The sequence below is a fragment of the Ruegeria marina genome (assembly GCF_900101475.1).
Classification (GTDB): domain Bacteria; phylum Pseudomonadota; class Alphaproteobacteria; order Rhodobacterales; family Rhodobacteraceae; genus Ruegeria_B; species Ruegeria_B marina.
The window spans coordinates 226204-451989 of record NZ_FMZV01000002.1; the positions used below are offsets into that span (position 1 = coordinate 226204).

Sequence of the window (225786 nt, forward strand, 5' to 3'; positions counted from 1 at the left end):
TTCTCGGGGTTCGACGTGTCGACCATATAGCCGGCAAGGCTGTGCAGTTGCAGAAAGGGCAGGCCAGGGTCCAGCAGGCGCGCCAGCCGGTCGCGCGGGGTGATCTGGCCACGCGCCTCCATCCGTTCGCGCCGCTCCTCCGACAGGGCCACCGGCCGCGCCTCGAGCGCGCGCAACTGATCGACCAGCGCCAGCATGTCGGCGCGGTTGCGGGCGTAGGTTTCGCTGTCTTTCACAACCAGGCTGACAAAGCTCATGGGGTCCTCCGCTTCAGGCGTCCGGGATCAGTCCGGCCGGCACTGGTACCGGCAGAGACAGGAGTTCCTGGGCAAAGGCCTTGCCCTGCGGGTCGTTGCGCAAGCTGGCAACCCCGCCGCCCCCGAGCACCCGCGTCATCACGATGTTCATCGAATGGGTTCCGGGCAAGTAGAAACGGCTGACATCCGCCGGAGATTTTTCGTCGAAAAATCTCAGCACCGCCTCTGGCGAAAGTGCGGCCCAGATATGCGGCATGTAGGCCGGATTTCGGGCGATCACGCCAATATTGGCGCTGTCGCCCTTGTCGCCGGATCGTGCCCAGGCGAGGTCTTCAAGCGGGCGCAGGACCATTTCCAGGCCGCTTTCCGGTGGTTCCGGGGTCTGCGCGGCGCCAAGCGCGATGTCCCGCAGGGGCAGGTCCGTCGGTTCAAACGCGATCTCGGACCCGTCGAGCGATATCTTGCAGTGCAGGGCATCGGCCTCGATCAGGCAGGAAAACAGCGCCACCACCGGCGAGGGTTTCGGCCTTCCGCCGCCTGTAAAAAAATGCAGGCCCGGCGGGGTCGCCAGCGCCGCCCCCACAAGCTCCTTGAGGAACAGCCCGACCGCGCGCGCATCGTCGTGGCGCACCGCCGCCTTGAAGGCGATCTCTTCCGCGCCACCTGTTTCCGGCGCTCCGCCGAACGCTTCGAAACAGACGTCGCGGTAGTCGGGCGCACCCAACGCGCCGAGCCGCGCGCGCGCGCGGCCCAGCCCCGCCTGCGCAAAGGCCCTTGCCTTGTCACGCGCCGCGCGCCCGGTCATCTGGAACACCATGCCGCCGCGATATCCATCCGCCCAGGTGACTGAGACCTTGAGCCGGCCGGTCGGCGCCTGCCCGCGCGCGCCCGTCACCCGCACCCGGTCCGGGCCGCCCTGGACGAGCGTGACGCCGGTAAAGTCGCAGACCACATCTGGCAGCAGATAGGCGCGCGGATCATCGATCTCGTAGAGCATCTGCTCGCCCACCGACGCGGGCGAGACGATGCCGGTGGTGCCTTTGGGCTTGGTCAGGATGAATTCGCCGTCCGCAGAAACCTCTGCGATCGGATAGCCAATCCGCGCGATATCACCTGCTGCTTCCCAATCGGTGAAATTGCCGCCGGTCGCCTGCGGGCCGCATTCCAGCAGATGCCCGGCCAGCGATCCCGCCGCCAGCAGGTCGTGCCCGCCCATGTCCCAGCCGAAGCGGTGGATACAGGCCGCCAGCGTCAACGCGCTGTCCGCGCAGCGCCCGGTGATCACGATATCGGCCCCGGCGCGCAGGGCTGCAACCACCGGACCCGCGCCGAGATAGGCGTTCATCGAGGCGATGCGGTCCGCCGGGGGCATCGCCGCGCCGGTGAACATCTCGGTGCAGCCCGAGAATTCGGCCAGGCGTGGCATCAGATCGTCGCCCTCGACCACCGCCACCCTCAGCGACAAGCCCGCCTCGGCGATCCTGTCGCGAAGCGCGGCCGCGCAGGCCGCCGGATTGACCCCGCCCGCATTCGACAACACCCGCACACCGCGCGCGGCAATGGCCTGGAGGTTGCGGCCCATCGCCTCGGTCACGAAATCGGTGGCATAGCCCTGCGCGGGGTCCTGCATCCGCGCGCGCGCCAAGATCGACATGGTGATCTCGGCCAGGTAGTCGTAGACCAGCACGTCCACCCCCGCCGCCAGTAGCTGCGCGGTGGCATGGGGCGCCTCACCCCAGAAACCGCAGGCCCCGCCGATCTTCAGAACATCCGTCACGCCACGTCCTTTCCCGGCCCTTCCAGACGGCACTTTACAGACCGCCCGTTCTGTTTTTAAGTTGCCTCTGGCCGCAGCGTCGGTCAACGGAAAAACCCGTGACGTGACGGAACATGAACGAGAGCGAAAAACCCACCCCGCAGGACCGGCGCTCGAAGGCGACGCAGACCAGGATCATCCGGGCGACGATCACCTGCCTCGACAGGCTGGGATATGCCGAAACCACCTTTGCCCGCATCCAGGCCAGGGCGGGCGTGTCGCGCGGGGCGATCACCCACCACTTCCCCACCCGCCAGGCACTGGTCGCCGCCACGGCGATGGAGTTGCTCGCCAATGCTCTGGGACCGGTCGAGCGCCGCGCCACCAGCGCAGACCGGCCCGAGCCGGTGCGCGATCTGATCACCCGCGCCTGGGATCAGGTGGTGAATTCGGCGGGAGGCCGGGCCATGGTGGAAATCCTGGTGGCCTGCCGGACCGACAAGGAACTCTACCGCCTGCTGGAACAGCGCCTGCACGACTGGGACGCGCAAAGCCGCGCGTCGATCACCCACGCCTATCGCGGCGCGGGCGTCGATCCGGACGATGCCGAACTTCTGTGGAGCATGACACGAAACTTCCTGCGCGGCCTCGTGCTGCACGAAAAATTTGTCTCGGACACCGCCTATCTGGCGCGCATGGTCGCGCGGTTCGCCGACCTCATGGAAACACAACTCGTCGCCTTGCCCGCAAAGGACATGCCATGACCTGCCCTTCTCCCTTCATGACGCCCGAGCGCGAAGCCTATCGCAACACGCTCAAGCGGTTCTTCGACACCGAGGTGAAACCGAATATCGAAGCATGGGAGGCCGCACAGGCGGTCCCCCGGGCGTTGCATCGGCAACTGGGCGAACTGGGCGTCTTCGGCTTTGGCGTGCCCGAAGAATACGGTGGACTGGGGTTCGACGATGCCTTCATGCGGGCCGACTATGCCGAACTGGCCTTTGGTTGTGGCGCGTCGGGCGTGGCGGCGGCCGTGGGCGGGCGGTCGATCTCGATCGGGCCGATGGTGCGGTTCGCGCCGGAGGCATTTCGCCGGACCGTGCTGCCCGAGATCGTGCAGGGCCGGATGAACTCGGCGCTGGCGATCACCGAACCCGGAGGCGGGTCGGATGTGGCCAGCCTGACGACCCGGGCCGAACGATCGGGCAAAGGCTGGGTGCTGAACGGGGCCAAGGCCTATATCACCGGGGGCATGGACGCGCAGTGGTTCGTCGTCGGCGCCCGCACCGGGGGGCCGGGTCTTGCCGGCATCTCGCTCTTCCTGATCGAAGCGGACACCCCCGGCTTCAGCCGCACCCCGCTGGGCGGCAAGATGGGCTGGCATTGCTCGACCCAGGCAATGCTGCATTTCGATGACTGCCAGGTGCCGGAACAGGCGCTGATCGGGCCCGAGAACAAGGGGTTCATCGCCATCATGAACAATTTCAACCACGAACGCCTTGCGATGATCGCGGGCGGGTTGGGAATGATGCGGCTCTGCTATGACGCGGCCCTGGATTGGGCGCGGGAACGGCGCACCTTTGGCAAAAGGCTGATCGAACACCAGGTGATCGCGCACAAGTTCGCCGAGATGTCGGCACGCATCGACATGACCGAAGCCTATCTGGAACGCATCTGCTGGGCCATGAACCAGGGCCTGATGCCCGCCGCCGAAATCGCCAAGGCCAAGGTGCAATCGACCAGGGCGCTGGAATTCGTGGCCTCGGAGGGCATGCAGATCTTCGGTGGCGCGGGATACCTCGTCGGCAACCCGGTGGAGCGGGTCTGGCGCGAGGTCAAGGTGATGGCGATCGGCGGCGGATCCGAAGAGATCATGCGTGACCTTGCCGTCCGCCAGATGGGGCTGGCGGGCCAATAGCCCGTCAGTTCGACACGTAGCCCGCGACCACCTGCAACAGCTTGAACGCGGTCGCGGCGTCGTTCTCGACCACGGCCAGGAACTCTTCCTCGCCGATGCGCAGGCAGGTGATGTCGGTTTCGGCCACCATGCTCAGCGCGCGGGGCACCTTGCGGATCAGCCCCAACTCACCCACCAGCCGCCCCGGACCGACCCTGGCGATCAGTTGATCCTCTTCGCCGTCGCGCGGCAGGTACAGCCCGGCCTCACCTTCGATTATCATGTAGGCGCCATCGGTCGGTTCGTCGTCCTTCAGGAACACGACCTCGCCCGCCTTGGCATTGTACCAACGCGCACCGAAAGCGAGCAGGCGAAGCTGCCGCCGGTCGAGACCGGAAAACAGCGGCGTCTGCTCCAGGGCGCGCAGCTTGCGAGTCAGGTCGGCCGAAGCGGCGCTGTCCTCTTCCTGCTGCTGCGGTACTTCTTCGGTCACGATCCGGCCCTGCTGCACTTCGATGAAAAGATCGAAAACAGCGGGATTCTGAAACGAATCGTTCAGATAGATCAAGGTCGTGTCCGGCAATAGTTCGCGCAGGTTGCGATAAACCGCGATCTGCGTTTGCATGTCGTAGCTGGCCAGAGCACGATCCATCACCAGAATATCCGGCCGTTTGATCGTCGCCCGGGTAAAGGCCAGAGGTTCGGCAAAGATCGCCGGAACGTTCTGCCCGCCAAGCGCCACCGGAATATCGTAGATCAACTCGATCACCAGCGGCCTTACGCCATGTTCGGCCAGGACATCGGCGATCAACTTGCGCAACTCGTCCGTACGCGACCCGCGAACTTCGCTCACCTTTCCGAAGAACGCGTTCTCCAGAACGTTCAATCCCGGCGCGAAACTGTCCGGGTCCAACGGCGCGAACACATCGTCGAGGCTGTTCATCAGGGCTGCGGAATGGCTCCGGCGCAGTTCGAGAATGCGGGCCTTTACCTCGTCCGAGAACGCCGGGCCGATCTGGTCGGCCGATATCCGGAACGGCACCGCCAAGAGGCCGGCCAACTGCCCGTCATCCAGCGCCCGCGCCCCTTCGGCGCGTGTCTTTTCGACCAGGCTCAGGGCCGTTTCATAGGTGCGCGGCTCCAGGTTGAGCTTGCGGAACAACGGGTGATCGGTCCCGTCCAGACCAAAGATCTGGCGCAACATGTCGATCACGTCCTGGGTCAGGCTGACCAAAGGCTCGTCCAGCCCGATCTCGCGGATCTGGGCCAGGAAATCGGTCTGTCCGGCCAGTACCTCGGGGGTGAACGGCGAGCGCGGGGTGGCAAACAACAGGTTTTCGGCGACGGGCAGCGCCGGATTGTACTGTTCGGGATCGAAAAGATAGGCCTGCCCGCCGAGTCCGGCGCGCTCGACGGCGGCTTGCACCACCGGACGCAACGACACCAGTCGCGCCGCCAGATCCGGATGGTCCGCCTCGGAAAACACCTGCTCGGCACCACGCCGGTACAAGGTTGCGCCCGTCCCCAGACCTTCGACCAGTTTCAGCCACCAGTCGCGCAGCGCCGCCGGGTCCTGGAAACCGGCCAGCCCCGGCTCCAGCCAGTCGCTGTGATAGGGATCGGCGCTGTTTCCCGCGCGCAGCGTTTCAGCATGGAACTCCGGGTCGCCGCTGTCTTCCTGCGGCCGCACCCGCATCGGCATCATCACGTTGTCGCCAAAGCTGCCCTGGAACATGACCGGGCGGGATGTTGCAAGGCCGATGCGTGACGCGATCACCATCTGGTGCAGGTCCGATAGGTTGTGGTCGCCAATTCTCAGATTGCCGCTTGCGGGAAGCACCTCGCGCGTCAACAATTCAGACAGCGCCCGTCGGTCTTCCTCGCTGGACGCGGCGATGCCGATCACCTTGCCGCCGGGCAGGGTCACGTCGAGATCGTCGAGCACCAGATTGCCGTCGCCATCGCGCACCGAGACATGGTCAAGCACGATGTCGCCGGTCAGACGCGGGCGATCTTCGGGAAACCCCTTGAACTTTTCCTCGTCCAGCATGCCCTGGGGCGCGAACCGGTCCAGGATCACTTCCCAACGCAACGACATGTCCTGTGTCTGGTTGTAATAGGCCAGCAATTCCTTCCACGGGCTGGACAGATCCTTGTAGGCTGCCAGCGCCGCAACCAGCGCCCCCAGCGAAACCTGCCCCTGCAAGACCAGAAAACCGCCGATCGAATAGAAGAAGAAAGGCGTCAGCTGACCGATGAAGTTGTTCACGAATTTCATGAAGAACTTCTTCTGGTAGATGTCGAAACGGATCAGGTAGAGCCGACCAAGCTGGTAACTGAGCATCGCCATCCGCCAGGGCCAACCCGCGTTCGACCTGAGGGTGGCAGCCCCGGCCGCGTTCTCGCCGATCTGCGCGGCGAGAACCCGAACCTCCTGGATGCGCTTCTTGTTGAGAAGGTTGATCTGGCGCTGCATCCGCGGAATCAGCCAGGCTTGCAGCGGGATCAGGGCAATGGCCGCCACTCCGAACCAGAAACTCTGCAGGAACAGGAACGACAGGATGGTGATCATCTGTCCTGCCTGCAGGACCGGCTGGCTGATCATGTCGCCCATCAGCCCGCCCATCGGCTCACTTTCGGCCGTGACCATCGACACCAGCTCGCCTTGGCTGACCCTTTCGAAATAGGGCTGCGGAAACCGCAGGATGCGCGAGATCAACAGATACCGGAAACGGCGCAGCATCCGTTCCGACATCACGCCCTTCATCGTGTTGATCTTCATCTTCATCAACCCGTGCGCCAGAACCGCAATCAGGAATGCGGCACACAGGATGGCGAGATACGTGACCTGGTCGAAGGTAAAGCCCCACTTCTCGATGGTCGGGCTGGCAGCGCCGATCGCATCGTTGATGATTCGCTTGGGCAGTTCCAACGTCAGGTAAAGCAGCGGGAAAAGAGTGGAAGTCACCGCCAACAGGATCAACTGATCGCGCCTGGAATTCTTCCAGATGAATTGGAACAAGGTGCGTTCGATGGCTCCGCCCCCCAGAAAGCGTCGCGAGACAATTGTCACGGCAGGGACAGGCCACTGCAAATTTCGTCCAAAGTTAACGCGCAAGGTGGCCTGTACGCAACGGAATTGCTGCGGGATAATCAGCCGGCCATTAAAACTGAAAGGAGAGTGAACCAGTTCATTTTGCACCTCGCCGAGAATAGGCTACTCTGGCCTCAGGGGATGAAAACGGAGGAGATCCTGTTGCCAGCAACTATCGGCACAGTACTGATTTTGCTTTGCCTGTTTCAAGTAAAGCACATGCTTGCGGATTTCTTCCTCCAGACGCCGAGGATGCTTTCCGGGCGCTGCAAATACTGGCATCTCGGGCGCGCGCAACACGCCGGGGTTCATGCTGCCGGATCGGTTGTCGTGTTCCTGCTGGCCGGGTCGCCACTGGTTTTCATTCTGGTGTCCGTCGCCCTGGAATGGCTGGTGCATTTCAACATCGACTATGGCAAGGCCTTCTATTCCGATCAAAAGGAGCTCCAACCCAACCAGGCGAAGTACTGGTACGCGATGGGCTTCGACCAGTTCCTGCATCAGCTCACCTATCTCGCGATGACCTGGGCCTGGGTTTCCTTCGCCTTTTGATCAGGCGGCGCCCGCGCCTCCCAGGGCCAGATTGCACCAGAACGCCACGCCGTGCGGCATCGCGGCATCGTTGAAATCGTAGCCCGGATTGTGCAGCGGCATGGCCTGTGCGCCTTCGGTCCCGTTGCCCATCAGGATGAAGGCCCCCGGACGGTGCAGCAGGAATTCGGCGAAGTCTTCCGAGAACCCGACCCGGCCATACGCTCGGTTCACCTGTGCGCCCAGGGCCGCGGCATCGGCTGCGCGCCGCGTGCACTGCGGGTCGTTGACCAGCGGCCGGAAAGATGTCGAGTAACTCAGGCTGGCCTCTGCGCCCTGCGCGGCGGCAACCCCTTGCACGATCTCGCGCATGCGCGTTTCCATCCGCGTCGATACCAGTTCGGAAAAGCCCCGGCAATCGCCGGTGATCTGCACCCTGCCCGCCAGGACATTTCGCGCGCCATCCGTCTCGAAGCCGGTGACCGAGACCACCGCGTGTTCACCGGCGGGCACCGCCCGCGAAACGATGGTCTGCAACTGCATGACCAGCCCCGCGCCCGCGACGATGGCGTCGACGCCGGATTCGGGCATCGAGGAGTGTCCGCCACGTCCGGTCAGATGGATCTCGAAATTGTCCTCGAACGCGCAGAAGGGACCTTCCTGAATGCCGAACCGCCCCAGTTCGAGGCCCGGCATGTTGTGCAAACCGTAAATCTCGGACATTGGAAAACGCTCGAACAGCCCGTCGGCGATCATCGCTGCCGCGCCGTTGCCGTTCTCCTCGTCCGGCTGAAACAGGAAATGCACCGTACGGTCGAGACGTGTATCGCTGGCCAGTTTAAGCGCTGCGGCCAACAACATGGTCGAATGCCCGTCATGCCCGCAGCCGTGAAACCGCCCGTCATCGCGCGATCGGTGGGAAAATGTATTTGCTTCGACGATCGGCAGCGCATCCATGTCGGCGCGCAGGCCGATGGCCTGCCCCCCCCGATGCAGCGTTGCGACCACGCCGGCACCGCCTACGTCCCGCGCCACCTCCAGTCCCGCGCGTTCAAGAACATCGGCGATACGTCCGGCGGTGCGCGTCACCTCGAACCCGGTTTCGGGATGGGCATGCAGGTCACGGCGGAAGGCGACGGGATCGAAATCAATCATTGGCAACGGCGCCTTCGGACAGGATGACCAGAGGATTTGCCGGAGGCGCGTCTTCCGCCAGCAAGGCCGCGAGCCCGGCCGCGCCCGAGGGCGAGGTGCGATGGCCCGCCTGCACGGATTTGTCCGCCGCGGCAGCGGCCGCCGCGTCTGAAACCGTGACGAACCGGTCGGCCGTATGGCGGAGAATGTCGAATGCCAGCATCGACGGCACCTTGCAATCCAGCCGCCCCATGATCGATTCCGGCCCCGTGACCGTCACCACCCGACCGGCGGCGACCGATGCCTTCAGACAGGGGGCCGCGTCCGGCTCGACCACCACGATTTCCGGCTGGACCGTCCAGTCGCGCCGGATCATCCCGGCGATGGCCGCTGCCAGCCCGCCAACGCCAGCCTGCAAGTAAACATGGCTGGGCCAGTTGCTGTTCGCGGCAAAGCTGTCCCGCATTTCGCCGGCAATCACGGTATACCCTTCCATCACCAGCCGCGGCGGTTCGGTGTAGCCGGGCCATGACCCGTCGGCGAGATGCAGGGCGCCGGTGGTTTCCGCATCTGCAATGGCGGCGGCGACCGCTTCGTCGTAAACCGCCCCGGAACGGACCACCTCGGCCCCTTTGCCGCGAAGACGCGCCGCAAAACTTTCAGGAACCGTCGCCGCCAGATGGATGCGCGCCCGGGCGCCGAACAGGCGCGCGCCCGCCGCAACCGCCATACCGTGATTTCCGGCACTTGCGCAGACGAATGTCAGATCCGATGCGCGTGACCGGACGGCATCCGTGATCAGTTCCGCCGGCTCGTCGCAGCCCAGATGACGGGCCACCAGCCGGGCAACCGCGTAAACGCCGCCCAATGCCTTGAACGCGCCAAGGCCCATGCGCCGGCTTTCATCCTTGACCCACAGGTCCCGCCCGCCGATACGCGCACGCGTCAAAGGCGTCGCGACATAGGCCGGACAAACCGAGAGAAATCGAAGGGGTTCAGCGGGATCGAGGGGAAAATCAGCGTTTTTCATGTCTGGAGTCTACCGCACCCGAGTGATTGTATTTGGTCAATATTGACCGTATCTTCGGGAAAATTTCTCACAATTCAACAAAAGTCCGATGGATTCAATAGACGCCAAGATCCTTTCCCTCTTGCAACGCGACTGCCGGCTTGGGCTGGAGACCCTGGCGGCGGCCACTGGCCTTTCGGTGGCCTCGGTACAACGGCGGCTAAAGTCCCTCCGGGCTCAAAAGGTGATCGAAGCCGAGGTGGCGGTGCTTGATCCCGCCAAAGTGGGACAGTCGATGGGGTTCGTCGTGATGGTCGAACTTGAACGCGAAAGGCTGGACCAGATCGACGCCTTCGTCCGCCGCGCGCAGGCCGAGCCGAAGGTGCAACAATGCTACTACGTAACCGGCGAAGCCGATTTCTGCCTGATCTGCACCGCAGCGGACATGGAGGATTTCGAAGACCTGACCAAACGGCTGTTTTTCGAGGATTCCAACGTGCGGCGCTTCCGGACATCGGTGGTAATGGCGCGCCGCAAGGTCGGGCTTGAGGTTCCGGTCGGTTCAGGATGAATGGCGCCGCGCCGCCGAAGATCCGCTCGACGCATGCCTCCTTATCGTCATGCGGGCCGCATAAGAACCACGTCCAGCCGGTCAGGTCAAACCGCCCGTAACCGTGCCCGGCGCCACTCCCTCGCAGAGCATTTCGACCGGGCGTTGCCAACTATGGCCCGTCATAACGAGACCGGCCTGTTCCGCTTGATGGTTCGCAATACCACATTCGTTTGCGCGCTGGCGACCGCGGGCATGCGAAACAGAAACCGCTCCAGAAATGTGTTGTAGGCGGCCAGATCCTTGCACAGGACCCGCAGGTGATAATCCGCCTGTCCGGTGGTTGCGTAACAGTCCTGCACTTCGACACAGCCGTCAATCGCCCGGATGAATTCGACGATGCGGTCGGGGTCGTGACGCGTCAGGTGGACATGCACGATCGCCTCGAAACCAAGCCCCATCTCGGCGGGATTGACGACCGCACCATAGCGTTCGATCACGCCCGCCTCCTCCAGCGCACGCACCCGCCGCCACAATGCGGATGCGGACATACCCACCGCATCAGCCAGTTCAGCATTCGAGATTCGGCAGTCCTGCTGCAACAGCGTCAGGATTCGTCGGTCCCGGTCATCCAGCTCCATAATTGGCAAATCCCTTCACTTTCCCAGCCAAATTTGAAAAAATCCTTCGATAATCGGCGTATTTCTTATCCCAATTGGCGTAATTTTCCAATGCTTTCGGATTATCCTTTCCAATACAACAGATGTTTTCAGGACACCGCATGACCCATCCCGCCCCCGCCCTGCGCAGCTATGCGCTCGAGGATCGCTATGACCAGACCACCGGCCGCGTGTTCCTGACCGGCACGCAGGCTTTGGTCCGGATCATGATGGACCAGGCCCGCCGCGACCGCGCCGCCGGACTGAATACCGCCGGATTCGTGTCCGGCTACCGCGGCTCACCGCTTGGCGGGCTGGACCTTGAGATGTGGCGCGCCGGTGCGCGGCTGGAACAGGACCGCATCAGTTTCATGCCCGCAGTGAACGAGGATCTCGGCGCCACGGCCGTGCTGGGCGCGCAACAGGCGGTGCTCGACCCGGATTGCCAGTACGAAGGCATCTTCTCGATGTGGTACGGAAAGGGGCCGGGCGTGGACCGGTCCGGCGACGCGCTGAAACACGGCAACGCCTATGGCAGCGCGCCCAAGGGTGGCGTGCTGGTGGTTGCGGGCGACGATCACGGTTGCGTCTCCAGCTCCATGCCGCACCAGTCCGACGTGGCCTTCATGGCGTGGTTCATGCCGACGCTGAACCCGGCTTCGGTCGCGGAATACCTGGAATTCGGCGAATACGGCCTGGCACTGTCACGGTTTTCCGGCACCTGGGTCGGGTTCAAGGCGATCAGTGAAACGGTGGAAAGCGGCCGCTCGGTCGAGCTGCGCCCGGACAGGCAGTTCACCCTGCCGCAGATCGACCTGCCCGCGGGTGGCCTGCATGTGCGCCGCGCCGACCTGCCCAGCCCCGAAATCGAGACCCGCATCCAGGCCAAGCTGCGCGCCGTGCGCGCCTTTGCCGAGGAAAACCCGATCGACCGGCGCATCTACGACATCCCCAACGCCCGCTTCGGTTTCGTCACCACCGGCAAGGGGCATCTCGACCTGATGGAGGCGCTGCGCCTTCTGGGGCTGGACGAAGACAAGTGCCGCGACCTCGGGATCGACATCTACAAGGTCGGCATGGTCTGGCCACTGGCCCGACGCAACGCGCTGCGCTTCGTGCGCGGCAAGCAGGAGGTGCTGGTCGTCGAAGAGAAACGCGGCATCATCGAGAGCCAGTTCAAGGAGTATTTCTACGACTGGCCCGGCGACAAGCCGTACCGGATGGTCGGCAAATACGACGAACACGGCGAACCGCTGATTCCCTGGACCGGCGAGCTGAGCCCGCTGATGCTGGCCCCCGTGGTGGCCCAGCGCCTGCATGAATTCTTCCCCGAGGAGAACCTGCCCGCCCGTGCCCGCGCGCTGACCGAAACGCCGCCGCCCGTGATCGCGGTGCCGGGCGCCACCCGCACCCCCTATTTCTGTTCGGGCTGCCCGCACAATACCTCGACCAAGGTTCCCCAAGGCTCGCGCGCCAACAGCGGCATAGGCTGTCACGTCATGGCCAGCTGGATGAACCGTGACACCGATGGCTATGCCCAGATGGGCGGCGAAGGGGTACCGCATGTGGTGGCCAGCAAATTCAACGGCGGCAAGCATGTGTTCCAGAATCTCGGCGAGGGCACCTGGTATCATTCCGGTTCGCTGGCGATCCGGCAGGCGGTCGCGGCGGGCACCAATATCACCTACAAGATCCTCTACAACGACGCGGTGGCGATGACCGGCGGCCAGCCGGTCGACGGGCCGGTCAGCGTCTCGGGCATCGCCCAGACCTGCCGCGCCGAAGGCGTGGACCGCATCGCGCTGGTCTCGGACGACATCTCGAAGTTCGACCGCTCCGCGTTCCCCGCCGGCACCACTTTCCACGATCGGGCCGAGCTGATGCCGGTGCAGCGCGAGCTGCGCGAGATCAAGGGTGTCACGGTACTGATCTACGAACAGACCTGCGCCACCGAGAAACGCCGCCGCCGCAAGCGTGGCAAGATGGAAGACCCCAACCGCTTCGCCTGGATCAACGACCTGGTATGCGAGGGCTGTGGCGACTGTTCGGTCGAGTCCAATTGCCTGAGCGTCGAGCCGCGCGAGACCCCGCTGGGCCGCAAGCGCAAGATCAACCTGAGCTCCTGCAACAAGGATTTCTCCTGCCTCAACGGGTTCTGCCCCAGCTTCGTGACCGTCGAAGGGGTGACACGCCGCAAGAAGGCGGTCACACTGGACCTGAACCAGCTGGAAAACGGCCTGCCCGCTCCGCGCCTGCCGGCCCTGGCGGACCCGTTCGACCTGCTCGTGACGGGCGTCGGCGGCACCGGAGTCGTCACCGTGGGCGCTCTGATCACCATGGCCGCCCATCTCGAAGGGCTGGGCGCCTCGGTACTGGATTTCACCGGTTTCGCGCAGAAATTCGGCACGGTGCTCAGCTACATCCGGCTGGGCGCCAGCCCGGATGCGCTGCATCAGGTGCGCATCGACACCGGCGCGGCGGATGCGGTGATCGGCTGCGACATGGTGGTCAGTTCGGCGCCCAAGGCCTCGGCCCATTACCGGGCCGGCACACGGGTGGTGCTGAACCGGGCCGAGATGCCCACCGGCGACCTGGTGCTGCGGCGCGATGCCCAGTTGAACGTCGGGGCCCGCGAAGCCGCGATCCGCGCAGTTGTGGGCGCGGAGAACGTCGATGGTTTCAATGCCAACGATGCTGCCGAAACCCTGCTCGGGGATGCGGTCTTCGCCAATGTCATGATGCTGGGATATGCCTGGCAGCAAGGGTTGGTTCCGGTCAGCCAGACCGCGCTGGGACAGGCGATCCTGCTCAATGGCGTGGCGGTGGAGAAGAACCGTCTGGCCTTTGCCGTGGGGCGCGTGATGGCCACGGATCCGGTGCGACTGGAGGGCTACCGCGATACGAAATCCCGGGAAGAGACTTATGATCAGATGGTGGCGCGCCGCGCCGCGTTCCTGACCGAATATCAGGATGCAGCCTATGCGGATCGCTACAGAAAACAGCTGGCAAGCTTTCGCGCGGCAATGCCACAGGCGAGCGACGAAATCCTGCGGACTGCCGCGCGCAACCTGTTCAAGCTCATGGCCTACAAGGATGAATTCGAAGTGGCCCGGCTGATGACCTCGGAAAATTTCAAGCGCGAACTGGCCGAGACTTTCGACGGCGATTTCACGGTGAAATACCATATGGCGCCGCCGCTTCTGAGCCGGAAAACCGATGCCCGCGGGCGGACGGCAAAGCGCGCTTTCGGATCCTGGATGACGCCTGTCTTGCGGGGGCTTGCGCGGATGAAGGGGTTGCGTGGCTCGCGTCTCAATCCGTTCGGTTATCATGCCGAGGCCAGATTGCACCGCGAATTGACCGTTTGGTACAGCGACCTGATGGCGAATGTGCCATTTTGTACAGACCCCGAAACGGCGCTCGCGGCGCTCGAAACTGCCGATGAGATCCGTGGCTATGGCCCTGTGCGCATTGCCGCCGCCGCGCAGGCACGGGCCGAGGCCGCCCGTCTGCTGGACAGCCGGTGATCCGGCACCAGAAGCTGGGGGGCCAGCCCCCCAGACCCCCCGGAGTATTTCAGACCAGAAAGAAGCAGAATCGTCCTGCGCCTTCTTTCTGGTCTGAAATACTCCCGCCGGGGGTGCGTGACGCCACGTTACGCCATTTTCACTGGTCAACGCCACCTCTCACTAGCTCTCATTCCACGAGAATATGCAAGTAAATCCAATGCGTTAGAAACTTGCAGACGTATTTTCGTTGTCTCACTCTGTCCCACGGACGGGCGCTTACCGCTTCTGCGAATTGAAGACGGTCAACCCCGAAGCAACCCCGAAGGAGCCAGACAATGAACAACGGACAACGACTCACAGACAGACTCATCCGCAGCAGACTACCTCAACCCCCGGAGCGGATTGAGATAACAGATAGCGCCACCCCCGGTCTGTTCTTGCGAGGCCATACCAAGCGGGCCGTATGGACGCTTCGCCGCAAAGTTGACGGGCAGATGGTGCGGCAAGTCCTTGGCGAGTTCCCAACCATCGGTGCGAACGACGCAAGATCACTCGCGGGTCAGGCCGTTGAAGCCGCGCGCACCGGGCCGGTGGCCGGCATCGACGCGGGAACGACGCTTAGGAATGTTCTCGACGCATGGAGCGACGCGAGAAGTGACCTTAGAAGGACCGAAGCACGAAAAGCAGCCCTTGCTAGGGCTTTTCCAGACCTCCTTCCAAGGGCCACGGTAACGATGGATACGCCTGTATTCCTGCGAGCCGCTGACGGGCTATCGGCCGGAGCGCGGGTCAAGGCCTTGCGTGACATGCGAGCAGTAGCGTCCTGGGCGGCTTCGCGCGGACTGATGCCAGAAGGGGTTTTGCAAAACATCAAGTTAGAGCGGGGTGGCGAGCGAGACTATGTGCCAGAAGTCGAGCATGTGCATGCGTATTGGAAGGCCTGCGAAGTGTTAGACGAAGTTCGTTGCCGGTTCTTCAGGTTCATAGTTCTTTCGGCTTGGCGGAAGTCTGAGGTGCGAGAAATGCGATACGACTGGATAGACGGTGACAAGGTAGTTGTGCCAGCCGCACACACGAAGACAAAGAAGGATCAGGTCCACCCCCTGCCTGAAGGTTGGAAAGACTTGATCGGAACCGGCGACGGCATTGTCTTCCCGCGCGACGACGGCAGACCTCTATCCGACTACACGGATGGGCACCATAAGCGGGTGATCGAAGAAGCCGGGGTGCCACACTTTACGCTGCACGACCTGCGACGGGCTTTCGCTACGCATATGGCTGATGCGGGGGGCGACCTACTATCTATCGAACTGTGTTTAGGACACTCCCCCAGTCGTGTGTTGGGGTCAGTAGGAGCGGTGTATAACCGTAGTCAACGGTTTGATATGAGACGTCAACTTCTGGATCAATGGGCCGCGACCGTCAAAACGCGCGATATCGCAACCCTCGCCGCTGAATAATGGTTCGGAGACCCTTCAATCCTGCGATTGAGGGGTCATCATACGGCTTTCCTGCGCGCTGTGGTGCCTGCTTCAACCGCACGGGCATATGTGCCCTGACCGGTCATCATCGACCGTGAAAAGTCTTGCTGTACTGCTTGACGGGCCTGCCCAATTATTACACTGATTTCGGCTTCGCTGATCCGCTGAACTTCTACAGGACTACCAGTGTAATTGTGAATGTTGACGACGGGCGCTACAGCACCCACTCCCAATGTTCCGTTGTGCCGCTGAAGTGGAACGATTGCCTCCGGGCCAGCTTCGCCCATTAGGCCGGTGCCGCCGTTCTTCATAGGGAAGACTGTCGGAGACGATACTACGCCACCCTTCGCAAATTTTACTGCCGTTTCCACGTTGGCCATCTGGGAAAGTATGCTGCCGAACGAAGTAAGTTCTGTTCCACCGGATTTAAAACCGAAAGCCTTCATCAATGTGTTAAGAATGAACATTCGTGCGGTAAGTTTGGCTATATCAACAGCGAGATTGCGTGCGAAATCTTTGAAGCTAAGTTGACCCTCGATCAAGGCATCACTGAAGCTGAACAATGCCTCAGTGCCGGTCTTCATAAATGTTTCATTAAGATTGGTTTCTGTCTTCGCAATCCATTCATTCAATGTAATTATGCGTTCTGTGATCTCCTTTATTTGGCGACCACTTCCACCCCCAGATTGGGAATCTGAAGGAATACGAGGGGGTGTAAAAGTACGGGGCTCGCTGTAATACGGGTCTCCTTCACCGCCGAACGCATCAAGCTGTTCTTGCCGTACACGTGCGGCCATACCAAGCATCGTGTAATACATCTGCGAGGTCTTCGCCAACAGACCATCGGCAGCGGTTTCCGCAGAAGTGAACACCCCCGAGATATCAAGTCCTGTGATATCCTTCAGGATGTTCTTCGTTTCCTCGGATTTCTTACGGAGTTCTTCGGCTTGCGGGACAAGTTGGTTATAAAGTTCGAGTTGGACACGATAGAATGCGACGAGCATTTGGTGCTCTGCGATCTGGTAGTCGATCTTCATCAACAGGGCGTCTGCACCTTCAAGGACAGTAGTATTGATCCTCTGGTACTCGTCCAACAAAGCAGAGATAGCTCTACTTTCGGCCTCAATCGCATTCAAGAAAGATTGTTGTTGTGGGTCCAAACCCTTTTGCAGCCGTTCAATCTCAAGGCGAAGTTCTTGAATTGAGTTGGTGGCTTCTGCGGCTTGCTCACGAGACAGCTTCAATGCGGCGGACATAGTGTCCCCGGCCTCTGCGGCACTGTACAAGGCGCGGCCGAGACCGATGACGGCGGGGACGACAATCGAAAGTCCCATCCCCCACGGTCCGAGGAACTGCGCGATCTGAGCGAACTGCTGCGAAAAGGCTACGAGTGCTGATTGTCCAGAAGTGACCTGTACAACGAAGTCATTGACTTGGAATCCTGCGTTCTGAACGAAAGCACCGTACTGGCGTGCGTTCCGTCCTGCCGTGGCAAGACTTCGTCCGGTGTTGGCTGTAGCAGTGGTAGTGGCGTTCAGCGCACCTTCCATCTTGCGCAGATCGGATATGGCCTTGCTGGCTTCAAGATGAGCACGGATAAGTAGGGTTTGTGTTGCGTCTGCCATTAGTGAAGTTTCCTCTTATCCAGACGGAAAGTGTAAATGCGAGCAAGAAAGTCGCCTGTGTCTGCGGGACGTAGACCTTGAAAATGTTCAGCGAGCATCGAAACTCCGAATACTGAATTCGGAAAAGGATCATCGCGAATAAGCGGCCATACGGAGACAGTCAGGAAGTGAAACTTGACTGCGAATTCTTGATCGTTGTCGATTGACCAAATTCGCTGAAGTTCATGTCCTATCTTATTGAAAGTTTCGGTCTCAATCGTGAACTGTTCCATTTTCGATTGCCTCCTTCAGAAGTCTGTCGGCGGCATCTTCCCCCTGATTGCAGGCGTACATTTCTGCATAGTAGAGGAATGACGCTGCTTCGATTTGGTAATCTTGTTTATTTGGAGCACCGATGTTTATCTGTTTATTCGCGTTGCAATGACACATGCGAAGATAAATTCCGATGACATCGCGGATACGTTTATGCTTCAACGAAATGCGAAAATTGAGATTCACGTAGATGTGAACGTGATCGTCGTAAAGGTAATTGACCGACACGGAGGAATTATAGCCAATGCGTTGAGGCTTACCGACTGTTGTGGGCATTGTAGGCTTCGCAGGGGTCAACTTTGACTTTGACGGGTTCATGCGCTTCGCCGGATTCATGTTCATCATTCCCCCCAAGTCACGGAAGTGAGGTAAGCGACAGAAGAAGCGTCCACTACGGCCCAACTGGTAGGTTGGACGACGCGCAAAGCTGCACTGTTGGTCTGGAACATGGACCGAACGTCTGTGGGAGGAACGGTGCTCGCTGCATCGCTGATTTGGATACTGCCAGCCTCGTCAACGTAACCGTCTGTCTGGCTGCCACCTGTCATCTGGGGGGCGGGCTGCATGTCGTCGGCCATGGCAAGAGTTACAGCGCCGCTCGTGTCGATCATCGGAGACTCGATACCGTGATAGAAGGCATTGGCGTCTACGGCAGTGACAACACCTTCGGGAACGTAAGGTGAATGTATGAGTTCCATGCCCCAGAGGTTGTTCGCGGCGACCATGGGGGCGAGAGGGAAAGTGCCGTTGGCCGAGATCACCATCTCCAAGGCATTCTTGCGCTTGGTGTTCATGATAATCGCCGGTCTGCGGGCATTCGTCATGGCCGTTCGTAGATAGGTGAAGTCTGTGAGGATGTTTTCGAGCGTCTTACCGGCAGACGCTTTATTGTCTGCACCGTTCGTGATTGCGGCAGGACGAAGACCACCAATTGCAGCGTAAGACGGATCCAACAGGAACGAATCAAAGCCTTGAGACAGATCGTCAAGAATGAAATCTTCGAAGATGCCCAAGGCATTGGATACTTTGATCAATTCCCGTGTGGCTGTTGTGATGACACCAAGCTTGAATCTGTTAATCGTGGTGGTGCCGAGAGTCGCCTGCTTGACAGGTATGGTTGCGTGCTCAGACACCCATGCTGGCATCATCGAACCGGAATCTCCGGGTGCCCGCTTCGGAATTGAAATCGAATTGTGCGGACCGAACGGGATCGCCGTTCCCTTGGAAGACAGTTGTGCCAGCGCCGACCGCTGTTGAAGGCTGCGCCAGAAAGCCATCAATCCTGTGTCAACGAGTTCTGTTCCACCCCCAGGCAGGGCCGTGCCAAGCGGGTCGGTCGCAGATTTCGTCAACATTGCTTCAGCGAAGTGGAAGTTGTACTTGTCGTTGTCTTTGCTGAGCAGCTTTTCAAGAGACTTGCGGGTAGGTTCATTGAAGAAGTGGTTGCGCAATTGTGCGACGAAGACACCGGCCAGTGCTTTTGAAAGTCTGAATCCTTCCATCGGGTCTTTTGGCTTTGCGGGCTGTACCAGCGTCGATTGCACCTGAATGGGACGGTCATGCTTCCGGCGAAGCTGTTGGACCTCGGCAGTGAGTTCTAGCATCTGACTACGCAGACGCGGAAAGTCAGAGACGTCCTGCTCGACAGCTTTCACCGCATTATCGAATGCCTTTCGATAGGCGAGTTCCTTCAAGGCTTTCGTAGCCTTCTTTTCGTAATCCGGATCGTAGAGATTACCTACTACGAAGGAACCGTTATTCTTTGGATTGAAAGGGGTGCTCATCTTATGCGCTCCGACGAGTGGATTTGAAGGGGATCATTGCGGCTTTGTGCTGAGCGGCCATCTTATTCAGGGTGTTCAGGTCGGGGGCAGAGTCTTCGGTTCCCCCCTGAGTTTGGGATTGGGGTTCTGCCTTGAATTCCTCGATCTGCTTTTCTGCCGATTCCAGCTTGGACTTCAGAGCAGAAAACTCTTTCGTGAGTTCGTCGAAGCGCTTCTGGAAAGCTTCTTCCTTGAGTGCCATCTGTTTCTTGACCGTTGAAGCTATGACCCTGGCGATTGTGTCCATCAACTCTTTGTTGGACTGTCCTGTTCCGCCCCCCTGAGTGGATTTGGTCGAGGAGACGATGCTGGAATCTCCGAAAGGGTTATTGTATTGCATTGTTCGCCTCCAATTAAGAGCGTCGGGGCGGGAAACCTTGCGATATCGCGCCTTTTGGGGGTCGTGCGTTTCATTCATGTGAGCGATTCATCCGTTTTCACAGAATTGAGTGGATTCATCCCGTGGACGGAATAGTCGTTTTAATAATTTTGCGCCAAATTCGGTTGAAAAGCATATGTTATTGAATAATGCGTCGCGGGCTAATCCTGTGGGATTAGGGTTGAATCGTAGAACGTTACGGCTGTGATGAAGGTCGATGGTCGGACCGTTGGGCGACGGCGGCGACCAGGGCGGCGACCGGGGCGGGTTGCGCGCGCGGGGCGGGCCTGAACGCGTCCGGGGTGGCCCGTTAAGCGCCTTGGGCCGACGCAGCGGGCCGGGGCCGACGCGCGGGCCGGGGCGGGCTCTGCGCCAATTCTCGACCATTTTAGGCTCTATACGATGGAGGTCTTCAGTGGCTTCAGTAGAAGCTTGAGCGGTACTTGTGGGTTGGCCTCACCCCCCGCTCAAGCTTTTCGCGAAGATCTGCGTTTTCTTTTGGATCGCGCTGCTTTAACTCGCTTTGTCTTAGTTCCTCAAGTTTCTTCTTAAAACCGCGTTCTCTGCGGCTAAAAAATAGGTCGTTTTCTGCTTTTTCAGACTGTTTCTTGAACGGCATTTTTGGGGACCTCCTGAAGCTAGATTCCTAAATTGCGATTCAAAATTGAGTTTGGGGTCCGAGTGTGGGTCACATGGCAAAGCTTGAAGTGACCCTCCCCCAGACATATAACGTCCCGAACTGCGTTCGAAAATTTGGCCGGATGTTGGGGCGGGCAATTGAAGCCAGTATTCAAGGTTCCGTAGAACTGAAAATTCCGTGGGGTCGGGACTCTGTTTGACACTTCGGAGCCAACGAAGCAGCAGTTGTGCAGGGTTGAACAATGCGTCGTGGTGGCGACACGTATGCGACGGAAGCGTTGGGGTGATTGTGCTTGCTGTACGTGTTGCATATTGAACACCAGAGCAAAGAGGTTGCCCTCTCTTGCTCCTTGACGATGCAGAAAGAAACAAGAGAGGGCATTTACTCTAAAATGTAGGACCAAGCCACATATAGAGTAAAGTAGAGCGTGAGTTACATCAAGACGGTTGAGAAGGATCAAGACGTAAATTTATTATTTCCTGAATTTCAATGAATCGCTAATGGATTTGTATCGTGCGTCGTTCAGTTCAATTCTGGAATTCAATCGGTGATTCTGAATAATTACGCGAGCGGATACCCCCCAACATATAAATCGCCCCAAGTTGGAAAGATTCCCAAGTTAACTGCCAGAAACCAATCCAGCAGGGGGCTGGAGCCCCCTGGGGACCCGTGGAGACCCGTCGTTCAACTGGAGTCGAGGTAACCCCCCAACCGTTGAGGGGGTCATCCTGCTTAATTAAAATTGGGGGCTCCAGGGGGCTCCAGGGGGCTCCACCTTCAGTTGTGGGATACTTTTACCGATCAACTACCAGTTGGCGCGATCATCGTCAATGAAAGACGGACTACGCTCGATCAGAAACAGTCCTCGCCGCAGCAACTCGTTCGCCCGAACCACCTTCAGTTTTCCTTCAGCGATCAGCAGCTGCATATCACTAAAGGTTACAGACAGAGCCTCAGACCTGCTTATGAAGGCCATCCTTTCCTTCTTGTGGCTAGTCCACCCCTGATAGTCCCTGTCTGGTTCCTGTTCCCACGGAAACAGCACAGTGCCGTACTGCTCGTTGTGCAGGTACGAAACCTGCGGTTGCTTGTTCTTCATGGGGGAGAAAAACCCACCCTTTCTCACGGCCTCGAAGCGGGCCTTGTCACCGATCTTTTTATCAAGCAGCCCTGCCCGTTCCATACTAACGAACAACTCTTTAGCCATCACGACTTCGCCGAACAGAACCTCTCCGGTGTCCTCGTTGACCTTAAGCTTCAATCCCCCCAGAGCATCCAGCAGGTGCTGCGACCAAGCGGCCACCGACATTTCGATGAACTCCTTCTTGGTTTCAGTGAGGGGGGCGTGTTCACCGGGTTCGACGAAGGTATAGCCTTCGGCCTCGTAACTGTTTTCCAACCACCAACGGAGGTTTCTCAAACCTACACCCCCGTCACGGAAAGCCAGAACGTCGCGTAGCATGTTGCGCGGTAGGGTCTGTTCTCGACAATGGACAACGAGCCATCGACGGTCGTCACCGGTCAAAGCCAAAGCGCCAACCTTGTTCGTAGCACCCGCCAGCGAAGCCGCGTTATCGGTCTCGAATTGAGCACCGTACTTCTCGTTGATCTGTATCTTTTCCTCGGTGATGATCGTCTTAAGCTTATCTACTGCCTTGTAGTTGTCCTCGGCATATATCTCGTGGCAGATCACCAACAGGGCGTTGTGCATCGCACCGTTAAAGTCACTTTCCAGCAGAGCCCTATCGCTAATCTCGGCTACGTAGACACCCCCCAGGAAACTTCGAAGGACACTCAACAGCAGACTCTTGCCAACACCCCCCTTCACTGAAAATAACAGCAAGGCGTACTGCATTTTCTGCTCTGGCTTGGCCAAGACGGTAGCTATCCACCTGATCAGTTCTCGTCGTTCATCGGCATCGGGAACAAGCCAGTAGATGAACTCAATCAGGACGCCCACATCACCCTGTTGGGGGGTGGGCCTCAGATCCTTGTACTGGTTAAACTTCCAGTCACGACCATCGTCATCGTAGAACGGCCCAACAGACTTTCCGGGGCGGAAAGCTAGGCCGCCCATGGTCTGCAATCGCTGAGCCTTAAGTTTAGGGGCGACTTCTGCCAGATGTGAGAAGTTGCGAACCGCATCGTTGAGCGTATTTGTGAAGAATACGCGCAGAGGATCAGACTTGCGAACGAACATAGTCTTGTTTCCTGAGACCATGTAACAATCGTCAATGAACCGGTTAGTCAGGTCAAAGATCGGTCTTCCGTCCCGAAAACCAACCTGATGCGTAACCCAGAACGCTGGCTTCAGGAACGCTTCCAAGTCCTCTCTAGCCCATACCAGTTTGCCTTCATGATCTTTGACGTAGTTTGCCTTTGGCATAGGGTCAGCGAAGTCCCAACCTTTAGGAACTTTATCTATCTTCATTGTATCGAACATGAAGACCTCAAGGCGAGTACCGGCCATGCCCTCTGACGCACTGAAAACCGCCCTTAGGCCTTCTTGGTCTGCATCTGGCACAAATACTATTTCTTCCACCCCGGCCTTGATGGCTGTATCAGACAGTAACCGCCAATCTACGCGCCGCGCTCCGGGGGCACCGAAACCCCAACCTACGTGGAAGGCGTCAGAACGGCAAAGGAAGGCGTTTAGCGGCTCCTGTGTGACCATGCCTCGGCGGATATGTTCAACCGCCTTCTCGCCTTCGTGGACGAACAGACGCTTCTTCGCTTTTGACGCCCGCAATTCGCCAATGCCATAGATGCGGTGAAAGTCTTCAGGTTCGCCTAGCACCCATTCTCCCCCTTCGTGGGGGGTGAAGGTCATGAAACGCTTTACACCGTTTGATCGCCGATATCGCACGCGGATGCACTCGACCAACTTTGCCGGGTACTCGTCGGCTATGATCTCGTCTTCGAAGTCCCAGTACGTATAGACGTCCTCAGGGTCTGCATTCGCGATAAGGTCTGGCAACAACTCGAACCCGAGAAGGCTGCGGTTCGGCCTGACACTGAGCAATGGTCCTTTGCCAGCCCCCTCGATGACGACCTTGGTCGGCTCGGGCGCGCGATATCGCAACGCTTCGGCCTTGAACATCTGGTTCTCGGCCTCGGTCATGGGGTGTTCCATGGAGAACTCTGTAGGCTTTAACACCCAAGTCAGCCTATCGACTGGGTCAAGTTTCCCGCCTTCTTTGAACGGGCTCTCTTGCCGGAAGTCGGTGCGAAATTCGAGCTCACCGACTTCGATGCTGTAGTCTTGGCCGGGCTTGAAAATGACGACCCTATAGTTTCCGCGCCAGTGCCCCCACATCTTGGGGGGTTCATAGGGAATGCCGTCTTTGGCAGCTATGTATTCAGCTTTGCGTCGTTCGGTCTGCCGTTCTTCGTCGGTCAGTTTTCTGTCGTCCAGCCTGACCCCCAAACGACCGAAGTATTCCTTGACCGATTTGTAGTCGCGAAGGAGGCGCATTTCTTTATCATTGGCACTCATTATCTCTCACTCCCCCTCATTCTTGTTCATGGTTTGTTCTTTACGATTCATCGTTTCACCCCCGCTGCTCGCATTATTGCATCTGCGAACTGACGCTGAGACCGGGTCATGTCGGCGGTCTGGCTTCGCATTTCCTTGGACTTGTCTTTGGAGTACTGGACGCCGTTCTTGTCGATGATGGCCTTGTGCAGCACTTCACCGACCTTGCGCATTTCATCGCCCAAGATCGGAGCGAGCAATTCAAAGTCTTTTGCGGATATGAGTCCTTCTTCTTTCAACAGCGATAGGCCGTCGAAAGCGCCTACACCCAATAGACCTATGATAGCGGTTTTGTATTCTTGAGGCATTTCTGCATTCCTTTATTACGCAGAAAAGAAATCCCCGGCCCAGTGCTCGAAAACATTAGCTTTTGTTCGCGATTCAGGCAATAATTGGTTATTCCTGCTTGTTTCACGAGGGTCCGGCAGACCTGATGACTGTTTCCAGAAGGTTCCCAGTGAAACGCTCGTGATTTATTTCACGGGCGTTTCCATTTGGGGGGTATGCCGAACTCGAACTTGGGTAGAGATTCCTTTCCATTTCTTGTTTCAGTTTCCATTTGCACATGGCTCCCTAACGCACATTCCACCGGCAGCGACGAATTGTGCGCAATATTATTATCGCGCAACTTCGCTTCTAAAGCTTATGATTTTGGTTACTGAGATGGGCGGCTACTTCATACGCCGCACGCTCTTTAGAGGAACGGTCCCAGGTGTTATTTCAGCCAATTCGGCAGCCTCAATCTCCCCCCTGATCATGGCTTCAGCGCAGGCGACACAGTAGCGCCTCTTTCCAAGGATCAGCTTCGATGGGATAGCCCAACGTTCTAACGCACGGGGGGTGACGTCGATCAGTGTAGATGTGAGGTGATTAGCCAAGGACTCCTTGGCTAACCAACGCATATGGGATGACTCGCATCTCACCATTGGTTGCTTCCAATACGAGCAACTATCTTCATCATCTCCATTTTCTGCTGTTTGGTAGCCTTAGAAACTTCACCCTGTTCAAGCTTCAGCAACCAGGCATTGAGGCTGTTCATGATCTTCTTAAAGTAAGCGTCAGCCATGAATCTTTTCACGCTCATAGTACGCACTCCTAGCGTTGGACGGACTCAGTCCGTCACGTTTCGATTGGTTTGGATTGGAGTGCGATTAACGTGCCCCGGACTTCCACCGGCTGTGGTCGATCTACGTGTTGGGCGGGTCAACGCTTCAGCCTGACCATCTCAGCTTACCCTCGCAGCACACAGCCTGGCACTGATTCCACCCCCGATCAACTGCGTAAATGCGCAACGATTCCACCACGTGACTCAATAGGGGGTTGACCGTGGAGCCAGCGCGAAACGCGCGATATCGCAAGGTCAGCGCTTGGTGAATCCCATTGATAGCCAACCCTTTGCGGTTGTAGCGTCAAAACCTTTCAGCCAAGATACGAGAAGACAGAGACTTGGAGCCCAACCGTGTCAGATACTCCCCCTGTACGACGCCGCCGTTTTTCGCAGATCTATGCGGTGCCGGAAAACCTGTCTGACGACAGCCCACGTATGCGTGGGCGGATTGCCGCTCTCATGCATTCAACGCTGGAAAAACCACATCTTCAAAAAGATTGTAGCGGCTTTTTAAAGGCTGAATTAAATCTGAAGTTTAGAACCAACGCAACATATTCGGTTTCATGGGATGAAACTCTGGCAAAAATCGAAAAAAATATTTTTCTGGATTCAATTACCGTTGTTTATGAGTTCTTTCATGAGGATAAATACGAATATTTCTCAGAACGCGGGGCCGATAAAAGAGTTAAGGACTATATTATTGATGTAAACAGAATATTTGCGGAAGAACACGTTGCTTATTGGATAGATAACGAAGGCGTTGTTCACCCCAAACCAGACGAAGCTTTCCGAAACTCCTACGAAGACACGATCAAGGGTTTAAACGGAGCAGGCTTTACGGCTGCACGAAAACACATCGCGGACTCTGACGGTTACATTCTGCAAGACCCGCCCAACTGGTCGAAGGCAATCTACTCTGTCTTCCTTGCCGGTGAAAACATCTTCAAGGTGGTCACAAACGACAGTCAACTTAACGGAAAGAAGCTTGATCAGAGGCTCAAGCCGTTGATTGAAAAGAAATATGATGATCCGCATACAAGGCGATCGGCATTGAACTTGTATGATGGTTTTAAAGAATGGGTAGATTGCGCTCACAATTACCGACACGATCCCGGCGACAAGGAACCCACGCAACCGCCTGAGGACCTCGCTTTGGCTATCATCAACAGCGGCTACGGCTACGTGCGCTGGTTGGCAAGTTTTGGTGCACCAGAGGCGATAAGTTCAGAGGACTAAAATGAACTGGAGCAAGGGGTTTTTCCGCGTCTGGCTCGCAATCTCAGTAGTTTGGATTGCAGTTTCCCTGATCGTCGCAAGACCGGATCAAAGTTTTCACTATTATTCATCGTTTGACGAAATGGCTGACAGGCTGCGCCAAGCACCAAGTGATGCAAACGGAACGGTGCATTTTTCTGCAAAAAGAACGCTCACACAAGATGAGACCGACGAACTCTTGAACGAATTGGAATCCAGATCGGCGGCCAAACGCTCCGAACTTTTGTCAAGTTTGTTCGCCGCGTTGGTTCCTCCGTTGGTTTTGTTAGGATTTGGAGTTGCTGTTGCTTGGGTCTTGCGTGGATTCAAAAAATCCAGCAGTTAGGGCGATTACAAAAGAAAGTTTGCCAACACAAATTTTTATTTTTCGCTTGTCTGATTACCTTTAAACGCGGCGATACTTCTAGCCAAATCTTTCTTTCTATCCAATTTCTCTTTCTTTAAACGATCCTCCTCCAATATTTCGATAATAGCCCCCCTGCCTATTGCGAAGAACTCCAAACACTTTTGCTCGCTTAATTCATGGATGCCAGAACTGAGAATTGAATAAAGTTCGCTGTGCTCCACCAGAAAATCCGGCAAGTGCCCTCTCAGGTGCTTGATCTTATCGCTCATTCGCATTTTCGCGAACTCCGTTTCATCCCAGCCTTCGTCACCCTTAAATTCTTCAAAGCGACTATATATCAGCCGCTCAAATATTCTACGCAGGTAAACAAACGACCCAATTCCAACGCCATGAGCCGCTAGCCCTATTGCTTTATGGAGCTCATTTGAATTTTCTTTGCTCAAAACTCCACGATACTTTTTTGATTCATCATTGGCAATGTCGGCAAGCGATGGATACATTCCAATTTTCTTGATGATTACATTGGGGGATTCAACTTTTACGACTATGTGAAGTGCAGTGATTTTGTGATAATCTTCAACAGTACTTCTTGCGCACACGCAAGTGGATTTCCCAATGTGCCCTTCGCTTCCCACAACTTTTAAAATAAAGTTTTCAGAACTAAAACTGTATTCATGGTTACTGCGAAGCGTAAATGTAGTATTCTTTCCGCATTCACAACAAAATCCATCAAAAATTCTGGTTCCGGATCCAAAAATCGGTCGAATATCCATATTGTCGCAATTCATCTCGATTTCTTCGTACAATGGAGTTTCGAAGAAATACTCGTAGGGGGTTTCGATAAGTTTGGCCATTTTACACCGTCGTTGTCTTGCCGCGGAACAGTACACGCCTCTACGCACTTGTCAAAGATGCCTTAGCATGTGCGAAAATAGCAGCCATCGCCGTAGAGTTGAGGCAATAAGGCTCTTACCTAAACAGTAGGAGCCTTCTTCATGCGACGAACCGCAACCCAACCCCAAGCAAAACAGTATTGGGGGTGTAGACCGAACTACGTAAGTCTTTTCAGCGGCTTATCGGAAAGCGTTTGTACTTCAACCAACCCCCGCCGGAGGCATGTGCGGACCGCGAGGGCCGCACATAGGTGTTGCACCCCGGTTGCGGAGCAGGCAGGGATCGGCGGACACAATCGGAGTATGCCATGACCGCAGCCATTGTATTCGATCTGGACGGCACACTGATCGACAGCGCGCCGGACATTGCCGCCGCTGTCAACCGGATGCTGGCGGCCGAAGGACACGGGCCGCTCGATCTGGCGACGGTGACCTCTTTTGTGGGCAGGGGGCTGCCGAACCTGGTGGCGCAGGTGATCGGCCATCTCGGGCTCGACATGGGGCGGCACCCGGAGCTGGCGGCGGCGACGCTGGCCGAATACAACCGCTCGAACTCCAGCCTGACCATGCCCTACCCGGGCGCGGTCGGGGCGCTGGAACGGCTCAGGGAAGGTGGCGCGGCGCTGGGGATCTGTACCAACAAGCCCGAGGGGCCGGCGCGCCAGGTGCTGGCCGATCTGGGGCTGTCGCGGTTCTTCGACGTTGTGATCGGCGGCGACAGCCTGCCCACGCGCAAGCCGGACCCTGCCATGCTGCACGCGAGCTTTGCCGCCCTGCCGGACCTGCCCCGTCTCTACGTGGGTGACAGCGAGGTGGATGCGGAGACGGCCCTCAACGCAGGCGTGCCCTTCCTTCTGTTCACCGAAGGCTACCGCAAACGTGCTGTCGAAGAACTGCCGCATCGGGCGGCTTTCAACGCCTTTGCCGACTTGCCGGAGCTTGTCGCTCAGGCGCTGGCGATCTGAGCCGAGACCCGGTCGCGGATCGCCTGGGGCCAGGCCAGAGACCTGCCCAGCCGCGCCACATGCACCAGCGTGGCGGTAGCGCTCAGGCGCAGTTCGTCCCTGCAATGGGCGGTCAGTTCGTAATCGAGGCTCGCATTGCCGATCCGGGTCGGGGCCAGCCGGAAGGTCAGCACGTCGCCATGCAGCGAAGGCGCGGTAAAGGTGGCCTGAATCTGGGCCGTGGGGGCGCCGTTTTCCTTGACCAGTTCATGGAATGGCAGGCCCAGATCGGTAGCGAACCAGTCCTCGACCACGTCGTTGATCATCTCGAAATAGCGTGGGAAGAACACGATGCCGGCCGGATCGCAATGCTTGAAACGAACCTCGATTTCGGTGGTAAAGCTCATCTGTTGCCCCTCGTGTCGCTTGACTGCCTCTGTGCATGCTGAACGGCCGGGGTTCAAGCGGCCAAGGCCGTCCATGCGGCGATCAGCCCTTCGCGGGTCATCCGGGGCGCATCGGCTTCGATGGCAGGCGCCCCCTGGGCGGCCAGCGCATCGACATGCAGGCGGGGCATCACGCCCTCGCCCATCACGGCCAGTTGCTGGCCGAGCCAGAAAGGGCGCGTGGCCGCCAGTTCGGCCCCGATCAGCGTGCCGAGGATGCGCGCGCGCGCCATCTCGGGCGGCAACCCGTCGAGCGTGGCCGCGGCATGGGCGCTCCAGAGCCGCGCCAGCACCTGTTCGGGGCGGGACAGGCCATCGGCGACGGCCTCGGAAAAGGTGGCGCGGTCCAGTTCGGGAGTGGCCAGCCAGCGGCCCAGCATGGTTCCGGCACCCAGGGCCGAGACCAGCGCGCCCGACAGGAAGCTGCGGAAGCTGACGACTTCTCCGGCGCTGACATGGACCCAGCGGCTGGTCTCTCCGGTCAGGCAGATCACCCCGTCCCAACCGGGGTTGAGTGCGAGGAACCCCGCGATGCGGGTCTCGTCGCCCTGCATCATGTCTGCGGGCAGTTCCTGCCGAAGCCCGGCCACCGCATGAAAGGCAATGCGCGGATCACCGAGGTCGATCCGCCAGAGCCCGCCCGCGAGCGGCGTGCAGGGTATCGGGGCGCGAACCGGGCCGAGGGGACCGCAGGCCACGACCGGAACGCCCTGCCCCTGGTGCCGACCGGCGACCAGCGCCAGGGTCGCGGCCGGATCGGCCGGGCGCGGACCGTCGTCGACGGTTTCGTCCAGCACGTCGCGGCCGCGCATCACCCAGAGGCGGCGGCGCGTGGTTGTCCAGTCGAGGGCGATCCAGTCGCGGGTCATGGCGGTCTCCGGCTGCCTGACCCGCTCTTACGGCAGCCGGGCCGAAAGGCCAAGCGGTGTCAGAACCGGTAGGTGTCGCCGAAGACGGGGCCGGACTGGGTGAAGGAGAATTCGTTGCCGCTGGAGAGGGTATGATCGACCGAGAGATACCGGTAGCCGAACCGCAGCAGCCAGTTGTCGTTCAGCGCATAGTCGGCGGTCAGCAGCGCCTGCCAGCTTTCGCTGTCGCTCTGGAAGCCACCATAGTCGAAGAAAGCGGTGCCGCGCCAGCGGTCGGACAGGGCGACCTGCGCCCGGATGCCGATCACTGGATCGATCCAGTTGTCATCGGCCACCACGGTGCGGCCCGGCAGGGTGCCAGGCAGCGCGGTCAGCGTGGTGCTGGTGTCGAACCAGCGCAGGCCGGCGGCCAGGTCGACGGCGACATCCGGGGTTTCGTGCACGCGGTAGGCGGCATAGGCGTTCAGCACCTGCGTCTTGGCCCTGGTGTTGATACCCGACAATGCCCCACCCGGCGTCGGATTGCCGAAGGAAAGGTCGGTCAGCATGTAATCGGCAAGAAAGCTCCACTGGCCGTTGCTGGCCCCGAACGCCCCCATGAAGGCAAAGTCGAGATTATCGAGCGCGTCCTTGAAGCTGAGCGTGCCCTCAATGGTGCCGGTTGGGGTGGTGACACCCGTCTCGGTCTCGGCGGTGAAGAGATAGACGGTCGCCTCGTACTGCCAGGCGGATTGCTGGGCGGCCAGAGGGGACGCCGCCGCGAGTGCGAGAGCAAGAGAGGCAATGATCTGGGTTTTCATGGCGTGCTCCTCGGAACAGGATATGAATGCATTCCAAGCGTCACATATGAAACCTCGCGGAGCAAGCGACAGTGAGGCCAACCGCACCGGGACAGGCATCAAATTGCCCGAGGCATCATTCATTTTTTCGAGGAACGCCTCGGCGCGCAGGCTGCGGAAATCCGGCAGGGCGGCGCGCAGGCGGGCATGGTCCCAGTCCCACCAGGCCAGCGCCATCATCCGCTCGGCCACACCCTCGGGGTAGCGGCGGCGGATCAGCCGGGCGGTATTGCCACCGACGATGGTATAAGGCGCGACATCCCTGGTCACGACGGTGCCCGAGGCGATGACCGCGCCATGGCCGATGGTGACCTCGGGCTTGACGATCGCGGCATGGCCGATCCAGGTGTCATGCCCGATGGTTGCCGTGCGCGAGGCGCGATGGGCGAACCAGTCGGCATCGTGGTCGGCATCGTCCCAGTAATCGGCCGAGCGGTAGTGGAAATGGTGCAGCGACGCCTTTTCCATCGGGTGATCGGTGGCGCCGATGCGGGTGAAGCTGGCGATATTGGCAAACTTGCCGATCTGCGCATTGGCGATGTCGCAGGTGCGGTCGCAATAGCTGTAATCGCCCCAGACCGTGTTGGCCAGGCGGGTTCCGGCTCCGATCTCGACATAGGCGCCGAAGCGGCTGTCGGCGATCTGGCAGCCAGAGTGGACAAAGGGTGCATCGGCGGTCAGGCGGGCCATGGGGTCGGATCCTCGGAACAATCAGGGCAGAAGGGCGGGCCTGGCTTTGACCGCGCCGGAGGATTTCCGCGGCTTGTCCGAGCCCCCCTTGATCAGCCTTGCCCGAAGCCATCCCGAAAGCCAGTCCATCAACATAACCATCACGACGATGAGCGCGATGTAATAGGCGACCTCTTCCCAATCCTTCTGGGTGATGATCGCCTGGGTCAGCAAAAGGCCGATGCCGCCGCCGGTGATCGCGCCGATGATGGTGGCGCTGCGGGTGTTCGACTCGAGGAAATAGAGCATCTGGCTGAGCAGCACCGGAGTGATCTGCGGGATCACACCGAAGCGATGCCGCTGCGCCGCGTTGGCGCCGGTCGATTGCACGCCTTCGATCTGCTTGGCATCGACGTTTTCCAGCGCCTCGGAGAAGATCTTGCCGAAGGTGCCGCTGTCGGTGACGAGGATCGCCAGCGCGCCGGTCAGCGGGCCGGGGCCAAAGGCGCGGGCCAGTACCACGGTCCAGATCAGCGCGTCGACCCCGCGCACGAAGTCGAAGACGCGGCGCACGGCAAAGCGGAACGGCGCCACCGGGTTGAAATTGCGCGCGGCGAGAAAAGCCAGCGGAAGGGCGAGCATGGCGGCGCCGAATGTCCCGAGAAAGGCCATCAGGATGGTTTCGCCGATGGCCCAGGCGACATCCTTGTGCCGCCACATGGCGTTGTTCCAGAAATCGTGCCAGATCGCGTCGGCCTCGCCATTGGCTGCGCGGCGCAGCAGTTCGGCCGGGGATTGCCCGTGATAGGGGCTGTCGAGGGTGAACCAGAACAGTTCCCACCCGGAGAAGTAACGGAATACCTCGGCGCGGTTGCGGGTCACTGTCAGACGGCCCGCATCGGTGGTGACCGCAACGCGGTTCTTCGACATGTTGATCCAGTCCGGCACCGCGCCCGGCGGCAGGTCGGTGATCACGCCCTGTGTCCGGGTCGGGGTGGCGCGCAGGGTGCCATAGCCGGGGATGTCGTATTCCACCGTCTCGGGGCCGAAGCGGACCACGTGACCGTTTTCGAGGTCGATGACGGTGATTTCACCGAAGCTGACCCAATCGGGCCCGGTAGCATCGGGATATCTCCCCTTGCGCTCGCCCTCGATGGCCACCGAAACCTCGCCCGAGCGGTTGTCGCGGGCCACGTGGGTTTTGTAGCTGTAGCTGTCGGACACCAGCGTGCGGCCGTTTTCCCAATTGGCCCTGGCCGCGAGACCCGGCACGTCGAAGGCGAGGAAGACATAGACCAGATAGGTCAGCACAAGGGCCGGCAGGCCGAAATTCATCAGCCGTTTGCGGGCGAAGAGGCGGTCGGCCTGTACCTTGAGCGCGTCGGCGGACAGGTTGGTTGCAAAGGTGCTCATGCCGTGGCCCCCGCTTTGGCGCCATGGGTCAGACGTTCACGCAGGCGGTCGGAAACCTGGTCGACGACCACGATGGCAGAGAAGAGAAGAAGGAAGATCGCCGCCGCCTCGTCATAGCGGCCCTGCCCCCATGACATCGCGTTGCGCAGTTCGTAGCCGATGCCGCCCGCCCCGACGAAACCGAGGATGGCGGAGGCGCGGATGTTGATCTCGAACCGCAAAAGCGCGTAGCTGACGAAATTCGGGCCCACCTGCGGGATTACCCCCAGGTACATCCGCTGCGCCCAGTTTGCGCCGACCGATTCCAGCCCCTCGACCGGTTTCAGCGAGGCGTTCTCGCTGACTTCGGAGAAGAGCTTGCCCAATGCGCCGGCGGTATGGATCGCGATGGCGATCATCGCAGGCACCGGGCCGCCGCCGAGGACGAAGATCAGCACCAGCGCGATGACGATCTCTGGCACCGCGCGGCAGATATCGGCGATGCGGCGGAAGAGCGGGATCAGGCGCGGCCAGTAGGCCAGCCCGCGCGTCGACAAGAGCGCAAGGACCGTGCCGGCGAGAGTGCCTGCAAGGGTGGCGGCGGCGGCGATGTTCAGCGTCTCGACCAGCGCGGGCAGGAAATGCAGCAGGTGGCCGGGCAGTTGCGCCGATTTCTCCAGCGCCTCGGCCAGCACCTCGGCCGGATAGTCGAAGACATGGGTCCAGCCTTCGGCAAAGCTGCCCGCGTTGCGGCTGTCGGCGGTACGGAACCCCGCCGCCATCAGCGCCACGAAAAGGATCAGGAGAATGCCGCCATAGACCCGTTTGCGTCGTGTCAGCGCGATGTATTCATCGTGGACGCGGGTGATATCCGTCACTCCGCCGGTCAGGTCTGTCATGGAATGCTCCCGATTGAGGAACGGGGCCCGCGCGTCGCGGGCCCCGCCATCCGGTGGGACCGGATCAGTTGGACTTCAGCTTGCGCGCCTCGATGATCGACAGGTAGGCGTCGTGGGTGATCGGCTCGAACCCCTTGGCCTCGCCTGCGGCGACGTTGTAGAAACAGTCCTTGTCCTTGTCGGCGAGCCCGGCCATCAGGGTTGTCATGGTGGCCTTGACCTCGGCCGGCAGGGCGGTGCGCAGCACGACGGGGCCTTCGGGAATCGGCTTGGAACGCCAGATCGCGACCAGGTCGTTCATGTCGACGAGACCCGCGTCAACCGCCTTGCGCAGGGCGCCCGAGTTGTAGCCGTCTTCCCAGTTGCCCAGACCGTCGGCCCAGGTCACGCCGCCGTCCACGTCGCCGTTGTTGACCGCGACGATGGTCTGCTCGTGGCCGCCGGTGAACACGACCTCGCCGAAATAGTCGCCGTTGTTCATGGTCGAGCCGGTGGTCTCGGGGATCTCGATCGAAGGGATCAGGTAGCCGCTCGTGGAGTTCGGATCGCCGAAGCCGAATTTCTTGCCCTTCATGTCCTCGAGCGAGACGATGCCGGCATCCTTGCGGGCGAAACCGATCGAGTAATAACCGTAGCTGCCATCGTTGTTGACCTTGACCAGCACCGGCTCGACCGCGGTCGCATCGCTGAGGAAGGTCTTGGCATAGGCCGAGGCGCCCAGCCACGCCATGTCGATGGTGCCGCCCAGCAGGCCCTGGATCACGCCGTCATAATCGGCGGGGGCAAACAGCCTGGTTTCGACGCCCAGCACCTCTTCGGTGTACTGGCGCAGGCATTCGTTGCTGTTCAGGCGGTCCTGGGCGTTTTCGCCGCCGAGGATGCCGATGCGGAATTCGGTGATGTCGCCGGCCATGGCAGGCGCGGCAAGCGCGGTGGTGGCGGCGAGGATCGCAAGCAGGTTTTTCATCTCATTAGCTCCATTTGGATTGACTTGGATTGAACCGACCCATCCCAAGGCCGGGATCGGGTTTGAACAGGTCTCAGACGGTCGCTTCGGCCTGGTAAATCGCATCCTGCGCGGCATCGAGCGTACCGATCTCCGTCGAGGTCGCGGCTTCGGAAAAGCTGGCGTCGGCGCCATAGATCTCGCGTGCGACACCGGTCGTCAGCTGTTCTGGCAGGCCGTCGAACACGATCCGCCCGTCGCGCATGCCGACCACCCTGTCACAATAGCGGCGCGCGGTATCGAGCGTGTGCAGGTTGGCGATGACGGTACGGCCGTCCTCTTCGTGGATGCGGCGCAGGGACTGCATGACCACCTGCGCGTTCATCGGGTCGAGCGAGGCGATGGGCTCGTCTGCAAGGATGATCGTAGGATCCTGCATCAGGGCACGGGCGATCGCGACGCGCTGCTGCTGGCCGCCCGAAAGCGCCTCGGCCCGCTTGGCGGCATGCTCGGCAATGCCGAGCCGGTCGAGAATGTCGATGGCGCGATGGATGTCCCCGGTCGGGTAGAGGTTGAACATCGTGGCCAGCGTCGAGCGGCGGTTCAACGTGCCATGCAGCACGTTCGAGACCACGTCCATACGCGGCACCAGGTTGAACTGCTGGAAGATCATCGCGCATTGCGCCTGCCAGGCGCGTTTCTCGGACCCGCGCAGGCGGGTAATGTCGCGCCCCTCGAACAGGATGCGCCCCGCACTGGCATCGCTCAGCCGGTTTATCATGCGCAGCAATGTGGACTTGCCCGCCCCGGACCGGCCGATGATGCCGATCATGCAGGGTTTATCCACCTCCAACGTTGCCGCGTCCACGGCGGTGTTTGCGCCAAAACGCTTGGTCAGTTTGTCAATTCGCAGCACGTGCTTCCCCCGGTCTTGTAGGGGCAGGTGCTAGGGGGGGCAGGCAAAACCCATGTGTCAGATGGGTGAAATTTTCATGACAGCCGCAGCGACATGAGTAGGCGGACCTGGCCGGCCCGCGGCCTGCCTGACCCTATCCATCGGAAGCCGGAGCCTGTATAGGGCGGGCGACTCTGTTTCCATCGTGAGGCCACCATGAGCTTTGACCGCAAGATCAAGATCGCCCCGTCGATCCTGTCCGCCGATTTCGCCAATTTCGGCGCCGAGATTCGCGCCATCGAGGCCGAGGGCGCCGATTGGGTGCATGTGGACGTGATGGACGGGCATTTCGTGCCGAACCTGACCTTCGGCCCGATGGCGGTGAAGGCGTTCCGCCCGCATGTGAAGACGGTGATGGATGTGCATCTGATGATCGCGCCGGTTGATCCCTATATCGACGCCTATGCAGATGCGGGCGCCGATGTGCTGACCGCCCATGTCGAGGCCGGGCCGCATATCCACCGCACGCTGCAGGCGATCCGGGGCGCGGGGATGAAGGCGGGCGCGGCGCTGAACCCCGGCACGCCGGCCGAGGCGGTGGCGCATCTGCTGGACCTCACTGATCTGATCTGCGTGATGACGGTGAACCCCGGGTTCGGCGGGCAGAAGTTCATCGACATGACCGCCAAGATCGCGCGCCTGCGCCAGATGATAGGCGATCGACCGGTGCATATCGAGATCGACGGTGGTGTGGACCCGAAGACCGCGCCGCTGGTGGCACGCGCGGGCGCCGATGTGCTGGTGGCGGGCTCGGCGGTGTTCCGGGGCGGTTCGGTCGACAAGCCGGAGGTCTATGGCCAGAACATCCGCGAGATCCGCGCCGCCGCCGAGGGCGTCTGGGCCTGACACATGCAGGCGGGCGGGCGCTCCCGCCCAAGGTACATTCAGAACCGCTCGGGGAACATCAGCATCGCGGATTCGATGTCGTAGGTACTGGCAAATGCCTCCGGCGACCGGGTGAGCATCTCGTTTATGAACTCTCTGCGGTTGCGCAGTGACGTTTCTTCCGATTCCGTCGGCTGAACTGCCTTTGCTTTTTTCGCGAACAGGCTTTGGAGCGGGTTGCGCAGAATGGGGAATGGCAGGCTGAGCGTGAACATTTTCCTGGACCTTTCGTGGCAGAAGACAGGGACAGGTTAGCGCGGCCCAACCCGCGCTGGTATCGGGCACGATTTTGTGCTGCTCTACAAATATGAAGAGCGATTTGCGGGACTGGTCGAATCTGGCTGTCTTCCTTGCCGTCATGCGGCAAGGGTCGACCCTTGCCGCCGCAAGCCTTCTGGGCCTGTCGCAGCCTACGGTGGCCCGGCGCATCGAAGTGCTCGAACACGAAACGGGACTGACGCTGTTCGAACGCGACACGCGCGGGTTTCATCCCACCGCTGCCGCCCGAACCCTGCTGCCCCGCGCCGAGGCGGTCGAGACCGCGATCAACGCATTCTCGGCCAGCGCCCGCGAGATCGGCCTCCCCGGCACCATCCGGGTCACCGCCTTTGGCGGCAACTTCTCTGCCCGCGCACAGGAGATCTTCAGCGCCTTCTCGCTGTCTCATCCCGAGGTCAGCTTCGAGTTCCTGCCGGATGTCCGGGTGCTGGACCTCAAGGCGGGTGAGGCCGATATCGCGCTGCGTCTGGCCATCAACCCGCCTGACCCGGACCTGATCTGCCGCCGGATCAGCACCGCGCACTGGGGCCTCTACGGCTCGCCCGCCTATGCCGACAGGTTCGGCCTGCCCGACTCGGTCGAGGCGTTGCGCGGACACAGGTTCATCGGCTACAGGCGCGAAGGGGTTCCGCCGCGCCTGCATGACTGGCTGACGCGACATGTCGCTCCCGACCAGATCGTGCGGACCTATTCGGAGGTCGATCTGGCCCATGCCGCGATCCGGGCCGGGCATGGGCTGGGGCTGATGAACCTGCGCCTTGTGGCGGACGATCCGGCCTATGTCCGCTGCTTCGGGCCGATCGAGGAATTGTCGCTGCCGCACCTGCTGCTGGTTTCGCCCCTTGCTTGGGCCCGGCCCGAAGTGAAGGCATTTGTTCGGCACTTCGCCCCGCGCTATGCCGCGCTTTACCGGTAGGAGCATTCCCCGCTCGCGCGTTTTGCTCGTACGGGCTTCTTTCTGGTTGCAAATACTCCCGCCGGAGGCGTCCGACCTTACCGCAAGCGCTGCGGGGCGGCACCAACTCCTTCGGCCCTTGTCTTTTCCATGCCTGCTGCTCAGGATGCGGGCCAAGCAAGATAACAAGTGAGGCAAGGCAGTGCCCGATACAGTTTCCGTCGCCGCCGAATGCATGGGCGTCAAGGTGCCCGCATCCCGGTTTCTCAACGACACGCGGATCGAGCGGATCAACGCCGCCCGCTACGAGGGTCAGGAGATTGCCGGAGCCCTGCATGTCACCCGGCCGAACGATCGGGTGCTCGAGATCGGCGCCGGGCTGGGCATCGTCGGCGCGGTTGTCGCGCTGAACGCGAAACCGGAGGCAGTGACCTCGTTCGAGGCCAACCCGGAACTGGTGCCCGAGATCGAGGCGCTTTATGCGCTCAACTATCTGGGCGGCCGGATCTCCTTGCGCAACCAGATCCTGATCAGTGCGCCCGACCGGCCCGACAGCATGCCGTTTCACCTGCGCAGCAGCTATCTGGGGTCCTCGCTGCTGAACCCTGCCGGGCGGCCGTCGACCGTGGTCGATGTACCGACCGCCGATTTCGCGGCGGTCTGCACCGAAACCCGATCGACGGTGCTGATCATGGATATCGAGGGGGGCGAGCTGGAGCTGTTGCGCCATGCCGACCTGGGCCAGTTCCGGGCCGTGGTGCTGGAGTTTCACCCCGAGGCCTATGGTGTCGAGGGGATGCGCGAGTGCAAGGCGATCCTGACCGGGGCCGGGTTCGCGCGGGTCGAGGAGAAATCGACCCGCACCGTCTGGACCTGCCTGCGCGATCAGGCCGGGTAGACCGCCGGGCAGAAACCGCCGATCCGCTGGGTCAGATCCAGGGCCGATGCCTTGATCTCGGTCCGGATCAGCGCCCTGAGCTCAGGCGTCATCCGCGACACCGGGGCGGCCACGGCGAGGGCGCCGACAGGCAACTGGTCGGGGCCAAAGACCGGCGCGGCATGGGAATGCACATCCGCCTCGAACCCGCCCACCGATTCGGCGACGCCGGTCCGGCGCGCCTCGTTCAGCGCCGCGCGCAGGCGCTCGGGATCGGTCTCAGTCTCGGGCGTATACCGAGTCAGGGGACTTGCCAGTACCTTTTCGGCAAAACCGGGGGCGGCAAAGGCCAGATACGCCAGGCCCGAACTCGTGGCGTGGAACGACAGGACCACGGCATCCTCCATGGCGACGCGGGTGCCGTGGCGGGTGCTGTAGGCATGGGTCAGGGTGGACAGGCGGCCATCGCGCTGCAAGGACATGTGCGCAGTTTCGCCCGTCACCTCGCACAAATGGCGCAGCACCTCGCGCGAGACCGACAGGAGCGGCACCGCCGCCTCGCGCAGCGCCGCGAGGCGCAGAAGTTCCGCCCCCAGCCGATAGGTGCGGTCGCCGTCGAGCTGCTCGACGAATCCCGCCGCCTGCAATTCGGACATCATCCGGTAGACGGTGGCCTTGTTCATGCCCGACAGCCGGGTCAGTTCGCTCAACCCCATCTCGAGCCGCGCATGGCTGAACAACCCCAGCAGTGACAACGCCTTCGTGACCGTACCCATGCGCCGATTCCCGTCCTTTCCCTGCCTCCGAACCGGGCAAATCCACAAATTCCGGCCGCCCTTTCGCAGAAACAGTTGACAGATGGCAGTCCGGCCTGTCAATCTACAATTAAACCATAGGTTCGAATAATGAACCATTGACCGTCAAAACAGGAACTGGGAGGACCACATGACGATCAAGACAAGCCTTGCAGGCGCACTTGCCACAGCGGCCGTTGCGCTGAGTGCCGGGGCGGCGCTGGCCGAATACCCCGAGAAGCCGGTAAATTTCATCGTACCCTGGCCCCCGGGCGATCTGGAAGACGTTCTGACGCGCATGATCGCCGAGGATTTCCAGAACAAGTACGGCGTCGCGGCTGCGGTCGTGAACAAGCCCGGCGGCGGCGGCGGTCCCTTCCCGGGCGCCATCGAAGTCGCCAATGCGCCCGCCGACGGCTATACCATCGGTTCTTTCGTGATCGGGGTGCCGGTGATGGGCCACCAGATCGACATCGCGCCGCTGACGCCTGCGAAGTTCGATCCGCTGGGGATCTTCCTGACCTATCCTTTCGTCATCGCGACCTCAGGCGATGCGCCCTACAGCAGCATGGCGGAGCTGGCCGAATACGCCAAATCCAACGATGTGGCGCTGGGCCATTTCGGCGATGTGCTGACGCCCACGCAGGTGACCAAGGCCTTTGCCAAGAACGCCGGTTTCGAATGGGGATCGGACGCGGCCTTTGACGCGCTCGACTGCAACACGCTGGCCTCGGGCGATGCAGATGTGATCAACACCACGCTGCAACTGATCCTGCCCTGTCTCGACAGCGTCAAGGTGCTGACCTCGATCACCGATCAGCGTATCCCGCTGGTGCCGGACGCGCCCGCCATCGGCGAGCTTGATCCCGATCTGAACATCGCGTTGTGGAACGGGCTGTTCGTGACCAAGGACACGCCGCAGGACGTGCGCGACAAGATCATCGCCGTTGCCAAGGAATCGATGATGAGCGAGCGCGCCCAGACCGTCGCCAAGGAGACCGGCGCGCTGGTCTATTGGCAGGACGCGGCCGACAGCGCCGCGCGCATCGAGAATGACATCGCCACCATGGCCCGTATCGGCAGCCTGCTGGAATAATCCTGTCCGGACCGGGGCACCCTGCCCCGGTCCCTTTCGCCGGAACCCTTCCCCATGCCCACAGAACGCGAACGCCGCTTCGTCGGACCCCGGCGCGGCCAGCTGATCTTTGCCCTGTTCTTTGTCTCGGTCTCGATCCTGCTGCTGAGCCAGATCGGCAGCCAGACGAAATGGGTCGAGAATTCCAAGCTTTTTGCCCAACCGCGGTTCTGGCCGGCGGTCGGGCTGGCGGGCATGGTGCTGCTCGGCGCCGCGCATCTCTACCTGATGCCCTGGCGGCGGATCACCCGCGATGACGTGACCGAGCTGCGCAAATGGGCGCAGGTGCTGGAATTCGCGGCCTGGTTCATGGCCTATGTCCTGCTGGTTCCGCTGATCGGCTACCTGCCTGTCACCATGGCCTTCATGCCCCTCCTGACCTGGCGCATGGGCTACCGGCAGCCCGGGATGCTCTGGCTTTCGGTGGGCTTCGCCGTCGCGGTCGTGGTGCTGTTCAAGGGGCTCCTGAGCGTCAAGATCCCCGGCGGCGCGATCTATGAATTTCTTCCCGGCGCGTTGCGCAGCTTCTTTATCCTGTATCTCTGATGGACCTGCTTCAATCTGCCTTTGAAATCCTGATGCGCTGGGACGTGGTGCTGGCGCTGCTGGCCGGTTCGGTCGGCGGCGTGCTGATCGGCGCCATTCCCGGCGTCGGCCCCGCCGTCGCCATCGCCATCCTGCTGCCCGCCACCTTTTCCATGGATCCCATCGTGGGGCTGACCGTGCTGCTGGGCATCTACGGCAGTTCCATGTACGGCGGCGCCATACCCGCGATCCTGATCAACACGCCCGGCACCGCAGTGAACGCGCTGACCACCTATGACGGCTATCCGATGACTGCGCGGGGCGAACCGCGGCGGGCGCTGAGCCTGGCCTATTCCGCCAGTTTCTTTGGCGGCATGTTCTCGGTCATCTGCCTGATCCTGTTCGCGCCGGTGTTGGCCAAGATCGCGCCGTTCTTCGGCAGCCGCGAGATCTTTCTCGCCGCGCTTCTGGGCATCATCCTGGTCATTGTTGCCCATCGCGGCCAATCGCTGATCGCGGGGGCGCTGGCGGCGTTCGGCATCTTCATCCAGTCGATCGGTCTGGAGCCGGTGAAATACACGTCGCGCTACACGTTCGACCAGCCGTTCCTGTCGAGCGGCATCAACCTGATCGTGGTGGTGCTGGGGCTGTTTGCGCTGAGCCAGGCCTTTGTCCTGCTGACCTCGGAGGACGAGAAGATCCGCATGACCCGCCTGCGCGGCGGGCTGTTCCAGGGACTGCGTGAACTGGGCCGCCACCCGCGCGTGGCGACCGTGTCGGCCAGTTTCGGGGTGTTGATGGGGATGATCCCCGGCGTGGGCGAGTTCACCGCCCAGTTCATGTCCTATACCTATGCGCAGCGTAGCTCGAAACGGCCGCAGGATTTTGGCAAGGGCTCGTCCGAAGGGCTGATCGCGGCCGAGACCGCCAATAACGCGGTGCCCGCCGCCGCGATGGTGCCGCTGCTGGCGCTGGGCATTCCGGGCGAGGCGCTGACAGCGATGATGCTCAGCGTGTTCTACGTGCACAACGTGGTGCCGGGGCCCGGCTTGTTCCAGAATGACATGCCGTTTGTGGTGGCGCTTTATATCGCGTTGCTGATCCTGAACGTGCTGGTGCTGATCTTCCTGCTCCTTGCCACCAAGTCGCTGATCCAGGTGGTGCGCATTCCCAACCGGTTCCTGGGGGTCTGCATCCTGACGCTCAGCTTCGTGGGCGTCTATTCGCTGCGCAACTCGGCCACCGACTGCGTGATGGCGGCACTGTTCGGAGTGCTGGGTTATATCCTGAAACGCCTGTCGCTGCCCTCGGTTCCGATCATCCTTGGCATGGTCCTGGGCGGCATCATGGAGGTCAAGCTGCGCGCCGGCATGGCGCGGGTGAAGGAACCGCTCGATTTCATCGACCGGCCGGTAGCCTTCCTGCTGTTTGTCGCCATCCTTCTGGTGCTCGCCTCGCATTTCCTGCGTGTGATCCGCGAGCGAGCGGACCTGCGCGCGGCCGAGCGCGGGATGCAGAAATCGTCACACCGGTTCGGCAACATGCTGGGACGGCGTCGGCAGATCTTCCTCAAGGACCGGTTCAAGAAGGTGCGGGCCCGCCATGCACGGCGTCTGAGCAAGTTCAAAGACCTGTTCTGACCCGCCCCGCCGCCGCCCGCCCTCTCCCTCGGGCGGCGGCGAACCCAGATCGGACCCTGCGTCGCTTTGCGCCTTTCCCCTTGATCTCGACAGTCTGGCGGATCACCCTGCCGTCGACGCGGAATGCCATTCCGCAGACTGAAACAGGGAGGAAACGAGCCCCATGTCCGAGGCCATCGGTTACGAACTTCTGGGAGATATCGCCATTCTGGCCGCCAACAACCCGCCGGTCAACGCGCTGGGTCATGCGGTGCGGCAGGGGCTGGCGGATGGCATGACACGCGCCGAGGCCGAGGGCGCCCGCGCGGTACTGATCTACGGCACGGGGCGGACCTATTTCGCCGGGGCCGATATCCGCGAATTCGGCAAGCCGCCACGCGACCCCTGGCTGCCGGAGCTGTGCAACCGGATCGAGGCCTCGCCTCTCTTGGTGGTGTCGGCCATCCATGGAACCGCGCTGGGCGGCGGGCTTGAAGTTGCGCTTTCCACCCATTACCGGATTGCCGTCCCCTCGGCCAAGGTGGGCCTGCCCGAAGTGCACCTGGGTATCCTGCCCGGCGCCGGCGGCACCCAGCGGCTGCCGCGCGTGGCGGGAACCGAGGCGGCGCTCGACATGATCACCACGGGCCGCCACGTGCGCGCCGACGAGGCGCTGAAACTGGGCGTGATCGACAGGATTGCCGAGGGCGAACCGCGTGAGATCGGGCTCGCCTATGTGCGCGAATTGCTGGACGAGGGCGCGCCGCGCCGTCCCGTCAGCGAGATGCCTGCGCCTGCTTCGGTCGATTTCGACGCGGTCTATGATGCGGTTCTGAAGAAAGGCCGCGGGCAACTGTCGCCCGCCACCGCCGTGCGCGCGGTGCAGGCGGCCGCCGAGGCGCCGAGCTTTGCCGAGGGGTTGAAACGCGAACGCGACCTGTTCATGGAACTGATGGCGACCGACCAGCGCGAAGGGCTGATCCATGCCTTTTTCGCCGATCGCGCCGTTGACAAACTGCCGGAACTGGAAGGTGTCGCACCACGCCCGCTGGCCGCAATCGGTGTCATCGGCGGTGGCACCATGGGCGCAGGCATCGCCACCGCCGCGCTGCTGTCGGGGCTGACCGTGACCATGCTGGAAATGTCGCCACAGGCCGCCGAGGCCGCAAAGGGCCGGATCGAGGGCAACCTGTCGGGCGCGCTGAAGCGCGGCAAGCTGAGCCAGGCACAATTCGAGGCACTGACCACCAAGGCGCTGACATTGGCCACCGATTACGACGCGCTGCGCGAGGCCGATCTGGTGATCGAGGCGGTGTTCGAGGACATGGAGGTCAAAAAGCAGGTATTCACCAAGCTCGACGCGGTGTGCAAGCCGGGTGCGGTGCTGGCCTCGAACACCTCGTACCTGGACATCAACGAGATCGCCGCCGTCACCAGCCGCCCGCAGGATGTGCTGGGGCTGCATTTCTTCTCACCCGCGCATGTGATGAAGCTGCTCGAAGTGGTCATCGCCGACAAGACCGCGCCCGATGTGGCGGCCACCGGCTTTGCACTGGGCAAGCGGATGGGCAAGGTCTCGGTCCGGGCCGGGGTCTGCGACGGGTTCATCGGCAACCGCATCCTGTCGGTCTATCGCACCTGTGCCGATCACATGATCCTGGACGGGGCATCGCCCTATCAGATCGACGAGGCGCTGGAGGAATTCGGTTTTGCCATGGGGCCCTTTGCCGTGGCCGACCTGGCGGGGTTGGATATCGGTTGGGCCGTGCGCAAGCGCAAGCGGGCCGAGGGGCTGGACCCGCGCGCCCGCGACAGCGCCTATGCCGACAAGCTGTGCGAGGCCGGCCATTTCGGCCAGAAGACCGGCAAGGGCTATTACGACTATGCCGCAGGCGCCAAGGCGCGGGTGCCCAACCCCGAGGTGATGCCGCTGATCGAGGCCGAGCGCGCCCAGCAGGGTATTACCCCGCGCGACTTCAGCAAGGACGAGATCGTGCGCCGTTATATGGCGGCGATGGTCAACGAGGCGGCCAAGGTGGTGGGCGAAGGCATCGCGCGCCGTCCGCTCGACGTGGATGTGACCCTGCTCTACGGTTACGGTTTCCCGCGCTATCGCGGCGGGCCGCTGAAATGGGCCGACTTGCAGGGGCTGCCGCAGCTGTTGGCCGATATCAAACGCTGGGCGGCGGAGGATGCCTATTTCTGGCAGCCCGCGCCGCTGCTGGAAAAACTGGTGGCCGAGGGCCGCACATTCGACGATCTGAACAAGGAAGCCGTGTAATGAAACAAGCCGTTATCGTATCCACCGCCCGGACAGGGCTGGCGAAATCCTTTCGCGGGTCGTTCAACGTGACCCACGGGGCAACCATGGGCGGCCATGCGGTGCAGGCGGCGGTGGCGCGCGCCGGGCTCGATGGCTCGGAGATCGAGGATTGCATCATCGGCTGCGGTTTCCCCGAGGGTGAGACCGGCAGCAATATCGGCCGCCAGATCGCAATTCGCGCAGGCCTGCCGGTGACGGCCTCGGGGATGACGGTGAACCGGTTCTGCTCGTCGGGCCTGCAAACCGTTGCCTTGGCGGCGCAGGCGATCACCGAGGGCGGTTCCGGCCCGATGGTGGCGGGCGGGGTCGAGAGCATCTCGATGGTGCAGCCCAAGGCGCGCTCAGCGCCCGAGGCCTGGATCCAGGAGCACAAGCCCGCCATTTACATGGCGATGATCGAGACGGCGGATATCGTGGCGCAGCGCTATAACCTCAGCCGCGAATATCAGGACGAGTATTCGCTGCGCAGCCAGCAGCGCATTGCGGCGGCGCAGGCCGAGGGCAAGTTCGCCGACGAGATCGTGCCGATGGTCACCAAGATGGCGGTCAAGGACAAGGAAAGCGGCGAGATCTCGATGCATGAGGTCACCGTGGACCGCGACGAATGCAACCGGCCCTCGACCACGCTGGAGGGTCTGGCGGGCCTGGAGCCGGTGCGGGGACCGGGCAATTTCGTCACTGCGGGCAATGCCTCGCAACTCAGCGATGGCGCTGCGGCGCTGGTGCTGATGGAGGCCAGGGAGGCCGAGCGCCGGGGGCTGGAGCCGCTGGGCGCGTTCAAGGGGTTCTGCGTGGCGGGTTGTGAACCCGACGAGATGGGCATCGGGCCTGTGTTTGCTGTGCCGCGCCTGCTGGAGCGGCATGGTCTGAAGGTCGATGACATCGACCTGTGGGAGCTGAACGAGGCGTTCGCCAGCCAGTGTCTTTACAGCCGTGACGCGCTTGGTATCGACCCGGAGAAATACAATGTGAACGGCGGCTCGATCGCCATTGGCCACCCGTTCGGCATGACCGGGGCGCGGATGACCGGGCATCTGATGCTGGAAGGCAAGCGGCGTGGCGCCAAGCTGGGCGTGGTCAGCATGTGCATCGGCGGCGGCATGGGCGCGGCCGGGCTGTTCGAGATCTTCTGAGCAGGGGACTGCGTCCGGGCAGGCCATCGAGGCCCGCCCGGACGCGGCCCGGCGCAGGGCGCGCCGGGCTGGGCCGCCCGAAACGGGCGGCAAGGGAGGAAAACGGAAATGGACCTGAATTACAGCGACGAGGAACAGGCGTTTCGCGCCGAGGTGCGCGCCTTTCTGGCCGAGAACCTACCGGCGGAGGTGTCCGACAAGGTGCGGCGTGGCATCAGCCTGGGCAAGGAAGGCCACGAGAAATGGCATGCCACGCTGAATGCGCGGGGATGGCTGGCCTATAACTGGCCGCGCGAATTTGGCGGCGCCGAGTGGAACGCGGTGCAGCGGCATATCTTTGAGGAGGAATGCGCCGCCGCCTATGCGCCCCGCATCGTGCCCTTTGGCCTGTCGATGCTGGCACCGGTGTTGCAGAAATTCGGTTCGAAGGCGCAGCAGGACCATTACCTGCCGCGCATCCTGTCTGGCGAGGATTGGTGGTGCCAGGGCTATTCCGAACCAGGGGCGGGATCGGACCTGGCCTCGCTCAAGACCCGCGCGGTGCGGGACGGCGACCATTACGTGGTCAACGGGCAAAAGACCTGGACCACGCTGGGCCAATACGCCAACTGGATCTTTTGCCTGGTGCGCACCGATCCGGAGGCCAAGCAGCAGGAGGGTATCAGTTTCCTGCTGATCGACATGAACTCGCCGGGCATCACCGTGCGCCCCATCGTTCTGCTGGATGGCACGCCCGAGGTGAACGAGGTCTTCTTTGACGACGTGCGGGTGCCGGTCGAGAACCTGGTCGGCGAGGAGAACAAGGGCTGGACCTATGCCAAGTACCTGCTGACCCACGAGCGCACCAATATCGCGGGCGTGGGCTTCAGCCAGGCGGGTCTGGACGCGGTCAAGCGAATCGCCCGGATCGAAACGGCCAATGGCCGCCCGCTGGTCGAGAACCCGCATTTCGCCGCCCGGCTGGCCCAGGTCGAGATCGACCTGATGGCGATGGCCACCACCAACATGCGCATCATCAGCCAGGCCGCCAGCGGCCAGGCGCCGGGGGTCGAAAGCTCGATGCTCAAGGTCAAGGGCACCATCATCCGGCAGGAGATCAACGACCTGACCCGCCGGGCTGTGGGGCCCTATGCGATGCCCTTCGCCTCGGAAGCGGTCGAGGGCGACAATGCGCCCATCGGTCCCGAATATGCCGGGCCAGTGGCAGCGCATTATTTCAACAACCGCAAACTGTCGATCTTTGGCGGATCGAACGAGATCCAGCGCGGGATCATCGCCAAGGTCAAGATGGGGGGCTGAGGGACATGGATTTCAACCTGACCGAAGAACGCCAGATGTTGCAGGACACCCTGCGCCGCTATCTGGCTGACCGCTACACGACGTCGGTTCGCAACGCGATCCTGGACAGTGACAGCGGCATGAGCGCGGATATCTGGGCCGGACTGGCGGAACTGGGCGTGATCGGTGCGCTGTTTTCCGAAGACGATGGCGGGTTCGGCGGCGCCGGTTTCGACATCGCCACCGTGTTCGAGGAGTTGGGCCGCGCCGGAGTGGTCGAGCCGATGCTGGATACCGCCATTCTGGGCGGGCGGTTGATCGCAACCTTGGGCGACGAGGCGCAGCGCGGGCTGCTGGAGGAGATCATCGGCGGTGCGGCACATCTGGCACTGGCGCATGGCGAACCGGCGAGCCGCTATGACCTGACGCGGGTGGAGACGACGGCGCGCGCCGACGGCGAAGAGATCTTGCTGAACGGGCGCAAGGCGGTGGTCGTCAATGCCGAGGCCGCCGGTCACCTGATCGTCTCGGCGCGCGAAAGCGGCGGCATGTTCGACCTCGACGGCATCTCGCTGTTCCTGGTTCCGGCAGGCACGCCGGGGCTGGCGCAACATGGCTATCCGATGTTGGCGGGGGGACGCGCCGCCGAGGTGACACTGGACAATGTCCGCCTGCCGCAGTCCGCACGGCTGGGCACGGCGGGTGCCGGGCTGGCGCCGCTGATGGACGCGATTGCCGCCGCCAATGTGGCGCTGGCCGCTGAATGCGTGGGCGCCATGCAGAGCGCGGTGGAACTGACACGCGGCTATCTGATGACGCGCAAACAGTTCGGCCGGCCCATCGGCACCTTCCAGGCGCTGCAACACCGGTTCGCCGACATGCTGATCGAGCTGGAACAGGCGCGGTCGGCGGTGATCAACGCCGCCGGTCATCTGGACAGCGCCGACCGCGACCGCCAGATCGCCGCCGCCCGCAACCTGATTGCGCGGGTGGGCCGGCTGGTGGCCGAAGAGGCAATCCAGATGCACGGCGGCATCGCGATGACGCAGGAATACGAGCTGGCCCATATCGCCAAGCGCATCGTGATGGCCGATCACCGGTTCGGCGATGCCGATTACCATCTGGAGCGGTTCATTGCCCTCAGCGCCGCCTGATCTGCCCGCGTCCTGGACGCGGGATAAATCCGGCTGCCAGTCGATGGTGGGTTATGAACTTGACCACAACCGGACCGGCGTCAGCCGGGTCTGTCACCTCGACCTTGGGCCACAGCACCTGAACTATCACGGCATCCTGCATGGCGGGCTGGTGTCGATGCTGCTGGACGTGGCCTGCGGCCAGACCGCATCGGCGATGTTCCGGCCCGAGGATCCGACCCCGGTGGTTACGGTCTCGCTCAACGTGCAATTCGTGGCGGCCGCGCGGGCCGGGCGGGTGACGGCGGTGGGCATCCCGTCGGGCAATGGCCGCACGCTGGCTTACGTCAACGGCGAGTTGCGCGACGAGGACGGCCGCCTGCTGGCAACGGCGGCGGGCGTGTTCAAGCGCGGCAGCCTGAGGAAGAAGACATGACGCTGGCGCGGGTGGAGGACCGGGGCGACCGGCTGGTAGTCGTCAACATGAACAGCGCCCGGCGCGGCGCGCTGTCGCCCGATCTTTATGCCGCGATCGGACAGGCGATGGAGAAGGCGGCGGAACCGCGCATTCGCGCGGTGATCCTGTCGTCCGAAGGCGGGTTCTTTTGCGCGGGCGGCGACCTGAACGTGCTGATGGAACGGCGGCAACTGAGCGAAGCCGAGCGGCGCGGCAAGGTCGATCTGTTGCATGACCTGATCCGCGCCATCCGCGGCTGCCCGGTGCCGGTGATCGCCGCCGTCGAAGGCGGTGCAGCCGGCGCGGGTGCCTCGCTGGCTTTGGCGTGCGACCTGCTGGTCGCGGCCGAGGGTGCGAAATTCACCGCCGCCTATGTCAAGGCCGGGCTGGTGCCCGATGCGGGGCTCACCTCGGCGCTGGCGCGGATGCTGCCCCGGCAGCTGGCGATGGAGATGTGCCTGCTGGCCCGCCCTGTCAGTGCTGCCCGCATGGCCGATCTGGGCGTGGTCAACGTCCTGGCCGCGCCGGGCGAGGCCGAGGCGCAGGCCCATGCGCTGGCCGATGCGCTGGCGCAGGGGCCGCGCGGCGCGCAAGGCGTGATCCGTCGGCTGGTGGCCCAGGCCTATGAGGTCTCGGAAGCGCAACAGCTCGATGCGGAACGCGACGCCATGGCGCGCGCGGCGGGCGGAGACGAGGCAGCCGAGGGGATTGCGGCCTTTCTGGACAAGCGCAAGCCCCGGTTCTGACCGGGCAACAGGGGATCAGGCAATGGACAAATGGCACGACTACCCCGGCGCGCAGATCGCCAGCCGCCCCGACGCGCCCGCGTTTTCCGACAGTGGCGGCGCGGACTGGAGCTATGGCGATCTGGACCGGGCCATTTCGGCGCTGATGGATGTACTCGCCGCCCAGGGCGTGCAAGCCAACGACCGGGTGATGATCCTGGCCGAGAATTGCTGTGCGGTGGTGGCCGCCCTTTTTGCCACCTCGCGGCTGGGCGCTTGCGCGGTACCCATCAACGCCCGCCAGACCGGACCCGAGGTAGACAGGATCATCACCTTTGCCGAACCCGCCGCCATCCTCTGCGCCTCGGACATATCGGCGGAGGCCGCCACCCATGCCGCGCGCCTGAACGCGACCCCGGTCGAGGGCGCCTTTGGCCGAATGCACCTGGCAACTCCTTACCCCAGCAATCCGGACCCGGTGCTGGAGGATGTCGCTGTGATGCTGTTCACCACCGGCACCACCGGCACCCCCAAGGGGGTGATGCTGACCCATGGCAACCTGCGCTTCGGTGGGCGCAGCTCGGCCGATCTGCGCGGCATGACAACGGATGACGTCATCTATGGCGTGCTGCCGGTTACTCATGTGTTTGGTCTCGCCTCGGTGGTGACGGCGGCCACCTGTATCGGCGCGCCGGTGCGGCTCGATGCCCGGTTCACCGCCGCGCGCAGCTATGCCGCGCTTACCTCGGGCGTGACGCTGTTTTCCGCCGTGCCGCAGATGCACGCGCTCCTGATGCAATACGCGCGCGAACAGGGCTACGACCACCTGCCAGGCGGTACCCTGCGCTATACCTCCTCGGGCGCGGCGCCCCTTGACCCGGCGTGGAAACGCAAGGCCGAGGCGTTTTATGGCGTCGCCCTGCAAAACGGCTATGGCCTGACCGAAACCACCGCCGGTGTGTCGGCCACACGCAACCCGCTCGGCACGCCGGACATCTCGGTCGGAAAGCCGCTGCCGCAGGTCGAGGTGCGGCTGGACGAGGATGTGCCCGGCGGCGGCGATGGGGTGGGCGAGGTGCTGACCCGCGGCCCGCATGTGATGAAGGGCTATTACCGCAACCCGCAAGCGACCGAGGCCGCGTTGCACGACGGCTGGTTCCGCACCGGCGATCTCGGCCGCTATGACGCCGAAGGCAACCTGCATATCGCGGGGCGCAGCAAGGAGCTGATCATCCACGGCGGGTTCAACGTCTACCCGCCCGAGGTCGAGGCCGCGCTCAACGACCATCCGCAGGTGATCCAGTCGGCGGTGGTGGGGCGCATGATCCAGGGCGATGAAAAGGTGGTGGCCTTTGTCCAGGTCGCGCCCGGCGCGGCCCCCGACCCTGACGAGCTGCGCGCCTTCGCCGCCGCACGGCTGGCGGGGTACAAGCGCCCCAGCCAGATCGTCATCGCCACCGAACTGCCCGCCGCGCCCACCGGCAAGATCCTCAAGCACAGATTGCTCGACCATTTCGCGGACCAGTTGGACTGATCCGGGCGCGCGGTCCTGCTTCTTTCTGGTTAAAATACTCCGGGGGTCCGGGGGCAGAGCCCCCGGCGCGCACCGCCTGGCCTCAGGCTTCGGGGACGTGCAACACCAGCCCGTCGAGATCGGGATGTGCCTCGATCTGGCAGCTCAGGCGGCTGGCTGGCTGGCGCTCGGCGGCGGTGATGTCGAGCATCGCATCCTCGAACTCGCCCGGCGCGCCGGTCCGGTCGGACCAGGCCGGATCCACCACCACGTGGCAGGTGGCGCAGCTGAGGCAGCCGCCGCATTCGCCGATCACGCCGGGCACGTTGTTGGCCACGGCTGCCTCCATCAGCGACAGCCCGGGGGCGACCTCGGCCGCGATTTCGCGGCCGTCGGCCAGTTTCCAGGTCACGCGCATAACAAGCTCCTCAGATGAAGTAGACATAGAAGTCGCGCAGCGCATCGCCTTCGAGATCGCGGGTCTTACGCACTTCCTGGGCTTTCATGAACACATGGTTGGCGACCAGCTCGGCGCCCACCGCCTCGGCCAGCACGGTGTCACGCTCCAGATCGCGCACCGCACCTGCCAGGTCGATGGCGGTGCCTTCCTTGGCATCGGTGCGGTCGAACCCGTCGCCGGTCTCCATCGGCGGCAGGGCATGACCGTTCTCGACCCCGAGCCTTGCCGCCTGCAACACGGCGGCCACGGCGGTATAGGGGTTTGCCGAGGCATCGGCCATCCGGTGTTCCAGCCGCGCCTTGGCGCCGCCTTCGGAGCTGATCCGGGTGGTGACATTGCGGTGATCGCCGCCCCAGTTCTGCCAATAGCCCGAGAGCGAGCCGGGTTGCAGCCGCATGTAGGAATTCGCCGTCGGCGCGATCAGCCCCGCCAGCCCCTTGTGATGGTGTAACAGCCCCGCCAGACAGCCGCGCGCCAGGTCGTTCATATGCTCGGGCCCGCCGCGCGGACCGGAGGACAGCGCATTGGCGCCGGTCGCATCCTGGAAGGAGAAGTTGATATGCATACCCGACCCCCCGGCCTCGGCGATCGGTTTCGGCATGAAGGTCAGCACGATGCCGTATTCCAGCGCGATCTCGCGCGCCATCAGGCGGAACAGCACGATATCGTCCACCGCCTTCAACGCATCGTCAAAGGTCAGCGTATATTCGAACTGCGGGCTGTCGAACTCGGAGGTGATCATGTCGAGGGAAAATCCCATCTCCTCGGCCATTGCCCAGATCCGGTCGTTGAACCGCAGCGGATCGGCAAAGGGGCCGGTGCCATAGACCACGCCGCCCGGCGCGTCATAGGGCACCAGCCGCCCGTTGTCGTCGGCCTGAAGCGCGAAGCATTCCAGCTCGATCCCCACCTTGGGGCTGAGCCCGCGCGCCTGCCAGTCGGCCACCGCCCGTTTCAGCGCCCCGCGCGGGCAGAGCGGCAGCGGCTGGTCCTGGTCGTCATAGAGATCGCCCAGCACCACCTTGGTTCCGGTATGCCAGCTGTCGCGGATATCGTCATGGACCCATTTCAGCTCCATGTCCGGCAGGCCCTGCTTCATCATCGCGCCGGGCGCGTCCAGCAGGTCGCGGTCGTAATGCACACCGAAGGTCGAGCGGCAGAAGCGCGTCGAACTGTCGGCGATCTTGGAATTGGGCAGGTGCTTGCCGCGCATAATGCTGAGGTGGTCGCAGAACATCGCGCGCAATCTGTCTTTCATGTCGGGGCTCCTCCCTCTGAGCCTGTTGTGCCCGGTGTCAGGCGCAGGTAACGGTGACCGGCAGTTCCTTGATGCCGCCCACGAAATTCGAGCGCAGGAACCTGTGTGGCCCTGCCGGTTCGATCGACCTTAACCGCTTGGCCAGCTCCTGGAACAGCACTTTGACCTCAAGCCGGGCCAGCCACATGCCCAGGCAGACATGCGGTCCACCCTGGCCGAAACTCAGATGCCGGTTCGGGTTGCGGTAGAGATCGACCCGGAACGGGTCGTCGAACACCGTCTCGTCGCGGTTGGCCGAGGACCACCAGTACAGCACCTTGTCGCCTGCGCGGATCGTCTTGCCATGCATCTCGTGATCCTGAAGCGCGGTACGCCGGAAATAGAGCGCCGGTGTCGCCCAGCGGATGATCTCGTCCGGCGCGGTCTCCCAGATGTCGCCGCCCGCCCGCATCTGCTCCAGCAGCTCGGGCTGGTGGCACATGGCCTGGATACCGGCGGCGATGGAATAGCGGGTGGTGTCGTTGCCCGCCGCCACCACGAGGCAGAAGAAATTGCGGAACTCGGTATCGCTGATCACCGACCCGTCCTTGGAGGGTTGCAGGATCATGTGCAGCACGCCCGAGGTATCGCCCGCCCTCTCCTTCTTCTCCATCAGGTCCCTGGCATAGAGATACAGTTCGGCCCCGGCGGGCGAGTTGAACGGCATCATGCGGAATTCATCGGTATCGAGCTTGTCGAGCACATGGGTGGTGAAATCGGGATCGGTATTGGCGATCAGCGCGTCGCCCTTTTCCACCAGCCAGGGCAGATCGGCATCGGGCAGGCCGACGATCCGGCCCAGCATCCGCATCGGCAGCTGGCGGGCGATCTCCTTGGTGGCGTCGAACGTGCCCTTGTCCAGCACCTCGTCCAGAATATCGACGCAGATCGCGCGGATGTCGTCCTCGTATTGCGCCATGGTGGTGCGCGAGAACGCCTTCATCAGCTTCATCCGGGTCTGGCTGTGCTCCGGCGGGTCGGTCTCCTGAAAGGTGCGGCGGGCGAGGTATTCCTCATAGGTCTGATCCTCCATCCGGATGCCGCGCGCCGAGGAGAAGACGCCCGTGTTCTTGTTCATCTCGGCGATATCGGCATGCCGGGTGATCGACCAGAAATCCTGACCATCGGCATATTCGGTCCAGTGCAGCGGATCCTCGCGGCGCAGGCGGGCAAAGGTGTTGTGCGGCGCCCCCTCGGCAAAGGCGTCATGGCTGGTCAGATCGGCATAGCCGTCGTCCGTGGGCGTCCAGACCGTCATGTTTTTACCTTTCCTCGCTCCGTTAACATGTGTATATTATAAGAACTCATAAATATGTAAACGAAAATCTCTCGGGGAAGATCATGCACTTGGCGATCCTGATGACCAACACGGATGAAAGCGAATTTGCCCGCGCCCACCCCAGGGACGGCGAGAAATTCACCGCCCTGATCCGGCGCGCGCGGCCCGCTTGGACAACATCGGTCTTTGCCGTGAAGGACGGGCAGTTCCCCGAAACGCTCGACGGGATCGACGGGGCGATGATCACCGGCAGCCCCGCCTCGGTGCTGGGCACGGCGCCGTGGATCGGACGGCTGCTGGAGCTGATCCGCGACATGCACAGCCGCCAGATCCCCATATTCGGCGCCTGTTTCGGGCATCAGGCGATTGCCTTGGCCCTGGGGGGCCGGATCGGCCGCAACCCCGGCGGCTGGGTACAAGGGCTGACCCGCAACCGCATGCTCGAACGACCCGTCTGGGCGCGCGACCTGCCGGACGAGGTCCGGCTCTACGGCAGCCATGTGGAGCAGGTGACTGCCCTGCCCGCCGGCGCGACCGCCATCATGCAGGGACCGGATTGCCCCATTTCCGGCTTTGCCATCGGCGACCGTATCTATACCACCCAGCACCACCCCGAGATGACCCACGACTTCATCACCGCCCTGACCGAAGAAATGGCGAGCGACCTGGGACACACGGCGCATGCGCAGGCCATGGCCTCGCTCTCTGACCATTCGGACATGGACGCCTTTGCCGAAAGCATCGCGCGCTTCTTCGAACAGGCGCGCCCGGCCTGAGGCGCGGCACTACCTGCTGCTTCTTTCTGGTCAAAAATACTCAAATCCCGCCCCCTCGGCCGCGCAACGGCCCGGGCGGGATCACCCCAGTGCCGCCAGCAGGTCCATCACCGTCACCTGGTCGAACTGCACATGCCGGGCCATGGCGGCCTCGGCCTCCTCCCGCCGCCGGTCGAAGATCAGCGTTGCGATCTCGCGATGTTCGCGGGCCGAGGCGGGGATCGAGCCGGGATAGCTGTAGCGCGCCCGGTAATAGGCCAGGAGCTTGCGCGCATGGGTCTTGATCATCTCGACCAGATAGGGGTTTCCCGACCCCAGCGCCACGGTTTTGTGGAACTTCAGGTTCAGCCGGTAATAGCCGAACGGGTCGCCATCGCCCTTGTCGCGGGCATGTGCCTCGCAGGCGGCGACCACCGCCTCCAGCTCGGCCGCCTGCGCGGCATTCATCCGCCGCGCCGCAAGCCCCGCCGCCAGCCCTTCGAGCCGGGCGTGGACCTCCAGGATGGCCAGGAACTCCTCCAGCGTCGGCTTGAACACCACCGCCCCCTTGCGCGGCAGCCGGCGGATCAATCCCAGTGTTTCGAGCTGGATGAAGGCCTCGCGCACCGGGGTGCGCGACACGCCGTGCCGGTCGATCAGCGCGGTTTCCTCCAAGACGTCACCGGGGCCCAGCCGTCCATGCTCGATATCTTCGAGCACCCCGTTGATCACCTGCTCCGTCTGTCCTGCCATCGATCAACCCTCTCCCGTACCGGCCCGCAGGTTATGCGCTGTCGGCCCTCGGCGCAACGGATCGCCAAGCGCCGATGTGACCCGGTTTTCCGATACGCCACAAACACATGACCGGGATTTGGCACAACTGTGCTAGGCTGCCTGCAGGCAGGAAGAACCCATCGCGGCAGAATCTGTAAACCAGGGAGAAGATTAATGTGTGACATTTGCGTGATGAACGCGGTCAAGGAGCGAATGCTGTCCCGCCGGGACCTGTTCAAGGCCAGCGCCGCCGTGGCGGCTGGCGCGGCGCTGGGAACCGCCACCGCCCCGGCGGCAATGGCGGCCGGCCATGGCGGCGTGGTCGACATGACCCATGTCTACGACGCCGATTTTCCGACCTATTTCGGGACGCCCGGCATTGAGGCCACCCAGAATTTCAATTTCAAGGAACACGGTTTCAACCTGTTCACGCTGAGCGTGAACGAGCATACCGGCACCCATGTCGACGCGCCGCTGCATTTCTCGGCCGATGGCCAGTCGGTGGACGAGATCCCGCTGGCGAACCTCGTCTGCCCGCTCTGCGTGGTGCATATCCACGAGAAGGCCGCCGCCGATGCCGATGCGCAGGTCACGCCGGATGACCTCCGGGCCTGGATCAGCGCCCATGGCCCGATCCCTGACGGCGCCTGTGTGGCGATGCATTCGGGCTGGGGCGGCAAGACCGGCGGTCCCGGCTTCCGCAACGCCGACAGCGAGGGCAAGATGCATTTCCCCGGCTTCCACGTCGAGGCGGCGCAGATGCTGATCGAGGAGACCGGCGCCGTGGCCATCGCGGTTGATACCCTGTCGCTGGATCACGGCCCTTCGGCGGATTTCGCGACCCATTACGCCTGGCTGCCGACCAACCGCTACGGCATCGAGAACCTTGCCAATCTCGACAAGGTGCCCGCCAGCGGTGCGACGCTGATCGTGGGCGCACCCAATCATCGCGGCGGCTCGGGTGGCCCGGCACGCATCTTCGCCATGGTCTGATCCATGGCGACTGTCCCTCTGCTGAGTGACGAGGAGGCCAGCGCCGAGGCGCTGGCCGTCTTCGACGATATCCGCGCCACCCGCGGCACCGATTACGTCAACAATTTCTGGCGGGCGCTGGCGCATGACCCCGCGCGGCTGCGCGCGACCTGGGAGCGGCTGAAGGTGGTGATGGGGCCCGGTTCGCTGGACCCTCTGGTAAAGGAATTGATCTATATCGCCGTCTCCACCGCCAACGGCTGCGAATACTGCGTGCATTCCCACACCGCCGCCGCCCGCGCCAAGGGCATGACACCGGCGCAGCACGGCGAGTTGCTGGCGGTGATCGGCATGGCGATGCAGACCAATGGCATCGTCACCGGATTGCAGGTGCCGGTGGACGATTCGTTCAGGGCATGATGGCGCGGCCGCCCAAGGGCGGCCGGCCTGCTCGGATCAGTTGCCCGGCAAGGGTGGCATCACCCGCAGATAGGCCACCAGAGCATCCAGATCGGTTTCCGTGAACCGTGAGAAATAAGGATAGGGCATCGGCGGCATCATCGGCGCGTCGCCCGGTCGCAGTCCCTTGGTCACGATGGTCTTGATCTCGTCGTCGCTATACCCGGCCAGCCCGTCGGCATGGCTGGTGATGTTCGGACCAACGACGGAACCCCAGGGGCCGACGAATTCATACCCGCCGGAACCGAGGTTCGCCGCATCCAGCATCGGCCCCTGCGGTCCGATCGGCGAATGGCATTCGATGCAATGGGCGACAGGACCGGCCAGATAGGCGCCGTATTCGGCGGTCGCCGCCCGCTCGGGCGCGGTGACGCTGTCGACCGGCGGCCCATAGGCCGGCGGCAGCGGGATGTTGTAGGTGGACTGGCCCGGATCGTGCTGCACCGCGGGCACGGTGCGCAGGTACATCACCACCGAGGCCAGATCCTCGTCCCCGATGCCGCGATAGACGGCGCAGGGCATCGGCGGGCCGATCAGCGACCCGTCTGGCCGGATGCATTCCCGGATGGCGCGGGCCAGTTCGGCGTCGCTCCAGCCCGAGACGCGGCCGCCAGGCGTGATGTTTGCCGAAATCGCGGTAAAATGTTTGTTGTCTTCGACGACGCGCCCGCCGAGGTCCATGCTCATGTCCAGCCCCTGTGATCCGAAGGGCGTATGGCAGTTGCCACAGCCCATCGGCCCCTGAACCAGGTATTCGCCGCGCTCGACGCTCGGTGCGGCCTGCGCCACGCCGGCAAGCGCCGTGAACACCGCAGTTACGATAAGGAATTTCATTCCCGCCTCCCTCCCTTCTGTCGGACCCAATGTCTGCCCAAAATCCTGTTTTCCCAAGAAGTTGGATAATTCAGCATTTCATGGGTGCGACATTCTGTCAAACCCTGTGCATGCGCGCGCGAAAACGGTGTGTGGAATGCAGATTTGCGGATTCTGCACGTCGGCTATGTCCTGACGGTGGTGGTTCATGCTGCATTTGCAGCATAGGTTCAGGGCAACGCAGATTTACCCGTTGTTCGAGGACAAGATGGCTCATTCGACCGCTACCACCCGTTCCCTGACCGCCCTGCCCGGTGTGGCCGCAGATATCATTGCCGGCATTTTCAACGCACTGGTTCGGATCGGGGAAGCCAATTCAAAGGTCCGCCAGATCAACGCGCTGTCCGCGCTCAACGATGCGGAACTGGCCGAACGCGGCCTGCGCCGCGAGGATATCGTTCGCCGCGTGATGGGCACGTGGATCTGAACCGGCCCCGACCTCAGATTTCGGCAATTGCTGCGGCCGCCTTGGCATAGGCGGCCTCGGCCAGGGCAAAGTCGTCCTCGGTTAGAGCCAGTGACGGATAGGTCTTGCCCGGCGACTTGAACAGCCCCTCCTGTATCAACACCTTGTTGAATTGCGCGCCGCGCGCGGTATCGGCGGAGAACACGTCGCGATAGTCGCGCACCTCCCCCTTGGTGAACACGATCTCGAACAGGGTCGGGTCCCCCACCACGCGATGCGCGACGCCCTGCGCCTCCAGCGCGGCCGAGGCCATGCGCATCAGCCGCCGCCCGTTGTCGCGCAACCGGGCGTACTGGCCTTCGCGGCGCAGGATTTCCATCGTCTTGAGCCCCGCAACCGCCGCCACCGGATTGCCCGACAGCGTGCCAAGCTGCATCAGCCACCTGTCGGCACCCACGGCGGTCTTGTCGAAATGCGCCATGATGTCGGCCCGGCCCGCAATGGCCGCGAGCGGGAAACCGCCGCCGATGATCTTGCCCAGCGTGGCGATGTCGGGTTGTACGCCGTAAGCCTCCTGTGCGCCGCCATAGGCCAGGCGGAACCCGGTGACGATCTCGTCGAAGATCAGCACGATGCCGTATCTGTCGGCCTCGTCCCGCAGGAGCTGCAGGAACCCCGGTTCCGGCGGGATGATCCGCTGCAACGGCTCGACGATGATCGCGGCGACCTTGTCACCATGCTCGGCCAGCAGGGAGCGGATGTAATCGGGGTCGTTGAACGGCGCGATCAGCATCTCGGCGCGGACGCTTTCGGGAATACCTGCGCTGTCGGGCACCGCCTGTGGAAAGTTCACCATCCGGGCGGGCGCAAGGCTCATCTGCGCCTCGGCGCTCATCCCGTGATAGCCGCCTTCGAACTTCACGATCCGGTCGCGGCCGGTAAAGGCGCGGGCGAGACGGATGGCATACATGTCGGCCTCGCCACCCGAGGAGACATAGCGGATCTGCTCGGCGCAGGGCACGGCGCGGCAGATTTCCTCGGCCAGTTCAACGCCGGCGGCATTGTTGGCGAAAAAGGTCATGCCGCGCGGCAACTGTTCGGCGACCGCCTCCAGAACCTCGGGGTGGCCATGGCCCAGAAGCATGGGGCCGGAGCCGATCAGCAGGTCGACATATTCCTTGCCGTCCTCGTCCCAAACCCGGCTGCCGTGACCTTCGCGGATGAAGAGAGAGGGATCGAAATTGCCGAAACCCCCGCCAGGCAGGACGGCGCGGGCGCGGGCGGCCCAATCGGATTGGCTGAGTGTGGTGAGCATGGGAACCTCCTAGTCCAGGATCAGGTCGGGTGCGCCAAGATTGTCGCGGTCGGGCGAGACGCCGAGGCCCGGCCCCTCGGGCGGGGCGATGCGGCCAGCCTTGCGCACCGGCGCATCCGGGGCAAGGCGGGGCGCGACATAGCCCGACAGGTCGCAGACGTTGAGCAGACGGGCGGGATCGGTCGCGGCGCCCAGATGCAGCAGGGCAGCGGTGGTGATGTCAGAGCCCCAAGTGTCTTCGATACACATCTTTGCCCCCAGGTGCAGGCACAGGTCGCGTGCCCGTCGGGTGGCGGAGAGGCCGCCGAACTTGCTGAGCTTCAGCGCCACCGCGTCCATGCAGCCCAGCGCGTGGCCCTTGAGCAGGCTGTCGGTGTCATGGGCGGTCTCGTCCAGTTTCATCGGCAGGCCGGAGGCGGCGCGCACACGCGCGCAATCCTCAATCGTGGCGCAGGGTTGTTCCAGCATGATGTCGAGATACGCCACCGCGCGGCCGACACGGGTGGCATCGAGCGAGGTGGCGCCGCAGTTCCAGTCGCCATAGACCAGCGGGCCGTTGCCCACCGCCTCGCGCACAAGGGACAGGCGCGCGACATCGGCCTGCCAGTCGCCATCGGCGCCCAGCTTGACCTGGAACTGGGTGATGCCCTGAGCCTGCGCCGCGCGGGCGATGCGGGCCATCTCCTCGGGCGCGATGCAGGTGATCGAGTGATAGAGCGGCATGGTCCCGGCCTGCCGCCCGCCGAGCAGGGCGTAGAGCGGCAGGCCGGCCGCCTGCCCCGTCAGGTCCCAGAGCGCGATGTCGATGGCCGACTTGGCATAGCGGTGTCCCGGCAGGTGCCGGTCTGCCCGTGCCATCAGCGCCTCGGGCCCGATCGGGTCCGCGCCCAGCAGCACCGGGGCCAGCTCGGTCAGCGCCGGGGCCACGCCGCGCGCATAGGCGGGCAGGTAATGCGGGATCGGGCAGACCTCGCCCCAGCCGGTCAGGCCGGAATCGGTGTCGAATGCCAGGACCACGGTTTCCACGGTATCGCAGGTCTTGCCGCCCGCCATGTAATAGGCGGTATGGCTGGTCAGCGGCACGTGCCAGAGCGATATGCGGGTGATCCGTGTCATGCGTAGGCCACCACGGGTTTGCCCCGCGCCGCCGGATCGGCGACAGGGTGATCGTGACAGAGCCGGCTGGCCAGCCGGTGGCTGCCGGGCGCAGAGGCCGCCAGGCGAACCGAGGCAATATCGGCCAGCGCGCCGCCGCCCACATCCTCGATATGCATCTGCCGGCCGATCGACAGGGCGAAATCGAGTAGGCTCCGGCCGGTCAGGAATAGTGCGTCCGGCGGGAGTATCTTGAAAAAGATGAAGATCATGCCGCGTCTATCCGGGCGTGACCGGCCATTCCGGCACCGCGCCAGAGCACGAAGGTGAGGACGGGACGGTCGGTTGTGTCCATCGCGTGGAATTGCCAACTGACATGGGCACGGGTCTGGCCGGGGCCGGTTTCGATACTGTCCTCCGCAGAGCGGAACCTGGCCCCACCGGCCAGAACGAGGTAGATCTCCTCGGCCTCGTGACGGTGCCAATCATATGTCAGACCTTCGCCCCAATAGGCGACATAGCCGCGCAAACGGGTCGAATGGAAATGGCCGGTCGGACCGAAGAGTTCGTAATATCCGTAACGGTTCAGAAAGTCAGCGCCGACCTCGGCCTCGGAATAGGTGCGGGTCCAGCGGGCCAGGTGCACGGTGGCGCGGATGGCGTCGATCAGGGGTTGGGTAAGCGGGGTTCCGGGAAGGTCGAAACCTGCGACCAGACCGGTTGCGGGAACAGGCACCGGAATGCACTCGACGGGTTCGAGATCGTCAGGCCAGGGGGCGAAACCGGCCAGATCGGGATGGGCCGCATGCAGGGCGCGGGCGGCCGCGAGGACGTGGTTCAGGGTCATTGGATCACCAAGATGTTGCTGGCATGGGTCTTTTCGATATAGACCTGCTGGGCTGCGCGCAGGTCGTCAGGCGCCAGAACCGTGTCGCCGGGGCCGACCTCTGCGTGCGCGAGCATGCCTTCGGCGGCCGAACGGGAACAGGCAACGGTCGCAGTTTCGGCATCGCCCAGCGGGCTTTCGACCGGCTCGACACCGCAGGTGTCGGCGACACAATATTCAGCGAAACCGCGATCGCGTTCTGAGCCGGAATAGCCTGTCCCGTTCTTGTTGTCGGGATCGTCCCGGTCGCGCAGCCAACCGTTGACCATGCCCCGGCAGCCCCGCAGTTCGGCAGGGGCGTGGCCGGTGACCGCCTCGCTCACTGCCTTGGCATACCAGCCGGTGCGGGTATTCACATCGGTGGTGTTGAGGCCGCAGGCCCCCACACGGATCAGCACCTCATTCAGGGCCGGTTCCGGGCGCAGCCAGTCGGTGCGCCATTCAGAGCGGTTCAGGCCGCCGTGATCAGTGAGTACCATGGCCCTCATCGTGGCGGACAGGGTCATAAGGGTTCCCTGCCTCAGCGGAGGAATCGGGGGCGCTGCTCCCCGTCCCTGACCGGGACTCCCCCGGAGTATTTGGGAAAAGTTGAAAGACAGGGGTCATTCCGCCGCCTCGTGGACGACATCCGCGCGCGGGCGCAGGCTGTCGGGGTCATAGGCGGGGGCGCCCAGGATGCGGCCCTTGCGCGGCTGGCCGGCGATGACCACCTCGACCTCGGCGCCAGGGATGTTCGCCTGCGGTTTGACATAGGCGAAGGCGAGGATCTTGCCGACCGTATGGCCGTAGGCGACCGAGGCGGTGGAGCCGATCACCTTGCCGAGGAGGCGGACCGCCTCGCCGCCATTGCCATCGTAGTGGCCATCCGGCTCGATCTCGAGATAGGCGCAGACCCAAGGCAGGTTGCCTGCGTTCAGCGTCTTGTCCCGGCCAAGATAGTCCTTGTCGGTGCGAGCAAAGCGCAACACGTCGGCCTCGGCCAGCGTCACCTCGTTGGTCAGTTCGCCTGCGCCCTTGAACGCCTTTTCCATGCGGAGCGCGTTCATCGCGAAACTGCCATAGTCGGTCAGGCCGTGGGGCACGCCCGCCGACCAGAGTGCATCATAGACCGCAAGCGCTTGGTCGCGCGGGATGTGAAGCTCCCACCCCAGTTCGCCGGCATAGGACATGCGCAGGGCCCAGAGGCGGTGGCCCGCGACGGTGATCTGCCGCGCTGTCAGCCATTTGAAACCTGCATTCGACAGGTCGGCATCGGTGCAGGCGGCCAGGATGTCGCGTGACCGGGGACCGTTCAGGGCCAGCGCGGCCCAGTCGGTAGAGAGGTTGCGGACCGTGACATCCGCAGTCCCCCGGTGTGCGACCAGATGATCCAGCAGGCGCTGTTCGAAGAAGGCGGCACAGACAAGGTAGAAACGGTCCTCTCCCAGCTTCACCACCGTAGTTTCCAGCTCGATCCGGCCACGCCGGTTCAGCATATGGGTGAGCGCGATGCCCCCCACCTGTCGCGGCAGTCGGTTGGCGGTGAGGTAGTCAAGCAGCGCGGCGGCATCCGGGCCTGAGACCTCGACCTTGGTAAAGGCCGAGATATCCATGATCCCGGCAGCGGTGCGCACAGCGGTGCATTCAGTGGCGACCATGTCATGCACCGGGGTGCGGCCAAAGCCGTAATGGTCGCGCTGCTCGATGCCACGCGCGAACCAGCGCGGGCGCTCGTGGCCATAGACCTCTTCGAACACCGCGCCCTTGGCCTTGAGACGGTCATAGAGCGGCGAGGGTTTCACCGGGCGCCCGGCAAGACGGTTGAAATGGGGAAACGGGATCTCGTGGCGCAGGCAGTAATCTTCCTTGGCCTTGGTCACCTGCCAGTCCTTGGTGGCATAAGCGCCGAACCGGCGCGGATCGAAATCGCGCATGGAGATGTCGGCGGCCCCATGCACGATCCAGCGCGCCAGTTCGCGGGTCAGGCCCGGCCCCCAGCCGATACCGATCTGGGTGCCGCAACAGCACCAGTAGTTGCGCACCCCCGGCGCGGGGCCAATGAGCGGGTTGCCGTCGGGCGGGTGGCTGATGGCGCCATGTACCTCGCGCTGGATGCCGAGATTGGCAAAGATCGGCATGCGGTTGAGGCTCTCCTCGAGCCAGGGCATGACCCGGTCGTAATCGGCATCGAACAGCCAGTTTTCATAATCCCAAGGGCATTCGTCGATCCAGACGGCGTTGGGATTGGCCTTTTCGTATATGCCGATCAACCCGCGTTTCTGCTCCATCCGGATGTAGCCCGAGACCTTGCGGTCGTCGCGGATGACCGGCAGTTCGCGGTCGAGGTTCTGGAATTCGGGCACCGGTTCGGTGACGAAATAATGGTGCGTCATCGAGGTCATCGGCAGTTGCAGGCCGGACCATTCGCCCATCTGGCGCGCATAGGTGCCGCCCGCGTTGACCACGTGTTCGCAGGTGATCGTGCCCTTTTCGGTTTCGACCACCCATTCTCCTGTCGGGCCTTGCGTGATGTTGGTGGCGCGGGTGTGGCGGAAGATGCGCACGCCCTTTTGACGGGCGCCCGCGGCCATCGCCATGGTCACGTTGGTCGGATCCACATGTCCGTCATCGGGCGTGTGCAGCGCGCCCAGAACGCCGTCGAGATTGTAGAACGGGTGCAACTGGGCAATCCGGTCCGGACCGACCAGTTCGATGTTGAAGCCGAGCGAGGTGCCCACCGACAGCGTGTGGCGCAGCCAGTCCATCTCGTCCTCGGTATAGGCGAGACGGAACGAACCGCAGCCGTGCCAGGTGACCGCCTGTCCGGTCTCTTCCTCCAGCTTCCCGGAGTAGAGACCAATGTTGTAATCGACGCATTTGCCCAGGCCGAAAGAACTGGTCGAATGGGTGATCTGCCCGGCCGCGTGCCAGGTGCTGCCGCTGGTCAGTTCGGCCTTTTCCAGCAGGACGGTATCACCGCCCCACCCTTCATGCGCCAGGTGATAGGCTAGGCCCACCCCCATGACACCGCCGCCGACAATGACCACCCGCGCATGGGTGGGCAGATTCTGCTGGGACATGAATTTTTCCACTTCACGAGTCGCGATTTCTCTCGACAGGCTAATGCCACATTTGTACCATCGTCAATCATGAATGACACAAATGTATCATCGGCGGTTCTGGACCGCCTTACCGAAGAATGGGACGCCCTTACGCCAGAGGCGCAAAAGGCCGCCCGTTATGTGCTGGAAAATCCCGCCGACGTTGGGGTTTCCACCGTGCGCGAAATTGCCGAGGCGGCTAATGTGAAACCCAACACCTTTGTCCGCATGGCGCGGCAGGTGGGCTTTGACGGGTACGAGGATTTCCGCGCCCCCTTCCGCGACGCGATCCGGCGGGGCACGGCAAGCTTTCCCGACCGGGCGCGCTGGTTGCAGGACATCGGTCGCTCCGGCGCGTTGGGCGAGCTTTATGCCGATATGGTGGGTTCCGCGATCCGCAATATCGAGGAGACCTTTGGCGGGATCGACGCCGAGGCGCTGCGCGCTGCGGCCGAGGTGATCTGGGCCAGCCGGCAGGTGTTCACCCTGGGTGTCGGGGTGAACAACGCCAATGCGCGCAATTTCACCTATCTCGCCTCGACCGGCATGAAGCAGTTTCACGCCATCCCACAGCCCGGATCGAACGCGGTCGATGATCTGGCCTGGGCCGATGGCCAGGACGTACTGATCGCGATGACCTGCAAACCCTACCGGACCGAGGTGATCGAGGCCGTGAAACTGGCCCGCGACCAAGGGCTGACCATCGTCGGCATCTCGGACAGCCGCGCCAGCCCGGTCATCATGATGGCCGATCACCCCTTTGTGGTGGCCGCCGATACGCCGCAGTTCTTTCCATCGTCGGTATCCACCATCGCCTTGCTGGAGACGCTCTTGTCCTTTGTCATCGCCTCGGCCAGCGACGAGATCGTCGAGCGGGTCGAGAAATTCCACCAGCGCCGCCACCGGCTTGGTCTTTATGCAGAGGACCGTGAATGAATGCCCCGCTCACCCGCTCGCTCGATGCGCGCTATTACACCGATCCGGCCATCTTTGCGCAGGAAATGCGGGGGCTTCTGGCCCGTACCTGGCAATATGCCGGCCACGTCAGCCAGGTGCGCAACAGCGGCGACTATTTCGCCTTCGAGATCGCCGGCGAAAGCCTGTTCTGCATTCGTGGGCGGGATGGCGAGATCCGCACCTTCTACAACGTCTGCCAGCACCGGGCGCATGAGATGGTCACCGGCAGCGGCAATACCCGCGTCGTGGTCTGCCCCTATCACGCCTGGACCTATGAGCTGACCGGTGAACTGCGCGCCGGGCCGAACACCATGGCGGTGCCCGGATTCGAACGGTCACAGATCTGCCTGACCCCGGTGCGGACCGAGCTGTTTCACGGGTTCATCTTTGTCAATCTCGACGACGATGCCGCCCCGATGGACGACTGGTATCCCGGCGTACGCGAGGAACTGGCGGATTTTGTGCCGCATGTGGATGCGCTGGAACCGCTGGAATGGGTCGAGATTCCGGAAGCCTGCAACTGGAAGGTCAGCGTCGAGAACTACTCGGAATGCTATCATTGCCCGACTAACCACCCGACGTTTGCCACCGGCGTCGTCAAGCCCGAGACTTATGACATCCAGCCGTCGCCAACGGGCTATGTCCTGCGCCACGTGACCGAATGCCAGAGCCTGGACCGGATGACCTATCCCATCGACCTGAGCGTGCCGCACGCGGGCGACTACCGGTCGTGGTTCCTGTGGCCGATGTTTTCCTTCCAGTGCTATCCCGGCAATGTGCTGAACACCTATCACTGGCGGGCGGTGGACGTGGATCACTGCATCGTCTGGCGCGGCTGGTACACGGTGGGCGGCGTTGACGACGAGGTGATCCGGAGACTGGCGATGCAGGACCGCCAGACCACGGTCGAAGAGGACATCAGACTGGTGGAATCGGTGCATCGCGGCCTGAAGTCGCGCGGCTACCGGCCCGGACCGCTGGTTCTGGATCCGGCCTGCGGGGTGATGTCCGAGCATTCGATCGCCACCTTGCAGAAATGGATGCGCGCCGCCGTCGAAGCTTGAGAAGGCAAATTATTTCCGAAAAGTTTGCCCCAAGGATTTTCAGAAATCTTGGGGTTCGCTCTTTATCGACAACATGGGAAAAACTGGATGACCGGAATTTTCGACGAAGACCTTTTCACAAAGGGTCTGGCGCAACGCAAAGGCACGCTAGGGGCAGAATATGTCGAAAGGAACCTTTCCGCTGCCGATGACTTCACCCGCCCGTTCCAGGAGGCGATGACCGCCTGGTGCTGGGGCTTTGGCTGGGGCGACGAGGTGATCGAGCCCAAGACCCGCTCGATGATGAACCTCGCCATGATCGGCGCTCTGGGCAAGATGCACGAATGGGAAATTCATTGCAGGGGTGCCCTGAACAACGGGGTCAGCCAGGAAGAGATTCGCGCCATCATCCATGTTGTCGGCATCTATTGCGGGGTCCCGCAGGCGCTGGAGTGTTTCAGGGTCGCGCGCAAGGTGCTGGAAGAAGACGGACAGATCTGACACGGTCACATTGCCTCAAAGGCCCGCTTTGCGGGCCTTTTTAATGCGCGCTCTCTCACGTTACCGATTTCGATTGTGGGCCCATTTTTCGTTACATTTACCTTGCCGCGAATCACTTTCCGTCGTATTACCCGACCAATCGGTCACCTAATGGTGACGAAGGAGACGGAGAGATCACGACAATGGACGCATTCATCTGCGACGCGCAGCGCACCCCGATCGGCCGGTATGGCGGTGCCCTGAGCCAGGTGCGCACCGATGACCTGGCCGCCGTGCCGCTGGCCGCGCTGATGGCCCGGAACCCGCAGGTGGACTGGGCGAGCCTGGATGACGTGATCTTTGGCGATGCCAACCAGGCCGGTGAAAGCAACCGCAACGTGGCGCGCATGGCCGCGCTGCTGGCCGGACTGCCGGTCGACGTGCCCGGCACCACCATCAACCGTCTCTGCGCCAGCGGCATGGATGCAGTTGGCATGGCGGCACGTGCGATCAAGGCGGGCGATTACGACATGGCCGTCGCCGGCGGTGTCGAGAGCATGAGCCGGGCGCCCTTTGTCATGCCCAAGGCCACCAGCGCCTTTACCCGCGACAACGCGGTCTACGACACCACCATCGGCTGGCGTTTCGTCAACCCGAAGATGAAGGCGATGTATGGCACCGACTCGATGCCGCAGACCGCCGACAATGTGGCCGAGGACTATCAGATTTCGCGCGCGGATCAGGACGCCTTTGCCGCCCGCAGCCAGGCCCGCTGGGCCGCGGCGCATGCCGCCGGTGTGTTCGCCGACGAGATCACGCCCGTGACCATTCCGCAGCGCAAGGGCGACCCGATCGTCGTGGACACCGACGAGCATCCGCGCCCCGGCACCAGCGCGGATCAGCTGGCCAGGCTGAAGGGTGTGAACGGTGCCGACAAGACGGTCACCGCAGGCAATGCATCGGGCGTGAACGATGGCGCCGCGGCAATCCTTCTGGCCAACGAGGCAAGCGCCGCGAAGAACGGCCTGACCCCGATTGCGCGCGTTGTCGGCATGTCGGTGGCCGGGGTCGAGCCGCGGGTGATGGGAATCGGCCCGGTGCCCGCCAGCCGCAAGGTTCTGGCGCGCGCGGGACTCACCATCGGGCAGATGGATGTGATAGAGTTGAACGAAGCCTTCGCCTCGCAGGGTCTGGCGACTCTGCGGGAGTTGGGGGTTGCCGATGATGCGCCGCATGTGAACCCCAATGGCGGCGCCATCGCGATCGGCCACCCGCTGGGCATGTCGGGCGCGCGTCTGGTGATGACGGCGGCCTATCAGTTGCAACGCACGGGCGGACGCTATGCGCTCTGCACCATGTGCGTGGGTGTCGGTCAGGGCGCGGCCCTGATCCTGGAACGTGTATAAGGGAGGAGAGCCCGAATGTATGCGCAGATGGTGAAATCCGAGGCGACGAATGACGACCCGGAAAGGCTTGCCGCCTTTCAGGCGCGCATCGACGCCGGCGAAAAGATCGAGCCGAAGGACTGGATGCCCGAAGGCTATCGCAAGACGCTGATCCGGCAGATCGGCCAGCACGCCCATTCCGAGATCGTCGGCCAACTGCCCGAGGGCAACTGGATCACCCGTGCCCCGACGCTGGAGCGCAAGGCGATCCTGCTGGCCAAGGTGCAGGACGAGGCGGGCCACGGCCTCTATCTTTACTGCGCGGCGGAAACCCTTGGGGTGTCCCGCGACGAGCTGACCGAGATGCTGCTCGACGGGCGCATGAAATATTCGTCGATCTTCAATTACCCGACGCTCAACTGGGCCGACATCGGCGCGGTGGGCTGGCTGGTCGATGGCGCCGCGATCATGAACCAGGTGCCGCTGCAGCGGACTTCGTTCGGCCCCTACAGCCGTGCGATGATCCGCATCTGCAAGGAAGAGAGCTTTCACCAGCGCCAGGGCTACGACGCGATCCGCAAGATGGCCGAGGGCACGCCAGAGCAGCGCAGGATGGCGCAGGATGCGCTCAACCGCCTGTGGTTCCCCTCGCTGATGATGTTCGGCCCCTCGGACAAGGACTCGGTCCATTCCGAACAGTCGATGAAATGGAAGATCAAGATGAACACGAATGACGAGTTGCGTCAGAAGTTCGTCGATCAGACCGTGCCACAGATCGAATTCCTGGGTCTGGACCTGCCGGACCCCGGCATCAAATGGAACGAGGAGCGCGGCCATTACGATTACACCGACCCGGACTGGTCGGAGTTCTACGATGTGATCAAGGGCAACGGCCCCTGCAACACCGACCGGCTGGCCGCCCGCAACAAAGCCTGGGACGACGGCAAATGGGTGCGCGACGGTCTGCTGGCACATGCCCGCAAGAAAGCCGCGGCCCGCGTGGCCGCCGAGTAACGAACAAGGAAAACCTTGCGCAGGGCGCCCGGTCGGAACCACCGGGCTCTTGCCCCGCGCCCAGTCAGGAGGAGACCGGCTGATGAAAAACGAATGGCCTCTTTGGGAAGTCTTTATCCGCGGCCAGCACGGCATGAGCCACCGGCACGTCGGCAGCCTGCACGCGCCCGACGCCGAAATGGCGATCAAGAATGCCCGCGACGTCTATACCCGCCGCAACGAGGGCGTCAGCATCTGGGTGGTCGAGGCGCGGCATATCGCGGCCAGCTCGCCCAGCGACAAGGGCCCGCTGTATGAGCCCAGCGAAAGCAAGGTCTACCGTCACCCGACCTTCTTCGACATCCCCGACGAAGTGGGGGCGATGTGATGACCCGCGACGAGGCATTCCTGCAATTCCTGCTCAGGATGGGGGATAATACCCTGGTGCTTGGGCACCGGGTCAGCGAATGGTGCGGCCATGCGCCGGTTCTGGAAGAGGATATCGCGCTGGCCAATACGGCGCTGGACCTGATCGGCCAGACCCAGATGTGGCTGGCGCTGGCGGGCGAGGTTCAGGGCGAAGGCAAGAGCGCCGACGATCTCGCCTTTCTGCGCGACGCCTGGGATTTCCGCAACGTGCTGCTGGTGGAGGTGCCGAACGGCGATTTCGGCCGCACGCTGATGCGCCAGTTCCTGTTCGACGCCTGGCACAAGCTGATGCTGGAACGGCTGATGAACTCCTCGGACGAACGCGTGGCGGCCATTGCCGCCAAGGCGGTGAAAGAGGTCACCTATCACGTCGAACGGTCGCGCGACACGGTGGTGGGCCTGGGCGACGGCACCGAGGAAAGCCATGCCCGCATGCAGGAGGCGCTGGATTACCTCTGGCCCTATGTCGGCGAGCTGTTCGCCGCCGACGCGGTGGATGAAGCAATGGTCGCGGCAGGGATCGCGCCCGATCCGGCCAGCCTGCGCGCCGATTATGACGCGCTGGTCGGCGCGGCCATGGCCGAGGCCACGCTGAGCCTGCCCAAGTCGGATTTCGCCCATAAGGGCGGACGTAACGGGCGCATGCATACCGAACACCTGGGCCATCTGCTGACCCAGATGCAATGGCTGCAACGCGCCTATCCGGGCGCGACCTGGTAGGCATGGCTCGCAGCGGCGGCACGATTTCGATGGAGGAACCCATGTCCGGTGCAAGACCCGGCACAGACCAGATATGGGAATGGCTGGATGCCGTTCCCGACCCCGAGATCCCGGTGATCTCGGTCGTCGATCTGGGCATCGTGCGCGATGTGGAATGGCGGGGCGACACGCTGACGGTGGCGGTCACGCCGACCTATTCGGGCTGTCCCGCGACCTCGATCATCGCGATGGACATCGAAACCGCGCTGCGGGACCGGGGGATCGAGGATATCCGCATCGAAACCCGGATCTCGCCACCCTGGACCACCGACTGGCTGAGCGACAAGGGCCGCGCCAGGCTGGAGGAATACGGGATCGCCCCGCCGCAACCGGCCGGCGGCCCCGAGCGTTGCCCCCATTGCGGCAGCAAGGCGGTAGAAAAGGTCAGCCAGTTCGGCTCGACCCCGTGCAAGGCGCATTGGCGCTGCACCGATTGCCTGGAACCCTTCGACTATTTCAAGTGCATCTGAGGAGGACCGGATGGCACGCTTTCACGATCTGGAAGTCACCGACATCCACAAGACCATTCGCGACGCCGTGGTGGTAACGCTGAAGCCCGCAAACGGCTCGGCCAGCGAATTCGATTTCACCCAGGGCCAGTACCTGACCTTTCGCCGCGAATTCGAGGGCGAGGAACTGCGCCGGTCCTATTCGATCTGCGCCGGCAAGGACGATGGTATCCTGCAAGTGGGCATCAAGCGGGTCGATGGCGGTGCCTTCTCGACCTGGGCCAACGAGGAGCTGAAGATCGGCGACACGTTGCAGGCGATGCCGCCGATGGGCGGGTTCTTTACCCCGCTCGATCCCTCTGCCGCAAAGCATTATCTGGGCTTTGCCGGCGGGTCCGGGATCACCCCGGTGCTGTCGATCCTCAAGACCACGCTGTCGCGCGAGCCCAGGTCGCAATTCACGCTGGTCTATGCCAACAAGGGCGTGAACACGATCATGTTCCGCGAGGAACTGGAGGATCTCAAGAACCTCTACATGGGCCGGCTCAACATCATTCACATCTTGGAAACCGACGCGCAGGAGATCGAACTGTTCACCGGGCTGGTGACACAGGAGAAATGCGCGCAGCTGTTCGAGCACTGGATCGACATCGCGCATGTGGATGCGGCCTTCATCTGCGGACCCGAACCGATGATGCTGGGGATCGCCGCCGCCCTGCGGGCGCATGGGCTGAGCGACGCGCAGATCAAGTTCGAGCTGTTCGCCAGCGCCCAGCCCGGCCGGGCCAGGCGCAAGGCGGTGTCGGCCGAGGCTGCGACCGGCGCCAACCAGACCCGCGCGGCAGTGACGCTGGACGGGGCCACCCAGAGTTTCGACATGCCCAAGGACCTGTCGATCCTGGACGCGGCGCTACAGAACAGCATGGATGCGCCTTACGCCTGCAAGGCAGGAGTTTGTTCAACATGTCGCTGTAAGGTGCTGGAAGGCGAAGTCGAGATGGTCGCCAACCACGCGCTTGAGGATTACGAGGTCGAGAAGGGCTATGTGCTCAGCTGTCAGGCCTATCCGCTGACCGATACCGTTGTTGTCGACTACGACCAGTGAGGAGAGGGACATGGCCGAAGACATGACGATCGAGAGCTATCTGGCCGCTGGCGGAGTGCTGACGAACCCGGTCAACGTGCCGCCGCGCTACCGGGCGGAACTGATGAAGCTGATGGCCACTTTCGTGGACAGCGAACTGGCCGGAGCGGCCGGTTTTGCCGACATCATCAACCAGGGACCGGGGATCAAGGAGCGTATCGCCGCCGCCAAGATCGTGCTGGAAAAGACCGACAATGCCGACCGTGTGCTGCGGATCATGGGCGAGTTCGGGGCCAATACCCAGCGCTATGCCAATCACCATCCGTGGACGGCACGACTGGACCGGTCGGCGGATATCGGCGCATCGCGGTCCGAGCATGACATGCGGCTGGCGGTGTTCAACTATCCCATCGAAGGCTGGGTGGACGCGGTGATGATGAACCTGCTGATGAGCCGCGCGGTCATCGTGCAACTGGCCGATTTCTCGATGATCTCCTATCAGCCGCTGGCCGAGGCGTTCCGCACCATTGCCCCAATCGAAACCCGGCATGGCGAGCTGGCGCTGGAAGGCGCGGTCAAGCTGGTGGAACTGGGACAGGCGGACGCGCTCCAGGCTTCTGCAAACTACTGGTGGCCGCGGGTCGCAGCCAGTTTCGGCACCGGCAGCACGGAACGGACCGAGGCACTGCGCGCCATGGGCCTGCGCCGCACCGGCAATGCCGAGATGCGCACCCGCTGGGAGGCCGAGGCCGGAAACCTGCTCGACAGTCTGGGTCTGAAACGCCCCTGAATTGCCGCCGGGGCGCCCTTGGCGCCCCGGTATGGCACTCGGAGACCGGCCCGATGCGCCGGCCTCAAACCACCCGGTTTGCTGCCCGCAGGTTCTGCGAGAATGGCACCGCAGAGCGCGCCGGATGGTTCCGCCCTTGGCTTTCCACGTTATCGCCATGGGTTCGGACACGGATCCACTACGACTGGATGGGCGAATGGCGGCTTCGAGCCCGTAGCAGACCTCATCAAGAGACTGGACTGCCACATTGATTTGCGAGCGAAAGAAGTCCAGCCTAGACTTTGGATCAAAGGGGGTAAGGTCGTTGTTCTTAAGGATTGTCATTTCACTGATCGCCGCGATGCTCCTCACGCTTGCTGCAACGGCCGAGGTGAATGCGGAGGGCGTCCTTGACGGCCATTCCTTTTCAGGAATGATCGGACCGGCTGAAGACCCCGATCTTGAGGACAGCCTCTACTTCGACGATGGCCACTTCTGGTCCGCCATCTGCACCAGCTGCGGATTCGCACCTGGACCCTACCTCACTGAACAGACCGCCGATGGCCTTCGCTTCACCGGCACGCTTGAAAGCGAAAGCCGTGGCCGCTTCGAATACGATGGGCTGGTGAGGGCCGACGGATCGATCCGCGTTTCGATCACGTGGGAGCGCCGCCGGTGGTACTGGACCTCCCGGCGCGAGATCCTGTTCGTCGGAGAACGCACTTCCGGGTTCGAGATGGCGTCCCTTTCGGAAATGCGTCAGGAAATGAAACTGGTGAATCCGGAGAGCAGCCCTCTGTGCTCGCGGTTTTGAAAGGCCTGTGGGCAAGACGCAGAGCGCTCGGCCTCTACGGCCTGCTGTTGTTGGGAGGCTGGTTCCTTGGCGATCTGTTGAAGGATCTGACTGTGCCGGAAATGCGGCCTATGAATGAGCCGATGATCCATTGGATTTTAATGACGGCGTTCGTTGCCTTCGTCATTCTCGCCGCCATCCCATTTGTTCCGGGAGCCGAGATCGGCTTCGCTCTGCTGCTACTGTTCGGCGGACAAGTTGCCCCGCTGGTTTACCTTGGAATGGTCGGCGCGCTGATCCTGTCATTCGTTATTGCGAGGCTCCTTCCCGCAGCAGTCTTCGCCCACCTTCTGGCCTGGCTGGGGCTGGCAAAGGCAGCGGACTTCGTCGCCAAACTTGAGTCCATCCCGCCGACCGAACGCATCGAAACGCTGTCGACTGTTATCCCGTCAAACCTAGGTCGACGATTGATCGACCACAGGCACCTTTTGCTTGCGGTCGCGCTCAACACGCCGGGAAATTCGCTACTTGGTGGCGGAGGTGGACTCGCGTTCATCGCTGGCGCATCGCGGCTGTACTCGTTCTGGCTCTACCTTGTGGTAGTACTCTGTGCCGTCGCGCCGGTGCCTCTGTTTTTCTACTTTGTCTAGGACCACTTTTGCAGTGTCCGACCCACCTTGGGCCTCAGTATATCGTTTCAGCTACGGCAGCTTTGTCCGCATAACGGGCATTCAGAGCGAAAATCGCCGTGTCACGCATCAAACCAACGCGGTAACTCTTGCGCAGTGCACCCGGGGAGGCGCAAGCGCGCATTTGGAGAGCGGTACCGACCGGTTCTTCCCGCCCCCTGAGATCAGAGCCCCTTGAGCCCGTGCAGCGTCAGGTCGCTGACCATGCGTGCATAGTCCTTGCGCGCGGCGGTATCGGCGCCGGAGTTCCACATGAAATACCAGTTCAGCATGCCGAAGACCGACATGGTGGCGGCGCGCAACTTGCCGGGGTTGCCGGTGAAGGTTTCGGGCGCGATGTCGCTCAGGATGTTGCTGACAAACCCGATCATGTCGCGCTGATACCCGCGCAGCTGTTTCTGCAGCTCCGCCGGCAGGGCCGACATGCCGCTGGTCTGCACCCGGTGCTCGTCGTCCACCCCTTGGTAGGCGATCAGGATCTCGCGCACGACCCTGTGCAACTGCTCAGGGCCGCTCAGCCCCGCCATCTCGATGCCGCAGATCCGGTCGCGCAGCTCGCGCAGATAGGTTTCGAGAATGTCGAAAAGGATCGCGTCCTTGCTGTCGTAGTAGTGGTAGATATTGGCTTTGGAGATCCCGCACTCACGGGCCAGCTGGGTCATCGAGGCGCGGTCGAAGCCTTCGCGCGCAAAGACGCGCGCCGCAGACTTCAGGATCTGGGCGCGCTTCTGGTCGTGGTCCTTGGCGATCGTCCGGGCCAAACCCTACTCCTTGTTGCGGTTGTCGACCACGCGCTTGGCCTTGCCCTGGCTGCGCTCGACATCTCCGGGGTTGCCTACAACAATCTCGGTCGAAACGCCAACGATGTCCTTGATCCGCTTGGTCAGCATCCGCGCGGCGGCGGTCTTGCCGAGTTCGTCTGTCATGGTCGGCATCGCCTCGACATAAACGCGCATCGCGTCCATGCGGCCGGCCTTGTAGAGTTCGATCTGGTAGTGCGGCGCCAGCCCGCCCGTCGCCATCACCTGTTCCTCGATCTGGCTGGGAAAGACATTGACCCCGCGCAGGATGATCATGTCGTCGCTGCGGCCGGTGATCTTTTCCATCCGCCTCATGGACCGTGCGGTGCCGGGCAGCAGCCGGGTCAGGTCGCGGGTGCGATAGCGGACCATCGGCAACCCTTCCTTGGTCAGCGTGGTGAACACCAGTTCGCCCATCTCGCCATCGGGCAGAACCTCGCCGGTGGCCGGGTCGATGATCTCGGGGTAGAAGTGGTCTTCCCAGATCACCGGGCCATCCTTGGTCTCGACGCATTCGTTTGCGACACCCGGTCCCATGATCTCGCTGAGGCCGTAGATATCGACTGCGTGCATGTCGAACGCCTCTTCGACCTCGCGCCGCATTGCGTCGGTCCAGGGTTCGGCCCCGAAGACGCCCACCTGCAACGGGCTTTCGCGCGGGTCCATGCCGACCTTGTGATACTGTTCGAGGATGTTGAGCATGTAGGACGGGGTGACCATGATGCCTGTCGGTCTGAAATCGGTGATCAGGGCCACCTGTTTCTCGGTCTGGCCGCCGCCCATCGGCACCACGGTCGCGCCCAGACGCTCGATCCCGTAATGGGCGCCCAGGCCGCCGGTAAACAGGCCATAGCCATAGGCGTTGTGAATCATGTCGCCCTTGCGCAGCCCTGCCGCGCGCAAGGAGCGCGCCACCAGATCGGCCCAGTTGTCGATGTCGCCCCGAGTGTATCCCACGACCGTCGGCTTGCCTGTGGTGCCCGACGAGGCGTGGATGCGAATGATCTGTTCGCGCGGCACGGCAAAGAGGCCAAAGGGGTAGTTGTCGCGAAGGTCGTTCTTGTAGGTGAACGGGAACTTTCCCAGATCTGAAAGCGATTGCAGGTCGTCCGGGTGCACGCCCGCTTCGTTGAACCGGGCCTTGTACATCGGCACGTTCTCATAGGCGTGACGCAGCGACCATTTCAGGCGCTGCAACTGCAACGCGCGGATCTCATCGACCGAAGCGATTTCGATCGGGTCCAGATCTTCCTTCTTCGGGCTCAGGTCTTTCATGACGTCCTCCTCGCCTTAATCCTCTTCGAACAACCGGCCCTTGATCGCCCGGGACATGCCCCGGAATTCGGCGATGATGCGGCCGTCCTGGTTGGTCACTTTCACGTCGTAGATTCCGCTGCGGCCGGTCAGGCTGAGCTCGGTCGCGGTGGCGGTCAGCCGGTCGCCCAACTGGCCCGGCGCGATGTAGCTGATCACGTTGTGCTGGGCGACTGTCGGCTGGTTGCGGCCGTTGCAGGCAAAGGCAAAGGCGCTGTCGGCCAGCATGAAGGTCACGCCGCCATGGCAGATGCCATGCCCGTTGCAGTGATGCGCGGCGACGGTGAGTTCCAGAACCGCCAGCCCTTCGTCGATGCGGACGATCTCCATCCCCGCCCATTTCGAGGCGTTGTCATCGGCCCACATCGCCGCCGCCGATCGTTCCGCACGTTCTTTGGGTGTCATGCTCACCTGCCCTGAAACCTTGGGGCGCGTTTCTGCAGGAAGGCAGTGACGCCTTCGGCATAATCGGCACTTTCACCACAGGTTTTCATCGCATCGGCCTCGAGTTCAAGATGATCTTCCAGCGTATCGACGCAAGCCGCCTGGATACAGCGCTTGGTCAGGCCCAAGCCCAGCGTCGGGCCATTGGCAAACTGCTCGGCCATGGCGCGCGCCTCGGCCATCAACTGGTCGTCTGGCAGCGCCTTCCAGATCAGCCCCCACTCCTCGGCCTGTCTGGCCGGCAAGGGTTGCGCGGTCAGCGCCAGCCCCTTGGCGCGGGCCTCGCCCAACAGGCGCGGCAGATGCCACGAGCCGCCGGTATCCGGGATCAGCCCGACCTTGGCAAAGGACTGGATGAACTTGGCGCTTTCGCCCGCCAGCACGATGTCGCAGGCCAGTGCGATATTTGCCCCTGCCCCGGCGGCCACACCGTTGACCGCACAGATGACCGGGAAATCGAGCGAGCGGATCAGCCGCACCAGCGGCGCATAGAAGGTGCGCACCGTTTTGCCCAGATCGGGCGGGCCATCCATTTTCGACGGATCGCGGTCGCCCAGGTCCTGCCCCGCGCAGAACCCGCGCCCGGCCCCGGTCAGCAGCACCGCGCGCGCGCCGCTGTCGCGCGCCTTTTCCAGCGCCGCCCGCAGGGCCAGATGCATCTCGTCGGTGAAACTGTTCAGCCGGTCCGGACGGTTCAGCGTGATTTCCACCCAGTTCCCATGGTCTTGCGCAAGAATCGTATCGCTCATCTCCGCCCCGCTATGCGAATATTTCCAAGGCTATCCTACATAAACCGAACGGTTGGTCAATAAATTCTTCGCAAATCATTTCCGGCCGGTAGAGTCAGACAAACGGGCGCGACGGACCATCGGTCCACAATTCGCGGAACCAAAAGCGCGGCAGTTTTCATTCGGATCGCACCAGGTGTTTAAATTTTATTGACCGACCGTTCGGTCACGAATACCATCTTTCACAAATCACTCCCCGAACCGGCTACAGTGTCGGGCGACAGGAACAGGAGACTGCCATGGCCCTTCAACAGATTTCCAGCTTTGCCGCCGGCCAGTGGGTTGCCCCCGGCGCCGGCGCCCGCACCATCGCCTCGGCCATCACCGGAGCCCCGATTGCCAGCGCGGGCAATGACGCGCTCGATGTTCTGGCGATGCTCGACCATGCCCGCAACACGGGCGGCCCCGCCCTGCGCAAGCTGGGCTTTCACGACCGCGCCCGCATGATCAAGGCACTGGGTCAGGCGCTGACTGCCCGCAAGCAAGAGCTTTACGCCGCCAGCTTCGACACCGGCGCCACCCAGTCCGACCACCTGATCGACATCGACGGCGGTATCGGCACCATGTTCGTCTTTGCCTCCAAAGGGCGGCGCGAGATGCCGGACGGGCAGGTCTATCTGGACGGCGAGGTTGAACAGCTGAGCCGCAACGGCACCTTCCTGGGCCAGCACGTCTGCACCCCGTTGCAAGGGGTCGCGGTGCATATCAACGCCTTCAACTTCCCGGTTTGGGGAATGCTGGAGAAACTGGCCCCCACCCTCCTGGCCGGTGTGCCCTCGATCGTGAAGCCCGCGACCAACAGCTGCTATGTCACCGAACTGGCGGTGCGGATCATGCTCGAGGCCGACATTCTGCCCGCCGGCGCGCTGCAACTGGTGTCGGGCGGCCTTGGCCACATGCTCGACCATCTGGGCTGCCAGGATGTTGTCAGCTTCACCGGTTCCGCCGATACCGCGCTGAAACTGCGCTCGAACCCGGTGATCCTGCAAAACGGGGTGCGTTTCGTGGCCGAGCAGGACAGCCTGAACGCCTCGATCCTTGGCCCCGATGCAGAGCCGGGCACGCCCGAATTCGACCTCTTCATCAAGGAAGTCGCGCGCGAGATGACCACCAAGGCGGGGCAGAAATGCACCGCCATCCGCCGCATCATGGCGCCGCAGTCGCGCGTCGAGGCGGTGATCGAGGCGCTGAGCGCGCGCCTGTCCAAAACCGTGATCGGCGACCCCCGCGACGAGGCCACTCGCATGGGCGCGCTGGTGTCGAACGGGCAGAAGGCCGACGTGCTGGCCAAGGCCGCGATCATCGGGCAGGAGGCCGAGCAGGTCTTTACCATGAAGCCCGACCTGACCGGCGAGTTGGCGAATGGCGCCTTCGTGCCGCCGATGCTGTTCCACTGCGCCGACCCGGACCGCGCCCAGCGTGTGCACGATACCGAAGCCTTTGGCCCGGTCTCGACCATCATGGGCTATCGCGATATCGACCACGCGGTGGCGCTGGCCAATCGCGGCGGCGGCTCGCTGGTGACCTCGCTGATCACCCATGACGCCGATGTGGCGCGCGATGTGGTGATGGGCGCGGGCGCCTGGCACGGACGCATTTACATCAACAACCGCGACTCGATGAAGGAATCGACCGGCCACGGTTCGCCCCTGCCCCATATGGTGCATGGCGGACCGGGCCGCGCAGGCGGTGGCGAGGAAATGGGCGGCGTGCGCGGCGTGAAACACTATATGCAGCGCACCGCGGTGCAGGGTTCGCCCGAGATGCTGACCCGCATCGGCGGCAAGTGGGTGCCGGGCGCGACTGAGGTCGCAGGCCCCGCGCATCCCTTTACCCGCCGCTATGACGAGTTGTCGATCGGCGAAACGCTGAACACCGCCGCGCGCACCGTCACCATGGACGATATCGAACATTTCGCCCATTTCACCGGCGACACCTTCTACGCCCATATGGATGACGCCGCCGCCAAGCGGAATCCGTTCTTCCCGGGCCGGGTCGCACATGGCTATCTGTTGCTCAGCTTTGCCGCCGGCCTTTTTGTCGAGCCGAACGAAGGCCCGGTGCTGGCCAATACCGGGCTGGACGGGTTGCGATTCATGAAACCGGTCTCGGCAGGCGACAGCATCAAGGTGCGTCTCTCGGTCAAGGCCAAGACCCGCCGCACCGATGAATATGGCGAGGTGCGCTGGCACGTGACACTGACCAACCAGGATGACGAACAGGTCGCGGAATACGACCTGCTGACCATGAACGCCTATTGAATATCTCCGCCCTGCCGGTCCCCCGGCAGGGAACCCAAAATCCGATTCTCTTCTCCACGAGAACGGGTTAGACTGAAACCATGACGAGTGAGAATTCCTGGTTCGAGACTGCGGTTCTGCGCCTCGCCGATCCCCAGAACCAAAGGGTCTGGTCCATCATCGTATCGCTGTTCGGCGACCTGGCCCGCCGCCCCGGCGACCGCCTGTCGGGGGGCGCGCTCACACGCATCATCATGCCCATGGGCATCAAGCCCGAGGCGATCCGTGTGGCCCTGCATCGTCTGCGCAAGGACGGGTGGATCGACAGCAGCCGCGAGGGGCGCACCTCGGTCCATTTCCTGACCGATTATGGCCGCACCCAATCCGATCGCGTCACTCCGCGCATCTACACGCGCGTGCCCGAGGTGCCGCAGGTCTGGCACATCCTGATCGCCGAGGACGGAGGCGGCGCCCAGACCCTGAACGAGATGCTGCTGACCGACACCTATATCGGGCTTGGCCGCCTCGTCGCGTTGGGATCTGGCCCAGTGCCCGGGGATTGCGAGGATCTGGCCGGATTCGAGGTAACCGCGCGCAGCATTCCCGACTGGATGCAGACAAGGCTCTACCCCGAGGATCTGGGCGCGGCCTGCACCAGCCTCCACCGTGATTGCAGCGCCTTGCGGGCTTCGGCCCGTCCACCACACCTGACGCCGCTGGAGGTTGCAACCCTGAGGACGCTGCTGATCCACCGCTGGCGGCGGGTCGCGCTGCGCCATCCCGATCTGCCGCCCGTGTTTCAGCCCTCCGGATGGATGGGTGCAGCCTGCCGTGAAGAGGTGTTCGCCCTTCTCGACACATTGCCCCTGCCCCGGCTGGCCGATCTGAACCGGACCGCTTGACCAGACGGCAGGCTGGTCACAACAGCCCCGAATCCGCTAGGCTTGGCCGAGACAGCAACCGCAGGCCCGACAGGATGACGACGCGCGAAACGGACATGCTGATCGTGGGCGCCGGGTTTTCCGGCCTCATCATGGCGATGGAGGCGCGCAGGCGCGGGCTCTCCCAGATCGACATTTTGGAGAAAGCAGACGATATCGGCGGAACCTGGCGGGAAAACACCTATCCCGGGGTGGCCTGCGACGTGCCCTCGCATCTCTATTCCATGGCCAGCCATCCCAACCCGGAGTGGACCACGGCCTATGCCAGCGGCTGGGAGATTCAGGATTACCTGCAAGGGGTTGCCCGAGACGAAAACCTGTATGACCTCTGCCATTTCGGCCAGACCCTGCACGCGGCGCGCTGGGACGGCACGCGCTGGCAGGTTGAAACCACAGAGGGGTCGCATTGGTCGGCCCGGTTCCTTGTCTCGGCCATCGGCGCGCTGCATGTGCCCAACATCCCCGCGATTCCCGGCACCGACAGCTTTCCCGGCCCGGCCTTCCACTCCGCCCGGTGGGATCATAACGTCGATCTTGCGGGCCAGCGGGTGGCGGTCGTCGGGACCGGAGCCTCGGCGGTGCAATTCGTACCCGAAATCGCACCTCGGGCCGGGCGGATCACCATCTTCCAGCGCACTCCCCCGTATGTATTGCCCCGCCCCGACGGGCCGATCGCCCCCTGGGTCCGGCGGCTTTATGCCCGCCTGCCGCTTTTGCCGCGTCTCCGACGGGCGCTGATCTATGCGCTGTTCGAGTTGCGCCATGCGGTTTTTCGCGGCAAACCCAAGGCTGTCGATTTCGCCGTGCGGATGTGGCGCAGGGCGCTGACCGACGCGATCTCCGACCCGCAGGAACAAGCAATCCTCACGCCGCCCTATCGCATCGGCTGCAAGCGGATCCTCAGTTCGAACGACTGGTATCCGACGCTTGCCCGGGACAATGTCGAGGTGATCCCGCATGGAGTCGAGCGGATCGAAGGCGGCACCCTGATCGCCGCCGATGGCACTAGGGTCGAGGCCGATGTGCTGATCTGGGGCACCGGTTTCCACGTCACGGACGCCGCCGAACGGCTGGATATCACCGGCCCCGACGGTCTGACCATCCGACAGGCATGGGCCGATGGAATGTCGGCGCATCTTGGCACCGCCGTTGCGGGTTTTCCGAATTTCTTCATTCTGCTCGGTCCGCACACCGGGCTTGGCCATAACTCCGTCGTGCTGATGATCGAAGCGCAGGTCGAACATATCGGGCGGCTTCTGCAGGCCATGCAAGACAGCGACCTGGCCACGATCACACCCAAACCGCAGGCACAGGCCGCGTTCGAGGCCGAAATGCAGGAACGCCTGACAGACTCGGTCTGGCAGGCGGGCGGCTGCACCTCGTGGTATCAGGACAACAAGGGGCGGAACACCACGCTCTGGCCCGGCACGGTCGGCGAGTATCGCAAACGCATGGCTGGCGCCGGGCTGGAACAATATCTAACCTCGCCCTCGTCGCACCTTTGATCCCGGAGCCGTCATGTCCACCATGTTCCTCTTGATCGGTTTGCCTTTTGCCCTGATCGGCGCCGCCCTCGCACTGGGATGGTTGCAGACACGCAGGCTGACGCGGATGGGCGCAGAGCTGGTGCCGCAGATGGGACAGATCCAGCCGGTCGATGGGGGCACAATCCATTATGTCGAAGCCGGGGACCCAGCGAAACAGACGCTGGTGATGATCCACGGCCTGTCCGGCCAGTTGCAGCATTTCACCTATGCGCTGGTGGACCGGCTGGCGCAGGATCATCATGTGATCGCGCTTGACCGGCCCGGTTGCGGGTATTCCACCCGTGAAAGCGCCGCTCTGGCGGCATTGCCCGAGCAGGCCCGCATGATAGGGGCGTTTCTGGATGCCAAGGGAGTAGAGTACCCGGTCCTGATCGGTCATTCGCTGGGCGGAGCGATAGCTCTTGCGATGGCGCTCGAGAGGCCGCGCAAGCTGGCCGGGCTTGCCCTGCTCTGTCCGCTGACGCATCACATGGGCTCGACCCCGCCGGTGTTCCGGCCACTTGAGCTGCGCACCGCGTGGTTGCGCAGGTTGATCGGCCACACTCTGGCGGTACCGATGGCCAAATGGACTGCCGAAAAGATGCTTGAGCAGGTCTTTGCCCCGGAAACCTGCCCGGAGGATTTCCTGGATCGCGCGGGCGGCGCGCTGGGCTTGAAACCGCAAGCCTTCATCACCGCATCCGAGGACGTGGTCGCAGCCGATGCAACGATCGAGGCGCAATCCAGATGCTATCCCAAGCTCGACGTGCCCGGTGCCATCCTGTTCGGAGCGAAAGATCCGATCCTGCTGCCCACCCAGCACGGGGTTCCGATGAAGAAATACGGCCTGCGCTGCGAGGTGCTGCCGGGCCGTGGCCATATGCTGCCGATCACCGCACCGGACGAATGCGAGGAATTCATCCGCGGTGTCTCGATTTCCACCCGCGTTCCAGCGACGCTACGGGGCTAGAGCAAGCTGTCCGGTCACGACAGGTGCCGCACGCCAGGCGGATCTTTTCCGAGGAATTCGGGCCCAGCGCGCCAAGGGACAGGTCGCTCCCCTCGGCCCACTCACGCGAAAACCGCCCTCAGAAAAACTAACGTGATGATCACAAAGTGTTTTAGGCCGCCCCGGGCAATACAAGGTTGACCGAATTCCGCGTTCACGCTTAGATCGCCGGAACGTGACGAGCGCGCGCCCCAAGGAGGGGTCCAAAGTCGCGTTCTTTGAAGACCGAATTTTGACTTACTTGGGGAAAAGACAATGTCCACATATACGTTGACTGGCATCGGTGTACTGAGAAGCCAGGACACCGATAACGTCATCGGCATCCGCCAGAACATTCAACTGGAAATCGTGGTCCGCGATTCCGTAACAAGCTTTTCCTATTCTCTGGACCCGTTGGAACCTGGCGAAACCATCCGGCCCGGCAACCCCCAGATCGATGTGATGACGGTACGCATGGAGGGGCAGCCGTTCGGAGAAGGACTGCCTCTCGATGCGGGAGCCGGAACCTTCATCCAGGCGGCCTGGCAACAGGGCGGGCAGGTGCGGAACACGACGGTTTTTGAGGTAAGTTTCGACAACTGGCCGGACGGCAGCCTGGGCAACGTGAATGCCGATTTCTATTTTATCGTCGCGGGCGACCCATTACCGACCTTCAATTCCCCTGCGGATTGGGAGGCGTTCGACGGCACGATCCTCGGTGCCGGAAACCCGACCAGCGGTCCCTTCGCGCCGGGAACCATATTGCTGTCGTCTCTTGGGGCCAGCGTCAGCCAGAACGACCTGATCCAGGGCACGCCGGGCAACGACGCGCTCGACGGCGGCGCCGGGAATGACACCATCTTCGGCTTTGACGGCAACGACGACCTGAGCGGCGGCAACGGCAACGACCTGATCAATCCGGGCGACAATACCGAAACCGATGTTGTCCGGCCGGGCGCCGGGAACGATACGGTGGATCTCAGCGACATCTCCGTTGGCTATGTTGCTCTTGTGCACCGCGATCTGAACGCTGCCATAACGGTGAACCTCGACAGCAACAGCAACTCCGCGACCATCAACAAGGGCGTGAACGGGACGACCACCCTTCTCAATGTCAACAACCCGATCATCTCGGGCATGCAGAACGGCGGCTTGGGAATCGTCGGGACTAGTTTTAACGATGTGTTCAACATCAACCAGAATGTTGGCTGGATTTCCGTGAGCGGCGAAGGTGGCAATGACACCATCAACATCGGCGCCGATACAGACACCCTGCGCCTCGACTATCGGAGCGCAACTCAGGGCGTAAACGCCAACCTCGAAACCGGCATCATCCAGAACGACGGCTTTGGCACACAGGACACGATCACCGGTCCGGGCCGTGCGCATGAAATCCGCACGAGCATGTTCAATGACACCGTGATCGGTTCGTCAGGCAACGACAGTTTCATCCTGATGGCCGGAACCGACAGTGCCGATGGCGGTGCGGGCTTCGACCGGGTGCGCTATGACCGCAACGGGGTCGAGGCGGTGACCGTCGATCTGGAAGCGGGCACCGCGACCGGGATCTGGCGTGGCCAGGCGTTCAGCCACAGTCTGGTCAATATCGAACAAGTACAAGGTTCGCGCAGCGGCAATGACAGTATTCAAGGCACGAACTCGGGCGCGGACCGGCTTGACGGACGCGGCGGCAACGACACGCTCAACGGGCGTGGAGGCGACGACACGCTCATTGGCGGCAACGGCAACGACGTTCTCAACGGCGGCGACGGTTCACAGGACCGTGCCGTATTCGGGGTCAATCGGGCGCAGGCCACGATCAACGTCAACGGCAACACCCTGACCATCATTTCGGCCGAAGGCACGGACACGGTCAGCAATGTCGAGTTCCTCGATTTCCTTGACCAGACGGTGGATGTTGCCTCACTGACCGGCGGCGGCGGCGGCGGCGGCGGAAACACCCCCACCGCTGGGAACGACACCCTGTCCGGCACCGCAGGGGCCGATCTGATCTCGGGGCTTGGGGGCAACGACTCGATCTCCGGGCTGGGGGGCGACGATACGCTCTATGGCGGTCCGGGTGCGGATACGCTCGACGGCGGCGATGGCAACGACCTGCTGGGCGGCACCACGGAAAACGACCTGTTGCTGGGGGGCGCGGGCAATGACGAAGCCTATGGCGCGGCGGGCGACGACACGATCTGGGGCGGCGCCGGCGACGATGTGCTGGGCGGCTCCGGCGGCAATGACGAGATCCACGGCGACGATGGCAATGACGGGCTCTGGGGCTCGTTCGGGGACGACACCATCGAAGGCGGCGCGGGAAGCGACACGCTGGGCGGATCGACCGGCAACGACAGCCTGTCGGGCGGCGGCGATGCCGACGAGCTCTGGGGCGCGATCGGGGCCGACACGCTCGACGGCGGCGCCGGAAACGACACGCTGGGCGGTGCGGACGGGGCCGACAGCCTGTCGGGCGGCGCCGGCGACGACGAGCTCTGGGGCGCCGACGACAACGACACGCTCGACGGCGGCGACGGCAATGACCAGATCGGCGCAGGCCAGGGCAATGACGTTCTGAACGGCGGGCTGGGCAACGACCAGCTGTTCGGCGGGCTGGGCAACGACCAGATCGAGGGCGGCGACGGCAACGACACCATCTACGGCGCGGCGGGCGATGACACGATCGACGGTGGCGCCGGTGACGACGAGATGTATGCGGGCCCAGGCGCGGATGTCATCGTGTTCTCGCAAGGCACCGATACCGCGCTGTTCTTCTCGACGGCATTCGACCAGATTGACCTGTCGGGCGTCGCGGAAATCATCGATTTCGCCGACCTGTCCGCCAACCACCTGGCCGATGTCGGCGGCAATGCGGTGATCACCGACGGGCTGGGCAACTCGCTGACCATCAGCGGCGTGCTGAGCGCGGGATTGACTGTCGACGACTTCATCTTCTGACGCATAAGGGCGGGGGCCGGCATCGTCCGGCCCCCGCCTGTTGTCCGAGACGCGGCGCAGGACCAACCGCGACCTCGGAGCACGCCTGCAACCGCGTCTGGTTTCGCGACTTGCCCCGAAAACGACCTTTGCGTCGCGCGCAGTAGAGCCATCGGTTCTCGACGGTGTTATGGATCGGCGAAACTTTCGGGGCATCCAGCGCAAATGATTGATATACATACAATTTCCGACGCATTCAGCCCCATTGAATGCGACGCGATCCTTGTCGTCGCCCGGACAGCCGAGACGCAGGAAGCCGGCCTGGTCCGGCAGGCCACCGATCACAATCTGCGGCGGGCGGATCTCGTCTGGCTCGACGATGTCGAGGGCACCGGCTGGGTGATGGACCGGATTATCGACCTGGTGCGCCGCGCCAATCGCGACGTCTACGATTTCGCCCTGACCGAGTTCGCCGAAAGCCCGCAGGTCGCGCGCTATGGCGCCGAGAAACAGGGGCATTTCACATGGCATTCCGACATTGGCGATGGCCCGCTGGCGGCGCGGCGCAAGCTGACGATGGTGGTTCAATTGACCGAACCCGAAGGATACCAGGGCGGACGGCTCGAGGTGATGCCCTCGGCCCATGTCGTGACGGCGGCGGCAGGGCGTGGCAGCGCCACGTTGTTCCCCAGCTATCTGCTGCACCGGGTGACGCCTGTTACCGAAGGCGAGCGCCACTCGCTGACGATCTGGGCGCATGGTCCCCGGTTTCGCTAACCCAAGCTCGGTTCGCGGAAAGTTCAGAACGACGGACCCGTTGACAAGCCGGGAGTGCCTTGCGTTTTCCTTTCTGGTAATCTGGTTCAATCCTCGCCCACGGTCAGCGTGACCCGGTCTCCGGCGAACCAGGTGCGACCGTATTCCACCGGACGGCCCTCTGGGTCGACGTTCACCCCGGTCGTGTGCAGCAGCGGCGCACCTTCGTTCAGCCGCAGATGCAGCGCCTGGATCGCGGTGGCGGGCCGCGCGGTCAGCCTTGTCCAGGCGCGGGTGAAATCGGCAATCCCCATCCGCTGCAAGGCGGCGGTGACCGAACGGGTCTCGGTCAGCGCCTCGGGCAGTCCGGGAAAGCGGTCTGCGGGAAACACACTCTGGAACACCGCGATGGGCTGCCCGTCGGCCAGCGACAGCCCGTCATAGACATGCACGCGCGCGCCGGGGGCAAGCGCCAGCGCCCCTGCCTCGGTCGCGTCGGCGGCCCGGGTCAGCAGCGTCAGGATGCGTTTGCCGGGAATGCGGCCGCCGGCGGCAATATTCCTGTGGAACCGTACCCGCTTGCCGATGGCGTAATCGGTGGGCCGGGCCGCGACGAAAACCCCTGCCCCACGCCGGGCATGTACCAGCCCCTGTGCCGCCAGATCCGACAGCGCCCGGCGCACCGTGTGCCGGTTGACGCCATGGGTAGCGGCCAGCTGCGCCTCGGTCGGCAGCCGGTCGCCTTCGCCATAGCGGCCTTCGGCGATGTCTTCGGTCAGGCTCAGCGCGATGGTCTTCCAGACGGGTGTGCGGCTCATGTCATCAAAACTTCATGCCGGGGCGGATTGCGGGTCAGGCCCCCGTGCGGTAATATTTGTCTAGTTGTATAGTTGATGTAGACAACCCGGCCAAGAGGTAATCATGGCAGAAGATCGAGACAGCGCAAAAACTGCCCGACAGGGCTGGATGGGCCTTTTGGCCCGCGCGCCCGAGGCGGCGCTGCTGGAGCTGTGGCGCGCGGCGGACGAGCGGCCCGCCTATGACTGGCTGCGCCCGCCCGAGACCGGCGGCGTCATGGTGCGCGGCCGTGCGGGCGGCACCGGCGCCGCCTTCAACCTCGGCGAGATGACAGTGACCCGCTGTTCGCTGGCGCTGACCGACGGCACGGTGGGCCATGCCTATGTGCAGGGCCGTTCGCGCGCCAAGGCCGAGGCGGCGGCGCTGATCGACGCGTTGATGCAGACCGGGGCGGCGGACCGGATCCGCGCTCTGGTGCTGGAACCACTGGCCGAGGCGCTCGCGGGCCGGGCCGAGGCCCGCGCAGCCCGCGCAGCCGCCACCAGGGTCGAGTTCTTCACGCTGGTCAGGGGAGAGGATTGATGGACGGATCGAGCCTTTATGCTGGTGGGTTCCGCAACGCGCCGGTGGACGCGGCGCATGCCTTTCGCGCCGCGATGACCGCCATGGCGCGGCCGGGTGACATCCGCCCGATCACGGGGGCCGAGCCGCCCGCGCCGCTGTCGGTTGCCGCAGGCACATTGCTGCTGACGCTCTGCGATCCGGAAACGCGGGTGCATCTGGCCGGGGCGGCGGATAGGCCCGAGGTCCGTCAGTGGCTGAGCTTTCACACCGGCGCGCCGCTCTGCGGCGCGGACGAGGCCGATTTCGCGCTCGGCACCTGGGCCGACCTGATGCCGCTGTCGCGCTACCGCATCGGCACGCCGGAATATCCCGACCGTTCCGCCACGCTGATCGTCGAATGCGATGCACTGGCGAACACTGGCGCGGTGCTCAGCGGCCCGGGCATCCGCGACACCGCCCGCCTGTCGCTGCCCGACTTGGGCGTGTTACAGGGCAACGCGATGCTCTACCCGCTGGGCTGCGATTTCTTCTTTACCTGCGGCGACCGGGTTGCGGCCCTGCCGCGCAGCACCACCATCGGCGCGGAGGGCTGAGCCATGTATGTTGCCGTCAAAGGGGGCGAGCGCGCCATCGAGAACGCCCATGCCTGGCTGGCCGAGGAGCGCAGGGGCGATACGTCGGTCGCCGAACTCTCCCTCGCCCAGATCCGCGAACAATTGAGCCTGGCGGTCAACCGGGTGATGGCCGAGGGTTCGCTGTATGATCCCGACCTGGCTGCACTGGCGATCAAGCAGGCGCGCGGCGACCTGATCGAGGCGATCTTTCTGATCCGCGCCTATCGCACCACCCTGCCGCGGTTTGGCGCGAGCCGCGCGGTGGATACCGGCGCGATGGCCTGCGACCGGCGCATCTCGGCCACGTTCAAGGACGCGCCGGGCGGGCAGGTTCTGGGACCGACCTTCGACTACACGCATCGCCTGCTGGATTTCAAACTGGCCGCCGAGGGCGAGGTACCGCCCGCGCCGCAGGCCGCGCCGCGCGGCGAACCCACGCCACATATCACCGAGTTCCTGGGGCAGGAGGGGCTGATCCAGCCCGAGCCGGAGAGCGAGGCGGCGCCGCGCGACCTGACCCGCGAGCCGCTGGAATTTCCTGCCGACCGCGCCCTGCGCCTGCAATCCCTGGCCCGCGGCGACGAGGGGTTCGTGCTGGGCATGGCCTATTCCACCCAGCGCGGCTATGCCCGCAACCACGCCTTTGTGGGCGAACTGCGCATCGGGCGGGTCGCGGTCGAGATGGATATCCCCGAACTGGGCTTTGCCATCGAGATCGGCGAGGTGGAACTGACCGAATGCGAGACGGTGAACCAGTTCAAGGGATCGAAGACCGAACCGCCGCAGTTCACCCGGGGCTATGGTCTGGTGTTTGGCCAGTCCGAGCGCAAGGCAATCTCCATGGCGCTGGTGGACCGCGCCCTGCGCTGGCAGGAACTGGGCGAGGATTTTCTCGGCGCTGCCGCGCAGGACGAGGAATTCGTCCTCAGCCATTGCGACAACATCCAGGCGACCGGGTTTCTGGAACACATCAAACTGCCCCATTACGTCGATTTCCAGTCGGAACTGGAACTGGTGCGCAAGCTGCGCCGCGAGGCGGAGGAGCGGATCGCGCATCGGGAGGCCGCGGAATGACCGAGCAAGCCTATAATTTCGCCTATCTCGACGAGCAGACCAAGCGGATGATCCGCCGCGCCATTCTCAAGGCGCTGGCGGTGCCGGGATACCAGGTGCCTTTTGCCAGCCGCGAGATGCCGATGCCCTATGGCTGGGGCACCGGGGGCGTGCAGGTCTCGGCCGCCACTCTGACGCCCGAGGACCGGCTGAAGGTGATCGACCAGGGCGCCGACGACACCACCAACGCGGTGTCAATCCGCAAGTTCTTTGAACGTACCGCCGGGGTGGCGACGACCGAGGCGACACAGGAGGCGACGGTGATCCAGACCCGCCACCGCATCCCCGAGGCGGAACTGACCGAGGACCAGATCTTGGTCTATCAGGTACCGATCCCCGAACCGCTGCGCTTTCTGGAGCCGCGCGAGACCGAGACGCGCAAGATGCACAGTCTTCAGGAATACGGGCTGATGCATGTGAAGCTTTACGAGGATATCAGCCAGCACGGCGCGATCTCGACCGCCTATGCCTATCCGGTGCGGGTGGCGGGGCGCTATGTGATGGACCCCTCGCCGATCCCGAAATTCGACAACCCCAAGATGGAGATGGCGGCGATCCAGTTGTTCGGCGCCGGGCGCGAACAGCGCATCTATGCAGTGCCGCCCCATACCCGCGTCGTGAGCCTCGATTTCGAGGACTACCCGTTCGAGGCCACCAGGGCCGATCACGTCTGCGATCTGTGCGGGGCGGCGGACAGCTATCTCGACGAGGTGATCATGGATGATGCCGGCGGGCGGATGTTCGTCTGTTCCGACACCGACTACTGCCACACGCGGCGCGAGGCCGTGGCATGAGCGCGTCGGTCGGGGCGGGCGAAAAAATTTCGCCGAAATTTTTTGTGCCGGGAGGTGAGGCATGACCCCTTTGTTGCAGGTGCGGGACATCGAAAAGCGCTATGGCGCGCGGATCGGATGCACCGATGTGAGTTTCGATCTCTACCCCGGCGAGGTGATGGGGATCGTGGGCGAGAGCGGTTCGGGCAAGTCGACGCTGCTCAACTGTCTTGCCGGGCATCTGGCGCCTGATGCGGGGCGGGTGATCTTCGACACCCGGCACATGGGACCGGTGGATACGGTCACCATGTCCGAGCCCGAGCGGCGGATGCTGTCGCGCACCGACTGGGCCTTTGTGCATCAGCATGCCCGCGACGGGCTGCGCATGTCGGTCTCGGCGGGTGGCAATATCGGCGAGCGGCTGATGGCGGTGGGCGACCGGCACTATGGCCGCATCCGCGCGGCCGCACTCGACTGGCTGGGCCGGGTCGAAATCGACGGCGCCCGGATTGACGACCGGCCCTCGGCCTTTTCCGGCGGCATGCAGCAGCGTTTGCAGATTGCCCGCAATCTGGTGACCGGTCCCCGGCTGGTGTTCATGGACGAGCCCACGGGTGGGCTGGATGTGAGCGTGCAGGCGCGTCTTCTGGACCTCTTGCGCGGGCTGGTGCGGCGGATGGGGCTGAGCGCCATCATCGTCACCCATGACCTGGCGGTGGTGCGGTTGTTGGCCGACCGGTTGATGGTGATGAAGGACGGGCGCGTGGTCGAGAGCGGTCTGACCGATCAGGTGCTCGACGACCCACAGCATGGCTATACCCAGCTTCTGGTGTCGAGCGTGTTGCAGGTATGAGGGGGCGCTGCCCCCGCGCCTGCGGCGCTCCCCCGGAGTATTTGGGGCGAAATGAAAGGGATTTGGGATGATCGACATCCGTGACGTGAGCAAGAGTTTCACCCTGCACAATCAGGGCGGCGCGGTGATCCGGGTAATGGAGGGCGCTTCGCTGCATGTGGCGCCCGGCGAATGCGTGGCCCTGACCGGCGCGTCGGGGGCGGGCAAGTCCACCCTGATGCGGGTGATCTATGGCAACTATCTGGCGGCCTCCGGCAGGGTTCTTGTCGGCGGGCTCGATGTGGTCCGGGCCGAGCCGCGCGAGATCATCAGGCTCAGGCGTGAGGTGCTGGGCTATGTCAGCCAGTTCCTGCGGGTGGTGCCCCGGGTGCCGACGGTGGAGGTTGTAGCCGAGCCGCTCCTGGTGCTTGGGGTGCCCCCGGAGGAAGCGCGGGCACGGGCCGAGGCGCTGCTGAAGCGGCTCAACATCCCTGAACGGCTCTGGTCGCTGAGCCCCACCACCTTTTCCGGCGGCGAGCAACAGCGCGTGAATATCGCGGGCGGCTTTGCCCATGCCTATCCGGCGCTTCTGCTGGACGAGCCGACCGCGAGCCTCGATGCGGCGAACCGGGCAGTGGTGCTGGCCCTGATCGAGGAAGCCAAGGCGCGCGGTGCGGCGATCGTCGGCATCTTTCACGATATCGAGGCGCGGAAAAGGGTCTGCGACCGGGTGGTCGATGTTTCGGCCTTTGCTCCCGGAGTGGCGGTATGACCCTTGTGCCGGTGGTCGCGGTGGTGGGACCGTCCGGCGTGGGCAAGGACAGCGTGATGGTGGCGCTCAAGGCCCGCGACCCCGGATTTCGACTGGTGCGACGGGTGATCACCCGGCCCGAGCAGACGGGCGGCGAAAGCTTTGAAGGCGTATCCGAGACCGATTTCCAAATCCGGCTCGCGGCGGATGCATTTGCCCTCAGTTGGCGGGCGCACGGTCTGAGCTATGGCATTCCAGCCGCCGCCATCGCTGAAAGGAAAGGTGCGCGGGCGCTGCTGGTGAACCTCTCACGCGGGGTTCTGCTGCGCGCGCAGGAGGTGTTGCATCCGCTTATCGTGCTGTCGCTGACCGCACGGCCCGAGGTGCTCGCCGCACGGCTGGCGGCACGTGGGCGCGAGGATGCCGCGGATCAGGCGCTGCGGCTGGGCCGGGCGGGCATGACCCTGCCGGATGGGTTGCGCCGGGTCGTCACGATAGACAATTCCGGTCCGCTTGACCTGACGGTCGACGCGGTGCTGGCCCAACTTCAGCGGGCAAGTGCATAGCGATGGATCAGGTGAAACCGGCCATCGGCGGCTTCTCCCACCAGCGCCAGCGCGTCGAGTGTGAAGGGCGTGGGCAAAAGCGGAGCGAGCCGCTTCTGCAACAAGGCGCAGGTCCGGTCGAGCGTGCCGTTGTCCAGCCGGCCGGTCAGCGTGATGTGAAAGCGGAACTGGTCCAGCACGTAAGGATAGCCCCAGCGCGTCAGGTTCTCGTCCTGTGCCGGGGTGAGCCTGGCGCTGCGTCGGCGCTCCAGCTCGGCCGGGGACGCGGGCGCGCGAAATCCGTCCAGTTCGGTCACACAGGCCGCGGCCAGCCCGTTCAGCGCCGTCACATTCCCCAGCGGGCGCAGCGCCAGGAACCGGCCGAGCCGGGCGATTTCCAACCCGTCCAGCGTGACGGGCGCCAGGCCGGCGGCCAGCGCGGCACAACCCGCCTGCAAGGCACCGAAATCGCGGCCTTCGGCCAGCCGGAATGGTGGCTTCATCGTCGCATGCAGACCATATTTTCGTGGGGCCGCAGTCAGGGCAGCCACATCCAGACCACAGGCGTCCGGGTGGGCGACCTCTTGCCCCGCCATCATGTCCCAGCCCAGCCACCGGGTGGCGAATTCCGCCCATGGCGCCCCGGCAGGCGGTACGTAGTAGATCGCGTATCGCAGGAATGTCACATTGGCCTCCTATGTCGTGGCCTTCTCCCATGCTCCAACCACATGAAGTTCAGATGACAGAAGAGTTGATCCTTGCCAATGCCACGCTGGTACTGCCCGGCGAAACCGTCACCGGCAGCCTCCGCATCGCGGACGGAACCATCGCCGAGATCGACCAGGGCGCGCGGGTGCCGGCCGGCGCGGTCGATTGCGAGGGCGATTTCCTGTCGCCCGGGCTGGTGGAACTCCATACCGACAATCTCGAACGCCATATCCAGCCGCGCCCCAGGGTGGACTGGCCGCATGCCGCGGCCATCCTCGCCCATGACGCGGAACTGGCGGGTACCGGCATCACCACCGTGTTCGACGCGATGCGGGTGGGATCGATCCCCACCGGCGCCGGGCGCTATCTGAAATACGCGCGCGGCCTGTCGCAGGAGCTGTGGCAACTCCGCGAGGCGGACGCGCTCAAGATCAGCCATTTCCTGCACCTGCGGGCCGAGGTCTGTTCAGAAACCCTGGTCGAAGAACTGGATGAATTCGGCCCCGAGGACCGCGTCGGGCTGGTGTCGCTGATGGACCATACGCCGGGCCAGCGCCAGTTCCGCGACATCAGCAAGCTCGAAGCCTACATGAAGGGCAAGCATGCGATGGATGACGACACGTTCCTGCAGCATGTGGCCCAGCTCAGGGCATTGCGCGACCGCCACGGCGACCAGCACGAGACCGAGACGGTGCGCGCTGCCGCCCGTTTCGGCGCGGTGCTGGCCAGCCATGACGACACCACCGCCGCGCAGGTGGCGGTATCGGCAAGCCACGGCATCCGGCTGGCCGAGTTTCCGACGACTGTCGAAGCCGCCGAAGCCTGCCACGCGCATGGTATCAAGGTGATGATGGGCGCGCCCAACCTGATCCGGGGCGGATCGCATTCCGGCAATGTGGCGGCACTGGATCTCGCGGAACGGGGGCTGCTGGACGTTCTAAGCTCCGATTACGTGCCTTCGGCGCTGCTTCTCTCGGCGGTGCGTCTGGGCGAAATCTGGGGGGACATGGCGCGCGGCCTTGTTACGGTGACTCGCGCGCCCGCCCGTGCGGTGGGGCTGGCTGACAGGGGCGAAGTCGCGCCAGGCCAGCGGGCCGACCTGATCCGGTTCCGCATGCGCGCAGGTGTGCCGGCGCTGGTATCGGTCTGGTCGCGGGGGCGGCGCGTGGCCTGAACGCTCGCGGCAAAGCGACGCGGCGCCAAACCAATCAGCGCCGGGCGAACCCGGCGCCGCCTGGCGGTTCCTGGTCCGGCGAATTGCGCGGCGCGTCGGCCGGTGCGACTTCGGGCGCGGCCGCGCAGGCGATCCCGTCCAGATCCGCATCGTTGCGGGCATGATAGCCCGGCTCGCCAGACCGCGCGGGCGCAAGACCCATGGCCTGCGCCGCATCGCACCCGGCCAGCGCCGCCAGATGCCGCAGGGAAAGCTCGGGTTCAAAGGGGCTGGTCCGGATGTAGATGCCGACCGCGGTGATGCAGGCCAAGACCGGGATCGAGGCCAGAAGCATCGCGATCCGGCGCGGCGACAGCGCCTGCGCTCGGGCGCGCCCGGCCCGTTTCCGACGCCGCGACGGATCTGCCGAAGCAGCTTGCCTCAACTCGGGATAGAGCGCTTCACGAAGGCCTTGCAATTCGGACATGCGCCAAGAATGGCACCGCAATATGGCGGCGTCATGGCGACGGCCCGGATCGCTTCGAGCAATCTCTGCTCCACAGGTAACTGGCGATCCCACGAGGACTCGAACCCCGAACCTGCTGATTAGAAGTCAGCTGCTCTATCCAGTTGAGCTATGGGACCGCTTGGGGCCTGTTATGCCACGCGCGTGCCGGGGGTCAAGCGGCGGAGCGCAAGTCCAGGTGCATGAATATCGACCACGGGTCTTCGGCATAGCTGTCGAAGGGGCCGCATTCGACAAAACCATGACGTTCATACAGTCTGCGGGCGGGCAGGAAATCCTCGGTCGAGCCGGTTTCCAGATACACACCGCGCGCCCCCTCTGCGCGGGCATGGTCGAGCAGGAATTCCAGCATCGCCCGACCGGCGCCGGTGCCGCGCGCCTCGGTCACGGTATGCATCGACTTCAGTTCCATCGAACCATCGGGCAGCGTCCTGAGCGCGCCCATTCCAATCGCCGCGCCGCCCTGACGGAGCAGGAAAAAGGCCACATCCGGGGCGTCCAGCCCGCCGCCATCCAGCACATGGCAACTTTCCTCGGGCGATTGCGAGGCCATCAGCGCCACATGGCGGGCGATCAGCGCAGCCGCCTCGGGCTGTGCCGGGCTGGTCCGCACGATCTCGAAAGCGGGCATGAGGGTCAGTGCGTCCAGGGTCCGCGCCGGTCGGTGGCGAAATTCTCGCCATAGCCGCGATGGCGCAGGTTGGGCTTGCGCTTGTGCGGTTCGGTGACCACGGCGTCGATCCCGTTGGCCCTGGCGTAGTCCAGCGCCTCTTCCTTGCTGTCAAAGCGCAGGCGGACCTGAGTCTGGGTATCGTCGGACGAGGTCCAGCCCATCAGCGGATCGATCTCGCGCGCTGACCCTTGGGCGTATTCCAGAACCCATTTGCGGGTCTTGGCCATGCCCGAGGTCATGGCATTCCGGGAGGGCTGGTAGATCCGTGCGCGCATCGCTTGCTCCGTCGTCATAGGCTGTCTCTATATGCGCGGATCGGCGGGAACGGGCAAGACCGGAATCCGCGACCGCTCGTCGCCTGATGCGGGCAGCCAACACCTGGGCCAGAGCAAAAACGACAGTCAATGCCGCTTGTTGCAAGCTGGGCCGCGTTACTGCCCGGATCGCAGGCGGTGGCGCATTGCTGCACAAATCCGATGCCGATTGTGCGACAGCCAGCTAGACCCGGCAGAGGAACTGCCTTACCAATCAGGCATGGGCAACGAACGGATATCGCGGCGCCTCTCAGCCATACTGGCCGCTGACATCGTCGGATATTCCCGGCTGATGGCCGAAGACGAATCCGGGACCCTGAGCGCGCTGAACCAGCACAGGCGCGATGTGTTCGCCCCCTGCGTGTCACGCAACAACGGCCGCATCGTCAAGCTGATGGGCGACGGCGCCCTGGTCGAGTTCCTCAGTGTGTCAGACGCAGTGCAATGCGCCAGGGAAATACAGGAAACGATGGCGGGGCAAGACAACCCCGCCGGCATCGTTCTCAGGATCGGCGTCAACCTCGGCGACGTCATCCTGCAGGACGACGACATATTCGGTGACGGCGTGAACGTCGCCAGCCGGTTGGAGCAGTTGGCCCGTCCGGGCGGCATGTGCGTTTCATACGTGGTACAGGAAAGCCTGGGCGACCGCCTGGGGATCACCTTTCAGGATGGCGGGCAGGTGTCGGTCAAGAACATCGACCGCGCCCTGCGGGTGTTCCACTGGCACCCGCAGGATGCATCACCTGCACCCGGAAACGCGCCGGGGCCTGCTGGCGCAAGATCGCGGGAACCCGGCTATTCCATTGCCGTCCTGCCGCTGGACAACATGTCGGGCGACCCCGAGCAGGAGTATTTCTCGGACGGGATCAGCGAGGACATCATCACCGACCTGTCCAAGGTGTCGGGCCTGACCGTCATCGCGCGCAACTCCAGCTTTGCCTACAAGGGCAGGTCCATCGACCTGCGCATCGTCGGGCGCGAGCTTGGCGTTACCCATGTTCTCGAAGGCAGCGTCAGGCGCGCGGGCCAACGCGTGCGCATCACCGCCCAGTTGATCGACGCCACCGACGGCAGCCATGTCTGGGCGGACCGCTACGACCGGGACCTGACCGATATCTTCGCGGTGCAGGACGAAGTGACGCTGGAGATCGTGAAGGCGCTGAAGGTGTCCCTGTCGCCCCGCGAACGGGCAAACATCGCCGACGTCGGCACGTCGAACATCGACGCGCATGAAGATTACATGCGCATGCGCGGATTCCTGTTCTTCCCCGGCATGGATGCCGAGGGCTGGCGCAAGGCCGTCGCATATGGAGAACGCGCGATCGCCCGCGATCCCGGCTATGCGGACGCCTATGGCATGCTGGCCCTCATGCACCTGCTGGACTTCCACAATCACTGGTCCGGCGCGCCTTCGGAAGAGGCGATGCAAAAGGCGGACACTCTGGTCCGGCGCAGCCTGGAGCTTGGCCCCGACAGCATCTGGTCCAACAACGCCTATGCCGCCATTGCGCGGTGGCAGGGCAAGCTGGACGAAGCCTTGCAGGCACTCGACACCGCGATGGCCACAAGCGCGGATTACGCGTTGGGCTGGTTCACAAGGGGCGAGATCGAGATTGCCCAGGGCAAGCTGGACGATGCGATCGAACACCTTGAACGCGCGATTCGGCTGGACCCGTCCTTCCGGCATCAGTTCATGCAATTCCTTGCCATGGCCCATTTCCTCAAGGGCAGTTTCGAGACCGCGGCGCTGTTTCTGAGAGAACGGGTTTTCCTGGTGAAGGATACCGACATCGGGCGCGCCTGGCTGGCCTCGGCGCTGGGGCATCTGGGCGAGATCGAAGAGGCGCGCCGGATCTGGCAGGAGATGCTTGAAATCAACCCGTCATTCGACATTCGGAACCGGCTGGCCCGGCTGACCCTTGCCGACCCCTCCCACGGGGAGCTGGTTTTACAGGGGCTTGAGAAGGCCGCTTTGATCGGAGCCGCTTGAGATCCGGCCTGGCCCGGCACTCTCTGCCACGCCACATGAACCGTCTGTACGGAACGGATGGCCGTCCCAAAAAAGAAAGCCCCCGAGCGGGGGCTTTCTCTGAAAATTCCGACATACCGCGAACACGCGCAAGCTGCGCTGACACGGTATCTGCAATGGCTCAGGCCAGTTGCAGGTTGGTCGCGCTCTGGCGGCCGTCGCGGCCCGATTCCAGGTCGAAGGTCACTTTCTGACCATCGTCCAGCGAGCGGATGCCTGCGCGCTCCAGAGCGGTGATGTGGACGAACACGTCCTTGCTGCCGCCATCGGGCGCAATAAAGCCGAAGCCTTTGGTGGCGTTGAACCATTTCACGGTGCCAGTGGCCATCGTGAGATCTCCTTTTTGTATCGTTGCCCGCGGAATGCGACAACCCGGCCAGTCAGTTCGAAATCGAGGGACTGTGGCCGAATAGGAGAACAGTGTGTCGAGATAGAAAGCAGTAGCATCCCACACATGTGCGCTGTGGCCGCAATTTGCAAGGAAAATCGCCGTAATACCAAAATTCTCCTGCGGATGCGGCGCAAATTCAGCGATCCCGCACGCTCGTTGGACTTCCGCGATCAGGTTTCGATACCGTCCAGCTTGCCCTGGGGGCTGCGGATCGCACTGGCAAGCGCCTCGGCCAGATGCAGGTGAGATTCGGGCAGAACCGGACAACGCGAACAGATATCTGGCCGGGGCGCGAGCGATGCCGCCCGTCGGAAAACGTCCCTTGCGGCGTTTTTTTCACCTCCGGCCTGCAAGGCAAGGCCGCGCAGGACATGCATCGCCCGTTCCTTGGGTCGCGTATCTGCTGCAAGGCGGGCATCTTCTGCCGCCAGATCGTAGCGGCCACCGCAGAAATGGGCCGAAGCCCTCAGAAAGCGCCGGTATGGGATCATCGGATTGTGCACCTGCCTTTGCAGCAGCAGCCCGTATTTTTCGGCAGCCCTGTCGAACTTTCCTTCGACCATCAGGACATGGGCTTCCAGTTCGTGGTTTTCCGCATAGGCGGGGTTCAGGTCGCGGCTGCGTTGCAGATCGGCACGCGCGCCCGCGATGTCGGACATGCAATTGATCCGAAAAAGGCCACGGGTCCAGAACACATAGTCACTGCCAGGATTCTGCTCGATCGCAGTATCAAGATCGTCGGCCAATCCCGCCAGCAGGTCGGGAGCAAGTGCTGCGTATCGCGCGGCATGGGTCATGATCTCGGCCTCGGCCCGCATCGCCAGCGAAACGCCATCGCGCGGGTTCATCCGTATCGCGCGTTTCATCAGCCGCAGGCCGTCGATCCAGTCCTCGTAGGTCAGCCGGTAAAAGGCGTTGGCCGCCCGCGCCCGCAATTCCGAAACGCTCAACTCCTCTTCGGGGATATGCGCCAGCCGGTCGCCATCAAAGGCGTTGGTCTGAATCCTCAGGTCAGCCTCGGCGCGTTCCAACACCACGTCGCAGAAATCGAAGATGTCCGCCGTATCCCGGTCATAGCTTTCCGACCAGACCGGACGGCCATCCGAGCGCAGGACCAGCGACAGGCTCAGCCGTCCGCGCCCGCCTGCAACCCGCAGCCTGCTGCGCAGGTCATAGGTGGCATGTTCGACCGACCGGTTCGCGGCGTCCAGCACCACGACGCCCTGCCGCCGCGACATGCGGATCACCAACTGGTCGTGCAGGTCGCCCGCAAGGGCTGCGGTTTCCGCGTCCAGCGGCGCATATTCGATGGCCGCAACCGCGATCGAGGTAATCTGGTCCGGGTCGGCCTTGCGCCTGTGCATTGGCCGCCACTGGTACAATCGCACCGGCTGAGCGATATTCTTCAGCCGAAATGTTCCCGCATCCTTGAGTTCACCCGCCAATTGGCCGGACAGTTGCCGGAACAGATCCTCCGATATCATCAGCCCGCCCGGTGGCGCCTCGGCTTCGATCCGTTGTGCGATGTTAAGGCCCGAGCCATAGAAATCCTCGCCGTCGGAAACGATCTCGCCGATATGCGCGCCGATACGCAGCTTGAGTTCGGTTTCGGCCTGCAACTTCTTCTGAAGGCTCATCGCGCAATCGACACAGGCCGGAACGCTGCCGAACGATACGATCCAGCCGTCACCCAGACGCTTCAGAATCCGGCCCGCATGTGTCTGAACCTCCGGCTCCAGCAAGTCGACACGCAAACTGCGAACAAGGTCGATCGTCTGCTGCTGGTCGACCTCCATCATGGCGGAATAGCCGACGATATCAGCGAACATCAGGACGGCAAGCTGGCTGTGCATCGGCTCTCCTTGCGGTACCTGCCAGTTTATGGGATCGCGGCGTGCTGTAAAGCTTTTGCACAATTTGTCCGTACCAGCGCGCCGAGATGCACATTCATGCCGCCAGATAGTCCTTGAGGCGCGCAGGATATTCCTCGGACGGCGCCTTGCGGATCCGGGGGGCGGTGGCTGGCCGAACCGCTCGGCAAGCTTGCCCGCTGACGCCAGATTCCGGCATCAGCCGGCCACCCCCCTTGAACCGGAACAAAAACAGACCAAGATCGGAGCGGAAAGGAATCCCCCGATGCCCTATGCCCATTCCGACAAGTCCGAAGCGCTGATGCATGCCCCCGCGCCGGACGTGAAGGCCCGGCCCAAGCTGGAAGGCGGCCGCCGCTTCGTCATGCAGACCGAGTTTCAGCCGGCCGGCGACCAGCCCACCGCCATCGCGGAACTGGCGCAGGGCGTTCTGGACGGCGAGCGAAACCAGGTGCTGCTGGGGGCCACCGGCACGGGCAAGACCTTCACCATGGCCAAGGTGATCGAGGAGACCCAGCGCCCCGCCATCATCCTGGCCCCCAACAAGACGCTGGCCGCGCAATTATACGGCGAATTCAAGGGCTTCTTCCCCGATAACGCAGTCGAATATTTCGTCAGCTACTACGACTATTATCAGCCCGAGGCCTACGTGCCGCGCTCGGACACCTACATAGAAAAGGAGTCCCAGATCAACGAACAGATCGACCGCATGCGCCACTCGGCCACGCGGGCGCTTCTGGAGCGCGACGACGTGATCATCGTCGCCTCGGTTTCGTGTATCTACGGTATCGGCTCGGTCGAGACCTATGGCGCCATGACCCAGGACCTCAAGGTTGGCGGCAATTACGACCAGCGCCAGATCATCGCCGACCTCGTGGCCCAGCAATACCGCCGCAACGATCAGGCGTTCCAGCGCGGCAGCTTCCGGGTGCGCGGCGACTCATTGGAAATATGGCCCGCCCACCTCGAGGACCGCGCCTGGAAACTCTCCTTCTTCGGCGAGGAGCTGGAGGCGATCACCGAATTCGACCCGCTCACCGGCCAGAAAACCGACACCTTCGACCAGATCCGCGTCTACGCCAATTCGCACTACGTGACACCCAAACCGACGATGCAGCAGGCCATCCTCGGCATCAAGAAGGAGCTGCGCCAGCGGCTCGACCAGCTGGTGGGCGAGGGCAAGCTGCTGGAGGCGCAACGGCTCGAACAGCGCACCAACTTCGACCTGGAAATGCTCGAGGCCACCGGCGTCTGCAACGGGATCGAGAACTATTCCCGCTACCTCACCGGCCGCGCGCCGGGTGAGCCGCCGCCGACGCTGTTTGAATTCATTCCCGACCATGCCATTGTTTTTGCCGATGAATCCCATGTCTCGGTCCCCCAGATCGGCGGCATGTACCGGGGCGACTACCGGCGCAAGTTCACGCTGGCCGAACACGGCTTCCGCCTGCCCTCCTGCATGGACAACCGGCCGCTGAAGTTCGAGGAATGGGATGCCATGCGCCCGCAATCGGTCTTTGTCTCGGCCACGCCCGCGTCCTGGGAGATGGAGCAGACCGGCGGCGTCTTCACCGAACAGGTGATCCGCCCCACCGGTCTTCTGGACCCGCAGGTCGAAATCCGCCCCGTCGAGATGCAGGTCGACGACCTCTTGGACGAGGTGCGCCGCGTCGCCGCCCAGGGCTACCGCACCCTTGTCACCACGCTGACCAAACGCATGGCCGAGGATCTGACCGAATACCTGCACGAACAGGGTATCCGCGTCCGCTACATGCATTCCGACATCGACACGATCGAACGGATCGAGATCCTGCGCGACCTGCGCCTTGGCGCCTTTGACGTGCTGGTGGGCATCAACCTGCTGCGCGAGGGGCTGGATATCCCCGAATGCGGTCTCGTCGCCATTCTGGATGCCGACAAGGAAGGCTTCCTGCGCTCGGAAACCTCGCTGATCCAGACCATCGGCCGCGCCGCCCGCAACGCCGATGGCCGCGTCATCATGTATGCCGACCGCATCACCGGCAGTATGGAACGCGCGCTCGCCGAAACCGACCGCCGCCGCGCCAAGCAGATCGCCTATAACGAGGAACACGGGATCACCCCCGCCACGGTGAAAAAGAACGTCGAGGATGTGCTGGCCGGCCTCTACAAGGGCGACACCGACATGTCCCGCGTCACCGCCAAGATCGACACGCCGCTGCACGGGGCAAATCTCGAGGCGGTGCTGGACGGCTTGCGCAGCGACATGCGCAAGGCCGCCGAGAACCTGGAATTCGAAGAGGCCGCGCGTCTCAGGGACGAGATCAAGCGTCTGGAAGCGGTCGACCTCGCCATCGCCGACGACCCGATGGCCCGGCAATGGGCGGTCGAGAAAGCCTCGGAAGAAGCGGTGAAGTCCAAGGGCCGGTCGACGGCGGGCAGGCCGGGGCAGCGGGGCGGGAATGTGAAGCGGAGGGGGCGGTGACCATGCCGCAGTACTATGGAGGCTTCAACGGTGACCTTCTGCGCGCCGTTTTCTGCATTGAGAATCAATGTGTTAAAGAGTTGTACGCTTCAAGTCAGATGCCTCTGATATTGAAAGAGCAGCATTCGGAGTTCGACAAGTTCATACTTGATGGAACAATCCCCGATGACTTGATTGGAGAATGGAACAAATATTTTCAGTCCAGCTTTGTGCTCCCTTCTTGGACAATTAATCGCATAGAACTTTTAGAGGTAGAGCCTGGGACAGTACTTCGAAGAATGGCACGGAATTTTATGGAGTATCAACACCAACCTCCCAGCGTGTACAGCAATACAGACGCAGACTACGTTGAATTTATCCAATTGATTCAAGAAATAGAGCTTCTGATTGAAAGGTTGGATGCAATTTGTAGGGTTATCTCTCCAATTGGCAGAAACTTGAAGAGTTTTGGGCCTCAGATATCTGAAGTCCACATCCTCAGTTGCGTGAACATAGAAAGCCAGATGAAGCGTATACTTAGCGAAAATGGCTATAATAAAGATTCGTATTCAACTTCGGATTTCGTAAAATTGTTGGTGCCGATGAAGCTTGCGAATTATGCAGTCAAGTTCCAAAGATATCATTGGATTGATGCAAAGAAGCCATTCGAAGCTTGGGACCCAGAGGCCCCGACGAAGAGTTTACCTTGGTTTGATAGATACAACTCGGCAAAACATGACAAGGGGAATGTTAACTATCAACCTCGTTTGGATGATGTGTTTTCCTCTATTTCTGCGTTGCTCGCGGTAACTGCGGCTCAATTCGGCGCTACAAACACAGCTCGCTTCACATCAAGAATGCGAGATAGCGTTCATTTTGAAGGCTTCCCGGTTTGGGAACAAAGCCAGTTATACATTCCACCAGATCATGTAGGTAAAAAAGATTGGGGATACACGCGATTTTTTGGAGGGTTAGCCGAAGGGCAAGCGTAACAAGTGTAGGGTGGGCAGTCCTGCCCACCATCCCGCCATCGAATATTAACTCCCCCGCCGCATGGGTGCGCAAACTACCCACCCTACGGCGGCGCATCGGTGGGCAAAATTGTCCACCCTACGTTACTCGCCAAACGCGCCGTCGGTCGGGGGAACAACCCATTGCGCAGCGACACACCTCCACTTCCCCTCTCCCCCAACCGCCCTATCTCCCCCGGCATGAGACTGCTTGCCCTGATCCTCTGCCTGCTGCCGGGCCTTGCCCTTGCCAATGACCGGGACGGCTGGACCAGCCCGGCGCCTTTGCCCTCATGCGCCATGCGTTCCGGCTTTGACGGGCGCCCGCCCGGCGCATAGGGTGGCTGCATGAGCGAGATCAATCCCACCGGGCCCGACGCCTGCAAACCCGCGAAGATCATCCCCGCAGCCGCTGCCCGTCTCTCCGCCTGTCTGCGATAGGTCGCTGCCATGACCCGTTCCGACCCCTACCTGCCCGCCGATGCCGAAACCCGCTCTCAGGCGCGGGCGCTGATCGACGGCGCGCGGCATGGCGCGCTGGCGGTGCTGCAACCGGGCAGCGGCCTGCCTTCGGTCAGCCGCATCGCGCTGGCCACGGACAAGGACGGCACACCGGTTTCGCTGGTCTCCGCCCTGGCGGCCCATACCGGCGCGCTGGAAGCAAATCCCGCCTGCGCCCTGCTGCTCGGGGAACCGGGCGCGAAGGGCGACCCGCTCACTCATCCCCGCCTGACCCTGCACTGCACCGCGCAAATGGTCGCACGCGGGACGCCCGGGCATGACGCACTGCGCGTCCGTTACCTGGCGCTCCGCCCCAAGGCGGGACTATATGCCGATTTCGGCGATTTCCGCTTTGTCCGCTTTGCCATCGCCGATGGCCTGCTGAACGCCGGCTTCGGCAAGGCGGTGCGGCTGGCGGGCGAGGATCTGCACGGGCAGAGCCTGTCGGGAGCGCCCCGAAAGCCCTAGGCGCGGCGGCGCGGGCGCTCATCCTCGACCCGTAAAGTCACCCCCTCACTCGACGCGCTTCCGCGCAGGAACAGGTCCGGGTCGGCGACCTGGGGATAGGCCTGGGCCCATTCACGATAGCGGTCATTGGTAACGATACGTGCGCCAAGGTTCCGCGCCTGCTCGATCAGCAGCGGGTCGGCAGGTGTTCCCTTGGGTGCCACGTTGATGTTCGAAGCCGGGTAACGCAACACGCGCGACAGCTCTCGCGGCCCCATGTACCGCGAGGCCACCAGGTATCCGACATTCGCGTCGAACCACAGGACCGGTGTCCAGCCCCGCGAAACCAGTTCCTCGATGCAGTCACGGACGGTGTTCAGCCGGGGGGTGTCGTCATGCCAGTACATCACGTTCGACCCGTCGACGACGATCCACTGTTCCGGCCGCCTTATCCTGCTGCGGATCAGCAGCAGCACACTCATCACAAGGCCAAGCACGGCCAGCAGGAGGGCGGGGTTCAGGGCCGGACCGATACCCACGACGGACCAGGTGAACAGGGCAAGAGATAACAACAGAATCAACAGCGAAACGACCATAGGTTGATCGTATCACCGATTCAGTCGCCCATGGCAACATCAACCCGGCGGGTTGGCTAGTCCTGCGGCATCAGCGCACCACATGCACCGCGCATTGCGCATGGCGAACGACCTGTGCCGCAGTCGAACCCAGCAGCAGGTCCTGCATGCCCGGGCGGTGCGAGGAGATGATGATCAGATCGGGTTTGTTGGTCTCGGCCCAGTCCAGGATCGACCGGCCCGAGTGCCCTTCGATCAGCACGCCGGTGGCATTGGGCAGCCCGGCGGCCAGCTTGTCCAGCTCGGTTTCAAGCGCCTTGCGTGCCTCGGCCAGATAATCGGGCGGCATGTAGGAAATCGCGTAGGCCGGGATGTGTTCGACCACGTGCAAGAGCGTGATTCGCGCCTCGGGCGTGGCCAGCAGTTTGGCCAGCTTCAGCGGACCCGAAATGTCGCGTTCGGAATCGAAGGAAATCGGAACGAGGATATTGTGATACATGGTTCGCGCCTTTGTTGAGAATGCGTACAGATTGCGCTGCGGACAAGGTTCCTGCCTTGATCCAGATCACGCCCGGAACAGCCGTGTCAGCCGGCGTCGAAGGTCTCGGCCACCTCGTACATCACCGGCTCGAAGCTCTTGCACATCTCGTTGAGCCGGCGGTTTCTCTCGCGCATCTCGGCGGTGCGCAACATGGCCAGGAAATCCTCGCGCCGCCGCCATTGCGAGTAATTGGCAATGCGGGTCTGGGCGTCATTCACATGCAGGCCAGCAGCGATAAATCCGGGTTGTTTCGAGATGAACTCGGCATAGGCATCGGTCAGCGCCTCGAGTAGATCCTGGCAGGTACCCGGCGTCATCTCGAATGTGGTGATCACGGTTTGCACCGGGGCGGACTTGACGATCTTGGGCATGGGGGTCTCCTTCTCCTGCCCCCTCAGCCTATCACAGCTTTTCCAGCGCGCGTTCTATTTCCTGCATCAATCCAGTCACTTCGGCATGGGCCGGCCCCTTGGGCGCCTCCAGCGCCGCGCGCCCCTGCCCCAGCGTTTCGGCATAGACGACGCGGTTGGACATTACCGCCTGCGCCAGTTCTGCCTTCAACTCGCCCGCCTTGGCAGCCACATCCTGTGCCAGCCGGGTTCCAGGGCGGTTGCGGGTCATCACCATCAGCGCGGGCTTGTCTTCACGCTCGGCCAGGTAAAGCACCATCTCCACCGCCCAGAGATCAAGATGAGAGGTCGCCACCGGTATCAGCACCAGGTCGGCCTCGCGCAGGGCCGGCCGCAGGTCGCTGTCGGCCTTGGGTGGCGTGTCGATGATCACGAGGTCAAAGGCCCTGGCCAGCTTGCGCACCTCGTAGCTGACGCCCCAGGCCGAAGCAGTGGAGAACTCCAGCCCCGGATCCTCACCCGCCTCAAGCCGCGCCATGAACCAGCGCCCTGCCGAACCCTGCGGGTCGGTGTCCATCAGCGCCACCCGCTTGCCAGCACGCGCAAAGGCGACCGCCAGGTTCACCGCCAGCGTGGTCTTGCCCGACCCGCCCTTCTGTTGCGCGACCGTGATCACCTGTCCCATGCGGTCCTCCATGATGCCGCAATGCAGCATAGCGAGGCCATCACAGATCACAACGACAATTCGCATTTGCAGCCTGCGGCATCGCCGCCCGGTTGGCCATCCTAACACTTTGTTAACCAATCCCGGCAAGGCTGGCACCGGAGGAACGCAATGGGTCGGGTGCTGCTTGCCTTGTGGATCTGCCTTTTCGCCGCCGGGCAGGCTCTGGCGGGCGCGTGGCTGCGCGACCACGGCACCGGGTTCACCGCCGTTTCCACCACGCTTTACCGGTTCGACGGCTATTTCGACTACAAGAGCGCGGTCTACGGCGAATGGGGCGCGGACGAGCGCTGGACGCTCGGACTCGACATCAATGAACAGCCGGGTCTTGCCGGTCACGTGCTGCTCTTCGTCCGCTACCCGCTGGCCGACATGGGGCGGCGCGGCCACCTCGCCGCCGAGGCCGGGCTGGGCGGTCATCACTGGCTGGGCGACTGGGGCCGGATGACCAAAATCACCCTGTCCTATGGCAAGGGCCTCGACACCCGCTGGGGGCACGGCTGGGTCGCCGCGGACACGGCATGGGAACGTCGCTTCGGCACCGCGGCGGATATCTTCAAACTGGACCTCACCGCTGGCCTTTCCACCCCGCGGCGCATCGACCCGATGCTGCAACTGGAAACCGCCTATGTCGCCGGCCTGCCGCTGTTCTGGACCCTTACGCCCTCGCTGCTGATCGACGCGGGCAAGGGCGGCACCTGGGTGGTCGGGCTGGAACGGAAATCGGACCTGCCCGGCACGATCGGGCTGAAGCTCGGCTTCTGGCGTAACTTCTGAACCTTTGAACGGCTTCGGGGCCGCGCGTGCGCGCAGCCCCAACGTCAACCCCGCGCCTACTTGTCGGCGCGCACAGTGGCTATAACAGTACCCCTGACCGGCTCGCTCCAGCGCAGCCGGATCATCTCCTGCCCGGCGCCCTGCTGCGACTGAGTGTAAGGTGTCAGGTAGCGGATCCCGCCATCCGAAACCGTCAGTGGTCCCTGCGCAACAACGGACTGGACGCCCCGGCTCTCGGCACCGAACGGCAACCTGCCTTCGGTGTCGATCAGCCAGTTGTCCGAAACGGTGGTCTGTTCATATTCCAGCCGCAGCGGGTTCTCTGACTGGATGCTGACCCCGTGGTACATGTTGCCTTCGAAGATCAGGTTCTTCGTCCGGTCATAGTTCAGCCCCGAAAAGCTGGTATCGACCCGGTCGGCCCTGTCGATATAACCGTTGATCGAGCGGAACTTGTTGCCGGTCACCGTCATACCGTTGATGAAATGCCCCACCCCGTGCGGCTTGATCACTATATAGCTGAACCAGGGCGCGACCTCGCCCGACAGAAAGATGTTGTCGGTAATGCTCATCGAACTGAACGAGAAACCGCCGGTGAAATCAGGATCGGCATCCTGCTCGTTGGTCCATTCAAAACTGCAATTGTCGACATAGTTCTCGGCAAAGGTACAGCTGGCATAGGTGCCGACAACGACGATCCCCGCGGTGCGCGGTCCGTTGGGAACCGCGTCGCCCTGGAAAAAATGATTGCCCAGGATCATGTGGTTCTGCCCGGCCATCACCCCGAAATGCCGAAAGTTCGTCGCCCTGTTGTGACGCAGCTTGACATCGTTGGCATTGACGTTGAACGCGATCGTGGTTCGGTCTGCCACGTTCGCCCCCTCTTCCGCAGACAGGAACTGGCAGCCGTCGATCAGCATTCCCTGGCAGCCGCCACCGATCGAGGTGATACCACGGTCTTTGGGCCGACTGATGAAACAGTCGAACAACGCGAATGTTGCGCCCGCCGGGGCCAGCAGCATACCGCTGCAGGTGTTGTTGCACTGGAACTCGATGTTCTGAAGGTTGAACTTCGACAACGAGCTGAAGCCGCTGAAATCCAGCATGTACTTGTAACTGTGAAAGGTGAAGACCTGGGTCCCGGCCGCATCGTAAAGCGGTGCGTTCAAGGTGATTTCCCCTGCGCCCACGTTCTTTGATCGCACATAGATCTCGCGCCCCACCCCGGCGCCTGTCACCCGCGCTCCCACCGGGATATTGGCAATGTTCACGACATTGGTCAGGATACGTTGGTTGGCGGGATCGTATGTCGCTTGCGACGTGAAGGTCTCGGTATCCCAGGCCGGGCCATCGACCGCTTCCAGCTGGCCATTGCGGATCACCCGCCGCGTGGAATAGCTGTCGCGGTTGGGAACCGCCGCCTGCATGTCGATCGGCGCGGTGATCATCACCTTGCGCCCGCCCAGGTCCAGCGATTCGTGGTCCACCCCGTTCAGCAGCGCCTGGAACGCCTTCCGAAACGCGGTTTCCTCGTTGCCGAAGGCCGAGATATAGGCAGGCAGGTTGTAGTTCTTGGTCAGGATCAGCATCTTGTCGACCGGCATCGACACGGTGCCTTCGAACTCGACCTCGGATTGCAGGTTCACCGTTTCGCCCAGGAAATAACTCCCCTCGGGCACGAACACCCGGCGGCCACCTGCCGCCGCATCCGCCGCCTCGAACGCGGCGGAATCGTTGCTCACCCCGTCGCCCACGGCGCCATAGTCGCGCACGTCCACAAGGCTCAGCATGTCCCGCAGAAACACACCGGTGATATCGGTGATCTCGATATCGTCGATCCGGACGATCCCTCCGCTCGGTCCCTCGAGATCAAGTCCGAAATGACCGTAAAGCGCCGCCCGCCCCCAGGGCATGTCGACGCCGCCGCGATTTCCCGAACCGACGATGCCCGTCACTTCGACCACATCGCCATAGGTTGTCAGCGTCACGGCCGGGGTGCGTTCGGTCACACCAGCCACATGAGCACCACCGGCGCCGCCGGCCCAACCTGCGACCCGCACGCTGGGCAGGTTGCCGCTGATCGCCTTGATCCGCACTTTGATTTGCAGGTAGCAGCCAGGCAGCAATGGCGTCTGCCCCACGTAGCGCAGTTTTTGCAACGCGCTTGTCTTCTGCAATTCCAGGCAGCCGCCGAAATCCGCGTCCGCCGGGACAAACGCGGCATTGGGCGCGCCATCATAGGTATCCGACCCCGGCGTGCCGTCGCCGCTCGACCATACGTCCAGCCCCAGTTGAAAGGCGGGCGGCATGAAGTTGATGCCCTCGGTGATTGCCTTGTTCATCCATATCCCTTTCCCAATCGCGCCGCAGATTGCCTGCCCTGGCGCATGCATGTGACGGGTCCGGGTCGTCCCCGAACGCGCCACAGGACTAGGAGAAAGGAATTAACCGGCACTCATTGCACCGTGACGGTCGTGTTGCCTCAGGCGGAAAGACCCGGCGCCTTCAGCACCTGCACCGCGTTGATCTTCCAGCCGTTTTCCAGCTGGATCATCTGGTAATCCAGGTAATGCACCGCGCCCTCGGCATCGGTGATCCGCACCGTCTGCCACAGCGCGCCGCCCCTCTCGTGCAGCTCAAGATAGGTCACCTCCGCCGGCCGCCATACCATCGGATAGCCGCCCCGCACCATCGCGCCGAAATTCTCGGGTGTGCGAAAGATGTCGCGGATCGTAGGGCTGGCAAAGCTGAAGGCGGTGGCAAGATCATCGGCCAGAAAGGCCTCGATCTGGCCGCCGATCACCGCCTCGATCTCGTCGCTCTGGGCCTGCGCCGGGCCAGCCAGGCCGACGCAAAGGGTCATAATAATCAGCAAATGGCGCACGGCATGTCTCCCGGCTGTGTCTTGCGATACGAGCCGCGGAAGCGTTCGGATCAGTCCAGCTCGGTCCAGGGCCAGGGCTTCACCTCGCTGGCCGCCGTCTGGAACCGGGCCGCCTTGGCGATCCAGATGCCCAGATCGGTGCCGAAATCCGCCAGCCGCTCGTTCGGTTGCCCTTTGCTCACGGCCATGATGATGAACTGCACCACCGTCACCACCGCCAGGATCGTCTGCGCAAGGTTGATCATCACAGCGATCAGCAGCATGAACAGCAGCCGCCACCACAGGCTGTCGCGCTGCCCGGGCTCGTTCTGCTCGCCGTGCATCCGGCCCCGGAACCTGTCTTCATCCGTCATTGGCATGGCATCCTCCGCGTCTCTGACGCAGCAGAGCCTACCACATAAGACGACGCCCGCCAGCGGACGCCGTCTTCACCGCCACAGGTTTTCAGGCCAGCTCGCCCGCCAGTGCTTTGTCGATCAGCGCGATGGTCTCGGGAATGCCGTAAAGCGCGATGAACCCGCCGAAACGCGGACCTTGCGACGCGCCCAGCAGCACCTCGTACAGCGCCCCGAACCAGGCGCGCAGCGGGTCGAACCGGTCGCGGCCCACGGCGTAGACGACGGATTGCAGCGCCTCGTCCTCGACCGGCCCGTCATAGGCCGCCAATTGCGCGCGCAGTTCCACCAGCGCCTCGCGCTCGGCCTCGGTCGGCGCCCGGTAGACCCGCGTCGGCTTGACGAAATCGTTGAAGTAGCGCACCGCAAACCCGGCCGCCTGATCCATATCCGGATGGCTCTCGGCGCTGGCCTCGGGCGCATAGCGGCGGATAAAGCCCCACAACGCCTCCTTGTCCTCGGCCCCCGAGACACTGGCCAGGTTCAACAACATCCCAAACGGCACGATCAGGGTCGAGGCCGGCACATCGCCGCCGTGGATGTGCCACACCGGGTTGTTCAGCTGCGCCGCCAGATCCTGGGTCGGATAAGCGCGCAACTGCTGGTGATACTCGTCCACCGCCTTGGGGATCACGTCAAAGAACAGCCGCTTGGCGGTCTTCGGCTTCTGATACATGAAATAGGCCAGGCTTTCGGAACTGGCATAGGTCAGCCATTCGTCGATGCTCACCCCGTTGCCACTCGACTTGGAAATCTTCTGCCCGTTCTCGTCCAGGAACAGCTCATAGGTGAAATGCTCGGGCGCGGGCACGCCCAGCACCCGGCAGATCCCGTCATAGATCGGCGTGTTGGTCGAGTGATCCTTGCCGTACATCTCGAAATCGACGCCCAGCGCCGCCCAGCGCGCGCCGAAATCGGGCTTCCATTGCAGCTTCACGTTGCCGCCCGTCACCGGCAGCGTCCATTCGCGCCCGTCCTCGTCGTCAAAGGTGATGGTGCCGTCCTTGGCGTTCACCTCCTTCATCGGCACGTACAGAACCCGCCCCGTTTCCGGGTGGATCGGCAGGAAGATCGAATAGGTCTGCTGCCGTTCCTCGCGCAGCGACTTCAGCATGATCTTCATGATGTCGTCATAGCGTTCGGCGGCGCGCAGCAGGATCTCGTCGAACTGGCCCGACTTGTAGAACTCGGTCGCCGAATAGAACTCGTACTCGAAGCCGAACGTGTCGAGGAACCGCCGCAGCATGGCGTTGTTGTGATGGCCAAAGCTTTCATGCGTGCCAAACGGATCGGGCACCGAGGTCAGCGGCTTTTGCAGATGCTCGCGCAGCATCTCCTGGTTGGGCACGTTGCCCGGCACCTTGCGCATCCCGTCCAGATCGTCCGAGAAACAGATCAGCCGGGTCGGAATATCGCTGATCTCGTGAAAGGCGCGGCGGATCATCGTGGTGCGCGCCACCTCGCCGAAGGTGCCGATATGCGGCAGACCCGAGGGGCCATAGCCGGTCTCGAACAGGACATACCCCTTCTCCGGCGGCGCCTTCTCATAGCGTTTGAGCACCCGCCGCGCCTCTTCAAAGGGCCAGGCCTTGGACGCAAGGGCGAGTTCACGCGAGTTGGACATGTCGGTCTCCATCGGGGTACACGGGCGCCCCATGCGCCCTGTCGGGCTGTCCTATTGTGCCAGTGCAGCATGAGTCAATAAACCGGCGTCCGATCAGCCCTGTTTCCGGGCATTTTCGGCGATCCAGTCCAGGATTCCGCGAACCTGCGCGTCCGCCGCCAGCCCGTCGCGGGCCGCCATGAAATAGCCGCGCGCCGAAACCGCCTGCGGCCCCTCCAGCCGCACCAGCGCGCCGGTGTCCAGGAAACTGTCCAGCACCCCCTCCCAGCACAGGCAGACCCCCTGCCCCGCCAGCGCCGCGTTGATCACCATCGCGTAAGAGTTGAAATCCAGCACCCGCGCCCCGGCCGGCATCTCGGCCCCGACCGAGCGGAACCAGCTCGGCCAGTCGTGCCACTGGCTGCGCGCCGCCTCCATCGTCAACAGGGTCATTCGGGCGAAATCATATGCGCTGCCGCTCATCTCCCGCCGGTTCAGGTAGAGCGGGCTTGCCGCCGGGAACACCCCATCGCCCAGCAGCCGGACGTCTCCGGCGTCCTCCGCCAGCCCGAACCGGATCGAGATATCGCCGGGGCGCTGCGGTTCACCATACTCCTGACTTATGATGCGAATCGTCACCTCGGCGAAGGTGTCTTCCAGCTCTCCCAGCCGGGGGATCAGCCAGAACGCCACCAGTCCTGACGGCGCGGTAATCGTCACCACCTTGCCCCGGGCCGCCTGCCGGATTTGCGCCACAGCCGTTTCGATCTGCCCGAACCCACCCCGCAAGGCCCGCAGCAAGTCCTTGCCATTCTGCGTCATTCGCACCGGTTTGTGACTGCGGTCGAACAGGGCACAGCCCAGATCGGCCTCCAGTGCCGCAATCCGGCGCGAGATTGCCGGTTGCGACACATTCAACTCGGCCGCCGCCGCCGTCAGTGTACCGTGGCGTGCCGCCGCATAGAATGCCGTCAGCCCGGAAAAGCCTGGAAGCCGCTCCATATATCATAACCTCATCGTATAATCTTGTGCATCTTTACGCGATTGCCCGCGCCCGGCAAGCGGCTGTATTGGTGCCGCAGAACAAGGAGCCCGCCATGACCGACCTTCTCGACAGCTTTGCCGCCGAAATCGGCACCGCCACGCCGCTGCACCAGGCCAGCAACCTGCCGCATGCCCCGCTTGCGGTGGATGCCGCCCATGTGCCGCTGTCCGGCGGTACCGACCCGGCCTATGGCGAGGTGCGCTGGCGCACGCTGATCAACGGCACCCCCGAGGCGCCCCGCGACATGGTGCTCGGCATCGCCGAATTCGGCCCCGGCGACCGCCTGCTGCCGCACCGCCATACCCCGGCGGAATTCTATTTCGGGCTCGAAGGCTCTGGCACCGTCACCATCGACGGTATGCCGCACCACATCGCGCCGGGCATCGCACTCTATATCCCCGGTGACGCCGAACATGGCACGGTCGCCGGCCCCGAAGGTCTGCGTTTCGCCTATGGCTTCCCCTCGGCCGGGTTCGAAAGCATCGAATACCGCTTTTCCGCCAGCGCCTGATTGCCGCAAACCGGGCCGCGCGCAAGGAGTTGAACCCGTGGCGCGCGCCGCCTATCCTGCGCCGCAGCAACCACGCAGGCAGGACCCGACCATGAGCGACCAACTCCCCCATCCGATGACGCCCCAGGATTGCCTTGTCGCGATCATGGTCGCTGTATCCGCCTCGGACGAGAACATCCGCACCGCCGAACTGGTCAAGATCCAGTCGGCGGTGAACATGCTACCCGTCTTCGCCGATTACGACATTGACCGCATGAAACAGGTCAGCCAGGTCGTGTTCGACCTGTTCGAACAGGAAGAGGGGCTTGATGCGCTCTTCGGCCTCATTCGCGACAACCTTCCCGAGCGGTTGTTCGAAACCGCCTATGCGCTCGCCTGTGACGTGGCCGCGGCCGATGGAGTCATTGCCGGAACCGAACTGCGCCTGCTCGAGGAAATCCGCTACGAGCTGAACATCGACCGCCTGCACGCCGCCGCAATCGAGCGTGGGGCCCGTGCGCGCCACGTGGTCTGACCGGCAACTGCCTCAGCTGCCATAGATCGCGCCCCAGCGTTCGATCAACTCCTGTTGCAGCTTCTTTGACCGCGTGTTCCAGCCGCGCGCGCCCTCGGGGCGCTCGCGATCCTCGGGGCGTATGCGGGCCCGCCGGTCGAAATCGGCGCTGAAGATGGCAAAGGCCAGCACCTTGCCATCCGCCGCGGTCATGAACCCGCCCAATCCCGAGACAAAGTTCAGCGTGCCGGTCTTGGCCACCACCCGGATCGGATGATCCCTGACCACCCGGCCCTTGGCGTCGCGCATCGGGATATCCTTCAACAAGCCCGGCAAAGTCCCCGCCTTGCCCGCCTGCACCAGCGCCGCGGCCAGACCACGCGGCGTCATGCGCGAGGCCTCGCCCAGCCCGGAATGGTCGACAAGGCTGGTGCCGGCCATGCCGTATCGCTCCATCGCCCAGGCGCTCATCGCCTGACCCGAGTCCCTCAGCGTGCCGGGTTGGCCGCCGCGCGCGATCGTTGCCGCCAGCCCGACCATCTCGGCGGTCAGGTTGGTTGAATATTTCAGCATGTCGCGCAGGATCTCGGTCAACGGCTCGCTGTCGTGATGCGCCAGCATCCGCGCCCCCGCGGGCAGGCTTCTGATCACCTCGACCTTGCCCAGAACCACCCCGTTCGACCGGGCCAGCGTCTGGAACACGTCACCGGCATAAAGCGCGGGCTTGCGCACAGGCAACCAGCGCGAACCGTCCTGGCCCAGTGCCTGGCTCGCCACGGTCCAGCTGTCGACGCGCGGGCGCTGTTCATAGGTATAGATCGGCAGCGCCCGGTTCACGACCTTCATCTCGGCCATGGCGACCGCCGGTCTGATCTTGGCGCTGCGCGCGTCCATGCCCACGGACCAGCCCTTGCCTGCCCGCTTCCACTCGAAATGCACCCGGTTGAAATTGAGCGCGATCCCCGACACCGCCGGGCTGTAACCCACGTGATCGGGCTGCTCGGGGTCGATGCTGAACACCTCCGGCAAGGCCCCGTCATAGACCTTGAACCCGCCGCGCACCTCGTGCACACCCGCAGTCTTCATCGCCCGCGCCAGGCTGGCAAGCGCATCGGTATCCAGCACCGGATCGCCGCCCCCGGCCAGAATCAGGTCGCCCTTCAGCACTCCGTTCTCGACCGGGCCGTCCGCCAGCACCTGCGTCCGGAACCGATAGGACGGTCCCAAAGCCTCCAGCGCATACAGCGCGGTCAACGCCTTGGCGACGCTCGCAGGCGGCAGACCGGTCGCGCCCTCGACCGACTCCAGCTCCTCCCCGGTCTGCGCATTGGCCACGGCAAAGCCGATGCTGCCCGACAGTCCGGCCCGCGCCAGCAACGCTTCGGGCCGGGTCACGCCGCCGACGTCGAACGGACGCAGCGGCGGGCGCAGCGAGGTGGCAGGCGGGGCCGCCAGCCCTGCAGCCGGGCTCAGCACGGCGGCAAGCCCGCACAGGAAAAAACGTCTGGAAATGCGATCGACCATACTCGCATAAAAGCGCAGCACCAGCCCGCGCACAAGTGATCCCTTGCGGGCTTTTCGTCCGGTTTTTCACGTGTTAACGGGCGTGCATGGGTCACGCCGTCCTGATCATGTTCCTCGCCATGTCGCTGATCCCCGCCGGGGACATGGCAGGCAAGTTGTTGACCGGTCAGCACGGGGTCTCGCCCGTCTTTGTCGCCTGGTCTCGCTTTGCTATGGGACTCATGGCGATCCTGCCCTTCGTGCGCCCGCCAGCCCTCGCCCTGCTGCGCGACGGCCGCGTCTGGCTCAGGGCGCTGCTGCTCGCCGGCGGTATCCTGTCGATCCAGTCCGCGCTCCGGACCGAGCCGCTGGCCAATGTGTTTGCCGCCTTCTTCGTGGGGCCGATCCTCAGCTATGCGCTCTCGGTGCTGCTCCTGCGCGAACCGGTCACCTGGACCCGCACGGCCCTGATGCTGGTGGGGTTTCTGGGCGTGCTGCTGGTGGTCCGCCCCGGGCTTGGCGGATCGCCCGGCCTGTTGCTGGCGCTGCTGGCGGGCTGTTTCTACGGCGCCTTCCTGACCGCCTCGCGCTGGCTCAGCCACCTGGGCACACCGCTGGCGCTCAGCTTCTCGCAACTGGCCATCGCCGGCCTGGTGCTGACTCCTCTCGGCCTCGCCAACCTGCCAGCCCTCGACGCACACACCGCCGGGCTGACCCTGGCCAGCGCCATGGGCTCGATGCTGGGCAACCTGCTGTTGCTGGTGGCCTATGCCCGCGCACCCGCGACCCGGCTGGCCCCGCTGGTCTATTTCCAGCTTATCGCCGCCGCCGGTCTTGGCTGGGCGGTGTTCGGCGATCTGCCCGACCTTTGGACCTGGGCCGGCCTGTCACTGGTGCTGGGCGCCGGTCTTGTCTCGGCGCTCCTGCGCCGCTGACCAGCCGCCCGCCGCCCGGATCCGGGTCGAGCTGACATCCACCATCGGCACGTTGACGAAACACCAGGCGGGCGCCTCCGAGCGGCCCAGCAGGTGCCGCGCCTCCCCGTCGATGCGGTATGGTGAATAGGCCCGCGCCGCCGGCGACATCCGGGCCGAGATCCGGTCACCCGGCCGCGCCAGCACCCCCACCGGCACGGTCTCCATGATCTGACGCCAGTCCTGCCAGCGATGGAGCTGGGCAAGGTTGTCCGCTCCCATCAGCCAGACGAACCGAACCCGCGGATACATCCGCCTGAGCGCCGCGATCGTATCCGCCGTGGCCCGCGTGCCAAGATGGGTCTCGATATCGGTCACATCGACCCGCGGATGCCGCATCACCGCCCGCGCCGCCGTCATGCGCTGTGCCAGCGGCGCCGGCCCGCGCGCCTTCAGCGGATTGCCAGGTGTCACCAGCCACCAGATACGGTCCAGTCCGAACATCTTCAGCGCCTCGCGCGTCACATGCACATGACCCGCATGCGGCGGATCGAACGAGCCGCCGAACAGCCCGATCACCTGACCAGGCCGCACATATGGAAAACCCTGCCTCATGAGCGTCTTGCTTGGCGCTTGCGCAGCACCTTGTCAATCGGCGGGCCGCACCCCGTCGCCAGGCCGTGTCGGACCCGGCACCGGCACCTCGGCACAGCAGCGTCCCGGACACCAACATCACGAAACAGCAAAAAACCCCGACCGTTTACGGCCGGGGTCCGAATGCAACGGCCGAAGCCACATCGTGACGGATCAGGAAAAGATGAAATCGCCGCTACTGTCGAGTTCCAGCGAAAGGTCGATCTCGCTCGTCGGATCCACCGGCCCGTTGTTACCGGGCAACAAGAACCCCATGCCGGACGGCAGCGGATCCGGGTCCGTGCCATCGAGATTGTGATCCCCATAGGCGTAATACTCGGTCATTTGTCCACCGCCCTTGATCACAACGCCCATCAGGTCTGCACCCGAGTTCAGGAATGGCACATTAGTGTCGTCATTGATCAGCGCGAACAGGAAGTCGTCGATGTAATCATCCAGATCGTTGCCATTTGCGGCCACGAACGCACCCGAGAAGTCCACCTTGATCGTGTAATAGCCGTCGCCGCTGACGTCGCCGATTGTCTGGTTGAATACGAACACGACATGCGAGATGTCCTGCGCCCATTCCGGGAAATCGTCACCGCTGGGCGGCTCGACCGGGCAATAGGTGCCGGTAGCGGCCAGTTTCAGGCTGTCTTCACGGCATTCACCGACACTGGTGGCGCGAATGCCGATCTCTGCATCCGCCAGATCGGCAAGGCTCGAAATCCCAAGCTCCTCCATCGTGAATGTCAAAAACCCCGAGGTGGTATCGGCATCATTGCCGCCAACGGTGCCGATCTCCTCGGCAATGTCGAACCCGTCCAGCCTGTTGCCGTTGCTGTCGCTACCCCTCATGTTGTTGCCACCGGAAATCCGCGAGATATCCCCGCCGTCGTTCCCGACGTCGATGAAGAACCCGTTCAGATCGGCAATCCCGCTCAGCAGCTCATAGGTGAATGTGATGTTGCCTAACCCGTCATCTGTCGCGATCACCTCAACGGTCACGGCCCCAGACGTCAAAGTCCATTTAACCATGTCACAAGTCATTCGGTATTTCCCCCACTAAAAGTATTCTTTGCCCCATTCCGGAGCAGTACAGCCACAAGTATAAGATTTTAAACGATTTTGAATGCATCTCATATGACGCATATCAAAAATTGAGAAATCAAGGGAATCTCGCAAAATGCACTCTCCCAATGGACGATTAAAACACCCAAAAAGGTGCCCTATCGTCAAGAGTACCCCCAATGGTTGTGCTTCCACTTATTTGCGGCGGCAGGAACCGACTGCCAGTCGATTCGATTTCGACCTGATTTGAGCCCTCGATACAGCTTCCAGGCGCAGGCGCATTGTCCCGCGACCGATGTTTCTGTAACAGGGCCTCCGAACAGGATTACCAACCGGAGTCGACCCATGGCCGCCTATCAATATGTCTACCACATGCAGGGTGTTTCCAAGACCTACCCCGGTGGCAAGAAATGCTTCGAAAACATCCACCTGAACTTCCTGCCGGGGGTCAAGATCGGCGTCGTCGGCGTCAACGGCGCCGGTAAATCCACCCTGATGAAGATCATGGCCGGCCTCGACAAGGATTATACCGGCGAGGCCTGGGCCGCCGAGGGCGCCAAGGTCGGCTATCTCCCGCAGGAGCCGCAGCTGGATTCGAACCTGACCGTGCGCGAGAACGTCATGCTGGGCGTCAAGGCCAAGAAGGACATCCTCGACCGCTACAACGAACTGGCGATGAACTACTCCGACGAGACCGCCGACGAGATGGCCAGCCTACAGGACCGGATCGACGCCGAGAACCTCTGGGATCTCGACAGCCAGATCGACGTCTCGATGGAGGCGCTGCGCTGCCCCCCCGACGACGCCGAGATTGCCAACCTCTCGGGCGGTGAAAAACGCCGCGTCGCGCTCTGCAAGCTCTTGCTCGAAGCGCCCGACATGCTGCTCTTGGACGAACCGACCAACCACCTCGACGCCGAGACCATCGCCTGGCTGCAACAGCACCTGATCGAATACAAGGGCACGATCCTGATCGTCACCCACGACCGCTACTTCCTGGATGACATCACCGGCTGGATCCTCGAACTCGACCGCGGCCGCGGCATCCCCTACGAGGGCAACTATTCCAGCTGGCTGGAACAGAAGGCCAAGCGCCTAGAGCAGGAAGCGCGCGAGGACAAGGCCAAGCAGAAGACGCTGGAACGCGAACTTGAATGGATGCGGCAGGGGCAAAAGGCGCGCCAGGCCAAGTCCAAGGCCCGGATCCAGGCCTATATCGAGATGGCCGGCCAGTCCGAACGGGAAAAGGTCGGCCGCGCCCAGATCGTCATCCCCAACGGCCCGCGCCTGGGCTCCAAGGTGATCGAGGTCAACGGCCTCAGCAAGCACATGGGCGACAAGCAACTGATCGAGGGGCTCGACTTCTCGCTGCCCCCCGGCGGCATCGTCGGCGTCATCGGCCCCAACGGCGCCGGCAAGTCGACGCTGTTCAAGATGATCACCGGGCAGGAAAAACCCGACGCCGGCGCCATCGAGATCGGCGATACGGTCAAGCTTTCCTATGTCGACCAGTCGCGCGACGACCTCAAGGACAACGACACCGTGTGGGAGGCGATCACCGGCGGCGCCGAGCTGATCCAGCTGGGCGACGCGCAGGTCAACAGCCGCGCCTATTGCTCGTCCTTCAACTTCAAGGGCGGCGACCAGCAGAAAAAGGTCTCGCTGCTCTCGGGCGGCGAACGCAACCGGGTCCATATGGCGCGGCTCTTGAAAGAGGGCGGCAACGTCCTCCTGCTCGACGAACCGACCAACGACCTCGACGTCGAAACCCTGCGCGCGCTCGAAGACGCTCTGGTCGATTTCGCCGGCTGCGCCGTAGTCATCTCGCACGACCGCTTCTTCCTAGACCGCATCTGCACCCATATCCTGGCGTTTGAAGGCGACGCCCATGTGGAATGGTTCGAGGGCAACTTCGAGGATTACGAAGAGGACAAGAAGCGGCGCCTGGGCCCGGACGCGCTGGAGCCGAAGCGGTTGAAGTATAAGAAGTTTGTCCGGTAGGGCAGATTTCTTGTAGTTCCGTTTGGGTTCAAGCCTGCGCGGCAGTCGCTTTTCGTCCCTAAAGCGATAAGAGCGGCACCCGGTGGTGGTCTGGGTGCAGTAACCGCAGCCCAAGCGATAGAAGTACAAGAAATTCGCAAGGCAAGCATGGCCTTGAGCGAGACGCAAGGCCACGCATACAATCCAAAGGCTCGTGAACGCTTGGTTTGCGGGCCTCTTGTTTGAAATCACGCACGCAATATCGCTGGCCTGCCTTGGGACAGGGACTTACCCAGTCCCGCCGGGCACGTCCAACCCGTCGGCAGTCAGCAAAAGCGAACAAGCGCCTCTTGATCTGCGGCGTCTCGGATGTGAAGCCCGAACCCCTCGCCTTGCTCGAAGGCGCGCTGGCCCCGTTCGTTCGGTTACAGCGCCTGAGAAATGACCGGGGCAACGGCAGGGCATGGCGGTTCGTCACCCGGCCGGGATTTCCGGAGGAGTCCGGCGACGTGCTGCTCCAGATCGAAGGCGATGCGCTCGAACGGTGCGGGGAACGTCCCCCCTCCCGGCCAGCGCTCGGAAAACCCTGTACAAAACGGACGATCCACCCTCTGGACCCTGTACAAAACGGCCAAGGCACAGATCATCTTTCGCCGGCGGGGTCTTGCCGAAATCCCGGCGATTAACATATTTTCAACACATTCTTCCTTAAACTGACATATGACACTCGGGTCTCATCACGACCGTTTCGCGATGATCTGGCAGGAGGATCAATGGCTTGGCTCGGCTTAACTCTGGGAACGCTTGTCGGACTGGGCAGCAGCATCCTGGCCTGTATTTACTGGGACTTGCCGCTATGGGCCGCGCTGCTGCTTCATCCAGTGATCGGAACCGCCATCGCCGTTTCGGTGATTTTGCTTCTTCTGCTGCGCAATGAAACCGAAACTCGTGGCGACAAGATAAGAGACACCGAACCTGTCGCCAGCTGAGCCATGTGCCGGCGGCCAGAGTATCAGCCCCGAATCCAATCCACGATCTGACCTGCCCTCATTGCGCCGGATTGACGCTTTCGTTCCTGGCCCCGCTCAAAAGCGACCATGGTCGGAATGCCGCGAATTGCATAACGGCCGCCCGTCGATTGGTGTTTTTGCGTGTCCACCTTGACCAGCCGCGCCTTGCCGACGAGGATACCTGCCGCCTTGGCATATTCCGGCCCCATCATCTTGCAAGGGCCGCACCAGGGCGCCCAGAAATCAACGACCAAAGGCAAGTCGTCATTTTTCTTTGCTTTCTCAAGGATCGCCGGGTCCACATCGATGGCATCTGCCGGCACCAGCCCCTGACCGCACTTGCCACATCTGGCACCTGCGGTCAGCCTGTCCTCGGGCACACGGTTCAATTGGCCGCACTCCAGGCAAGTCAGTCTCTTGTCACCCATCCGGGCCTCCGAAGTTCACATTCAAACTCCCACATGGGTTTTGACAGGCGAGGCCGCAAGACCCCGCCCGCCAGAAACGATCATGCGGCCAGACGCCCGGACGAGACAGTCGGAACGGGTTTCCCTGGTCCACCTGGTAACGGAACGATAACAGAGTGCTCCTTGATGGCCCGTCGCAAGAGCCTGCGCGACAAGACCCACACGGTTGGCACCATTGCAGCACCGATCGCCAAACCTGGGGTAATCCCCAAATCATCGGGCCACAGAAGACCCGCCGCAAGAAAGCCCGCACCCACGGGGGCCAAGGATGTCGAGACAAGTGACGCGACGGACGCGAAAAGCTGACCCTTCGCCCATTTTGGGCCCATCGGATCATGCGCGAGCCCGTAGGCCCAGGCATAGACAAGCACCGCCAGCGAAAGCCCGGCAACGCCCACCAGAATTTGCATGATGATCTCCAAGATCCAGGCGCCGGATCTCGTCGGGTCCACTTCGGCCCGTCACTCTGAGTCGGACGCCCGAGATCGAACGATACTCTTTTCCGAAACACCGGAAAGAGGGATATTGCGATTACAAGCGGATCAGGCGCCGATCCGCCGCGTGCTCATCCATCCACTGGCCGCGGGCGCCCCTCTCCATCGATCGCGACGAAGGTGAAGACTGCCTCGGTCACCTTTTCCCGGTCGCCCTGGCGGTCTCGCAGAACCCATGCTTCGATCTCGATCGCCAAGGAGGTGCGGCCGACGCGCGCCACCTGGCAATAGATGCAAAGCACGTCGCCCACCCGGACCGGACGGATGAACTTCATCGCGTCCACCGCCACCGTGGCGACGCGTCCGGCGGCCCTTGCGCCGGCGGTAATCCCCGCGGCGATGTCCATCTGGCTCAGCACCCAGCCGCCAAAGATGTCGCCATTCACGTTGACATCCCGCGGCATGGCCAGGGTTCGCAGGGTCAACTCCCCGCTGGGCTGAATGTGCGGCATGATCGCTATCCCCCTGATGCTGCGGCGCGGCTAGACCAAATCTAAACTCTTTTATTTTCGAATGTAAAACGAAGTTCAAAATAGCCTTCCGGAACTTTTGAAACCGGCCCCATACAGGACATGGCCGACATTACACCGTTTGATCGTCTCCTATTGCCCGGGGTGATGCTGTTGGCTGCGGTTGGCGTTCAACTGTCCAGGTTTGCGCTGCATCTCGGGGCGCATCCCGGATGGGCGAATGCGGTTGCATCACTTTTTCACCACGATCGTCAAACGCATTGACCCAAAGCCAAGGTCGCCCGACAATGTGGCAGCGAATTGGAACGAGGGGAGGAATGATGGTTACCAGACGCGGTTTCCTTGCCACATCCGCTGCCGCTGCGACCTTGCACTGGGGCACAAAGGCCAACGCGGAAGCAGCTTTTGATCCGACGCCGCAAGAGGTGAGGATCAAGAAGCAGTTCGAACCCGGGCATCTTCTGATTCTGCCGCGTTCTTTCTACCTCTACCTCGTCACTGAACCACGTAAAGCCATCCGTTACGGGTGCGGTGTCGGAAAGGCCGGGCTGGAATTCACCGGCAGCGCCACGATCGATGTCAAGAAGGAATGGCCCACCTGGCGCCCCACCGAAGAAATGATCGAGCGCGACCCGCGCACCTATGCCAGATTTGTCGCCAACGACTATGTTCAACCGGGTGGAGCCGACAATCCTTTGGGGGCCCGTGCGCTGTATCTGTTCCAGAACGGGGTCGACACTTTTTTCCGAATCCATGGAACCACCCAGCCGGAAACCATCGGCCATGCGGCATCGAACGGATGCATCAGGATGCTGAATGAACATGTGATCGACCTGTACGAACGGGTTCCGCTTGGCACGAAAGTGACTGTGCTCTGATGAACCGGTTCAGATGCCAGATTCCGGGCAAGGGAACGCGGACGTTTTGGTCTGACCTGTTCGATTTTTCTTGAAAAAGCAGGTGTCCGGCGGCATCTTTTTTTCCTGCAAAGTTACGCTATCGACTTCACTGCTCCCTGACAGGCTCAGTTCTCGATGTTGCATTGACCGAGCCGACCTGCCGCACGTCGCGGGCAGAACAGACGACAGGAGACAAGACGATGGCCACCGGCACCGTCAAATGGTTCAACACCACCAAGGGCTATGGTTTCATTGCCCCCGAAGGCGGCGGAAAGGACGTATTCGTCCATATCTCGGCCGTGGAGCGTTCGGGGCTGACCGGGCTCGCGGACAATCAGAAAGTCAGCTACGAACTGAAACCTGGCCGGGATGGCCGGGAATCGGCCGTCGACATCAAGCTGATCTGACCGGTATCGAACTTGAAGGGCCCGCAACACCGGGCCTTTCTATCCTCATTCACGCGACAAGGCATTGCTGCATGATTGCTCTGGATGAAAGACCTGCTGGCAGGTCCACACGTGCGGCTGATCGGGCGCTGCCATAGCAAATCCGTCCCCTGCCCGCCGTCCTCACCTCGACGCCTGATCCGCCAGTTCGACAACCAACGGCCCGAGCGCGGCCACAATCCGTCGCACCCCCTCGGAGTTGGGATGGATGCCGTCGGGTTGCATGAACCCCGAAAGGTCAGCCGGTTCTCCCGCCAGCCCTGCAAAAAAGTCCGGGGCGTAAAGCGTACCGAAGCTGCGGGAAAGTTCGGGATAAATCGCCTCGAACTCACGCTTGTATTCGGGGCCATAGTTTGCCGGAACCGGCACTCCCACCAGGAGCACCTCGACCCCGGCGGATTGCGCCGTGGCCAGGATTTTGGTCAGGTTGGCGCGCGCGACATCGGGCGCGATGCCACGCAGTATGTCATTGCCGCCCAACGCGACGATCATGCCGTCCACATCGGGCGTCAAAGTCCAATCGACCCGCGACGCACCGCCGGCCGTGGTGTCGCCCGATACTCCGGCATTGATCAACCGGATTTCAGCCCCCTGCATGCGCAGCCATGCCTCCAACTGCGGCACGAAACCGTTTTCCGGAGAGAGGCCGTATCCTTGTGTCAGGCTGTCGCCCAATGCGGCGATCGTAACGGGTTCCGCCGCAGCCGTAGAGCTCAAAAGCGCAACCAATAAGCCAAATTGAACCTTGCGCATGTTACCCGACACTCCATATCCCAGAAAGGACCCGACCAAAGGCATGCAATGATCGAACCCGCACTTGTCCTAGAAGATGCCCGTTTATCGCTTGAAGGCAATGCCGGGCCGGTCAATATCCTGCATGGTATTTCCCTGACCGTTCCCCCTGGGCAGACAGTAGGACTGGTAGGGCCCTCGGGGTCGGGAAAATCCTCGGTGCTGATGCTGCTTGGCGGTCTGGAGCGCGCGACCAGCGGCCGCGTTCAGGCGATGGGCAAGGATCTGGGCGGCATGGACGAGGACGCTTTGGCAAGGCTCCGGCGCGATAAGATGGGCGTGGTATTCCAGAATTTCCACCTGATTCCGGCGATGACCGCTCTGGAAAACGTCGCGACACCTCTGGAACTGGCCGGTCATCCCGACGCATTTGCCCGTGCCAGAGCCGAACTGGAGGTGGTGGGCCTGGCGCATCGCTCCGATCATTTTCCGGCGCAATTGTCGGGGGGCGAGCAACAGCGCGTCGCCCTGGCACGCGCCTCGGCGCCCCGACCGGCAATATTGCTGGCGGACGAACCGACGGGGAATCTCGACGAAGCCAACGGCAAGGCCGTAATAGATCTTCTTTTTGGCCTGCGGGACCGACATGGTTCGACCCTCGTTCTCGTCACGCATAGCCACGAACTCGCTCGACGCTGTGACAGGGTGATCCGGTTGCGGGACGGGCGCATAGATCAGGACTCCGCAGGCGAGGGTTCCGAATGAGCCTTCGGCTGGCCGCAAGGCTCGCCCGCCGCGAGTTGCGCGGTGGTGTACACGGGTTCCGCATCTTTCTCGTCTGTCTTGCGCTCGGAGTGGCCGCCATTGCCGCAGTGGGATCGGTGCGCAGCGCGATCGAGTCCGGCCTCGCAAGAGAAGCGGCCGTGCTATTGGGCGGTGATGCACAGATGGAGTTCACTTACCGGTATGCCAATGCCGCCGAACGCAGCTGGATGACCGACACGGGGGCAAAGGTCTCGGAACTGGTGGATTTCCGGTCGATGGCAGTGGTTGGCCAGGGTTCACTGGCCGAACGCGCCCTGACCCAGGTCAAGGCGGTCGACGAAGCCTACCCCCTGCTGGGAGAGGTCGTATTGGACCCCGACATGTCCCTCGCCCAGGCTCTCGGCCCTTCCGGCGGCCTGCCGGGTGCGGCAATGGAACCTGTCCTTGCGGACAGGCTCGGGCTGGCTCTCGGAGATCGCTTCCGACTGGGCGAGCAGGAATTCACCCTGCGCGCGACCGTTACCCATTTCCCTGACGGGCTGGCAGATGGTTTCGCGTTGGGACCGCGAACGCTCGTCCTGGGCCGCAACCTCGCGCAATCGGGCTTGCTGGCGCCCGGTACGCTTTTCACAACAAAATACCGGCTCGACCTGCCAGACTCAGCTGATCTGCCTGCGACCGCGCAGGCCGCAAAACAGAAGTTTGCAGAAAGCGGGCTTCGCTGGACCGATGCCCGCAATGGCGCCCCCGGCATTTCCGATTTCACGCGAAGGCTTGGTGCCTTTCTCGTCCTGGTGGGGCTGTCCGGTCTTGCTGTAGGCGGGATCGGAATTTCAGCTGCCGTCCATGCCCATCTTGCCGAGAAAACGGCCACGATTGCGACCCTGCGAACGCTCGGAGCCGACCGCCGAACGATTTTCCTGACCTTCTTCCTCCAGATCGGCGCGCTGACATTGGTCGGGATTCTGTTCGGTCTGGCAATTGGCGGCACGGTGCCGCTCCTGCTGGCCCCGCTGATTTCAGCACAGTTACCGGTTCCGGCGGTCTTTACTCTCTACCCGGAACCGCTGACCGAGGCGGCCGTCTACGGGCTTCTGACTGCCTTTGTCTTTACGCTATGGCCGCTCTCGCGCCTCGAAGATATTCGCGCCGCCGCGCTCTTCCGCGATGCGCTTGGTCGTGCGCCGTTTTTGCCAGGCTGGCGCTACTTGATCGCGACCTTGCTGGCTTTGGGCCTGCTTGTCGGTCTCTCGGCATGGTTCAGCGGCTCTCTCTGGCTGACACTCTGGACTGCGGGCGGGGTGGTCGGCGCACTTGTCCTGCTGGCGATGGCTTCCGGCCTTGTCCGGTTTCTGGCGCGCAGGGCCGGTCCGATCGCCAGAAACCGGCCCGCCCTGCGCTGGGCACTGGGCAGCATCGCAAACAACCGCAACGGCGCGGCGCAGGTCATGTTGTCGCTGGGGCTGGGCCTTTCTGTTCTGGCGGCCGTAGGCCAGATCGACGGAAACCTTCGCAACGCGATTTCCAGGAATTTGCCAGAGATCGCGCCTTCGTATTTTTTCGTTGATATCCAGCAAGACCAGATCGAAGGATTCGTCGATCGACTTAACGGTAACTTTGCTGTCCAACAGGTCGAAACCGCGCCAATGCTGCGCGGGATAATAACCCGCATCAATGGGCAGTCGGCGCGCGAGATCGCCGGAAACCACTGGGTTCTGCGCGGCGATCGCGGGATAACCTATTCCGCGAACTTGCCCGCAGACACCACACTGACCAAGGGTGATTGGTGGCCCGAAGACTACGACGGCCCGCCGCTGATCAGCTTTGCCGCCGAAGAAGCAGAAGAGATGGGACTGCAACTGGGCGACAGACTGACTGTCAACATCCTCGGCCGGGATATCGAAGCCCGGATAACATCCTTTCGCGAGGTTGATTTCTCAACCGCTGGCATGGGTTTCGTGATGGCGATGAACCCCGCTGCGCTGGCTGGTGCACCGCACAGTTTCATCGCTACGGTCTACGCAGAAGAACAGGCCGAAGCAGCCATTCTGCGCGACCTGGCAACGGCCTATCCCAACATCACCGCAATCCGGGTCAAGGACGCGATCGACCTGGCCTCGGACGTGCTTGCCGGACTGGCAAGTGCGACCGCCTTCGGAGCCGGCGCCTCGATCCTGACCGGATTTATTGTTCTCGTCGGCGCTGCCGCGACCGGTCAGTCGACACGCATCTACGAAGCAGCGATCCTGCGGACACTTGGAGCATCACGAAGGCGCATACTGCTGAGTTTCCTGTTGCGGAACGCGCTTCTTGGGGCCGCTGCCGGAAGTATTGCCCTGACGCTGGGTATCATGAGTGGATGGGCCGTAAGCGTGTTCGTCTTCGACACCGGATTTTCCATAACATGGCTTTCGGCCCTAACGATCATAACCGCCGGAATTGCCGCGACGACCGCAGCCGAGATCGCCTTTGCCTGGAGGCCTCTCACTGTCCGCCCGTCCGGCATCCTGCGTGCCCGGGAATAATCAGCGGGCACAAACGACGGGGTTGAGAATCTTGAGCAGATCGGTGTTGTCGCACACCAGCGCATCCAGAGTAATCTCGTCGAGCGACGCATAGAACGCCTGGGCGGCATCCCTCAGCGCAAGCCGGAGCCGGCACGCATCGGTCAGAGGGCAGCTGTTGTCGGCATCGGCAAAGCATTCGACCATAGGCAAATTGCCTTCGACATGGCGAAAGACCGCGCCGATACGGATAGCATCGGGCGCCATTCCCAGACACATGCCTCCGTTGCGACCCCGCTGCGTGTTCAGATACCCAAGCTGGCTCAGTTGGTTGATGACCTGCGCAAGATGGTTCTCGGATATATTGCAGACCTCCGCGATTTCCGACTTGGTAACAAGCCGGTCTTGATGGGCGGCACAATACATCAACAACCGAACAGCAATGTTAGTCCGCTTGGTGATGCGCATTTGGGTTCCTCCCCGCTGGGACATTCCATGCTAGGTTTATTGCACATCCCCGCAAAAACCTGTTTGACATATATCAATTGCAAGTTTTCCTCGGAACGGACGATGCCAGATCCCTATTTTTTTGGCTACGGCAGCCTGGTCAACCTCTCGACACATGACTTTCCCGACCCGCGCCCCGCCCGGCTGAAAGGGTGGCGGCGCGTCTGGCGTCATACCGACCTGCGCCAGGTGGCCTTCCTGACTGCAACGCCGGCCACCGATTGCGAGATCGACGGCATGATCGCCCATGTCCCGAATGACGACTGGGCGGCACTCGATGCGCGCGAATGGGCCTATGACCGGGTTCCGGTCACAGACGCGGTTTCACATGACCTGCCCCACCCCGCAGAAATCGCCGTCTATGCGGTTGCGGCTGAAAGGCAAAGCCCGCCAAGCACCCGTTACCCGATCCTGCTGAGCTACATCGACGTGGTGGTCCAGGGGTACCTGCACCGTTTCGGAGAGCCGGGCGTCGAGCGGTTCTTTGCCACCACGGGTGGTTGGGAAGCGCCGATCATCGACGATCGCGCCGAGCCGCGCTATCCCCGGCACCAGGCATTGAAGCCCGCCGAGACGGCACTTGTCGACGTACATCTGGCGGCGGTTTCCGCAACAATCACCCCTATGGGCTGACAGGGGCGGGCATGGCGGCCCGCATTGGAGTGTTTGTCGCCAGTCCCATCCGCGATCGAGATTTTTCGACGAAAAATCTCTGCCCCGACCTAGCCGCGGGCGCGGATCACTTGCAGCAACGGCAAAAGCGTTGCCATTTCGGGGCCGCGCTCCATCCCTGTCAGCGCCTTGCGCAAGGGCATGAACAGGGATTTACCCTTACGACCCGTGGCCTCTTTCACCGCCTGCGTCCAGGCTGCCCATGTATCATCGTCAAACGGGCCTTCGGGCAGCAGCGCCATTGCTTCGGCCACAAAGGCCCGGTCCTCGTCCTCGATCAAGGGCTCGGCGCCATCGCGGCAGAGCACCCACCATCCTTCGAGGTCATTCAGCGTGGTGATGTTCTCGCGGGCCATGGCCCAGAACGGCTCGGCCAGATCGGCCGGCACTCCGGCGGCTGCCACTGCGTCAGCGACCGATGACAGGGGCAGGCCCTGCAAATATCGTGCGGTCAGCGGAAACAGGTCCTGGACGTCGAACTTGGTCGGTGCTGCGCCGAACCGGGTCACGTCGAATCCTTCGATCAACTCGGACATGTCGCTGCGCAGTTCGACCGGATCGGCAGACCCGAGGCGAGCCATAAGGCTCAGCAGGGCCATGGGCTGCACCCCCTGCTCGCGCAGGTCGCGCAGGGCCAGCGTGCCCAGGCGCTTCGACAGCGCTTCGCCCTGCGGGCCGGTCAGCAGAGAATGATGCGCAAAGCGCGGATGATCGAACCCCAGCGCCGCCATGATCTGGATCTGGGTCGCCGTATTGGTCACATGATCGGCGCCACGCACCACATCGGTCACGCCCATATCCGTGTCATCGACCACCGAGGCGAGCGTGTAGAGCACCTGCCCGTCGCCACGGATCAGCACCGGGTCGGATACACTGGCCGCGTCGATCGAGATGTCGCCAAGGATGCCGTCGGTCCACTCGATCCGCTGCTGGTCCAGCTTGAACCGCCAGACGCCATCGCCGCGTTCAGCGCGCAGCGCGTCCTTCTGCGCTTCGGTCAAGTCCAGCGCAGCCCGGTCATAGACCGGCGGCTTGCCCATATTGAGCTGTTTCTTGCGCTTGAGATCAAGTTCGGTCGGCGTCTCGAAGGCCTCGTAGAACCGGCCCATCTCGCGCAACTTGTCGGCCGCTTCAGCATAGCGCTCCAGCCGTTCGGACTGACGCTCTACCCGGTCCCAGTGCAGGCCGAGCCATTCAAGGTCCTGCTTGATCGCGTCGACATATTCCTCTTTCGACCGCTCGGGGTCGGTATCGTCGATCCGCAGGATGAACGTGCCGCCGGATTTGCGGGCAATCAGGTAGTTCATCAGCGCGGTGCGCAGGTTGCCCACGTGGATGTAACCAGTGGGCGACGGGGCGAAACGGGTGGTGGTCATGGACATCTCCTGTTGCCGCGTCCCTTGTCACAGAGGTGGCATTTTGTCCAGCGGCGCAGGTGCTCAAGCCGGAAATACAGACCATTGGCGGGCCAGGCCGTCCTGTCGTGCCTCGATCATCTCGGCCAGAACATCGCGGTCGACATTCGACAACTTCCCGACATTCAGGATTTGCCCACCTTGTGCCAGCCCGAACGGGCGCGGGTGTCGGGGAAATCCGCATGGCCCACAGGAAAAGATCTACATCCCTGCCGTGGGCCCCATCTTGTTCGTCGGCATCGAACCACGTGAGGGAAGCTCGCTATTCTTGCACAGGTATCCGCAAATTTTCCAACATTGTCGAGCTGACCGATCGACCTAGAGTTCTTACTGTTTTTACAACCCAGGGAGTGTTTCGATGACTATCAAGTTCACGCGCCGTACCGCCTTGGCCGGAGCAGCCGCTCTTCCTTTGGCAGCCGCCGCGAAACCGGTGCTTGCGGCCGGGCATGGCGGCAACGCTGCCGCTCCTGTTGCCCGTTCCTTCAAACTTGGCGGTTTCGGGATAACCACGCTGCTGGACGGCAGCCTGCCGCGGGACGACGCAAAGGGCATTTTTGGCGGCGGCGCAAGCGACGAGGAATTCGCCCGCGTTTCGGCCGAAAACTTCATTCCTGCGGACATGGCACAGTTCTTCTTTACCCCGACTCTGGTCGATACCGGCTCGGAACTGGTGTTGTTCGACACCGGTCTGGGACAGGGCGGAATCGTCACGGCGCTGGAAGCGGCCGGCGTTTCCCCCGATGCCATCGACGTGGTTGTCGTCACTCACATGCATCCTGACCATATCGGGGGCATGATGACCGATGGCGCGCCGACATTCGCCAACGCGCGCTATGTCACGGGCACGACCGAATACGATTTCTGGTCTAGGGCCGAAGCCGGGAATCGCGTAGGCGATCTGGTAAAATCGAATGTGACCCCGCTGGTCGAGAAAATGACTTTTCTGGAACCTGGCGGCTCTGTCGTATCCGGCGTAACCGCAATCGATGCCAGTGGGCACACGCCCGGACACATGGTTTACATGCTGGAGAGCGAGGGGCAGAAGCTGATGCTGACGGCAGACCTCGCCAACCATTACGTCTGGTCCTTTGCCCACCCTGAATGGGAGGTGCGGTTCGATATGGACAAGGCCCAGGCCACAGCCTCGCGGCGTAACATCCTGGGAATGCTGGCAGCTGACCGCGTTCCGATGATCGGATATCACATGCCGTTCCCGGCGGTCGGCTATGTCGAGACCCGTGGCAACGGTTTCCGCTTCGTGCCGGTCAGTTACCAGATGATGGGCTGAACCAAGCGTTTCGGGAAAACACGCATCACCAATGCTCTGCCCTGCACGCGCGACATTCGCGATGCGCCATGCTTCTGCAAATTTGCGAAGGGCTCTAGTAACCCGGATCCGGTGCGATCCGGCTGCCATCCGTGAAGCGTGACAGGCGAAATTCCCAGGGGTCGACCACCGGAGTTTCGCCTGTCACCAGTTCAGCCATGAGCCGCCCGGCACCGGGCCCGATGCCGAAGCCGTGGCCCGAGAAACCGGTGGCAATCCAGAGGCCGGGCAGTTGCCGAACGGCAGAGATAACGGGAATGGCATCCGGCATGACATCGATCAGCCCGGCCCAACTCTGCACGATCTCGGCACGTTCCAGCACCGGGAGTGCCCGGCGCGCGGCCGACCATGCCCCTCGCAGGTGTTTCTGAGATGGTTCCGGATCCAGAATCCGCGTCACCTCGAACGGTGTCACATCGCCGGGCTGCCAGCACCGTGCCTGACGAAGTTCGTCCAGCGACCGGCGCGAGAAACGAAACCTGAGCGATTTCCACTCCTGCCGAAAGGCGGGTAGAAAAGAACGAGCCAATCGGAAACTGTCTGGAACGATATCGACGGTATTCTGGTGTCCGCTGGCAATCGTATGCCCACCATCCGCGCGTTTGCGGATCGCAAAGGCATCCGTCCTCAGCGCGCATTCCGGCCCGCCAGGGGACGACGATGTCCTCAGCACGGTGTTCAGAACCCGCAATTGCGGCAAGGCCACGTCCGCGTTGCCTGCAAACAGGCGTGACCACGCACCACCCGCCAGGACCACCTGGGAACAAGCGACCCTGCCCCGTTCGGTGTAGACGCCGCTGAGCCGCCCGGCCTCGACATCCAGCGATCGCACCGCACATGCGGTGACAATCTGCGCACCCCGGTCGCGCGCGCCTTCGGCAATCGCCGACGAGGCCCATTGCGGCTCTGCCCGCCCGTCCAGCGGCATGTGCAGCGCCGCCTTCGTCTTCAGTTGGTGCCCCGGCAGCAACCGGCCGATTTCCGCGCCTTCAATCATTCTGGCGCCGGTCTCCATGCCATCCACATGGCGCATCCAGCGGGCAAGGTTTTCGGCCCCTCGCTTGCCCGAGGCACCGAACAGAATGCCCGAGCGGGTGAAGCCGGTGGCCCGCCCCAGCCGTGCGTCCAAATCCTGCCAGATGTCCAGCGAAGCCTGCATAAGTGGAACTTCGCGCGGATCCCGCATTCCAAGACGGACCCAGCCCCAGTTGCGCGAGCTTTGTTCCGCACCGATCTGGCCCTTTTCACAAAGCAGCACGGACACGCCGCGATCAGCCAATTCCAGCGCGGTGGAAACCCCGATGATACCACCTCCGACGACCACCACATCAACGGATCGCGGTATGGACAGATCAGAGTAGAATTCGGTCAGGCGCGGTCCTGGCATGATCTCATACTGGCAACACAGACAACGGGCCAGTCATGCCCCCGACCGCCGATCAGGGAAAGGTGAAATTCGTTCGACGCCGATCACATCCTCATGTGCTGTGGCAGAACTGCACTTACAGTTCGGCATCCTGTCTGTGCAAACGGTCGTAGAGCCTGTCGAACGGATCGGTCTGCATTTTTTCCGGTGGTGTAACCCCGGACTCGAAATCCGGAAGGTAGAGACCGTCCGTCCATCTTTCCGGCAGGTATGAAAGCCATTGTTCCATCGCCGTCGTACGGTTGACGGCCCAGTCACGCAACTGTTCGGCATGGCGGGGGCTGTACCGGGAAAGCAGATCGTATCCCTGCGCAGCGATTTCCATCGCCCGATCATGTCCGATGGTCAGATACGGGACGACCAGAAGAGCCAGTAGCAGACAGAAGAACACGAGAAAGAGAATTGGCCACCCGATCAAAATGGCCAGGACAAGAATTGCCAGCGACACCCTCCATCTCGGTGGTCCGTCCGGCAACAGGCGCCGCATCCTGTCCGAGGCCGTTTGCCGAGGCCTGCCCATAACGGGTTCCGGCTCAGCCTCCCCGTCCTGAACAAGGTCCGGTTGCTGCTCTGGCGGAGAAACTTCCTCATCCAGCAGGACTCGGATCGTGTTGTCGATCAATCGCTCATCGACAGACTGTTCGTCGGAACCGATGATTTGTGCGGCGGACAGATGATGCGAGTAGACCGGCTTCATGTGACTGGCTCCGAGCGATTTCGACTGCTTTTTCGCGACCGAATTATCCAGACGCGTCTCACTGCTCGGGCAAAAACGCCAATTATGTGATCTTGCTTTGCCTATATCGACTTTTCGAAGGCAAATGAGGCACTATTCAGGCAGAAAGCCGGCGACACCAAGGAGTTTCGCGCAATCGACCGAGGCTCAGGCTTGGGCCTGTTCCGACCGGAGTCTTGCGAACGGATCTCTCTGCATCTTGTCGGGGCAGTCTGGTGTGGGCCCGAAATCCGGGAGATAGATCCCGGCGGTCCACCGCTCCGGCAAACGCCCAAGCAACCGCTCAAGCCGGTCAACCCGACGGATGGCCCAGGCGCGCAATGCTTCCGCCTGCGCGGGTCTCCATCGCTGCAACCCGACAAAACAGGATGCCCCGATCGCAACGGACCGTTCTTGCCCGAGCATCAGATAGGCAAGAGTGACCAAGGCAACCAGCAGGCCCATCGTAACCGGCAGGACCCAGGGGTAGGCGATGACCAACGCCAGCGCGAAAATGGCCGCGGAATGGCTCCATCTGGGTTGATAACTCGGCCACATTCTTTTTGTTACTGGCGCTTCTCGCTCCGCCGTCGCGCACTCGGCAGGCGCAATCTCGGGAAGCTTCTTGCGCGGACGTCTTGCCGGAGCAACGACGGCTTCCCGCAGCGCAGCCTTGACCGCTTGTTCTATGGCCGCATCGTCGATCTCGAGCGGAGGCGATTTGAGCAACTCCAGCCTTTCCGGAGGCAAATTCAGTGGGTTCAACATGAGGCACTCCAAAATCCTGACACATTGTCTGCCGCAGATCGGAGTCCTGCCGTCCAGGGCGACAATCTGGGCAAGTGTGCCATGATCACGGCAATCAAGCCGCCAAATCGACATATTTAGGACAAATTTGCCTCAAATCGGATCAAGCTTCGGGATAGTTGCCGTCACTCCCGCCCGATTGTTGCCGGGCAGCGGTCAATCGGTATCGCGCCAGCGATTCACTATCGGGTAACGCCGATCCAGCCAGAACGAGCGCTGGGTCAACCGGGCGCCCGGCGCCGACTGGAACCGTTTGTACTCGCTGATATAGATCAGATGTTCGACTCTGCGTGCCACGTCCCGGTCGAATCCTGCGGCGACACAATCCGCGACCGAACCGTCCCGATCGACAAGTATCTCGAGAATTGCATCCAGCACCGGATAATCAGGCAAGCTGTCGCTGTCCTTCTGGTCTTCCCGAAGTTCAGCACTGGGCGGCTTGTCGATGACCGAAGGCCGGATCACCTCACCCGCCGGCCCCATCATCCAGGGCCGATGGTTGGCGTTGCGCCAGCGGCAGGTTTCGAACACGCGGGTCTTGTAGAGATCCTTGATCGGGTTGTAGCCGCCGTTCATGTCGCCATAAATGGTGGCATATCCCACCGCGACCTCGGATTTGTTGCCGGTGGTCAGCAGCATCTCTCCGAACTTGTTCGACAGCGCCATCAACAAAAGCCCCCGCAGGCGTGACTGAATGTTCTCTTCGGTCAGGCCCGGTTCGGTCCCGGCAAAGAGCGGCGCCAGCGTATTGGTCACCGCCGCGCGGCTTTCGCTGATCGGGACATAGTCATATTTCACGCCCAGCGCTCGGGCCACCGCCTCGGCATCGTCCAGAGAGGACTGGCTGGTATATTCCGATGGCAGCATCACGCAGCGCACGTTTTCCGCGCCCAGCGCATCGACTGCAATCGCTGCGACAAGCGCAGAATCCACGCCGCCCGAGAGCCCCAGCAAAGCCTTGGAAAACCCGGACTTGCGCATATAGTCCCGCAGGCTTTCCACCATGACGCGATAGTCCTGTTCCCACGCATCCGGCAGGGGAGCGATGTCCGAGGCGGCGATGCGCCAACCCTCAGAACCTCTTTCGAGGTCCACATGCGCGACCGTTTCGTCGAAAACCGGCAACCGGAACGCCAAGGCACCGCCCGGGTTCAGGCCAAAGCTTGCGCCGTCAAACACCTGATCATCCTGCCCCCCCACCATGTTGAGGTAGATCAATGGCAATCCCGTTTCGACGACCCGCGCCACCATCTCGTTGATCCGAAAGTCGTACTTGCCGCGAAAATAAGGTGATCCGTTGGGGATCAGCAAGAACTCCGCCCCGGTTTCGGCAAGTGTCTCGGCCACGTCCTCGTGCCAGGCGTCCTCGCAGATCGGGCTGCCGACACGGGTATTGCCCACCGAATACGGGCCACCGAGCGGTCCAACGTCGAAAATGCGCAATTCGTCGAAAACGGTCTCATTGGGCAGGTGATGCTTCAACGACCGACTGGCAATCCGCCCGCCCTTGAGGATCAGGTAGGCATTGTAGAGCTTGCCGTTCTCGACCCAGGGACCGCCAAGGGCCAGTGCCGGCCCGTCGGCACAGTCACGGGCCAGTGTTTCGACCGCAGCAATCGCGGCACGATGAAAAGAGGGCTTCATCACCAGATCCTGGGTATTGTACCCGGTAATGAACATTTCTGGCAGCGCCACGAGGTCGGCACCCGCTGCGCGCCCCTGTTCCCAGACCTGCCGCGCCTTTTCCGCGTTACCGGCCAGATCCCCGACGGTCGGGTTGAATTGCGCCAAAGTGATGCGGAAACGCTCGGCCATATCGCCCTCTCAGCCTGTCCTTCGGATAGCCGATTTAGCAGATCGGTGCGCAAGGGAAAGCCATATGCGGCAAAAGACATTGCTCCCGCTCCAAGCCTGCCGTAATTTTGCCGTGCCGCACAGCACCACACGGCCGACAGGCAGACAGAGGCACAAGAATGAGCATCACCCGGAAAAGTTTCGCTTTCGTCGCTGCGATGGCGGTGTCGCAAACCGCAATTGCGCAGGACTCGCAGGTTCTGACGACACAAGACGATATCGGCGGCGTATACGAAGGGACCTTCCGGGGCGGGCTTCAACATGGAACTGGCACATATCGCTTGCCCAACGGCTACGAGTACACCGGAGAATGGGTCGATGGCGAGATCCGCGGCCACGGTGTCGCGCGGTTTCCCAACGGATCCGTCTATGAAGGGCAGTTCGCAAAGGGGAAACCCGAGGGGATGGGCAAGATCACGTTCTCTGACGGCGGCACCTACGAGGGCGAATGGTCCAACGGCGTGATCAATGGCCAGGGCGTCGCGATCTATGCCAATGGCGTCCGATACGAGGGCGGTTTCCGGGAGGCCAAGCACCATGGCAAGGGCGTGATGCAAAGCCCGGGCGGGTATGTCTACGACGGTGACTGGGTGGATGGCGAGAAAGAGGGCATGGGCAAGATAACCTATCCCGATGGCGCCGTCTACGAAGGCCAGATCCTTGCCGGCCAGCGCCACGGTGAAGGCAAGCTGATCCTGCCCGACGGGTTGGTCTACGTGGGTCTCTGGGCTGACGGGCAGATCAATGGCCATGGCACGCTGACACAGGCCAATGGCGACGTCTACGAAGGCGAACTGGTCGCCGGACGCCGGCAGGGGATGGGCAAGGTCACTTATGCCAATGGCGACATTTATGAAGGCCAGTTCGCCGACGACCGGCGCGAAGGACAGGGCACATTCACAGGGACCGACGGCTATGTCTATACCGGCGCCTGGGTGGCTGGCCAGATCGAGGGCGAGGGCCAGGTGACCTATCCCGACGGCTCGATCTACGAGGGCAGTTTCCGCGCCGACCTGGCAGACGGCAAGGGCAAGATCACCTATCCCGACGGATCCAGCTATGATGGCGATTGGGTGGCCGGGGTGATCGAAGGCAGTGGCACCGCCGTCTACCCCAACGGCATTGTCTACGAAGGCGAGTTCAAGAACGCGCGCAACCACGGTCAGGGCGTTATGACCTATGCCGACGGCTACCGCTACGAAGGCGAATGGCAGGATGGTGTTCGCCATGGCCAGGGCAAGGCAACCTATCCCGATGGCTCGGTCTACACCGGCCAGTACGTGAACGGGCAGCGCGAAGGCGAAGGCGAAATCGTGATGGCCGACGGGTTCCGCTACAAGGGGCAGTGGGAAGACGGCAAGATCAGCGGCGTCGGTGTGGCAACCTATGCCAACGGCGACGTGTACGAAGGCCATTTCCGCAATGGCAAGCGCCAGGGCGAAGGCACGATGAAATATGCCGGCGGGCAAGAGGAAAGCGGCACCTGGGACAATGGAGCCCTGAACCGCGACGAGGCCGCACCTGCCGCCTCGGACGGCTAGACCGTTTCACGCCTTTCGAGCTTTTCGAGGAATGCGGATGCGTCTGCGATTATTTGCCGCCGACGCGTTTCATCCATCCGATCCCAGGTCCGGTAAGCATTGCCCATGCGCGGGTTATCGGCGAACCGGTCCCGGTGCCTGTCGAGGAAGTGCCAGTACAGAGCGTTGAACGGACAGGCGTTCGGACCGGTTTTCGCCTGCACATCATAGAAGCACCGTTTGCAGTAATCCGACATTCGGTTGATATAGGCGCCCCCCGAAACATAGGGCTTGGACGCAACAAGCCCACCATCGGCAAACTGGCTCATTCCCAGCGTGTTCGGTGCCTCGACCCATTCAAAGGCGTCTGCGTAAACCGCCAGATACCATTCGTGCACCTGCTGCGGGTCCACTCCGGCCAGCAGGGCGAAATTGCCCGTGACCATAAGGCGCTGGATGTGATGGGCATATGCTTCGTCCCGGGTTTGCGCGACGGCCTCCGCCAGGCAATGCATCCGCGTATCGGCCCCCCAATACAGCGGCGGCAGTTCGCGGTCATGTTCCAGAAAGTTGCGTGTCGTGTAACCGGGACCTTCGAGAAAATAGATGCCCCGCACGTATTCCCGCCATCCGATGATCTGCCGGATGAACCCTTCGACCGAATTCAGGGGAACCCTGCCCGCGCGCCATGCCGCCTCTGCTGCCCGACAGACCTCCATGGGTTCCAGCAGGCCGATATTGAGGTAGACGGAAATTGCAGCATGGTTCAGGAATCGTTCACCGGTCAACATCGCATCCTGGTAGTCGCCGAACCATGGCAGAGCCTTTGACACGAAATGATCAAGCGCGGCGAGGGCCTGAACACGGTCGGTGGCAAACCAGAACGGGCGCAATGTCCCGAAGTGTTCGCCGAATCTTTCTTCGACGCACGCAAGCACCTCTTCGGTGATTGCATCTGGTTCAAACCGCATCGGCACCGGGAAAACCGCATCTTTCGGAGGGACCTTGCGGTTTTCCATGTCATAGTTCCACTTCCCTCCGACCGGCCGATCGCCCTCCATCAATAAGCCGGTCTTGCGGCGCATCTCGCGATAGAACCACTCCATGCGCAATTGTTTGCGCCCCTTCGCCCAGTTCCGGAAATCGGAACGGCGTGAAACAAATCGCGCGTCGGGAAGAAACCGAACCGCCAAGGGCAGGTCTTGTAACTCCTGGATCAGGCGCCATTCACCCGGCGTTGTCAGCAGGACCTCGACCGCCCCGGTCTCGCTGGCCCGGCGCAAGAGTTCGCCCGATACCGACCCGGTGTTTTCCGGGTCGTCAAGACGCGTATAGGCCAAGCCCCACCCCATCGCGCGCAACCGTGCGGCGAACTTGCGCATTGCCGACAGGATCAGCGCAATCTTCCGGGGATGATGCGCGACATATTCCGTTTCGGCGGCCACCTCAGCCATGATGACAAGATCACGCGCCTTGTCCGCCGATGCAAGCGCCGTCAGGCTTTCGCTCAGTTGATCTCCCAAGACAAGAATGAGGCGCGTCACCACGGCACTTCCTTGCCCGCCCAATCATAGAAGCCGCCCGAATGTGCCGGTGTCAGTTTTGCGATCACCCGCAACAGGTTCGAAGCCGCCTCATCCGGCGGCGCGGCGGGGTAGCGCCCCAGATATTTCTCTGTGAACGCGGTCGCCACTGTCCCGGGGTGCAGCGAGACGCAGATGGCCTGCTTGTGAGTGCGCGCCAGTTCGATGGCCCCGGTGCGGACGATCTGGTTCAACGCCGCCTTTGCCGAACGATAACTCATCCATCCGCCCAGACGATTATCCCCGATTGATCCGACCCTGGCCGAAAGGGCCGCGAACACCGCGCGGCGATCACGCGGCAAGAGTCGGGCCGACTCGCGCAGCACAAGCGCAGGCCCGACAGCATTCAAGGCAAACTGATCCAGCATGGCCCGGGCCGAAAGGGCGCGCACCGACTTCTCGGGGCCGGATCCACCGATTTCCAGCGCGCCCGTGGCTACGAGAATCAGATCAAATTTCACATCAAGAGCCTGCAAGCCCGCCGCCACGGCGTGTTCATCCGTCAGGTCGAACCCATCAACCGAACGCGACAGTCGGGTGACAGCGACGCCCAACCGTTCCAGTTGTGCCGCCACGGCTCTGCCGATGCCACCTGAGGCGCCTATCACAAGGGCATTTTCCATAGTCTGCCAGCTAGAAGGAAAGGAACCGCGATCAATAGGATGCGTCGCAATTCCCGCCCTCGCATTTTCGCCCTTCCCATTCGCGATGCGGCCTGTATAACCTCACGTCATGATCAACCGCGCAGATATCCTTTTGACCGGCAACGCCATTCGTGGCGCCGCTCTGCGTGGTCTACTGATCCTAATCCGCCTCTGAGCGTGCCCTTCGGCGCGCCCGCTCAGAGGAGGAGGCTTGCGCGCCACTAGGTTTAGGACAGATACCGAAAGATACATCCCATGACACATGCGACCGACCAAGACCGCGTCTTGATTTTCGACACCACGCTCCGTGACGGCGAACAGAGCCCCGGCGCGACCATGACCCATGACGAGAAGCTCGAGATCGCCGAGATGCTCGACGATATGGGCGTGGACATCATCGAGGCGGGATTTCCAATCGCCTCCGAAGGCGATTTCAAGGCCGTGAGCGAGATCGCCAAGCGCGCCAGGAATGCCCGCATTTGCGGGCTGGCCCGCGCCAATTTCGCAGATATCGACCGCTGTTGGGAAGCGGTAAAACACGCCGAGAAGAACCGGATTCACACCTTCATCGGCACTTCGCCGCTGCACCGCGCCATTCCGAACCTGACCCAGGACGAGATGGCCGAGAAGATCCACGAGACCGTCAGCCACGCCCGCAATCTCTGTGAAAACGTGCAGTGGTCTCCGATGGACGCCACCCGCACCGAATGGGATTACCTGTGCCGGGTGATCGAGATTGCGATCAAGGCGGGTGCCACCACGATCAACATCCCCGACACGGTGGGATATACCGCCCCCGAGGAGTCGGCAAACCTGATCCGCCGGTTGATCGAAACCGTGCCGGGCGCCGACGAGGTGATCTTTGCCACCCATTGCCACAATGACCTCGGCATGGCGACGGCCAACGCGCTGGCTGCTGTCGCGGGCGGCGCGCGCCAGATCGAATGTACCATCAACGGCTTGGGCGAACGCGCCGGAAATACCGCGCTGGAAGAAGTCGTCATGGCGATCAAGACCCGCAACGACATCATGCCCTGGCGCACCGGCGTCGACACCAGCAAGATCATGGCCATCTCGCGCCGGGTCTCGACCGTTTCAGGCTTTGTCGTGCAGCCGAACAAGGCAATCGTCGGCAAGAACGCCTTTGCCCATGAAAGCGGCATCCACCAGGACGGGATGCTGAAGAACCGCGAGAATTTCGAGATCATGCGGCCCGAGGATATCGGTCTCTCGGGCACCTCGTTGCCGCTGGGCAAACATTCGGGCCGCGCGGCCTTGCGCGACAAGCTCAACCACCTCGGCTATGATGTGGGCGACAACCAGCTCAAGGACATATTCGTGCGGTTCAAGGAGCTTGCCGACCGCAAGAAGGAAGTGTTCGACGACGACGTGATCGCGTTGATGCGCTCGGGCGAGAATGCCGCGAACGACCGGTTGCAACTGGTCTCGATGAAAGTGATCTGCGGCACCGGCGGTCCGGCCGAGGCCACCGTTGAAATGGAAATCGACGGCAAGGATGTAAGCGCAACGGCCCATGGTGACGGTCCGGTCGACGCCAGTTTCAAGGCGATCCGCGAACTCTACCCCAACAAGGCGCATCTGCAACTCTATCAGGTGCATGCGGTGACCGAGGGCACCGACGCACAGGCCACCGTCAGCGTCCGGCTGGAAGAGGACGGCCTGATCGCCACCGGGGAGTCGGCCAATACCGACACCGTCGTCGCCAGTGCCAAGGCCTATATCAACGCACTCAATCGTTTGCTGGTGCGCCGGGAAAAGGCAGGCCCTGGCGCGGATGCGCGTGAAATCAGCTACAAGGATCTGACCTGAACCGGCAGGGTCCGCGGCGCGGACCCACGCGACTTACGACAGGCCAGCCCGCGCCATGCCTTCGCGCAGATGGGCGCGGTCCTCCTCTCGACCGTAATGGGTCGTGGCAAGGAAAGCTTCGGCAGTGAACTGCGGCTGCGCAGCATAAACAAGGTCGGCATGGCGGCGCGCATCAGCGTCGTCGCCGCGCCACGCGTGGCATGCGGCCAGGAATACATTCTGCAAGACGTCGAATGCACCCAGGTGATGGAAGGCATCGATGGCATCGTCGTAGCGGCGCGCACAGAAATGCGCCTTGCCCAGATGGCTCCAGAACCGGGCCGGATGATGCGGATTGAGCCGCATCGCCTTTTCGATCCATTCCGCGCCCTCCTCGGGCTGGCCCATCCAGGTCAGTAACTCTCCCATCTGCACGACGACCAGATCGTAATTGGGATTCAGCGACAAGGCGCGCTCCTGGTGATAGCGAGCCTTGCCCAGATCGTTGCGCATGATTTCGATGGCCGCCATCAGACGATGGACATCGGCATCGTTATCGTCCAGTTCCGCCGCCTTCTTGATGGCAACTTCGGCCTGCGCCAGCGTGTCGTCAGGGTCTTCACTCCAGCCGTATCCCCAGGACTGGCCACGAATGCAGCCGCTCCAGGCATGCGCATGCGCATAGTCCGGATCAAGGCTAATGGCGCGGTCGATCAGCCGCATCGCCTCCTTGTTGTCCACGGGTGTGCTGCGGTGATGGAGCACCTTTGCCGCCAAGACACATTCATATGCCGCCAGGTTCGAGGGTTTCTTGCGTGACAACTGATCCGTCTTCGACGCCTCGATACGGCCCGGAAGCGTCGCGACCACTGCCGCCGTGATCTCGTCCTGAATGGCAAAGATATCGTCCATTTCCCGGTCATAGCGCTCGGCCCAGATATGGGTGTCGCGGTCGCTGTCAATCAGCTGCACGGTGACACGCAGGCGATTACCCGCCTTTCTGACACTGCCCTCGACGATGTATTGCGCCCCCAGCTTTTCGGAAACTTCTCGCAGGTTCACCGCCTTTCCCTTGTAGACAAAGCTGGAATTGCGCGAGATGACAAACAATTCGTGGCGTCTGCTGAGCTCGGTCAGGAGATCCTCGGTCAACCCGTCGACAAAGAACTCCTGTTCCGGATCGCCGCTCATGTTTGCAAAGGGCAATACGGCGATTGTCGGCTTCACAACTCGGGTCTGTTCTTCGCCGGACGTCGCGGACGGTATCGATGGCAGTTCGAGCGCCACGCGATAGGCGCGTACCGGCTGGCTGAGATTCTTGAGCGCCAATTCACCCATATCCTGGAACTGAAGCTCCATCTGACGGCAGACCTGGTCATGCACCGCAGACGAGATCAGAACCTCACCCGTGCCGGCGGCCTGCTCCAGCCGGGCGGCGACATTCACGCCGCTGCCAAAGATATCGCCGTCCTGACAGATGATATCGCCCAGATTGATGCCGATACGAAACCGGATGCGCCTGTCTTCGGGAACATCCATGTTACGCCGGCACATCCGGGTCTGAACCTCGACCGCGCAGGCGACAGCGTCTCGGGCACTTGCGAACTCCACCAGCATCCCATCGCCGGTCGTCTTTATGATGGTCCCGCGATTGAGCGAGATAGAAGGGTCGATCAGTTCGATACGATGGGTGCGCAGCCGGGCCAGCGTACCTTGTTCGTCGGCCTCCATAAGCCGGCTGTAGCCCACCATGTCAGCCGCCAGAACGGCGGCAAGCTTGCGATCCATCGCCATTCTCCCAGGAAAACATGATACTCCTCCAGCCGCGACTTCTCCAGCCTCTTTCGTGAGGCTGGAGACGTGAGGCCGCAGATCGTCGGGCAGATCAAATCCTTTGGTCGTTGTCGCGCATGAGCACAGGAATGCTGCTCTGGTTCGACTGTGTTTTGGCCCGCGCCGAACCCCATGTCCACCTCATGCGGCGAACAGGAAACCCTTGGGTTTCTTTGTCAAAGACCGGCGAACTGTTCTGACAGCCGCGCAGTTTCCCGATCAAGCCCGTAGGGTGCGTTGACGACGAACATGCCAGATCCGACCATGCGATGGCCCTGGCGCACAGGGGGAAAGCGGACTTCGTGGCGCAAGACACCCGGCAGGTCCAATCGCTCCAGACCGGCCAGCATCGCCTTGTGGCGCCCGTCCGTCAAAATCGGATACCACAACGCGATCACGCCCACGTTCCATTTGCGATGGAACTGGCCGATGATCCCCGGAATCCGGTCGTAGTCGGCCTTCACCTCGTAGCTGGGGTCGATCAGCATCATGCCCCGCCTGGGATCGGGAGGCAGCAGCGATTGGGCCATGTCGAAGCCGTCCCGGGCATGGATACGCGCCGGGAACGACGCCATCGCGACAGCGAGCGCGGCGCGCTCCTGCGGATGCAGTTCAGCGAGGTGCATCGTATCGCCCGGCCTCAGCAGGTGCGCCGCAATCAGGGGAGACCCAGGATAGGCCATCGCCCCTTCCTGATCATGGACCCTGTCCAGAACGCCGATCAGCGGGTGATCGGGCCTGAACCAGTTTTCGGTCTGCGCCCGGCCTATTCCGGCGGCCGCTTCTCCGGTCTTGACCGCCTCGGCCGCATCCAGCCGGTACAGGCCGCGCCCGGCATGGGTTTCGATATAGCAAATCGGCTTGTCCTTGCGGGTCAGATATTCGAGCGCCACCGCCAGAACAGAGTGTTTCTGCACATCGGCCAGGTTTCCGGCATGATAGATATGCTGATAGGATAGCATTTTTCGTCCTGACCCAGCCTTGCCCGCGTCAACATGGCGGATTGGCGCTGATTCCCACGGAATCGGCTCTTTTACACATTGCGTCCGCGCCCTATAAGTCAATCCGCCCGGACCCGTCGAGTCGTGGGTAATCGCAACAATCGAGATGAGCAGGATCAGCCGGAATGGGGTTCTTTGACAATTTGAGTGGTCTGTTCGCCGCGGACATGGCCATCGACCTGGGAACCGCCAACACGCTGGTCTATGTCAAGGGCCGCGGGATCATCCTGTCGGAACCTTCCGTGGTTGCCTATCACGTCAAGGATGGCGTGAAGAAGGTTCTGGCCGTCGGCGAGGACGCCAAGCTGATGCTGGGCCGGACGCCAGGCAGCATCGAGGCGATCCGCCCGATGCGCGAAGGCGTGATCGCCGATTTCGACACCGCCGAGGAGATGATCAAGCACTTCATCCGCAAGGTGCACAAGCGATCGACCTTCTCCAAGCCCAAGATTATCGTCTGTGTCCCGCATGGCGCCACACCGGTCGAGAAACGCGCCATTCGTCAATCCGTTCTGAGCGCGGGCGCCCGTCGCGCCGGCCTGATCGCCGAACCCATCGCGGCGGCCATCGGCGCCGGCATGCCGATCACCGACCCCACCGGCAACATGGTCGTCGATATCGGCGGCGGCACCACCGAGGTTGCCGTTCTTTCGCTGGGCGACATCGTCTATGCCCGTTCGGTCCGTGTCGGTGGCGACCGGATGGACGAAGCGATCATCAGCTATCTGCGCCGCCAGCAGAACCTGCTTGTGGGCGAAAGCACGGCCGAACGCATCAAGACCTCGATCGGTACCGCCCGGATGCCGGACGACGGACGCGGCCAGTCGATGCTGATCCGCGGCCGCGACCTGCTGAACGGTGTGCCCAAGGAGATCGAGATCAGCCAGGCCCAGGTTGCCGAGGCGCTGGCCGAACCGGTGCAGCAGATCTGCGAGGCGGTGATGACCGCACTGGAAACCACCCCGCCCGATCTGGCCGCCGATATCGTCGATCGTGGCGTCATGCTGACCGGCGGTGGCGCCCTGCTGGGCGATCTGGATCTGGCCTTGCGCGAACAGACAGGTCTGGCTGTTTCCATCGCCGATGAAAGCCTCAACTGCGTGGCTCTCGGTACCGGAAAGGCGCTGGAGTACGAAAAGCAGCTGCGCCACGCGATTGACTACGACAGCTAAGACGCGCAGATTCCGGGACACGATCCAGGGACATGGGTCGCCGAACGGCGGCCGGCAACGCACCGGAAAGGAGCTTCGTGGCCAAGGACCGTTCACAACGCGAGGATTTTTCCGCCCCCCTCCGCCGTCTGCTGTTAGGGGTCATCCTGTTGTGTCTTGTCAGTATTTTCCTTGTCTGGAGGATCGACAGCCCGCGCGTTGAGCGGTTCCGTGCGCAGGTGGTGGACACGGTCGTTCCCTCGTTGGACTGGGCCATGGCGCCCGTGACCGGCGTGATCAACCTGGTACGCGACTTCCAGAGCTACCATAGACTCAGCGAACAGAACCGCGAATTACGCAGTGAGTTGCGCCAGATGCGGGCCTGGAAAGAAGCCGCGCTGCAACTGGAGCAAGAGAACGCACGACTGCTCGACCTGAACAACGTGCGCCTCGACCCGCGGTTGACCTATGTGACCGGCGTCGTCATGGCTGACAGTGGTTCGCCCTTCCGGCAATCGGTCCTGCTCAATGTGGGCGCGCGCGACGGCATAGTCGACGGTTGGGCCGCGATGGACGGGATCGGCCTGGTCGGACGTATATCGGGGGTTGGCCAGAACACCGCACGCGTGATCCTGCTCACCGATGCGGCAAGCGCAATTCCGGTGACGATCCAGCCTTCGGGCCAAACCGCCCTGGCTGTTGGCGACAACACCCCGGCACCGACAGTGGATTTTCTGGAAAATCGGGAACATGTCAGGCCCGGCGACCGTGTGGTGACCTCTGGTGACGGCGGCGTCTTTCCGGCGGGGCTACTGGTGGGACAATTGGCAGAGGACCCCTCGGGCCGGTTGCGCATCCGCCTGTCCGCCGATTACGAAAGGCTGGAGTTCCTGCGAATCCTCCGTCATCACGGCATTGAAAAGGTCGAGGACCACGGCGGAATTGTGGGAGCTGACCTCCCTCCCGGCCAAGCCCCTGCCGTATCCTCCGAGGCGACCGATGGATAACTTCTCGCCTTCGCGGATCTGGATCATGCGGCTGGTCTATATCGGCATCGCACTGGCCATCCTGTTCTTTCAACTCCTGCCGCTCGACGCCAGACCCTCGCGCTGGGCCGGCCCGGACTTTCTGCTTGCCATGACCTTGGCCTGGACGCTGCGGCGGCCCGATTATGCGCCCGCGCTGCTCGTCGCGCTGGTCATGCTTCTGGCCGATCTTCTGCTGCAACGACCGCCGGGGCTTCTGGCGGCACTGACGGTCGCGGCATCGGCGTTCTTGCGAAACCGGCTGTCTGGCCAGGGCGAGACCGGCTTCATCGGAGAGTGGATTTCGGTTTCGGTGGTTCTGATCGCGCTCGCGCTGTTCTACAGGCTTACCCTGATCGCCACGGCCGTTGATCGGGCGCCCTTGACGCTTGCTGCTTCTCAGGTCGTGCTGACGATACTGTGCTACCCGGCGGTTGTTGCCGCCAGCCAGACCCTGTTCGGGGTGCGCCGACTGACCCCGTCAGACGCCGAAGCCTTGGGAGCGCGTTGACATGAGGCGTTCACAGCGCGAATTGGACAAGGTTCACCGGACATTGACCCGCCGGACCCTGGTTCTGGGTGGCTTGCAGGCCGCCTTCGTCGGCGGACTGGCAATGCGGATGCGCTACATGCAGGTCGAGCAGGCTGACCAGTTCCGCTTGCTGGCAGAAGAGAACCGCATCAACATTCGCCTGCTGCCTCCGACCCGCGGCGAGATTTTCGACCGCAATGGCAAGATTGTCGCCGAGAACATCCCATCGTACCGCATCGTCATCGTGCGGGAGGACGCCGGCGATGTCGAACAGGTCATCTCGAACCTGCAACGGCTGATTCCGCTCGACCCGGAGGAACTGGAACGTGCACGGGCGGAAATGCGCCGGTCCCCCCCGTTTCTTCCGGTCACGTTGGCCGACCAGATCAGTTGGGAGGATATCTCTAAAGTTGCCGTCAACGCTCCCGCCCTGCCAGGCATAACGCCTGAGGTCGGATTGACCCGCGTCTATCCGAACGGCACCGATTTCGCACATGTCGTCGGATATGTCGGCCCCGTCAGCGACTACGACCTGAGCCAGATACAGGATCCCGAACCCGTTCTGCGAATCCCGCGGTTTCAGATCGGCAAGGTTGGGCTCGAAGCCCGGCAGGAAGAACTCTTGCGCGGCAAGGCCGGAGCGAAGCGGGTCGAAGTCAACGCGACCGGTCGGGTCATGCGGGAACTTGACCGCCGCGAAGGCCAACCCGGCGCCGACCTGCAACTGACCATCGACACCGATCTCCAAGCCTATGTGCAGGCGCGCTTGGGGAACGAAAGCGCGGCAGCGGTCGTTGTGGACTGCGACACAGGTGACCTGCGCGCCATTGTTTCGGCCCCCAGTTTCGATCCGAACCTTTTCGTCAGGGGTATTTCGGTGGCCGACTATCGCGCCCTGACCGAAGACCCTTACAGACCCCTGGCCAACAAGGCTGTTCAGGGCACCTATCCACCCGGCTCGACCTTCAAGATGATCACCGCCATGGCCGCTCTGGAGGCCGGTTTGCTGGGACCCGACGAGACTGTCTACTGTCCCGGTTACCTGGAAGTCGCAGGCCGCAAGTTCCACTGCTGGAAGCGCGGCGGTCACGGGCATGTGGATCTGGAGAATTCGCTCAAGCAGAGTTGCGATGTCTATTACTACGATGTCGCGCTGAAGGTCGGCATCGACAAGATCACCGCAATGGCGCAGGAATTCGGGCTGGGGGTTCGGCATGATATTCCGATGTCGGCGGTTGCAACAGGGCTGACGCCCGACCGGGCATGGAAATCCCGTGTACACAAACAGGATTGGTTGATCGGGGACACAGCCAACGCCTCTATCGGCCAGGGATACATGCTGGCTTCGCCGCTCCAGCTTGCCGTGATGAGCGCGCGCATTGCCACAGGCCGCCGGGTCGAGCCCCGACTGGTGAAATCCGTCGATGGCGTCGAGCAACCTTCCGGCGGCGGTGAGGATCTGGCGCTGAATTCGGCCAATCTCCGCAAGCTGCGCCGGGCAATGTACGCCGTGAGCAATGACAGGCGCGGCACGGCCTATCGCAGCCGAATCCTGACCGACGAATTCAGGATGGCTGGCAAGACCGGAACCAGCCAGGTGCGCAACATTACCGCCGCCGAACGTGCCGCCGGGGTAATCCGAAACGAGGATCTGCCGTGGGAGCGGCGTGATCACGCTCTGTTCGTCTGCTATGCGCCTTTCGACAATCCCAAGTATGCCGTCTCGGTCGTCGTCGAGCATGGTGGGGGTGGATCGGCGGCCGCGGCACCCATTGCCCGCGATATCATCCTGCAAGCGCTTTACGGCGGGTTTCCGCCGCTTGAAGCCTATCCGTCAGAGGATCGCAGCCGCGTGTCCGCGCAGCAGGAAAGGCTCCAGCGCGAGTTACGGCCGAAGATCAAGCCAGACGACAAGGACCGAGCATGAGTTACCTTGAATACTCGGTGAAATCGACGCCCACGGGCCTGCGCAAGATTCTCTACATGAACTGGCCCCTGACGCTGTTGTTGATATCGGTCGCCTCGGTGGGGTTCCTGATGCTCTACTCGGTGGCGGGCGGCTCCTTCCGTCCCTGGGCCGAACCGCAGATCAAGCGGTTCGCCGTGGGACTGGCAGTCATGACCTTTGTCGCGATGGTTCCCATCTGGTTCTGGCGCAACATGGCGGTCGTGGCTTATTCCGTCTCTCTGCTTCTGCTTGTCATGGTGGAGTTGTTCGGCGCCATCGGAATGGGCGCGCAGAGGTGGATCGACCTTGGCTTCATGCGTCTTCAACCCTCCGAATTGATGAAGATCACGCTCGTCATGCTGCTGGCGGCCTATTATGACTGGCTGCCCGGGAAGAAAACATCGCGGCCGCTGTGGGTTCTGATCCCTGTCCTGATCATTCTGGTGCCGACAGGACTGGTGCTTAAACAACCTGACCTTGGAACCGCCATCCTTCTGCTGGCCGCCGGCGGCGGCCTGATGTTTCTGGCCGGCGTGCACTGGAGCTATTTTGCGGCGGTGATCGCCGCCGGTGTAGGTCTGATCACCGCCGTGTTCAAAAGCCGCGGAACAGAGTGGCAACTGCTCAAGGACTATCAGTTCCGTCGTATCGATACGTTCCTGGATCCCTCCTCGGACCCCCTCGGCGCCGGATACCACATCACCCAATCCAAGATTGCCCTCGGGTCCGGCGGCTGGTCCGGACGCGGTTTCATGCAAGGGACGCAATCGCGGCTGAACTTCCTGCCCGAAAAACACACCGATTTCATCTTTACGACCCTGGCCGAGGAATTTGGCTTTGTCGGCGGATTTTCTCTTCTGTCCCTATACGCCCTGATCATCGTCTTCTGCATCGTGACAGCGCTCGCTACCCGTGACCGCTTCTCCTCTCTGGTCACGATGGGAATCGCCATCAATTTCTTCCTGTTCTTCGCAGTAAACATGTCGATGGTGATGGGTCTTGCCCCCGTCGTCGGCGTGCCGCTGCCGATGGTCAGCTATGGCGGTTCGGCCATGCTGGTTCTGATGGTTGCCTTTGGCCTGGTGCAAAGCGCCCATATCCACCGACCCCGCTGACATCGGAAAGGATCGCCATGACCGTGAATGTAATGTTCTCCGCCCCACCCCGGCTGTGGCCCGTCTACAAACCACTGCTTGAAAACTATCTTGACGAAATGGGCATCGACGTCGATCTGAAGACCGGGTTTTCTCCAGATGTGGTCGACTATGTGGTCTATGCTCCAAGCGGGCTTCGCGACTTCACGCCATTTACCCGGCTCAAGGCGGTTCTCAGCCTCTGGGCCGGGGTTGAGAGCATTGCCGACAACACGACCCTGACGGTTCCGCTTGCGCGCATGGTCGACCATGGCCTGACCCAGGGGATGACCGAATGGGTGGTCGGCCACGTGCTACGGTATCACCTGGGAATAGATGCCCATATCCACGGTCTGAAAGGCGAATGGCGGCAGGACGTGCCGCCGCTGGCCAGCGAACGGGCGGTCACGATCCTCGGACTGGGGGCGTTGGGACAGGCGGCGGCTGTGGCGCTGGCCGCGCTTGGATTCCGCGTCACGGGTTGGAGCCGCTCAGCCAGGGATGTTCCCGGCGTCACCTGCCTGCATGGCGGCGATGGGCTGAAAACGGCTCTGAACAGTGCCGAAATCGTGGTGCTCCTGTTGCCCAGCACACCGGCCACGGAAAACACGCTGAATGCCGAAACACTGGCACTGCTGCCGCGTGGAGCGCGTATCATCAATCCCGGGCGTGGCCCGCTGATCGACGACACGGCACTCCTGGCGGCACTCGACAGCGGCCATGTCGGACATGCGACGCTTGACGTCTTCAGAACCGAACCGCTGCCCGCCAGCCATCCCTACTGGACTCATCCCAATGTCACTGTCACGCCGCATATCGCCTCCGAGACCCGCCCCGTCACGGCCGCAAAGGTGATCTGCGAAAACATCCGGCGCGGAGAAGCAGGCGAACCCTTCCTGCATCTGGTCGACCGCGGCCTGGGGTACTGAAAGGGCCAAAGGCCCTTTACGCTCTGCCGGAGGCGAGATTTTTCGACGAAAAATCTCAGGCCGCTATCAAACCCCTGCCTTTGAGCAAGGCCTCCACCCCCGGCATGCGTCCACGGAAGGCCAGGTAGAGGTCTTGCGCTTCGCGCGAGCCACCGGTCGACAGGATGTGCCGTTCCAGCGCCTGTGCCCGATCGGGGTCGAACGCACCACCGGCCTCGTTGAAGGCGGCGAAGGCGTCGGCATCCATGACCTCGGACCACATGTAGCTGTAATATCCCGAACTGTAGCCATCGCCCGCAAAGACATGAGCGAAATGCGGCGTCGCATGGCGCATCGTGATCGCGCGGGGCATGCCGAGCGCAGCCAGCGTTTCAGCCTGCGCGGCCATCGGGTCGGCAGGGGCGGTACCGTCATGGAAATCCAGATCCACCAGCGCCGAGGCCACATACTCGACAGTCTGGAAACCCATGTCGAAATTCGCCGCTCCCAGCACCTTGTCGAGCATCGCCTGAGGCATCGGGGCGCCGGTTTCGGCGTGGGTGGCGAACTCGGCCAGAACCTCGGGCACTTCCAGCCAGTGTTCGTATAGCTGGCTGGGCAGTTCGACGAAATCGCGGGCCACCGAGGTGCCCGAAATGCTTTCATAGGTCACGTCCGACAGCATCTGGTGCAAGGCGTGGCCGAATTCGTGAAACAAGGTGCGCGCGTCGTCATAGGAAAGAAGCGCCGGATCGCCCTTTGCGAAGTTGCAGACATTGATGACCACCGGAGTTTGCACGCGCGGGAACCGCGCCTGCGACCGCATCGCCGAACACCAGGCGCCCGAGCGCTTCGAGCCACGCGCGTAATAGTCACCGATGAAGACGGCCAAATGGTCTCCGTTGCGCGTCACCTCCCAGGCACGGCAATCGGGGTGGTAAAGAGGGACATCAAGCGGCCTGAATGCCAACCCGAACAGGCGATGCGCGCAGGCAAAGGCTGCCTCGATCATGCGATCGAGTTGCAGGTATGGTTTCAGCGCGGCTTCGTCGAGATCGTGTTCAGCCTTGCGGCGTTTCTCGGCATAATAGCGCCAGTCCCATGGCTCCAGATCCCCATTGATGCCGTCGGCATGCATCATCCTGGTGAGAACTTCCGCATCCGACTCGGCCCGCGCCCGGGCCGGGTGCCAGACCTGCATCAGAAGTTCACGCACCCGTCCGGGTTCGCGCGCCATCTCCGTTTCCAGCTTGTACTCGGCAAAGCTCCGGTACCCCAGCAGCCGCGCCCGCTCTTCGCGCAGGCGCAGGATCTCGGCTGCAATTTCGCGATTGTCGGTCTCGCCGCCATTGGCCCCACGCGCAACCCAGGCGCGATAGGCGCGTTCGCGCAGATCGCGGCGGGGCGAGAATTGCAGGAAAGGCGCGATCAGCGACCGCGAAAGCGTGACGACCGGCCCCTTGGCGCCTTTCTCGGCGCCGGCGGCGCGAGCGGCATCGACAACGAACCCCGGCAGGCCATCCAGATCGGAATCCGACAGTTCCATGAACCATTCCCGTTCATCGGCCAGCAGGTTCTGGGTGAACTGGGTGCCAAGCGCGGCAAGCCGGCCCTTGATCTCCTTCATCCGCGCTTCGTCATCGCCGCTCAACGCCGCGCCCGATCGCACGAAGCCGCGATGCGTCAGCATCAGCACGCGGCTTTGCTCGTCGGTCAGATCCAGCTGCTCGCGTGCCTCCCATACGGCGGCGACCCGGGCAAACAGCGCCTTGTTGGCCGAGATCTCCGAGAAATGCGCGGCCAGCTTCGGAGAGAAATCGCGTTGCAGCCCTTCGCGTGCCGGGTTGCTGTCGGCCCCGGCCACGGTAAAGAACACGCCCAGCACCCTGTCCAGCGCCTTGCCCGCCCCTTCGAGCGCCTCGATCACATTGGCGAAGTTCGGCGGCTCGGAGTTTTCCGCGATCGCCGCGATTTCAGCGCGATGGGCGGCAAGCGCCTCTTCCAGAGCCGGTGCGAAGTCTTCGTCCTTGATCCGGTCAAACGGGGCAATTTCGAACAGGGTCTGCCATTCGGCGAGAAGCGGGTTGGTCATCGAGGTCTCCTTTGACGCACAAGCTAGAAGCGCGAACCGTGATGGTCCAGAGGGCCAATGTCGCAAACCGGCTTGCATGATCTTTTTGCGGCCTTCACCTTCGGGACCAGGAGGAATTTCAATGCACAAGACCAATCGCCCGACCGGACCGATGACCACTGCCATTCACGCAGGCGAGACGCCGGACCCATCCACACTGGCCTCGGCGCCGCCCATTCACATGTCGTCGACCTTTGTGTCCGAGGAAGTCTCGGGATTTTCGGCCCATGACCTGACACCGGACAGCCCTTTTGCCTATACCCGCTGGGCCAATCCGACCGTGGCAATGCTGGAGGCCAAGATCGCCGCCATGCAGGGAACCGAGGCCTGCCTGTGCACGGCATCAGGCATGGCGGCGGCGGCGGCCATCTTCTTCACCTTCCTGTCCGCGGGTGATCATGTGATCGTGTCGGATGTTTCCTATGCCGGGGTTGCCGAACTGGCGCGTGACACCCTGCCCCGGATGGGCATCGAAGTCAGCACGGTGGACATGTCCGATCCCCAGACCGTGGCGGCGGCAATCCGCCCGAACACCCGGCTGATCCATACCGAAACACCCGTCAACCCCATCGGCCGTCTGACCGACCTGGCCGCCATATCGGGCTTGGCCCGGCAGGCGGGCGCGCTGCTCAGTTGCGATGCAACCTTCGCCTCGCCCATCGGGATGGATACAGTAGCGCTGGGTGTCGATCTGACCATGCATTCGGTGACCAAGTACATTTGCGGCCATGGCGACGCGGTGGCGGGTGCGGTCTGCGGCCGGGCCGATCTGGTGGCGAAAATGCGGGTTGAGGCCGCCATTCATCATGGAGGTGTCCTGTCACCCTTCAACGCCTGGCTGATCGCGCGAGGCGCGGCCACCCTGCCGCTCAGGATGAAGGCGCATGCCGCCGGCGCACAGGCGGTGGCCGAATGGCTGGAAGCCGACCCCCGCGTGACCCGCGTGATCTACCCCGGCCTGCCCTCGCACCCGCAGGCGGACCTGGCCGCGCGTCAGATGTCGAACATGTCGGCCATGATCTCGTTCCAGGTCGGGGATGCCGCGACCGGCGAACGGATTGCACGGCAGATGATCGACCGGATGGAAGTGATCCATTATGCCGTGTCGCTTGGCCATCACCGAAGTCTGATCTTCTGGATGGCAACCGAAGGATTGATGGAAACATCTTTCCGTCTCCAGGGACGGCAACGCGACGCCTATCGCGCCTTTGCCGGTGACGGGATCTTCCGCTTGTCGGTGGGGCTGGAGGATCCCGAAGACCTGATTGCCGATCTGGACCGCGCATTGGGCTGATTTATCGCACCCCGGACATGCGGAACTTGATCTGCCTTAAGGTGGGAGGAGGCAAGCGGTGACATCCTGTTTCGGAACTTTTCGAAACAGGAGACGCTCCGATGGCCCAAAAGTATACCGCATTTCCATCACCCGAAGCCTTTGCAGACATTTTGAAGTCACTGCAGGCTCCGGCGCCGATGACCACGCTCGTCTCACCGCAGATGGAGCAGTTCTGGGACGCCCAGGAAAAACTGCTGAGCGAATCCGAACGCTTTACCCGCCACTGGTTCGAACGTCGCCACGAAGCGATCCGGACTGCGCTGGATGCCGCCCGGACGGCCACCTCGTCGGAACGCGCGGATCCGGCCAAGGCGATGGAGGCCATGCTCGACTGGCAACGTCACTCTGTCGAACGGCTGGTCGAGGATGCCCGCGAATGGTTCGACACCGTATCGCGCTGCGCCGATTATGTCACCAAGACCGAAGCCGAAGCGGTGGGGGAAACGATCGGCGAAGCCAAGGAGCTGACCAGAAAGGCAACCCGCTCAGCCAAGTCCGAACCGATCTGACACAGACAGCCAAGGGAGACGGGCCAGATGTACCGCAATATTCTTGTTCCGGTGGCCTTCGATGAGGGTCACGATACAGAGGCCGCCTTTCTGGCGGCGCGCAAACTGGCAAGCGATGATGCGAAATTCACCGTTCTGCACGTGATGGAGGCGATCCCGGCATATGTCACTTCCCAGATCCCTGACGAAATCATGGCGCACAGCCGCGACGATGCCAACAAGGCGTTGAGACAAATGGCCGCCGGCCTGCCCGGCGCGACGGCGGTGATGGCGACCGGCCATGCCGGGCGTGGCATCGTCGACCATGCCGCGGCGCATGACATCGACTGCATCGTCATCGCCTCGCACAAACCGGGCTTCGAGAACCTCTTTTTGGGGTCCACGGCCGACCGGGTGGTGCGGCACGCGAAATGCGCGGTGCATGTGATACGCTAGGTTCAGGACGGCCCGCCGCAGGCTGGGCAACCCTCTCTGCGGGTCAGGCGGATCTTGCGGCTTTCGCCATAGAGCGCGTCGTAGATCAGCATCTCTCCCTTGAGCGCGGCGCCTGCGCCGGTGATCAGTTTGATGGTCTCGACCGCCATCATCGCACCGACAACGCCAGGGAGGGGTCCGATAACACCGGCCTCGGAGCAGGACGGCGCCAGGCCCGGCGCCGGCGCCTCGGGGAAGATGCATTGATAGCAAGGGCCGTGGTCGGCGGGGTGGAAGACGCTGAGTTGCCCTTCCCATTGCGCCAGCGCACCCGAGACCAGCGGTTTGCCCTGCGCCACGGCAACCCGGTTCGATAGATAACGGGTTACGAAGTTGTCGGTGCCATCAAGGATCAGGTCGTAGTCGGCAAACAGCGCGTCGGCGACATCCTCGGACAGCCTCCGATGATAGGGACGGACAACGACGTTGGGATTCTGCGCCTCCATCGCCATTTTCGCGGAAAACACCTTGGGCAGCCCGATATCGGCATCGCGATGGATCACCTGGCGTTGCAGGTTTGCGTTTTCGACGACGTCGTCGTCGATCACCCCGATGGTCCCGACCCCTGCCGCGGCCAGGTACTGGAGCGCGGGCGCGCCCAGCCCGCCCGCCCCGATCACCAGAACGCGGGCCTTTTTCAGCTTTTTCTGCCCCGGCCCGCCCAATTCGCGCAACACGATGTGGCGGGCGTAACGATCAAGTTCCGTTTCCGAAAACGTACCGCCAGGTTTGGGGGCAGCCACTTCGGGCCGGGCACGCGACTTCAACCAGGTCACGATACGCCCATAGGCCATGGCCAGCGCAGCAAAACCCCCGATCAAGAGCCACAGCGCCGGCGACTGGCCAGTCGCCATGCGCACGGGATGGCCATCGGGCAAGGCAAACTGCGCCAGCATTACAAACAGGAACAGGACGGCCAGCAGAGCAATTCTGGCCTGCCGCGAAACGCCCATCGCCAGACCCAGCCCCCAGAGAATTGCCGCGCCACCCAGAACCAGCAGCATCAGCTGCGCCCCGTCGAGCCGAAGCCGCCCGCCCCGCGGGCGGTTTCCTCCAGCGTTTCAGTCAGTTCGAACACTGCCCGGATCACGGGCGCCACAACCAGTTGCGCGATCCGCTCACCATGGTGGACCGTGAACGGCTCGGTACCGGCGTTCAGCAGTATTACCCCGAGCGGGCCGCGATAGTCACTGTCGATGGTGCCTGGCGCATTCGGCAAGGTGATCCCATGTTTCAGGGCAAGACCTGACCTGGGACGAACCTGGATCTCGTACCCGGCCGGAATTTCGACTCTCAGCCCGGTCGGAATCAGCGCACGCGCCCCGGGCGCGAGCACGACCGACCCACGATCCGCCAGGTTGGCGCGCACATCCGCACCAGCCGAACCCTGCGTTTCATAAGAGGGAAGCTGGACATCCGTATCGGCATCCTCGTCGCGGATCACACGTATCGAAACCATCTGGACCTCATCATCTTGCGTCACCGAGATTTTTCGTCGAAAAATCTCACCCGCCCAGCGCCTCGGCAATCCGAAGCGCCAGCTTTTCAGCGACCTGATCCTTGCCCATGCGCGGCCATTCCTCGGCCCCTTCATCGGAAATCAGGATCACCGCGTTCTCGCTGCCGCCCATGATGCCGGTCGCTGGGCTGACATCATTGGCGACGATCCAGTCGCAACCCTTGCGCAGCCGCTTCGCGGTCGCGTGCTCGACCACGTCATTGGTTTCGGCGGCAAAGCCGACGACCAGTCTTGGCCGCCCCGCTTCCAGCCGGCTCACCCGTTTCAGGATGTCCGGGTTTTCTGCAAACTCCAGTACCGGCAGTCCATCCTTCGACTTCTTGAGCTTGCGGTCCGAAGCGCTGGCCACCCGCCAGTCGGCCACCGCCGCCGCGAATACACCTGCATCCACCGGCAGGGCCGCGTCCACGGCTGCGTCCATCTCGCGCGCGCTTTCCACGGGCACCACCTGAACCCCCTGCGGCGGCGGAACGCTGGCAGGACCGGTAATGAACACCACCTCTGCGCCAAGCGCCGCCAGAGCACGGGCCACTGCCGTACCCTGCGCCCCTGACGAACGGTTCGCAATATAGCGCACCGGGTCGATCGGTTCGTGCGTCGGCCCGGAGGTGACCAGGATACGCCTTCCGCTCAGCGGGCCATCTCCAAGGGCGGTCTCGATCGCGGCCAGGATCTCCATCGGTTCGGCCATCCGGCCCGGGCCGAATTCGCCGCACGCCATGTCGCCGTCATTGGGGCCAACGAAGCGGATACCGTCGGCGGCCAGTTGGTCGTGGTTGCGCCGCGTCGCCGGATGCTCCCACATGCGGACATTCATCGCCGGCGCAAGAAGGACTGGTGTATCCGTGGCCATCAGCAGGGTCGAGGCCAGATCATTGGCCAGACCGGCCGCCATCTTGCCCATCAGATCGGCGGTCGCCGGGGCCACCACCACCAGGTCGGCCGAACGTGACAGCTGGATATGCCCCATCTCAGCCTCGTCCGTCAGGTCGAAAAGGTGGCGGAAAACCCTTTCTCCCGCCAGTGCCGAAACCGACAACGGTGTCACGAATTCCTCGGCTGCGGAGGTCATCACCGGTGTTACCGCCGCGCCGCGCTCGCGCAGTCGCCGGATCAGGTCAAGCGTCTTGTAGGCGGCAATGCCGCCCCCGATGATCAGCAGGATACGTTTCGAAGCCAGCATGTTCGTGCCAATTTTCCCCAAGGATCGGCCTGAACTTAGGAGAGGCCGCCGACAAGTGCCAGCGGATAATCCCTGCCCTCAGCTCTTGTCGAACGCCGCGCAAGGATCCTCTCGCGGAACGGCGGGGCTGTCGATGACCGCGTCGAAGGACCCGTCAATGGCGCCTTCCTCGGACTGACCCAGCGTGAACACACGCAATCCGGGCTCGACCCTGAACAGAAACACCGGAATCCCGCGGTCGCTGCGGGCATGTCCGTTGCCGGTGATCACAGCGATCGGGCCGCCGGTTTCCTCGTGGGCGCGCAGGACCGCACGGGCCAGAACCGCGTCGCGCAAACGCTGCACCGCCACCAGCTTCGGCAGCATCTCGGGCGGCATCGCATTGCAATGGGCGGCCTGCTGATCGGCCTCGCGGGCCTTCTGTTCGTCCGCTGGCAGAGGAATCCCCAGGCCGAAGCGTGCGGCATCTGCGCCAAGCGCGGCAGCGGCGCCTGTTTCCATCGCGGCCCGTGCCGCCGTGCGTGGCACCAGCGCGCCGTAAACCGGCGCTTCGGCAGCCTGAAACACAGGCAGATACATTGCCAGAGGCGGCCAGCCCAATTCTGCCCATTGCAGGATACGTGCCAGTTCCTCGGGGTCATCAAGCGCCGCGCGGGACAGACGAGCCGCGCTCACTTCTGTCAGCATCTCCCAGACCACGGCAGAGGGTTCGAGCGCCGCTATCGCTTCGGCCTGAACCAGATGGTGCCGGGGATTGTCATGGACTTCGCCCAGAATGACGACATCGGCCCCGCGCATCCCGTCCAGCACGTCGGACGGTATCAATTCACCGGGCAACGCCGGGCCGACTGGCGCGGCCAGGAACAACAACAGGGCTAGGCCCGGAATCGGAATGCCTCTCATGCCAGGAAGTTTTGCACCTCGCGCGACTGCGCTTCAAGGCTCTTGCGCATCTTGGCAAAAGCTGCCGCCTCAAGTTGGCGCACCCGTTCCTTGCTGAGCCCCAGTTCCTCGCCCAGGCTTTCCAGCGTGCGTGGCTCATCGCGCAGTTTGCGCTCGCGCACGATGAACCGCTCGCGGTCATTGAGATTGTTCAACGCCGCCAGCAACCATTCGCGCAATCGGGCCGTGTCGTGCCGATGTTCGACAAGTTCGGCCGCCTGCGCACTGTCATCCTCAAGCGCCTCGATCCATTCACGGCCTTCCTCGTCGGATGCCTGCGTTGCATTCAGCGAGAAATCGGAACCGGACAGCCGTCCGTCCATCATCTCGACATCGCGCAACGGAACCCCGATCTCGGTCGCGATCATCTGGTGCAACTGATGCTGGTCCAGCGCGATCCCGTCCGAGGCCGCTTCCCGCTCCAGCCGGGCCTGCACCCGTCGCATGTTGAAGAAAAGCGATTTCTGGCTGCTGGTGGATCCGGTCCGCACCATGGACCAGTTCCGCATCACGTAATCCTGGATGCTGGCCTTGATCCACCACACGGCGTAGGTCGAAAACCGCACCCCGCGGTCGGGGTCGAACTTGTCAGCGGCCTTCATCAGACCCAAGCCCGCCTCCTGGATGAGGTCGTTCATCGGCGCACCGTACCGGCGAAAGCGCGCGGCCATCGAGATTGCCAGACGCATGTAGGCATTGATGAGACGATGCAGCGCCTGCTCGTCCCGCTGGTCTCGCCACGCATAGGCGAGTTGCAATTCCGTCTCGGCATCAAGCAATTCGGCCTTCATTGCCTGCCGGGACATCCGTATATCGCTCGGGTTATCCAGTGCCATTCATCTCTCCCCAAATGTCCGGCGTGAAACTTGACTTTTTGTTCCTGACTACTGTCCTTACGAAGAACCGGGAGTCGTGGATCATCAGAAAGGTAAGAATTTTGCATTCCAAATACACCTTGATCATTGGTGGCGCGGCGTCCGGAAAATCTGCCTTTGCGGAACAACTGGTTGTATCAACGGGTAAATCCCGGAAATACCTGGCGACTTCACAAGTATTTGATCAGGAGATGCGCACCAAGGTGAACCGGCATCTTGCACAACGCGGCACCGGCTGGACAACGATCGAGGAGCCGCACGAGCCGGGTCCGGCCCTTTCGGCGCTGGCGGAAGGGGACATCTGCCTGTTCGACTGCGCCACGATGTGGCTGAGCAACCAGATGCTGGCGGGGGCCGATCTGGAGGCGGCGCAGGGCCGCTTGCTTGAGGCGATCCGCGCTTGCCCGGCACAAGTGGTCATGGTCACGAACGAGGTTGGCCACGGCATCGTGCCCGAAAACGCGCTGGCAAGAGAGTTTCGCGAGGCACAGGGGCGTCTGAACATCGCGCTGGCCGCCGAGGCCGACCTGGTGGTTCTGGTAACGGCCGGGTTGCCCTTGGTCCTCAAGGGACGGCTGCAATGACCCGGTTGCATCTGGTTCGCCACGGTCCGACCCATGCCAAATCCATGGTCGGTTGGTCGGACCTGCCCGCAGACCTGAGCGACACCGGCCTGCTGACCCGCTTGTCGGGCCACCTTCCGGCAGACGCGCTGGTTGTCTCGTCCGACCTGATCCGCGCGGCGGACACGGCCAGCGCCATACAGGGCAACCGACCCCGCCTGCCCAACCGCCCCGGCCTGCGGGAAATCAACTTCGGCGCATGGGAGTTGCGCCGCTATGCCGAGATCGAAGCAGACGATCCTGTCCGCGCACGCGCCTATTGGGAGACACCTGGCGATGTTTCCCCGCCAGGAGGTGAAAGCTGGCATCAGGTATGCGCAAGGGTGAATGCCGAGGTTGACGCGCTTACTGCCTTGCACCCGGGGACCGACCTGATCGTGGTCGGCCATTTCGGGATGATCCTGACCCAGTTGCAGCGCGCATTGGCGATTTCGGCCGAACAGGTCTTTTCCCATCGGATCGACAACCTTTCGGTCACCGAGATCACTTGGTCGCCGGACGGCTGGAGCATTGGACGGATCAATCACCTCGTGTGATGCGGCAGGCCACGAAAAACCGTTTTACCATATGGAATTGCGTGGCCTTACTGGCGTCATGACATACGAACTGTTCATCGGCGACCGAATGTTTTCCAGCTGGTCGCTTCGCGGTTGGCTGATGCTCGAGAAATTCGGCATCCCCTTCCGGTCACATATGGTGGGTCTCTATTCCGGGACCATGGCGCTGGATCTGGCAAGTGTCCTTCCGGCGCGGCAGGTTCCCGTATTGCGCACTCCGGAGGGGTGCGTCGTGGGCCAGAGCCTCGCCATGGCCGAAACGCTGGCAGAACGGCATCCGGACGCGGGACTTTGGCCCGAAGACCCCGCCCAGCGGGCGACCGCGCGCTGGCTTTGTGCTGAAATGGTGTCGAGTTTCACCGCTCTACGCGGCGAATGCCCGATGCAGTTGATGCATTGCTATGAGGGGTTCGAGCCATCCAGAAACACGCATGGCGATCTTGCGCGTATCGAAACCCTGTGGGCGCATGCACGCGCCGTGTCCGGCGCGGCCTCCGGGCCGCTTTTTGGCCGCTATTCTCTGGCCGATGTATTCTACACGCCAGTGGCTGCGCGGATTGTGGGCTATAATTTGCCAGTCAGTGCCGACAACCGGCAATATTGCCTGGACCTGCTCAGCGACACCAGTGTCCGGCAATGGCGCGCAATGGGAGCGACTGTCTCGTACGATCCGGTACCCTATGCATTGGATCTGCCCACGACTGCCTGGCCGATCGGCGCCAGCGGCGCGGCCCGGTCCGTTGCTGGCGGTCCTTCCCTCAACGCCACCTGTCCCTATTCAGGCAAGCCTGTCACCGACTTTCTGGAAATGGACGGACGGATCTGGGGCTTCTGCAACAGGTTCTGCCGTGACAAGACCGATGCCGACCCCGAGGCCTGGCCGAAATTCATGGCGATGGTCACCACCGGTTAACCATTCTTAAACCTGCCTCGCTGTAGCAACAAAGCGTTAACCAAGAGGCAGGATCCGGATGGTCGCTCGCGCCTATACTGTCGCCTTTCAGGGGGTCGAGGCCCGCACCGTCGAGGTGCAATGTGCCGTGACCCCCGGCCTGCCGGCCTTTTCCATCGTTGGCCTGCCGGACAAGGCAGTGTCCGAGGCGCGCGACCGTGTTCGCAGCGCACTGAGCGGCATGGCCATTGCCCTGCCCTCCAAGCGGATAACAATCAACCTGTCGCCCGCCGACATGCCCAAGGAAGGCAGCCATTTCGACCTGCCGATTGCGCTGGCGCTGCTGGCGGCGCTGGAAATTGTGCCGGCGGATGCCGCAGAAAGCACGCTTGCCCTTGGAGAACTGTCGCTCGATGGCACGCTGGTTCCGGTCACAGGGGCGCTGCCGGCCGCGATGACGGCGGCCGAGGAAGAGAGGATGCTGCTTTGCCCCAAAGGGTCCAGCGCCGAAGCGGCCTGGGTCGATGCGGCCAAGGTGATTGGTGCCGAAACCCTCGCGGCGGTCATTCGCCACTATACCGGGCAGGCCCCGATCGACGCGGCACGGCCCGGCGAAGTGCAGTCGCCCGCCTTTTTGCGCGACCTGCGCGACGTCAAGGGGCAGGAACGCGCCAAACGCGCCCTGGAAATCGCTGCCGCCGGACGTCACCACATGATCATGATCGGCACGCCGGGGTCGGGAAAATCCATGCTGGCGGCCCGCATCCCCGGCATCCTGCCACCGCTGAACGCCGTAGAGGCTTTGGAAACGTCGATGATCCATTCCCTGTGCGGCCTGCTGGACGAGGGCGGGATCAGCCGAACCCGCCCCTTTCGGGAACCGCATCACACGGCTTCGATGGCCGCCATCGTCGGCGGTGGCAAGGGGGCCAAGCCCGGAGAAATCAGCCTGTCCCACAATGGCGTTCTGTTCCTCGACGAATTGCCGGAATTCCCGCGCACGGTGCTGGAGACCCTGCGCCAGCCGATTGAAACGGGAGAGGTTATGGTCGCCCGCGCCAATGCGCATGTGAAATATCCCTGCCGCTTCATGCTGGTCGCGGCGGCCAACCCGTGCCGTTGCGGCTATCTGACCGATCCGGCGCGGGCCTGTTCGCGCGCGCCGGGCTGCGGCGAGGATTACCTCGGTCGTATCTCGGGGCCGTTGATGGACCGGTTCGACCTGCGCATCGAAGTTCCCCCGGTGGCCTTTACCGATCTCGACCTGCCCCCCAGCGCCGAGGGTTCGGCCGAAGTGGCCGCCCGCGTCGCCGCCGCCCGCGATATCCAGAGGATGCGGTTCGCCGGACAGTCCGGCATGCGGCAGAATGCCGATGCCGAGGGAAAGGCGCTGGAGGAAATCGCCACGCCGGATGCCGAGGGGCGCGATCTGCTGGTCAAGGCGGCAGACCGGTTCGGCCTGTCGGCACGGGCTTACCACCGGATCCTCCGCGTCGCGCGCACCATCGCAGACCTCGCCGGTGACACCGACGTCCGCCGCCCGCATGTGGCCGAAGCGCTCAGTTTTCGGGTCGCGGCCAGGTCGCTCGCCTGACCTGCCGGTTTTCCCCTCAGAGCTTGGCCTCGATCGCCTCCCAGATGCGGGCCGCGATGTTGACGCCGTCGAACCTCTCCAACTCCTGGATACCGGTGGGCGAGGTCACATTGATCTCGGTCAGATAATCACCAATCACATCGATGCCCACAAAGACCTGCCCCTTTTCGCGCAGCAGAGGTCCGATAGTGGCACAGATTTCCAGATCGCGTTCCGTCAGCCCGATCTTTTCGGGGCGTCCGCCCACATGCATGTTCGACCGCGTCTCGCCCTCGGCAGGCACGCGGTTGATGGCACCGACCGCCTCGCCATCCACGAGGATCACGCGCTTGTCGCCCTGGCGCACGGCAGGCAGATACTTCTGCACGATCAGTGGCTCGCGCGAGAATCCGATGAAAAGCTCGTGCAGCGACGACAGGTTGCGGTCGTTTTCATCCAGCCGGAACACGCCCGCGCCGCCATTGCCGTAAAGCGGTTTCAGAATGATGTCGCCATGCCTGGCCTTGAACGTGCGGATCGTGTCCAGATCGCGGGCGATTGCGGTTGGCGGTGTCAGCTGAGGGAAATTCAGCACCAGCAGCTTCTCGGGATAGTTGCGCACCCAGAAGGGGTCGTTCACGACCAGGGTCTGCCCCTTGAGCCGGTCCAGCAGATGCGTCGAGGTGATGTAGTGCATGTCGAACGGCGGGTCCTGCCGCAGCCAGACCACGTCAAAATCGGCCAGGTCCACCTCTCGCATCGGCCCCAGTACTGCAGGGTTGCCTGCCACCCGCTGCACCGTCATGTCATGGCCGCGCGCGGTGATCCGCCCCTCCTGATAGGCCAGATGGTCCGGCCCGTAGTAGAACAGTTCATGTCCGCGCGCCTGCGCCTCTTCGGCAAGCCGGAACGAACTGTCGGCATTGATGTTCACGGCCCCGATCGGGTCCATCTGAAAGGCGATCTTCATTCTTCGTCCCTCGTTAGCGGCTGTCCGATACATGGCGCAGCCGGCGGCGGGGTTCAATGGCGATCAGAGGTGACCGAAGGCATTCTCAAGGATTTGAAGGCGGCCCATGGAGTCGACCAGCGCCACGTCGAACCGCACCGGGGTCAATTGTCCAAGCGGTTCCCCGGCAAGGAACTCTGCGGCGGCATTTTGCAGGCGCACCATCTGCCGTGCTCCCAGGCTGGCGGCAGCGCTATCGAAATCGCGGCTCTGCTTGACTTCGACAAATACCACCTCTTGCCCGAACCGGAGGATCAGGTCGATTTCCCCGCCCTTGCCGCGCCACCTGCGGCGGTCCACGCGATGGCCGCGCCTTTCGTAATCCTGAGCGACCCTTCCCTCTGCCGCATCACCTGACAGCTGATTGAGTCTCCCGCGCAGGTTTCTTGCCGACATCTCACCGTTTCCCCAGTTTCAGTGCCATCTGATAGACCGGACGCCGGGGAACCCCGTGCATTCGGGCGACCAGATCGGCGGCATCTTTTACCGAATGGCTTTCAAGCGCATCGCGCAGGGATTGTTCTATATCCGTCTCCTTAACGGGTTCTGAACGGGCCCGGTCCACGAGCAGAACGATTTCGCCCCTGACTGCCGTATCCGCCACGGAGGCCCCAATGCTGTCCAGTGTGCCCCGTCGAATTTCCTCGAATTTCTTCGTCAACTCCCTGCACAGGGCGGCAGGACGCGACCCGCCCAGTACTGCCGACATGTCGGAAAGGGTTTCGGCAACCCGTTTAGGCGACTCGTAGAACACAAGTGTTCCCGGAACATCGCGCAACGCCTCCAGGCGCGTCTTGCGCGCCGACCTGGTGTTCGGCAGGAAGCCGGCAAAGAAAAACGCGTCGGTCGGCAGGCCGGCAAGCGTCAACGCCGTGAGGGCCGCCGAAGGGCCCGGCGCAGTTGTGACCATGTACCCCGCTTCGGCCGCCGCCTTGCTCAGCTCGTACCCCGGATCGGCGATCAGCGGCATTCCGGCCTCGGATGCATATGCGACCGAACGCCCTTCCGCGAGGGCATCCAGAAGTTTTGCGCGGGCGCCCGCACCCGAATGATCATGATAGGCAAGGACTCGCCGCCCCTCCAGCGGAATACCGTGAATATCCAGCAAATGCCTGAGAGAGCGTGTATCCTCGGCAGCGATCACTTCGGCCGAGGCCAGCACGTCCAGTGCCCTGAGCGTGATGTCACGCGCGGCGCCGATCGGTGTTCCGACGAAATACAAGCCTGCCGGCAATCTGAGCTTTTGGTAATTCAACGCTGGACCCGTGTTTCGTGACGTTTATTATCGCGGCTCGACCAACGCGGCGGTCCGCCGCCGGATCAGGGAGCTATTGATTAGATGTTTGCCGTTTTCAACCCCGCCCGCAAGTTCGCCCTTTCCGCGCTCGCCGTGGCGGCAGCGGCCATTCTGTCCGCGTGCGATACCGCCACGATCGGAGGCGGAGGCCCGTCGATCAATGCCTCGAACCCGGTTCCGGTCGCCTTACTGGTGCCGCGCGGTTCTGCCCAGCCGGGCGACGCCGTGCTTGCCCAAAGCCTGGAAAACGCGGCACGAATGGCCATCGGAGACCTTCAGAACGTGCAGATAGACCTGCGTGTCTATGATACCGCGGGCGATGCCAATACCGCTGCTGCCGTCGCGCAGCAGGCGGTGGGCGAAGGCGCAAAAATCATTCTTGGCCCGGTCTATGCGCAAGCGGCCAATGCTGCCGGTCTGGCCGTCCTGAACCAGAACATCAATGTTCTTTCGTTCTCCAACAACCCCAAGATTGCGGGCGGAAACGTGTTTGTCCTCGGGCCGACGTTTGAAAATACGGCAAACCGGTTGGCCAGTTTCGCAGCCCGCCAGGGCAAGGGAAACATCGTCGTCGTGCACAGCAACGACGAGGCTGGCCAACTCGGCAAGGCCGCGATCACCCAGGCGATTTCGCAAACAGGGGCCAATCTGGCCGGGTCCGTTGTGTTCGAGCAATCACAGCAGGGCGTGATCACCTCCGTGCCGCAGGTCAAGGCCACCGTCGATGGGACTGGCGCCGATTCGGTATTCTTCACGGCGACCACGGCGGGTGCCCTGCCGCTCTTTTCGCAACTCCTCCCCGAGGCTGGCCTGTCGCCAGCTGAGAAACAGTTCATTGGGCTTACACGTTGGGACATTCCCGCACAGACACTGGAGTTGCCAGGTGTTCAGGGTGGATGGTTTGCCCTGCCCGACCCCTCCAAGAGCGCCGCGTTCAACGCGCGCTACCAGGCCGCCTACGGAGGCGCGCCGCACCCGATCGGCGGATTGGCTTATGACGGCATCGCGGCCATAGGCGCTCTGGTCGGCGCCGGAAAATCCGACGCTCTCACAGGCGCAGCCCTTACTCAAAGCGCCGGGTTTCAGGGAGTCGGAGGGATCTTCCGTCTTCGTCCGGATGGCACTAATGAACGGGGACTTGCTGTTGCCACAATTCAGAACAAACAGGTGGTTGTGATTGACCCTGCCCCACAAAGCTTCTCAGGCGCCGGCTTCTGAGCCGATTTACGACCACCATGCCATTCAGCCGAAGCTGACCGGAGACCTTGTCCGGGATCCGGTCGAGGTATTCGATGCTGCATCCGTGTTCGACCGTATCCGGACGGCAGCGGACGAAGCCACGGACAACGCTGCGCTGCGCAGCGCTGTCGTGGCAGTCCTGCGGGAAGTGCAGACAGACGGGCGCACCGCCATAGCCCAAGGTTTTGCCGACAACCCCTTCGCCGCCCGCCCGATGACCCGGGCCTACACCTACCTGACCGACGGGCTGGTGATGACGGCACTCTATGTGGCGGCAAACCTGCTGCATCCTCTGGCCACTCCCACACAGGGAGAACGCATTGCCGTCATGGCGGTCGGCGGGTACGGCCGGGGCGAGATGGCTCCGCATTCGGATGTCGACCTGTTGTTCCTGACCCCTTACAAGATCACCGCCTGGGCGGAGAGTGTGATCGAGTCGATGCTCTACATGCTGTGGGACCTGCGTCTGAAAGTCGGGCATTCTTCGCGCACGGTGACAGATTGTCTGCGGCTCGGACGCGAGGATTTCACCATTCGCACCGCACTGCTGGAACACCGGTTCCTGTCGGGGCACCTGCCGCTGGCCCAGTCGCTCGACAAGAAGTTGAAATCGGACCTGTTCAAGGACACCGAGCGCGAGTTCATCGAGGCCAAGCTGGAAGAACGCGACGCCCGGCACCGCAAGCAGGGTCAGCGCTACATGGTCGAGCCCAATGTAAAGGAAGGCAAAGGCGGATTGCGTGACCTGCAATCGCTGTACTGGATCTCGAAATACGTGTACGGGGTCAAGGATACCGCCGAGCTGGTGCCACTGGGCCTGTTCACCCCGGCGGAGTACCAGACCTTCGTGCAGGCCGAGGATTTTCTCTGGGCCGTGCGCGGGCATCTCCATATCGTGACCGGCAGGGCAACCGAACAGTTGAACTTCGACCTCCAGGTAGAGGTCGCCGATCGCATGGGATACGAGGATCGTGCGGGCCGGCGCGGGGTCGAGATCTTCATGCAGAAATATTTCCGCGAGGCGACCCGTGTCGGCGAGTTGACACGGATATTTCTCACCAAGCTCGAAGCACAGCACATGAAGGGCGCGCCGCTCCTCGAACGGATCTTCCGACGCAGGCCGAAGATCAAGCCCGAATACAAGGTCGTGCATGGACGGCTTGATGTCGTCGATCCCAAGGCATTCCTTTCGGACAAGTTGAACCTGTTGCGCCTGTTCGAGGAAGGTCTGCGTACCGGGATGCTCATTCACCCGGATGCCATGCGTTTGGTCACGGCCAATCTGGCCCTCATCGACGATGAGATGCGCAACGACAAGGAAGCCCAGCGCCTGTTCCTGGACCTGCTGCTCAAACACGGAAATCCGGAACGTGCCCTCAGGCGGATGAACGAACTGGGCGTTCTCTCCGCCTTCATCCCCGAGTTCGAACCGATCGTGGCGATGATGCAGTTCAACATGTACCACAGCTATACGGTCGACGAGCACATCATTCAGACCATCGTGAACCTCGCCCAGATCGAAAAGGGCGAACTGGTCGAAGCCTTGCCGTTGGCGTCGTCAATCCTGAAGGCGGGCGTCAATCGAAAGGTGCTGTACACCGCGTTGTTGCTGCATGACATCGGCAAAGGCAGGCCCGAAGACCATTCGATCCTGGGCGCCCGCATCGCTCGCAAGGTGGCGCCGCGCCTCGGCCTCAACAAATCCGAATGCGAAACGGTCGAATGGCTGGTGCGGTATCATCTGCTGATGTCCGACATGGCGCAGAAACGGGACATCTCCGACCCTCGCACGGTGCGCGATTTCGCCAAGGCGGTGCAGACGGTAAAACGTCTCGACCTGCTCACCGTGCTTACGGTCTGTGACATCCGCGGTGTGGGTCCGAATACCTGGAACAACTGGAAAGCCACGCTGCTGCGCGCCCTGCACGCCGAAACCAAGCGCGCGCTGGAAACCGGGATGGAGGATCTGAACCGCGAAGGTCGCGGCAACGAGGCCAAGAAGGCGCTGCGCGAAGCGCTCTCTGATTGGCCGCGCGAGGATCTCAAGGTTGAAACCGGCCGCCATTACGACCCGTACTGGCAGGGCCTAAACCTTTCGACCCATGTCGAATTCGCCGAGATGCTGCGCAAGCTGGAAGAAAGCGGCGATCCGGGCGCCGTCGAGATCCGCCTTGAGCCGGATCTTGACCGCGATGCCACTCGCGCCTGTTTCGCGATGGCCGACCATCCCGGCATCTTCTCGCGCATGGCCGGCGCGCTGGCGCTGGTTGGCGCGAATGTGGTCGACGCCCGTAGCTACACGACCAAGGACGGCTATGTGACAGACGCTTTCTGGATCCAGGACGCCGAAGGCCATCCCTACGAAGCCTCCCGCCTGCCCCGGCTGAGCCAGATGATCCTCAAGACGCTCAAGGGTGAAGTGGTGGCGCGCGAGGCGCTGAAATCCCGCGACAAGATCAAGAAGCGGGAGAAAGCCTTCAATGTTCCGACCCATATCACCTTCGACAACGACGGGTCCGAAATCTACACCATCATCGAGGTCGATACCCGCGACCGGCCCGGCCTGCTCTATGATCTGGCGCGCGCCATGGCCGCGGCGAACGTCTACATCGCCAACGCGGTCATCGCGACCTATGGCGAGCAGGTCGTCGATACATTCTACGTCAAGGACATGTTCGGCCTGAAATACTATTCGGAATCCAAGCAGCGCACCCTTGAGAAAAAACTGCGCGAAGCGATCTCCGAGGGCGCCAAAAGAGCCGCTTCATGAAGCCCATTCGCCTTATGGCCGGCTTTTTCACGGTCGGGTTCTGGACTCTGGCCAGCCGCATCCTGGGCTTTGTCCGCGAGATGATGCTGGCCGCCTACATCGGCCCTGGCCCGGTGATGGACGCCTTTGTCGCCGCTTTCCGCCTGCCCAACCTGTTCCGACGCTTCTTTGCCGAGGGCGCGTTCAACGCCGCCTTCGTGCCGATGTTCTCGAAACGGCTTGAGGCGGGCGAAGATGCCATAGTCTTTGCACAGAAATCGCTGAACCTTCTGACGGCAGCCGTGCTGGGCCTGGTTGGATTGGCGATGGTGTTCATGCCAGTCCTGATCTGGCTCACGGCAAGTGGTTTTGCAGGAGATGCACGGTTCGATCTGGCCGTGGGCTACGGCAAGATCGTGTTCCCCTACATCCTGTTCATGTCCCTGGCGGCATTGTTTTCCGGCGTATTGAACGCAACCGGCCGTTTTGCCGCCGCTGCCGCCGCGCCAGTGCTTCTGAACGTGTTCGCCTGTGCGGCGATGCTGGCAGGGTCGGTGTTCGGCGGCGCAGTGATCGACTGGCTGATCTGGGTCATCCCCGTGGCGGGCGTGGCGCAACTGGCACTGGTCTGGATCGCGACCGAGCGGGCGGAGATTCGCCTGCGTCCGGGCCTGCCGCGCCTTGACCCCGAGATGCGCCAACTGGTCCGCGTCGCCTTTCCCGCCGCTCTGGCAATGGGGGTCACACAGATCAACCTCGTGGTGGGTCAGTTGGTGGCCTCGCGCACCGAAAGCGCGGTCAGCTGGCTGTTTACCGCGGACCGACTGTATCAGTTGCCGTTGGGCGTGGTCGGTATCGCAGTCGGTATCGTCCTTCTGCCCGACCTGTCGCGTCGCCTGCGTGCCGGCGACATGGCGGGATCGCGCGATGCCTATTCCCGCGCGGGCGAATTTTCCCTGATCCTGACCCTGCCCTCTGCCGTGGCGCTGGTGGTGATCCCGTCGCCGCTGGTCTCGGTCCTGTTCCAGCGGGGCGCCTTCGGGCCAGAGGACACCGCCGCGACCGCGATTGCGGTTGCAATCTATGGGATGGGCCTTCCCGCGTTCATGTTGCAGAAAGTATACCAGCCGCTGTTTTTCGCGCGCGAAGACACCCGGAGCCCGTTCCGCTATGCGGTGGTGGCAATGGTGGTGAACGCGGGACTGGCCTTTGGCCTCTATCCTCTCGTCGGCTGGTTCGCACCGGCCATTGCCGCCAGCGCGGCGGGCTGGACCATGGTGGCGCTCCTGGCGGCCGGTGCGCGCCGCATGGGCGAGGTCGCACGGTTCGACGCACGTTTCCACCGTCGGGCCGGGCGCATCCTGGCCGCATCGCTGATCATGGGCGCTGTCCTATTCGGTATCCTCGTCCCCTTTGCCTGGGTTCTGGCCCTGCCTGGCTGGCGCTATCTTGGCTTGCTGGCGCTCATCCTGCTGGCCGCGGTCGTCTATTTCGGGGTCGGACACCTTATTGGCGCCTTCCGCCTGTCGGAATTCAGACGCGCGCTGAGGCGGTCATGAGCCGGCTGGACTGTCCATCCGGAACGGTCCTGTTTCACGCAGGAGAGGAGTGCCCTGGCTTCCTGCGCCTCGACGAAGGATCAATCCGCGTCACCCTTACCGCCGCGAACGGGCGCGAGGTTGTGCTGTACCGGGTCGGGCCCGGCGATGTGTGCCTGCAAACCTTCGCCTGCCTGACCGAGGGTCGCAGCTACAGCGCCGAGGGCGTCACCGAAACGCATACGCGTGGAACCCTGATGAGCCATGCCGAGTTTCGCCGCGCGCTGGCCGAAGATGACGGGTTCCGGTCCGAGATCCTGCACGCGGTCGCCCGCCGCTTTGCCGATTTCGAACATCTTGTCGAAGATGTCGCGCTGACCGGCTTCGACGCCCGTCTTGCCCGCGCTTTGTTGCGCCTTTCGAAAGACGATAGCGTAACCGCGACGCACGAGGCGCTGGCCGCCGAAACGGCATCGGGCCGCGCCTTCGTCAGCCGCCGGCTTGCCGAATTCGCGCGCCAGGGGCTGGTCGAACTGGCGCGCGGGCGGGTCACGCTACTGGACCGCGCCGGCCTGGAACGGATTGCCGCAGACGAACGGTGACACTGTCACCGACGCGTGAGCCGCATCAGGTCAGGATGAGGACATGTGAACTTTCCTGAAAGGAACCCGGACATGACCCGCAACGAAGGCACTTTCGACCGTGCGGCCCGCATCATCCTTGGACTGGCGCTGCTTTCCCTGACCGTCGTTGGCCCGCAAACCATGTGGGGCCTGATCGGTATCGTACCGCTTTTGACCGGAATGGTCGGCATTTGCCCGCTCTACAGTATTCTCGGCATCAACACCTGCCCGCTGAAGAAATGACCTCTGGCGGCCGGGCCGTCAGTCGTGACGGATCCGGCCGCGAATGCGCGACCAGCCGCCGGGCACCAGGAAGAACGACAGGACAAAGCCGGTGGCAAAGCCGACAAGATCGGCCACCCAGTCGAGCCCGCCACCGAACAGCAGCCCGAACAGGAGCTGCGCCCCCATAAGAAAGGCGATCAGGCTGAAGGCGCGCGCCTGATTCTCGCCCACCCGCGACAGGTTGCGCCACAAAAGCCAGGTAAACGCCCCGATCAACCCGTAGACAGGCGGGAACCCTCCGACCAGTGCCATCGGAGAACTGGTCAGCACGCCGTACCCCAGCGCCCCCACCGCGCCCGAGGCGACGAATACCACCAGCATGGCGAGGCTGCCAAAGCTTTCGGCCACCATCTTGCCCATCGCCAGCACGAAGACACAGACAAAGAGCGACTGGGTAAACGATACATTGACGAACGGATAGGTCACGAACCGGATCACGTGTTCGACAGGCCAGCGTCCGGACTCCCACATCCATGCCAGGATATCAGGCGAAAACGCGTAAGACTGCATCGCCGCCAGCCGCCAGCCCACCGCCTGCGGCCCGCCGACAATCCCGCGCGCGCCAAACGAAAAGGCCAGTTCGATCCCCATGATGAACAGCACCAGCGCCACCACGACCGGCGGCAGGGGGTTCACGGGCGATGTATCGTTATCACTGCTCATGGGCGGGCCTTTCCCGGCTGTTGACGTCCCTTTGCCTCATGGGTAAGCGACGGAGGCCGAATTTTCCAGACGGGAGTTTCCCATCATGACCGAAACCAAATTCACGCCGCGCGTGTTTTCCGGCATCCAGCCCTCGGGCGGGCTGACGCTGGGCAATTACCTGGGCGCGATCAAACGCTTCGTCGACATGCAGGGACCGAAGTTCGCAACCATCTACTGCATGGTCGACCTCCACGCCATTACCGTCTGGCAGGACCCCGCCGCGCTGAGACGCAACACGCGCGAGCTGTGCGCCGGGTTCATCGCCTCGGGCATCGACCCGGAACAGTCGATCCTGTTCAATCAGTCCCAGGTTCCCGAACATGCGCAGCTGGGCTGGATCTTCAACTGCGTGGCGCGCATGGGCTGGATGCAGCGCATGACCCAGTGGAAAGACAAGGCCGGCAAGAACCAGCAGAACGCATCGCTGGGCCTGTTCGCCTATCCCTCTCTGATGGCCGCCGACATTCTGATCTACCACGCCACCCATGTCCCGGTGGGCGAGGACCAGAAACAGCACCTGGAACTGACCCGTGACATTGCGATCAAGTTCAACAACGATTTCGGTGTAGATTTCTTCCCCGTCACCGAACCGGTAATCGAAGGCGCCGCGACCCGAGTGATGAGCCTGCGCGACGGCACCAAGAAGATGTCGAAATCCGACCCGTCCGACATGAGCCGGATCAACATGACCGATGATGCCGACGCGATCGCGCAGAAGATCCGCAAGGCCAAGACCGACCCCGACGCCCTGCCCTCGGAGATCGAGGGGCTGGAAGGGCGTCCCGACGCCCGTAACCTGGTCAACATCTATGCCGCCCTTGCCGATCAGAGCGTCGAGCAGGTGCTGGCCGAGGTGGGCGGCAAGCAGTTCCGTGAATTCAAACCGATGCTGGCCGAACTGGCGGTTTCCAAGCTCTCGCCGATCTCCTCCGAGATGGCGCGCCTGATGAACGATCAGGCCGAAATCGACCGCATCCTGGCACGTGGCGCGGAACGCGCCCGCGTCATTGCCGAACCGATCCTGCGCCAGACCTACGACATCGTGGGCATGGTCTCGTCCGCGCGGAACTGATGTGCGCCCGCGCAGGCGTTCTGCGCGGGTTTTCTACCTTTCACAAGGCGCGGATCCATCCGATATTCGGAAGAAAGGAGACGCGCCATGACCTATACTGCCCCTGCCGGCACCTGTGTCGGCCACGTTCATCTGAAAGTATCCGATCTAGACCGGTCGATCGCGTTCTATCGCGATGTGCTGGGGTTCGAGTTGCAACAGAAATTCGGCGACAGCGCTGCCTTTCTGGGCGCGGGCGGCTATCACCATCATATCGGGCTGAACACCTGGCACAGCCGGGGCGGACCGCAACCCCACGCGCGGGCGACAGGTCTTTACCATTCGGCCTTCCTGTATCCCGACCGAAAGGCGCTGGGGACGGCCGTGCGCCGTGTGATCGAGGCCGGTGTGCCACTGGACGGCGCCGCCGACCATGGCGTCAGCGAGGCTGTGTATCTGAAGGACCCGGATGGAAACGGGGTGGAACTGTACCGTGATCGCCCGGTCGAGGACTGGCCCCGCCTGCCCGACGGAAGCCTCGCCATGGTGAGCGACCCGCTGGATCTGCGGGCACTGATCGCCGAAGCGGAATAGAAAGACCCCGGAAAGGGGCCTTTCCGATTGGTCAAGCCGCTTTCGAATGCAGGATTTCGTCGACGATGGCGTCGGCGACCTCTGCTGGGCTGACCGACAGTGTACGGGCGCGCGTCAGGATGCGGTCCATGGTCCGGTCAAGCGCTTTCAGCTTTTCCTCCACCCAGACCTCGCGCCCCGAAATGCGCAGAATCTCGGTCGCGACGTTGATGATGCCGCCGCCGTTTGCGACATAGTCGGGCGCATAGAGGATACCGCGCGCATGCAACCGCTTGCCGTCCTCGGGCGTGGCCAACTGGTTGTTCGCCCCGCCGGCCACGACGGCAACTTTCAACTGCGGAATGGTCTCGGAGTTCAGGATGGCGCCAATGGCGCAGGGGGCAAAGATGTCGGCTTGAACCCCATAGATCGTATCGGGCGCAACCGTGGCCGCGCCGAATTCCGCGGCAACACGGGCAACCTGTGCCTCGTCGATATCGGTCACGATCAGCCTTGCCCCTGCCCGATGCAGGTAACCGCACAGATAGTGGCCAACATGGCCGAGGCCCTGGACCGCAACGGTGCGGCCAGACAGCTCCGCCGAGCCCAGCCGATGTTTTGAAGCGGTCCGGATCGCGTTGAAGATGCCCTTCGCGGTGATCGGCGACGGATCACCGCTGGCAAACTCCCCAACGGCCAGCCCGGCCACATAGGCCGTGCGCGTGCCGATCCGCGCCATGTCGGCGGGCGTCATACCCATGTCCTCGGCTGTCCAGTAGCGCCCCTCCAGAGCCTCGACAGCCATACCGAAGGCTTCGAGCAGTTCCGGCGTCTTGTCGGTGGCAGGGTTCCCGATGATCACCGCCTTGCCCCCGCCCAGCGCCAGATCGGCGGCTGCGTTCTTGTAGGTCATTCCGCGCGACAGGCGCAACGCATCAGTCAGCGCATCGGTTTCGTTCGCGTAGGGACGCATCCTGACGCCACCGGCAGCCGGACCGCGCAGGGTCGAGTGAATGGCGATATACCCGACCAGCCCGCTGGCCTGGTCGACTATCCGCACGACCTCTTGGTGTTCGGGCGCATCGACAACGGTGATCTGCATGGAATCCTCCGAATTTCCTACATCCAAGGTGCCACAGATCCAACGCCGGTTTTCACTAATATTGCGCGGCCGAATGGTTCAGGTTAGAGAAAATACACAATAATGCCACCCAGAATGGAGAATTCCTCCAATGGATCAGATCGACCGCTGGATTGTTCGCGCCTTGCAAAAGGACGGCCGCATGACCGTGACCGAACTTGCAGACAAGGTCGGGCTGTCGCCCACCCCCTGTGCCCGGCGGTTGGAACGGTTGCAGCGGGACGGGGTGATTACGGGCTACAGCGCCACTGTGGACCCCGCCAAGCTGGGCCTGTCGGTTTCGATCTTTGTCTCGGTTGAACTGGAAAAACAGGATCGCGCGGCTGTGGACGCCTTCGAACAGGCGATCCGCCGCTGCGAAGAAGTGATGGAGTGTTACCTGATGACAGGGTCGCGCGATATCCTGCTGCGTGTGGTCGCGGCTGATCTGACGGCTTTCGACGCGTTCCTCGAAAACCGGCTGATGAAAATCCCCGGCATCCGCAACCTGCGCTCCAACTTTGCCCTGCGCACCATGGTGCGGCGCGATACCCTGCCCGCATGACGCGCCGAACAGGTCTGGACCTATGACCCAACCGCGCCTAACTTGTCGCCAACCCGAGGGAGGCGACCATGGCAACCGGCAAGAACATCCGCACCTATTTCGAAGGCTCCTGGCATGACGGAGACGTGCCGATCATGCGCGCGGCCGACCACGGCGCCTGGCTGGGGTCCGGCGTGTTCGACGGCGCGCGGTATTTCGACGGGATGGCACCAGACCTGGCCGCACATTGCGCCCGCGTCAATCGCTCGGCCCAGGCGTTGATGGTTACGCCGACCGTCTCGACCGAAGAAATGGTCGAGATCGTGCACGAGGGCCTGAAAACCTATGGCAAGGACCAGGCCGTCTATATCCGGCCGATGTACTGGGGGATCGACGGCGATATCACCGCGATCGTACCCAACGCCGATACCACCGGTTTCGCGATCTGCCTGGAAGAGATTCCAATGGCGCCCGCTACCGCATCGGCGACCCTGACCACGACCCGGTTCCGCCGGCCCGTGCTGGAGGACGCCGTGGTGAATGCCAAGGCAGGCTGTCTTTACCCCAACAATGCTCGCATGTTGCAAGAGGCCCGGTCCAAGGGCTTCTCGAATGCACTGGTCGCCGACGCCATGGGCAACGTGGCTGAAACGGCGACAGCAAACATCTTCATGGTCAGGGATGGCGAGGTTTTCACCCCCATCGCCAACGGCACCTTCCTGGCTGGCATCACCCGCGCCCGTCACATGACAAACCTGCGGGCCGACGGGTACACCGTGCATGAAACGGTGCTGACATTTGCAGATTTCCACTCTGCCGACGAGGTGTTCATGTCCGGCAACATGAACAAGGTAACGCCTGTCACCGCTCTGGACGACACGCAGTACCAGATTGGTCCTATCGCCCGCCGCGCGCGTGAGCTTTACTGGGACTGGGCAGCTTCGGAGGCGTAAACCCCCGGTTGCCAGGCACAGCCTGCTCGGGCATGATCCGGCGAAAGAAAGGGAAACTCATGCGCAAGTTTCTGGTGGTTCTCGATGACAGCCGCGAATGCCTGAACGCGATGCGGTTCGCGGCGATGCGTGCGGCCCATACCGGCGGCGGCGTGGCGATCCTTTCGGTCATCCCGCCGGACGAATTCAATCACTGGATCGGCGTAGGCGAGGTCATGCGCGAGGAGGCCCGTGAACGTATTCACGCGCATTTCGAGGTCTTTGCCAAATGGATGCGTGACAAGCAAGGCATCGAACCCGAACTGATCATCCGCGAAGGCGAACCGGTGCCCGAGATCATCGCGCATATTCAGGAAGACCCGGAAATAGGTGTGCTGGTACTGGGTGCCGGAACCGACAAGAAAGGCCCCGGCCCGCTGGTGTCGCAGATGAGCCGATCATCGGGCAGCCTGCCAATTCCGATCACCATCGTTCCGGGCGACCTGAGCAAGGAAAAGCTTGAAGCGATCACCTGAAGGCCGGAAGATGGCCGGGACAATCCAATTCTGGTTCGAATTCGCATCGACATATTCCTACCTGTCGGCAATGCGGATCGAAGAGGCGGCGCACCGTCATGGTGTGAGCGTTCAATGGGAACCGTTCCTGCTGGGTCCGATCTTTGCCGCGCAAGGATGGACAAGTTCACCCTTCAACCTCTACGCCGCCAAAGGCCGCTACATGTGGCGCGACATGGAGCGTCTCTGCGCCTTGCGCGGCTTGCCCTTCTTTAGGCCAGATCCGTTTCCGCAAAACGGTCTGTCGGCCGCGCGCCTGGCACTGGTGGCCCGCAGGGCGGGCCGCATCGCACCCTTCACGCGGGCAGTCTTTTCGGCGCAGTTCGCAGACCGGGAAAACATCTCGGAGCCAAAGGTTCTCGCTGCGTGCTGGGACAGGGCTGGCTTGCCGTCCGACATGATGGATCAGGCCCGGCACGAAGAGACCAAGGCAGAGTTGTTCGCCCAGGGAGAGCGGGCCGTGCATCTGGGGCTTTTCGGTGCACCCAGTTTCATCGTGCAGGACGAGTTGTTCTGGGGAGACGACCGCCTGGACCAGGCGATTGCATGCGCCGCCTCACTTTAGAACAGTTCCAAAGATTGACATCAGCCGGGTCACGCCTCATATCTGACCAGAGCGATAAGGAATTCCGACCATGTTCATCCAGACTGAATCCACACCCAATCCGGCGACGCTGAAGTTCCTGCCCGGACAGACCGTTCTGGACGCGGGAACGGCTGATTTTCCTTCGGCCGAAGCGGCAGAGAAATCGCCCCTGGCTGCGCGTATCTTCGCGGTAGACGGGGTGACCGGCGTGTTTTTCGGCAACGATTTCGTGACCGTCACCAAGTCCGATGCCGTTGCCTGGGACCATATCAAACCGGCAATCCTGGGCGCGGTGATGGAGCATTACCAGTCCGGCCAGCCGGTGATGGGCGCGGATGCGCAAACGGCCTCGGGCCATGCCGATCACAGCGGCGAAGATTCGGAAATCGTGAACCAGATCAAGGCGCTGCTGGATAGCCGCGTGCGTCCGGCCGTTGCCCAGGACGGCGGCGACATTACGTTCCACGGCTTCGACAGGGGCGTGGTCTATCTGCACATGCAGGGTGCTTGCGCCGGTTGCCCTTCGTCCACGCTCACCCTCAAGATGGGGATCGAGAATTTGCTGCGCCACTACATCCCCGAAGTGACCGAGGTGCGTCCCGTTGCCGTCTGACCCGGTCGTTCTGGCTTTTGACACATCGGCCGCGCATTGCGCGGCCGCTTTGCTGGTGGGCGACCGCATCGTTGCCGCCCGCGCCGAAGACATGGGGCGCGGTCAGGCCGAACGTCTAATCCCTTTGCTCGAGGAGGTTCTGCAAGAGGCCGGAAAAACCTGGCGTGATCTGACGGCGATCGGCGTGGGCGTCGGTCCGGGCAATTTCACCGGCATCCGGATCTCGGTTGCCGCAGCACGCGGCCTTGCCTTGGCCCTCGGCATTCCCGCCGTGGGCGTCGATGGATTCGACGCACGCGAACCAGACACGGCCCCCGGCCATCTTCCGGCGATCCCGGCCCCACGAGATCAGGTCTACATTCGGCCCGCCGGAGGTGAGGCAATGCTGGTGAGCCGAGACGAAACTGCCTCTCTCGGGCCGCTGCAAACCGAGTTTTCGCCGTGCGCGCTGGCCGAAGCGATTGCCGTGCTCGCCGCCGAGCGGGCCGCGGAAACCTCAGCCCCTCCGGCGCCGCTTTATGTCAGGCCGGCCGACGCGGCCCCGTCGCGCGACGTCGCCCCGGCGCTTCTCGACCCATGACCCCCAAAGAGATGGCCCGGACCCATGCCTTGGCCTTTTCCGAAACCCGCGCATGGACGGAAACGGAATTTGCCGACCTGCTGGCCGGCGAGTTCGTTCATGCCATCGGCTCCGTTGACTGTTTTGCAGTGTTCCAGGTTATTGGCGACGAAGCCGAATTGCTGACGATCGCCACCGATCCGGCGCAACGCCGCCGCGGCCTCGCCCGCGCCTGCATGAACAATTGGCAAACCGAAGCCTTTCGAAGAGGTGCACGCCGGGGACTGCTCGATGTTGCCGCCGACAATTCGGCAGCCATCGCGCTCTATGCCGGTTGTGGCTACGTGCCCTGTGGCCTGCGCAAAGCCTATTATCAGCGCGCGGACGGGAAAAAGGTGAATGCGATCCTCATGGAACGCCCCTTGCCCTGACGGCAAGTAAGAATTGCGGACCAGGCGGTCAAAAAGCGGTTGACCGGCGGCCGGGCAAGCGGCCTTAATCATCGCCATCACAGCAGTTCTGCTCGCTATGAGCGGGGTGTCCGGATTTGTCCACCGCCCCGGAAAATAACCAACGGGAGTACATTATGAGCCTCATGAAAACCCTGATGGGCGCCGCGGCAGCCGTTGCGCTGACTGCGGGCGCAGCCCTTGCCGAACCGGCCCTGATCTTTGATCTCGGGGGCAAGTTCGACAAATCCTTCAACGAAGCTGCCTTCAACGGCGCCAAGCGCTGGGCCGACGAGACCGGCGGCAGCTTCCGCGAGATCGAACTGCAATCCGAAGCCCAGCGCGAGCAGGCCCTGCGCCGTTTTGCCGAAGCGGGCGCCAACCCGGTGATCACCATGGGCTTTGCCATGGCCGACCCGCTGAGTGCAGTGGCAGCGGACTACCCCGACACCAAGTTCGTCGCGGTTGACGTCACCTGGCTTGATGCCCCGAATATCCGGCAGATCGGTTTTGCCGAGCACGAAGGCTCTTATCTGGTCGGCATGATGGCGGCGATGGCTTCGAAATCAGGCACCGTTGGCTTTGTCGGCGGTATGGACATCCCGCTGATCCGCCACTTCGGCTGCGGCTATGCCCAGGGCGCCAAGGCGGTCAACCCGGACATCAAGATCGTCGCCAACATGACCGGCACCACCCCGGCCGCCTGGAACGACCCGGTCAAGGGGTCGGAACTGACCAAGGCCCAGATCAGCCAGGGCGCCGACGTGGTCTATGCCGCTGCCGGCGGGACCGGTGTCGGCGTGCTGCAGACCGCCGCCGACGAAGGCATCCTGTCCATCGGCGTGGACAGCAACCAGAACCACCTGCACCCGGGCAAGGTTCTGACCTCGATGCTCAAGCGCGTGGATGTCGCGGTTTATGACGCGATGAAGGCGGGCGAGAACCTGGAAACCGGCGTCTTCAACATGGGCCTCGCCGAAGAAGGCGTGGGCTACGCTCTGGACGAGAACAACGCGTCGCTGATTTCAGACGAGATGAAGGCCGCAGTCGACAAGGCGCGCCAGGACATCATCGACGGCAATCTGAAGGTCGTCAGCTACTATGAGAACGACAGCTGCCCCGCGCTGAAGTTCTAAGCCTTGCTTATGTCAGAAGGGGGACCGCGCGGTTTCGCTCCGCGCGGTCCTTCTTGCAAAAGGATATCCCGGTTTCACAAAATGAGCGCGTGATCTGTCGTGGAAGATAAAACAATCAAGGCTGTCCCCGCCATCGAGCTCAAAGGGATTTCCAAGTCCTTTGGACCTGTGCAAGCAAACAAGAATATCTCGATCAGCGTCGCCCCCGGCACGATCCACGGAATCATCGGCGAAAATGGCGCGGGCAAATCCACGCTGATGAGCATCCTCTACGGCTTCTACAAGGCCGACAAGGGCGAGATCTGGATCAAAGGAAAGAAGACCGAGATCCCCGACAGCCAGGCGGCCATCGCCGCCGGTATCGGCATGGTGTTCCAGCACTTCAAACTGGTGCAGAATTTCACGGTGCTGGAAAACATCATTCTCGGCGCCGAAGACGGCGGCTTGCTGCAACCCTCGCTGGCCAAGGCGCGCAAGACGCTGGCGGAACTGGCCGCCGAATACGAGCTGAACGTGAACCCCGACGCGGTGATCGAAGAAATCGGCGTCGGACAGCAGCAGCGGGTCGAAATCCTCAAGGCGCTGTACCGGCAGGCGGAAATCCTGATCCTGGACGAGCCGACCGGCGTGCTGACCCCGGCCGAGGCCGATCAGCTGTTCCGCATCCTTCATCGGCTCAAGGACGAGGGCAAGACGATCATCCTGATTACCCATAAGCTGCGCGAGATCATGGAGGCGACCGATACCGTCAGCGTGATGCGGCGCGGCGAGATGACGGCCACCGTCAAGACCTCTGAAACCAGTCCCGAGCATCTGGCCGAACTGATGGTGGGCCGCAAGGTGCTGCTGCGCGTCGACAAGGTGCCCGCCAGGCCCGGCAAGCCGATCCTGGAGATCGAGAACCTGCGCGTGGTCGATGAAAAGGGAGTCGAACGGGTCAAGGGCATCGACCTGACCGTGCGCGCGGGCGAGATCCTGGGCATTGCCGGCGTCGCGGGCAATGGCCAGTCGGAATTGCTCGAGGTTCTGGGCGGCATGCGCCCGGGCAGCGGCGCGATCCGGCTGAACGGCAGAGCCCTGCCGCTGAGCGGGCCGGGATCGGATGCCCGTGCGCGCCGCGCCGCCCATGTGGCGCATGTTCCCGAAGACCGCCAGCGCGAAGGGCTGATCATGGAGTTCCACGCCTGGGAAAACGTCGCCTTCGGCTATCACCACGATCCGGCCTATCAATCCGGCATCTTCATGAACAACGCCGCTCTGCGCGCCGATACCGACCGCAAGATCGAGAAGTTCGATGTCCGCCCCGCCGATGGATGGCTGGCGGCCAAGAACTTCTCGGGCGGCAACCAGCAGAAGATCGTCGTTGCGCGCGAGATCGAACGCAATCCTGACCTGCTGCTGGTCGGTCAACCCACGCGCGGGGTCGATATCGGTGCCATCGAGTTCATCCACAAGCAGATCGTCGCCCTGCGCGACCAGGGCAAGGCGGTGCTGCTGGTCTCGGTCGAACTGGAGGAAATCTTCGGCCTCGCCGACCGTATCGCCGTGATGTTCGACGGCCATATCATGGGCGAACGTCTGCCGCATGAGACCGATGAAAAGGAACTGGGCCTGTTGATGGCCGGTGTCAGCGGGGAGGCCGCCTGATGGACAAGATGCCCCAATGGGCCGATGTGGTCCTCATTCCCCTGATCAGCCTGATCCTGGCTGCGATCCTGTCGGCACTGGTTATCCTCGGCATCGGCGAAGACCCGGTCGCCGCCGTCAACATGATGGTATCCGGCGCGCTTGGGTCGACCTATGGCTGGGGTTACACGCTCTACTATGCCACCAATTTCATGTTCACCGGCCTGGCCGTGGCCGTCGCCTTTCACGCCCGATTGTTCAACATCGGCGGCGAAGGTCAGGCGATGCTGGGCGGGCTGGGCGTGGCGCTGGTCTGTCTTTACGTGCCATGGCCGCATTGGAGCATCGCCTTGCTGGCCGCCTGCGGGGCCGCGATGCTGTTCGGGGCGATCTGGGCGGCGATCCCGGCCTATCTGCAAGCCCGGCGCGGCAGCCATATCGTGATCACCACGATCATGTTCAACTTCATTGCGGCGGCATTACTCAACTACATGCTGGTCAACGTGATGCGCCCGGTGGGCTCGATGGATCCGGCCAGCGCACGGTTTGCCGAGACCGTGCATTTGCCTACGCTGCACGAACTTCTGGTCCCGATCGGCATCAACTTCTCCAAGGCGGCACCGGCCAATGTCTCGCTGCTGGTGGCGGTTCTGGCCTGTGTCGTGGTCTGGGCGCTGATCTGGCGCACCCGTCTGGGGTACGAGATCCGCGCCTATGGCCATTCCGAAACAGGGGCGCTCTACGCGGGTATCTCGCCCTACAAGATCACCATGGTCGCCATGCTGATCTCGGGTGCGCTGGCTGGCCTGATGGCCATCAACAACGTAATGGGCGAGGCCGAGCGGCTGGTCCTGAACTCGACCGAGGGCGCCGGTTTCATCGGTATTGCCGTGGCCCTGATGGGGCGCAGCCACCCGTTCGGGGTGTTCCTGGCGGCAATCCTGTTCGGGTTTCTCTACCAGGGCGGCGCGGAACTGGCGCTGTGGACCAATATCCCGCGCGAGCTGATCGTCGTCATCCAGGCACTGGTGATCCTGTTCACAGGGGCGCTGGACAACATGGTCCGGATGCCGCTTGAAAAGATCTTCCTGGCCCTGCGGAAAGGCAAAGCGTGATGGACTTTCTCACGATCATCCAGGTGCTGGATTCAACGGTCCGCCTCGCCACGCCCCTGCTGCTGGCCTGTCTGGCCGGGCTGTTTTCCGAGCGCGCCGGTATTTTCGACATCGGGCTAGAGGGCAAGATGCTGATGTCGGCCTTCTTTTCGGCCGCTGTTGCCGCGGTCACAGGGTCGGTATGGCTGGGTCTTCTGGCAGGCATTGCGGCCTCGCTGGTGCTGGCCGGCCTGCATGGGCTTGCCTCGATCACCTTTCGCGGCAACCAGCTGATTTCCGGCGTCGCCATCAACTTTCTGGCGGCGGGCATGACGGTCCTGATCGCTCAGGACTGGTTCCAGCAGGGCGGCCGTACGCCTTCGCTGATCGGCGGTGGGCGGTTCGGGCCGATCGAATGGCCCTTGGCAGAAAGTCTGAGGGAGTTTCCCCTGATCGGTCCGGTCTATTCCGAACTTCTGTCCGGGCATTCGATCCTTGTCTATGTCGCCTTTCTGGCCGTGCCCGCGACCTGGTGGGTGCTGTTCCGAACAAGGTTCGGCCTGCGCCTGCGGGCGGTGGGCGAGAACCCGGCGGCCGTGGACACCGCCGGCGTCTCGGTCGTGGGGCTGCGCTATGCGGCGGTGGCGATCTGCGGCGTGCTGTGCGGCATTGCCGGGGCCTATCTGGCAACCGCGCTGCAAGCCGGGTTCGTCAAGGACATGACAGCCGGGCGCGGCTTCATCGCTCTGGCGGCATTGATCTTTGCCAAGTGGCGGCCCTGGCATGCCATGGGGGCCTGTCTGCTGTTCGGCCTGTTGCAGGCTATCGCCTTGCGCTTCCAGAACATCGACCTCGGCGGCGTTGTCATTCCGGTACAAGTGATGGATGCACTGCCTTATGTGCTGACCGTCGTCATCCTTGCCGGGTTCGTTGGCAAGGCGATCCCCCCTCGGGCGGGTGGCGAGCCCTACGTCAAGGAGCGCTGATAGGGCCAGATCGACAAGGAATTTCAGTCCTGTTCGCTGCATGGCGGCATTCTTCATTGATTTCAATGGGGGTGCCGGTTTAACAAAAAACATGCAGATATACCTCCCTATCGCCGAAGTATCCGCAAACCCGCTCATCCTGCTTGGGATTGGCGGCTTCGTGGGGATTCTGTCGGGGATGTTTGGTGTAGGCGGCGGGTTTCTGATTACCCCCATGCTGTTTCTGATCGGCATTCCCCCTGCGGTCGCGGTGGCGACATCGGCAAATCAGGTCGTCGCCTCTTCGATTTCGGGTGTGCTCGCGCATTTCCGCAAGCGGACGGTTGACCTGAAGATGGGCGGCGTGCTGCTTGCAGGAGGGCTGGTTGGCGCTGCAATCGGAATGACGCTGTTCAACCTGATGAAGAGCCTTGGACAGGTCGATCTTGCGGTGCAGCTCTGCTATGTCCTGTTCCTCGGTGTCATCGGCGGGCTGATGTTCATCGAAAGCCTGAATGCGATCAGGCGATCCCGTTCGACGGCGCCCGTCGCCCCGTACAAGAGGCGCCAGCGCAGCTGGGTGCAAACCATGCCGCTGAAGATGCGGTTTCGGGCGTCCAACCTTTACATTTCGGCGTTTCCGCCGGTGTTTGTCGGCTTTGGCGTCGGTGTATTGTCTGCGGTGATGGGTGTCGGAGGCGGTTTCATCATGGTGCCCGCAATGATCTATATCCTCGGCATGCCAACAAAGGTGGTAATCGGCACATCGCTGTTTCAGATCATCTTTGTCGCCGGTTTCACGACGATGATGCATGCCGCGACGAACTTCTCGGTCGATGTGGTCCTGGCCCTGTTCCTGCTGGTCGGCGGCGTCTTGGGCGCGCAATTGGGCACGCGTATTGGTGCCTACCTGAAAGCCGAGCAGCTACGGGTACTGCTGTCCCTGCTTGTGCTGTCCGTCTCGATCAAGATCGGGTTCGAGTTGCTTCTCGAACCCGGTGACCATTTCAATCTTTCCGTTTCAGGCGGGGTCTGACCGTGCAGATTTATCTCCCCATCGCCGAAGTGTCCGTCAACGCCTTTCTCCTGCTGGGATTGGGCGGGATGGTGGGTATTCTTTCAGGTATGTTCGGTGTCGGCGGTGGATTCCTGATGACGCCGCTGCTGTTCTTTATCGGCATACCTCCGGCGGTCGCCGTTGCCACCGAAGCAAACCAGATCGTCGCCTCGTCCTTCTCGGGCGTTCTGGCGCATTTCCGAAGGCGAACGGTCGATCTGAAGATGGGCACAGTTCTGCTGATCGGCGGCCTGACCGGGGCCGCCCTGGGCCTTGTGCTGTTCAACTATCTCAAAAGCCTCGGCCAGGTCGATCTGCTCGTCAAGCTCTGCTATGTCGTGTTCCTCGGCATCATCGGTGGGTTGATGTTCATCGAAAGCCTGAATGCCATCCGCAAATCGCGAAAGACGGGCGGGACCGCTCCGAAACGCCGTCAGCGAGGCTGGATTCACGCCATGCCGTTCAAGATGCGCTTTCGCACGTCCGGACTTTACATCTCGGTCATTCCTCCGTTGGTGGTCGGGCTGTTTGTCGGCGTACTGTCGGCGATCATGGGTGTCGGTGGCGGGTTCATCATGGTGCCTGCAATGATCTATCTGCTGGGAATGCCAACAAAGGTCGTCGTCGGGACTTCGCTGTTCCAGATCATCTTTGTAACCGGCTTCACGACCATGCTGCATGCCACCACCAACTACACCGTGGATGTGGTTCTGGCCGTCCTACTGTTGATCGGCGGCGTGGTCGGGGCACAGATCGGGACGGTGATCGGGGCACGGATGAAGGCCGAACAGTTGCGCATATTGTTGGCCGGGCTGGTTCTGGCCGTATGCGGCAAACTGGCGCTGGATCTTCTGTTGATGCCGGGCGAGATCTACTCGCTCGGCACGACTGGGGGGCACTGACATGCGCGTACTTAGCCTTGTCCTGCTTGCCGCAACGCTGTTCGCTCCGAAGGCCGTGAAAGCCACGGAAGAGCAGGTCGTTCTGGGCCTCAGCCGGGACCGCGTCGCAATTACCGCCAATTTCGACGGGTCCGACATCCTGATCTTCGGCGCGATCAAGCGCGAGAGTCCAATACCATCGGGTGACCCGCTGCAAGTCATCGTTGCGGTATCCGGCCCGTCTGCGCCGGTTCTCGTCCGTCGAAAGGAAAAGAAGTTCGGAATCTGGGTAAACACCGATAGCGTTCTGGTTGATGCCGCACCAAGTTTCTACGCGGTTGCAACCAGCAGCCCGTTTACCGAAGTGATCACGGATACGGAAGATCTGCGCCACAAGATCTCGATCAATCGTGCGATCCGGTCGGTCGGGGCGGACATGAACATTCAGAATGCTCAGGAGTTTGCCGAAGCGGTCGTGCGTATCCGGGCCCGGGAGGGTCTCTATTCGATACGTGAAAACACCGTCGCCGTCGATGAACAAACCCTGTTCCGGACCGAGATCGACATGCCGGCCAACCTGACCGAAGGCGACTACGCAGCCCGGATCTACCTGACTCGCGGCGGCAAGGTCATATCGACTTACCAAACCACGATAGATGTCCAGAAAGTCGGGCTGGAGCGCTTCCTGTTCAACCTGTCGCGACAACAACCCATAGTTTATGGATTGTTGTCGCTGGCCATTGCAATTGCCGCCGGTTGGGGTGCCTCCGCAGCTTTCCGGGCCCTGCGAGGCAACTGATGGGTCTGGCCGGGATCAGCCCCGGCCAACATAGGGCATGGTGGTCGCCATCACCGTCATGAACAGAACATTGGCCTCGGCGGGCAGGCTGGCCATGTGCAGCACCGAACGCGCCGCATCTTCGACCGCCATCGTGGGATCGGGCACCCGCCCCTGTTCAAGCACGGCCTTGTTCAGGCTCTCGACAATGTCTGTACGCGCATTGCCAATGTCGATCTGTCCGGCGGCGATGCCGAACCCGCGCCCATCCAGCGACAGGCTGCGGGTCAGCCCGGTGATGGCGTGTTTGGTTGCGGTATAGTGCACGGAATTCGGCCGCGGTGCATGGGCCGCGATCGAGCCGTTGTTGATGATACGGCCGCCCTGCGGCTCTTGTCGGCGCATCCGGGCAAAGGCCGCACGGGCACACAGGAACATCCCGTTCAGGTTGACATTGACCGACCTGTACCAGTCGTCCAGCGCGATCTCGTCAATGGTGCCGCCCGGGGCGAAGATACCCGCGTTGTTGAACAAGACATCCAACCGCCCTGTCTGCATGCAAAACCGGTCGAAAGCCGCTTCGACGGCTTCCGGCTCGGTGACATCGGCAGCCAGGGGTATTGCCCGCGCCTGGCCCGCCGCCATGTCGTCCAGAAGATCACTCCGGCGCGCCAGCAGCCCGACAGTCCATCCTTCGGCAAGGAACAATTCGGCAGTGGCCCGTCCGATACCGGAACTGGCGCCAGTGATCAGGATGGTTTTCATTCAGGTGTCTCCTCTTCGAGTGTCAGAACGGGTGCGGCGGCCTGTCGTAGATCCTCAACCTGCAAGGGGTGCGTCGGTTTCGACAAACGGTTGCGAACAACCCAGATCAACCGTTCCTGTGCCCGGGTTATGGCCACATAGGCCAGCCGTTTCCACAAGGGTTGCCCTGCTTCGACACGTCCTGCACGCGCGGCGGCATAGAGATCCGGAGCAAAGACCTGCACGGTTTCCCACTGCGACCCCTGCGCCTTGTGAATGGTCACCGCCGCCCCGTGCAGAAATGTTGCGCCCATACGCGCGGCAAAAGGGATGAACGGTTCTTCCTCATCCGGCTTTTCAATCTTGACGATCGAGGCAGCCGAGACTTGCGGATCTTCGGCACCGATCACGTGCAGCCGCGAAAACCCGGGTTTGCGGCCGGGGCCGAGATAGATCACCTGCGCGCCCTTGATCAGCCCGCGCGCCTCCAGATCGAGCCGCTTCTTGCGGTGCTTCAGCGGCAATTCAATCCCGTCGCAGATCAGCGGCTCGCCCTCCAGCAGTTCCTCGTCCGGAGCGCCATAAACAGTGCGAAAGGCATTGATCAGGCGGATTCGGGTGGCGTTGCGCCAGACCAGGACCGGGCTGCGCGCCATCAGGTCCACCTCGACCCTCTGTCCCCAGACGATCCGGTCGTCCCCGCGTGCCTTGTCCTCGACCATGTGCTCGAAGGTTTCGAAATCCAGCGCCGGGTCGGCCAACGCATGGGCAAGGTCCAGGATAGGGTTGTCCGCCTCCTGCCGGTGAACGCGGCTCAGGTTCAATTTGCGAGGCTCGGGCAATCCGTCGAACACCATCGAACCCGACTGGTTCACCGGCGCCAGCTGTGCCGGATCGCCGAACAGAACCAGCGTCGGGAATATCTCCTTGAGGTCCTCGAACTGGCGGTCGTCGAGCATCGAGGCTTCGTCGATGAAGCCTATATCAAGCGGTTCTTCTCGCCGCTTCCAACCTGTGATGAAATCAGATCCGCGCAGCCCCGCAGCCGCCAAAGCCCCGGGGATCGAATTGTTGCGCGCATAAAACGAGGCGGCGCGGTCCAGCGCCTCATAGCTCAGCCCTTCGATCTCCGGGCGCTCACCGTTGCCTGCCAGCCATTCGGCGATCCGCTCGTAATCCGGATCGTAGACCGGGGTATAAAGGATGCGGTGAATTGTGGTTGCAGGAACGCCGCGCAGCCGCAAGACGCTGGCCGCCTTGTTGGTGGGGGCAAGCACCGCCAGGGTTCGGCGGTCCTTGGTCTTTCGCCCTTCATAGTCGCCGGACACGACCTGCACACCGGCCTGCGTCAGGGTCTTGCACAACTCGGCCAGCAGCAACGTCTTTCCCGATCCCGCCTTGCCGATGACGGCCATCACGCCGGTCACGCCGCCGCCAGGCGGGCGCAACAGCGCTTCGTCCTCCAGGTCGATGCCAGCGGCGTTCAACAGCTCGGCAATCGCGTCATAGGCACTGGCCTGATCGTCGGAAAAGGTGACGGCATTCTGTGTCATGGCGCGACCCTACAGGCGAGGGTCGCGCCACACCAGTACCGTCAGGTCATGCCGAACGCAGTTTCCGCAGCTGGCCGCCCTTTGCAAAAGCCGCGTTGAACCACATGCGCGACAGGTCGCGCGACACACCCGCGCGGGCGGCAACACGCTCGCAATCGGCAGACGAATAGGGCCACAGACCGACATATACCCGATTGCGGCCCTCACCTTCGCTGCCCAGAATTTCCGGCGAAGCTCCGATCAGGCGATAAATTCGAATCATCCTGTCGTCGAAGACGCCCGCTATATGGGTCAAGCCGAACCCATCCATGACCTCGCCGCCGCTCAGCATGATGGCCCCCGCAACGACCGAACTGGCCCGCCGTGACAGGCAAAAGCGTGTCACCTCCCAGATCAGCGGGCTGCAGATCGGGCTTCCACCGGTCAGATGCCCAAAGACGTCGTTTATCATCACCGGCCCTGTGGTAGGCAGAAAGCGCATCGATCCGCCATGCGTACCGTCAGGCTCTTCCCAAATGACATAAAGCGGGTTCAGGTCGTCGTAGCGATCCCTTTCCTCGCCAGTCTCGTTGATTTGAACATCCCAACCAAGACGTGTCTTGAACTGGTCGGCACGATCCAGAAACATCGACCTCGCCAACTTTGGAAACTGGTACAACTCGTCTGCATACAGGTAACGCAACATGATTTTGTCCCCTTGCCGTCCCAATATGGAACAAAAGGGGTACGAAAGAATGGTTAACATCCGGTCATTAGGTCGTGCACCGCATTAAACCACGATCAAACCGCGACTCATCGCCGTCGCTATCGCATGGGTTGTATTCAGGGCGCCCAGTTTGAACCGGGCGCTTTCAATATAGACCCGCAAGGTATGCTCTGAAATCGACAGGGAATGAGCAACCTGCGCCCGGTTGTACCCGAGCGCCAGCAAGGTCATGGCGTCCACTTCCCTAGGGGACAAGGTTCGCGAGAATTCCGGTTGGCGGTTGGCTTCGAATTCCAGCGCTTTACGGTTGAAGTAATGCGCGATCAGGATCAGGTCCCGCGAATAGGTCGAGGTAAAATCAGACCAGACGGTATCGTCGCAGGTGTGGTTCACCGTGAACAGGGCGAACTGCCCGTTTGGCCCCCGGATCGGTATCGAGTACCCCTGGTTGCCAATGCCATGTTCCATGGCGTCCTTCAGGAATGCCCTTGCCACCTTGCCGGACCAATCGAGGCGTTTCCAGTCAACCGGGTGAAACCTTTGGAAGCACCCCAGAATGACCGGATCAATCCGGTGATAATTCTGTAACAGGTAGCGGTCGACCCAAGGTTGCGGGTATGTCGTACACCCGTACTGATCCCCTGCGCTGTCTACCCAGTGATAGACAATGTGATCAATGGCGAGGGTATCCCGCAGCGTCCGGGTTACCTGCTCTAGCTCCTCAAGCGCGCTGGCAGCGTCCAACTCCTCGAGGATGGGCTCCAAATTGACTTTTCCGTCCATGAGTAAGCGCCAATGCCTCTTCGTACTTGGACGCAATCTCGGTAGCGGCGATCAACTTGGTATCGTCAAGCTGCTCGGCCAGCGCACTCAGACCGTTCGCCACGGCGAAAGATTTGAGGTCCGACAGTACGTCCAGGATCCATTCGTTATGTGGCATCAGACTCTCCCCGAAAAGGTTAACGAAGCGTTAACTCAACCATAGCATGTACCCATTGGGTTAGGAAATTCGCTTCTTTCCACTCCCCAAAAGTAGTGAGGCACAAATTCGCAAACCACTGAAACGCTGTCTGCGCCGGTTGCAAACGAAATGGCCCGCGAACCACATCTGTGATTCGCGGGCATGTTGACTGCTTCAAGCTGAAAGCGGGGTTAACCCCGGGCGTCGAGCACTTCTTCAAGAGTCCGCAGACCCGTCCGGGGCGATTGCACCAGAACTGACATGTTGCCCGGCTTGTGTTCGTTGCGCATCATCTTCATATGCGCCTCGGGCAGATCATTCCAGGTGAACACTTCGGACATGCAAGGATCAAGACGACGCTCCAGCATCAGCCGGTTGGCGGCCGCCGCCTGTTTCAGATGAGCGAAGTGCGAGCCCTGCAGGCGCTTCTGGTGCATCCACATGTAACGCACATCAAAGGTACAGTTGAACCCGCTGGTGCCGGCGCAGATGACCACCATGCCGCCCTTTTTCACCACCAGCGACGACACCGGAAAGGTCGCCTCGCCGGGATGTTCAAAGACCATGTCCACGTTCACACCCTTGCCGGTGATATCCCAGATCGCCTTGCCGAACTTGCGGGCCTCTTTCAACCACTCGGCATATTCCGGCGTATTGACCGTGGGCAGTTGTCCCCAGCACTTGAATTCCTTGCGGTTGATCACGCCCTTGGCGCCCAGCCCCATGACGAAGTCGCGCTTGTCCTCGTCCGAAATCACGCCGATCGCGTTCGCGCCGGCAGTGTTGATCAGCTGGATCGCATAGGAGCCCAGACCGCCCGACGCGCCCCAGACCAGGACGTTCTGACCCGGCTGCAGGTCATGCGGCGGGTGGCCGAAAAGCATCCGGTAAGCGGTCGCCAGCGTCAGCGTGTAGCAGGCGCTTTCCTCCCAGGTCAGATGCTTGGGGCGCGGCATCAGCTGTTGCGCTTGAACACGGGTGAATTGCGCGAACGAGCCGTCGGGCGTCTCGTACCCCCAGATGCGCTGGCTCGGAGAATACATCGGATCGCCGCCGTTGCATTCCTCGTCATCGCCGTCGTCCTGGTTGCAGTGGATCACCACTTCGTCGCCGACCTTCCAGCGCTTGACCCTGTCACCCACCGCCCAAACGATGCCCGCGGCGTCGGAACCCGCGATGTGATAGGGCTGCTTGTGGCCGTCGAAGGGGCTGATCGGCTTACCCAGCGCCGCCCAGACACCGTTGTAGTTGACGCCTGCGGCCATCACCAGCACCAGCACCTCATGGCTGTCGAGCACGGGGATATCCACGACCTCCTGCTGCATCGCGGTATCGGGCTCGCCATGGCGTTCCCTGCGGATCGCCCAAGCGTACATCTTCTTCGGAACGTATCCCAACGGGGGGATTTCGCCCATTTCATAAAGATCTTTTTCGGGCGCCTCGTAGGAAGCGATACCGCTGTCGGTGTCCAAAGCCATGGTGGCCTCCTTTATCAAGTCGTTGCCGCAATGCAGAATCGCAGCTCTAAGGATGAAGTACTAACGAGTGCGCAACATTGCAACAACATTCGGTGTAATTTTGTAATTTTATGACCCAGCGGGTGCAGAAAGTTCTTTCGCATATGCAGCGCTGCCATCCATCAGATGCTCAATCGACGCCGCGTAGTAGCCCAGCAACTCCTGCCTTTCGGTTCCGGGGCCAAATCGCCCATCCTTCTCGACCAGAACCCGGCGATCAATCAACTGGCGCAGACCTACCTCGATCGCGTAAAATCGGTCATCGCGTGGCAGGTGAATCTGAGCGTTAGGCAGACCGGCAAGCACATCGTCGAAGGCCGAGGCAAGCGCGCTGCGGGTCATCGGCCCGTGCTGCCGGATCAGCCAGGCCACCATTGGCACAGGCAACACCGGCACAACGGATCCGATGCGCAGCATGAGTTCTCTGGCCAGCGGAACCGTGACATCCCCCTCCCTGTCCCGCCGGAACTCGGTCAGGGACAGCGGCGCTCCAAAACTCACTGCAGCATAGCCGAAACGGTGGAACCGGCCGGTGATCTTGCGCCAGAACTGTTTCAGCGACCACATGGTGATAACGCCGATCCGCGCCCGGAACCTACGCTCGCCGCTGTTTGCCGCCGCAGTCAGAATCGTATCCTCCAGCACCCGGTCATAGTTCAGCGATACAGGCACGAACACGACATCGCGCCCCGAGGGGTCGGCCCCGTCCACGATATATTTCAAGAGACCCAGCTTCGGCCTGCCCAATCCCCCGGTCAGGCTCAACCCTCCCTCGGGAAACATTGCTTGCGTCACCCCGGCCTCGGTTGCGTGACGGACGTAGGTGGCCAAAACCTTGCGGTACAGATCGCTGCGTGATCTGCGGCGGATAAAATACGCCCCCATGGCCCGGATCAGGCCACTCAGCGGCCAGACCCTTGCCCATTCCCCAACCGCATAGCTCAGTGCCGACTGATCTGCGGCCAGATAGGTCACCAGCACGTAATCCATGTTGCTGCGATGGTTCATGACAAAAACCACCGTCGCCTCGGGGTCGATCTGTTTCAGCGCCTCCGGATTCAGATGCCCCAGCCGGACACGGTAAAACGAGTTCGAAAGAAACCGCGCCAGCCGGATGGCGAAACTGAAGTAGGTGAATGCGGAAAACCCCGGAACGATTTCACGGGCATATCTTCGCGCCTGTTCGAACGCGACCGCTTCGGGAATACTCTCTTCGCGCGCACGTTCCTGGACCGCTCTGGCAACTTCGGGGTCATAGATCAGTCTCTGGATCATGTCGTGCCGCCGCGCCAGCTTGAATGGCTGAATCGGCCGCGCCAGCCGGGTGTTCAATCGGGTGACAGCACGTTCGAGCCGACGGCGAAAAAACCACCGCACCGATGGAAACAAAAAATGCGACGCAAAAGTGACCGCTGCGAATAGCACGATCAGCACGAACAGCCAAAGCGGAAGTTCCACGGTCTCGGTCATGGCCGCACCCTGCCACCAAAAGCCGCGCCTCACAATCGTCTGATAAACTGCGTTCCTTGCCGCGATGCAGCGAATTGACATGTCCCGAAAATTACGATTTAGAACCTCTCAGAGTAATTTTATTGCCGCAGAAGAATCGAGGATGCCGCCCATGTCGCAGACGCAGAAAGACATTCAGACCGCAGGCGCCGCCCGAAAGGCCGATCGTCCCTGGCTGATCCGCACCTACGCGGGCCACTCGACCGCCAGCAAATCGAACGCGCTCTACCGGTCGAACCTTTCCAAGGGGCAGACAGGGCTTTCCGTTGCCTTCGATCTACCGACCCAGACCGGCTACGACAGCGATCACGTACTGGCGCGGGGCGAAGTGGGCAAGGTCGGCGTACCGGTTTGCCATCTGGGCGACATGCGTATGCTGTTCGACCAGATCCCGCTGGAGCAGATGAACACCTCGATGACGATCAACGCCACGGCCCCTTGGCTCCTGGCGCTCTACATCGCCGTGGCCGAGGAGCAAGGCGCAGACATCTCGAAACTGCAAGGCACCGTCCAGAACGACCTGATCAAGGAATACCTCAGCCGCGGCACCTATATCTGCCCGCCTAAACCCTCGCTCAAGATGATCGCGGACGTGGCCGAGTACTGCTATACCAACGTGCCCAAATGGAACCCGATGAACGTGTGTTCCTATCACCTGCAAGAGGCGGGCGCGACACCGGAACAGGAACTGGCCTATGCACTGGCCACCGCCATCGCCGTGTTGGACGAATTGAAGCCCCGCGTCCCGGCCGAGGATTTTCCGGCGCTCTGCGGCCGTATCTCCTTCTTCGTGAACGCGGGCATCCGGTTTGTCACCGAGATGTGCAAGATGCGCGCCTTTGTCGATCTCTGGGATGAAATCCTGGAAACCCGTTACGGCATCGCCGACCCGAAATTCCGCCGCTTCCGCTACGGGGTGCAGGTCAACAGCCTGGGCCTGACCGAACAGCAGCCGGAAAACAACGTCTACCGCATCCTGATCGAAATGCTCGCCGTCACCCTGTCGAAAAAGGCCCGCGCCCGCGCCGTGCAACTCCCTGCCTGGAATGAGGCGCTGGGTCTGCCCCGTCCCTGGGACCAGCAATGGTCGATGCGGATGCAACAGATCCTCGCTTATGAAACCGACCTTCTGGAATACGGTGACCTGTTCGACGGCAATCCGGTCGTGGATGCCAAGGTCGAAGAATTGAAAGCCGGCGCGCGTGCGGAACTCGCCAACCTGGACTCGATGGGCGGGGCTGTGACCTCGATCGAATACATGAAATCGCGGCTGGTGGAGGCCAATGCCGAACGGCTCAACAGGATCGAACGCAACGAAACGGTTGTCGTTGGCGTGAACCGCTGGACCGAGGGCGAACCTTCGCCCCTCCAAACAGAAGATGGTGGTATCATGGTCGTGGACCCCGCGGTCGAACAGGAGCAGATCGCACGGCTTGACAGTTGGCGCCGCGACCGGGATGACCGTACGGTGCAGGAGGCGCTTGCCGCGCTGCGCGAGGCAGCCAGAACCGGTGCCAACGTGATGGAACCTTCGATCGCGGCGGCCAAGGCCGGGGTCACCACCGGCGAATGGGCCGAAGAAATGCGCAAGGCTTTTGGCACCTATCGTGGTCCAACCGGCGTATCCGGCTCGGTATCGAACAAGACCGAAGGACTGGAAGAAATCCGTGGTCGCGTTGACGCAGTCAGCGACCGGCTGGGTCGCCGGCTCAAGTTCCTCGTCGGCAAACCCGGTCTCGACGGTCATTCCAACGGGGCTGAACAGATCGCGTTCCGCGCCCGCGATTGCGGCATGGACATCAGCTATGACGGTATCCGCCTGACACCAGAAGAAATCGTTCAGGCCGCACTGGATCAGAACGCCCATGTGATCGGGCTGTCGATCCTTTCCGGCAGCCATCTGCCGTTGGTGCAGGATGTGATGAATGGACTGCGCGGTGCCGGGCTGGATCACATACCAGTCCTCGTCGGCGGGATTATCCCGGAAGAAGATGCGCGCAAGCTTCAATCCATGGGAGTTTCAAAGATCTATACCCCGAAAGACTTCGAATTGAATTCGATAATGATGGATATTGTGACGCTTTTGGAAGAAAGCGATATTGCAGCAGAGTAAAACTGTCGATTTTCCAGAATGATGCTGAAGTGCGTCTGTAATTGCGATAAATGTGGCGCGAACAACGCCACATTTCTTGCATTTGGCGACCAACAATAAACGGAGCACAAAATGGGAATCGACCTCAGCGGCATGTCGCGCAAGGAACTGGTGGACCTGCGGTCGAAATTGGATGCCGCGATCAAGAACGCCGAACAACGCGAGCGACAGGAGGCCTTGAAAGCGGCTGAAAAAGCCGCCGCCGAATTCGGGTTTTCGCTTGCCGAGCTTTCAGCCGAAGCGCGAAAGTCGACCAAAGGCACGAAAGCCAGGGCGAAGTACCGCAATCCTGCGGACCCCGAGCAGACATGGTCCGGGCGTGGGCGCAAACCACAATGGATTCATGATGCGTTGCATTCGGGCGCGGATATTTCCGATCTGGAAATCTGAAGCGGAAGTAGTTGCACATGACGATTCACATTGGCGCTGAAAAAGGCGAAATAGCCGAGACTGTCCTGTTGCCCGGCGACCCCTACAGGGCGAAGTGGGCGGCCGAGACATTTCTGACCGATGTAAAACTCGTCAATCAGGTGCGCGGAATGCTGGGTTTTACCGGTTTCTGGAAAGGAAACCGGGTTACCATTCACGGTTCGGGCATGGGAATGCCATCGCTGTCAATCTATGTTAACGAGTTGATCAGGGATTACGGCGCGAAAACACTGATCCGGATTGGCTCGTGCGGCGCAATGCAGACTTCGGTCGCGGTACAGGACGTGATTCTGGCCATGACTGCATCCACTCTCAGCACACCGTCTAGCGGAATTTTCCGTGAATTGAATTATGCGCCTTGCGCTGATTGGTCGTTGCTCAGCGCGGCTGCCAAGACTGCCGCGGAAAAAGGCGTGAAAACGCATGTCGGCGGGATCTATTCTTCGGACGTCTTCTACGATGAACGTCCTGATCTGAACGAACAGATGGTTCGGCACGGTATCCTGGGCGTCGAAATGGAAGCGGCCGAACTCTATATCCTGGCCGCGCGGCACAAATGCCGGGCACTGGCGGTTCTGACCGTCTCGGATCACCTGCTGACCGGAGAGGCACTTGCCAGCGCAGATCGTGAAACCGGCTTCGGAGACATGGTCGATATCGCACTGAACGCCGCGTTCCCGTCCTGAAGCCCTGACTGACGAAGCGCGGCCGGAAGGGCCGCGCACTTCCTTTACCGTCCGTGGCTGCGATCGTAGCCGTTTAAGGTTGGACTTGACCAACCGTCCAATGCGCTTTCGACCGGAGCAAAGATCTCGACCAGCAGAGGGTGGCACGCTGCCGTGTCGGAAGAATGCTCTGACGAACAATCTCCCCCGGGGCAAGCGCTGAGATTTCCCAACAGGTCGATCTCGGCGAAAAACTCCAGATAATCTCCGGGCCGCACCGGAGATGCCTTCATGAAATATTGTCCCGTATCGCGGGTAAAACCGGTGCACATGAAGACGTTCAACACGTCATGTACCATTGTCTCGGCCTCGTGCAGCGGCAGGCCGGTATGATCCGACAACGCCCGGGTCAGGTTGGAATGACAGCAATGATGGTAATGCCCGCCCGCCAGCAGGTTTCCAGTGTAAGGATCGCAGCGGGTGCCGATCACGTCATGTACCGAGCCACCATACTGATCGATCCCGTACCAGCCCAACGTATCCTCGATGATCGTCGCCATCGGACGCAGATAGGGAAGGTTCGACCAAAGCCGCTCGCCGGTGGTCACATGCGTACCGTGCAGCGCCCGCGTCTTGCCCGAAAAAAACCGTTCGGACAGGTCATGCAGGTTGTGCAGGTTCAGGTCGCCGACCTGCGGCCCCTCGACCGAGCTGATGCGAAAGAACCGCCCGGCCTGCACCTCGAAACACCGGCCCTCACGTGGCGGAACCAGCACCTCGGATACCTTCTCTGCCCCCACCCGCGCGTCACGGTACAGGGCCAGATCGGGTTTAGGCAAAGTTTCGTTGGGATAGCAGATCACCGGCGTTATGGAACGGCGGGCATCCGCGTCTGGGGGGGCTTCTGTCATGGGGCGATCACCTGTCAGCTGTCCACCCCATAAAGCCGCTAGTCGGGCAACAGCGCAAGACCGTGCCCGACCAGGACAGCTCAGATCGCGACAACGTCAAGCGGCGGGAAACCGTTGAACCCGACGCTGGCATAGGTCGACGTATAAGCACCGCAGTTGCGGATGATGATCCGATCGCCATCGCGCAGGCCCAATGGCAATTGCACCGGCTTCTTTTCATAGAGCACATCGGCGCTGTCGCACGAGGGCCCTGCCAGAATGCAGGGGCCGGTCGGCTCGTGCTCGCGCTCGGTCAGGAACTGGTAGCGGATCGCCTCGTCCATGGTCTCGGCAAGGCCCGAGAACTTGCCGATGTCCAGGTAAACCCAGCGATGCAGGTCATTGCTGGATTTGCGTGAAACCAGAAGAACTTCGGCGGCGATCGCGCCAGCCTCGGCCACCATGCCCCTGCCCGGTTCGGCCATGACATGGGGGACATCGCCGAACCGCTCGGTCACAAGGCGGATCACCTCGGCAGCATAAAGCTCGGGCGCATCCACTTCCTGACCGTAAAACGCTGGGAAGCCGCCCCCGATGTTCAGCAGGCTCAGATCGTGCCCGGCCGCGCGTGCGGCGTGCCAGACGGTTGCGACCTGATCCAGTACAGGCACCCACATCCCGGCGCGGCGGGTTTGCGAGCCGACATGGAACGACAGGCCAACCGGGTCCAGACCAACGGACCGTGCGTAGTCCAACACCGCGATCGCCTTGTCCGGCGCACATCCGAACTTGCGGCTCAGCGGCCAGTCGGCCTCGCAAGCCTCAACGATCATGCGGATATAGACCTTTGCGCCCGGCGCATGGGCCGCGATCTTGTCCAGTTCCTCCTCGGCATCCGCAGCGAACAGGGTCACTCCGACCGCATACGCCCAAGCGATATCGGCGGGCTTCTTCACGGTATTGCCAAAGGAAATCCGGTCGGCCGAGGCACCGGCGGCGAGGCACAGCTCGATCTCGGCGCGCGAAGCGGCATCAAAATTGCTTCCAAGCCGCGCCAGCGTCTCGAGGATCTCGGGCAACGGGTTTGCCTTGACTGCGTAGTGGATACGCGCACGGCCCAGTCCCTGCGCCAGGGCGGCGAACTGGCGAGCCACAGTCTCGGTATCGATCACCAATGTCGGCCGCTCGAAACGGTTGGTCAGGATAAAGGTTTCTGCACGGGACAGAGTCGAGACTTCACGGGCCAAGGGCCCGGTTACGAAAGCGTTCATGGTCATCTCCAACAGAAGCGAGCGGGTCGCGTGGCAAAAGTGGAGACGTTACCGTCGCTGCGTAACCATAGGGTGCGTCCCTTGCGACAGAGGCGCGTGCGTTGGCGTCTTGATCCGCCATATCGGGCAGACATCGAGTCGTTTCAAGAAGAAATTTCGCAGCCCGGATGATTTTTTTCAGGGGCCCGAATTCGATGTTTGAACGCAACAGGTTGGGGACTTGTCCACACCGCCCCGAGCGCGTCCGCCACAATAGGCGCAATACCATTCGTCCGCGCCCCGATCCAGCCGCCAGCGGCAATTGCGGGTCAGTGTCGTGGTGCGGGAACGCCAAAGGAAGTATCCGAACACTCCCAGCGCCATGAGCAAAAGAAGGACAGGCATTCCCCCGTCCTATCTGTTTGTTTCGGTCCGGGCAATTCCAGGATCAGCGTGCGTTGGCGTATTGGAACAACTCCAACCGCTCTTCCCGATGCTCAATCAATCTTTCAGGGGTGAAATAGGCCCAAGCCTGCTCCAACAGAAACAGCGCTTCCTGCCTGGAGATCCTGGATTTCATTGAATGGTCTGCAGTGTTCATGGGCGTCATCCTTTTTATCAGAATTGGCCCTCCCTATATTCCATTCTAGACGATCAAGGCGCGGAGTGCACCCCTCAGTCTCGCAACCTTGGCATGCGTCAAAATCAAGGGCAAGCGCCCAGAATCCAAAACGGGTCCGCCATCCGGCGGACCCGCTGCAAAAAACACTGGCGCAGCGCTCAGACGGCGCGCTCAACCATCATCTTCTTGATCTCGGCAATTGCCTTTGCCGGGTTCAGACCCTTGGGACAGGTCTTGGCGCAGTTCATGATCGTGTGACAGCGATACAGCTTGAACGGATCTTCGAGCTGATCCAGGCGCTCGCCCGTCGCTTCGTCGCGGCTGTCGATGATCCAGCGATAGGCATGGAGCAGCGCGGCCGGCCCAAGATAGCGGTCGCCGTTCCACCAGTAGCTGGGGCAGGAGGTGGAGCAGGACGCACACATCACGCATTCATAAAGGCCGTCGAGTTTCTTGCGATCCTCGATCGACTGCTTCCATTCCTTTGCCGGGCGGTTCGTCTTGGTCTCAAGCCACGGCATGATCGAGGCGTGCTGAGCATAGAAATGCGTCAGGTCCGGGATCAGGTCCTTGACCACAGGCATATGCGGCAGCGGATAGATCTTCACGTCACCCTTGATCTCGTCCATGCCATAGATGCAGGCGAGCGTATTGATCCCGTCGATGTTCATCGCACAGGAACCGCAGATCCCTTCGCGGCAGGACCGGCGGAATGTCAGCGTCGGGTCGATCTTGTTCTTGATGTAGATGAGCGCATCCAGAACCATCGGCCCGCAGTCATCCATATCCACGAAATAGGTATCGACCCGTGGGTTCTGCCCATCGTCCGGGTTCCAGCGATAAATCTGGAACTTGCGAACATTCTTGGCGCCTTCGGGCTTGGGCCAGGTCTTGCCTGTGGTGACGCGTGAATTCTTCGGGAGGGTCAGTTGTACCATGGTTTCCTCTCCTTAGAAGGTCCGCGCCTTGGGCGCGATTTTCTTCAGGCTGATCCCGCCCTGCTCTTCGGTGGTCAGCGGATCGACGACAACCGGACGATAGCTCAGATCCACCTTGTTGCCTTCGACCCGGGCCACTGTGTGAACGCGCCAGTTCTCATCATCACGGGCGGTGAAATCCTCGTGCGCATGGGCGCCACGGCTCTCCTTGCGCGCCTCGGCACCGACGATGGTGGCCAGCGCGTTCGGCATCAGGTTGGTCAGTTCCAGCGTTTCCATCAGGTCGCTGTTCCAGACCAGACTGCGATCGGTCACGCTCAGATCGTCCATCTTGGCGGCGATTGCAGTCATCTTCTCGACACCTTCGGCCATGGTCTTGGCGGTGCGGAACACGGCGGCATCGGCCTGCATCGTCTTCTGCATCTCCAGCCGCAGTTCAGCGGTGGCGATATTGCCCTTGGCATGGCGCAGCCCGTCGAACCGGTCGAAGGCCTTCTCGATCGAGGCCATGTTCAGCACCGGGTTCGAAGCGTCGCGGTCCACCACCTTGCCGGCGCGGATCGCGGCGGCCCGGCCGAATACCACCAGGTCGATCAGCGAGTTCGAGCCCAACCGGTTCGCCCCGTGCACGCTTGCGCAGCCGGCCTCGCCCACGGCCATCAGGCCCGGAACAACCGCATTCGGGTCGGCAGCGGTCGGGTTCAGCACCTCGCCCCAGTAGTTGGTCGGAATGCCGCCCATGTTGTAATGTACCGTCGGCAGAACCGGGATCGGCTCTTTGGTCACATCAACGCCGGCAAAGATCTTGGCGCTTTCCGAAATCCCCGGCAGCCGTTCCGCCAGCGCCTCGGCCGGCAGGTGGCTCAGGTTCAGGTGGATGTGATCGCCATCCTTGCCCACGCCCCGGCCTTCGCGGATTTCCATCGTCATCGAGCGGCTGACATAGTCGCGCGGCGCCAGATCCTTGTACTGGGGCGCATAGCGCTCCATGAACCGCTCGCCTTCGGAGTTGGTCAGATACCCGCCCTCGCCACGCGCGCCTTCGGTGATCAGGCAGCCCGAGCCGTAGATGCCGGTCGGGTGGAACTGCACGAATTCCATGTCTTGCAACGCAAGACCCGCGCGGGCCACCATGCCGCCGCCGTCGCCCGTGCAGGTATGCGCCGAGGTGGCGCTGAAATAAGCGCGGCCATACCCGCCGGTCGCCAGCACCACCATCTTGGCATTGAACACGTGGAAGGTGCCGTCATCCAGTTTCCAGCACACCACGCCCTGGCATTGCCCGTCCTCGGACATGATGAGGTCGATGGCGAAATACTCGATGTAGAACTCGGCATTGTTCTTCAGCGACTGGCCATAGAGCGTGTGCAGGATCGCGTGGCCAGTACGGTCCGCGGCGGCACAGGTGCGCTGCACCGGCGGACCTTCACCGAACTCGGTGGTGTGGCCGCCAAAGGGCCGCTGATAGATCTTGCCCTCTTCGGTCCGCGAAAACGGCACACCGTAATGTTCCAACTCGTAAACCGCCTTGGGCGCCTCGCGGGCAAGGTATTCCATCGCGTCGGTATCGCCCAGCCAGTCCGACCCCTTGACGGTGTCGTACATGTGCCACTGCCAGTGGTCAGGACCCATGTTCGACAGCGATGCCGCGATGCCACCCTGCGCGGCCACGGTGTGAGAGCGGGTCGGGAACACCTTGGTCACGCAAGCGGTGCGCAAACCCTGTTCGGCCATGCCCAGCGTCGCGCGCAGACCGGCGCCGCCGGCGCCGACCACGACAACGTCATATTCATGCGTCTCATATGCGTAAGCAGCCATTGTACAGAAACTCCGGTCTTAAAGTGCGATGCGCGCGATGGCGAACAGGCCCGTCGCCGCGGCGGCATAGGAAAGGCAGATCACCAGGATGATCAGAACCTTCTGCGACAGCCCGTGCACATAGTCCTCGATCAGCACCTGCGCACCGTCGGCGAAGTGCTTGAACCCCACGATCAGCGTCAGAGCGGCCACGATGGCCGGGAACGGGCGAGAAAAATAGTCCAGTACAGTCTCATGCGGTTCACCCAGCACCGGACCAAAGGTAAAGACGAACAGCGGCACCAGCAGCAGCAATGCCACCGCCTGAACCTTCATCATCCAGAAGTGGTGGACACCGGATTTCGCCGAACCCATGCCCACAGCGCGTTTGCGGTCTGTCAGATAGCGCATCTCAGCCTCCGTTATGCGATGACCACGAGGGTCAGGGCTGTCAGGACAAAGGACCCGATCACAACGGCCCACCCCAGTTTTTCGGCCGTCGGCAAATCAAGGCCCAGGGCGTAGTCCCAGATCAGGTGCCGGATGCCCGCCAGCGTGTGATACCACAGGCCCCAAAGCGACGCCGCCATGACAAGATCGCCCAGAAGCGAAGTGATGACCGCGTCGGCCACCGCGAAATACTCGGGCGAGGTTGCGGCCGCGAGAAACCACCAAACGATCAGCAGCGCTGCCACAATCAGCGCGTTGCCGGTAATCCTGGTCAGTATCGAAGTGATAGAGGTCAGTTGCGGGCGATAGATCGATATATGCGGCGAAAGCGGGCGGTTGCCCCGATTGACATCGGCCATGGTGGCTCCTTTCCGTTGGCTGCGCTTGGTTTTACCCGTTTTTTTCGATCTGTCACGCGCTGCATCTGCAAAATGACACGGTTTTTTGTCCTTGTGGTGCAGAAAAATGGCTTTGTGATCACACAATAATTGAGCGTGATCACATTATTCTCGACACACTTGGAATGTGAGCGATAGCAGTCCGGCCGCCTGTGATCACGAATCTTGCCACACCTGACTATTGCACTTCCGCCGTCTGTTGTGTGACTTCCCGCAACAGTTTTTTTCGGATACGGGCCGGATAATCGGCAAACCCAGCGGCAGTCACGACAAAGGCGCCTTCCCCCACGATCACGTTCTCGAAGAAATAAGCAGTCAGTTCCTGTTCGCTCTGCTCGATGGCAATTGCGTTGACCGTTATACCACGTGCGCGCAAATAAGGATGAATCTCGCGCGGCTCGACACCTTCATTCGACAACCCGTCGCCCGACAGGTCGATCAGACGCCGCGCACAGTTATCCACCTCGGCAAAAGCCGCCATCGTGGCGTCAAGCGCCTCGCCGATTGCGGTCGAGTAATTCCTCCAGACCCTCGTATCGGCTGCGACCCGTTCCGAGAAATCATCAAGCACGGAAAACGAGTCGATTACGGTCCACGGTATCGTCACCCGCTGGCGCGAGGATCCGGTCCATTGCACCAGCATCAGCCGGGCACGCGCACGAACCAGCGCCTCCGACACCACCGGATCGCGAAGGGCGAGCGCCAGCCCATCCATTTGAATACGGTATTCCTTTTCATCGACCGAGCCGGACACATCGACCGCCAGAGCCAATGCCAGATCGCAGGCCAGAACCGGACCGGCGATCATACCCGCCAATGAAGAAACAAACAGCTGCATATCTGGCAGGGTACATGAGGTGCGCCGAACTGTCCTGTACCAAAGCGGCAGGCATGAACCCGCATCTCACATCCGGAACAAACCCGCTTGCTCTACGGGCGTTCGGTCCATCAGGCGTCGTTACCCCTGATCATGAAGAACAGGGCGATGGCGATCAGCGTTACCTGGAACTCCATTCCACCAAATGGATGGGTTTCACTCGGGGCGAAATTCCATTGCCCCCAATGCACCACGGAAATGGCCCCCACTAGAATCACGATCGCGAGCAATCCAGCAAGGCGGGTCAGCAGATCGCCGACTTGTGACTGGGTCAGTCCGCCTACAGCCAGAAGCGCAGGCACGACAAGTTCCACTCCGGTGACAACCGTCATGGTTTCCGGTGACAAGCCGAACATCTCGGCGGTCTGCGGAATGTGCGAGACCTTCTTTGCGCCATGGAACAGAAATGTAGCAGACAATGCGAAACGCAACAGCCAATGCGCCATTGTCGCATCCATCGAGGAGACCCTATCGAAGTTTTCGGGAAGATAATCCGTATGTTTACGAGGTTCCGTCACGGTCGAATCCTTTCGGTCGTTAGTCCGTCAACGTACGCGAGGCATTATAACGCAAAAACAGGCCCGCTCGCACGGGCCCGTTTGCCTTTAATCGGAATCGTGAACTCAAAATGCCTGAATTCAGGGCTCAAAGCGGCATCAGCGCCCAATAGTCGAGGTCGAGCAGCACGCCCGGCTGGTATTTCCCGGCCGCGTCGCGCAGATCGAACGGCGCGCCGCCCTTGGTCGCCACCAGACGCAGACGCAGCGCGCCGACACCGGGAACCCCGGTCTCGGCCTTGTCCAGCACTTCGCTCCACGCCTTGATCGTATCCCCGGCGAAACAGGGATTGGCATGCGCCCCGCCGTTCAGCCCCACGATCATCTGAGCATTTGCCAGACCGTTGAAGCTGAGCGCCCGCGCCATCGAGATCACATGGCCCCCATAGATCAACCGCCCCTCGGGACGGAAGGTCAGGTCGAAATGCACCTTGGCCGTGTTCTGCCACAGGCGCGTGGCGAGCATATGCTCGGCCTCTTCGACGGTTACACCATCCACATGGTCGATCGTCTCGCCGACGGCATAATCGCCCCAGCGATGCGGTTCTCCGGCCAGCGCAAAATCGTAGGACGAGAAATCAAGCCCCGCTGGCACCACAAGGTCTTCGGGCGCCAGCACCTTCTTCAACTCGGGCACCACTGTATCCGGCGCCGGTGCATCCATGTCGCGCTTGCGCACCATGACCCAGCGGACATATTCCATGACGGTCTCGTCGCGCTGGTTCAGACCGCGGGTACGGACATAGACCACCCCTGTCTTGCCATTGGAATTCTCCTTCAGCCCGATTACCTCGGACACCGAGCGCAGCGTGTCGCCCGCATAGACCGGCTTCAGCCAGCGGCCCTCGGCATACCCGAGGTTCGCCACCGCGTTCAGCGACACGTCCGGCACAGTCTTGCCAAACACCACATGAAACGCGGCCAGATCGTCGATCGGGCTTCCCGGCAAACCGCACGCCTGAGCAAACGCGTCCGAGGAATAGAGCGCATGACGGGCCGGATAGAGCGCGTGATAAAGCGCGCGCTCACCCGCCGTTACTGTCCGCGGCACCGCGTGGTGCAGGATCTGCCCTACGGAGTAATCCTCGAAAAAGCGGCCCGGATTGGTTTTTGCCATCATTGCTGTCCCAGTTTCATGTCAGGGGAATAGTCGGCCGGAACATCCTTGGTCACCGCCTGCGCGCAACGCATGATGCCGTTGGCCTCGTCATAGGCGTAGGCGGGAGAGCCATAAAGCTCCCACCCCTTGGCCAGCGCGTCCGAGACCTTGTGGCAGAAGGCCGAGGTATCCTCCTCGGTCAGGAGACGATAGAGCTTCGACATGGAAATTTTCCTTACATCGGGAAGGCCGATGGGCCCACCAGTCCGTGGATATAGCCGATCACGGCCAGCAGAACGATGGACGCGACAAGGAACATGCCATCCTTGGCCAGCGTTCCCTCCGGACCCGGAGTCCAGTCAGGTTCGGCCGCATTGATGACGGCGACTTCGATGATGCCCCAGATGAACAGGCCGCCGAACAGGATGATCGAGGCGAGGTCGCCATTGACCAGCAGATGCGCCGCCGCCCAAGCCCGGAACCCGGCCAGTTGCGGATGCCGCATCTTGTGCAACAGCTTGCCCTTGGTACCGGCCGGACTCATCATCCAGATCGCCACCAGCATCAGCAGGTTGTTGGCATGGGTCATATAGGCAGGCGGCGCCCAGACATGCACATAAGGCGTCATCCGGAACCCGATCACCATCAGTACGATCGAGACCAGCAGCGCCAGCGCCACCATCCCCTTGCCACGGGCTCCCATCGCCGCGCGTTGCGCGGGGCGGACCCGCTTGAACAGATGTGCAGCCCACCAGAGCGCCACACCGAGGATCAGAAGAACGAAGCCCATGAACATTTATCCCGCTTGCAAAGCCAGTATCGCCTCTGCTTTTGCCAGAATTTCACGGGCGGTGGCAACGTGCAGGTTTTCCACGATCTTGCCATCCACCACAGCAACCCCCTGCCCGCTGGCCTCGACCTCGGCAAAGGCGGCGATCTGCCGGCGGGCCAGGTCGATTTCCGCCTCCGACGGTGCAAAGGCCGCATTGGCGATATCCACCTGCGCGGGATGGATCAGCGTCTTGCCATCGAACCCCATGTCGCGGCCCTGGGCGCATTCGACGGCCAGACCCTCGTCATCCTTGAAGGCGTTGTAGACACCGTCGATGGCGATCAGCCCCTCGGCCTTGGCGGCCAGCAGGCACAGGCCCAGCGACGTCATCATCGGCAGGCGGTCGCCGCGATAGCGGGTCTGCAACTCCTTGGCCAGGTCGTTGGTGCCCATCACGAACCCGGTCAGCAGCGGATGCGCCGCGATCTGGGCGGCGTTCAGCATCCCGCGCGGAGTTTCCATCATCGCCCAGATCGGCAGGTCGCCGGTGATTGCAGCCAGTGCATCGACGTCGGCGGCACTTCCTACCTTGGGCAGCAGCACCACATCGGCATCCATCTCGCGCACGGCCTCGGCATCGGCCCGGCCCCAGGGGGTATCCAAGCCATTGATCCGAACGATCCGCATCTTCTGACCATATCCGCCCTCGGCCAGCGCCGCCTTCAGGGTCTCGCGGGCATTTTCCTTCTCGTCCGCGGCAACCGCGTCCTCCAGATCGAAGATTATCGCATCCACCGGCAGGCTGCGCGCCTTGTCCAGCGCCCGCTCCTTTGAGCCGGGGATATACAGGACGGAACGGTAAGGGCGCTGACGCGGATCCATGAGTCTCTCCCAAAGCAATATTGTTGCGCGGAGAGGGGCATTTTTTACCGGAATGTTCAAGACAAAAATCGCCGCATTGCAGCATAAGCGTTTCGTTACAGGCCGCCGAACGCCCGATTAACCGGTTTGCAGCAGGTTTTCGACAGGCTTTTCCCACTGGATCGGGGTGCCGGGCGGGACGAACCCTGCCGGGCGACCCCAGGGAAAAGGGGAAGACCCATGATGAAGACCATGTTCAAGATGACGATGGGCCTTGGCGTGATGGCTCTTGCGGCCCAGCAGGCGAACGCGCAGGCCCAACCACGGAACTGTGCTCCGCGCGACGTGGTCCTGAAACACCTGACCGAGAAATACGGCGAGGCCCGCCGCGGCATCGGCCTGGTGCAGCAAGGATCGGTGATGGAGGTTTTCGCCTCTGACGAGACCCGCACCTGGACCATCGTCGTGACACTGCCCAACGGCATGACCTGCCTAGTGGCCTCGGGCGAGGCATACGAGGCCCTGGCCGAGGCTCTGCCCGCCACAAGCAACGACGCCTGAACCGGCGGGGGCCAGCCGCCCCCGCCCATTCGCTCAGGTCAACGCATCCCAGATCAGCTTGCCCCCGGTGACTGTCAGCATCACATGCGCCAGCGCAAAGAACAGCCGCTCGGACACCATGTAATGCGCCCGGACCCCCAGCCAGGCCCCGAGCAACGCAAACGGCGTCAGCAAAAGACTTGCCCAGCCTGTGTCCAGCGTGAACATTCCCAACCAGGCATAGGGTACAAACTTGGCGATATTGATCGCCCAGAAGGTGATCACCGTGGTTGCCTGGAATTCGGTCTTTCCCAACCTCTGCGACAACAGATAGACGGCGGCCGGCGGCCCGCCCGCATGGCTCACGAAACTGGTGAACCCTGCCACGATCCCGGCCGCCAGCCCGGCCGCGGCAGGCAGACGGCGGGAGAACTCCCGCACCCAACCGCGCCCCCGCGCCACCTGCCAGACGACGAACGCGATCGAAATCCCACCGATCAGAAGCCGCAGCAGGTCGGCATCGGTCGCATGGTAAAGCCACGCGCCCAGCGTCACGCCCGGCAACCCGCCCAGGATCAGCAACCTGGCGTCAGGCCAGCTCCAGCGCCGCCAATAGGGCCTGAGCGTGGCGAGATCGATCACCATCAGCAGCGGCAACATCAATGCCAACGCCAGCCCCGGATCGAGATAGATCGCCAGAATCGAAGCCGAGGCAAAAGCAACTCCAGACCCAAAGCCACCCTTTGATATTCCGGCGAAAATCACCGCCGGAATGGTCACCGCGAAAAAGCCGATATCCAGTTCCGGCACGTCCTGTTTCCCCATAACCCTCGGTCCGGAAACAGCTTTAGCGCAACCAGACCCATCCGGACAGTGATAATGCGCCGTGATGCCGCGTCGCAGAACCCTTGCGCGATGCCGCATTACGCTCTAGCACAACGTCGATTTTAAACCGGACCGGAGATACTCCAAATGGCCAGACCCAAGATCGCGCTCATCGGCGCAGGTCAGATCGGCGGCACGCTCGCCCACCTCGTCGCGCTGAAGGAACTGGGCGATGTCGTCCTCTTCGACATCGCCGAAGGCACGCCCGAGGGCAAGGCGCTCGACATCGCCGAATCCGGCCCCTCCGAAGGGTTCGACGCCAAGCTGAAGGGCACCCAGTCCTATGCCGATATCGCGGGCGCCGATGTCTGCATCGTCACCGCCGGTGTGCCGCGCAAGCCGGGCATGAGCCGCGACGACCTGCTGGGCATCAACCTCAAGGTCATGAAATCGGTCGGCGAAGGCATCCGCGACAACGCGCCCGACGCGTTCGTCATCTGCATCACCAATCCGCTCGACGCGATGGTCTGGGCGCTGCGTGAATTCTCGGGCCTGCCCCACAACAAGGTCTGCGGCATGGCAGGCGTGCTCGACTCGGCCCGCTTCCGCCACTTCCTGGCCGAAGAGTTCAACGTGTCGATGAAGGACGTCACCGCCTTCGTTCTGGGCGGCCATGGCGACACCATGGTGCCGTCGGTGCGCTATTCGACCGTTGCCGGCATTCCGCTGCCCGACCTGGTCAAGATGGGCTGGACGAGCCAGCAGAAACTCGACGCCATCGTACAACGTACCCGTGACGGCGGCGCCGAGATCGTCGGCCTGCTGAAAACCGGCTCGGCCTATTACGCCCCGGCCACCAGCGCCATCGAAATGGCCGAAGCCTATCTGAAGGACCAGAAGCGCGTTCTGCCCTGCGCTGCCTGGTGCGACGGCGAACTGGGCGTCAAGGGCATGTATGTCGGCGTGCCCACCGTGATCGGCGCAGGCGGCATCGAGCGTATCATTGACGTGTCGCTGACCAAGGAAGAGCAGGACATGTTCGACAATTCGGTGAACGCGGTCAAAGGCCTGGTCGAGGCCTGCAAGGGTATCGACGGCTCTCTGGCCTGATCGGCACCCGAATCAGATACCGGGCCGGTCCTGTCATGGGACCGGCCTTTTTCATGCCGATATGCGTTTTTCGCCCTCGAAATGCATCCGGTAGAGCCGCCGCCAGCGGGTACGGTGGCGATCCAGGTCCGGTATGTCGAATGACAGGGCATCGTCGAAGGCCCGCACCGACAACTCCCCCGCTTGCCCCATCGCGCGCAGGGCCGCGCCCGGATCGACAGACGGCCGACGCAACAAGCCCAGTGTTTCCAGTCGATGCAGGTCTGCCGGCACCAGAGCCTTGAGCTTCTGGTGCAACTCCAACAGCGCGAACATATCGCCGCGGTTCTCGTCCACATAGCCGATCTGGGCCTGCCGTGCCGGGGCCAGACCGCCGTGGGCCGCGGCACCGCCACCACGGTCGGACCAGCCGCGCAACAGCTTCATGATCCAGTGGAATCCGGTCAGGCCATCGTAATGCAGCACCCGCGCCGTCGTTGCGGGCCAGAGCAGCAGCCGCTCTAGGCCCGCCGCTGCGCGCGGCGAGTGAATGCCCATCAAACAACCACGCCCCGTGCGCACCGCCGATTTCCCCTGCGAATGCGCAACGACACCCCGATGCAGCATGGCGCACACGTCCGGATCCAGAAGATCCGTCTGGCCAGGCCAACCACGCGCCAGCGGCGCCCGCATGTAACCGTCGAACAACTCCTCCTGAGGTCGCGTGGCATCAAACACCCGCTCGAGGTTCGGCAGGTGCAGGAAATCGATCCGGTCCGGCAAGGCGTCCAGAATGCTTGCCAGCGGCAGGTCCGCCTCGATGAACTCGTCCGCGTCGAGATGCACAAGCCAATCCGTCTCGGCCCGCGCATAGGCACGCGCCGCATTGCGCAACTGTCGTTTCTCGTTGGCTGGCGGGCGCGTACCGCCCAATGTTTCCTGCCAGTACTCCTCGTCGCAGACTGTCACCCGGCACCCCGGGATCCGCGCCAGCGCCGCCTCCTGAGCGGGTTCCGGCGCGTCGAGATACAGCTCGACGTAAGCGGCCCCCAGCGCCAGATGGTGGGTCACGAAACAGAGTGTCAGCACCGAAGGTTCCCGGCAGGTGGCCACAACCGCCCAGGTCGCCCCCTCTGATACAGCGTCCCGAAAATACATGGCTGCCCCGCTGCCCTCACGCCTTTCACGCTTGTTCGACAGGCTAGCCCCAGCCCCGTACCAGATCAACCGCGACTGCGGCTCAAAGGAGCCCGACACCGTTAGCGCAAAAGTCCGAAGCGAAGTCGCCCCCATGCTTTCTTCGGTCGCGAATCAAGAATGCACAACGGATTTCGCATATGTGATCACACTTTTTCAGCGTGTGATCACATAAACCGAAAATCTCCCTGAAAAACCCCCAAGCCATAAAAAAACCCTTTAAGGATCGGTGTTAGACCACCCTATATGCACGTCAATCGCAGTCAGACGGGACAGATTCAATGAATATCCATGAATATCAGGCCAAGGCACTTCTGCGCAGCTACGGCGCTCCGGTGTCCGATGGCCGCGTGGTTCTCAGGGCCGAGGACGCCAAGACCGCGGCCGGCGAACTTGACGGGCCGCTCTGGGTCGTCAAGGCGCAGATCCACGCCGGCGGCCGCGGCAAGGGCAAGTTCAAGGAAGCCGATGCCGGCGAAAAGGGCGGCGTCCGTCTGACCAAATCGGTCGAAGAGGCCGCCGAGGAGGCCAAAAAGATGCTCGGCCGCACGCTCGTCACCCACCAGACCGGCCCCGCCGGCAAGCAGGTGAACCGCATCTATATCGAGGCCGGCTCGGGCATCGAGACCGAACTGTACCTCGCGCTGCTGGTTGACCGTCAGACCAGCCGCATCTCCTTCGTCTGCTCGACCGAGGGCGGCATGGATATCGAGGAAGTCGCCGCCAGCACCCCCGAAAAGATCCTGTCCTTCGCGGTCGACCCGGTGACCGGCTACATGCCCTACCATGGCCGCCGCATCGCATTTGCCCTGGGCCTGCAAGGCGCGCAGGTGAAACAATGCGTGTCGCTGATGGGCCTGCTCTACCGTGCCTTCGTCGAGAAGGACATGGAGATGCTGGAAATCAACCCGCTGATCGTCACCGACAAGGGCGACCTCAAGGTGCTCGACGCCAAGCTGGGCTTTGACGGCAACGCGATCTACCGCCACTCGGACATCGCCGAACTGCGCGACACCACCGAGGAAGATCCCAAGGAACTCGAAGCCTCCAAGTACGATCTCAACTACATCGCGCTGGATGGCGAGATCGGCTGCATGGTCAACGGCGCAGGCCTTGCAATGGCCACCATGGACATCATCAAGCTCTACGGTGCCGAGCCCGCCAACTTCCTCGACGTCGGCGGCGGCGCCACCAAGGAGAAGGTGACCGAGGCATTCAAGATCATCACCTCGGACCCCAACGTCAAAGGCATCCTGGTCAACATCTTCGGCGGCATCATGCGCTGTGACGTGATCGCCGAGGGTGTGGTCGCCGCGGTCAAGGAAGTGGGCCTTCAGGTTCCGCTGGTCGTCCGTCTCGAAGGCACCAATGTCGAAAAGGGCAAGGAGATCATCAACACCTCCGGCCTGAACGTCATTGCCGCCGACAACCTGTCGGATGGTGCCGAGAAGATCGTGAAAGCGGTCAAGGGCTGAACGTAGGGTGGGCGGCCCGCCCACCATCCCCCAATGAATGGTGGGCAACAATGCCCACCCTACGACAGATTTCAAAGGAGAACGCCAAGATGGCAGTCCTCATCGACGAAAATACCAAGGTCATCTGCCAGGGCTTCACCGGCTCGCAGGGGACCTTTCACTCGGAACAGGCCATCGCCTATGGCACCAAGATGGTTGGCGGGGTCACACCCGGCAAGGGCGGTCAGACCCACCTGAACCTGCCCGTCTTCAACTCGGTGCACGAGGCCAAGGCGATGACCGAGGCGAACGCCACCGTCATCTACGTGCCGCCGCCCTTTGCCGCCGACTCGATCCTCGAGGCGATCGACGCCAAGATGGAGCTGATCGTCTGCATCACCGAGGGCATCCCGGTGCTCGACATGATGAAGGTCAAGCGCGCGCTCGAAGGTTCGTCCTCGCGCCTGATCGGCCCCAACTGCCCCGGCGTGATCACCCCCGGCGCCTGCAAGATCGGCATCATGCCCGGCCACATCCACAAGCGCGGCAGCGTCGGCGTCGTGTCGCGCTCGGGCACGCTGACCTATGAGGCGGTGAAACAGACCTCGGACATCGGCCTGGGCCAATCCACCGCCGTGGGCATCGGCGGCGACCCGATCAAGGGAACCGAGCATATCGACGTGCTGGAATGGTTCCTGGCCGACGATGAAACCGAAAGCATCATCATGATCGGCGAAATCGGCGGCAGCGCCGAGGAAGAGGCCGCCCAGTTCCTGAAGGATGAGGCCAAAAAGGGCCGCAAGAAGCCGGTCGCGGGCTTCATCGCGGGCCGCACCGCCCCTCCGGGCCGCCGCATGGGCCACGCGGGCGCCATCGTCGCCGGCGGCAAGGGCGGCGCCGAGGACAAGATCGAAGCCATGCGCTCGGCCGGGATCGTCGTGGCCGACAGCCCGGCCACCCTGGGCGAGGCCGTGCTGGCCGCGATCGGCAAGTAACCCGCCGCCCCGCGTCCCGGCGGGGCGGCACGCAAATCGGGAGGACACATGACGTTCGGCGGGTCCATAGGAACGTGTTTCTCGAAATACTTCACCTTCTCCGGGCGGGCCTCTCGCCCGGAGTACTGGTATTTTTTCCTGTTCATCCTGCTGGGCAATGTCGTGGCAACCATGCTTGATGCAGCACTGTTCGACTCGGTGACGACCACGGTCGAAACCTCGGACACCGGCGCCAGCGCGAGTATCGAAAACACCGGCCCCATCGCCGCGCTGTTCTCGCTTGCCGTATTCCTGCCGCACTTCGCCGTGGCCTTCCGCCGGATGCATGACACCGGGCGCAGCGGGCTTTATGCCCTCCTGCCCTTCCTGCTGATGCTCGGAGCGGTGCTGGTACTGGTCTTCGGCATCGGCATCGCCTCCGGTTTCGCCGCCGGCGGCTCGCTCGACATCCTCTTCACCCGCGCCACGCTGCTCCTGCTGATCCCGACGCTTGTCGTCCTGCTCGTCTCGCCGCTCCTGGTGCTGTGGTGGCTGACCCGGCCCAGCCAGCCGGGCACCAATCAATACGGTCCCAACCCTTATGAGGTAACACAATGACCGAACACTCGCCCAACTCCATGTTTCACGCCTCCAGCTTCATGCAGGGGCACAATGCGGAATACCTTGAACAGCTCTACGCCCGATACGCCAACGATCCCGCGTCGGTGGATGCCGCCTGGGCCGAATTCTTCCGCGCCATGGGCGACGCGGAAACCGATGTGAAGAAAGAGGCCGACGGCCCCAGCTGGGCGCGCGCCGACTGGCCGCCGATGCCCGCCGACGATCTGACCAGCGCCCTGACCGGGCAATGGTCCGAGATCGACGGCAAGGCCGCCGGCAAGAAGATCAAGGAAAAAGCCGCCGCCGCAGGCGTCGAAATCAGCGAAGAGCAGGTCAAGCGCGCCGTGCTGGATTCGATCCGCGCGCTGATGATCATCCGCGCCTACCGCATCCGGGGCCACCTGGTGGCCGATCTCGACCCCTTGGGCATGCGCGCCAACACCCCCCACCCCGAGCTTGACCCGCGCACCTACGGCTTTGCCGATTCCGACATGGACCGGCCGATCTTCATCGACAACGTGCTGGGCCTGACCCATGCCTCGATGCGCCAGATCCTCGACATCGTAAAACGCACCTATTGCGGCACCTTCGCGCTGCAATACATGCACATCTCGGACCCGGAACAGGCCGCCTGGCTGAAGGAACGGATCGAAGGCTACGGCAAGGAGATCTCCTTCACCCGCGAGGGCCGCAAGGCGATCCTGAACAAGATGGTCGAGGCTGAGGGTTTCGAGAAGTTCCTGCATGTCAAATACATGGGAACCAAGCGCTTCGGCCTTGACGGCGGCGAGGCGCTGATCCCCGCGATGGAGCAGATCATCAAGCGCGGCGGCGCGCTGGGGGTCAAGGAAGTCGTCATCGGCATGCCCCACCGCGGACGTTTGAACATCCTCGCCAACGTGATGGGCAAGCCCTATCGCGCCATCTTCAACGAGTTCCAGGGCGGCAGCTTCAAGCCCGAGGATGTCGACGGGTCCGGCGACGTGAAATACCACCTCGGTGCCTCCTCGGACCGCGAGTTCGACGGCAACCGCGTCCACCTCAGCCTCACAGCCAACCCCTCGCATCTCGAGGCGGTGAACCCGGTGGTTCTGGGCAAGGCCCGCGCCAAGCAGGACCAGTTCGGTGACAAGGATCGTACTTCAGTCATGCCGGTTCTGCTGCACGGCGACGCGGCCTTTGCCGGCCAGGGCGTTGTGGCGGAATGCTTCCAGCTTTCCGGTATCCGCGGCCACCGCACCGGCGGCACCATGCATATCATCGTCAACAACCAGATCGGCTTTACCACGGCGCCGCATTTCAGCCGTACCTCGCCCTATCCCACCGATATCGCGCTGATGGTCGAGGCGCCGATCTTCCACGTCAACGGCGACGACCCCGAGGCGGTGGTGCACGCCGCCAAGGTGGCCACCGAATTCCGCCAGAAGTTCTGCAAGGACGTGGTGATCGACATCTTCTGCTATCGCCGCTTCGGACATAACGAGGGCGACGAGCCCATGTTCACCAACCCGATCATGTACAAGCGGATCAAGACCCACAAGACCACGCTCAGCCTCTATACCGAGCGACTGGTCCGCGACGGGCTGATCCCCGAGGGCGAGATCGAGGATATGAAGGCCGCCTTCCAGGCGCATCTGAACGAAGAGTTCGAGGCCGGCAAGGACTACAAGCCCAACAAGGCCGACTGGCTGGATGGCCGCTGGTCGCATCTCGACCGCAACAAGGAAGAATACGTGCGCGGCGAGACCGCCATCACGCCCGAAACCCTGGCCGAAGTCGGCACCGCCCTGACCCGCGCGCCTGAAGGCTTCGCCATGCACAAGACGGTTGAACGCCTGCTTGAGACCAAGAAGGCGATGTTCGACAGTGGCAAGGGCTTTGACTGGGCCACGGGTGAGGCGCTTGCCTATGGCTCGCTCCTGACCGAAGGCTACCCGGTCCGTCTCGCCGGTCAGGACGCCACCCGCGGCACCTTCTCGCAGCGCCATTCCGGCCTGATCAACCAGGAAACCGAAGAGCGGTATTATCCGCTCAACAACATCCGCAAGGGTCAGGCTCATTACGAAGTCATCGACTCGATGCTCAGCGAATACGCGGTGCTGGGCTTCGAATATGGCTACAGCCTTGCCGAACCTAACGCCCTGACCCTCTGGGAGGCGCAGTTCGGCGATTTCGCCAACGGCGCGCAGATCATGTTCGACCAGTTCATCAGCTCGGGCGAAAGCAAATGGCTGCGGATGTCCGGCCTCGTGGTGCTTCTGCCCCACGGGTTCGAGGGCCAGGGTCCCGAACACAGCTCGGCCCGCCTGGAACGCTTCCTGCAGATGTGCGGCCAGGACAACTGGATCGTGGCCAATTGCACGACGCCGGCCAACTATTTCCACATCCTGCGCCGGCAGATTCACCGCACATTCCGCAAGCCGCTGATCCTGTTCACGCCCAAGTCGCTCCTGCGGCACAAGCTGGCGATCAGCACGGCCGAGGATTTCACCACCGGCTCCAGCTTCCACCGGGTGCTGTGGGATGACGCGGAAAAGGGCAACTCGGACACCAAGCTGGTCGCCGACGACAAGATCAAGCGCGTGGTCATGTGCTCGGGCAAGGTCTATTACGACCTGCTCGAGGAACGCGACGCGCGCGGCATCGACGACGTCTACCTGCTGCGGATCGAGCAATACTATCCCTTCCCCGCGCATTCGCTGATTGCCGAGCTCGAGCGGTTCAAGGGAGCCGAGATGGTCTGGTGCCAGGAAGAGCCCAAGAACCAGGGCGCCTGGTCCTTCATCGAACCCAATATCGAATGGGTGCTGACCCGCATCGGCGCTAAGCACTCGCGCCCGACCTATGTGGGCCGCGCCACCTCGGCCTCGCCGGCCACCGGTCTGGCCAGCCAACACAAAGCCCAACAAGAGGCGCTCGTGAACGAAGCGCTGAGCATCGAAGGAAAGTAACCGATGACGATCGAAGTTCGTGTCCCAACGCTGGGCGAATCCGTGACCGAAGCCACCGTGGCCACCTGGTTCAAGAAACCCGGCGACGCCGTGGCCGTGGACGAGATGCTCTGCGAGCTGGAAACAGACAAGGTGACCGTCGAGGTCCCCGCCCCCGCCGCCGGCGTGATGGGTGAAATCGTCGCCAAGGAAGGCGAGACCGTCGGCGTCAACGCCCTTCTGGCGACCATCACCGCCGGCGAAGGGGCCGCTGCCGCCCCCGCCGCAGCACCCGCCGCAGCAGCAGCCCCGGCCGAATCTGGCGGTTCGGTCGACGTGATGGTGCCTACCCTGGGAGAATCTGTGACCGAAGCCACCGTTTCCACCTGGTTCAAGAAGGTGGGCGACACCGTCGCGCAGGACGAGATGCTGTGCGAGCTCGAAACCGACAAGGTCTCGGTCGAGGTCCCAGCACCTGCCTCGGGCGTTCTGGCCGAAATCCTCGCCGCCGAAGGCGCTACGGTGAACGCCGCCGCGAAACTGGCCGTGATCTCGGGCAGCGGCTCGGGCACTTCGCGCGCGCCTGCCGCGCCCGCCGCTGCCGTCACCCCCGCCGTCGCCACCGGCAAGGACGTGGCCAACGCACCCTCGGCTGAAAAGGCGATGGCCGAAGCTGGCCTGAGTGCCGCGCAGGTCTCGGGCACCGGCCGAGATGGTCGCATCATGAAACATGATGTCGCCGCTGCCGTAGCGGCCGCTGCCGCCGCGCCTGCCGCACCCGCCGCTCCGGCACCCGCTGCCGCGCCCCGCGCCCCCACCCTGGCCGAGGATGCCGCGCGCGAGGAACGCGTCCGCATGACCCGCCTGCGCCAGACCATCGCCCGGCGCCTGAAGGACGCCCAGAACACCGCCGCGATCCTGACCACCTTTAACGAGGTGGACATGACCGAGGTGATGGCGCTGCGCAACACCTACAAGGACGCGTTCGAGAAGAAGCACGGCGTACGCATGGGCTTCATGTCCTTCTTCACCAAGGCCTGCTGCCACGCGCTGAAAGAAGTGCCCGAAGTCAACGCCGAGATCGACGGCCAGGACATCGTCTACAAGAACTACGTGCACATGGGCGTCGCCGCCGGCACGCCGCAGGGGCTGGTGGTGCCGGTCATCCGCGACGCCGACCAGATGTCCTTTGCCGAGATCGAAAAGGCCATCGCCGAAAAGGGCAAGCGCGCCCGCGAAGGCAAGCTGTCGATGGCCGAGATGCAGGGCGGCACCTTCACGATCTCCAACGGCGGCGTCTATGGCTCGCTGATGTCCTCGCCGATCCTGAACCCCCCGCAGTCGGGCATCCTCGGCATGCACAAGATCCAGGACCGCCCGATGGTCATCAACGGCGAGATCAAGATCCGCCCGATGATGTACCTGGCGCTCAGCTACGATCACCGCATCGTCGACGGCAAGGGCGCCGTGACCTTCCTGGTCCGCGTGAAAGAGGCGCTCGAGGATCCCCGCCGCCTGCTGATGGATCTGTGATCCAAGACAACCGGCCTCGCACCATTTCCGGTCCGAGGCCGGAACCACCCAAGGTCGCACAGGCAAGCAAAGTCGGGTAGAACAGGTCAGATGATTGCCGGATTGATATCCAGATTTGCCGCGCTCCGGGCCACGCACAGGCGGCCCGCTACCTTACATGCCGGATCAAAAGGACACTGACCCATGGCAACACACGCCCTCTGGCAGGCCGACGTGGCCGATTTCGACTCCTGGCTCAAGGTGTTCCGCGAGGATCGCCCGATGCGCAAGGCGGCAGGCATCCGTGACCTGCACGTCTGGCGCGACCCTGATCGCGCCGATCACGCGGTGGCCCTGTTCGAAATCACCAACCTCGTCTCGGCAAAGGCCTTCTTCGACAGCGAGGAACTGGCCATGCATCACGAACGCGGCGGCATCGCCCATATCACGGTGAAACTGCTGACACCGGTCTGATCCGGCGGCAACACGACATTTCAGGCACCGGGCCGCAACAGCCCGCCCGGCGCACACGAAGGAGAGATAAAATGGCTAGTTATGACGTTATCGTAATCGGCGCCGGCCCGGGCGGCTATGTCTGCGCCATCCGCTGCGCCCAACTTGGGTTGAAAACCGCCGTTGTCGAAGGCCGTGAAACGCTGGGCGGCACCTGCCTGAACGTGGGCTGTATCCCGTCCAAGGCGCTTCTGCACGCTTCGCATTCGCTGCACGAGGCACAGCACAATTTCGAGAAGATGGGCCTCAAGGTCGCCACGCCGAAAGTCGACTGGAAACAGATGCTGGCCTACAAGCAGGATGTCATCGACGGCAACACCAAGGGCATCGAATTCCTATTCAAGAAGAACAAGATCGACTGGATCAAGGGCTGGGCTACCATCCCTGCCGCCGGCAAGGTGCAGGTGGGTGAGGACACCCACGAGGCCAGGAACATCATCATCGCCTCAGGCTCCGAACCCGCCTCGCTGCCCGGTGTCGAGGTGGATGAGAAAACCGTCGTAACCTCGACCGGCGCGCTGGAACTGGGCAAGATCCCGAAATCCATGGTCGTGATCGGCGCCGGCGTGATCGGGCTGGAACTGGGCTCGGTCTATGCCCGCCTCGGTGCCGAGGTGACGGTGGTCGAATTCCTCGACGTGATCACCCCCGGCATGGACGGCGAAGTGCAAAAGACCTTCCAGCGCATCCTGAAAAAGCAGGGTCTGAACTTCGTCATGGGCGCCGCAGTGCAAAAGACCGAAGTTTCAAAGGGCAAGGCCAAGGTCACCTACAAGCTGACGAAAAAGGACACCGAGCACGAGATCGAGGCCGACACCGTGCTGGTCGCAACCGGCCGGAAACCCTATACCGCCGGTCTGGGTCTCGACAAGCTGGGCATCGAGATGACCCAGCGTGGCCAGATCAAGGTCGGCGCCGACTGGCAGACCAACGTGCCCGGCATCTACGCCATCGGCGACGTGATCGAAGGCCCGATGCTGGCCCACAAGGCCGAGGACGAGGGCATGGCCGCCGCCGAACAGGTCGCGGGCAAGCACGGCCATGTCAACTACGGCGTCATCCCCGGCGTGATCTACACCACGCCCGAGGTCGCCAATGTCGGCGCCACCGAGGAAAGCCTCAAGACCGAGGGCCGCGCCTACAAGGTCGGCAAGTTCATGTTCATGGGCAATGGCCGCGCCAAGGCCAATTTCGCCGGCGACGGCTTCGTCAAGATCCTCGCCGACAAGGAGACAGACCGCATACTCGGCGCCCATATCATCGGCCCGGCGGCGGGCGAACTGATCCACGAGATCTGCGTCGCCATGGAATTCGGCGCCTCGGCCGAGGATCTGGCGCTGACCTGCCACGCCCACCCGACCTATTCCGAGGCCGTGCGCGAGGCCGCGCTTGCCTGTGGCGACGGGCCGATCCATTCGTGACCCTCGCACGCGGGGCGGCGCCCACCGTCGCCCCGCAAACCCCTTGCGGAAAAACCGAACCCGGCCAAATGCCCCGCCCGGCATGGCCGGTTTTGTTTTTTTGCGACTCTCGGGCATGATGACCTGATCCGAACCGGATGATCACACCACTGCAGGGAAAGGGGGCCATGGTCGATCCGCTCAGACTCGCCGCCGTCGCAAGCTGGCTCATGGCCGGTGCGCAACCACCCAAACCCATAGAGGCGGTAGTCCAGGAATGCGCCGCCCGCCTGCGCGCCGCCGGACTGCCGCTTGACGCGATGATCATCAGCGGCCTGTTCATCCACCCCGATATCCGTGGCATCCAGATCCGCTGGACCGGGCGGAACGGCGTGCGCCGTGTCACTTTCCGCCACGCCTATTTCGAAACCAGCGATTTCGCTGCAACCCCGATCTCGCGCACCATCGCGACCGGGCGTTCCATGCGCATTCAGCTCGCGCCCCAGGATCCCGAAACCGATACCGCCTATGCCACCGCGTTCCGGGCCTCGGGCTATACCGACATCCTCGTGCTACCGCTCATCAACTTCGATGGCACGGTCTCGGGCTGCATCGAATTCGCCACCCAGTCCGCCGAAGGGTTCGGCGAGGAGGACATTACCGCCCTGCGCCGGGTCCAGGCACCGCTGGCCCGGATGAAGGAGTTCTTTACCGAAAGGTTCGACAAGCAGATCACGCTGGCCACCTATGTCGGCGAGGCCACCAGCCGCAAGGTATTGAGCGGCCAGATCGTCCGCGGCGACGGCGAGACCATATCCGCCGCCATCCTGTTTGCCGACATCAAGGGCTTCACCTCTCTGTCGAACCGCATCGACTCGACCGATGTCCTGCAGGTGCTGAACCGCTTCTTCGACGTGATCGACGCGGCCGTGACCCGCAACAACGGGGAAATCCTGAAATTCCTCGGCGACGGCGTGCTGGTCATCTTTCCCACGCCCGACGACCTGACCGCGCAAGAGGCCGCTGCCCAAAGCGCGATGACTGCCATCACCGAGGCCCGGCAGGCGCTCGCCGACCAGGCCGACAAGCCTCCGATCGCCTTTCGCGCGGCTCTTCACATGGGCGATGTGTTCTTCGGCAATGTCGGCAGCCGAAACCGGCTCGATTTTACCGCGATCGGCCCGGCGGTGAACCTCTGCGCCCGCATGCTGCACGAGGCATCGTCACGTGACGCCAGGACACTGTGCTCTTCACGGTTCAAGGATATCGCCATCGGCCTCGCTGGCGTGCCATTCACTTGCGAAATCAACGGCTTCGAAATGCCGGTTGAATTCTTCATCCTGGATTGACGGAAGACCGGGCTGGCCGCGATCCCCGGTTTCGGCTTCCCCGGCCTTCTGCGCGGCATTGTCCCGTGCGGCGGCCGAACCCTCGATCGCTCCCCAAATGGTTCTGACCTCGCGGTTCAATATGAGCGCATGAACTCCGCCGGAGAACCCGCGCGACTTGCCGTCACGGTTATCATGCCAAAACTGCCACCCTCGCAAACGCGCTCGTGAAGGAAACCGCGAATGACGCGGTATCAGACCATGATGAGCAAGAATGCTTTTGCCGCCGCGCTCGCCGTGATCCGAAACCGCCTGGCCCTCCGGCATGTGAAAAACTTTTGCGCTTCTTTCTGGTCGGAAATACTCCGGGGGTGAATTGGCCGCAGGCCAAGAGGGGGCGGCGCCCCCTTCCCGACCGTCACGATTTTCCTGCCGGACCACGGTTTCGGCCATTTTCCCGATCAGGTGCTTTTCGCCTGCCTCCTTCCGTGGACTTGTTTCCAAACCGTGTCAGCCCCCATGTCACTCTTCAGATGTACTCCTCCCCCAATGATGGATGATGCACCAGCGCATGCGCATGCCGCCTCCGGTTTCTCAGCATTTCGGCCGCTTCTCTTCGCCGACCGATGTGTTATGAACTCTGCAACCTGAAACGGAAGTCCCTGGCCGAGGTCGGGAGTTGGCACGAATGTCGGAATGCTACCCATGACGAAAAACACCCGTATTGTCCTTTCCAGCGACCATGCCGCCATCGAGCTTCGCCAGTCGATTGCCGAACATGTCGCGAAACTGGGATGGGACGTGGTCGATATCGGCCCCACCACGCCGGAAAGCACCCA

The 225786-nt window shown here is 62.5% G+C and carries 222 protein-coding genes, 1 tRNA gene and 1 pseudogene (2 of these 224 cut by a window edge); 118 read left to right on the top strand and 106 right to left on the bottom strand.

Features of this window, described 5'->3' with window-relative positions; genetic code table 11:
* Positions 1–257: the start of an acyl-CoA carboxylase subunit beta gene (locus BLT75_RS03455; RefSeq protein WP_093027756.1), read on the bottom strand. Its footprint begins 1363 nt before the window's first position; only the first 257 of its 1620 coding nucleotides appear in the window; the start codon lies at positions 255–257; its stop codon lies beyond the left edge, outside the window.
* A 13-nt stretch (positions 258–270) separates the two neighbouring features.
* On the bottom strand, positions 271–2034 hold the full coding sequence (locus tag BLT75_RS03460) for an acyclic terpene utilization AtuA family protein (protein WP_093027758.1): 1764 nt from the start codon (positions 2032–2034) through the stop codon (positions 271–273).
* A 113-nt stretch (positions 2035–2147) separates the two neighbouring features.
* On the opposite strand from BLT75_RS03460, the gene BLT75_RS03465 reads away from it, so the two are divergent.
* Together BLT75_RS03465 and BLT75_RS03470 are read left to right on the top strand one after the other, a co-directional pair.
* A complete protein-coding gene (locus BLT75_RS03465) occupies positions 2148–2777 on the top strand; it encodes a TetR/AcrR family transcriptional regulator (protein ID WP_093027760.1) in 630 nt (209 codons plus the stop codon).
* Positions 2774–3931 carry an acyl-CoA dehydrogenase family protein gene (locus BLT75_RS03470; RefSeq protein WP_093027762.1) on the top strand — a complete coding sequence of 386 codons (1158 nt, stop codon included), beginning with the start codon at positions 2774–2776 and terminating at the stop codon, positions 3929–3931. Before BLT75_RS03465 ends, BLT75_RS03470 begins: the two co-directional genes overlap by 4 nt.
* Positions 3932–3935: 4 nt before the next feature.
* Here the strand turns inward: BLT75_RS03470 and BLT75_RS03475 are convergent, their stop codons facing one another.
* Positions 3936–6977 (bottom strand): cyclic nucleotide-binding domain-containing protein, encoded by a 3042-nt coding sequence (locus BLT75_RS03475; RefSeq protein WP_425441114.1) that lies wholly within the window; start codon positions 6975–6977, stop codon positions 3936–3938.
* Between the two features lie 168 nt (positions 6978–7145).
* On the opposite strand from BLT75_RS03475, the gene BLT75_RS03480 reads away from it, so the two are divergent.
* Entirely contained in the window at positions 7146–7556 is a 411-nt protein-coding gene (locus tag BLT75_RS03480; RefSeq protein ID WP_425441115.1) for a DUF3307 domain-containing protein, read from the top strand.
* Here the strand turns inward: BLT75_RS03480 and BLT75_RS03485 are convergent, their stop codons facing one another.
* Both BLT75_RS03485 and BLT75_RS03490 read right to left on the bottom strand, forming a co-directional pair.
* On the bottom strand, positions 7557–8690 hold the full coding sequence (locus BLT75_RS03485) for an amidohydrolase (RefSeq protein WP_093027764.1): 1134 nt from the start codon (positions 8688–8690) through the stop codon (positions 7557–7559).
* Positions 8683–9699: a pyridoxal-phosphate dependent enzyme gene (locus BLT75_RS03490; RefSeq protein WP_093027765.1), complete on the bottom strand. Its 1017-nt coding sequence runs from the start codon at positions 9697–9699 to the stop codon at positions 8683–8685. The genes BLT75_RS03485 and BLT75_RS03490 overlap by 8 nt, the downstream gene beginning before the upstream one ends.
* An 88-nt stretch (positions 9700–9787) precedes the next feature.
* On the opposite strand from BLT75_RS03490, the gene BLT75_RS03495 reads away from it, so the two are divergent.
* Positions 9788–10249 (top strand): Lrp/AsnC family transcriptional regulator, encoded by a 462-nt coding sequence (locus tag BLT75_RS03495; RefSeq protein ID WP_093027766.1) that lies wholly within the window; start codon positions 9788–9790, stop codon positions 10247–10249.
* Positions 10250–10410: 161 nt separating this feature from the next.
* On the opposite strand, the gene BLT75_RS03500 is transcribed toward BLT75_RS03495, so the two are convergent.
* The gene (locus BLT75_RS03500; protein ID WP_093027767.1) at positions 10411–10869 is read right to left on the bottom strand and encodes an Lrp/AsnC family transcriptional regulator; all 459 of its coding nucleotides are present in this window, start codon (positions 10867–10869) and stop codon (positions 10411–10413) included.
* Positions 10870–11009: 140 nt separating this feature from the next.
* Between BLT75_RS03500 and BLT75_RS03505 the strand changes: the two genes are divergently transcribed.
* Together BLT75_RS03505 and BLT75_RS03510 are read left to right on the top strand one after the other, a co-directional pair.
* On the top strand, positions 11010–14414 hold the full coding sequence (locus tag BLT75_RS03505; protein ID WP_093027768.1) for an indolepyruvate ferredoxin oxidoreductase family protein: 3405 nt from the start codon (positions 11010–11012) through the stop codon (positions 14412–14414).
* Between the two features lie 317 nt (positions 14415–14731).
* The gene (locus BLT75_RS03510) at positions 14732–15856 is read left to right on the top strand and encodes a tyrosine-type recombinase/integrase (RefSeq protein WP_093027769.1); all 1125 of its coding nucleotides are present in this window, start codon (positions 14732–14734) and stop codon (positions 15854–15856) included.
* Positions 15857–15894: 38 nt separating this feature from the next.
* On the opposite strand, the gene BLT75_RS25180 is transcribed toward BLT75_RS03510, so the two are convergent.
* The 8 genes from BLT75_RS25180 to BLT75_RS24300 all read right to left on the bottom strand — a co-directional run bounded on the left by BLT75_RS25180 (position 15895) and on the right by BLT75_RS24300 (position 25257).
* A complete protein-coding gene (locus BLT75_RS25180) occupies positions 15895–17502 on the bottom strand; it encodes a phage tail length tape measure family protein (RefSeq protein ID WP_093027770.1) in 1608 nt (535 codons plus the stop codon).
* A 252-nt stretch (positions 17503–17754) separates the two neighbouring features.
* Entirely contained in the window at positions 17755–18156 is a 402-nt protein-coding gene (locus BLT75_RS03520; RefSeq protein ID WP_143028507.1) for a hypothetical protein, read from the bottom strand.
* Positions 18156–19598, bottom strand: a complete 1443-nt coding sequence (locus BLT75_RS03525) for a phage major capsid protein (RefSeq protein WP_093027772.1) — start codon at positions 19596–19598, stop codon at positions 18156–18158. Before BLT75_RS03525 ends, BLT75_RS03520 begins: the two co-directional genes overlap by 1 nt.
* Position 19599: 1 nt before the next feature.
* Positions 19600–19977 carry a hypothetical protein gene (locus tag BLT75_RS03530; protein ID WP_093027773.1) on the bottom strand — a complete coding sequence of 126 codons (378 nt, stop codon included), beginning with the start codon at positions 19975–19977 and terminating at the stop codon, positions 19600–19602.
* A 460-nt stretch (positions 19978–20437) separates the two neighbouring features.
* Positions 20438–20635: a hypothetical protein gene (locus BLT75_RS24010; RefSeq protein ID WP_143028508.1), complete on the bottom strand. Its 198-nt coding sequence runs from the start codon at positions 20633–20635 to the stop codon at positions 20438–20440.
* An 826-nt stretch (positions 20636–21461) separates the two neighbouring features.
* On the bottom strand, positions 21462–24152 hold the full coding sequence (locus BLT75_RS03535) for a primase-helicase family protein (protein ID WP_093027774.1): 2691 nt from the start codon (positions 24150–24152) through the stop codon (positions 21462–21464).
* Positions 24153–24199: 47 nt separating this feature from the next.
* Positions 24200–24499, bottom strand: a complete 300-nt coding sequence (locus tag BLT75_RS03540) for a hypothetical protein (protein WP_093027775.1) — start codon at positions 24497–24499, stop codon at positions 24200–24202.
* Between the two features lie 611 nt (positions 24500–25110).
* On the bottom strand, positions 25111–25257 hold the full coding sequence (locus tag BLT75_RS24300) for a hypothetical protein (RefSeq protein WP_218128830.1): 147 nt from the start codon (positions 25255–25257) through the stop codon (positions 25111–25113).
* A 393-nt stretch (positions 25258–25650) separates the two neighbouring features.
* Between BLT75_RS24300 and BLT75_RS03545 the strand changes: the two genes are divergently transcribed.
* Together BLT75_RS03545 and BLT75_RS24015 are read left to right on the top strand one after the other, a co-directional pair.
* The gene (locus BLT75_RS03545; RefSeq protein WP_143028509.1) at positions 25651–26535 is read left to right on the top strand and encodes a hypothetical protein; all 885 of its coding nucleotides are present in this window, start codon (positions 25651–25653) and stop codon (positions 26533–26535) included.
* 1 nt (position 26536) lies between these two features.
* A complete protein-coding gene (locus BLT75_RS24015) occupies positions 26537–26899 on the top strand; it encodes a hypothetical protein (RefSeq protein ID WP_143028510.1) in 363 nt (120 codons plus the stop codon).
* Between the two features lie 35 nt (positions 26900–26934).
* Here the strand turns inward: BLT75_RS24015 and BLT75_RS24020 are convergent, their stop codons facing one another.
* Positions 26935–27774: a hypothetical protein gene (locus BLT75_RS24020; RefSeq protein ID WP_143028511.1), complete on the bottom strand. Its 840-nt coding sequence runs from the start codon at positions 27772–27774 to the stop codon at positions 26935–26937.
* 347 nt (positions 27775–28121) lie between these two features.
* On the opposite strand from BLT75_RS24020, the gene gph reads away from it, so the two are divergent.
* Complete coding sequence (gph, locus tag BLT75_RS03555; RefSeq protein WP_093027778.1) at positions 28122–28778, top strand: phosphoglycolate phosphatase; 657 nt, start codon at positions 28122–28124, stop codon at positions 28776–28778.
* Here gph and BLT75_RS03560 read toward each other — a convergent pair.
* The 7 genes and pseudogenes from BLT75_RS03560 to phnC form a co-directional block, all read right to left on the bottom strand.
* Positions 28760–29164 (bottom strand): acyl-CoA thioesterase, encoded by a 405-nt coding sequence (locus BLT75_RS03560; protein ID WP_093027779.1) that lies wholly within the window; start codon positions 29162–29164, stop codon positions 28760–28762. The two genes, gph and BLT75_RS03560, sit on opposite strands and share 19 nt — an antisense overlap.
* Before the next feature lie 53 nt (positions 29165–29217).
* A complete protein-coding gene (locus tag BLT75_RS03565) occupies positions 29218–30072 on the bottom strand; it encodes a 2-dehydro-3-deoxygalactonokinase (protein ID WP_093027780.1) in 855 nt (284 codons plus the stop codon).
* Between the two features lie 923 nt (positions 30073–30995).
* Positions 30996–31601: pseudogene (locus BLT75_RS03575) on the bottom strand (LbetaH domain-containing protein); the annotation flags it as partial.
* Between the two features lie 21 nt (positions 31602–31622).
* Positions 31623–32993 carry a phosphonate ABC transporter, permease protein PhnE gene (gene phnE / locus BLT75_RS03580; protein WP_093027781.1) on the bottom strand — a complete coding sequence of 457 codons (1371 nt, stop codon included), beginning with the start codon at positions 32991–32993 and terminating at the stop codon, positions 31623–31625.
* The gene (gene phnE, locus BLT75_RS03585; protein WP_093027782.1) at positions 32990–33871 is read right to left on the bottom strand and encodes a phosphonate ABC transporter, permease protein PhnE; all 882 of its coding nucleotides are present in this window, start codon (positions 33869–33871) and stop codon (positions 32990–32992) included. Before phnE (BLT75_RS03585) ends, phnE (BLT75_RS03580) begins: the two co-directional genes overlap by 4 nt.
* A 64-nt stretch (positions 33872–33935) precedes the next feature.
* Positions 33936–34838, bottom strand: coding sequence for a phosphonate ABC transporter substrate-binding protein (gene phnD / locus BLT75_RS03590; protein WP_093027783.1), 903 nt, complete (start codon positions 34836–34838; stop codon positions 33936–33938).
* Between the two features lie 73 nt (positions 34839–34911).
* The gene (phnC, locus tag BLT75_RS03595; RefSeq protein WP_093027784.1) at positions 34912–35733 is read right to left on the bottom strand and encodes a phosphonate ABC transporter ATP-binding protein; all 822 of its coding nucleotides are present in this window, start codon (positions 35731–35733) and stop codon (positions 34912–34914) included.
* Between the two features lie 195 nt (positions 35734–35928).
* On the opposite strand from phnC, the gene rpe reads away from it, so the two are divergent.
* Positions 35929–36618 carry a ribulose-phosphate 3-epimerase gene (gene rpe, locus BLT75_RS03600; protein ID WP_093027785.1) on the top strand — a complete coding sequence of 230 codons (690 nt, stop codon included), beginning with the start codon at positions 35929–35931 and terminating at the stop codon, positions 36616–36618.
* Between the two features lie 38 nt (positions 36619–36656).
* On the opposite strand, the gene BLT75_RS03605 is transcribed toward rpe, so the two are convergent.
* Positions 36657–36872, bottom strand: a complete 216-nt coding sequence (locus BLT75_RS03605; RefSeq protein ID WP_093027786.1) for a hypothetical protein — start codon at positions 36870–36872, stop codon at positions 36657–36659.
* 92 nt (positions 36873–36964) lie between these two features.
* Here BLT75_RS03605 and BLT75_RS03610 point away from each other — a divergent pair, with 92 nt between their 5' ends.
* Both BLT75_RS03610 and BLT75_RS03615 read left to right on the top strand, forming a co-directional pair.
* Entirely contained in the window at positions 36965–37852 is an 888-nt protein-coding gene (locus tag BLT75_RS03610) for a LysR family transcriptional regulator (protein ID WP_093027787.1), read from the top strand.
* A 181-nt stretch (positions 37853–38033) separates the two neighbouring features.
* A complete protein-coding gene (locus BLT75_RS03615; RefSeq protein ID WP_245706349.1) occupies positions 38034–38729 on the top strand; it encodes an FkbM family methyltransferase in 696 nt (231 codons plus the stop codon).
* Here the strand turns inward: BLT75_RS03615 and BLT75_RS03620 are convergent.
* Entirely contained in the window at positions 38717–39484 is a 768-nt protein-coding gene (locus BLT75_RS03620; RefSeq protein ID WP_093027789.1) for an IclR family transcriptional regulator, read from the bottom strand. The two genes, BLT75_RS03615 and BLT75_RS03620, sit on opposite strands and share 13 nt — an antisense overlap.
* Before the next feature lie 169 nt (positions 39485–39653).
* Between BLT75_RS03620 and BLT75_RS03625 the strand changes: the two genes are divergently transcribed.
* The 10 genes from BLT75_RS03625 to BLT75_RS03670 all read left to right on the top strand — a co-directional run bounded on the left by BLT75_RS03625 (position 39654) and on the right by BLT75_RS03670 (position 51364).
* Positions 39654–40598, top strand: coding sequence for a tripartite tricarboxylate transporter substrate binding protein (locus BLT75_RS03625; protein WP_093027790.1), 945 nt, complete (start codon positions 39654–39656; stop codon positions 40596–40598).
* A 54-nt stretch (positions 40599–40652) separates the two neighbouring features.
* On the top strand, positions 40653–41183 hold the full coding sequence (locus tag BLT75_RS03630) for a tripartite tricarboxylate transporter TctB family protein (RefSeq protein ID WP_093027791.1): 531 nt from the start codon (positions 40653–40655) through the stop codon (positions 41181–41183).
* On the top strand, positions 41183–42802 hold the full coding sequence (locus tag BLT75_RS03635; RefSeq protein ID WP_093027792.1) for a tripartite tricarboxylate transporter permease: 1620 nt from the start codon (positions 41183–41185) through the stop codon (positions 42800–42802). Before BLT75_RS03630 ends, BLT75_RS03635 begins: the two co-directional genes overlap by 1 nt.
* 163 nt (positions 42803–42965) lie before the next feature.
* Positions 42966–45062 carry a 3-hydroxyacyl-CoA dehydrogenase NAD-binding domain-containing protein gene (locus BLT75_RS03640; protein WP_093027793.1) on the top strand — a complete coding sequence of 699 codons (2097 nt, stop codon included), beginning with the start codon at positions 42966–42968 and terminating at the stop codon, positions 45060–45062.
* Positions 45062–46237: an acetyl-CoA C-acyltransferase gene (locus tag BLT75_RS03645; RefSeq protein ID WP_093027794.1), complete on the top strand. Its 1176-nt coding sequence runs from the start codon at positions 45062–45064 to the stop codon at positions 46235–46237. Before BLT75_RS03640 ends, BLT75_RS03645 begins: the two co-directional genes overlap by 1 nt.
* Before the next feature lie 108 nt (positions 46238–46345).
* Positions 46346–47536 carry an acyl-CoA dehydrogenase family protein gene (locus tag BLT75_RS03650; protein WP_093027795.1) on the top strand — a complete coding sequence of 397 codons (1191 nt, stop codon included), beginning with the start codon at positions 46346–46348 and terminating at the stop codon, positions 47534–47536.
* Between the two features lie 5 nt (positions 47537–47541).
* Complete coding sequence (locus tag BLT75_RS03655; RefSeq protein WP_093027797.1) at positions 47542–48669, top strand: acyl-CoA dehydrogenase family protein; 1128 nt, start codon at positions 47542–47544, stop codon at positions 48667–48669.
* Entirely contained in the window at positions 48650–49084 is a 435-nt protein-coding gene (locus tag BLT75_RS03660; RefSeq protein ID WP_245706350.1) for a PaaI family thioesterase, read from the top strand. Before BLT75_RS03655 ends, BLT75_RS03660 begins: the two co-directional genes overlap by 20 nt.
* On the top strand, positions 49081–49851 hold the full coding sequence (locus BLT75_RS03665) for an oxepin-CoA hydrolase, alternative type (RefSeq protein WP_093027801.1): 771 nt from the start codon (positions 49081–49083) through the stop codon (positions 49849–49851). Before BLT75_RS03660 ends, BLT75_RS03665 begins: the two co-directional genes overlap by 4 nt.
* Positions 49852–49873: 22 nt before the next feature.
* A complete protein-coding gene (locus BLT75_RS03670; protein WP_093027803.1) occupies positions 49874–51364 on the top strand; it encodes a class I adenylate-forming enzyme family protein in 1491 nt (496 codons plus the stop codon).
* Between the two features lie 82 nt (positions 51365–51446).
* Here BLT75_RS03670 and BLT75_RS03675 read toward each other — a convergent pair whose 3' ends face one another.
* Genes BLT75_RS03675 through BLT75_RS03685 form a run of 3 tightly spaced genes read right to left on the bottom strand, consistent with a single transcriptional unit; the run spans position 51447 to position 54358 of the window.
* On the bottom strand, positions 51447–51761 hold the full coding sequence (locus BLT75_RS03675) for a 2Fe-2S iron-sulfur cluster-binding protein (RefSeq protein ID WP_093027805.1): 315 nt from the start codon (positions 51759–51761) through the stop codon (positions 51447–51449).
* A gap of 10 nt (positions 51762–51771) precedes the next feature.
* Complete coding sequence (locus BLT75_RS03680; protein ID WP_093027807.1) at positions 51772–53061, bottom strand: type I glutamate--ammonia ligase; 1290 nt, start codon at positions 53059–53061, stop codon at positions 51772–51774.
* 37 nt (positions 53062–53098) lie between these two features.
* A complete protein-coding gene (locus BLT75_RS03685; protein ID WP_093027809.1) occupies positions 53099–54358 on the bottom strand; it encodes a cytochrome P450 in 1260 nt (419 codons plus the stop codon).
* 83 nt (positions 54359–54441) lie between these two features.
* Here BLT75_RS03685 and BLT75_RS03690 point away from each other — a divergent pair, with 83 nt between their 5' ends.
* Positions 54442–55155 carry a type 1 glutamine amidotransferase gene (locus tag BLT75_RS03690; RefSeq protein WP_093027812.1) on the top strand — a complete coding sequence of 238 codons (714 nt, stop codon included), beginning with the start codon at positions 54442–54444 and terminating at the stop codon, positions 55153–55155.
* Positions 55156–55236: 81 nt separating this feature from the next.
* On the opposite strand, the gene BLT75_RS03695 is transcribed toward BLT75_RS03690, so the two are convergent.
* Positions 55237–55887 (bottom strand): GntR family transcriptional regulator, encoded by a 651-nt coding sequence (locus BLT75_RS03695; protein WP_093027814.1) that lies wholly within the window; start codon positions 55885–55887, stop codon positions 55237–55239.
* A 195-nt stretch (positions 55888–56082) separates the two neighbouring features.
* Here BLT75_RS03695 and BLT75_RS03700 point away from each other — a divergent pair, with 195 nt between their 5' ends.
* Together BLT75_RS03700 and BLT75_RS03705 are read left to right on the top strand one after the other, a co-directional pair.
* Complete coding sequence (locus BLT75_RS03700) at positions 56083–56901, top strand: cyclase family protein (protein WP_093027816.1); 819 nt, start codon at positions 56083–56085, stop codon at positions 56899–56901.
* Positions 56902–56904: 3 nt separating this feature from the next.
* Positions 56905–57300, top strand: coding sequence for a carboxymuconolactone decarboxylase family protein (locus tag BLT75_RS03705; protein ID WP_093027818.1), 396 nt, complete (start codon positions 56905–56907; stop codon positions 57298–57300).
* A gap of 36 nt (positions 57301–57336) precedes the next feature.
* Here the strand turns inward: BLT75_RS03705 and BLT75_RS03710 are convergent, their stop codons facing one another.
* On the bottom strand, positions 57337–58173 hold the full coding sequence (locus tag BLT75_RS03710) for a c-type cytochrome (RefSeq protein WP_093027820.1): 837 nt from the start codon (positions 58171–58173) through the stop codon (positions 57337–57339).
* A gap of 247 nt (positions 58174–58420) precedes the next feature.
* On the opposite strand from BLT75_RS03710, the gene BLT75_RS03715 reads away from it, so the two are divergent.
* Positions 58421–58639, top strand: coding sequence for a DUF1127 domain-containing protein (locus BLT75_RS03715; RefSeq protein ID WP_093028183.1), 219 nt, complete (start codon positions 58421–58423; stop codon positions 58637–58639).
* A 13-nt stretch (positions 58640–58652) separates the two neighbouring features.
* On the opposite strand, the gene BLT75_RS03720 is transcribed toward BLT75_RS03715, so the two are convergent.
* The 6 genes from BLT75_RS03720 to BLT75_RS03745 form a co-directional block, all read right to left on the bottom strand.
* Positions 58653–59933, bottom strand: coding sequence for an aspartate aminotransferase family protein (locus BLT75_RS03720; RefSeq protein WP_093027822.1), 1281 nt, complete (start codon positions 59931–59933; stop codon positions 58653–58655).
* Between the two features lie 9 nt (positions 59934–59942).
* On the bottom strand, positions 59943–61049 hold the full coding sequence (locus BLT75_RS03725) for a mandelate racemase/muconate lactonizing enzyme family protein (protein WP_093027824.1): 1107 nt from the start codon (positions 61047–61049) through the stop codon (positions 59943–59945).
* Positions 61046–61300, bottom strand: coding sequence for a hypothetical protein (locus tag BLT75_RS03730; protein ID WP_093027826.1), 255 nt, complete (start codon positions 61298–61300; stop codon positions 61046–61048). The genes BLT75_RS03725 and BLT75_RS03730 overlap by 4 nt, the downstream gene beginning before the upstream one ends.
* A complete protein-coding gene (locus tag BLT75_RS03735) occupies positions 61297–61875 on the bottom strand; it encodes a dimethylsulfonioproprionate lyase family protein (RefSeq protein WP_093027828.1) in 579 nt (192 codons plus the stop codon). The genes BLT75_RS03730 and BLT75_RS03735 overlap by 4 nt, the downstream gene beginning before the upstream one ends.
* On the bottom strand, positions 61872–62393 hold the full coding sequence (locus BLT75_RS03740) for an MDR/zinc-dependent alcohol dehydrogenase-like family protein (RefSeq protein ID WP_143028512.1): 522 nt from the start codon (positions 62391–62393) through the stop codon (positions 61872–61874). Before BLT75_RS03740 ends, BLT75_RS03735 begins: the two co-directional genes overlap by 4 nt.
* A 123-nt stretch (positions 62394–62516) precedes the next feature.
* The gene (locus BLT75_RS03745; RefSeq protein WP_093028185.1) at positions 62517–64973 is read right to left on the bottom strand and encodes an FAD-dependent oxidoreductase; all 2457 of its coding nucleotides are present in this window, start codon (positions 64971–64973) and stop codon (positions 62517–62519) included.
* A 69-nt stretch (positions 64974–65042) separates the two neighbouring features.
* Here BLT75_RS03745 and BLT75_RS03750 point away from each other — a divergent pair, with 69 nt between their 5' ends.
* From BLT75_RS03750 to BLT75_RS03805, 12 genes are all read left to right on the top strand, one after another.
* Positions 65043–65930: a MurR/RpiR family transcriptional regulator gene (locus BLT75_RS03750; protein WP_093027832.1), complete on the top strand. Its 888-nt coding sequence runs from the start codon at positions 65043–65045 to the stop codon at positions 65928–65930.
* Positions 65927–67015: an aromatic ring-hydroxylating oxygenase subunit alpha gene (locus tag BLT75_RS03755; protein ID WP_093027834.1), complete on the top strand. Its 1089-nt coding sequence runs from the start codon at positions 65927–65929 to the stop codon at positions 67013–67015. Before BLT75_RS03750 ends, BLT75_RS03755 begins: the two co-directional genes overlap by 4 nt.
* Before the next feature lie 87 nt (positions 67016–67102).
* The gene (locus tag BLT75_RS03760) at positions 67103–67495 is read left to right on the top strand and encodes a carboxymuconolactone decarboxylase family protein (protein WP_093027836.1); all 393 of its coding nucleotides are present in this window, start codon (positions 67103–67105) and stop codon (positions 67493–67495) included.
* A 182-nt stretch (positions 67496–67677) separates the two neighbouring features.
* The gene (gene pcaF, locus BLT75_RS03765) at positions 67678–68880 is read left to right on the top strand and encodes a 3-oxoadipyl-CoA thiolase (protein ID WP_093027838.1); all 1203 of its coding nucleotides are present in this window, start codon (positions 67678–67680) and stop codon (positions 68878–68880) included.
* 15 nt (positions 68881–68895) lie between these two features.
* A complete protein-coding gene (gene paaA, locus BLT75_RS03770; protein ID WP_093027840.1) occupies positions 68896–69873 on the top strand; it encodes a 1,2-phenylacetyl-CoA epoxidase subunit PaaA in 978 nt (325 codons plus the stop codon).
* An 82-nt stretch (positions 69874–69955) separates the two neighbouring features.
* Positions 69956–70240 (top strand): 1,2-phenylacetyl-CoA epoxidase subunit PaaB, encoded by a 285-nt coding sequence (gene paaB / locus BLT75_RS03775; RefSeq protein ID WP_093027842.1) that lies wholly within the window; start codon positions 69956–69958, stop codon positions 70238–70240.
* Positions 70240–71001, top strand: coding sequence for a 1,2-phenylacetyl-CoA epoxidase subunit PaaC (gene paaC, locus BLT75_RS03780; protein ID WP_093027844.1), 762 nt, complete (start codon positions 70240–70242; stop codon positions 70999–71001). Before paaB ends, paaC begins: the two co-directional genes overlap by 1 nt.
* A 41-nt stretch (positions 71002–71042) precedes the next feature.
* On the top strand, positions 71043–71510 hold the full coding sequence (paaD, locus tag BLT75_RS03785) for a 1,2-phenylacetyl-CoA epoxidase subunit PaaD (protein ID WP_093028187.1): 468 nt from the start codon (positions 71043–71045) through the stop codon (positions 71508–71510).
* A 10-nt stretch (positions 71511–71520) separates the two neighbouring features.
* On the top strand, positions 71521–72594 hold the full coding sequence (gene paaE / locus BLT75_RS03790; RefSeq protein WP_093027846.1) for a 1,2-phenylacetyl-CoA epoxidase subunit PaaE: 1074 nt from the start codon (positions 71521–71523) through the stop codon (positions 72592–72594).
* A gap of 10 nt (positions 72595–72604) precedes the next feature.
* Positions 72605–73363 carry a Phenylacetic acid catabolic protein gene (locus tag BLT75_RS03795; protein ID WP_093027848.1) on the top strand — a complete coding sequence of 253 codons (759 nt, stop codon included), beginning with the start codon at positions 72605–72607 and terminating at the stop codon, positions 73361–73363.
* A gap of 340 nt (positions 73364–73703) precedes the next feature.
* Positions 73704–74156, top strand: a complete 453-nt coding sequence (locus BLT75_RS03800) for a hypothetical protein (protein WP_093027850.1) — start codon at positions 73704–73706, stop codon at positions 74154–74156.
* The gene (locus BLT75_RS03805; protein WP_093027852.1) at positions 74141–74785 is read left to right on the top strand and encodes a hypothetical protein; all 645 of its coding nucleotides are present in this window, start codon (positions 74141–74143) and stop codon (positions 74783–74785) included. The genes BLT75_RS03800 and BLT75_RS03805 overlap by 16 nt, the downstream gene beginning before the upstream one ends.
* 203 nt (positions 74786–74988) lie before the next feature.
* Here the strand turns inward: BLT75_RS03805 and BLT75_RS03810 are convergent, their stop codons facing one another.
* From BLT75_RS03810 to paaG, 4 genes are read right to left on the bottom strand one after another with little or no spacing between them, the layout of a single operon-like run.
* Positions 74989–75585: a TetR/AcrR family transcriptional regulator gene (locus tag BLT75_RS03810; protein ID WP_093027854.1), complete on the bottom strand. Its 597-nt coding sequence runs from the start codon at positions 75583–75585 to the stop codon at positions 74989–74991.
* 3 nt (positions 75586–75588) lie between these two features.
* A complete protein-coding gene (paaK, locus tag BLT75_RS03815; protein WP_093027856.1) occupies positions 75589–76899 on the bottom strand; it encodes a phenylacetate--CoA ligase PaaK in 1311 nt (436 codons plus the stop codon).
* A 15-nt stretch (positions 76900–76914) separates the two neighbouring features.
* On the bottom strand, positions 76915–77343 hold the full coding sequence (paaI, locus tag BLT75_RS03820) for a hydroxyphenylacetyl-CoA thioesterase PaaI (protein WP_093027858.1): 429 nt from the start codon (positions 77341–77343) through the stop codon (positions 76915–76917).
* A gap of 2 nt (positions 77344–77345) precedes the next feature.
* Entirely contained in the window at positions 77346–78131 is a 786-nt protein-coding gene (gene paaG / locus BLT75_RS03825; RefSeq protein WP_093027860.1) for a 2-(1,2-epoxy-1,2-dihydrophenyl)acetyl-CoA isomerase PaaG, read from the bottom strand.
* Between the two features lie 278 nt (positions 78132–78409).
* Here paaG and paaZ point away from each other — a divergent pair, with 278 nt between their 5' ends.
* From paaZ to BLT75_RS03855, 6 genes are all read left to right on the top strand, one after another.
* The gene (gene paaZ / locus BLT75_RS03830; RefSeq protein WP_093027862.1) at positions 78410–80431 is read left to right on the top strand and encodes a phenylacetic acid degradation bifunctional protein PaaZ; all 2022 of its coding nucleotides are present in this window, start codon (positions 78410–78412) and stop codon (positions 80429–80431) included.
* A gap of 80 nt (positions 80432–80511) precedes the next feature.
* Complete coding sequence (locus tag BLT75_RS03835; RefSeq protein WP_093027864.1) at positions 80512–81312, top strand: PaaX family transcriptional regulator C-terminal domain-containing protein; 801 nt, start codon at positions 80512–80514, stop codon at positions 81310–81312.
* A 74-nt stretch (positions 81313–81386) separates the two neighbouring features.
* Positions 81387–82856: a flavin-containing monooxygenase gene (locus BLT75_RS03840; protein ID WP_093027866.1), complete on the top strand. Its 1470-nt coding sequence runs from the start codon at positions 81387–81389 to the stop codon at positions 82854–82856.
* Positions 82857–82869: 13 nt separating this feature from the next.
* Positions 82870–83847 (top strand): alpha/beta fold hydrolase, encoded by a 978-nt coding sequence (locus tag BLT75_RS03845; RefSeq protein ID WP_093027868.1) that lies wholly within the window; start codon positions 82870–82872, stop codon positions 83845–83847.
* Positions 83848–84141: 294 nt separating this feature from the next.
* Entirely contained in the window at positions 84142–86826 is a 2685-nt protein-coding gene (locus BLT75_RS03850) for a calcium-binding protein (RefSeq protein ID WP_093027870.1), read from the top strand.
* Between the two features lie 204 nt (positions 86827–87030).
* A complete protein-coding gene (locus BLT75_RS03855; protein WP_093027872.1) occupies positions 87031–87582 on the top strand; it encodes a 2OG-Fe(II) oxygenase in 552 nt (183 codons plus the stop codon).
* 86 nt (positions 87583–87668) lie between these two features.
* On the opposite strand, the gene phnF is transcribed toward BLT75_RS03855, so the two are convergent.
* Positions 87669–88379: a phosphonate metabolism transcriptional regulator PhnF gene (phnF, locus tag BLT75_RS03860; protein ID WP_093027874.1), complete on the bottom strand. Its 711-nt coding sequence runs from the start codon at positions 88377–88379 to the stop codon at positions 87669–87671.
* Positions 88380–88482: 103 nt separating this feature from the next.
* Between phnF and phnG the strand changes: the two genes are divergently transcribed.
* The 7 genes from phnG (at position 88483) to BLT75_RS03895 (ending at position 93572) form a co-directional block, all read left to right on the top strand.
* Entirely contained in the window at positions 88483–88941 is a 459-nt protein-coding gene (phnG, locus tag BLT75_RS03865) for a phosphonate C-P lyase system protein PhnG (protein ID WP_093027876.1), read from the top strand.
* Positions 88941–89516 (top strand): phosphonate C-P lyase system protein PhnH, encoded by a 576-nt coding sequence (gene phnH / locus BLT75_RS03870; RefSeq protein ID WP_093027878.1) that lies wholly within the window; start codon positions 88941–88943, stop codon positions 89514–89516. Before phnG ends, phnH begins: the two co-directional genes overlap by 1 nt.
* Before the next feature lie 3 nt (positions 89517–89519).
* Positions 89520–90611: a carbon-phosphorus lyase complex subunit gene (locus tag BLT75_RS03875; protein ID WP_093027880.1), complete on the top strand. Its 1092-nt coding sequence runs from the start codon at positions 89520–89522 to the stop codon at positions 90609–90611.
* Positions 90608–91444: an alpha-D-ribose 1-methylphosphonate 5-phosphate C-P-lyase PhnJ gene (locus tag BLT75_RS03880; RefSeq protein WP_093027882.1), complete on the top strand. Its 837-nt coding sequence runs from the start codon at positions 90608–90610 to the stop codon at positions 91442–91444. The genes BLT75_RS03875 and BLT75_RS03880 overlap by 4 nt, the downstream gene beginning before the upstream one ends.
* A gap of 61 nt (positions 91445–91505) precedes the next feature.
* Positions 91506–92276: a phosphonate C-P lyase system protein PhnK gene (gene phnK / locus BLT75_RS03885; RefSeq protein ID WP_093027884.1), complete on the top strand. Its 771-nt coding sequence runs from the start codon at positions 91506–91508 to the stop codon at positions 92274–92276.
* A 67-nt stretch (positions 92277–92343) separates the two neighbouring features.
* A complete protein-coding gene (gene phnL / locus BLT75_RS03890) occupies positions 92344–93027 on the top strand; it encodes a phosphonate C-P lyase system protein PhnL (RefSeq protein ID WP_093027886.1) in 684 nt (227 codons plus the stop codon).
* Complete coding sequence (locus BLT75_RS03895) at positions 93024–93572, top strand: phosphonate metabolism protein/1,5-bisphosphokinase (PRPP-forming) PhnN (RefSeq protein ID WP_093027888.1); 549 nt, start codon at positions 93024–93026, stop codon at positions 93570–93572. The genes phnL and BLT75_RS03895 overlap by 4 nt, the downstream gene beginning before the upstream one ends.
* On the opposite strand, the gene BLT75_RS03900 is transcribed toward BLT75_RS03895, so the two are convergent.
* Entirely contained in the window at positions 93554–94237 is a 684-nt protein-coding gene (locus tag BLT75_RS03900; RefSeq protein WP_093027890.1) for a DUF1045 domain-containing protein, read from the bottom strand. The two genes, BLT75_RS03895 and BLT75_RS03900, sit on opposite strands and share 19 nt — an antisense overlap.
* 53 nt (positions 94238–94290) lie before the next feature.
* Here BLT75_RS03900 and BLT75_RS03905 point away from each other — a divergent pair, with 53 nt between their 5' ends.
* Positions 94291–95433, top strand: a complete 1143-nt coding sequence (locus tag BLT75_RS03905; RefSeq protein ID WP_093027892.1) for an alpha-D-ribose 1-methylphosphonate 5-triphosphate diphosphatase — start codon at positions 94291–94293, stop codon at positions 95431–95433.
* Positions 95434–95467: 34 nt separating this feature from the next.
* Here BLT75_RS03905 and BLT75_RS03910 read toward each other — a convergent pair whose 3' ends face one another.
* The 4 genes from BLT75_RS03910 to BLT75_RS03925 form a co-directional block, all read right to left on the bottom strand.
* A complete protein-coding gene (locus BLT75_RS03910) occupies positions 95468–95899 on the bottom strand; it encodes an excalibur calcium-binding domain-containing protein (protein WP_143028513.1) in 432 nt (143 codons plus the stop codon).
* Positions 95900–95980: 81 nt separating this feature from the next.
* Positions 95981–96057 (bottom strand) — tRNA-Arg (locus BLT75_RS03915).
* 35 nt (positions 96058–96092) lie between these two features.
* Positions 96093–96569 (bottom strand): GNAT family N-acetyltransferase, encoded by a 477-nt coding sequence (locus BLT75_RS03920; RefSeq protein WP_093027893.1) that lies wholly within the window; start codon positions 96567–96569, stop codon positions 96093–96095.
* A 5-nt stretch (positions 96570–96574) separates the two neighbouring features.
* A complete protein-coding gene (locus tag BLT75_RS03925) occupies positions 96575–96886 on the bottom strand; it encodes an ETC complex I subunit (RefSeq protein WP_093028191.1) in 312 nt (103 codons plus the stop codon).
* A gap of 259 nt (positions 96887–97145) precedes the next feature.
* Between BLT75_RS03925 and BLT75_RS03930 the strand changes: the two genes are divergently transcribed.
* On the top strand, positions 97146–98918 hold the full coding sequence (locus BLT75_RS03930; RefSeq protein ID WP_176827832.1) for an adenylate/guanylate cyclase domain-containing protein: 1773 nt from the start codon (positions 97146–97148) through the stop codon (positions 98916–98918).
* Between the two features lie 160 nt (positions 98919–99078).
* On the opposite strand, the gene BLT75_RS03935 is transcribed toward BLT75_RS03930, so the two are convergent.
* Together BLT75_RS03935 and BLT75_RS03940 are read right to left on the bottom strand one after the other, a co-directional pair.
* A complete protein-coding gene (locus BLT75_RS03935) occupies positions 99079–99285 on the bottom strand; it encodes a cold-shock protein (protein WP_093027896.1) in 207 nt (68 codons plus the stop codon).
* Positions 99286–99518: 233 nt separating this feature from the next.
* Positions 99519–101201, bottom strand: a complete 1683-nt coding sequence (locus tag BLT75_RS03940; RefSeq protein WP_093027897.1) for an adenylate/guanylate cyclase domain-containing protein — start codon at positions 101199–101201, stop codon at positions 99519–99521.
* Positions 101202–101484: 283 nt separating this feature from the next.
* Between BLT75_RS03940 and uvrB the strand changes: the two genes are divergently transcribed.
* The 3 genes from uvrB (at position 101485) to BLT75_RS03960 (ending at position 105641) form a co-directional block, all read left to right on the top strand.
* Positions 101485–103683 carry an excinuclease ABC subunit UvrB gene (uvrB, locus tag BLT75_RS03945; RefSeq protein WP_093027899.1) on the top strand — a complete coding sequence of 733 codons (2199 nt, stop codon included), beginning with the start codon at positions 101485–101487 and terminating at the stop codon, positions 103681–103683.
* Positions 103684–103685: 2 nt separating this feature from the next.
* Complete coding sequence (locus BLT75_RS03950) at positions 103686–104654, top strand: hypothetical protein (protein WP_093027901.1); 969 nt, start codon at positions 103686–103688, stop codon at positions 104652–104654.
* Positions 104655–105122: 468 nt separating this feature from the next.
* Positions 105123–105641, top strand: a complete 519-nt coding sequence (locus BLT75_RS03960; RefSeq protein ID WP_093027905.1) for a HugZ family pyridoxamine 5'-phosphate oxidase — start codon at positions 105123–105125, stop codon at positions 105639–105641.
* On the opposite strand, the gene BLT75_RS03965 is transcribed toward BLT75_RS03960, so the two are convergent.
* From BLT75_RS03965 to parA, 4 genes are all read right to left on the bottom strand, one after another.
* Entirely contained in the window at positions 105638–106216 is a 579-nt protein-coding gene (locus tag BLT75_RS03965; protein WP_093027907.1) for an NYN domain-containing protein, read from the bottom strand. The two genes, BLT75_RS03960 and BLT75_RS03965, sit on opposite strands and share 4 nt — an antisense overlap.
* Before the next feature lie 70 nt (positions 106217–106286).
* The gene (locus BLT75_RS03970; protein WP_093027909.1) at positions 106287–106694 is read right to left on the bottom strand and encodes a universal stress protein; all 408 of its coding nucleotides are present in this window, start codon (positions 106692–106694) and stop codon (positions 106287–106289) included.
* 86 nt (positions 106695–106780) lie between these two features.
* Positions 106781–107107, bottom strand: coding sequence for an antibiotic biosynthesis monooxygenase family protein (locus tag BLT75_RS03975; RefSeq protein ID WP_093027911.1), 327 nt, complete (start codon positions 107105–107107; stop codon positions 106781–106783).
* 31 nt (positions 107108–107138) lie between these two features.
* Positions 107139–107771, bottom strand: coding sequence for a ParA family partition ATPase (gene parA, locus BLT75_RS03980; RefSeq protein WP_093028193.1), 633 nt, complete (start codon positions 107769–107771; stop codon positions 107139–107141).
* A gap of 150 nt (positions 107772–107921) precedes the next feature.
* Between parA and BLT75_RS03985 the strand changes: the two genes are divergently transcribed.
* A complete protein-coding gene (locus BLT75_RS03985; protein ID WP_093027913.1) occupies positions 107922–108587 on the top strand; it encodes a hypothetical protein in 666 nt (221 codons plus the stop codon).
* Positions 108588–108643: 56 nt separating this feature from the next.
* Here BLT75_RS03985 and BLT75_RS03990 read toward each other — a convergent pair whose 3' ends face one another.
* The 5 genes from BLT75_RS03990 to BLT75_RS04010 form a co-directional block, all read right to left on the bottom strand.
* Complete coding sequence (locus BLT75_RS03990; RefSeq protein ID WP_093027915.1) at positions 108644–110929, bottom strand: glycosyl hydrolase family 28-related protein; 2286 nt, start codon at positions 110927–110929, stop codon at positions 108644–108646.
* 140 nt (positions 110930–111069) lie between these two features.
* Entirely contained in the window at positions 111070–111471 is a 402-nt protein-coding gene (locus BLT75_RS03995) for a DUF4864 domain-containing protein (protein ID WP_093027917.1), read from the bottom strand.
* Between the two features lie 50 nt (positions 111472–111521).
* A complete protein-coding gene (locus tag BLT75_RS04000) occupies positions 111522–111824 on the bottom strand; it encodes a DUF4389 domain-containing protein (protein ID WP_093027919.1) in 303 nt (100 codons plus the stop codon).
* A gap of 91 nt (positions 111825–111915) precedes the next feature.
* Positions 111916–113490, bottom strand: coding sequence for a lysine--tRNA ligase (locus BLT75_RS04005; RefSeq protein WP_093028195.1), 1575 nt, complete (start codon positions 113488–113490; stop codon positions 111916–111918).
* A 93-nt stretch (positions 113491–113583) separates the two neighbouring features.
* Positions 113584–114471: a LysR family transcriptional regulator gene (locus BLT75_RS04010; RefSeq protein ID WP_093027921.1), complete on the bottom strand. Its 888-nt coding sequence runs from the start codon at positions 114469–114471 to the stop codon at positions 113584–113586.
* 95 nt (positions 114472–114566) lie between these two features.
* Between BLT75_RS04010 and BLT75_RS04015 the strand changes: the two genes are divergently transcribed.
* Together BLT75_RS04015 and BLT75_RS04020 are read left to right on the top strand one after the other, a co-directional pair.
* Positions 114567–115025, top strand: a complete 459-nt coding sequence (locus BLT75_RS04015) for a cupin domain-containing protein (RefSeq protein WP_093028197.1) — start codon at positions 114567–114569, stop codon at positions 115023–115025.
* Positions 115026–115116: 91 nt separating this feature from the next.
* Positions 115117–115539, top strand: a complete 423-nt coding sequence (locus BLT75_RS04020; RefSeq protein ID WP_093028200.1) for a tellurite resistance TerB family protein — start codon at positions 115117–115119, stop codon at positions 115537–115539.
* A gap of 12 nt (positions 115540–115551) precedes the next feature.
* On the opposite strand, the gene dacB is transcribed toward BLT75_RS04020, so the two are convergent.
* A complete protein-coding gene (gene dacB, locus BLT75_RS04025) occupies positions 115552–117042 on the bottom strand; it encodes a D-alanyl-D-alanine carboxypeptidase/D-alanyl-D-alanine endopeptidase (RefSeq protein ID WP_093027923.1) in 1491 nt (496 codons plus the stop codon).
* An 86-nt stretch (positions 117043–117128) separates the two neighbouring features.
* On the opposite strand from dacB, the gene BLT75_RS04030 reads away from it, so the two are divergent.
* On the top strand, positions 117129–117956 hold the full coding sequence (locus BLT75_RS04030) for a DMT family transporter (protein WP_093027925.1): 828 nt from the start codon (positions 117129–117131) through the stop codon (positions 117954–117956).
* Here BLT75_RS04030 and BLT75_RS04035 read toward each other — a convergent pair.
* Both BLT75_RS04035 and BLT75_RS04040 read right to left on the bottom strand, forming a co-directional pair.
* The gene (locus BLT75_RS04035; protein ID WP_093027927.1) at positions 117909–118550 is read right to left on the bottom strand and encodes a nicotinate-nucleotide adenylyltransferase; all 642 of its coding nucleotides are present in this window, start codon (positions 118548–118550) and stop codon (positions 117909–117911) included. The genes BLT75_RS04030 and BLT75_RS04035 overlap by 48 nt on opposite strands.
* A 192-nt stretch (positions 118551–118742) precedes the next feature.
* Positions 118743–119606 (bottom strand): hypothetical protein, encoded by an 864-nt coding sequence (locus BLT75_RS04040; protein WP_143028514.1) that lies wholly within the window; start codon positions 119604–119606, stop codon positions 118743–118745.
* Between the two features lie 378 nt (positions 119607–119984).
* Here BLT75_RS04040 and ettA point away from each other — a divergent pair, with 378 nt between their 5' ends.
* Together ettA and BLT75_RS04055 are read left to right on the top strand one after the other, a co-directional pair.
* A complete protein-coding gene (gene ettA / locus BLT75_RS04045; protein WP_093027931.1) occupies positions 119985–121640 on the top strand; it encodes an energy-dependent translational throttle protein EttA in 1656 nt (551 codons plus the stop codon).
* 752 nt (positions 121641–122392) lie between these two features.
* Entirely contained in the window at positions 122393–122608 is a 216-nt protein-coding gene (locus BLT75_RS04055; protein ID WP_093027935.1) for a hypothetical protein, read from the top strand.
* A gap of 23 nt (positions 122609–122631) precedes the next feature.
* Here the strand turns inward: BLT75_RS04055 and BLT75_RS04060 are convergent, their stop codons facing one another.
* From BLT75_RS04060 to BLT75_RS04070, 3 genes are all read right to left on the bottom strand, one after another.
* Positions 122632–123057, bottom strand: coding sequence for a thioredoxin domain-containing protein (locus tag BLT75_RS04060; protein WP_093027938.1), 426 nt, complete (start codon positions 123055–123057; stop codon positions 122632–122634).
* Between the two features lie 80 nt (positions 123058–123137).
* Positions 123138–123506, bottom strand: coding sequence for a hypothetical protein (locus BLT75_RS04065; RefSeq protein WP_143028515.1), 369 nt, complete (start codon positions 123504–123506; stop codon positions 123138–123140).
* 155 nt (positions 123507–123661) lie between these two features.
* Complete coding sequence (locus BLT75_RS04070; RefSeq protein ID WP_093027942.1) at positions 123662–124042, bottom strand: acyl-CoA thioesterase; 381 nt, start codon at positions 124040–124042, stop codon at positions 123662–123664.
* Between the two features lie 338 nt (positions 124043–124380).
* Here BLT75_RS04070 and BLT75_RS04075 point away from each other — a divergent pair, with 338 nt between their 5' ends.
* Positions 124381–124938 carry a L,D-transpeptidase gene (locus BLT75_RS04075; RefSeq protein WP_093028202.1) on the top strand — a complete coding sequence of 186 codons (558 nt, stop codon included), beginning with the start codon at positions 124381–124383 and terminating at the stop codon, positions 124936–124938.
* 221 nt (positions 124939–125159) lie between these two features.
* Entirely contained in the window at positions 125160–125366 is a 207-nt protein-coding gene (locus tag BLT75_RS04080; protein WP_093028204.1) for a cold-shock protein, read from the top strand.
* A 162-nt stretch (positions 125367–125528) separates the two neighbouring features.
* Here the strand turns inward: BLT75_RS04080 and BLT75_RS04085 are convergent, their stop codons facing one another.
* On the bottom strand, positions 125529–126158 hold the full coding sequence (locus BLT75_RS04085; protein WP_093027944.1) for an arylesterase: 630 nt from the start codon (positions 126156–126158) through the stop codon (positions 125529–125531).
* A gap of 48 nt (positions 126159–126206) precedes the next feature.
* On the opposite strand from BLT75_RS04085, the gene BLT75_RS04090 reads away from it, so the two are divergent.
* The gene (locus BLT75_RS04090) at positions 126207–126902 is read left to right on the top strand and encodes an ABC transporter ATP-binding protein (protein ID WP_093027946.1); all 696 of its coding nucleotides are present in this window, start codon (positions 126207–126209) and stop codon (positions 126900–126902) included.
* Positions 126899–129427 (top strand): ABC transporter permease, encoded by a 2529-nt coding sequence (locus BLT75_RS04095; protein ID WP_093027948.1) that lies wholly within the window; start codon positions 126899–126901, stop codon positions 129425–129427. Before BLT75_RS04090 ends, BLT75_RS04095 begins: the two co-directional genes overlap by 4 nt.
* Here the strand turns inward: BLT75_RS04095 and BLT75_RS04100 are convergent, their stop codons facing one another.
* Positions 129428–129874, bottom strand: coding sequence for an RrF2 family transcriptional regulator (locus BLT75_RS04100; protein ID WP_093027950.1), 447 nt, complete (start codon positions 129872–129874; stop codon positions 129428–129430).
* Positions 129875–129976: 102 nt separating this feature from the next.
* Here BLT75_RS04100 and BLT75_RS04105 point away from each other — a divergent pair, with 102 nt between their 5' ends.
* Positions 129977–130546 carry a gamma-glutamylcyclotransferase family protein gene (locus BLT75_RS04105; protein ID WP_093027952.1) on the top strand — a complete coding sequence of 190 codons (570 nt, stop codon included), beginning with the start codon at positions 129977–129979 and terminating at the stop codon, positions 130544–130546.
* An 89-nt stretch (positions 130547–130635) separates the two neighbouring features.
* Here BLT75_RS04105 and gltX read toward each other — a convergent pair whose 3' ends face one another.
* Positions 130636–131961, bottom strand: coding sequence for a glutamate--tRNA ligase (gltX, locus tag BLT75_RS04110; protein WP_093028206.1), 1326 nt, complete (start codon positions 131959–131961; stop codon positions 130636–130638).
* 397 nt (positions 131962–132358) lie between these two features.
* Here gltX and BLT75_RS04115 point away from each other — a divergent pair, with 397 nt between their 5' ends.
* A complete protein-coding gene (locus BLT75_RS04115; RefSeq protein WP_093027954.1) occupies positions 132359–133291 on the top strand; it encodes an MBL fold metallo-hydrolase in 933 nt (310 codons plus the stop codon).
* 94 nt (positions 133292–133385) lie between these two features.
* Here the strand turns inward: BLT75_RS04115 and BLT75_RS04120 are convergent, their stop codons facing one another.
* The 4 genes from BLT75_RS04120 to BLT75_RS04135 form a co-directional block, all read right to left on the bottom strand.
* Complete coding sequence (locus BLT75_RS04120) at positions 133386–134717, bottom strand: NAD(P)/FAD-dependent oxidoreductase (protein ID WP_093027956.1); 1332 nt, start codon at positions 134715–134717, stop codon at positions 133386–133388.
* Between the two features lie 115 nt (positions 134718–134832).
* A complete protein-coding gene (locus tag BLT75_RS04125) occupies positions 134833–135453 on the bottom strand; it encodes a hypothetical protein (RefSeq protein ID WP_093027958.1) in 621 nt (206 codons plus the stop codon).
* A gap of 186 nt (positions 135454–135639) precedes the next feature.
* Complete coding sequence (locus BLT75_RS04130) at positions 135640–136353, bottom strand: hypothetical protein (protein WP_093027960.1); 714 nt, start codon at positions 136351–136353, stop codon at positions 135640–135642.
* An 81-nt stretch (positions 136354–136434) separates the two neighbouring features.
* Positions 136435–138093 carry an NAD+ synthase gene (locus BLT75_RS04135; protein WP_093027961.1) on the bottom strand — a complete coding sequence of 553 codons (1659 nt, stop codon included), beginning with the start codon at positions 138091–138093 and terminating at the stop codon, positions 136435–136437.
* A gap of 158 nt (positions 138094–138251) precedes the next feature.
* On the opposite strand from BLT75_RS04135, the gene BLT75_RS04140 reads away from it, so the two are divergent.
* Positions 138252–139673 (top strand): MORN repeat-containing protein, encoded by a 1422-nt coding sequence (locus BLT75_RS04140; protein ID WP_093027963.1) that lies wholly within the window; start codon positions 138252–138254, stop codon positions 139671–139673.
* Here the strand turns inward: BLT75_RS04140 and BLT75_RS04145 are convergent.
* Positions 139670–141196, bottom strand: coding sequence for a cryptochrome/photolyase family protein (locus BLT75_RS04145; protein WP_176827836.1), 1527 nt, complete (start codon positions 141194–141196; stop codon positions 139670–139672). The genes BLT75_RS04140 and BLT75_RS04145 overlap by 4 nt on opposite strands.
* Positions 141193–141858: an SDR family NAD(P)-dependent oxidoreductase gene (locus BLT75_RS04150; RefSeq protein ID WP_093027965.1), complete on the bottom strand. Its 666-nt coding sequence runs from the start codon at positions 141856–141858 to the stop codon at positions 141193–141195. The genes BLT75_RS04145 and BLT75_RS04150 overlap by 4 nt, the downstream gene beginning before the upstream one ends.
* Before the next feature lie 276 nt (positions 141859–142134).
* Here BLT75_RS04150 and BLT75_RS04155 point away from each other — a divergent pair, with 276 nt between their 5' ends.
* Positions 142135–143709, top strand: coding sequence for a 2-isopropylmalate synthase (locus tag BLT75_RS04155; RefSeq protein WP_093027967.1), 1575 nt, complete (start codon positions 142135–142137; stop codon positions 143707–143709).
* A gap of 33 nt (positions 143710–143742) precedes the next feature.
* Here the strand turns inward: BLT75_RS04155 and BLT75_RS04160 are convergent, their stop codons facing one another.
* Together BLT75_RS04160 and BLT75_RS04165 are read right to left on the bottom strand one after the other, a co-directional pair.
* Complete coding sequence (locus BLT75_RS04160) at positions 143743–145476, bottom strand: adenylate/guanylate cyclase domain-containing protein (RefSeq protein ID WP_093028210.1); 1734 nt, start codon at positions 145474–145476, stop codon at positions 143743–143745.
* A gap of 221 nt (positions 145477–145697) precedes the next feature.
* On the bottom strand, positions 145698–146483 hold the full coding sequence (locus BLT75_RS04165; protein ID WP_093027969.1) for a 23S rRNA (adenine(2030)-N(6))-methyltransferase RlmJ: 786 nt from the start codon (positions 146481–146483) through the stop codon (positions 145698–145700).
* Positions 146484–146647: 164 nt separating this feature from the next.
* Between BLT75_RS04165 and BLT75_RS04170 the strand changes: the two genes are divergently transcribed.
* The 6 genes from BLT75_RS04170 to BLT75_RS04195 all read left to right on the top strand — a co-directional run bounded on the left by BLT75_RS04170 (position 146648) and on the right by BLT75_RS04195 (position 153240).
* Positions 146648–147694 (top strand): rod shape-determining protein, encoded by a 1047-nt coding sequence (locus BLT75_RS04170; RefSeq protein ID WP_011046181.1) that lies wholly within the window; start codon positions 146648–146650, stop codon positions 147692–147694.
* A 77-nt stretch (positions 147695–147771) separates the two neighbouring features.
* Positions 147772–148680, top strand: a complete 909-nt coding sequence (gene mreC / locus BLT75_RS04175) for a rod shape-determining protein MreC (RefSeq protein WP_093028212.1) — start codon at positions 147772–147774, stop codon at positions 148678–148680.
* Positions 148673–149209 (top strand): rod shape-determining protein MreD, encoded by a 537-nt coding sequence (locus BLT75_RS04180; RefSeq protein WP_093027971.1) that lies wholly within the window; start codon positions 148673–148675, stop codon positions 149207–149209. Before mreC ends, BLT75_RS04180 begins: the two co-directional genes overlap by 8 nt.
* Before the next feature lies 1 nt (position 149210).
* Complete coding sequence (gene mrdA, locus BLT75_RS04185) at positions 149211–151157, top strand: penicillin-binding protein 2 (RefSeq protein WP_093027973.1); 1947 nt, start codon at positions 149211–149213, stop codon at positions 151155–151157.
* Positions 151154–152293 (top strand): rod shape-determining protein RodA, encoded by a 1140-nt coding sequence (rodA, locus tag BLT75_RS04190; protein ID WP_093027975.1) that lies wholly within the window; start codon positions 151154–151156, stop codon positions 152291–152293. Before mrdA ends, rodA begins: the two co-directional genes overlap by 4 nt.
* Positions 152294–152310: 17 nt before the next feature.
* Positions 152311–153240 carry a 2-hydroxyacid dehydrogenase gene (locus BLT75_RS04195; RefSeq protein WP_093027977.1) on the top strand — a complete coding sequence of 310 codons (930 nt, stop codon included), beginning with the start codon at positions 152311–152313 and terminating at the stop codon, positions 153238–153240.
* Between the two features lie 55 nt (positions 153241–153295).
* Here BLT75_RS04195 and BLT75_RS04200 read toward each other — a convergent pair whose 3' ends face one another.
* Positions 153296–155311, bottom strand: a complete 2016-nt coding sequence (locus tag BLT75_RS04200; RefSeq protein WP_093027979.1) for a M3 family metallopeptidase — start codon at positions 155309–155311, stop codon at positions 153296–153298.
* 121 nt (positions 155312–155432) lie between these two features.
* Between BLT75_RS04200 and BLT75_RS04205 the strand changes: the two genes are divergently transcribed.
* The 3 genes from BLT75_RS04205 to BLT75_RS04215 all read left to right on the top strand — a co-directional run bounded on the left by BLT75_RS04205 (position 155433) and on the right by BLT75_RS04215 (position 157630).
* Positions 155433–156644, top strand: a complete 1212-nt coding sequence (locus tag BLT75_RS04205; RefSeq protein WP_093027981.1) for a trans-sulfuration enzyme family protein — start codon at positions 155433–155435, stop codon at positions 156642–156644.
* Between the two features lie 101 nt (positions 156645–156745).
* The gene (locus BLT75_RS04210) at positions 156746–157195 is read left to right on the top strand and encodes a phasin family protein (protein WP_093027983.1); all 450 of its coding nucleotides are present in this window, start codon (positions 156746–156748) and stop codon (positions 157193–157195) included.
* Between the two features lie 27 nt (positions 157196–157222).
* A complete protein-coding gene (locus tag BLT75_RS04215; RefSeq protein ID WP_093027985.1) occupies positions 157223–157630 on the top strand; it encodes a universal stress protein in 408 nt (135 codons plus the stop codon).
* Positions 157631–157632: 2 nt separating this feature from the next.
* On the opposite strand, the gene BLT75_RS04220 is transcribed toward BLT75_RS04215, so the two are convergent.
* From BLT75_RS04220 to BLT75_RS04240, 5 genes are all read right to left on the bottom strand, one after another.
* Complete coding sequence (locus tag BLT75_RS04220; protein WP_093027987.1) at positions 157633–158673, bottom strand: HesA/MoeB/ThiF family protein; 1041 nt, start codon at positions 158671–158673, stop codon at positions 157633–157635.
* Entirely contained in the window at positions 158673–159128 is a 456-nt protein-coding gene (dut, locus tag BLT75_RS04225) for a dUTP diphosphatase (RefSeq protein ID WP_093028214.1), read from the bottom strand. Before dut ends, BLT75_RS04220 begins: the two co-directional genes overlap by 1 nt.
* 46 nt (positions 159129–159174) lie before the next feature.
* Complete coding sequence (gene coaBC, locus BLT75_RS04230; RefSeq protein WP_093027989.1) at positions 159175–160371, bottom strand: bifunctional phosphopantothenoylcysteine decarboxylase/phosphopantothenate--cysteine ligase CoaBC; 1197 nt, start codon at positions 160369–160371, stop codon at positions 159175–159177.
* 78 nt (positions 160372–160449) lie between these two features.
* The gene (locus BLT75_RS04235; RefSeq protein ID WP_093027991.1) at positions 160450–161274 is read right to left on the bottom strand and encodes a ChaN family lipoprotein; all 825 of its coding nucleotides are present in this window, start codon (positions 161272–161274) and stop codon (positions 160450–160452) included.
* Positions 161271–162149 carry an RNA polymerase factor sigma-32 gene (locus BLT75_RS04240; protein ID WP_093027993.1) on the bottom strand — a complete coding sequence of 293 codons (879 nt, stop codon included), beginning with the start codon at positions 162147–162149 and terminating at the stop codon, positions 161271–161273. The genes BLT75_RS04235 and BLT75_RS04240 overlap by 4 nt, the downstream gene beginning before the upstream one ends.
* 101 nt (positions 162150–162250) lie before the next feature.
* Here BLT75_RS04240 and cobU point away from each other — a divergent pair, with 101 nt between their 5' ends.
* From cobU to BLT75_RS04260, 4 genes are read left to right on the top strand one after another with little or no spacing between them, the layout of a single operon-like run.
* The gene (gene cobU, locus BLT75_RS04245; protein WP_245706351.1) at positions 162251–162772 is read left to right on the top strand and encodes a bifunctional adenosylcobinamide kinase/adenosylcobinamide-phosphate guanylyltransferase; all 522 of its coding nucleotides are present in this window, start codon (positions 162251–162253) and stop codon (positions 162770–162772) included.
* Entirely contained in the window at positions 162769–163347 is a 579-nt protein-coding gene (locus tag BLT75_RS04250) for a histidine phosphatase family protein (protein WP_093027997.1), read from the top strand. Before cobU ends, BLT75_RS04250 begins: the two co-directional genes overlap by 4 nt.
* A 58-nt stretch (positions 163348–163405) precedes the next feature.
* The gene (locus BLT75_RS04255; protein ID WP_093027999.1) at positions 163406–164281 is read left to right on the top strand and encodes a glutathione S-transferase; all 876 of its coding nucleotides are present in this window, start codon (positions 163406–163408) and stop codon (positions 164279–164281) included.
* 58 nt (positions 164282–164339) lie between these two features.
* The gene (locus BLT75_RS04260) at positions 164340–165854 is read left to right on the top strand and encodes a YifB family Mg chelatase-like AAA ATPase (protein WP_093028001.1); all 1515 of its coding nucleotides are present in this window, start codon (positions 164340–164342) and stop codon (positions 165852–165854) included.
* Positions 165855–165870: 16 nt separating this feature from the next.
* Here BLT75_RS04260 and gshB read toward each other — a convergent pair whose 3' ends face one another.
* The 3 genes from gshB to rsmI form a co-directional block, all read right to left on the bottom strand.
* Positions 165871–166803: a glutathione synthase gene (gshB, locus tag BLT75_RS04265; protein WP_093028003.1), complete on the bottom strand. Its 933-nt coding sequence runs from the start codon at positions 166801–166803 to the stop codon at positions 165871–165873.
* Between the two features lie 63 nt (positions 166804–166866).
* Positions 166867–167238 (bottom strand): YraN family protein, encoded by a 372-nt coding sequence (locus BLT75_RS04270; protein ID WP_093028005.1) that lies wholly within the window; start codon positions 167236–167238, stop codon positions 166867–166869.
* 1 nt (position 167239) lies between these two features.
* Positions 167240–168097 (bottom strand): 16S rRNA (cytidine(1402)-2'-O)-methyltransferase, encoded by an 858-nt coding sequence (gene rsmI / locus BLT75_RS04275; RefSeq protein WP_093028007.1) that lies wholly within the window; start codon positions 168095–168097, stop codon positions 167240–167242.
* An 84-nt stretch (positions 168098–168181) separates the two neighbouring features.
* Between rsmI and BLT75_RS04280 the strand changes: the two genes are divergently transcribed.
* From BLT75_RS04280 to BLT75_RS04300, 5 genes are all read left to right on the top strand, one after another.
* Entirely contained in the window at positions 168182–169357 is a 1176-nt protein-coding gene (locus BLT75_RS04280) for a penicillin-binding protein activator (protein WP_093028008.1), read from the top strand.
* Positions 169317–172148 carry a [protein-PII] uridylyltransferase gene (locus tag BLT75_RS04285; protein WP_093028009.1) on the top strand — a complete coding sequence of 944 codons (2832 nt, stop codon included), beginning with the start codon at positions 169317–169319 and terminating at the stop codon, positions 172146–172148. The genes BLT75_RS04280 and BLT75_RS04285 overlap by 41 nt, the downstream gene beginning before the upstream one ends.
* Complete coding sequence (gene murJ, locus BLT75_RS04290) at positions 172145–173686, top strand: murein biosynthesis integral membrane protein MurJ (protein ID WP_093028011.1); 1542 nt, start codon at positions 172145–172147, stop codon at positions 173684–173686. Before BLT75_RS04285 ends, murJ begins: the two co-directional genes overlap by 4 nt.
* Positions 173683–174267 carry a Crp/Fnr family transcriptional regulator gene (locus tag BLT75_RS04295; RefSeq protein ID WP_093028013.1) on the top strand — a complete coding sequence of 195 codons (585 nt, stop codon included), beginning with the start codon at positions 173683–173685 and terminating at the stop codon, positions 174265–174267. Before murJ ends, BLT75_RS04295 begins: the two co-directional genes overlap by 4 nt.
* Before the next feature lie 72 nt (positions 174268–174339).
* Positions 174340–174531, top strand: a complete 192-nt coding sequence (locus tag BLT75_RS04300) for a YgaP family membrane protein (RefSeq protein WP_093028015.1) — start codon at positions 174340–174342, stop codon at positions 174529–174531.
* A gap of 18 nt (positions 174532–174549) precedes the next feature.
* On the opposite strand, the gene BLT75_RS04305 is transcribed toward BLT75_RS04300, so the two are convergent.
* On the bottom strand, positions 174550–175236 hold the full coding sequence (locus BLT75_RS04305; RefSeq protein WP_093028017.1) for a rhomboid family intramembrane serine protease: 687 nt from the start codon (positions 175234–175236) through the stop codon (positions 174550–174552).
* Positions 175237–175321: 85 nt separating this feature from the next.
* On the opposite strand from BLT75_RS04305, the gene trpS reads away from it, so the two are divergent.
* Together trpS and BLT75_RS04315 are read left to right on the top strand one after the other, a co-directional pair.
* Complete coding sequence (trpS, locus tag BLT75_RS04310) at positions 175322–176350, top strand: tryptophan--tRNA ligase (protein WP_093028019.1); 1029 nt, start codon at positions 175322–175324, stop codon at positions 176348–176350.
* A gap of 87 nt (positions 176351–176437) precedes the next feature.
* Positions 176438–176923, top strand: coding sequence for a VOC family protein (locus BLT75_RS04315; protein WP_093028021.1), 486 nt, complete (start codon positions 176438–176440; stop codon positions 176921–176923).
* 31 nt (positions 176924–176954) lie between these two features.
* On the opposite strand, the gene BLT75_RS04320 is transcribed toward BLT75_RS04315, so the two are convergent.
* A complete protein-coding gene (locus tag BLT75_RS04320) occupies positions 176955–178004 on the bottom strand; it encodes a Glu/Leu/Phe/Val family dehydrogenase (protein WP_093028023.1) in 1050 nt (349 codons plus the stop codon).
* 130 nt (positions 178005–178134) lie between these two features.
* Between BLT75_RS04320 and BLT75_RS04325 the strand changes: the two genes are divergently transcribed.
* The 14 genes from BLT75_RS04325 (at position 178135) to BLT75_RS04390 (ending at position 189838) form a co-directional block, all read left to right on the top strand.
* Positions 178135–178587, top strand: a complete 453-nt coding sequence (locus tag BLT75_RS04325; RefSeq protein WP_093028025.1) for an Lrp/AsnC family transcriptional regulator — start codon at positions 178135–178137, stop codon at positions 178585–178587.
* Between the two features lie 68 nt (positions 178588–178655).
* Positions 178656–179519, top strand: coding sequence for a branched-chain amino acid aminotransferase (locus tag BLT75_RS04330; RefSeq protein ID WP_093028027.1), 864 nt, complete (start codon positions 178656–178658; stop codon positions 179517–179519).
* Between the two features lie 59 nt (positions 179520–179578).
* Positions 179579–180034: a universal stress protein gene (locus BLT75_RS04335; protein WP_093028216.1), complete on the top strand. Its 456-nt coding sequence runs from the start codon at positions 179579–179581 to the stop codon at positions 180032–180034.
* Positions 180035–180044: 10 nt separating this feature from the next.
* The gene (locus BLT75_RS04340) at positions 180045–180638 is read left to right on the top strand and encodes a 2-hydroxychromene-2-carboxylate isomerase (protein WP_093028029.1); all 594 of its coding nucleotides are present in this window, start codon (positions 180045–180047) and stop codon (positions 180636–180638) included.
* Between the two features lie 70 nt (positions 180639–180708).
* On the top strand, positions 180709–181272 hold the full coding sequence (locus tag BLT75_RS04345) for a NifU family protein (protein WP_093028031.1): 564 nt from the start codon (positions 180709–180711) through the stop codon (positions 181270–181272).
* Positions 181262–181852 (top strand): tRNA (adenosine(37)-N6)-threonylcarbamoyltransferase complex dimerization subunit type 1 TsaB, encoded by a 591-nt coding sequence (gene tsaB, locus BLT75_RS04350; RefSeq protein ID WP_093028032.1) that lies wholly within the window; start codon positions 181262–181264, stop codon positions 181850–181852. Before BLT75_RS04345 ends, tsaB begins: the two co-directional genes overlap by 11 nt.
* Positions 181849–182262: a GNAT family N-acetyltransferase gene (locus tag BLT75_RS04355; protein ID WP_093028034.1), complete on the top strand. Its 414-nt coding sequence runs from the start codon at positions 181849–181851 to the stop codon at positions 182260–182262. Before tsaB ends, BLT75_RS04355 begins: the two co-directional genes overlap by 4 nt.
* Before the next feature lie 155 nt (positions 182263–182417).
* Positions 182418–183416: a BMP family lipoprotein gene (locus BLT75_RS04360; protein WP_093028036.1), complete on the top strand. Its 999-nt coding sequence runs from the start codon at positions 182418–182420 to the stop codon at positions 183414–183416.
* A 99-nt stretch (positions 183417–183515) separates the two neighbouring features.
* Entirely contained in the window at positions 183516–185063 is a 1548-nt protein-coding gene (locus BLT75_RS04365; protein WP_245706352.1) for an ABC transporter ATP-binding protein, read from the top strand.
* Positions 185063–186157, top strand: coding sequence for an ABC transporter permease (locus tag BLT75_RS04370; RefSeq protein WP_093028039.1), 1095 nt, complete (start codon positions 185063–185065; stop codon positions 186155–186157). The genes BLT75_RS04365 and BLT75_RS04370 overlap by 1 nt, the downstream gene beginning before the upstream one ends.
* Positions 186157–187122 (top strand): ABC transporter permease, encoded by a 966-nt coding sequence (locus BLT75_RS04375; RefSeq protein ID WP_093028041.1) that lies wholly within the window; start codon positions 186157–186159, stop codon positions 187120–187122. The genes BLT75_RS04370 and BLT75_RS04375 overlap by 1 nt, the downstream gene beginning before the upstream one ends.
* A 91-nt stretch (positions 187123–187213) precedes the next feature.
* Positions 187214–188137, top strand: coding sequence for a sulfite exporter TauE/SafE family protein (locus BLT75_RS04380; protein ID WP_093028220.1), 924 nt, complete (start codon positions 187214–187216; stop codon positions 188135–188137).
* Between the two features lie 2 nt (positions 188138–188139).
* Positions 188140–189060 (top strand): sulfite exporter TauE/SafE family protein, encoded by a 921-nt coding sequence (locus BLT75_RS04385; protein WP_093028043.1) that lies wholly within the window; start codon positions 188140–188142, stop codon positions 189058–189060.
* Position 189061: 1 nt separating this feature from the next.
* Positions 189062–189838: a TIGR02186 family protein gene (locus tag BLT75_RS04390; protein WP_093028045.1), complete on the top strand. Its 777-nt coding sequence runs from the start codon at positions 189062–189064 to the stop codon at positions 189836–189838.
* A 15-nt stretch (positions 189839–189853) separates the two neighbouring features.
* Here BLT75_RS04390 and BLT75_RS04395 read toward each other — a convergent pair whose 3' ends face one another.
* The 6 genes from BLT75_RS04395 to BLT75_RS04425 form a co-directional block, all read right to left on the bottom strand.
* The gene (locus BLT75_RS04395) at positions 189854–190582 is read right to left on the bottom strand and encodes an SDR family oxidoreductase (RefSeq protein WP_093028047.1); all 729 of its coding nucleotides are present in this window, start codon (positions 190580–190582) and stop codon (positions 189854–189856) included.
* Positions 190579–192114, bottom strand: coding sequence for an ATP-dependent DNA helicase (locus BLT75_RS04400; protein WP_093028049.1), 1536 nt, complete (start codon positions 192112–192114; stop codon positions 190579–190581). The genes BLT75_RS04395 and BLT75_RS04400 overlap by 4 nt, the downstream gene beginning before the upstream one ends.
* 46 nt (positions 192115–192160) lie before the next feature.
* The gene (locus BLT75_RS04405) at positions 192161–192799 is read right to left on the bottom strand and encodes an acyl-homoserine-lactone synthase (RefSeq protein ID WP_093028051.1); all 639 of its coding nucleotides are present in this window, start codon (positions 192797–192799) and stop codon (positions 192161–192163) included.
* Positions 192800–192883: 84 nt separating this feature from the next.
* Positions 192884–193603 (bottom strand): helix-turn-helix transcriptional regulator, encoded by a 720-nt coding sequence (locus BLT75_RS04410; protein WP_093028053.1) that lies wholly within the window; start codon positions 193601–193603, stop codon positions 192884–192886.
* Positions 193604–193972: 369 nt separating this feature from the next.
* Positions 193973–195259 carry a crotonyl-CoA carboxylase/reductase gene (ccrA, locus tag BLT75_RS04420; protein WP_093028057.1) on the bottom strand — a complete coding sequence of 429 codons (1287 nt, stop codon included), beginning with the start codon at positions 195257–195259 and terminating at the stop codon, positions 193973–193975.
* A gap of 108 nt (positions 195260–195367) precedes the next feature.
* Positions 195368–196768, bottom strand: coding sequence for a 1-acyl-sn-glycerol-3-phosphate acyltransferase (locus tag BLT75_RS04425; RefSeq protein ID WP_093028059.1), 1401 nt, complete (start codon positions 196766–196768; stop codon positions 195368–195370).
* Between the two features lie 151 nt (positions 196769–196919).
* On the opposite strand from BLT75_RS04425, the gene BLT75_RS04430 reads away from it, so the two are divergent.
* The 3 genes from BLT75_RS04430 (at position 196920) to deoD (ending at position 200074) form a co-directional block, all read left to right on the top strand.
* Positions 196920–198920, top strand: coding sequence for a protein meaA (locus BLT75_RS04430; protein ID WP_093028061.1), 2001 nt, complete (start codon positions 196920–196922; stop codon positions 198918–198920).
* Between the two features lie 111 nt (positions 198921–199031).
* Entirely contained in the window at positions 199032–199349 is a 318-nt protein-coding gene (locus BLT75_RS04435; protein ID WP_093028063.1) for an H-NS histone family protein, read from the top strand.
* Between the two features lie 17 nt (positions 199350–199366).
* Complete coding sequence (deoD, locus tag BLT75_RS04440) at positions 199367–200074, top strand: purine-nucleoside phosphorylase (RefSeq protein ID WP_093028065.1); 708 nt, start codon at positions 199367–199369, stop codon at positions 200072–200074.
* Positions 200075–200118: 44 nt separating this feature from the next.
* Here the strand turns inward: deoD and BLT75_RS04445 are convergent, their stop codons facing one another.
* From BLT75_RS04445 to BLT75_RS04505, 13 genes are all read right to left on the bottom strand, one after another.
* The gene (locus BLT75_RS04445; protein ID WP_093028067.1) at positions 200119–200964 is read right to left on the bottom strand and encodes an urea carboxylase-associated family protein; all 846 of its coding nucleotides are present in this window, start codon (positions 200962–200964) and stop codon (positions 200119–200121) included.
* Positions 200965–201044: 80 nt separating this feature from the next.
* A complete protein-coding gene (locus BLT75_RS04450) occupies positions 201045–202214 on the bottom strand; it encodes a type III PLP-dependent enzyme (RefSeq protein ID WP_093028222.1) in 1170 nt (389 codons plus the stop codon).
* A gap of 427 nt (positions 202215–202641) precedes the next feature.
* The gene (locus tag BLT75_RS24305; protein WP_176827838.1) at positions 202642–202794 is read right to left on the bottom strand and encodes a hypothetical protein; all 153 of its coding nucleotides are present in this window, start codon (positions 202792–202794) and stop codon (positions 202642–202644) included.
* Positions 202795–202973: 179 nt separating this feature from the next.
* Positions 202974–203753 (bottom strand): succinate dehydrogenase iron-sulfur subunit, encoded by a 780-nt coding sequence (locus BLT75_RS04460; RefSeq protein WP_093028071.1) that lies wholly within the window; start codon positions 203751–203753, stop codon positions 202974–202976.
* A gap of 12 nt (positions 203754–203765) precedes the next feature.
* Positions 203766–205571 (bottom strand): succinate dehydrogenase flavoprotein subunit, encoded by a 1806-nt coding sequence (sdhA, locus tag BLT75_RS04465; RefSeq protein ID WP_093028073.1) that lies wholly within the window; start codon positions 205569–205571, stop codon positions 203766–203768.
* A gap of 18 nt (positions 205572–205589) precedes the next feature.
* Positions 205590–205961 (bottom strand): succinate dehydrogenase, hydrophobic membrane anchor protein, encoded by a 372-nt coding sequence (gene sdhD, locus BLT75_RS04470; RefSeq protein ID WP_093028075.1) that lies wholly within the window; start codon positions 205959–205961, stop codon positions 205590–205592.
* 11 nt (positions 205962–205972) lie between these two features.
* Positions 205973–206359 (bottom strand): succinate dehydrogenase, cytochrome b556 subunit, encoded by a 387-nt coding sequence (gene sdhC / locus BLT75_RS04475; protein WP_093028077.1) that lies wholly within the window; start codon positions 206357–206359, stop codon positions 205973–205975.
* A 217-nt stretch (positions 206360–206576) separates the two neighbouring features.
* Positions 206577–207236 carry a DUF1194 domain-containing protein gene (locus tag BLT75_RS04480; RefSeq protein ID WP_093028079.1) on the bottom strand — a complete coding sequence of 220 codons (660 nt, stop codon included), beginning with the start codon at positions 207234–207236 and terminating at the stop codon, positions 206577–206579.
* 110 nt (positions 207237–207346) lie between these two features.
* Complete coding sequence (locus BLT75_RS04485) at positions 207347–207793, bottom strand: DoxX family protein (protein ID WP_218128834.1); 447 nt, start codon at positions 207791–207793, stop codon at positions 207347–207349.
* Positions 207794–207920: 127 nt separating this feature from the next.
* The gene (locus BLT75_RS04490; RefSeq protein ID WP_093028224.1) at positions 207921–208949 is read right to left on the bottom strand and encodes a MaoC family dehydratase; all 1029 of its coding nucleotides are present in this window, start codon (positions 208947–208949) and stop codon (positions 207921–207923) included.
* Complete coding sequence (locus tag BLT75_RS04495; RefSeq protein ID WP_093028083.1) at positions 208949–209155, bottom strand: DUF1737 domain-containing protein; 207 nt, start codon at positions 209153–209155, stop codon at positions 208949–208951. Before BLT75_RS04495 ends, BLT75_RS04490 begins: the two co-directional genes overlap by 1 nt.
* An 11-nt stretch (positions 209156–209166) precedes the next feature.
* Positions 209167–209721 (bottom strand): NnrU family protein, encoded by a 555-nt coding sequence (locus BLT75_RS04500; RefSeq protein WP_093028226.1) that lies wholly within the window; start codon positions 209719–209721, stop codon positions 209167–209169.
* A gap of 6 nt (positions 209722–209727) precedes the next feature.
* Positions 209728–210585, bottom strand: a complete 858-nt coding sequence (locus BLT75_RS04505) for an HpcH/HpaI aldolase/citrate lyase family protein (protein WP_093028085.1) — start codon at positions 210583–210585, stop codon at positions 209728–209730.
* A gap of 219 nt (positions 210586–210804) precedes the next feature.
* Between BLT75_RS04505 and BLT75_RS04510 the strand changes: the two genes are divergently transcribed.
* A complete protein-coding gene (locus BLT75_RS04510) occupies positions 210805–211125 on the top strand; it encodes a hypothetical protein (RefSeq protein WP_093028087.1) in 321 nt (106 codons plus the stop codon).
* 33 nt (positions 211126–211158) lie between these two features.
* Here BLT75_RS04510 and BLT75_RS04515 read toward each other — a convergent pair whose 3' ends face one another.
* Entirely contained in the window at positions 211159–211929 is a 771-nt protein-coding gene (locus BLT75_RS04515; RefSeq protein ID WP_245706353.1) for a sulfite exporter TauE/SafE family protein, read from the bottom strand.
* A gap of 147 nt (positions 211930–212076) precedes the next feature.
* Between BLT75_RS04515 and mdh the strand changes: the two genes are divergently transcribed.
* Positions 212077–213039 carry a malate dehydrogenase gene (gene mdh, locus BLT75_RS04520; RefSeq protein WP_093028089.1) on the top strand — a complete coding sequence of 321 codons (963 nt, stop codon included), beginning with the start codon at positions 212077–212079 and terminating at the stop codon, positions 213037–213039.
* A 51-nt stretch (positions 213040–213090) separates the two neighbouring features.
* Here mdh and BLT75_RS04525 read toward each other — a convergent pair whose 3' ends face one another.
* The gene (locus BLT75_RS04525) at positions 213091–214176 is read right to left on the bottom strand and encodes a glycosyltransferase family 2 protein (protein WP_176827840.1); all 1086 of its coding nucleotides are present in this window, start codon (positions 214174–214176) and stop codon (positions 213091–213093) included.
* A 320-nt stretch (positions 214177–214496) separates the two neighbouring features.
* Between BLT75_RS04525 and sucC the strand changes: the two genes are divergently transcribed.
* The 8 genes from sucC to BLT75_RS04565 all read left to right on the top strand — a co-directional run bounded on the left by sucC (position 214497) and on the right by BLT75_RS04565 (position 224968).
* Positions 214497–215690 carry an ADP-forming succinate--CoA ligase subunit beta gene (sucC, locus tag BLT75_RS04530; protein WP_093028093.1) on the top strand — a complete coding sequence of 398 codons (1194 nt, stop codon included), beginning with the start codon at positions 214497–214499 and terminating at the stop codon, positions 215688–215690.
* An 89-nt stretch (positions 215691–215779) separates the two neighbouring features.
* The gene (gene sucD, locus BLT75_RS04535) at positions 215780–216664 is read left to right on the top strand and encodes a succinate--CoA ligase subunit alpha (protein WP_093028095.1); all 885 of its coding nucleotides are present in this window, start codon (positions 215780–215782) and stop codon (positions 216662–216664) included.
* Between the two features lie 48 nt (positions 216665–216712).
* Positions 216713–217261, top strand: coding sequence for a DUF805 domain-containing protein (locus BLT75_RS04540; protein WP_093028097.1), 549 nt, complete (start codon positions 216713–216715; stop codon positions 217259–217261).
* Complete coding sequence (locus BLT75_RS04545; RefSeq protein WP_093028099.1) at positions 217258–220215, top strand: 2-oxoglutarate dehydrogenase E1 component; 2958 nt, start codon at positions 217258–217260, stop codon at positions 220213–220215. The genes BLT75_RS04540 and BLT75_RS04545 overlap by 4 nt, the downstream gene beginning before the upstream one ends.
* A 3-nt stretch (positions 220216–220218) precedes the next feature.
* Positions 220219–221727 carry a 2-oxoglutarate dehydrogenase complex dihydrolipoyllysine-residue succinyltransferase gene (gene odhB / locus BLT75_RS04550; protein ID WP_093028101.1) on the top strand — a complete coding sequence of 503 codons (1509 nt, stop codon included), beginning with the start codon at positions 220219–220221 and terminating at the stop codon, positions 221725–221727.
* 183 nt (positions 221728–221910) lie between these two features.
* A complete protein-coding gene (locus BLT75_RS04555; RefSeq protein ID WP_093028103.1) occupies positions 221911–222180 on the top strand; it encodes a hypothetical protein in 270 nt (89 codons plus the stop codon).
* Between the two features lie 71 nt (positions 222181–222251).
* Positions 222252–223640, top strand: coding sequence for a dihydrolipoyl dehydrogenase (gene lpdA, locus BLT75_RS04560; RefSeq protein WP_093028105.1), 1389 nt, complete (start codon positions 222252–222254; stop codon positions 223638–223640).
* Between the two features lie 137 nt (positions 223641–223777).
* Positions 223778–224968, top strand: a complete 1191-nt coding sequence (locus tag BLT75_RS04565; RefSeq protein ID WP_093028107.1) for an adenylate/guanylate cyclase domain-containing protein — start codon at positions 223778–223780, stop codon at positions 224966–224968.
* On the opposite strand, the gene BLT75_RS24025 is transcribed toward BLT75_RS04565, so the two are convergent.
* Complete coding sequence (locus BLT75_RS24025; protein ID WP_143028516.1) at positions 224870–225400, bottom strand: hypothetical protein; 531 nt, start codon at positions 225398–225400, stop codon at positions 224870–224872. The two genes, BLT75_RS04565 and BLT75_RS24025, sit on opposite strands and share 99 nt — an antisense overlap.
* Before the next feature lie 252 nt (positions 225401–225652).
* On the opposite strand from BLT75_RS24025, the gene rpiB reads away from it, so the two are divergent.
* Positions 225653–225786 carry the beginning of a ribose 5-phosphate isomerase B gene (gene rpiB / locus BLT75_RS04570; RefSeq protein ID WP_093028109.1) on the top strand. Its footprint extends 316 nt past the window's final position, so only the first 134 of its 450 coding nucleotides appear in the window; the start codon lies at positions 225653–225655; its stop codon lies off the right edge, out of view.

Excerpts from the sequence above, each read along its gene's own strand:
- BLT75_RS04320 (WP_093028023.1), bottom strand. The coding sequence starts at position 178,004 with ATGCAGATCACCGTTGTCGATGCGCCCGAACACCAAGAGGTCGTGCGG.
- deoD (WP_093028065.1), top strand. The coding sequence starts at position 199,367 with ATGACGATTCACATTGGCGCTGAAAAAGGCGAAATAGCCGAGACTGTC.
- sdhA (WP_093028073.1), bottom strand. The coding sequence starts at position 205,571 with ATGGCTGCTTACGCATATGAGACGCATGAATATGACGTTGTCGTGGTC.
- ettA (WP_093027931.1), top strand. The coding sequence starts at position 119,985 with ATGGCCGCCTATCAATATGTCTACCACATGCAGGGTGTTTCCAAGACC.
- phnL (WP_093027886.1), top strand. The coding sequence starts at position 92,344 with ATGATCGACATCCGTGACGTGAGCAAGAGTTTCACCCTGCACAATCAG.
- BLT75_RS03745 (WP_093028185.1), bottom strand. The coding sequence starts at position 64,973 with ATGTCCCAGCAGAATCTGCCCACCCATGCGCGGGTGGTCATTGTCGGC.
- BLT75_RS04240 (WP_093027993.1), bottom strand. The coding sequence starts at position 162,149 with ATGGCACTGGATAACCCGAGCGATATACGGATGTCCCGGCAGGCAATG.
- paaK (WP_093027856.1), bottom strand. The coding sequence starts at position 76,899 with ATGAAAGACCTGAGCCCGAAGAAGGAAGATCTGGACCCGATCGAAATC.
- BLT75_RS03740 (WP_143028512.1), bottom strand. The coding sequence starts at position 62,393 with ATGGTACTCACTGATCACGGCGGCCTGAACCGCTCTGAATGGCGCACC.
- BLT75_RS03850 (WP_093027870.1), top strand. The coding sequence starts at position 84,142 with ATGTCCACATATACGTTGACTGGCATCGGTGTACTGAGAAGCCAGGAC.
- BLT75_RS03910 (WP_143028513.1), bottom strand. The coding sequence starts at position 95,899 with ATGTCCGAATTGCAAGGCCTTCGTGAAGCGCTCTATCCCGAGTTGAGG.
- lpdA (WP_093028105.1), top strand. The coding sequence starts at position 222,252 with ATGGCTAGTTATGACGTTATCGTAATCGGCGCCGGCCCGGGCGGCTAT.
- BLT75_RS03560 (WP_093027779.1), bottom strand. The coding sequence starts at position 29,164 with ATGAGCTTTACCACCGAAATCGAGGTTCGTTTCAAGCATTGCGATCCG.
- BLT75_RS03470 (WP_093027762.1), top strand. The coding sequence starts at position 2,774 with ATGACCTGCCCTTCTCCCTTCATGACGCCCGAGCGCGAAGCCTATCGC.
- paaD (WP_093028187.1), top strand. The coding sequence starts at position 71,043 with ATGTCCGGTGCAAGACCCGGCACAGACCAGATATGGGAATGGCTGGAT.
- BLT75_RS03930 (WP_176827832.1), top strand. The coding sequence starts at position 97,146 with ATGGGCAACGAACGGATATCGCGGCGCCTCTCAGCCATACTGGCCGCT.
- BLT75_RS03605 (WP_093027786.1), bottom strand. The coding sequence starts at position 36,872 with ATGTTCACGCTCAGCCTGCCATTCCCCATTCTGCGCAACCCGCTCCAA.
- BLT75_RS03925 (WP_093028191.1), bottom strand. The coding sequence starts at position 96,886 with ATGCGCGCACGGATCTACCAGCCCTCCCGGAATGCCATGACCTCGGGC.
- sucC (WP_093028093.1), top strand. The coding sequence starts at position 214,497 with ATGAATATCCATGAATATCAGGCCAAGGCACTTCTGCGCAGCTACGGC.
- BLT75_RS03990 (WP_093027915.1), bottom strand. The coding sequence starts at position 110,929 with ATGAACAAGGCAATCACCGAGGGCATCAACTTCATGCCGCCCGCCTTT.
- BLT75_RS04035 (WP_093027927.1), bottom strand. The coding sequence starts at position 118,550 with ATGAGGCAGGGTTTTCCATATGTGCGGCCTGGTCAGGTGATCGGGCTG.
- BLT75_RS04500 (WP_093028226.1), bottom strand. The coding sequence starts at position 209,721 with ATGGGCTTCGTTCTTCTGATCCTCGGTGTGGCGCTCTGGTGGGCTGCA.
- BLT75_RS03530 (WP_093027773.1), bottom strand. The coding sequence starts at position 19,977 with ATGCAATACAATAACCCTTTCGGAGATTCCAGCATCGTCTCCTCGACC.
- sdhD (WP_093028075.1), bottom strand. The coding sequence starts at position 205,961 with ATGCGCTATCTGACAGACCGCAAACGCGCTGTGGGCATGGGTTCGGCG.
- BLT75_RS04180 (WP_093027971.1), top strand. The coding sequence starts at position 148,673 with ATGGATAACTTCTCGCCTTCGCGGATCTGGATCATGCGGCTGGTCTAT.
- BLT75_RS04295 (WP_093028013.1), top strand. The coding sequence starts at position 173,683 with ATGAGCCGGCTGGACTGTCCATCCGGAACGGTCCTGTTTCACGCAGGA.
- BLT75_RS03905 (WP_093027892.1), top strand. The coding sequence starts at position 94,291 with ATGACAGAAGAGTTGATCCTTGCCAATGCCACGCTGGTACTGCCCGGC.
- BLT75_RS04210 (WP_093027983.1), top strand. The coding sequence starts at position 156,746 with ATGGCCCAAAAGTATACCGCATTTCCATCACCCGAAGCCTTTGCAGAC.
- BLT75_RS04270 (WP_093028005.1), bottom strand. The coding sequence starts at position 167,238 with ATGTCGGCAAGAAACCTGCGCGGGAGACTCAATCAGCTGTCAGGTGAT.
- BLT75_RS04525 (WP_176827840.1), bottom strand. The coding sequence starts at position 214,176 with ATGTATTTTCGGGACGCTGTATCAGAGGGGGCGACCTGGGCGGTTGTG.
- BLT75_RS03735 (WP_093027828.1), bottom strand. The coding sequence starts at position 61,875 with ATGACCCTGAACCACGTCCTCGCGGCCGCCCGCGCCCTGCATGCGGCC.
- BLT75_RS04090 (WP_093027946.1), top strand. The coding sequence starts at position 126,207 with ATGATCGAACCCGCACTTGTCCTAGAAGATGCCCGTTTATCGCTTGAA.
- sdhC (WP_093028077.1), bottom strand. The coding sequence starts at position 206,359 with ATGGCCGATGTCAATCGGGGCAACCGCCCGCTTTCGCCGCATATATCG.
- BLT75_RS03630 (WP_093027791.1), top strand. The coding sequence starts at position 40,653 with ATGCCCACAGAACGCGAACGCCGCTTCGTCGGACCCCGGCGCGGCCAG.
- BLT75_RS03975 (WP_093027911.1), bottom strand. The coding sequence starts at position 107,107 with ATGCCCAAGATCGTCAAGTCCGCCCCGGTGCAAACCGTGATCACCACA.
- parA (WP_093028193.1), bottom strand. The coding sequence starts at position 107,771 with ATGGGACAGGTGATCACGGTCGCGCAACAGAAGGGCGGGTCGGGCAAG.
- ccrA (WP_093028057.1), bottom strand. The coding sequence starts at position 195,259 with ATGGCTTTGGACACCGACAGCGGTATCGCTTCCTACGAGGCGCCCGAA.
- paaI (WP_093027858.1), bottom strand. The coding sequence starts at position 77,343 with ATGACACCCAAAGAACGTGCGGAACGATCGGCGGCGGCGATGTGGGCC.
- BLT75_RS03685 (WP_093027809.1), bottom strand. The coding sequence starts at position 54,358 with ATGACGGTCTGGACGCCCACGGACGACGGCTATGCCGATCTGACCAGC.
- BLT75_RS04450 (WP_093028222.1), bottom strand. The coding sequence starts at position 202,214 with ATGAACGCTTTCGTAACCGGGCCCTTGGCCCGTGAAGTCTCGACTCTG.
- gltX (WP_093028206.1), bottom strand. The coding sequence starts at position 131,961 with ATGACCACCACCCGTTTCGCCCCGTCGCCCACTGGTTACATCCACGTG.
- BLT75_RS03670 (WP_093027803.1), top strand. The coding sequence starts at position 49,874 with ATGGACAAATGGCACGACTACCCCGGCGCGCAGATCGCCAGCCGCCCC.
- odhB (WP_093028101.1), top strand. The coding sequence starts at position 220,219 with ATGACGATCGAAGTTCGTGTCCCAACGCTGGGCGAATCCGTGACCGAA.
- BLT75_RS04120 (WP_093027956.1), bottom strand. The coding sequence starts at position 134,717 with ATGCCAGGACCGCGCCTGACCGAATTCTACTCTGATCTGTCCATACCG.
- BLT75_RS03650 (WP_093027795.1), top strand. The coding sequence starts at position 46,346 with ATGGACCTGAATTACAGCGACGAGGAACAGGCGTTTCGCGCCGAGGTG.
- BLT75_RS04325 (WP_093028025.1), top strand. The coding sequence starts at position 178,135 with ATGGATCAGATCGACCGCTGGATTGTTCGCGCCTTGCAAAAGGACGGC.
- BLT75_RS04075 (WP_093028202.1), top strand. The coding sequence starts at position 124,381 with ATGGTTACCAGACGCGGTTTCCTTGCCACATCCGCTGCCGCTGCGACC.
- BLT75_RS04160 (WP_093028210.1), bottom strand. The coding sequence starts at position 145,476 with ATGGATCGCAAGCTTGCCGCCGTTCTGGCGGCTGACATGGTGGGCTAC.
- BLT75_RS04395 (WP_093028047.1), bottom strand. The coding sequence starts at position 190,582 with ATGAAAACCATCCTGATCACTGGCGCCAGTTCCGGTATCGGACGGGCC.
- trpS (WP_093028019.1), top strand. The coding sequence starts at position 175,322 with ATGACCGAAACCAAATTCACGCCGCGCGTGTTTTCCGGCATCCAGCCC.
- paaG (WP_093027860.1), bottom strand. The coding sequence starts at position 78,131 with ATGAGCGATACGATTCTTGCGCAAGACCATGGGAACTGGGTGGAAATC.
- phnD (WP_093027783.1), bottom strand. The coding sequence starts at position 34,838 with ATGAAAAACCTGCTTGCGATCCTCGCCGCCACCACCGCGCTTGCCGCG.
- BLT75_RS04495 (WP_093028083.1), bottom strand. The coding sequence starts at position 209,155 with ATGTCGAAGCTCTATCGTCTCCTGACCGAGGAGGATACCTCGGCCTTC.
- BLT75_RS04005 (WP_093028195.1), bottom strand. The coding sequence starts at position 113,490 with ATGTCCAACTCGCGTGAACTCGCCCTTGCGTCCAAGGCCTGGCCCTTT.
- coaBC (WP_093027989.1), bottom strand. The coding sequence starts at position 160,371 with ATGCTGGCTTCGAAACGTATCCTGCTGATCATCGGGGGCGGCATTGCC.
- BLT75_RS03715 (WP_093028183.1), top strand. The coding sequence starts at position 58,421 with ATGGCTCATTCGACCGCTACCACCCGTTCCCTGACCGCCCTGCCCGGT.
- BLT75_RS04370 (WP_093028039.1), top strand. The coding sequence starts at position 185,063 with ATGGACAAGATGCCCCAATGGGCCGATGTGGTCCTCATTCCCCTGATC.
- BLT75_RS03800 (WP_093027850.1), top strand. The coding sequence starts at position 73,704 with ATGCTCCTCACGCTTGCTGCAACGGCCGAGGTGAATGCGGAGGGCGTC.
- BLT75_RS04390 (WP_093028045.1), top strand. The coding sequence starts at position 189,062 with ATGCGCGTACTTAGCCTTGTCCTGCTTGCCGCAACGCTGTTCGCTCCG.
- BLT75_RS04400 (WP_093028049.1), bottom strand. The coding sequence starts at position 192,114 with ATGACACAGAATGCCGTCACCTTTTCCGACGATCAGGCCAGTGCCTAT.
- BLT75_RS04030 (WP_093027925.1), top strand. The coding sequence starts at position 117,129 with ATGGGTCACGCCGTCCTGATCATGTTCCTCGCCATGTCGCTGATCCCC.
- rpe (WP_093027785.1), top strand. The coding sequence starts at position 35,929 with ATGAGCTTTGACCGCAAGATCAAGATCGCCCCGTCGATCCTGTCCGCC.
- BLT75_RS03795 (WP_093027848.1), top strand. The coding sequence starts at position 72,605 with ATGGCCGAAGACATGACGATCGAGAGCTATCTGGCCGCTGGCGGAGTG.
- phnE (WP_093027782.1), bottom strand. The coding sequence starts at position 33,871 with ATGACAGACCTGACCGGCGGAGTGACGGATATCACCCGCGTCCACGAT.
- BLT75_RS03965 (WP_093027907.1), bottom strand. The coding sequence starts at position 106,216 with ATGGTCGTTTCGCTGTTGATTCTGTTGTTATCTCTTGCCCTGTTCACC.
- BLT75_RS04065 (WP_143028515.1), bottom strand. The coding sequence starts at position 123,506 with ATGCAAATTCTGGTGGGCGTTGCCGGGCTTTCGCTGGCGGTGCTTGTC.
- BLT75_RS03675 (WP_093027805.1), bottom strand. The coding sequence starts at position 51,761 with ATGCGCGTGACCTGGAAACTGGCCGACGGCCGCGAAATCGCGGCCGAG.
- BLT75_RS04220 (WP_093027987.1), bottom strand. The coding sequence starts at position 158,673 with ATGCTGCTGGTTCTGGGTGGCGCGGCAATTCTCTGGGGGCTGGGTCTG.
- BLT75_RS03845 (WP_093027868.1), top strand. The coding sequence starts at position 82,870 with ATGTCCACCATGTTCCTCTTGATCGGTTTGCCTTTTGCCCTGATCGGC.
- BLT75_RS03970 (WP_093027909.1), bottom strand. The coding sequence starts at position 106,694 with ATGTATCACAATATCCTCGTTCCGATTTCCTTCGATTCCGAACGCGAC.
- uvrB (WP_093027899.1), top strand. The coding sequence starts at position 101,485 with ATGCCCTATGCCCATTCCGACAAGTCCGAAGCGCTGATGCATGCCCCC.
- BLT75_RS03940 (WP_093027897.1), bottom strand. The coding sequence starts at position 101,201 with ATGCACAGCCAGCTTGCCGTCCTGATGTTCGCTGATATCGTCGGCTAT.
- BLT75_RS04040 (WP_143028514.1), bottom strand. The coding sequence starts at position 119,606 with ATGGTTAAATGGACTTTGACGTCTGGGGCCGTGACCGTTGAGGTGATC.
- BLT75_RS03750 (WP_093027832.1), top strand. The coding sequence starts at position 65,043 with ATGAATGACACAAATGTATCATCGGCGGTTCTGGACCGCCTTACCGAA.
- BLT75_RS24015 (WP_143028510.1), top strand. The coding sequence starts at position 26,537 with ATGAACTGGAGCAAGGGGTTTTTCCGCGTCTGGCTCGCAATCTCAGTA.
- dut (WP_093028214.1), bottom strand. The coding sequence starts at position 159,128 with ATGGTTTCGATACGTGTGATCCGCGACGAGGATGCCGATACGGATGTC.
- BLT75_RS04155 (WP_093027967.1), top strand. The coding sequence starts at position 142,135 with ATGACACATGCGACCGACCAAGACCGCGTCTTGATTTTCGACACCACG.
- BLT75_RS04255 (WP_093027999.1), top strand. The coding sequence starts at position 163,406 with ATGACATACGAACTGTTCATCGGCGACCGAATGTTTTCCAGCTGGTCG.
- BLT75_RS24300 (WP_218128830.1), bottom strand. The coding sequence starts at position 25,257 with ATGGCTGACGCTTACTTTAAGAAGATCATGAACAGCCTCAATGCCTGG.
- paaZ (WP_093027862.1), top strand. The coding sequence starts at position 78,410 with ATGGCCCTTCAACAGATTTCCAGCTTTGCCGCCGGCCAGTGGGTTGCC.
- BLT75_RS03500 (WP_093027767.1), bottom strand. The coding sequence starts at position 10,869 with ATGGAGCTGGATGACCGGGACCGACGAATCCTGACGCTGTTGCAGCAG.
- BLT75_RS04170 (WP_011046181.1), top strand. The coding sequence starts at position 146,648 with ATGGGGTTCTTTGACAATTTGAGTGGTCTGTTCGCCGCGGACATGGCC.
- BLT75_RS04150 (WP_093027965.1), bottom strand. The coding sequence starts at position 141,858 with ATGGAAAATGCCCTTGTGATAGGCGCCTCAGGTGGCATCGGCAGAGCC.
- BLT75_RS04015 (WP_093028197.1), top strand. The coding sequence starts at position 114,567 with ATGACCGACCTTCTCGACAGCTTTGCCGCCGAAATCGGCACCGCCACG.
- BLT75_RS03510 (WP_093027769.1), top strand. The coding sequence starts at position 14,732 with ATGAACAACGGACAACGACTCACAGACAGACTCATCCGCAGCAGACTA.
- BLT75_RS04260 (WP_093028001.1), top strand. The coding sequence starts at position 164,340 with ATGGTCGCTCGCGCCTATACTGTCGCCTTTCAGGGGGTCGAGGCCCGC.
- BLT75_RS04345 (WP_093028031.1), top strand. The coding sequence starts at position 180,709 with ATGTTCATCCAGACTGAATCCACACCCAATCCGGCGACGCTGAAGTTC.
- phnF (WP_093027874.1), bottom strand. The coding sequence starts at position 88,379 with ATGAGCCGCACACCCGTCTGGAAGACCATCGCGCTGAGCCTGACCGAA.
- BLT75_RS03950 (WP_093027901.1), top strand. The coding sequence starts at position 103,686 with ATGCCGCAGTACTATGGAGGCTTCAACGGTGACCTTCTGCGCGCCGTT.
- BLT75_RS03655 (WP_093027797.1), top strand. The coding sequence starts at position 47,542 with ATGGATTTCAACCTGACCGAAGAACGCCAGATGTTGCAGGACACCCTG.
- BLT75_RS04085 (WP_093027944.1), bottom strand. The coding sequence starts at position 126,158 with ATGCGCAAGGTTCAATTTGGCTTATTGGTTGCGCTTTTGAGCTCTACG.
- BLT75_RS03645 (WP_093027794.1), top strand. The coding sequence starts at position 45,062 with ATGAAACAAGCCGTTATCGTATCCACCGCCCGGACAGGGCTGGCGAAA.
- paaE (WP_093027846.1), top strand. The coding sequence starts at position 71,521 with ATGGCACGCTTTCACGATCTGGAAGTCACCGACATCCACAAGACCATT.
- BLT75_RS03465 (WP_093027760.1), top strand. The coding sequence starts at position 2,148 with ATGAACGAGAGCGAAAAACCCACCCCGCAGGACCGGCGCTCGAAGGCG.
- phnE (WP_093027781.1), bottom strand. The coding sequence starts at position 32,993 with ATGAGCACCTTTGCAACCAACCTGTCCGCCGACGCGCTCAAGGTACAG.
- BLT75_RS04200 (WP_093027979.1), bottom strand. The coding sequence starts at position 155,311 with ATGACCAACCCGCTTCTCGCCGAATGGCAGACCCTGTTCGAAATTGCC.
- BLT75_RS03760 (WP_093027836.1), top strand. The coding sequence starts at position 67,103 with ATGACCGGAATTTTCGACGAAGACCTTTTCACAAAGGGTCTGGCGCAA.
- BLT75_RS04555 (WP_093028103.1), top strand. The coding sequence starts at position 221,911 with ATGGCAACACACGCCCTCTGGCAGGCCGACGTGGCCGATTTCGACTCC.
- BLT75_RS04380 (WP_093028220.1), top strand. The coding sequence starts at position 187,214 with ATGCAGATATACCTCCCTATCGCCGAAGTATCCGCAAACCCGCTCATC.
- paaC (WP_093027844.1), top strand. The coding sequence starts at position 70,240 with ATGACCCGCGACGAGGCATTCCTGCAATTCCTGCTCAGGATGGGGGAT.
- rodA (WP_093027975.1), top strand. The coding sequence starts at position 151,154 with ATGAGTTACCTTGAATACTCGGTGAAATCGACGCCCACGGGCCTGCGC.
- BLT75_RS04205 (WP_093027981.1), top strand. The coding sequence starts at position 155,433 with ATGCACAAGACCAATCGCCCGACCGGACCGATGACCACTGCCATTCAC.
- BLT75_RS03730 (WP_093027826.1), bottom strand. The coding sequence starts at position 61,300 with ATGATCTTCATCTTTTTCAAGATACTCCCGCCGGACGCACTATTCCTG.
- BLT75_RS04460 (WP_093028071.1), bottom strand. The coding sequence starts at position 203,753 with ATGGTACAACTGACCCTCCCGAAGAATTCACGCGTCACCACAGGCAAG.
- BLT75_RS03720 (WP_093027822.1), bottom strand. The coding sequence starts at position 59,933 with ATGCTCACCACACTCAGCCAATCCGATTGGGCCGCCCGCGCCCGCGCC.
- BLT75_RS03875 (WP_093027880.1), top strand. The coding sequence starts at position 89,520 with ATGTATGTTGCCGTCAAAGGGGGCGAGCGCGCCATCGAGAACGCCCAT.
- BLT75_RS04055 (WP_093027935.1), top strand. The coding sequence starts at position 122,393 with ATGGCTTGGCTCGGCTTAACTCTGGGAACGCTTGTCGGACTGGGCAGC.
- BLT75_RS04340 (WP_093028029.1), top strand. The coding sequence starts at position 180,045 with ATGGCCGGGACAATCCAATTCTGGTTCGAATTCGCATCGACATATTCC.
- phnH (WP_093027878.1), top strand. The coding sequence starts at position 88,941 with ATGGACGGATCGAGCCTTTATGCTGGTGGGTTCCGCAACGCGCCGGTG.
- BLT75_RS03725 (WP_093027824.1), bottom strand. The coding sequence starts at position 61,049 with ATGACACGGATCACCCGCATATCGCTCTGGCACGTGCCGCTGACCAGC.
- BLT75_RS03505 (WP_093027768.1), top strand. The coding sequence starts at position 11,010 with ATGACCCATCCCGCCCCCGCCCTGCGCAGCTATGCGCTCGAGGATCGC.
- BLT75_RS03480 (WP_425441115.1), top strand. The coding sequence starts at position 7,146 with ATGAAAACGGAGGAGATCCTGTTGCCAGCAACTATCGGCACAGTACTG.
- BLT75_RS03490 (WP_093027765.1), bottom strand. The coding sequence starts at position 9,699 with ATGAAAAACGCTGATTTTCCCCTCGATCCCGCTGAACCCCTTCGATTT.
- mrdA (WP_093027973.1), top strand. The coding sequence starts at position 149,211 with ATGAGGCGTTCACAGCGCGAATTGGACAAGGTTCACCGGACATTGACC.
- BLT75_RS03695 (WP_093027814.1), bottom strand. The coding sequence starts at position 55,887 with ATGGCAGGACAGACGGAGCAGGTGATCAACGGGGTGCTCGAAGATATC.
- BLT75_RS03625 (WP_093027790.1), top strand. The coding sequence starts at position 39,654 with ATGACGATCAAGACAAGCCTTGCAGGCGCACTTGCCACAGCGGCCGTT.
- BLT75_RS04070 (WP_093027942.1), bottom strand. The coding sequence starts at position 124,042 with ATGCCGCACATTCAGCCCAGCGGGGAGTTGACCCTGCGAACCCTGGCC.
- BLT75_RS03985 (WP_093027913.1), top strand. The coding sequence starts at position 107,922 with ATGGGTCGGGTGCTGCTTGCCTTGTGGATCTGCCTTTTCGCCGCCGGG.
- BLT75_RS24010 (WP_143028508.1), bottom strand. The coding sequence starts at position 20,635 with ATGCCGTTCAAGAAACAGTCTGAAAAAGCAGAAAACGACCTATTTTTT.
- BLT75_RS04510 (WP_093028087.1), top strand. The coding sequence starts at position 210,805 with ATGATGAAGACCATGTTCAAGATGACGATGGGCCTTGGCGTGATGGCT.
- BLT75_RS04330 (WP_093028027.1), top strand. The coding sequence starts at position 178,656 with ATGGCAACCGGCAAGAACATCCGCACCTATTTCGAAGGCTCCTGGCAT.
- BLT75_RS04010 (WP_093027921.1), bottom strand. The coding sequence starts at position 114,471 with ATGGAGCGGCTTCCAGGCTTTTCCGGGCTGACGGCATTCTATGCGGCG.
- BLT75_RS04545 (WP_093028099.1), top strand. The coding sequence starts at position 217,258 with ATGACCGAACACTCGCCCAACTCCATGTTTCACGCCTCCAGCTTCATG.
- BLT75_RS04130 (WP_093027960.1), bottom strand. The coding sequence starts at position 136,353 with ATGTCGATTTGGCGGCTTGATTGCCGTGATCATGGCACACTTGCCCAG.
- BLT75_RS04335 (WP_093028216.1), top strand. The coding sequence starts at position 179,579 with ATGCGCAAGTTTCTGGTGGTTCTCGATGACAGCCGCGAATGCCTGAAC.
- BLT75_RS04565 (WP_093028107.1), top strand. The coding sequence starts at position 223,778 with ATGATCACACCACTGCAGGGAAAGGGGGCCATGGTCGATCCGCTCAGA.
- BLT75_RS03895 (WP_093027888.1), top strand. The coding sequence starts at position 93,024 with ATGACCCTTGTGCCGGTGGTCGCGGTGGTGGGACCGTCCGGCGTGGGC.
- phnG (WP_093027876.1), top strand. The coding sequence starts at position 88,483 with ATGGCAGAAGATCGAGACAGCGCAAAAACTGCCCGACAGGGCTGGATG.
- BLT75_RS24020 (WP_143028511.1), bottom strand. The coding sequence starts at position 27,774 with ATGGCCAAACTTATCGAAACCCCCTACGAGTATTTCTTCGAAACTCCA.
- BLT75_RS03700 (WP_093027816.1), top strand. The coding sequence starts at position 56,083 with ATGTGTGACATTTGCGTGATGAACGCGGTCAAGGAGCGAATGCTGTCC.
- gph (WP_093027778.1), top strand. The coding sequence starts at position 28,122 with ATGACCGCAGCCATTGTATTCGATCTGGACGGCACACTGATCGACAGC.
- BLT75_RS04125 (WP_093027958.1), bottom strand. The coding sequence starts at position 135,453 with ATGAAGCCGGTCTACTCGCATCATCTGTCCGCCGCACAAATCATCGGT.
- BLT75_RS04000 (WP_093027919.1), bottom strand. The coding sequence starts at position 111,824 with ATGACGGATGAAGACAGGTTCCGGGGCCGGATGCACGGCGAGCAGAAC.
- BLT75_RS25180 (WP_093027770.1), bottom strand. The coding sequence starts at position 17,502 with ATGGCAGACGCAACACAAACCCTACTTATCCGTGCTCATCTTGAAGCC.
- BLT75_RS04480 (WP_093028079.1), bottom strand. The coding sequence starts at position 207,236 with ATGCAGCTGTTTGTTTCTTCATTGGCGGGTATGATCGCCGGTCCGGTT.
- BLT75_RS04235 (WP_093027991.1), bottom strand. The coding sequence starts at position 161,274 with ATGAGAGGCATTCCGATTCCGGGCCTAGCCCTGTTGTTGTTCCTGGCC.
- BLT75_RS04095 (WP_093027948.1), top strand. The coding sequence starts at position 126,899 with ATGAGCCTTCGGCTGGCCGCAAGGCTCGCCCGCCGCGAGTTGCGCGGT.
- BLT75_RS03690 (WP_093027812.1), top strand. The coding sequence starts at position 54,442 with ATGCACTTGGCGATCCTGATGACCAACACGGATGAAAGCGAATTTGCC.
- BLT75_RS03855 (WP_093027872.1), top strand. The coding sequence starts at position 87,031 with ATGATTGATATACATACAATTTCCGACGCATTCAGCCCCATTGAATGC.
- BLT75_RS03840 (WP_093027866.1), top strand. The coding sequence starts at position 81,387 with ATGACGACGCGCGAAACGGACATGCTGATCGTGGGCGCCGGGTTTTCC.
- BLT75_RS04315 (WP_093028021.1), top strand. The coding sequence starts at position 176,438 with ATGACCTATACTGCCCCTGCCGGCACCTGTGTCGGCCACGTTCATCTG.
- BLT75_RS03520 (WP_143028507.1), bottom strand. The coding sequence starts at position 18,156 with ATGAACATGAATCCGGCGAAGCGCATGAACCCGTCAAAGTCAAAGTTG.
- BLT75_RS03635 (WP_093027792.1), top strand. The coding sequence starts at position 41,183 with ATGGACCTGCTTCAATCTGCCTTTGAAATCCTGATGCGCTGGGACGTG.
- BLT75_RS04375 (WP_093028041.1), top strand. The coding sequence starts at position 186,157 with ATGGACTTTCTCACGATCATCCAGGTGCTGGATTCAACGGTCCGCCTC.
- paaA (WP_093027840.1), top strand. The coding sequence starts at position 68,896 with ATGTATGCGCAGATGGTGAAATCCGAGGCGACGAATGACGACCCGGAA.
- BLT75_RS03495 (WP_093027766.1), top strand. The coding sequence starts at position 9,788 with ATGGATTCAATAGACGCCAAGATCCTTTCCCTCTTGCAACGCGACTGC.
- BLT75_RS04360 (WP_093028036.1), top strand. The coding sequence starts at position 182,418 with ATGAGCCTCATGAAAACCCTGATGGGCGCCGCGGCAGCCGTTGCGCTG.
- BLT75_RS04100 (WP_093027950.1), bottom strand. The coding sequence starts at position 129,874 with ATGCGCATCACCAAGCGGACTAACATTGCTGTTCGGTTGTTGATGTAT.
- pcaF (WP_093027838.1), top strand. The coding sequence starts at position 67,678 with ATGGACGCATTCATCTGCGACGCGCAGCGCACCCCGATCGGCCGGTAT.
- BLT75_RS04405 (WP_093028051.1), bottom strand. The coding sequence starts at position 192,799 with ATGTTGCGTTACCTGTATGCAGACGAGTTGTACCAGTTTCCAAAGTTG.
- BLT75_RS03755 (WP_093027834.1), top strand. The coding sequence starts at position 65,927 with ATGAATGCCCCGCTCACCCGCTCGCTCGATGCGCGCTATTACACCGAT.
- BLT75_RS04165 (WP_093027969.1), bottom strand. The coding sequence starts at position 146,483 with ATGCTATCCTATCAGCATATCTATCATGCCGGAAACCTGGCCGATGTG.
- BLT75_RS03640 (WP_093027793.1), top strand. The coding sequence starts at position 42,966 with ATGTCCGAGGCCATCGGTTACGAACTTCTGGGAGATATCGCCATTCTG.
- BLT75_RS04505 (WP_093028085.1), bottom strand. The coding sequence starts at position 210,585 with ATGGATCCGCGTCAGCGCCCTTACCGTTCCGTCCTGTATATCCCCGGC.
- BLT75_RS04060 (WP_093027938.1), bottom strand. The coding sequence starts at position 123,057 with ATGGGTGACAAGAGACTGACTTGCCTGGAGTGCGGCCAATTGAACCGT.
- BLT75_RS03610 (WP_093027787.1), top strand. The coding sequence starts at position 36,965 with ATGAAGAGCGATTTGCGGGACTGGTCGAATCTGGCTGTCTTCCTTGCC.
- sucD (WP_093028095.1), top strand. The coding sequence starts at position 215,780 with ATGGCAGTCCTCATCGACGAAAATACCAAGGTCATCTGCCAGGGCTTC.
- BLT75_RS03960 (WP_093027905.1), top strand. The coding sequence starts at position 105,123 with ATGACCCGTTCCGACCCCTACCTGCCCGCCGATGCCGAAACCCGCTCT.
- BLT75_RS03920 (WP_093027893.1), bottom strand. The coding sequence starts at position 96,569 with ATGCCCGCTTTCGAGATCGTGCGGACCAGCCCGGCACAGCCCGAGGCG.
- dacB (WP_093027923.1), bottom strand. The coding sequence starts at position 117,042 with ATGGTCGATCGCATTTCCAGACGTTTTTTCCTGTGCGGGCTTGCCGCC.
- BLT75_RS04305 (WP_093028017.1), bottom strand. The coding sequence starts at position 175,236 with ATGAGCAGTGATAACGATACATCGCCCGTGAACCCCCTGCCGCCGGTC.
- BLT75_RS04300 (WP_093028015.1), top strand. The coding sequence starts at position 174,340 with ATGACCCGCAACGAAGGCACTTTCGACCGTGCGGCCCGCATCATCCTT.
- BLT75_RS03525 (WP_093027772.1), bottom strand. The coding sequence starts at position 19,598 with ATGAGCACCCCTTTCAATCCAAAGAATAACGGTTCCTTCGTAGTAGGT.
- BLT75_RS24025 (WP_143028516.1), bottom strand. The coding sequence starts at position 225,400 with ATGGCCGAAACCGTGGTCCGGCAGGAAAATCGTGACGGTCGGGAAGGG.
- phnK (WP_093027884.1), top strand. The coding sequence starts at position 91,506 with ATGACCCCTTTGTTGCAGGTGCGGGACATCGAAAAGCGCTATGGCGCG.
- BLT75_RS03485 (WP_093027764.1), bottom strand. The coding sequence starts at position 8,690 with ATGATTGATTTCGATCCCGTCGCCTTCCGCCGTGACCTGCATGCCCAT.
- BLT75_RS04355 (WP_093028034.1), top strand. The coding sequence starts at position 181,849 with ATGACCCCCAAAGAGATGGCCCGGACCCATGCCTTGGCCTTTTCCGAA.
- BLT75_RS03540 (WP_093027775.1), bottom strand. The coding sequence starts at position 24,499 with ATGCCTCAAGAATACAAAACCGCTATCATAGGTCTATTGGGTGTAGGC.
- BLT75_RS03620 (WP_093027789.1), bottom strand. The coding sequence starts at position 39,484 with ATGGGTACGGTCACGAAGGCGTTGTCACTGCTGGGGTTGTTCAGCCAT.
- BLT75_RS03680 (WP_093027807.1), bottom strand. The coding sequence starts at position 53,061 with ATGAAAGACAGATTGCGCGCGATGTTCTGCGACCACCTCAGCATTATG.
- BLT75_RS04445 (WP_093028067.1), bottom strand. The coding sequence starts at position 200,964 with ATGACAGAAGCCCCCCCAGACGCGGATGCCCGCCGTTCCATAACGCCG.
- BLT75_RS03665 (WP_093027801.1), top strand. The coding sequence starts at position 49,081 with ATGACGCTGGCGCGGGTGGAGGACCGGGGCGACCGGCTGGTAGTCGTC.
- BLT75_RS04490 (WP_093028224.1), bottom strand. The coding sequence starts at position 208,949 with ATGGCAAAAACCAATCCGGGCCGCTTTTTCGAGGATTACTCCGTAGGG.
- paaB (WP_093027842.1), top strand. The coding sequence starts at position 69,956 with ATGAAAAACGAATGGCCTCTTTGGGAAGTCTTTATCCGCGGCCAGCAC.
- mdh (WP_093028089.1), top strand. The coding sequence starts at position 212,077 with ATGGCCAGACCCAAGATCGCGCTCATCGGCGCAGGTCAGATCGGCGGC.
- BLT75_RS04430 (WP_093028061.1), top strand. The coding sequence starts at position 196,920 with ATGTCGCAGACGCAGAAAGACATTCAGACCGCAGGCGCCGCCCGAAAG.
- BLT75_RS03535 (WP_093027774.1), bottom strand. The coding sequence starts at position 24,152 with ATGAGTGCCAATGATAAAGAAATGCGCCTCCTTCGCGACTACAAATCG.
- BLT75_RS04515 (WP_245706353.1), bottom strand. The coding sequence starts at position 211,929 with ATGGGGAAACAGGACGTGCCGGAACTGGATATCGGCTTTTTCGCGGTG.
- BLT75_RS04135 (WP_093027961.1), bottom strand. The coding sequence starts at position 138,093 with ATGGCCGAGCGTTTCCGCATCACTTTGGCGCAATTCAACCCGACCGTC.
- BLT75_RS03710 (WP_093027820.1), bottom strand. The coding sequence starts at position 58,173 with ATGAAATTCCTTATCGTAACTGCGGTGTTCACGGCGCTTGCCGGCGTG.
- BLT75_RS03565 (WP_093027780.1), bottom strand. The coding sequence starts at position 30,072 with ATGACCCGCGACTGGATCGCCCTCGACTGGACAACCACGCGCCGCCGC.
- BLT75_RS03835 (WP_093027864.1), top strand. The coding sequence starts at position 80,512 with ATGACGAGTGAGAATTCCTGGTTCGAGACTGCGGTTCTGCGCCTCGCC.
- BLT75_RS03705 (WP_093027818.1), top strand. The coding sequence starts at position 56,905 with ATGGCGACTGTCCCTCTGCTGAGTGACGAGGAGGCCAGCGCCGAGGCG.
- BLT75_RS04280 (WP_093028008.1), top strand. The coding sequence starts at position 168,182 with ATGTTTGCCGTTTTCAACCCCGCCCGCAAGTTCGCCCTTTCCGCGCTC.
- BLT75_RS04410 (WP_093028053.1), bottom strand. The coding sequence starts at position 193,603 with ATGGACGGAAAAGTCAATTTGGAGCCCATCCTCGAGGAGTTGGACGCT.
- BLT75_RS03880 (WP_093027882.1), top strand. The coding sequence starts at position 90,608 with ATGACCGAGCAAGCCTATAATTTCGCCTATCTCGACGAGCAGACCAAG.
- BLT75_RS04250 (WP_093027997.1), top strand. The coding sequence starts at position 162,769 with ATGACCCGGTTGCATCTGGTTCGCCACGGTCCGACCCATGCCAAATCC.
- BLT75_RS04425 (WP_093028059.1), bottom strand. The coding sequence starts at position 196,768 with ATGACCGAGACCGTGGAACTTCCGCTTTGGCTGTTCGTGCTGATCGTG.
- murJ (WP_093028011.1), top strand. The coding sequence starts at position 172,145 with ATGAAGCCCATTCGCCTTATGGCCGGCTTTTTCACGGTCGGGTTCTGG.
- BLT75_RS04115 (WP_093027954.1), top strand. The coding sequence starts at position 132,359 with ATGACTATCAAGTTCACGCGCCGTACCGCCTTGGCCGGAGCAGCCGCT.
- gshB (WP_093028003.1), bottom strand. The coding sequence starts at position 166,803 with ATGAAGATCGCCTTTCAGATGGACCCGATCGGGGCCGTGAACATCAAT.
- BLT75_RS04105 (WP_093027952.1), top strand. The coding sequence starts at position 129,977 with ATGCCAGATCCCTATTTTTTTGGCTACGGCAGCCTGGTCAACCTCTCG.
- BLT75_RS04020 (WP_093028200.1), top strand. The coding sequence starts at position 115,117 with ATGAGCGACCAACTCCCCCATCCGATGACGCCCCAGGATTGCCTTGTC.
- BLT75_RS04435 (WP_093028063.1), top strand. The coding sequence starts at position 199,032 with ATGGGAATCGACCTCAGCGGCATGTCGCGCAAGGAACTGGTGGACCTG.
- BLT75_RS24305 (WP_176827838.1), bottom strand. The coding sequence starts at position 202,794 with ATGAACACTGCAGACCATTCAATGAAATCCAGGATCTCCAGGCAGGAA.
- BLT75_RS04140 (WP_093027963.1), top strand. The coding sequence starts at position 138,252 with ATGAGCATCACCCGGAAAAGTTTCGCTTTCGTCGCTGCGATGGCGGTG.
- BLT75_RS04080 (WP_093028204.1), top strand. The coding sequence starts at position 125,160 with ATGGCCACCGGCACCGTCAAATGGTTCAACACCACCAAGGGCTATGGT.
- BLT75_RS04195 (WP_093027977.1), top strand. The coding sequence starts at position 152,311 with ATGACCGTGAATGTAATGTTCTCCGCCCCACCCCGGCTGTGGCCCGTC.
- BLT75_RS04540 (WP_093028097.1), top strand. The coding sequence starts at position 216,713 with ATGACGTTCGGCGGGTCCATAGGAACGTGTTTCTCGAAATACTTCACC.
- BLT75_RS04215 (WP_093027985.1), top strand. The coding sequence starts at position 157,223 with ATGTACCGCAATATTCTTGTTCCGGTGGCCTTCGATGAGGGTCACGAT.
- BLT75_RS03935 (WP_093027896.1), bottom strand. The coding sequence starts at position 99,285 with ATGGCCACTGGCACCGTGAAATGGTTCAACGCCACCAAAGGCTTCGGC.